The 226,882-nt window shown below is 71.2% G+C and carries 205 protein-coding genes, 2 pseudogenes and 3 riboswitches (1 of these 210 running past the window's edge); of the genes and pseudogenes, 105 read left to right on the top strand and 102 right to left on the bottom strand.

The features are described from left to right. The 4 genes in view from FBZ33_RS11535 to FBZ33_RS11550 are tightly spaced (each overlapping or abutting the next) and all read left to right on the top strand, a layout consistent with a single transcriptional unit that may run on beyond the window. A protein-coding gene (locus FBZ33_RS11535; protein WP_099852523.1) for a flavodoxin family protein crosses the window boundary here: on the top strand, nt 1–226 show its end. The gene continues 473 nt to the left of window position 1, outside the view; the window shows 226 of its 699 coding nt (coding positions 474–699); the start codon falls outside the window, past its left edge; its stop codon occupies nt 224–226. Further along, nucleotides 216–563, top strand: coding sequence for a cupin domain-containing protein (locus FBZ33_RS11540; protein ID WP_088947742.1), 348 nt, complete (start codon nt 216–218; stop codon nt 561–563). The genes FBZ33_RS11535 and FBZ33_RS11540 overlap by 11 nt, the downstream gene beginning before the upstream one ends. Further along, nucleotides 560–928, top strand: a complete 369-nt coding sequence (locus FBZ33_RS11545; protein WP_141909024.1) for a chorismate mutase — start codon at nt 560–562, stop codon at nt 926–928. The genes FBZ33_RS11540 and FBZ33_RS11545 overlap by 4 nt, the downstream gene beginning before the upstream one ends. Further along, a complete protein-coding gene (locus tag FBZ33_RS11550; protein ID WP_141909025.1) occupies nt 925–2,382 on the top strand; it encodes a UbiD family decarboxylase in 1,458 nt (485 codons plus the stop codon). Before FBZ33_RS11545 ends, FBZ33_RS11550 begins: the two co-directional genes overlap by 4 nt. Here FBZ33_RS11550 and FBZ33_RS11555 read toward each other — a convergent pair. Continuing rightward, nucleotides 2,327–3,841 (bottom strand): PLP-dependent aminotransferase family protein, encoded by a 1,515-nt coding sequence (locus FBZ33_RS11555; RefSeq protein WP_141909026.1) that lies wholly within the window; start codon nt 3,839–3,841, stop codon nt 2,327–2,329. The two genes, FBZ33_RS11550 and FBZ33_RS11555, sit on opposite strands and share 56 nt — an antisense overlap. Before the next feature lie 95 nt (nt 3,842–3,936). After that, nucleotides 3,937–4,410: a hypothetical protein gene (locus tag FBZ33_RS11560; protein ID WP_141909027.1), complete on the bottom strand. Its 474-nt coding sequence runs from the start codon at nt 4,408–4,410 to the stop codon at nt 3,937–3,939. Between the two features lie 438 nt (nt 4,411–4,848). Between FBZ33_RS11560 and FBZ33_RS11565 the strand changes: the two genes are divergently transcribed. Further along, a complete protein-coding gene (locus FBZ33_RS11565; protein ID WP_141909028.1) occupies nt 4,849–7,845 on the top strand; it encodes a glycoside hydrolase N-terminal domain-containing protein in 2,997 nt (998 codons plus the stop codon). A gap of 206 nt (nt 7,846–8,051) precedes the next feature. Beyond that, nucleotides 8,052–8,819: a trans-aconitate 2-methyltransferase gene (locus tag FBZ33_RS11570; protein ID WP_141909029.1), complete on the top strand. Its 768-nt coding sequence runs from the start codon at nt 8,052–8,054 to the stop codon at nt 8,817–8,819. A gap of 13 nt (nt 8,820–8,832) precedes the next feature. Here FBZ33_RS11570 and FBZ33_RS11575 read toward each other — a convergent pair whose 3' ends face one another. After that, on the bottom strand, nt 8,833–9,546 hold the full coding sequence (locus tag FBZ33_RS11575; protein ID WP_141909030.1) for a hypothetical protein: 714 nt from the start codon (nt 9,544–9,546) through the stop codon (nt 8,833–8,835). Between FBZ33_RS11575 and FBZ33_RS11580 the strand changes: the two genes are divergently transcribed. The 5 genes from FBZ33_RS11580 (at nt 9,545) to FBZ33_RS11600 (ending at nt 13,962) form a co-directional block, all read left to right on the top strand. Then, on the top strand, nt 9,545–10,087 hold the full coding sequence (locus FBZ33_RS11580) for a VOC family protein (protein ID WP_255508816.1): 543 nt from the start codon (nt 9,545–9,547) through the stop codon (nt 10,085–10,087). The genes FBZ33_RS11575 and FBZ33_RS11580 overlap by 2 nt on opposite strands. Before the next feature lie 48 nt (nt 10,088–10,135). After that, nucleotides 10,136–10,579, top strand: a complete 444-nt coding sequence (locus FBZ33_RS11585; protein WP_141909031.1) for an OsmC family protein — start codon at nt 10,136–10,138, stop codon at nt 10,577–10,579. Between the two features lie 183 nt (nt 10,580–10,762). After that, the gene (locus FBZ33_RS11590) at nt 10,763–12,160 is read left to right on the top strand and encodes a non-reducing end alpha-L-arabinofuranosidase family hydrolase (protein ID WP_141909032.1); all 1,398 of its coding nucleotides are present in this window, start codon (nt 10,763–10,765) and stop codon (nt 12,158–12,160) included. A gap of 161 nt (nt 12,161–12,321) precedes the next feature. Continuing rightward, entirely contained in the window at nt 12,322–12,936 is a 615-nt protein-coding gene (locus tag FBZ33_RS11595) for a dihydrofolate reductase family protein (protein WP_141909033.1), read from the top strand. A 132-nt stretch (nt 12,937–13,068) separates the two neighbouring features. After that, a complete protein-coding gene (locus FBZ33_RS11600; protein ID WP_141909034.1) occupies nt 13,069–13,962 on the top strand; it encodes an SGNH/GDSL hydrolase family protein in 894 nt (297 codons plus the stop codon). 64 nt (nt 13,963–14,026) lie between these two features. Here FBZ33_RS11600 and FBZ33_RS11605 read toward each other — a convergent pair whose 3' ends face one another. Further along, nucleotides 14,027–14,740, bottom strand: coding sequence for a TetR/AcrR family transcriptional regulator (locus FBZ33_RS11605; protein ID WP_141909035.1), 714 nt, complete (start codon nt 14,738–14,740; stop codon nt 14,027–14,029). Between the two features lie 113 nt (nt 14,741–14,853). Here FBZ33_RS11605 and FBZ33_RS11610 point away from each other — a divergent pair, with 113 nt between their 5' ends. Both FBZ33_RS11610 and FBZ33_RS11615 read left to right on the top strand, forming a co-directional pair. After that, complete coding sequence (locus FBZ33_RS11610) at nt 14,854–15,837, top strand: NAD(P)-dependent alcohol dehydrogenase (protein ID WP_141909036.1); 984 nt, start codon at nt 14,854–14,856, stop codon at nt 15,835–15,837. Nucleotides 15,838–16,030: 193 nt separating this feature from the next. Continuing rightward, on the top strand, nt 16,031–17,416 hold the full coding sequence (locus tag FBZ33_RS11615; protein WP_247667504.1) for a serine/threonine-protein kinase: 1,386 nt from the start codon (nt 16,031–16,033) through the stop codon (nt 17,414–17,416). A gap of 131 nt (nt 17,417–17,547) precedes the next feature. Here FBZ33_RS11615 and FBZ33_RS11620 read toward each other — a convergent pair whose 3' ends face one another. The 3 genes from FBZ33_RS11620 to FBZ33_RS11630 form a co-directional block, all read right to left on the bottom strand. Beyond that, nucleotides 17,548–18,531 carry a glycoside hydrolase family 11 protein gene (locus FBZ33_RS11620; protein WP_247667505.1) on the bottom strand — a complete coding sequence of 328 codons (984 nt, stop codon included), beginning with the start codon at nt 18,529–18,531 and terminating at the stop codon, nt 17,548–17,550. Nucleotides 18,532–19,007: 476 nt separating this feature from the next. Then, on the bottom strand, nt 19,008–20,150 hold the full coding sequence (locus FBZ33_RS11625) for an RNA polymerase sigma factor (protein ID WP_141909038.1): 1,143 nt from the start codon (nt 20,148–20,150) through the stop codon (nt 19,008–19,010). Further along, nucleotides 20,147–20,554, bottom strand: coding sequence for a YciI family protein (locus FBZ33_RS11630; protein WP_088947759.1), 408 nt, complete (start codon nt 20,552–20,554; stop codon nt 20,147–20,149). The genes FBZ33_RS11625 and FBZ33_RS11630 overlap by 4 nt, the downstream gene beginning before the upstream one ends. Before the next feature lie 199 nt (nt 20,555–20,753). Between FBZ33_RS11630 and FBZ33_RS11635 the strand changes: the two genes are divergently transcribed. The 10 genes from FBZ33_RS11635 to FBZ33_RS11680 all read left to right on the top strand — a co-directional run bounded on the left by FBZ33_RS11635 (nt 20,754) and on the right by FBZ33_RS11680 (nt 34,812). After that, the gene (locus FBZ33_RS11635; protein ID WP_269458571.1) at nt 20,754–21,209 is read left to right on the top strand and encodes a Fur family transcriptional regulator; all 456 of its coding nucleotides are present in this window, start codon (nt 20,754–20,756) and stop codon (nt 21,207–21,209) included. Next, nucleotides 21,206–23,482, top strand: coding sequence for a catalase/peroxidase HPI (katG, locus tag FBZ33_RS11640; RefSeq protein ID WP_141909039.1), 2,277 nt, complete (start codon nt 21,206–21,208; stop codon nt 23,480–23,482). The genes FBZ33_RS11635 and katG overlap by 4 nt, the downstream gene beginning before the upstream one ends. 144 nt (nt 23,483–23,626) lie before the next feature. Further along, nucleotides 23,627–24,304: a hypothetical protein gene (locus FBZ33_RS11645; RefSeq protein WP_141909040.1), complete on the top strand. Its 678-nt coding sequence runs from the start codon at nt 23,627–23,629 to the stop codon at nt 24,302–24,304. A gap of 174 nt (nt 24,305–24,478) precedes the next feature. Further along, the gene (locus FBZ33_RS11650) at nt 24,479–25,297 is read left to right on the top strand and encodes a basic amino acid ABC transporter substrate-binding protein (protein ID WP_141909041.1); all 819 of its coding nucleotides are present in this window, start codon (nt 24,479–24,481) and stop codon (nt 25,295–25,297) included. A 76-nt stretch (nt 25,298–25,373) separates the two neighbouring features. Further along, nucleotides 25,374–26,168, top strand: coding sequence for an amino acid ABC transporter permease (locus tag FBZ33_RS11655; RefSeq protein ID WP_088947763.1), 795 nt, complete (start codon nt 25,374–25,376; stop codon nt 26,166–26,168). Between the two features lie 4 nt (nt 26,169–26,172). After that, nucleotides 26,173–27,012, top strand: a complete 840-nt coding sequence (locus tag FBZ33_RS11660; RefSeq protein WP_088947764.1) for an amino acid ABC transporter ATP-binding protein — start codon at nt 26,173–26,175, stop codon at nt 27,010–27,012. A 296-nt stretch (nt 27,013–27,308) separates the two neighbouring features. Beyond that, nucleotides 27,309–28,313 carry a multicopper oxidase domain-containing protein gene (locus FBZ33_RS11665; RefSeq protein WP_088947765.1) on the top strand — a complete coding sequence of 335 codons (1,005 nt, stop codon included), beginning with the start codon at nt 27,309–27,311 and terminating at the stop codon, nt 28,311–28,313. An 18-nt stretch (nt 28,314–28,331) separates the two neighbouring features. Further along, on the top strand, nt 28,332–32,267 hold the full coding sequence (locus FBZ33_RS11670) for a ThuA domain-containing protein (RefSeq protein WP_141909042.1): 3,936 nt from the start codon (nt 28,332–28,334) through the stop codon (nt 32,265–32,267). 8 nt (nt 32,268–32,275) lie between these two features. Further along, nucleotides 32,276–33,802 (top strand): copper-binding protein, encoded by a 1,527-nt coding sequence (locus FBZ33_RS11675; protein WP_141909043.1) that lies wholly within the window; start codon nt 32,276–32,278, stop codon nt 33,800–33,802. Between the two features lie 32 nt (nt 33,803–33,834). Next, nucleotides 33,835–34,812 (top strand): hypothetical protein, encoded by a 978-nt coding sequence (locus tag FBZ33_RS11680; RefSeq protein WP_141909044.1) that lies wholly within the window; start codon nt 33,835–33,837, stop codon nt 34,810–34,812. A 64-nt stretch (nt 34,813–34,876) separates the two neighbouring features. Here the strand turns inward: FBZ33_RS11680 and FBZ33_RS11685 are convergent, their stop codons facing one another. Further along, the gene (locus tag FBZ33_RS11685) at nt 34,877–35,956 is read right to left on the bottom strand and encodes a DUF1996 domain-containing protein (protein ID WP_141909045.1); all 1,080 of its coding nucleotides are present in this window, start codon (nt 35,954–35,956) and stop codon (nt 34,877–34,879) included. A 501-nt stretch (nt 35,957–36,457) separates the two neighbouring features. On the opposite strand from FBZ33_RS11685, the gene FBZ33_RS11690 reads away from it, so the two are divergent. Together FBZ33_RS11690 and FBZ33_RS11695 are read left to right on the top strand one after the other, a co-directional pair. Then, nucleotides 36,458–37,708: an Ig-like domain-containing protein gene (locus tag FBZ33_RS11690; protein ID WP_185755275.1), complete on the top strand. Its 1,251-nt coding sequence runs from the start codon at nt 36,458–36,460 to the stop codon at nt 37,706–37,708. A gap of 57 nt (nt 37,709–37,765) precedes the next feature. Further along, nucleotides 37,766–38,218 carry a hypothetical protein gene (locus FBZ33_RS11695; protein WP_141909047.1) on the top strand — a complete coding sequence of 151 codons (453 nt, stop codon included), beginning with the start codon at nt 37,766–37,768 and terminating at the stop codon, nt 38,216–38,218. Nucleotides 38,219–38,248: 30 nt separating this feature from the next. Here the strand turns inward: FBZ33_RS11695 and FBZ33_RS11700 are convergent, their stop codons facing one another. After that, nucleotides 38,249–39,343: an ROK family transcriptional regulator gene (locus FBZ33_RS11700; protein WP_141909048.1), complete on the bottom strand. Its 1,095-nt coding sequence runs from the start codon at nt 39,341–39,343 to the stop codon at nt 38,249–38,251. 41 nt (nt 39,344–39,384) lie between these two features. On the opposite strand from FBZ33_RS11700, the gene FBZ33_RS11705 reads away from it, so the two are divergent. Beyond that, nucleotides 39,385–40,611: an MFS transporter gene (locus tag FBZ33_RS11705; RefSeq protein WP_141909049.1), complete on the top strand. Its 1,227-nt coding sequence runs from the start codon at nt 39,385–39,387 to the stop codon at nt 40,609–40,611. 27 nt (nt 40,612–40,638) lie between these two features. Here FBZ33_RS11705 and FBZ33_RS11710 read toward each other — a convergent pair whose 3' ends face one another. Continuing rightward, nucleotides 40,639–41,970, bottom strand: a complete 1,332-nt coding sequence (locus FBZ33_RS11710) for an alpha/beta fold hydrolase (RefSeq protein ID WP_141909050.1) — start codon at nt 41,968–41,970, stop codon at nt 40,639–40,641. A gap of 88 nt (nt 41,971–42,058) precedes the next feature. Further along, nucleotides 42,059–43,444 (bottom strand): serine hydrolase, encoded by a 1,386-nt coding sequence (locus FBZ33_RS11715; protein ID WP_141909051.1) that lies wholly within the window; start codon nt 43,442–43,444, stop codon nt 42,059–42,061. Nucleotides 43,445–43,679: 235 nt separating this feature from the next. On the opposite strand from FBZ33_RS11715, the gene FBZ33_RS11720 reads away from it, so the two are divergent. Continuing rightward, nucleotides 43,680–45,056: an NAD(P)/FAD-dependent oxidoreductase gene (locus tag FBZ33_RS11720; RefSeq protein WP_141909052.1), complete on the top strand. Its 1,377-nt coding sequence runs from the start codon at nt 43,680–43,682 to the stop codon at nt 45,054–45,056. A 63-nt stretch (nt 45,057–45,119) separates the two neighbouring features. On the opposite strand, the gene FBZ33_RS11725 is transcribed toward FBZ33_RS11720, so the two are convergent. From FBZ33_RS11725 to FBZ33_RS11750, 6 genes are all read right to left on the bottom strand, one after another. Next, a complete protein-coding gene (locus tag FBZ33_RS11725) occupies nt 45,120–45,596 on the bottom strand; it encodes a heme-degrading domain-containing protein (protein ID WP_088947776.1) in 477 nt (158 codons plus the stop codon). Between the two features lie 46 nt (nt 45,597–45,642). Further along, on the bottom strand, nt 45,643–47,103 hold the full coding sequence (locus tag FBZ33_RS11730) for an SDR family NAD(P)-dependent oxidoreductase (RefSeq protein ID WP_088947777.1): 1,461 nt from the start codon (nt 47,101–47,103) through the stop codon (nt 45,643–45,645). 102 nt (nt 47,104–47,205) lie between these two features. Then, nucleotides 47,206–48,111 carry a siderophore-interacting protein gene (locus tag FBZ33_RS11735; RefSeq protein WP_088947778.1) on the bottom strand — a complete coding sequence of 302 codons (906 nt, stop codon included), beginning with the start codon at nt 48,109–48,111 and terminating at the stop codon, nt 47,206–47,208. Nucleotides 48,112–48,139: 28 nt separating this feature from the next. After that, on the bottom strand, nt 48,140–50,239 hold the full coding sequence (locus FBZ33_RS11740) for an iron ABC transporter permease (protein ID WP_141912588.1): 2,100 nt from the start codon (nt 50,237–50,239) through the stop codon (nt 48,140–48,142). Between the two features lie 5 nt (nt 50,240–50,244). After that, on the bottom strand, nt 50,245–51,228 hold the full coding sequence (locus tag FBZ33_RS11745; protein ID WP_141909053.1) for an ABC transporter substrate-binding protein: 984 nt from the start codon (nt 51,226–51,228) through the stop codon (nt 50,245–50,247). Nucleotides 51,229–51,260: 32 nt separating this feature from the next. Beyond that, nucleotides 51,261–52,094 carry an ABC transporter ATP-binding protein gene (locus tag FBZ33_RS11750; RefSeq protein ID WP_141909054.1) on the bottom strand — a complete coding sequence of 278 codons (834 nt, stop codon included), beginning with the start codon at nt 52,092–52,094 and terminating at the stop codon, nt 51,261–51,263. 112 nt (nt 52,095–52,206) lie between these two features. Between FBZ33_RS11750 and FBZ33_RS11755 the strand changes: the two genes are divergently transcribed. Beyond that, nucleotides 52,207–55,434, top strand: coding sequence for a BTAD domain-containing putative transcriptional regulator (locus tag FBZ33_RS11755; RefSeq protein WP_141909055.1), 3,228 nt, complete (start codon nt 52,207–52,209; stop codon nt 55,432–55,434). A 92-nt stretch (nt 55,435–55,526) separates the two neighbouring features. Then, the gene (locus tag FBZ33_RS11760) at nt 55,527–56,171 is read left to right on the top strand and encodes a dihydrofolate reductase family protein (RefSeq protein WP_141909056.1); all 645 of its coding nucleotides are present in this window, start codon (nt 55,527–55,529) and stop codon (nt 56,169–56,171) included. Between the two features lie 96 nt (nt 56,172–56,267). Here FBZ33_RS11760 and FBZ33_RS11765 read toward each other — a convergent pair whose 3' ends face one another. Both FBZ33_RS11765 and FBZ33_RS11770 read right to left on the bottom strand, forming a co-directional pair. Next, entirely contained in the window at nt 56,268–57,095 is an 828-nt protein-coding gene (locus FBZ33_RS11765; protein WP_141909057.1) for an ABC transporter permease, read from the bottom strand. Continuing rightward, entirely contained in the window at nt 57,092–58,072 is a 981-nt protein-coding gene (locus tag FBZ33_RS11770; protein WP_141909058.1) for an ATP-binding cassette domain-containing protein, read from the bottom strand. Before FBZ33_RS11770 ends, FBZ33_RS11765 begins: the two co-directional genes overlap by 4 nt. Before the next feature lie 167 nt (nt 58,073–58,239). Between FBZ33_RS11770 and FBZ33_RS11775 the strand changes: the two genes are divergently transcribed. The 4 genes from FBZ33_RS11775 (at nt 58,240) to FBZ33_RS11790 (ending at nt 63,208) form a co-directional block, all read left to right on the top strand. After that, nucleotides 58,240–58,818 (top strand): DinB family protein, encoded by a 579-nt coding sequence (locus FBZ33_RS11775; RefSeq protein ID WP_141909059.1) that lies wholly within the window; start codon nt 58,240–58,242, stop codon nt 58,816–58,818. A gap of 32 nt (nt 58,819–58,850) precedes the next feature. Then, a complete protein-coding gene (locus FBZ33_RS11780; protein ID WP_221629457.1) occupies nt 58,851–59,441 on the top strand; it encodes a dihydrofolate reductase family protein in 591 nt (196 codons plus the stop codon). 257 nt (nt 59,442–59,698) lie between these two features. Beyond that, a complete protein-coding gene (locus FBZ33_RS11785) occupies nt 59,699–60,766 on the top strand; it encodes a hypothetical protein (protein ID WP_141909061.1) in 1,068 nt (355 codons plus the stop codon). A gap of 66 nt (nt 60,767–60,832) precedes the next feature. Further along, nucleotides 60,833–63,208: an acylase gene (locus FBZ33_RS11790; RefSeq protein ID WP_255508818.1), complete on the top strand. Its 2,376-nt coding sequence runs from the start codon at nt 60,833–60,835 to the stop codon at nt 63,206–63,208. Nucleotides 63,209–63,264: 56 nt separating this feature from the next. Here FBZ33_RS11790 and FBZ33_RS11795 read toward each other — a convergent pair whose 3' ends face one another. From FBZ33_RS11795 to FBZ33_RS11845, 11 genes are all read right to left on the bottom strand, one after another. Next, entirely contained in the window at nt 63,265–64,068 is an 804-nt protein-coding gene (locus FBZ33_RS11795; protein ID WP_141909063.1) for a bifunctional 2-polyprenyl-6-hydroxyphenol methylase/3-demethylubiquinol 3-O-methyltransferase UbiG, read from the bottom strand. Between the two features lie 7 nt (nt 64,069–64,075). Further along, a complete protein-coding gene (locus FBZ33_RS11800) occupies nt 64,076–64,873 on the bottom strand; it encodes an ABC transporter ATP-binding protein (protein WP_141909064.1) in 798 nt (265 codons plus the stop codon). Continuing rightward, nucleotides 64,873–65,616 carry an ABC transporter ATP-binding protein gene (locus FBZ33_RS11805; RefSeq protein WP_141912590.1) on the bottom strand — a complete coding sequence of 248 codons (744 nt, stop codon included), beginning with the start codon at nt 65,614–65,616 and terminating at the stop codon, nt 64,873–64,875. Before FBZ33_RS11805 ends, FBZ33_RS11800 begins: the two co-directional genes overlap by 1 nt. After that, nucleotides 65,613–66,632 carry a branched-chain amino acid ABC transporter permease gene (locus tag FBZ33_RS11810; RefSeq protein WP_141909065.1) on the bottom strand — a complete coding sequence of 340 codons (1,020 nt, stop codon included), beginning with the start codon at nt 66,630–66,632 and terminating at the stop codon, nt 65,613–65,615. Before FBZ33_RS11810 ends, FBZ33_RS11805 begins: the two co-directional genes overlap by 4 nt. Further along, nucleotides 66,629–67,525: a branched-chain amino acid ABC transporter permease gene (locus tag FBZ33_RS11815; protein WP_141909066.1), complete on the bottom strand. Its 897-nt coding sequence runs from the start codon at nt 67,523–67,525 to the stop codon at nt 66,629–66,631. Before FBZ33_RS11815 ends, FBZ33_RS11810 begins: the two co-directional genes overlap by 4 nt. Continuing rightward, complete coding sequence (locus FBZ33_RS11820; protein WP_088947794.1) at nt 67,522–68,715, bottom strand: ABC transporter substrate-binding protein; 1,194 nt, start codon at nt 68,713–68,715, stop codon at nt 67,522–67,524. The genes FBZ33_RS11815 and FBZ33_RS11820 overlap by 4 nt, the downstream gene beginning before the upstream one ends. Nucleotides 68,716–68,768: 53 nt before the next feature. Continuing rightward, nucleotides 68,769–69,173, bottom strand: a complete 405-nt coding sequence (locus FBZ33_RS11825) for a roadblock/LC7 domain-containing protein (RefSeq protein ID WP_088947795.1) — start codon at nt 69,171–69,173, stop codon at nt 68,769–68,771. A 16-nt stretch (nt 69,174–69,189) separates the two neighbouring features. Further along, a complete protein-coding gene (locus tag FBZ33_RS11830) occupies nt 69,190–71,580 on the bottom strand; it encodes a nitrate- and nitrite sensing domain-containing protein (protein ID WP_141909067.1) in 2,391 nt (796 codons plus the stop codon). A 253-nt stretch (nt 71,581–71,833) separates the two neighbouring features. After that, a complete protein-coding gene (locus FBZ33_RS11835; protein WP_185755276.1) occupies nt 71,834–72,316 on the bottom strand; it encodes a helix-turn-helix transcriptional regulator in 483 nt (160 codons plus the stop codon). Between the two features lie 249 nt (nt 72,317–72,565). After that, a complete protein-coding gene (locus FBZ33_RS11840) occupies nt 72,566–73,858 on the bottom strand; it encodes a cytochrome P450 (protein WP_141909069.1) in 1,293 nt (430 codons plus the stop codon). 496 nt (nt 73,859–74,354) lie between these two features. Beyond that, complete coding sequence (locus tag FBZ33_RS11845; protein WP_185755277.1) at nt 74,355–76,709, bottom strand: AbfB domain-containing protein; 2,355 nt, start codon at nt 76,707–76,709, stop codon at nt 74,355–74,357. Between the two features lie 254 nt (nt 76,710–76,963). Between FBZ33_RS11845 and FBZ33_RS11850 the strand changes: the two genes are divergently transcribed. The 3 genes from FBZ33_RS11850 (at nt 76,964) to pdxY (ending at nt 79,911) form a co-directional block, all read left to right on the top strand. After that, complete coding sequence (locus tag FBZ33_RS11850) at nt 76,964–77,980, top strand: LacI family DNA-binding transcriptional regulator (RefSeq protein ID WP_099852615.1); 1,017 nt, start codon at nt 76,964–76,966, stop codon at nt 77,978–77,980. 146 nt (nt 77,981–78,126) lie between these two features. Next, a complete protein-coding gene (locus FBZ33_RS11855) occupies nt 78,127–78,921 on the top strand; it encodes a trypsin-like serine protease (protein ID WP_141909070.1) in 795 nt (264 codons plus the stop codon). 138 nt (nt 78,922–79,059) lie between these two features. Further along, the gene (gene pdxY, locus FBZ33_RS11860; protein WP_088947800.1) at nt 79,060–79,911 is read left to right on the top strand and encodes a pyridoxal kinase PdxY; all 852 of its coding nucleotides are present in this window, start codon (nt 79,060–79,062) and stop codon (nt 79,909–79,911) included. Nucleotides 79,912–79,992: 81 nt separating this feature from the next. On the opposite strand, the gene FBZ33_RS11865 is transcribed toward pdxY, so the two are convergent. Then, nucleotides 79,993–80,325 carry a putative quinol monooxygenase gene (locus FBZ33_RS11865; protein WP_141909071.1) on the bottom strand — a complete coding sequence of 111 codons (333 nt, stop codon included), beginning with the start codon at nt 80,323–80,325 and terminating at the stop codon, nt 79,993–79,995. Nucleotides 80,326–80,480: 155 nt separating this feature from the next. Between FBZ33_RS11865 and FBZ33_RS11870 the strand changes: the two genes are divergently transcribed. Continuing rightward, entirely contained in the window at nt 80,481–80,885 is a 405-nt protein-coding gene (locus FBZ33_RS11870) for a DUF3224 domain-containing protein (RefSeq protein WP_141909072.1), read from the top strand. A gap of 26 nt (nt 80,886–80,911) precedes the next feature. Here FBZ33_RS11870 and FBZ33_RS11875 read toward each other — a convergent pair whose 3' ends face one another. The 6 genes from FBZ33_RS11875 to FBZ33_RS11900 all read right to left on the bottom strand — a co-directional run bounded on the left by FBZ33_RS11875 (nt 80,912) and on the right by FBZ33_RS11900 (nt 89,601). After that, nucleotides 80,912–84,193 carry an ATP-binding protein gene (locus tag FBZ33_RS11875; protein WP_141909073.1) on the bottom strand — a complete coding sequence of 1,094 codons (3,282 nt, stop codon included), beginning with the start codon at nt 84,191–84,193 and terminating at the stop codon, nt 80,912–80,914. Next, nucleotides 84,190–84,879: a hypothetical protein gene (locus FBZ33_RS11880; RefSeq protein ID WP_141909074.1), complete on the bottom strand. Its 690-nt coding sequence runs from the start codon at nt 84,877–84,879 to the stop codon at nt 84,190–84,192. Before FBZ33_RS11880 ends, FBZ33_RS11875 begins: the two co-directional genes overlap by 4 nt. Next, on the bottom strand, nt 84,876–85,979 hold the full coding sequence (locus FBZ33_RS11885) for an endonuclease domain-containing protein (RefSeq protein WP_141909075.1): 1,104 nt from the start codon (nt 85,977–85,979) through the stop codon (nt 84,876–84,878). The genes FBZ33_RS11880 and FBZ33_RS11885 overlap by 4 nt, the downstream gene beginning before the upstream one ends. A gap of 75 nt (nt 85,980–86,054) precedes the next feature. Next, on the bottom strand, nt 86,055–87,473 hold the full coding sequence (locus tag FBZ33_RS11890) for a WGR domain-containing protein (protein ID WP_141909076.1): 1,419 nt from the start codon (nt 87,471–87,473) through the stop codon (nt 86,055–86,057). A 62-nt stretch (nt 87,474–87,535) separates the two neighbouring features. Further along, nucleotides 87,536–88,495: an acetamidase/formamidase family protein gene (locus FBZ33_RS11895; RefSeq protein ID WP_141909077.1), complete on the bottom strand. Its 960-nt coding sequence runs from the start codon at nt 88,493–88,495 to the stop codon at nt 87,536–87,538. A gap of 80 nt (nt 88,496–88,575) precedes the next feature. Further along, a complete protein-coding gene (locus FBZ33_RS11900) occupies nt 88,576–89,601 on the bottom strand; it encodes a polysaccharide deacetylase family protein (RefSeq protein WP_088947805.1) in 1,026 nt (341 codons plus the stop codon). Nucleotides 89,602–89,963: 362 nt separating this feature from the next. Between FBZ33_RS11900 and FBZ33_RS11905 the strand changes: the two genes are divergently transcribed. Beyond that, nucleotides 89,964–91,046 carry a glycoside hydrolase family 19 protein gene (locus tag FBZ33_RS11905; RefSeq protein ID WP_141909078.1) on the top strand — a complete coding sequence of 361 codons (1,083 nt, stop codon included), beginning with the start codon at nt 89,964–89,966 and terminating at the stop codon, nt 91,044–91,046. A gap of 259 nt (nt 91,047–91,305) precedes the next feature. After that, the gene (locus FBZ33_RS11910) at nt 91,306–96,921 is read left to right on the top strand and encodes a GH92 family glycosyl hydrolase (protein WP_141909079.1); all 5,616 of its coding nucleotides are present in this window, start codon (nt 91,306–91,308) and stop codon (nt 96,919–96,921) included. Between the two features lie 145 nt (nt 96,922–97,066). Here FBZ33_RS11910 and FBZ33_RS11915 read toward each other — a convergent pair whose 3' ends face one another. Genes FBZ33_RS11915 through FBZ33_RS11925 form a run of 3 tightly spaced genes read right to left on the bottom strand, consistent with a single transcriptional unit; the run spans nt 97,067 to nt 98,633 of the window. Continuing rightward, nucleotides 97,067–97,672 carry a histidine phosphatase family protein gene (locus FBZ33_RS11915; RefSeq protein ID WP_221629458.1) on the bottom strand — a complete coding sequence of 202 codons (606 nt, stop codon included), beginning with the start codon at nt 97,670–97,672 and terminating at the stop codon, nt 97,067–97,069. After that, the gene (locus tag FBZ33_RS11920; protein WP_141909080.1) at nt 97,669–98,439 is read right to left on the bottom strand and encodes a CbtA family protein; all 771 of its coding nucleotides are present in this window, start codon (nt 98,437–98,439) and stop codon (nt 97,669–97,671) included. The genes FBZ33_RS11915 and FBZ33_RS11920 overlap by 4 nt, the downstream gene beginning before the upstream one ends. After that, a complete protein-coding gene (locus FBZ33_RS11925) occupies nt 98,430–98,633 on the bottom strand; it encodes a CbtB domain-containing protein (protein ID WP_141909081.1) in 204 nt (67 codons plus the stop codon). Before FBZ33_RS11925 ends, FBZ33_RS11920 begins: the two co-directional genes overlap by 10 nt. A 58-nt stretch (nt 98,634–98,691) precedes the next feature. After that, a riboswitch (cobalamin riboswitch) is annotated at nt 98,692–98,772 on the bottom strand. Nucleotides 98,773–98,807: 35 nt separating this feature from the next. Between FBZ33_RS11925 and FBZ33_RS11930 the strand changes: the two genes are divergently transcribed. The 4 genes from FBZ33_RS11930 (at nt 98,808) to FBZ33_RS11945 (ending at nt 102,387) form a co-directional block, all read left to right on the top strand. Further along, the gene (locus FBZ33_RS11930; protein WP_141909082.1) at nt 98,808–99,107 is read left to right on the top strand and encodes a hypothetical protein; all 300 of its coding nucleotides are present in this window, start codon (nt 98,808–98,810) and stop codon (nt 99,105–99,107) included. Nucleotides 99,108–99,468: 361 nt separating this feature from the next. Next, nucleotides 99,469–100,476: an ABC transporter permease gene (locus FBZ33_RS11935; RefSeq protein WP_141909083.1), complete on the top strand. Its 1,008-nt coding sequence runs from the start codon at nt 99,469–99,471 to the stop codon at nt 100,474–100,476. A 40-nt stretch (nt 100,477–100,516) separates the two neighbouring features. Beyond that, complete coding sequence (locus FBZ33_RS11940) at nt 100,517–101,569, top strand: ABC transporter substrate-binding protein (protein ID WP_141909084.1); 1,053 nt, start codon at nt 100,517–100,519, stop codon at nt 101,567–101,569. Further along, complete coding sequence (locus tag FBZ33_RS11945; protein ID WP_141909085.1) at nt 101,569–102,387, top strand: ATP-binding cassette domain-containing protein; 819 nt, start codon at nt 101,569–101,571, stop codon at nt 102,385–102,387. The genes FBZ33_RS11940 and FBZ33_RS11945 overlap by 1 nt, the downstream gene beginning before the upstream one ends. Nucleotides 102,388–102,412: 25 nt before the next feature. Here the strand turns inward: FBZ33_RS11945 and FBZ33_RS11950 are convergent, their stop codons facing one another. Together FBZ33_RS11950 and FBZ33_RS11955 are read right to left on the bottom strand one after the other, a co-directional pair. Continuing rightward, complete coding sequence (locus tag FBZ33_RS11950; RefSeq protein ID WP_141909086.1) at nt 102,413–103,135, bottom strand: FadR/GntR family transcriptional regulator; 723 nt, start codon at nt 103,133–103,135, stop codon at nt 102,413–102,415. Between the two features lie 8 nt (nt 103,136–103,143). Beyond that, nucleotides 103,144–104,538 carry an enolase C-terminal domain-like protein gene (locus FBZ33_RS11955; protein WP_141909087.1) on the bottom strand — a complete coding sequence of 465 codons (1,395 nt, stop codon included), beginning with the start codon at nt 104,536–104,538 and terminating at the stop codon, nt 103,144–103,146. Nucleotides 104,539–104,908: 370 nt separating this feature from the next. Then, nucleotides 104,909–105,126, top strand: a riboswitch (cobalamin riboswitch). 191 nt (nt 105,127–105,317) lie between these two features. On the opposite strand from FBZ33_RS11955, the gene FBZ33_RS11960 reads away from it, so the two are divergent. Together FBZ33_RS11960 and FBZ33_RS11965 are read left to right on the top strand one after the other, a co-directional pair. Continuing rightward, nucleotides 105,318–107,645, top strand: a complete 2,328-nt coding sequence (locus FBZ33_RS11960) for a ribonucleoside-diphosphate reductase subunit alpha (RefSeq protein ID WP_255509121.1) — start codon at nt 105,318–105,320, stop codon at nt 107,643–107,645. Nucleotides 107,646–107,686: 41 nt separating this feature from the next. Continuing rightward, on the top strand, nt 107,687–108,682 hold the full coding sequence (locus FBZ33_RS11965) for a ribonucleotide-diphosphate reductase subunit beta (protein ID WP_141912599.1): 996 nt from the start codon (nt 107,687–107,689) through the stop codon (nt 108,680–108,682). On the opposite strand, the gene FBZ33_RS11970 is transcribed toward FBZ33_RS11965, so the two are convergent. After that, entirely contained in the window at nt 108,679–109,590 is a 912-nt protein-coding gene (locus FBZ33_RS11970; RefSeq protein WP_141909088.1) for a MerR family transcriptional regulator, read from the bottom strand. The two genes, FBZ33_RS11965 and FBZ33_RS11970, sit on opposite strands and share 4 nt — an antisense overlap. A 118-nt stretch (nt 109,591–109,708) precedes the next feature. On the opposite strand from FBZ33_RS11970, the gene eno reads away from it, so the two are divergent. After that, a complete protein-coding gene (gene eno / locus FBZ33_RS11975; RefSeq protein WP_141909089.1) occupies nt 109,709–110,974 on the top strand; it encodes a phosphopyruvate hydratase in 1,266 nt (421 codons plus the stop codon). 36 nt (nt 110,975–111,010) lie between these two features. Here the strand turns inward: eno and FBZ33_RS11980 are convergent, their stop codons facing one another. From FBZ33_RS11980 to FBZ33_RS11990, 3 genes are read right to left on the bottom strand one after another with little or no spacing between them, the layout of a single operon-like run. Beyond that, the gene (locus tag FBZ33_RS11980; protein ID WP_141909090.1) at nt 111,011–111,418 is read right to left on the bottom strand and encodes an arsenate reductase ArsC; all 408 of its coding nucleotides are present in this window, start codon (nt 111,416–111,418) and stop codon (nt 111,011–111,013) included. 17 nt (nt 111,419–111,435) lie between these two features. Continuing rightward, entirely contained in the window at nt 111,436–112,527 is a 1,092-nt protein-coding gene (gene arsB, locus FBZ33_RS11985; RefSeq protein ID WP_255508819.1) for an ACR3 family arsenite efflux transporter, read from the bottom strand. Then, nucleotides 112,524–112,895, bottom strand: a complete 372-nt coding sequence (locus tag FBZ33_RS11990; protein WP_141909092.1) for a metalloregulator ArsR/SmtB family transcription factor — start codon at nt 112,893–112,895, stop codon at nt 112,524–112,526. The genes arsB and FBZ33_RS11990 overlap by 4 nt, the downstream gene beginning before the upstream one ends. A gap of 104 nt (nt 112,896–112,999) precedes the next feature. Here FBZ33_RS11990 and FBZ33_RS11995 point away from each other — a divergent pair, with 104 nt between their 5' ends. Both FBZ33_RS11995 and FBZ33_RS12000 read left to right on the top strand, forming a co-directional pair. Further along, complete coding sequence (locus FBZ33_RS11995; RefSeq protein ID WP_141909093.1) at nt 113,000–113,497, top strand: GNAT family N-acetyltransferase; 498 nt, start codon at nt 113,000–113,002, stop codon at nt 113,495–113,497. Nucleotides 113,498–113,543: 46 nt separating this feature from the next. Continuing rightward, nucleotides 113,544–114,938 carry an FAD-dependent oxidoreductase gene (locus tag FBZ33_RS12000; RefSeq protein ID WP_141909094.1) on the top strand — a complete coding sequence of 465 codons (1,395 nt, stop codon included), beginning with the start codon at nt 113,544–113,546 and terminating at the stop codon, nt 114,936–114,938. A gap of 50 nt (nt 114,939–114,988) precedes the next feature. Here the strand turns inward: FBZ33_RS12000 and FBZ33_RS12005 are convergent, their stop codons facing one another. The 5 genes from FBZ33_RS12005 to FBZ33_RS12025 all read right to left on the bottom strand — a co-directional run bounded on the left by FBZ33_RS12005 (nt 114,989) and on the right by FBZ33_RS12025 (nt 119,633). After that, nucleotides 114,989–115,342: a TraR/DksA C4-type zinc finger protein gene (locus tag FBZ33_RS12005; protein WP_088947824.1), complete on the bottom strand. Its 354-nt coding sequence runs from the start codon at nt 115,340–115,342 to the stop codon at nt 114,989–114,991. 37 nt (nt 115,343–115,379) lie between these two features. Further along, nucleotides 115,380–116,597 (bottom strand): sulfurtransferase TusA family protein, encoded by a 1,218-nt coding sequence (locus tag FBZ33_RS12010; RefSeq protein WP_141909095.1) that lies wholly within the window; start codon nt 116,595–116,597, stop codon nt 115,380–115,382. Then, on the bottom strand, nt 116,594–117,439 hold the full coding sequence (locus FBZ33_RS12015; protein ID WP_141909096.1) for a phosphate/phosphite/phosphonate ABC transporter substrate-binding protein: 846 nt from the start codon (nt 117,437–117,439) through the stop codon (nt 116,594–116,596). The genes FBZ33_RS12010 and FBZ33_RS12015 overlap by 4 nt, the downstream gene beginning before the upstream one ends. Beyond that, nucleotides 117,439–118,608, bottom strand: a complete 1,170-nt coding sequence (locus tag FBZ33_RS12020) for an acyl-CoA dehydrogenase family protein (RefSeq protein ID WP_141909097.1) — start codon at nt 118,606–118,608, stop codon at nt 117,439–117,441. The genes FBZ33_RS12015 and FBZ33_RS12020 overlap by 1 nt, the downstream gene beginning before the upstream one ends. Before the next feature lie 77 nt (nt 118,609–118,685). After that, nucleotides 118,686–119,633: an ion transporter gene (locus tag FBZ33_RS12025; RefSeq protein ID WP_255508820.1), complete on the bottom strand. Its 948-nt coding sequence runs from the start codon at nt 119,631–119,633 to the stop codon at nt 118,686–118,688. 189 nt (nt 119,634–119,822) lie between these two features. Between FBZ33_RS12025 and FBZ33_RS12030 the strand changes: the two genes are divergently transcribed. Continuing rightward, nucleotides 119,823–120,521, top strand: a complete 699-nt coding sequence (locus FBZ33_RS12030) for a TetR/AcrR family transcriptional regulator (RefSeq protein ID WP_255508821.1) — start codon at nt 119,823–119,825, stop codon at nt 120,519–120,521. 107 nt (nt 120,522–120,628) lie between these two features. Here FBZ33_RS12030 and FBZ33_RS12035 read toward each other — a convergent pair whose 3' ends face one another. Then, nucleotides 120,629–121,486, bottom strand: a complete 858-nt coding sequence (locus FBZ33_RS12035) for an NAD(P)H-binding protein (protein WP_141909098.1) — start codon at nt 121,484–121,486, stop codon at nt 120,629–120,631. A gap of 90 nt (nt 121,487–121,576) precedes the next feature. Between FBZ33_RS12035 and FBZ33_RS12040 the strand changes: the two genes are divergently transcribed. Then, nucleotides 121,577–121,972 carry a helix-turn-helix domain-containing protein gene (locus FBZ33_RS12040; protein WP_141909099.1) on the top strand — a complete coding sequence of 132 codons (396 nt, stop codon included), beginning with the start codon at nt 121,577–121,579 and terminating at the stop codon, nt 121,970–121,972. On the opposite strand, the gene FBZ33_RS12045 is transcribed toward FBZ33_RS12040, so the two are convergent. Continuing rightward, a complete protein-coding gene (locus FBZ33_RS12045; RefSeq protein WP_141909100.1) occupies nt 121,969–122,916 on the bottom strand; it encodes a DMT family transporter in 948 nt (315 codons plus the stop codon). The two genes, FBZ33_RS12040 and FBZ33_RS12045, sit on opposite strands and share 4 nt — an antisense overlap. Here FBZ33_RS12045 and FBZ33_RS12050 point away from each other — a divergent pair. Beyond that, a complete protein-coding gene (locus FBZ33_RS12050) occupies nt 122,915–124,318 on the top strand; it encodes a PLP-dependent aminotransferase family protein (RefSeq protein ID WP_141909101.1) in 1,404 nt (467 codons plus the stop codon). The genes FBZ33_RS12045 and FBZ33_RS12050 overlap by 2 nt on opposite strands. On the opposite strand, the gene FBZ33_RS33735 is transcribed toward FBZ33_RS12050, so the two are convergent. Together FBZ33_RS33735 and FBZ33_RS12055 are read right to left on the bottom strand one after the other, a co-directional pair. Beyond that, nucleotides 124,315–124,620 (bottom strand): DUF6624 domain-containing protein, encoded by a 306-nt coding sequence (locus FBZ33_RS33735; protein WP_370453081.1) that lies wholly within the window; start codon nt 124,618–124,620, stop codon nt 124,315–124,317. The genes FBZ33_RS12050 and FBZ33_RS33735 overlap by 4 nt on opposite strands. A 55-nt stretch (nt 124,621–124,675) precedes the next feature. Further along, nucleotides 124,676–125,638 (bottom strand): helix-turn-helix transcriptional regulator, encoded by a 963-nt coding sequence (locus FBZ33_RS12055; protein ID WP_141909102.1) that lies wholly within the window; start codon nt 125,636–125,638, stop codon nt 124,676–124,678. Nucleotides 125,639–126,070: 432 nt separating this feature from the next. On the opposite strand from FBZ33_RS12055, the gene FBZ33_RS33355 reads away from it, so the two are divergent. The 3 genes from FBZ33_RS33355 to FBZ33_RS12070 all read left to right on the top strand — a co-directional run bounded on the left by FBZ33_RS33355 (nt 126,071) and on the right by FBZ33_RS12070 (nt 130,556). Continuing rightward, nucleotides 126,071–126,733: a hypothetical protein gene (locus FBZ33_RS33355; protein ID WP_255508822.1), complete on the top strand. Its 663-nt coding sequence runs from the start codon at nt 126,071–126,073 to the stop codon at nt 126,731–126,733. A gap of 126 nt (nt 126,734–126,859) precedes the next feature. Further along, on the top strand, nt 126,860–128,857 hold the full coding sequence (locus tag FBZ33_RS12065) for a Xaa-Pro dipeptidyl-peptidase (RefSeq protein ID WP_141909103.1): 1,998 nt from the start codon (nt 126,860–126,862) through the stop codon (nt 128,855–128,857). A 187-nt stretch (nt 128,858–129,044) separates the two neighbouring features. Beyond that, nucleotides 129,045–130,556, top strand: coding sequence for a phosphoesterase (locus FBZ33_RS12070; RefSeq protein ID WP_141909104.1), 1,512 nt, complete (start codon nt 129,045–129,047; stop codon nt 130,554–130,556). Nucleotides 130,557–130,663: 107 nt separating this feature from the next. On the opposite strand, the gene FBZ33_RS12075 is transcribed toward FBZ33_RS12070, so the two are convergent. Further along, nucleotides 130,664–131,257 carry a MarR family winged helix-turn-helix transcriptional regulator gene (locus FBZ33_RS12075; protein WP_141909105.1) on the bottom strand — a complete coding sequence of 198 codons (594 nt, stop codon included), beginning with the start codon at nt 131,255–131,257 and terminating at the stop codon, nt 130,664–130,666. A 114-nt stretch (nt 131,258–131,371) separates the two neighbouring features. On the opposite strand from FBZ33_RS12075, the gene FBZ33_RS12080 reads away from it, so the two are divergent. The 3 genes from FBZ33_RS12080 to FBZ33_RS12090 all read left to right on the top strand — a co-directional run bounded on the left by FBZ33_RS12080 (nt 131,372) and on the right by FBZ33_RS12090 (nt 134,979). Continuing rightward, a complete protein-coding gene (locus FBZ33_RS12080) occupies nt 131,372–132,997 on the top strand; it encodes an LLM class flavin-dependent oxidoreductase (protein ID WP_141909106.1) in 1,626 nt (541 codons plus the stop codon). Nucleotides 132,998–133,060: 63 nt separating this feature from the next. Beyond that, nucleotides 133,061–133,708 carry a helix-turn-helix transcriptional regulator gene (locus tag FBZ33_RS12085; RefSeq protein WP_141909107.1) on the top strand — a complete coding sequence of 216 codons (648 nt, stop codon included), beginning with the start codon at nt 133,061–133,063 and terminating at the stop codon, nt 133,706–133,708. Further along, nucleotides 133,705–134,979 carry an MFS transporter gene (locus FBZ33_RS12090; RefSeq protein ID WP_255508823.1) on the top strand — a complete coding sequence of 425 codons (1,275 nt, stop codon included), beginning with the start codon at nt 133,705–133,707 and terminating at the stop codon, nt 134,977–134,979. Before FBZ33_RS12085 ends, FBZ33_RS12090 begins: the two co-directional genes overlap by 4 nt. A 127-nt stretch (nt 134,980–135,106) precedes the next feature. Here the strand turns inward: FBZ33_RS12090 and FBZ33_RS12095 are convergent, their stop codons facing one another. From FBZ33_RS12095 to FBZ33_RS12115, 5 genes are all read right to left on the bottom strand, one after another. Next, entirely contained in the window at nt 135,107–135,802 is a 696-nt protein-coding gene (locus tag FBZ33_RS12095; RefSeq protein WP_141909108.1) for an alpha/beta fold hydrolase, read from the bottom strand. A 40-nt stretch (nt 135,803–135,842) separates the two neighbouring features. Next, on the bottom strand, nt 135,843–136,223 hold the full coding sequence (locus FBZ33_RS12100) for a VOC family protein (RefSeq protein ID WP_141909109.1): 381 nt from the start codon (nt 136,221–136,223) through the stop codon (nt 135,843–135,845). Between the two features lie 69 nt (nt 136,224–136,292). Next, the gene (locus FBZ33_RS12105; protein ID WP_141909110.1) at nt 136,293–136,892 is read right to left on the bottom strand and encodes a DUF4291 domain-containing protein; all 600 of its coding nucleotides are present in this window, start codon (nt 136,890–136,892) and stop codon (nt 136,293–136,295) included. A 522-nt stretch (nt 136,893–137,414) separates the two neighbouring features. Beyond that, nucleotides 137,415–138,020, bottom strand: a complete 606-nt coding sequence (locus tag FBZ33_RS12110; RefSeq protein ID WP_141909111.1) for a dihydrofolate reductase family protein — start codon at nt 138,018–138,020, stop codon at nt 137,415–137,417. Between the two features lie 85 nt (nt 138,021–138,105). Then, complete coding sequence (locus FBZ33_RS12115; protein WP_185755278.1) at nt 138,106–138,882, bottom strand: class I SAM-dependent methyltransferase; 777 nt, start codon at nt 138,880–138,882, stop codon at nt 138,106–138,108. 206 nt (nt 138,883–139,088) lie between these two features. Here FBZ33_RS12115 and FBZ33_RS12120 point away from each other — a divergent pair, with 206 nt between their 5' ends. Beyond that, the gene (locus FBZ33_RS12120; RefSeq protein WP_141909113.1) at nt 139,089–139,970 is read left to right on the top strand and encodes a helix-turn-helix domain-containing protein; all 882 of its coding nucleotides are present in this window, start codon (nt 139,089–139,091) and stop codon (nt 139,968–139,970) included. 114 nt (nt 139,971–140,084) lie between these two features. On the opposite strand, the gene FBZ33_RS12125 is transcribed toward FBZ33_RS12120, so the two are convergent. Beyond that, nucleotides 140,085–140,816, bottom strand: a complete 732-nt coding sequence (locus FBZ33_RS12125) for a major royal jelly family protein (protein WP_255508824.1) — start codon at nt 140,814–140,816, stop codon at nt 140,085–140,087. A 5-nt stretch (nt 140,817–140,821) separates the two neighbouring features. Beyond that, nucleotides 140,822–141,244, bottom strand: coding sequence for an MmcQ/YjbR family DNA-binding protein (locus FBZ33_RS12130; RefSeq protein WP_099852717.1), 423 nt, complete (start codon nt 141,242–141,244; stop codon nt 140,822–140,824). A 155-nt stretch (nt 141,245–141,399) separates the two neighbouring features. Here FBZ33_RS12130 and FBZ33_RS12135 point away from each other — a divergent pair, with 155 nt between their 5' ends. Further along, a complete protein-coding gene (locus tag FBZ33_RS12135) occupies nt 141,400–143,202 on the top strand; it encodes an acyl-CoA dehydrogenase (RefSeq protein WP_141909114.1) in 1,803 nt (600 codons plus the stop codon). Between the two features lie 4 nt (nt 143,203–143,206). Here FBZ33_RS12135 and FBZ33_RS32735 read toward each other — a convergent pair whose 3' ends face one another. Further along, nucleotides 143,207–143,383 carry a hypothetical protein gene (locus FBZ33_RS32735; RefSeq protein ID WP_172862018.1) on the bottom strand — a complete coding sequence of 59 codons (177 nt, stop codon included), beginning with the start codon at nt 143,381–143,383 and terminating at the stop codon, nt 143,207–143,209. 166 nt (nt 143,384–143,549) lie between these two features. Next, complete coding sequence (locus tag FBZ33_RS12140) at nt 143,550–144,269, bottom strand: spermidine synthase (protein ID WP_141909115.1); 720 nt, start codon at nt 144,267–144,269, stop codon at nt 143,550–143,552. 127 nt (nt 144,270–144,396) lie between these two features. Here FBZ33_RS12140 and eccB point away from each other — a divergent pair, with 127 nt between their 5' ends. Then, on the top strand, nt 144,397–145,782 hold the full coding sequence (gene eccB, locus FBZ33_RS12145; protein WP_141909116.1) for a type VII secretion protein EccB: 1,386 nt from the start codon (nt 144,397–144,399) through the stop codon (nt 145,780–145,782). A gap of 129 nt (nt 145,783–145,911) precedes the next feature. On the opposite strand, the gene FBZ33_RS12150 is transcribed toward eccB, so the two are convergent. From FBZ33_RS12150 to FBZ33_RS12165, 4 genes are read right to left on the bottom strand one after another with little or no spacing between them, the layout of a single operon-like run. Beyond that, entirely contained in the window at nt 145,912–146,517 is a 606-nt protein-coding gene (locus FBZ33_RS12150) for a bifunctional 2-polyprenyl-6-hydroxyphenol methylase/3-demethylubiquinol 3-O-methyltransferase UbiG (RefSeq protein WP_088947842.1), read from the bottom strand. Between the two features lie 54 nt (nt 146,518–146,571). Further along, on the bottom strand, nt 146,572–147,438 hold the full coding sequence (locus FBZ33_RS12155; RefSeq protein WP_099852729.1) for a carbohydrate ABC transporter permease: 867 nt from the start codon (nt 147,436–147,438) through the stop codon (nt 146,572–146,574). Beyond that, nucleotides 147,438–148,394 carry a carbohydrate ABC transporter permease gene (locus FBZ33_RS12160; protein WP_141909117.1) on the bottom strand — a complete coding sequence of 319 codons (957 nt, stop codon included), beginning with the start codon at nt 148,392–148,394 and terminating at the stop codon, nt 147,438–147,440. Before FBZ33_RS12160 ends, FBZ33_RS12155 begins: the two co-directional genes overlap by 1 nt. Continuing rightward, nucleotides 148,391–149,785 (bottom strand): ABC transporter substrate-binding protein, encoded by a 1,395-nt coding sequence (locus tag FBZ33_RS12165; protein ID WP_141909118.1) that lies wholly within the window; start codon nt 149,783–149,785, stop codon nt 148,391–148,393. Before FBZ33_RS12165 ends, FBZ33_RS12160 begins: the two co-directional genes overlap by 4 nt. Nucleotides 149,786–149,900: 115 nt before the next feature. Between FBZ33_RS12165 and FBZ33_RS12170 the strand changes: the two genes are divergently transcribed. Genes FBZ33_RS12170 through FBZ33_RS12190 form a run of 5 tightly spaced genes read left to right on the top strand, consistent with a single transcriptional unit; the run spans nt 149,901 to nt 154,166 of the window. Next, complete coding sequence (locus FBZ33_RS12170) at nt 149,901–150,938, top strand: zinc-binding alcohol dehydrogenase (RefSeq protein ID WP_088947846.1); 1,038 nt, start codon at nt 149,901–149,903, stop codon at nt 150,936–150,938. Further along, nucleotides 150,939–151,760: a sugar phosphate isomerase/epimerase family protein gene (locus FBZ33_RS12175; RefSeq protein ID WP_141909119.1), complete on the top strand. Its 822-nt coding sequence runs from the start codon at nt 150,939–150,941 to the stop codon at nt 151,758–151,760. Further along, a complete protein-coding gene (locus tag FBZ33_RS12180) occupies nt 151,757–153,130 on the top strand; it encodes a hypothetical protein (RefSeq protein WP_370453004.1) in 1,374 nt (457 codons plus the stop codon). Before FBZ33_RS12175 ends, FBZ33_RS12180 begins: the two co-directional genes overlap by 4 nt. Nucleotides 153,131–153,185: 55 nt before the next feature. Then, entirely contained in the window at nt 153,186–153,584 is a 399-nt protein-coding gene (locus FBZ33_RS12185; protein WP_099852749.1) for an NUDIX domain-containing protein, read from the top strand. Nucleotides 153,585–153,626: 42 nt separating this feature from the next. After that, entirely contained in the window at nt 153,627–154,166 is a 540-nt protein-coding gene (locus FBZ33_RS12190; RefSeq protein ID WP_185755279.1) for a DUF2267 domain-containing protein, read from the top strand. Nucleotides 154,167–154,252: 86 nt separating this feature from the next. Here FBZ33_RS12190 and FBZ33_RS12195 read toward each other — a convergent pair whose 3' ends face one another. Together FBZ33_RS12195 and FBZ33_RS12200 are read right to left on the bottom strand one after the other, a co-directional pair. Then, nucleotides 154,253–155,554, bottom strand: a complete 1,302-nt coding sequence (locus FBZ33_RS12195; RefSeq protein ID WP_141909121.1) for a hypothetical protein — start codon at nt 155,552–155,554, stop codon at nt 154,253–154,255. 26 nt (nt 155,555–155,580) lie between these two features. Beyond that, nucleotides 155,581–156,096: an NUDIX hydrolase gene (locus FBZ33_RS12200; protein WP_141909122.1), complete on the bottom strand. Its 516-nt coding sequence runs from the start codon at nt 156,094–156,096 to the stop codon at nt 155,581–155,583. A gap of 51 nt (nt 156,097–156,147) precedes the next feature. On the opposite strand from FBZ33_RS12200, the gene FBZ33_RS12205 reads away from it, so the two are divergent. Then, the gene (locus FBZ33_RS12205) at nt 156,148–156,639 is read left to right on the top strand and encodes a type II toxin-antitoxin system PemK/MazF family toxin (protein ID WP_141909123.1); all 492 of its coding nucleotides are present in this window, start codon (nt 156,148–156,150) and stop codon (nt 156,637–156,639) included. A gap of 159 nt (nt 156,640–156,798) precedes the next feature. On the opposite strand, the gene FBZ33_RS12210 is transcribed toward FBZ33_RS12205, so the two are convergent. Then, nucleotides 156,799–157,449: a flavodoxin family protein gene (locus FBZ33_RS12210; RefSeq protein ID WP_088951688.1), complete on the bottom strand. Its 651-nt coding sequence runs from the start codon at nt 157,447–157,449 to the stop codon at nt 156,799–156,801. A gap of 95 nt (nt 157,450–157,544) precedes the next feature. Here FBZ33_RS12210 and FBZ33_RS12215 point away from each other — a divergent pair, with 95 nt between their 5' ends. The 4 genes from FBZ33_RS12215 to rox all read left to right on the top strand — a co-directional run bounded on the left by FBZ33_RS12215 (nt 157,545) and on the right by rox (nt 161,020). Beyond that, nucleotides 157,545–157,889 (top strand): helix-turn-helix transcriptional regulator, encoded by a 345-nt coding sequence (locus FBZ33_RS12215; protein WP_088947850.1) that lies wholly within the window; start codon nt 157,545–157,547, stop codon nt 157,887–157,889. Continuing rightward, the gene (locus FBZ33_RS12220) at nt 157,873–158,346 is read left to right on the top strand and encodes an SRPBCC family protein (protein WP_088947851.1); all 474 of its coding nucleotides are present in this window, start codon (nt 157,873–157,875) and stop codon (nt 158,344–158,346) included. The genes FBZ33_RS12215 and FBZ33_RS12220 overlap by 17 nt, the downstream gene beginning before the upstream one ends. Nucleotides 158,347–158,407: 61 nt before the next feature. Further along, nucleotides 158,408–159,430, top strand: coding sequence for a phosphotransferase (locus FBZ33_RS12225; RefSeq protein ID WP_185755280.1), 1,023 nt, complete (start codon nt 158,408–158,410; stop codon nt 159,428–159,430). Nucleotides 159,431–159,592: 162 nt separating this feature from the next. Continuing rightward, nucleotides 159,593–161,020 carry a rifampin monooxygenase gene (rox, locus tag FBZ33_RS12230; protein WP_141909125.1) on the top strand — a complete coding sequence of 476 codons (1,428 nt, stop codon included), beginning with the start codon at nt 159,593–159,595 and terminating at the stop codon, nt 161,018–161,020. A gap of 4 nt (nt 161,021–161,024) precedes the next feature. Here rox and FBZ33_RS12235 read toward each other — a convergent pair whose 3' ends face one another. Next, nucleotides 161,025–161,675: a GGDEF domain-containing protein gene (locus tag FBZ33_RS12235; RefSeq protein WP_088951690.1), complete on the bottom strand. Its 651-nt coding sequence runs from the start codon at nt 161,673–161,675 to the stop codon at nt 161,025–161,027. A gap of 264 nt (nt 161,676–161,939) precedes the next feature. Here FBZ33_RS12235 and FBZ33_RS12240 point away from each other — a divergent pair, with 264 nt between their 5' ends. The 3 genes from FBZ33_RS12240 to FBZ33_RS12250 all read left to right on the top strand — a co-directional run bounded on the left by FBZ33_RS12240 (nt 161,940) and on the right by FBZ33_RS12250 (nt 164,165). Further along, on the top strand, nt 161,940–162,179 hold the full coding sequence (locus tag FBZ33_RS12240; RefSeq protein ID WP_088947853.1) for a DUF397 domain-containing protein: 240 nt from the start codon (nt 161,940–161,942) through the stop codon (nt 162,177–162,179). Between the two features lie 145 nt (nt 162,180–162,324). Next, the gene (locus tag FBZ33_RS12245) at nt 162,325–163,206 is read left to right on the top strand and encodes a helix-turn-helix domain-containing protein (RefSeq protein WP_370453082.1); all 882 of its coding nucleotides are present in this window, start codon (nt 162,325–162,327) and stop codon (nt 163,204–163,206) included. A gap of 68 nt (nt 163,207–163,274) precedes the next feature. Beyond that, complete coding sequence (locus tag FBZ33_RS12250; RefSeq protein ID WP_141909127.1) at nt 163,275–164,165, top strand: SAM-dependent methyltransferase; 891 nt, start codon at nt 163,275–163,277, stop codon at nt 164,163–164,165. A 41-nt stretch (nt 164,166–164,206) separates the two neighbouring features. On the opposite strand, the gene FBZ33_RS33360 is transcribed toward FBZ33_RS12250, so the two are convergent. Beyond that, on the bottom strand, nt 164,207–164,443 hold the full coding sequence (locus FBZ33_RS33360) for a helix-turn-helix domain-containing protein (protein ID WP_255508826.1): 237 nt from the start codon (nt 164,441–164,443) through the stop codon (nt 164,207–164,209). An 8-nt stretch (nt 164,444–164,451) separates the two neighbouring features. Here FBZ33_RS33360 and FBZ33_RS12260 point away from each other — a divergent pair, with 8 nt between their 5' ends. The 5 genes from FBZ33_RS12260 (at nt 164,452) to FBZ33_RS12280 (ending at nt 168,917) form a co-directional block, all read left to right on the top strand. Beyond that, nucleotides 164,452–165,495 carry a LacI family DNA-binding transcriptional regulator gene (locus tag FBZ33_RS12260; protein WP_255508827.1) on the top strand — a complete coding sequence of 348 codons (1,044 nt, stop codon included), beginning with the start codon at nt 164,452–164,454 and terminating at the stop codon, nt 165,493–165,495. A 2-nt stretch (nt 165,496–165,497) separates the two neighbouring features. Further along, nucleotides 165,498–165,701 carry a hypothetical protein gene (locus FBZ33_RS12265; RefSeq protein WP_172862020.1) on the top strand — a complete coding sequence of 68 codons (204 nt, stop codon included), beginning with the start codon at nt 165,498–165,500 and terminating at the stop codon, nt 165,699–165,701. 110 nt (nt 165,702–165,811) lie between these two features. Then, nucleotides 165,812–167,254, top strand: coding sequence for a serine/threonine-protein kinase (locus FBZ33_RS12270; protein WP_255508828.1), 1,443 nt, complete (start codon nt 165,812–165,814; stop codon nt 167,252–167,254). A gap of 33 nt (nt 167,255–167,287) precedes the next feature. Next, the gene (locus FBZ33_RS12275) at nt 167,288–167,929 is read left to right on the top strand and encodes a histidine phosphatase family protein (RefSeq protein ID WP_141909130.1); all 642 of its coding nucleotides are present in this window, start codon (nt 167,288–167,290) and stop codon (nt 167,927–167,929) included. A gap of 112 nt (nt 167,930–168,041) precedes the next feature. After that, nucleotides 168,042–168,917 carry an alpha/beta fold hydrolase gene (locus FBZ33_RS12280; RefSeq protein WP_141909131.1) on the top strand — a complete coding sequence of 292 codons (876 nt, stop codon included), beginning with the start codon at nt 168,042–168,044 and terminating at the stop codon, nt 168,915–168,917. Nucleotides 168,918–168,926: 9 nt separating this feature from the next. On the opposite strand, the gene FBZ33_RS12285 is transcribed toward FBZ33_RS12280, so the two are convergent. Genes FBZ33_RS12285 through FBZ33_RS12295 form a run of 3 tightly spaced genes read right to left on the bottom strand, consistent with a single transcriptional unit; the run spans nt 168,927 to nt 170,711 of the window. Next, nucleotides 168,927–169,424, bottom strand: a complete 498-nt coding sequence (locus FBZ33_RS12285) for a DinB family protein (RefSeq protein ID WP_141909132.1) — start codon at nt 169,422–169,424, stop codon at nt 168,927–168,929. Between the two features lie 46 nt (nt 169,425–169,470). Further along, nucleotides 169,471–169,911, bottom strand: coding sequence for a VOC family protein (locus FBZ33_RS12290; RefSeq protein ID WP_141909133.1), 441 nt, complete (start codon nt 169,909–169,911; stop codon nt 169,471–169,473). Next, on the bottom strand, nt 169,911–170,711 hold the full coding sequence (locus FBZ33_RS12295) for a carbon-nitrogen hydrolase family protein (RefSeq protein WP_141909134.1): 801 nt from the start codon (nt 170,709–170,711) through the stop codon (nt 169,911–169,913). The genes FBZ33_RS12290 and FBZ33_RS12295 overlap by 1 nt, the downstream gene beginning before the upstream one ends. Between FBZ33_RS12295 and FBZ33_RS12300 the strand changes: the two genes are divergently transcribed. From FBZ33_RS12300 to FBZ33_RS12310, 3 genes are all read left to right on the top strand, one after another. Then, nucleotides 170,710–171,627 (top strand): DedA family protein, encoded by a 918-nt coding sequence (locus tag FBZ33_RS12300; RefSeq protein WP_141909135.1) that lies wholly within the window; start codon nt 170,710–170,712, stop codon nt 171,625–171,627. The two genes, FBZ33_RS12295 and FBZ33_RS12300, sit on opposite strands and share 2 nt — an antisense overlap. 786 nt (nt 171,628–172,413) lie before the next feature. Next, nucleotides 172,414–172,977, top strand: a complete 564-nt coding sequence (locus tag FBZ33_RS12305) for a hypothetical protein (RefSeq protein WP_141909136.1) — start codon at nt 172,414–172,416, stop codon at nt 172,975–172,977. Nucleotides 172,978–173,476: 499 nt separating this feature from the next. Then, nucleotides 173,477–173,896: a protein-tyrosine phosphatase family protein gene (locus FBZ33_RS12310; protein WP_141909137.1), complete on the top strand. Its 420-nt coding sequence runs from the start codon at nt 173,477–173,479 to the stop codon at nt 173,894–173,896. 113 nt (nt 173,897–174,009) lie between these two features. On the opposite strand, the gene FBZ33_RS12315 is transcribed toward FBZ33_RS12310, so the two are convergent. Beyond that, complete coding sequence (locus tag FBZ33_RS12315; RefSeq protein WP_141909138.1) at nt 174,010–176,286, bottom strand: excinuclease ABC subunit UvrA; 2,277 nt, start codon at nt 176,284–176,286, stop codon at nt 174,010–174,012. A gap of 166 nt (nt 176,287–176,452) precedes the next feature. Here FBZ33_RS12315 and FBZ33_RS12320 point away from each other — a divergent pair, with 166 nt between their 5' ends. The 3 genes from FBZ33_RS12320 to FBZ33_RS12330 all read left to right on the top strand — a co-directional run bounded on the left by FBZ33_RS12320 (nt 176,453) and on the right by FBZ33_RS12330 (nt 179,362). Next, the gene (locus FBZ33_RS12320; protein ID WP_221629459.1) at nt 176,453–177,220 is read left to right on the top strand and encodes a MerR family transcriptional regulator; all 768 of its coding nucleotides are present in this window, start codon (nt 176,453–176,455) and stop codon (nt 177,218–177,220) included. A 14-nt stretch (nt 177,221–177,234) separates the two neighbouring features. Continuing rightward, entirely contained in the window at nt 177,235–178,443 is a 1,209-nt protein-coding gene (locus tag FBZ33_RS12325) for a D-alanyl-D-alanine carboxypeptidase family protein (protein ID WP_141909140.1), read from the top strand. Between the two features lie 70 nt (nt 178,444–178,513). Continuing rightward, the gene (locus FBZ33_RS12330; RefSeq protein ID WP_255508829.1) at nt 178,514–179,362 is read left to right on the top strand and encodes a peptidylprolyl isomerase; all 849 of its coding nucleotides are present in this window, start codon (nt 178,514–178,516) and stop codon (nt 179,360–179,362) included. Nucleotides 179,363–179,493: 131 nt separating this feature from the next. Here FBZ33_RS12330 and FBZ33_RS12335 read toward each other — a convergent pair whose 3' ends face one another. Then, on the bottom strand, nt 179,494–180,531 hold the full coding sequence (locus FBZ33_RS12335) for a LacI family DNA-binding transcriptional regulator (protein ID WP_088951695.1): 1,038 nt from the start codon (nt 180,529–180,531) through the stop codon (nt 179,494–179,496). 231 nt (nt 180,532–180,762) lie between these two features. Between FBZ33_RS12335 and FBZ33_RS12340 the strand changes: the two genes are divergently transcribed. Next, entirely contained in the window at nt 180,763–181,617 is an 855-nt protein-coding gene (locus FBZ33_RS12340; RefSeq protein ID WP_255508830.1) for a M15 family metallopeptidase, read from the top strand. Nucleotides 181,618–181,665: 48 nt separating this feature from the next. Here FBZ33_RS12340 and FBZ33_RS12345 read toward each other — a convergent pair whose 3' ends face one another. Next, entirely contained in the window at nt 181,666–182,853 is a 1,188-nt protein-coding gene (locus FBZ33_RS12345; RefSeq protein WP_185755281.1) for a spore photoproduct lyase family protein, read from the bottom strand. A 194-nt stretch (nt 182,854–183,047) separates the two neighbouring features. Here FBZ33_RS12345 and FBZ33_RS12350 point away from each other — a divergent pair, with 194 nt between their 5' ends. Beyond that, entirely contained in the window at nt 183,048–184,322 is a 1,275-nt protein-coding gene (locus FBZ33_RS12350; protein ID WP_255508831.1) for an RICIN domain-containing protein, read from the top strand. On the opposite strand, the gene FBZ33_RS12355 is transcribed toward FBZ33_RS12350, so the two are convergent. Then, the gene (locus tag FBZ33_RS12355; protein ID WP_141909141.1) at nt 184,317–185,324 is read right to left on the bottom strand and encodes a YafY family protein; all 1,008 of its coding nucleotides are present in this window, start codon (nt 185,322–185,324) and stop codon (nt 184,317–184,319) included. The two genes, FBZ33_RS12350 and FBZ33_RS12355, sit on opposite strands and share 6 nt — an antisense overlap. A gap of 179 nt (nt 185,325–185,503) precedes the next feature. Between FBZ33_RS12355 and FBZ33_RS12360 the strand changes: the two genes are divergently transcribed. Then, a complete protein-coding gene (locus FBZ33_RS12360; protein ID WP_141909142.1) occupies nt 185,504–187,501 on the top strand; it encodes a translation factor GTPase family protein in 1,998 nt (665 codons plus the stop codon). Between the two features lie 347 nt (nt 187,502–187,848). Further along, a complete protein-coding gene (locus FBZ33_RS12365; RefSeq protein ID WP_141909143.1) occupies nt 187,849–189,048 on the top strand; it encodes an RtcB family protein in 1,200 nt (399 codons plus the stop codon). Between the two features lie 41 nt (nt 189,049–189,089). Here the strand turns inward: FBZ33_RS12365 and FBZ33_RS12370 are convergent, their stop codons facing one another. From FBZ33_RS12370 to FBZ33_RS12395, 6 genes are all read right to left on the bottom strand, one after another. After that, entirely contained in the window at nt 189,090–189,881 is a 792-nt protein-coding gene (locus FBZ33_RS12370; RefSeq protein ID WP_141909144.1) for a maleylpyruvate isomerase family mycothiol-dependent enzyme, read from the bottom strand. A 109-nt stretch (nt 189,882–189,990) separates the two neighbouring features. Continuing rightward, complete coding sequence (locus FBZ33_RS12375) at nt 189,991–191,484, bottom strand: MFS transporter (protein ID WP_088947876.1); 1,494 nt, start codon at nt 191,482–191,484, stop codon at nt 189,991–189,993. 37 nt (nt 191,485–191,521) lie between these two features. Continuing rightward, nucleotides 191,522–192,166: a TetR/AcrR family transcriptional regulator gene (locus FBZ33_RS12380; protein ID WP_141909145.1), complete on the bottom strand. Its 645-nt coding sequence runs from the start codon at nt 192,164–192,166 to the stop codon at nt 191,522–191,524. A gap of 124 nt (nt 192,167–192,290) precedes the next feature. Further along, nucleotides 192,291–193,199, bottom strand: a complete 909-nt coding sequence (locus tag FBZ33_RS12385) for a Gmad2 immunoglobulin-like domain-containing protein (protein WP_141909146.1) — start codon at nt 193,197–193,199, stop codon at nt 192,291–192,293. Then, a complete protein-coding gene (locus FBZ33_RS12390) occupies nt 193,196–194,632 on the bottom strand; it encodes a HAMP domain-containing sensor histidine kinase (protein WP_141909147.1) in 1,437 nt (478 codons plus the stop codon). Before FBZ33_RS12390 ends, FBZ33_RS12385 begins: the two co-directional genes overlap by 4 nt. Before the next feature lie 14 nt (nt 194,633–194,646). Next, nucleotides 194,647–195,327 (bottom strand): response regulator transcription factor, encoded by a 681-nt coding sequence (locus FBZ33_RS12395; RefSeq protein WP_088951700.1) that lies wholly within the window; start codon nt 195,325–195,327, stop codon nt 194,647–194,649. A gap of 284 nt (nt 195,328–195,611) precedes the next feature. On the opposite strand from FBZ33_RS12395, the gene FBZ33_RS12400 reads away from it, so the two are divergent. The 5 genes from FBZ33_RS12400 (at nt 195,612) to FBZ33_RS12420 (ending at nt 199,173) form a co-directional block, all read left to right on the top strand. Continuing rightward, nucleotides 195,612–195,986, top strand: coding sequence for an L-rhamnose mutarotase (locus FBZ33_RS12400; RefSeq protein ID WP_088947880.1), 375 nt, complete (start codon nt 195,612–195,614; stop codon nt 195,984–195,986). Between the two features lie 127 nt (nt 195,987–196,113). Then, nucleotides 196,114–196,941: a peptidoglycan-binding protein gene (locus FBZ33_RS12405; RefSeq protein WP_099852825.1), complete on the top strand. Its 828-nt coding sequence runs from the start codon at nt 196,114–196,116 to the stop codon at nt 196,939–196,941. A gap of 217 nt (nt 196,942–197,158) precedes the next feature. Next, on the top strand, nt 197,159–197,572 hold the full coding sequence (locus FBZ33_RS12410; RefSeq protein ID WP_099852827.1) for a DUF6069 family protein: 414 nt from the start codon (nt 197,159–197,161) through the stop codon (nt 197,570–197,572). A 39-nt stretch (nt 197,573–197,611) separates the two neighbouring features. Then, nucleotides 197,612–197,965, top strand: coding sequence for a YciI family protein (locus tag FBZ33_RS12415; RefSeq protein WP_141909148.1), 354 nt, complete (start codon nt 197,612–197,614; stop codon nt 197,963–197,965). A gap of 20 nt (nt 197,966–197,985) precedes the next feature. Next, nucleotides 197,986–199,173, top strand: a complete 1,188-nt coding sequence (locus tag FBZ33_RS12420; RefSeq protein ID WP_141909149.1) for an RNA polymerase sigma factor — start codon at nt 197,986–197,988, stop codon at nt 199,171–199,173. 127 nt (nt 199,174–199,300) lie between these two features. Here the strand turns inward: FBZ33_RS12420 and FBZ33_RS12425 are convergent, their stop codons facing one another. Next, nucleotides 199,301–199,864: a hypothetical protein gene (locus tag FBZ33_RS12425; RefSeq protein ID WP_141909150.1), complete on the bottom strand. Its 564-nt coding sequence runs from the start codon at nt 199,862–199,864 to the stop codon at nt 199,301–199,303. Nucleotides 199,865–199,994: 130 nt separating this feature from the next. After that, nucleotides 199,995–201,257 (bottom strand): MFS transporter, encoded by a 1,263-nt coding sequence (locus tag FBZ33_RS12430; RefSeq protein ID WP_141909151.1) that lies wholly within the window; start codon nt 201,255–201,257, stop codon nt 199,995–199,997. Between the two features lie 75 nt (nt 201,258–201,332). Here FBZ33_RS12430 and FBZ33_RS12435 point away from each other — a divergent pair, with 75 nt between their 5' ends. From FBZ33_RS12435 to FBZ33_RS32740, 4 genes and pseudogenes are all read left to right on the top strand, one after another. After that, nucleotides 201,333–202,313, top strand: coding sequence for a helix-turn-helix domain-containing protein (locus FBZ33_RS12435; protein ID WP_255508832.1), 981 nt, complete (start codon nt 201,333–201,335; stop codon nt 202,311–202,313). 247 nt (nt 202,314–202,560) lie between these two features. Beyond that, nucleotides 202,561–202,935 (top strand): annotated as a pseudogene (locus FBZ33_RS33740) (snapalysin family zinc-dependent metalloprotease); the annotation flags it as partial. 3 nt (nt 202,936–202,938) lie between these two features. Beyond that, on the top strand, nt 202,939–203,643 hold the full coding sequence (locus FBZ33_RS33745; protein WP_370453083.1) for a trypsin-like serine protease: 705 nt from the start codon (nt 202,939–202,941) through the stop codon (nt 203,641–203,643). 125 nt (nt 203,644–203,768) lie between these two features. Continuing rightward, nucleotides 203,769–204,416: a hypothetical protein gene (locus FBZ33_RS32740; protein ID WP_185755282.1), complete on the top strand. Its 648-nt coding sequence runs from the start codon at nt 203,769–203,771 to the stop codon at nt 204,414–204,416. A 76-nt stretch (nt 204,417–204,492) separates the two neighbouring features. Here FBZ33_RS32740 and FBZ33_RS12445 read toward each other — a convergent pair whose 3' ends face one another. Further along, complete coding sequence (locus FBZ33_RS12445; protein WP_141909154.1) at nt 204,493–207,276, bottom strand: ATP-binding protein; 2,784 nt, start codon at nt 207,274–207,276, stop codon at nt 204,493–204,495. Nucleotides 207,277–207,480: 204 nt separating this feature from the next. Here FBZ33_RS12445 and FBZ33_RS12450 point away from each other — a divergent pair, with 204 nt between their 5' ends. After that, nucleotides 207,481–209,238 (top strand): M28 family peptidase, encoded by a 1,758-nt coding sequence (locus FBZ33_RS12450; protein ID WP_141909155.1) that lies wholly within the window; start codon nt 207,481–207,483, stop codon nt 209,236–209,238. Nucleotides 209,239–209,301: 63 nt separating this feature from the next. On the opposite strand, the gene FBZ33_RS12455 is transcribed toward FBZ33_RS12450, so the two are convergent. Then, on the bottom strand, nt 209,302–210,000 hold the full coding sequence (locus tag FBZ33_RS12455; protein WP_088947890.1) for an SDR family oxidoreductase: 699 nt from the start codon (nt 209,998–210,000) through the stop codon (nt 209,302–209,304). A 151-nt stretch (nt 210,001–210,151) separates the two neighbouring features. Between FBZ33_RS12455 and htpG the strand changes: the two genes are divergently transcribed. Next, a complete protein-coding gene (gene htpG, locus FBZ33_RS12460; protein ID WP_141909156.1) occupies nt 210,152–212,080 on the top strand; it encodes a molecular chaperone HtpG in 1,929 nt (642 codons plus the stop codon). Nucleotides 212,081–212,145: 65 nt separating this feature from the next. Here htpG and FBZ33_RS12465 read toward each other — a convergent pair whose 3' ends face one another. Beyond that, nucleotides 212,146–212,838, bottom strand: a complete 693-nt coding sequence (locus tag FBZ33_RS12465) for a nitroreductase family protein (RefSeq protein WP_141909157.1) — start codon at nt 212,836–212,838, stop codon at nt 212,146–212,148. Next, nucleotides 212,835–213,170 (bottom strand): helix-turn-helix transcriptional regulator, encoded by a 336-nt coding sequence (locus tag FBZ33_RS12470; protein WP_141909158.1) that lies wholly within the window; start codon nt 213,168–213,170, stop codon nt 212,835–212,837. Before FBZ33_RS12470 ends, FBZ33_RS12465 begins: the two co-directional genes overlap by 4 nt. A gap of 65 nt (nt 213,171–213,235) precedes the next feature. Between FBZ33_RS12470 and FBZ33_RS12475 the strand changes: the two genes are divergently transcribed. Both FBZ33_RS12475 and FBZ33_RS12480 read left to right on the top strand, forming a co-directional pair. Then, a complete protein-coding gene (locus tag FBZ33_RS12475) occupies nt 213,236–213,898 on the top strand; it encodes a ThuA domain-containing protein (RefSeq protein ID WP_141909159.1) in 663 nt (220 codons plus the stop codon). A gap of 154 nt (nt 213,899–214,052) precedes the next feature. Beyond that, a riboswitch (cyclic di-AMP (ydaO/yuaA leader) is annotated at nt 214,053–214,225 on the top strand. Then, nucleotides 214,226–214,897: a transglycosylase family protein gene (locus FBZ33_RS12480; RefSeq protein WP_141909160.1), complete on the top strand. Its 672-nt coding sequence runs from the start codon at nt 214,226–214,228 to the stop codon at nt 214,895–214,897. A 126-nt stretch (nt 214,898–215,023) separates the two neighbouring features. On the opposite strand, the gene FBZ33_RS12485 is transcribed toward FBZ33_RS12480, so the two are convergent. From FBZ33_RS12485 to FBZ33_RS12495, 3 genes are all read right to left on the bottom strand, one after another. Next, a complete protein-coding gene (locus FBZ33_RS12485) occupies nt 215,024–215,395 on the bottom strand; it encodes a hypothetical protein (RefSeq protein ID WP_141909161.1) in 372 nt (123 codons plus the stop codon). Nucleotides 215,396–215,518: 123 nt separating this feature from the next. Further along, nucleotides 215,519–216,706 carry a DNA polymerase IV gene (gene dinB, locus FBZ33_RS12490; protein ID WP_099857385.1) on the bottom strand — a complete coding sequence of 396 codons (1,188 nt, stop codon included), beginning with the start codon at nt 216,704–216,706 and terminating at the stop codon, nt 215,519–215,521. Between the two features lie 57 nt (nt 216,707–216,763). After that, entirely contained in the window at nt 216,764–217,201 is a 438-nt protein-coding gene (locus FBZ33_RS12495; RefSeq protein WP_141909162.1) for a VOC family protein, read from the bottom strand. Between the two features lie 94 nt (nt 217,202–217,295). On the opposite strand from FBZ33_RS12495, the gene FBZ33_RS12500 reads away from it, so the two are divergent. Next, the gene (locus tag FBZ33_RS12500) at nt 217,296–218,270 is read left to right on the top strand and encodes a YafY family protein (protein WP_141909163.1); all 975 of its coding nucleotides are present in this window, start codon (nt 217,296–217,298) and stop codon (nt 218,268–218,270) included. Here the strand turns inward: FBZ33_RS12500 and FBZ33_RS12505 are convergent. From FBZ33_RS12505 to FBZ33_RS12520, 4 genes are all read right to left on the bottom strand, one after another. Continuing rightward, a complete protein-coding gene (locus FBZ33_RS12505; RefSeq protein ID WP_141909164.1) occupies nt 218,165–218,761 on the bottom strand; it encodes a GNAT family N-acetyltransferase in 597 nt (198 codons plus the stop codon). The genes FBZ33_RS12500 and FBZ33_RS12505 overlap by 106 nt on opposite strands. Next, a complete protein-coding gene (locus tag FBZ33_RS12510; protein ID WP_141909165.1) occupies nt 218,758–219,279 on the bottom strand; it encodes a GNAT family N-acetyltransferase in 522 nt (173 codons plus the stop codon). Before FBZ33_RS12510 ends, FBZ33_RS12505 begins: the two co-directional genes overlap by 4 nt. 195 nt (nt 219,280–219,474) lie before the next feature. Next, on the bottom strand, nt 219,475–220,983 hold the full coding sequence (locus FBZ33_RS12515; protein ID WP_370453084.1) for an FMN-binding glutamate synthase family protein: 1,509 nt from the start codon (nt 220,981–220,983) through the stop codon (nt 219,475–219,477). Between the two features lie 199 nt (nt 220,984–221,182). Continuing rightward, on the bottom strand, nt 221,183–222,316 hold the full coding sequence (locus tag FBZ33_RS12520; protein WP_141909167.1) for an N-acetylmuramoyl-L-alanine amidase: 1,134 nt from the start codon (nt 222,314–222,316) through the stop codon (nt 221,183–221,185). A gap of 186 nt (nt 222,317–222,502) precedes the next feature. Here FBZ33_RS12520 and FBZ33_RS12525 point away from each other — a divergent pair, with 186 nt between their 5' ends. The 3 genes and pseudogenes from FBZ33_RS12525 (at nt 222,503) to FBZ33_RS12535 (ending at nt 225,984) form a co-directional block, all read left to right on the top strand. Beyond that, nucleotides 222,503–222,973, top strand: a complete 471-nt coding sequence (locus tag FBZ33_RS12525) for a DIP1984 family protein (protein ID WP_141909168.1) — start codon at nt 222,503–222,505, stop codon at nt 222,971–222,973. Nucleotides 222,974–223,330: 357 nt separating this feature from the next. After that, nucleotides 223,331–224,042: pseudogene (locus FBZ33_RS12530) on the top strand (hypothetical protein); the annotation flags it as partial. 568 nt (nt 224,043–224,610) lie between these two features. After that, entirely contained in the window at nt 224,611–225,984 is a 1,374-nt protein-coding gene (locus tag FBZ33_RS12535) for an MFS transporter (RefSeq protein WP_141909170.1), read from the top strand. A gap of 44 nt (nt 225,985–226,028) precedes the next feature. Here FBZ33_RS12535 and FBZ33_RS12540 read toward each other — a convergent pair whose 3' ends face one another. Next, entirely contained in the window at nt 226,029–226,415 is a 387-nt protein-coding gene (locus FBZ33_RS12540; protein ID WP_141909171.1) for a VOC family protein, read from the bottom strand. Next, a complete protein-coding gene (locus tag FBZ33_RS12545; RefSeq protein WP_255508834.1) occupies nt 226,412–226,828 on the bottom strand; it encodes a hypothetical protein in 417 nt (138 codons plus the stop codon). The genes FBZ33_RS12540 and FBZ33_RS12545 overlap by 4 nt, the downstream gene beginning before the upstream one ends. Between the last annotated feature and the right edge of the window lie 54 nt (nt 226,829–226,882).

The following is a 226,882-nucleotide window of genomic DNA, read 5'->3' on the forward strand; positions in this document are numbered from 1 at the left end:
CCTGCTGCGCAACACCACCGGCACGCCCGGCCTGACCGACCCCGAGGGCATCGACGCGTTGGAGCGGATGGTGCACCGGATGCTCGACATGGTGCAGCTGCTCAAGCGACACCAGCGGGTCGACGGCGACCCGGTGCTTCCGCGCCGGGACCGCAACGAGCGCGTTCCGCGGCCCCGCCGCAACGAATCCGTCCAGACCAGAGGAGATATCGAGAATGTCCACTGAGCAGGTTGCCGCGCCGGTCGGCATCGACTTCCCGGCCACCGAGTGGGAGAGGTGGGACAAGCCGGGGGCCGAGGGGCGCGTCAAGATCTCGTACGTCGGTGGGCAGCGTCTGCGCCTGCTGGAGCTGCCGCCCGGCTTCGACGAGCAGCACTGGTGCCTGCGGGGGCACACCGGTTACGTCCTGCAGGGCGAGTTCACCATCCACTTCCGGGACCGGTCGGTGCCGTGCCGCCCCGGGATGGGCTTCGTCATCCCCGACGACGAGGAGCACCGGTCCCAGGGCAGCGACGCCGAGCCCACCGTCGTTTTCGTGGTCGACCAGGTTCCCCAACCGTGAGCGACCAGCACCGGAGCACCGCGCCGGCCGGCTCCCCGCCGGCCGGTGCCGCCGCCGGCCCGGCCCGGATCGCCGAGCTGCGCGGTGCCATCGACGGGCTCGACCAGCGGATCATCGCCCTGCTGGCCGAGCGCACCCGGGTGGTGCAGGAGCTGACCGCGCACAAGACGGACGAGGCGACCGTCCGGTCACCCGACCGGGTGCGGCAGGTGCTCGACCGGGTGCACGACCTGGCCAGCCGGCACGGCATGCCGCCCGAGGTGGCGGTCGGCACCTACCGCGCCCTCATCGACGAGCTGACCCGGATGCAGCTCGACATGCTGGCCGCCCGTCGCGCCGCGGCGCCGCTGGTGGACGAGCGATGAGCCGCCCGCCCGTCGACCTGCGGCACGCCCTGGCCACCCTCGACCCGCTCCCCGGCGAGCTGGTCCGGGTCGCCAGGGAGCTGCCGGCCCGGTACGGCGTCTCCGCCCACTACGCGCGCTGGGCCGGCGCGCCCGCCGCCCCGCCCACCGGCGCCGGCCCGGCAGTGCTCTTCGACCGGGTACGCCCCGACCACGGCCCGACCCGGGCGGTGCTGATGGGCCTGTATGGCACCCGCCGACGCGCCGCCGGCCTGCTCGGCTGCACACCGGCCGAGTTGCCGCACCGGCTGCTCGACGCGGTCGCCGCGCCCCGCCCGCCGGTGCCCGCACCCGACCCGGCCCGCTGGCCTCGCGAGACGCTGCCGGTGGATCTGACCGCGCTGCCGGTGCCGGTGCTCACCGACGAGGACGCCGGGCCCTACCTGACCCTCGGCGCGGTGCTCGCCACCGACCCGGACACCGGGGTCCGCAACCTGTCCGTGCACCGGATGTGCGTGCAGGGTCCGGACACGCTGACCATCTGGATGGTGCCCGGACGGGACCTGGAGCTCGCGCACCAGGCCGCGCTGCGCCGGGGGAGCCCGTTGCCGGTGGCCATCCACCTCGGCCTGTGCCCGGCGGTGCTGCTCTCCTCCTGCTGCCCGACCTCACTGGTGCCACCGGACCTCGACGAGCTGGCGGTGGCCGGTGCTCTCGCCGGGCAGCCGGTGGAGCTGCTGCCCTGCCGCACCGTGGACACCGAGTTCATCGCGCACGCCGAGTACGTCATCGAGGGGGAGCTGCTGGCCGACCGGGCACCGGAGAGCCGGCACGGCACTGTCGCCACACCGGAGTTCCTCGGCTACCAGGGCCGGGCGCACCCCTCGTTGCCGTTGATCCGGGTCACCGGGATCACCGCCCGGGAGAGCCCGATCCTGCAGGCGGTGTCCGGCCCCGGGCACGAGCAGTCGGTGCTGCTCGGCTTCGGGATGGAGGCCGCGGTGCTGGACCTGTTGCGCCGTCGGGGCACGCCGGCGCTGGCCGCGCACTGTCACACCGCAGGTGGCGGTCAGCTCATGGTGGTGCTCCAGTGGCCGGCGAAGCGCGGCCCGGAGGACGACGTGGCGGTACGCGTCGCCGCCGAGGCCGTGCTGGAGCAGTTCCGGATGGCCAAGCTGGTGCTGTGCGTGGGCGACGACGTCGACATCGAGTCCGATCAGGACCTGTGGTGGGCGATGGTCACCCGCTTCCAGGCCGACCAGGACCTGCACGTGCTGCCGGACCGGGAGGGTTTTCCACTCGACCCGAGCCAGCACACCGGCTACTCCCCGTCGCTCTCGGCCGACGGTCGGACGGCGAAGGCGGTCTTCGACTGCACAGTGCCGTACGCCCAGCGCGCCCGGTTCCAGCGGCCCCGGTTCACCGAGCCGTCACTTCCCGCACCGCGGCGGCCAGCAGCGCCACACCTTCGGTGATCCGGGCGGTGGGCAGCGCCGCGTACCCGATCAGGAAGGTCGGCTCGGCCGGCGACCGGGTGACGAAGTAGCCCGAGGCCGGGTAGATCCGGACGCCCCGCGCGGCGGCGGCGCGCACGATCGCCGCCTCGTCGGCGTCGGGCGCGCCGCCCAGGGTCACCAGCACGTGCAGTCCGGCCGCCGTGCCGGAGATCCGCACTCCCGCGCCGAAGTGTTCGTAGAGCGCCTCCAGCAGCCGGGCGCGTCGCTGCCGGTAGAGGCGGTCCATCCGGCCGATGTGCCGGGCGTACGCGCCGGAGGAGATGAACTCGGCCAGTGCCTCCTGGGTCAGCGTCGCGGTCAGCCGGTCGGTGATCCACTTGACGCCGAGGAAGGGTCGGACGAGGTGCGGCGGCAGCACCGCGTAGCCGATGCGCAGCGAGGGGAAGAGGGTCTTGCTGAAGCTGCCGACGTAGACGACGTCCGCGTCCTGCGGGTCGGCGGCCAGCGACGGCAGCCGCTCCTCGGCGAAGGTGAACTCGTTGTGGTAGTCGTCCTCCAGCACCGTGGCCGCGTGTTCGCGGGCCCAGCGCAGCAGCGCTCGTCGCCGCCGCTCGGACATGATGAACCCGGTCGGGAACTGGTGCGACGGGGTGACGTAGATCAGGCGTACCCGGGCCGGGTCGAGGCCGTGCGCGCGGACCTGGGAGTCGATGTCGTCGACCCGTAGGCCCTCCTCGTCGACAGCGACCGGCACGACCGCGGCCCGTGAGTAGCCGAAGATCTGCCGCAGCACCGTGTGGCTCGGGTCCTCGATGATCACCACGTCGTCGGGGCCGACGAGCAACCGGACCAGGATGTCCATGGCCTGGGTGGCGCCGCTGGTCACGACCGTGTGTTCACGCGGGGCGTCGAGTGCCCGGCTGCGCCGCAGCAGCGCGCTGATCTGGGCACGCAGCGTCGGGGAGCCCTCGGCCGGGCCGTATCCCAGCGCCACCGCGTCGGCCCGACTCACCGCCTCGGTGAGCGACTGTCGCCACCGGGTCACCGGGAAGCTGGCCAGCGCCGGGGTGCCGTGCCGGAAGTCGTACGTCCCGTCCGGCCGGTGCATCGGCGCTGGCTCCCAGGGCTTCCACAGTGGGCTGCCCGCGTCGGTGGGCAGCGGGGGCTCCGGCCACAGGTGCGCGCGGGTGGCGGCGCGTTGGGCGGGTGGCGGCGTGTCGGTCAGCGCGTCACTGACCCGCGTGCCGGATCCGCGCCGCGAGGTGAGCACCCCGTTGGCCCGCAGCAGTTCGTACGCCCGGGTCACCACGGTCCGGGAGACCCTGAGCTGGTGCGCCAGCTCACGGCTCGGCGGCACCGGGTCGCCGGGACGCAGCCGACCGGTCCGGACGGACCCGCTGATCTGGTCGCAGAGCTGCTGCTGCAACGGCACCGAACTGGCGCGGTCCAGTGCGACGAGAAGCTGGGACGAACTCACCTGCGCACGCTCCCCCGATCGACGCCGGTGCCGAGTCTAGTCGCGCCACCCGCGTCCACCTCCGGTTCCCGCGGCGCGCCGGGCAGCCCGTGCGATCACTGGTCACGACAGCCGAGCTGGTCGCCGAGCTCGTTCGGGATGCCGAACGGGCTGCATTCGAGCGCGCTGCCCTCGCCCAGCTTCTTCCACCCACCGCCCGTGTACTCGAACACGAGCACACCGTCGCCCTGCATTCTCGGGTCGACAGCGATCACCCCGGCGGTCGCCCATCGACGTGCGCAGCTGATGTGATCCGGGTCGATCCGGTGGGTGTCGCCCAGCCCTGACGCCCGGTGCAGGGTGGCCGCGCTCACCGGACAGGCAGCCCGGGAGGTGGGTGTCGCGGGCGACGCGCTGCCGGTCGGCGAAACGCTGCCGGTCGGCGACGCGGCGGAGGAGGCGGGCGCGACGCTGGTCGCGGGCGGTGTGGTGTTTCCGCTGGCCAGCGGAGCGGCCGAGGTGGTGGTGCAGGCCGCCAGGCCCGCCAGTACGGTGATCGGCACCAGGGCACGCAGCGCTGTCGGTGTCATCAGGTCCTCCAGCCCAGCAGGGATGGGTCCCCCGATAGACGCCCTTCGGTCGGTCATGGTTGCGGCCGACAAGCCGGTCCGAGTGTCGGTGTTGTTTCTCGGCCCTGTCGGCTGCCGAGCAGGCGTACCCGCGTGCCCGGCACCCGGTCCAGTTTCTCGGCCGCTGCGGCGACGGCAGAGCCCGCGCGACGCACGAACACCACCGCGCCGACACTCGGCGTACATCTGATGTATGTGCGGTTGAAGTGGCCTTTCCGGGCTGGTCCGCGCCCGCCAACCACTGGCGGACCGTTCTCGACGCGCTGCTTGGGGCCCTGCCGATGGGCGCAGACGCTGCCGATTCCACCCATCGATCGACCATTGCCTATTCCGTCGCCTCGGAGTAACCTTCGCGAAACACATCGGATGTCTGACTGTCTAAGGCGTTTTGGAGGATCGATGTCCGACCTGACCCGACGGCAGGCCCTCAAAGTCGGCGCGGCCGGCGCGGGTGGCGCTCTGCTGCCGTTGCCCTGGACCGCCGCGGCCCGAGCAGACTCGGCCGCGCCTCCGCAGGTGCTGGCCGCCGGGGACCTCGCGCTCTGGTACGACGAGGGTGCCGGCACCGACTGGCTACGGGCGCTGCCGATCGGCAACGGGCGGCTCGGCGCCATGGTCTTCGGCAACGTCGACACGGAACGACTCCAGCTCAACGAGGACACCGTCTGGGCCGGTGGGCCGCACGACCCCAGCAACCCCAGGGGCGCCGGGGCGCTGGCGGAGATCCGGCGGCTGGTCAACGCGAACCAGTGGACCCAGGCCCAGGATCTGATCAACCAGACGATGATGGGCAACCCCGGCGGCCAGTTGGCCTACCAGACCGTCGGCAACCTCCGGCTCGCCTTCGGATCCGCCAGCGGGGCGTCCCAGTACGACCGGACGCTCGATCTCACCACCGCCACCGTCACCACGACGTACGTGCTCAACGGCGTCCGATACCAGCGTGAGGTCTTCGCCAGCGCGCCCGACCAGGTCATCGCGATGCGACTGACCGCCGACCGCAGCGGCTCGATCAGCTTCACGGCCACCTTCGACAGCCCGCAGCGCACGACGGTGTCCAGTCCGGACGGCAGCACGATCGGCCTCGACGGTGTCTCCGGCAACATGGAGGGCATCACCGGCGCGGTCCGCTTCCTCGCACTGGCCAACGCCACCGTCACCGGCGGTTCGGTGTCCAGCTCCGGTGGCACCCTGCGGGTCACGAACGCCACCAGCGTGGTCTTGCTGCTCTCCATCAGCTCCAGCTACGTCAACTACCGCAACGTCGGCGGCGACTACGGGGGCATCGCACGGCAGCGCCTCAGTGCCGCGCGGGGGAGCAGCTACGACCAGCTGCGCAGCCGGCACGTGGCCGACTACCAGGCGCTGTTCAACCGGGTCAGCCTGGATCTGGGCCGCACGTCCGCCGCCGACCAGACGACGGATGTCCGGATCGCCCAGCACAACAGCGTCAACGACCCGCAGTTCTCGGCGCTGCTGTTCCAGTACGGCCGGTACCTGCTGATCTCGTCGTCGCGGCCCGGCACCCAGCCGGCCAACCTCCAGGGCATCTGGAACGACTCGCTGGCCCCGTCGTGGGACTCGAAGTACACGATCAACGCCAACCTGCCGATGAACTACTGGCCGGCCAACACGACCAACCTCGCCGAGTGTCACAACCCGGTGTTTGCCATGATCAACGATCTGTCCGTGGCCGGGGCGCGGACCGCCCAGGTGCAGTACGGCGCCGGCGGCTGGGTCACCCATCACAACACCGACGCGTGGCGGGCCACCGCGGTGGTGGACGGCGCGTTCTGGGGCATGTGGCAGACCGGCGGCGCGTGGTTGGCCACGATGATCTGGGACCACTACCTGTTCAACGGTGACATCGAGTTCCTGCGGGCGAACTATCCAGCCATGAAGGGCGCGGCGCAGTTCTTCCTCAACACCCTGGTGACCGAGCCGACCCTCGGCTACCTGGTGACCAACCCGTCGAACTCACCGGAGCTCAGCCACCACGCGAACGCCAGCGTGTGCGCCGGCCCCACCATGGACAACCAGATCCTGCGGGACCTCTTCGACGGCTGCGCGCGGGCCAGCGAGATCCTCAACGTGGACAGCACCTTCCGGGCCCAGGTTCGGGCCACCCGGGACCGGCTCCCACCCATGAAGATCGGCTCGCGCGGCAACATCATGGAGTGGCTCTACGACTGGGTGGAGACCGAGCCCAACCACCGACACATCTCGCACCTGTACGGGCTGGCACCCAGCAACCAGATCACCAAGCGGGGCACCCCACAGCTGTTCGAGGCGGCCCGTCGGACCCTGGCGCTGCGCGGCGACGACGGAACGGGCTGGTCGCTGGCCTGGAAAATCAACTTCTGGGCGCGGATGGAGGAGGGCAAGCGGGCCCACGACCTGATCCGCTACCTCGCCACCACCGCCCGGCTCGCCCCCAACATGTTCGACCTGCACCCGCCGTTCCAGATCGACGGCAACTTCGGTGCCACCGCCGGCATCGCCGAGATGCTGCTACAGAGCCACGTCGGGGAACTGCACATCCTGCCCGCGTTGCCACCGGCCTGGCCGAGCGGGCGAGTCTCCGGTCTGCGGGGTCGGGGCGGGCATACGGTCGGCATCACGTGGAGCAACGGCCAGGCCACCGAGATCCTCGTCCGACCGGACCGCGCCGGCACCGTCCGCCTGCGCGCCCGGATCCTCACCGGCACCATCACCGTTGTCGACACCGGCGACGGTACGGCGGCGCGGGTCACCCGGATCGAGTCCGACCTGATCGAGATCACGGTGCAGGCGGGGCGCACCTACCGGGTCACCAGCTCCGGCGTGGCCACGCCCACGCTGGAGCAGAGCTTCAGCAACGTCGGCATCACCAGTGACAGCAACACCAACGTCGGGAACTTCGACGGTGGCGGGGCCTCGCTCTCCGCGCAGGCCCTGGCGCAGGTCGGCGCCAGCCAGGGTGGCACGGTGAGCCGCAACGGGGTCACCTTCCGCTGGCCCAACGTCGGCTCCGGTGTCGCCGACAACGCCATCGCCTCGGGCCAGTCCATTGGCGTGACCGGCACCGGCAGCACGCTCGGCTTCCTGCTGACCGGCACCTACGGCACGGTGTCGGGGACCGGCACGGTGGTCTACGCCGACGGCACCCGCCAGACGTTCACGCTGAGCACGCCCGACTGGTACGGCGGGCCGCACTCCGGGGGGACCGCCGCCATCGTGTCCGCCTACCAGAATCGGCCCAACAACCAGCGGCAGAACACCGCCGCCTGCATCTACTACGTGGGTGTCGCGCTGCAGACCAAGGCGGTGGCCTCGGTCGTGTTGCCCAACATCAGCGCGCGGCCCGCGGCTAACGTGCCGACCATGCACATCTTCGCCATCGCGATCGGCGGCTGAGGGCACCGGATCCCGCATCGAGGGCTCTGACGGCGCCGGATCCCGCATCGGGGGAGCGGGCCCGTCCCAACCGGGACGGGCCCGGCCGGTTGGGCGCCGACGCACCCCGCCCACCCCTGCCCCCGACCCCGGAAGTGGTGGAATACGACCGGTTTGCGGGGGGAAGATCGAGCATCGCCGACGTGAGTCGTGACAGGATTGTCGGCATGTCTGCTCGCGCACTGAGCTTCGGGATGGTGGCGGAACAATACGAGCGGTACCGGCCCGGTTACCCTGCCGAGCTTCTCGACCTGGTGCTGACGTACGCGGGTCGGCCGATTCGGACGGCCCTGGAGATTGGCGCCGGGACGGGCAAGGCGACCCGTCTGTTCACCGGACGGGAGGTGACGGTCACCGCGACCGAGCCGGACGGCGCCATGCTCGCCGAGCTGCGCAAGCACGTGCCAGCAGGCGTCCGGACCATGCAGGCCGCCTTCGAGGACCTGCGGCCCGGCGAGCGGTACGACCTGGTCTACGCGGCGGCGGCACTGCACTGGACGAAACCGGAGGGCCGATGGTCGACCATGGCCGCGCTGCTGGAGCCCGGCGGCGTGTTCGCCTCGTTCGGCGGGCCAACCCAGCTGGCTGATCCGGCGGTGGCGGACGCGGTCCGCGCCGCCCGGGCGCCCTTCCTGGAGAGCGACGAGGTCCCATCTCCCGATGGCACGCCCCCGGGGCATGCCATGCAGTGGCCGGGCACCGAGCTCCAACGCTCCGATTGGTTCGCCGACGTCCAGCAGATCGTGGTCGAGCGTCGCCTGACGATGAATGCGCGCGACTACGTCGGGCACCTGTCGACGATCTCGGCGTATCTCGAGCTGCCGACCTCGGAGCAGGAGCAGGTCTTCGGCCAGATCATGCGGATCCTGCCCGAGACGGTCGAGCTTTCCGCCGACATCGTCGTGCATCTCGCGCGTCGGCGCACCGAGCAGTAACGCCAATGGGCGTTCAGACCAGGAAGCTCTCTCGCATCCTCGCGCCCAGATTGATGCCCCCGACAGCGCGGGGCCCGGCCGGGTCGTGCACGCTGACGGTGTTGTTGCGCCGCATCAGCTCACGGACCGCGGGCGGCAGCCGGGGCGGGTCGTCCATCGCCGCGATGACCTGCCCGGCGCTCAGGATCAGTCGATCGGCCAGGGCCGCCGCGTCGGTGTCCACCCGCACCCGTCCGTACTCCCAGGCCGCGGTGGTGAGGTCGAGCACCTCGAACACGCGGGTCAGCAGCGGGTTCGGGTCGGTCACCCGGTCCAGCCGGGGCGCCTGGCTGCCGACCACCGTGACAGCGGCGGCCACCTGGGCGTACGGGTGGAAGCCGCACGGCAACGCGAACAGTGGCCAGCGCAGGGCGTGGCCGGCCTCCATCCACAGCGGCCGGTAGTTGCGGCGGTGCACCAGCAGTCGCCGGCCCGTCCGTCGGTGGATCTCCTGGGCCTGGGCCTGGAGGTCCGCGTGGGCCTCGTCGGCGACCTGGCTCACGATCCGGGCCGCCACCACCAGGCCGTCGTCGCTGTTGAGCGCCGCGGTCAGCGCCTCGACCTGCTCGGGGAACCGGACCTGTGCGTGGGTGCCGTACCGGGACTGGACGTCGCGGAGCAGCGCCTGCTGTCGTCCAGGGTCGAGCTGGACCCGCCTACCGCCCAGCAACCGCCGGAGCCAACGCATGTCGCCTCGTTTCAGCAGAGCCGTCGTGGACGGCGGCAATGCTAGTGCGTCGGGACTTCACCGGGTGCGGACGGGGTGGCTGACCGAGCCCGCGGGTCGTGTCGGCGACGACCGGCGACGCCGCGGCGTGCCACAGTGGTTCATGCCGCTGAGCAGGTATCACCTCAGAGCTTCGATCGCCGTCTCGGACATCGAGCGGGCCGTCGGGTTCTACGAAGGCACACTCGGCCTGCCGGTGCTGCGGTCCGGCCCCAGCGCCCATGTCGCCGGCGGCAGCCGCGTCTATGGTTCCGGCGGCGGGCCGGCACTCAACGTCTACCAGTCGGCCACCGCCGGGAAGACCCCGGCGACGCTGGCGACCTGGTACGTCGACGATCTCGACCAGACCGTCGACGAACTCGTCGCCTCCGGTGTCGAGTTCATCCGCTACGAGCAGCTGGAACACGACGCCAAGGGGATCACGCCTCGGGCCGGTGGTGGCCGCATCGCCTGGTTCCAGGATCCGGACGGCAACACCTTCGCCCTCGAAGCCGACACCTGATCCGGATCCGGTGTACGCCCCCGGGACGGCGTGGGTAGTTTTCCTGTCATGAGTGAGGACAGCTTCCGCTCGGTGCAGATCGAGCGCACCAGCGTGGGAAACTACGTCGCGCGCAACGTCCGCGGCGGGTCGATGTCGTTGGGCACGGGGGAGGACACCAGCTTCACGCCGGTGGAGTTGCTGCTGGCCGCCATCGCCGGCTGCACCGCGGTCGACGTGGACTACATCACCAGCCGCCGTGCCGAGCCGACCCAGTTCTCCGTCGAGGTCACCGGCGACAAGATCCGGGACGAGACCGGAGGCAACCGGATGCAGAACATCCGAGTCGAGTTCACCGTGACGTTCCCGGAGGGCGCGGACGGCGACCGGGCACGCGAGGCGCTGCCCCGTTCGCTGCAACAGTCGCACGATCGACTCTGCACTGTCTCCCGTACCGTCGAGCTTGGCTCTCCGGTCTCGATCGCCGAGACCGGCGGGTCCAGCGGAGACTGACCCGCTCTGGCAATCAGGTCGGTGCCGCCACCCTGACAATCAATTGACCTGCATCTACTTGTGGTTGATGCTGTGGGAGCGCTCCCGTAACATACCTGACGCGGCCTGTTAACGCTCACAAACCCACCACTTGCAGCGGCCACCACCAATGCATGGGCCGCCATCCCGTCAGGAGGGTGCTATATGACCAGATCCAGAGCCACCAATGTCGGTCTGGTGTCGGCCGGCGTCGCCTTACTGGTGTCGTCAACGGTCGTGGCTGCGTTACCGGCCGGCGCCGCGGCTGCGGGCTGTTCGGTGACCTACGCCGTGTCGTCGCAGTGGCAGGGCGGCTTCGGCGCCAACGTGTCGGTCACGAACCTGGGTGACCCGCTGACCAGTTGGGCGTTGACCTGGTCGTACAGCGCCGGGCAGACGGTGACGCAGGCCTGGAACACGTCGTTGACGCAGAGCGGTTCGGCGGTGACGGCCACGAATGTCAGCTACAACGGAGCGGTCGCGACCAATGGCACGGTGTCGTTCGGCTTCAACGGTTCGTGGACGGGCAGCAACCCGGCGCCGACGAGCTTCGCTCTGAACGGCGTGACGTGCACCGGCGACACGACGCCGACCACGCCACCTCCGACGACCCCGCCGCCGACGACTCCACCTCCCACGACCCCGCCGCCCGGCACGTGCAACCTTCCCTCGACGTACCGCTGGTCGTCGACGGGCGTGCTGGCGACCCCGAGGTCGGGTTGGGTGTCGCTCAAGGACTTCACCGTCGCGCCGTACAACGGCAAGCAGTTGGTCTACGCCACCACGCACGACTTCGGGACCAGGTGGGGTTCGATGAACTTCAGCCTGTTCACGAACTACTCGGAGATGGCGTCGGCCAGTCAGAACGCGATGAACTCGGGGACTGTGGCGCCGTCGTTGTTCTACTTCGCGCCGAAGAACATCTGGGTGCTCGCCTATCAGTGGGGTGGGCCGGCGTTCTCCTACCGGACCTCGACCGACCCGACCAACCCGAACGGTTGGTCGTCGCCGCAGACGCTGTTCACCGGAAGCATCACCGGCTCCGGCACCGGCCCGATCGACCAGACTCTCATCGGCGACGGTACGAACATGTACCTGTTCTTCGCCGGGGACAACGGCAAGATCTACCGGGCCAGCATGCCGATCGGGAACTTCCCCGGCAGCTTCGGCAGCAGCTACACGACCATCATGAGCGACACCACGAACAACCTGTTCGAGGCCCCGCAGGTCTACAAGCTCCAGGGTCTGAACAAGTACCTCATGATCGTCGAGGCGATCGGCTCGCAGGGCCGCTATTTCCGCTCGTTCACGGCCACCAGCCTCGGCGGTTCGTGGACGCCGCAGGCCGCCAGCGAGAGCAACCCCTTCGCCGGCAAGGCCAACAGCGGCGCCACCTGGACCAACGACATCAGCCACGGCGAGCTGCTGCGCACCAACGCCGACCAGACGATGACTGTCGACCCGTGCAACCTGCAACTGCTCTACCAGGGCCGATCCCCGAGCTCCGGCGGCGACTACGGCCTGCTGCCCTACCGGCCAGGGCTGCTGACCCTCCAGCGCTGACGCGGGCCGAGCAGGACCGGACGGGCGGGCTCGGCGTTCGCGCCGAGCCCGCCCGACCCATGCCACGACATCCGTCATCGGTACGGGTCTGTGGCCGACGAGTTTGGGATGATGCGCCGGTCGATCCAGCCGACATCACCTGACTCGAAGGGACCTCCGCGATGGCAAAGGTCATTTCCACGTTGTTCATCTCGGCCGACGGTGTGGCCGAGATCGACCCCGACTGGCACTTCCCGTACTTCGACGAGAACATGGGTCGCGCCGTCAGCGAGGACTACGACACCGCCGACGTGCTGCTCATCGGCCGCGAGACCTACGACAGTTTCGCCGGGGCGTGGCCCGACCGTGAGGCCGCCGGTGGCGACGACGCCTCGTTCGCCAAACAACTCGGCGACGTCCGCAAGGTCGTCGTCTCGCGTCAGTCGCTCGACCTGCCCTGGCGCAACTCGGAGCTGATCCAGGGCGATCTCCTCGATGCTGTCGCCTCGCTCAAGGCCGACGCGGGTGTCCGAGGCATCCTCATCCCCGGGTCGATCTCGGTGGTGCAGCAACTGCTCGCCGCGGGGTTGGTCGACGAGCTGCGTCTGCTGGTGCATCCGGTCGCGGCCCGCAAGGGCCGCAAGCTGTTCGACGAGGGCGATGCCGCGTACCACCTGCGTCTGGTGGCGTCCGAAGCCTTTCCGACGGGAGTGCTGCGCGTCATCTACGCGCCGGGCGTGGCCCCGAACGCGGCCGGCTACGACGACGTCAAGGACCAGGTGCCGGCCGGAAACTAGTGCGCGGAGGGTGCCCCGCGCTGTCCCACACCCTGACCCACCATTTAACTAGCCCCATCTATATTGACGTTCGGCCTTGGCAACGACAGGATCTTGGCACCACCCCCACTGTGATCCCGTCTGGGAGACGCCATGAACCGTCCTCGCCTGCCCCTCCTGCGGTCAGCCACCCGGCTGGCCGCACTCGCACTGGCCACCGCCGGCGTGCTGCTCACCGTCGCCACACCCGCCAGCGCGGCCGTGCCCGCCGGCCGCTACGTCGCGCTGGGCGACTCGTACGCCGCTGGTCCGCTGATCCCCACCCAGGTCGACCTGAACTGCCTGCGGTCCAACCGCAACTACCCGTCGCTGGTGGCCACGGCCGCCGGCTCGTCGTCGTTTGCCGACGTGAGCTGTTCCGGGGCCACCACGGAGGACATCCTCTCCGGCGGCAGCGGCGCGCTGGGCATCGCACTGCCGCCACAACTGAACGCGGTCACGTCGAACACGTCGCTGGTGACGGTGCAGATCGGCGGCAACGACATCGGCTTCTCCGGCATCATCACCGACTGCGCGGAGGCGAGCCTCAGCAGCCCGCTCGGCTCGCCGTGCAAGAACCGTTTCACCGCCGGAGGTGTCGACCAGTTGCAGGCGAGGATCGTGGCCGCGACGCCGAAGGTGACAGCGGTGCTCCAGGCGGTCCGCCGGGCCGCGCCGGGCGCCCGGGTCGTGGTGCTGGGATACCCGGCGATCCTGCCGGACTCCGGGTACGGGTGCTGGCCCGTCGTTCCGATCGCCTACCAGGACGTGCCGTACCTGCGGGGCGTCGAGAAGTCGCTCAACGCCATGCTGGCCAGCGCCGCAGGCGCCAACGGCGCCACCTACGCCGACGTCTACACCCCGTCGATCGGCCGCGACACGTGCAAGAGCAGTGGCACCCGGTGGGTCGAGGGGCTCGTCCCCCAGAACGCGGCCGCCCCGTTCCACCCGAACGCCCGTGGTGAGCAGGGCATGGCCACGGCCGTGCTCGCCAAGCTGAACAGCTGACCCGGCCCGCGATCGGTTGAACCTGCCCCGTCGGCAACGGCGGGGCAGGTTCGCGGCTGCCGTCTCAGCGACGTGGCGATGCCCAGCCGCGCTGGTGCAGGCGTTCGATGCCGTCCAGCAGCAGGTCCAGCGCGAACTCGAACTCGAACTGGTCGTCACAGCCCTGCCCCAGGACGGACTCGTCGTCGTGCGACGCCGCCATGGCGATTTCCGCGACGTGCGGGAACCTGGCCGCGATCTCCGGTGGTAGGGCCGCCGGCGGTGGGGCCGGGTCGGTCCTGCCGGACCGACCGGCGCGCCGGGAGTCGTCGAAGAGTTCTTGGCTGAAGCCCAGAATTCGGCTGCCCATCGCGTGCATCACGTGGTGCGCGAGATCGACGGAGAATCCGCCGGCCCGGAACGCCCCGATCATGGAGTCGAGGTAGGCCAGGACGGCCGGCGTGGCCATGTTCCGCGTCTCGATCGCCAGCGGCGCCCAGGGATGGCGCAGCAGGACCTGCCGCGCCGAGAGGATGCGCTGGCGGACCGCGTGCTTCCAGTCGGCCGCGGGCACGGGCGGGTCGATCTCACCAACGACCACGTCGATCATGCCGTCGAGCAACTCGTCCTTGTTGGCCACGTGCTTGTAGAGGGCCATCGGCACGACGCCCAGGTCCTGGGCGAGGTTGCGCATGCTGAGGGACTCGATCCCGGCCTCGTCGGCGAGCGCGACGGCGGCGCGCAGGATCCGGTCCCTGCTCAGCGGCGTACGGCGCAGCGTCTCAGCCTGCTCAGCCATCTCGCTCCTCGTCGTCGGGCGGGCATTCGAACCCTAATCCCCTTGACAGGTGTACGCCGTATACCTACCGTTCTCTGCAAGGTGTACGGCGTACACCAGGGGAGGGGAGAGGGATGAAAGCCATCGTTCAGGACCGATACGGTCCGCCGGAAACGCTCACACTCACGGACGTGGAGGCGCCGGTGCCTGCCGCCGATGAGGTGTTGGTGCGGGTGGAGGCCGCCGCGCTCAACGCGTACGACTGGCATGCCATGCGAGGCGACCCACGGATGGCCCGGTTGGCGATGGGCCGGTCGAGGCCCCGCGCGCGCATCCGTGGCCGGGACTTCGCCGGGCGGGTCGAGGCCGTCGGCGCCCGCGTTCGGCAGGTCCGCCCGGGTGATGCCGTCTTCGGCGACCTCGGTGACGCCAACGGCGCGTTCGCCGAGTACGTGTGCGTGCCCGAGACCCTGGTCGCGACGGCGCCGGCGAACCTGACGCCGCAGCAGGCGGCGGCCCTGCCGCTGGCCGGCATCACCGCGCTCATGGGTCTGACCAGCGCCGGGCGGGTCGAGCCAGGCCACCGCGTTCTCATCAACGGTGCCTCCGGTGGCGTCGGCACGCTGGCGGTCCAACTGGCCACGGTGCTCGGCGCGAGCGTGACCGCCGTGTGCAGCACCCGCAACGTCGATCTGGTCCGGTCGCTCGGCGCCGAGCACGTCGTCGACTACACGCGTGACGACTTCGCCCGCGACACCCGTCGCTACGACGTCGTGTTCGACCTGGTCGGCAACCGTTCCCTCGCGGCGCTCCGACGGGTCCTGACCCCGACCGGGACGCTGGTGCTCTCCGGCGGCGGTGTGTACCGGGGCGGCAGCCTCATCGGCCCGGTCGGGCTCATCGCGCGTGGGCGGCTGCTGGCACCCTTCGTCCGACAGCGCATCGTCATCCTCGCGGCGGTGCCCGGTCGGCAGCACCTCGACGCGCTCCGCGCCCACGTCGAAACCGGCCGCCTCACCCCGGTCATCGACCGGACCTATCCGCTGCGCGAGGTGCCCCAGGCCATGCGTTACCTGGAGACCGAACACGCGCGGGCCAAGGTCGTCATCACCGTCTGACGTGCTGTTTCGCCATCGGTGTCGACGGTGGGGACGGTCAGGAAGCGGCCGGTCGCGCGCACCCACGAGGACGGTCGACCGACCGGGTGGTGCTTGAGATCGGGAAGTCCGGGGTACCGAAAGCTTCATGCCGAGTGTGGGGCAAGTCGTCGGAGACCGTTACCGTCTGGTCGAAAGCATCGCCAGTGGCGGTATGGGTGACGTGTGGCGAGCCGTCGACGAAACCCTCGACCGCTGTGTGGCGATCAAGATGCTGCAACCTCGGCTGGTCACCGACGCCGGCTTCGGCGAGCGGTTCCGCCGCGAGGCCCGGGCGATGGCGGCCCTGCGTCACCCGGGCGTCGCCCAGGTCTACGACTACGGCGAGGTGTCGCATGCCGGAGCGCCGGTCCTCGCCTACATCGTGATGGAATGCGTGCAGGGGCAGCCCCTGTCGCAGCGGATCGCCGAGGTCGGCCGGCTGGATGTGGCCGAGGCGATGTCGATCGCCGCGCAGACCGCCCGTGCCCTCCAGGCGGCCCACGACGCCGGGGTCGTCCACCGGGACGTCAAGCCCAGCAACCTGATCATCGAGCCGGACGGGCACGTCGTCCTCGTCGATTTCGGCGTCGCGGTGACGCAGGAGGCGGTGAGCCTGACCGCTACGAACCAGGTCGTCGGCACCGCCCTGTACATGGCCCCGGAGCAGATCGCGAAGAACGAGACCTCCTCGGCGATCGACATCTACGCGCTGGGCGCCGTCGTCTACCACTGCCTCGCCGGCCGGCCGCCGCACCAGGGCGAGACCGCCCTCGCGGTGGCGCTGCGGCACCTTGGAGAGGAACCGCCTCCGCTGCCCGAGGACGTTCCGGACGCGGTCCGGCGGCTGGTCGCCACCGCGATGGCCAAGGAGCCCGCCCACCGCTTTCCGACGGCGGCGGCCATGGCCACGGCGGCGCAGGCGGTCACCGACCCGTCAGATGAGTTGCTGCGCACCGCCACCGCGGCGACCTCGATCGCGGTGCCCGCCGAGCAGCGGGTTGCCCGGCGCTCAGCCCTCGGCGGCGCGGAGCGGCGGGCGCGTCGGGCGGGCAGCCCTGGGACCACCGGGCTCGCGGTGCTCCTCGGATCGCTGGCCGCCGCGGCTGCCGTCCTGGTGTTCGCCGATCCCACCGGGATGATGACGGGCCCGACCGGGCGGCCGTCGACCCCTCCCGCGGTGCCACCCGCGGTGTCGCCGACGGTGCCGCCGCAGGGGGAGCCCGGCCCCGGCCCCGGTGTCGGCGGCGGCGAACCGGCCACCCGCGATTCCGCGGGTCTGCCGGTGCGGGCACCCGGATCTCCGAGCCCGACGGCCACCGGCTCAGCGGGCGGGGCCGCGGCGAGCCCGTCGGCGTCGCCCGGTGGGGGCACTGTGGATACGCCCGAGCCCACCACGTCCGAGAGTGCCCCGGCTGAACCGACGGGAGCCCCGACGGGTGAGACGACGGAGGAACCGACGGACGAACCAGTTTCGGATGAGACCGACGAGCCGTCGACCGAGGAGTCGGCGGCGGGGGATGAGTCGGCGGCGGGGCAGACCGCGCAACCGCAGGTGTAGGGCGTGTTTCGGAAGCGCTGGCCGGCCTGCGCCGGGAACGCCGAGGCGAGGTGGGGACGTACCCGTGGCACGGCTCTGGCGTGGCGGCCGGGGCCGCCACGCCAGAGTGTGATTGTCAGGAGCTGATCAGGTCAGCCCGTGCGGCAGGTGACCGTCGGCCAGTTCCAGTTGCCGTTGGCCATGATCGTGATCCCGAAGTTGTTGCCATTGCCGTTCGGTCTCGCGGTTACCGTGCCGCTCGTGCCGCTGACGGAGGCGTTCCAGCTGTTCTGCACGCTCTGGCCCCCGCCGAGGCCGAGGCTGACGACCCAGTTGTTGGTGCCGCTGACCGCGACGTTGAGGTTGAACCGGTCGCCCCACTGCTGGCCGGCGGAGAGCGTCGCGTTGCAGTTGCCGTTGCCGGGCGGGGGGCTGGTGGTGGTGGTCGGGTCCGGGTTGCTGCCGCCGCCTTCCCGAACGGTGATGTCGGAGCTGCCGCTGCTCTGATAGCCCTCGGTGGCCATGATCTGGTAGCTGTGGTTGGTGCCGAGGTTCAAGCCGGCACGGGCCCAGGCGTCGAAGTGGTTGGCGGTGGTGATGGTGCCACTCGAGCGCTTCTGCTGGCGGACGCTCCAGAACTGGTAGAACGTCTGGTTGCCGTCGATCGACGGGGCGTTGACCCGCTGGCTGCGCAGGATGTCGTAGGTGCCGCCGTCAGTGGTGACCGTGCCCATCCGGGTGGCGCCGCTGCTCGGGTTGTAGCTGCCGAAGTTCTCCACCACGTAGTACTCGATGAGCGGGTTGCGCGTCCATCCGTACAGGGCGAGGTAGGTGTTGTTGTTGCCCGGGTTGTAGCTGCCCGAGTAGGTGACCGTGCGTCGGTTGCCGGTGGCCCAACCCTTGCCGCCGACCCAGTTGTTGGTGCTCCTGTCCCAACTGCTGGTGTAACGGCCGTCGGCGCGCAGCGTCATGCTGGCGTTGCCGCTGTCCTTCCAGAACGAGAAGAAGTAGCCGTTGTGCGTGCCGGTGAGGTTCGAGGTGAGGGTCCGGTCGGCCTCCGCGTACGCGTTGGTGGCGGTCATCGTGCCGGTGACGGCCAGGACGGCGGCGCAGGCGGCGCCGAGGAGCAGCCGCATGCGGCCACGCCTCCGGGGTCTGGTGGGGATCTCGCCGGTGTCGATCATTAACGTGTTCCTCCTTGTGGCGGCTGGCGGGGGCCAGCGTGCGATACGGCCCGCAGGCTGTCGGTGGCCCGGGACGGCCATCGGCGTCGTACCGCGTGGTGGTGGCCGGTCGTCCTGCGCGACGACCGGAGGAGTGGGTCGCGGTGACTGGTGCTGACGTCAATTGAGCGCCGTCGATGGCGACCGTATTAACCCGGCCGTCGACTTGTCAACAATTTCCGGAAACACGCTGGCAACGTCGCGGCGACCGGCCGTCTGCCGTGGGAGCGGTATCTATCCAGGTCAGTAGTCGATCAGAAGCCGAGACGCTCTCCCGGGGAGCTGTGGCGGTCGACGAGGACGCGAGAAGAGCCTGCCGAGAACTTCCGGAGACTTTCCGGACCGCAATCACCCGGCGGTCAAAGGGTGCGAGGCAGGCAGGAGCCCGGTCAGCTCCGGAGGGCGTTGAGCCGCGCGGCCTGGCGGGTCAGGTGGTCGCGCTCGGCCAGGTTGGCGGCCCTCCGGGCCGCCTCGGCGTACAGCCGCGCCGCCGTCGCCGCGTTGCCGTCGCGCTCGTGCAGGTAGGCCGCGACCGCTGTGTAGCGGGGGAGTGCGTCGTCCAGTGTCGCGAGCGCCGCGAGGCCGGCGCGCGGGCCGTCGGCCTCGCCGACGGCGACCGCGCGGTTGAGCCGGACGATCGGGCTGTCGGTCAGCAGCGCGAGTTCGTCGTACCACTCGACGATCTGCACCCAGTCGGTCTCCCCGGCGGTGGGCGCGTCGGCGTGCAGCGCCGCGATGGCGGCCTGGGCCTGGAACTCGCCCAGTCGGTCCCGGGCGAGGGCCGCCTGGAGGATTCCGACGCCCTCGGCGATCAACGCGGTGTCCCATCGGCCGCGGTCCTGCTCGGCCAGCGGCACCAGGCTGCCGTCGGCCGCCCTCCGGGCGGCGCGCCGCGCGTGGTGCAGCAGCATGAGGGCGAGCAGCCCCGCCACCTCGGGGTGGTCGATTGCGGCCGCGAGCTGCCGGGTGAGCCGGATGGCTTCGGCGGCGAGGTCGACGTCGCCGAAGTAGCCCTCGTTGAAGACCAGATAGAGGACGCGCAGCACGGTGACGACGTCACCGGGCTGGTCGAACCGCACTCCGGAGACGGTGCGCTTGGCCCGGCTGATGCGCTGCGCCATGGTCGCCTCGGGCACCAGGTAGGCCTGGGCGATCTGGCGGGTGGTCAACCCGCCGACGGCGCGCAGCGTGAGCGCGACCGCTGACGACGGCGTCAGCGACGGGTGGGCGCACAGGAAGTAGAGCTGGAGCGTGTCGTCCACCGCCGGGGTGGGGCCGGGCGGAGGTTCCTCGTCGACGAGGTCCTCACGCCGACGGCGGGCCGCGTCCGCCCGGGTCGCGTCGAGGAACCGTCGCCAGGCCACTGTGACGAGCCAGCCCTTCGGGTCCCGCGTCTGGTCGGCCGACCAGACGCGGACCGCCTCGACCAGCGCGTCCTGTACGGCGTCCTCGGCCGCCGCGAAGTCAGCTCCGCGGCGGACGAGGACGCCGAGCACACTCGGCGTGAGGCTCCGGATCAGTGCCTCGTTCACTCCGTGATGGTGGGCGGCTCGGTCAGGAACGGGCGCAGTTCGAGCCACTCGTGGATCGGCTTCCCGTCCTTTCCGGGGGCGGCGGACAGCTCCCCGGCCAGCTCGACGGCGCGCTCGTAGCTGTCGACGTCGATCACCATCCAGCCGGCGATGAGGTCCTTGGTCTCGGCGAACGGGCCGTCGGTGACCGGCGGGCGGCCCTCACCGTCGTACCGGACGAACACCCCGTCGGGGGCCAGGGCCTGACCGTCGACGAACTCGCCGGTCTGCTCGAGCCGTGCCGCGAAGTCGTTCATGTACGCGATGTGCGCCGTGATCTCCTGCGGCGTCCACTGGTCCATGGGTACGTCGTTGACCCCGCTCGGGGCGCCGCGGTAGTGCTTGAGCAGCAGGTACTTCGCCATCGTCTTCTCCTCGGTGCGGGGGTGGGGCCCTTCGTGGCCGCCTTCACCCCGGGGACGGAGCTGGTCGCCGGTTCTCGACATGGCCGTCCGGATTATTTTTACTCTGGCTCAGGAGAGTGGGTGGAACCGGTCGGACACGGTGGCGCGGGACCGGCGTGAAACTTGATTCGTTCCAAAATAGTGAGCTAGTGTTCGTCGGGTGATGTCCGACTTCGAGGCGCAACTGCGGGCTGCCTCGCTGCGGGTGACCCGGCCTCGACTGGCGGTGCTCGCGGCGCTGCGCGACCACCCGCACGTCGGCACCGACGCCGTGATCGCGCTGGTCCGGGCGGATCATCCCACGGTGTCCCACCAGGCGGTGTACGACGTGCTGCGGGTGCTCACCGACGCTGGTCTGGTGCGGCGCATCCAGCCGGCCGGGGCGACCGCCCGCTATGAGTCCCGGGTCGCGGACAACCACCATCACATCGTGTGCCGCTCCTGCGGCGCCATCGCCGACGTCGACTGCGCCGTCGGCCACGCTCCCTGTCTCACCGCCTCCGACGACCATGGGTTCGTGGTCGACGAGGCGGAGGTCGTCTACTGGGGCACCTGTCCCGACTGCGCGACCGAACGCACGCCCCAGAGATCCGCAAGCTCGGAAGGAATTACATGAGCGACACCCAGGACAACGGCCCCACCAGTGCGCAGGGCGTGGACCAGAAGGCAGCGGCCGGCTGCCCGGTCGCGCACGACTCGGTGACCGCGCACGGCAGCGAGAGCGAGAACCCGGCGATCGACTCGCCGACTCCGAAGACCGGCGGTCGTCCGCGCAACAACCGGGACTGGTGGCCCAACCAGCTCGACCTCTCGGTGTTGCACGCCCACTCGTCCAAGGGCAACCCGTTGGGCGAGAACTTCAGCTACGCCAAGGAGTTCGCCAAGCTCGACGTCGAGGCCCTCAAGCGCGACATCACCGAGGCCCTCACCACCTCGCAGGACTGGTGGCCGGCCGACTTCGGCCACTACGGCGGCCTGATGATCCGGATGAGCTGGCACTCCGCCGGCACGTACCGCATCGAGGACGGTCGCGGTGGAGCCGGCGACGGCGGTCAGCGTTTCGCTCCGCTGAACAGCTGGCCGGACAACGCCAACCTCGACAAGGCCCGCCGGCTGCTCTGGCCGGTCAAGCAGAAGTACGGCCAGAAGATCTCCTGGGCCGACCTGATCGTGCTCGCCGGTAACGTCTCCCTGGAGTCGATGGGCTTCAAGACTTTCGGCTTCGGCTTCGGTCGCGAGGACGTGTGGGAGCCCGAGGAGATCTTCTGGGGCCCGGAGGACACCTGGCTCGGCGACGAGCGCTACGCCTCCGAGAAGGAGATGGCGGCTGGCGTCGGGGCGACCGAGATGGGCCTCATCTACGTCAACCCGGAGGGGCCTCGCGGCAACGCCGACCCGCTCGCGGCGGCGCACTTCATCCGCGAGACCTTCGCCCGGATGGCGATGAACGACGAGGAGACCGTCGCCCTCATCGCCGGTGGCCACACCTTCGGCAAGACCCACGGTGCCGGCGTCGCCGACAACCACGTGGGTCCGGAGCCCGAGGGCGCCCCGCTGGAGGCGCAGGGCCTGGGCTGGCTGAGCACCCACGGCAGCGGCAAGGGCGGTGACACGATCACCAGCGGGCTCGAGGTGACGTGGACCGACGTGCCGACGCAGTGGAGCAACCGCTTCTTCGAGATCCTGTTCGGCTACGAGTGGGAGCTCACCACGAGCCCGGGTGGCGCGAAGCAGTGGGTCGCCAAGGACGCCGAGGCGATCATCCCGGACGCCCACGACCCGTCGAAGAAGCACAAGCCGACGATGCTCACGACCGACCTGTCGCTGCGTGTCGACCCGGCGTACGAGAAGATCTCGCGCCGCTTCCTGGAGAACCCCGACCAGTTCGCGCTGGCCTTCGCCAAGGCGTGGTACAAGCTGCTGCACCGCGACATGGGTCCGATCGAGCGTTTCCTCGGGCCGTGGGTGGCCGAGCCGCAGCTGTGGCAGGACCCGGTGCCGGCCGTCGACCACGAGCTCGTGGGTGACGCCGACATCGCGGCGCTCAAGGCAAAGGTCCTGGAGTCCGGTCTGACGACCGCCCAGTTGGTCTCCACCGCCTGGGCGTCCGCTGCGAGCTTCCGCTACACCGACAAGCGTGGTGGCGCCAACGGCGCACGGATCCGTCTTGAGCCGCAGCGCAACTGGGAGGTCAACCAGCCGGAGCAGCTCGCGACGGTCCTGACCACTCTGGAGGGCATCCAGCGGGAGTTCAACGAGGCCGGCGGCGCGAAGATCTCGCTCGCCGACCTGATCGTGCTGGCCGGTTCGGCAGCCGTCGAGAAGGCGGCGCGTGACGCCGGCGTCGAGGTGACAGTGCCGTTCCGGCCGGGCCGCACCGACGCCACGCAGGAGCAGACCGACGTCGAGTCGTTCCGGGTCCTCGAGCCGCGCGCCGACGGTTTCCGCAACTACCTGCGTCCCGGCGAGAAGACCCAGCCGGAGGTGCTGCTCATCGACCGCGCCTACATGCTCAACCTGACCGCGCCCGAGATGACCGTCCTGGTCGGCGGCCTGCGTTCCCTGGGCGCCAACACCGCTGGTGCCCAGCACGGTGTCCTCACCGACCGGCCGGGCGTGCTCACCAACGACTTCTTCGCCAACCTGCTGTCCCCGGGCACCCGGTGGAGCGCGTCGAAGTCCGAGGAGCACGTGTACGAGATCCGCGATCTGGCCACCGACGAGGTGAAGTGGACCGCCACCGCGGTCGACCTCATCTTCGGTTCCAACTCGCAGCTGCGCGCCCTCGCCGAGGTCTACGCCAGCCAGGACGCCCGCGACAAGTTCGTGGCCGACTTCGTGGCAGCCTGGACCAAGGTCATGGAGCTCGACCGCTTCGACATCGCCTGACCGCCTGACACCGACGAGCCCCGGTCAATCCATCAGTGATTGGCCGGGGCTCGTCGGCGTTCACGCCACCCGCGCCACTGTCGACGGGCGTCCGGAAAGGCGACTAATCTGTGGCCCCACACTCCATCGATGTGAGGAGATGCGATGGCGCGTCGCACCGGCCGGCCTTCCTACCTGTCGGACAAAGCCGATGTGCGCCATCGCCGCGCGACACGCTTCGTGGCGGTCGCGGGGGCGGTCGCGCTGGTCACCGCCCTGTTGGGTGGGCTGGTCGGCTACCAGGTGGGTCGCCCGGACGCCACCGAGGCGGCCATCGCGACCCTCCAGGAGGCCGAGGCGAAGCGGGACGCTCAGCAGATCCTGGAGCTGACCGGGACGGCCCGACGCGTCCGCGACCAGATCGCCCCCGTCCTGGCCGCCATCAAGGCGGAGACGTCAGCCGGGCGTGCGCCGGATCCGGGCCAGGCGCGCCAATGGCAGGAGATCATGCGCCAGGCAGCCGAGCCGTTCGCTGACCCACCGTCGGGCACCACCGCCACCAACGTGGCGCGTGGAGGGCTGCGGGCGGCGATCCAGCAGGCGTCGCTGGCCGTCGACGCGTACGCGCTGGCCGTCGACGTCCCTGCGGCGCAGCGTGCGGCCCTGCTGGCCGTCACGGCGCGACAGGCGGCCCAGGCGGTGACGATGTGGTCTGTCGCGGCGACCCAGCTCGACCAGGTCAGCGTCGACGCCGGGCACGGCCATCAGCACGTGTTCCTCGACACAGACTCCCACGAGGGAGCGCTCACGCCGGACGGGGCGCCCGAGGGGACCGGCGGCTGAGCGGCGCTTTGCTGCTTGGTGTCTGGTTCGACTGCGGGCGCTGCTGCCGTGGCCGCCCGACGGCCGCTCAAGATCTGGGAGTGGTCGGCCGGATCGGGTACGGTCGCTTATCGCAAAGTCTATGAACCAGATTGGCTTTCTGTGCAAGGGAAGCCGCATCGGAGGGACACAGCCGTGAGGTTCCCAACTGCCGTCCGTCGGGCCGGTCTCGTCGCGGCCATCGCCGCCCTCGCGCTGAGCGCGGGTTGCGCCAAGAAGGACGACAGCGAGGTCCAGGCGAGCGGGGTCAAGCTGGTCGAGGCGGGCAAGCTGACCATCTGCACCCACCTGCCGTACCCGCCGTTCCAGTCGAAGGACGCCAGCGGCAAGGTCACCGGCTTCGACGTCGAGATCATGGACCTGGTGGCCAAGGAGCTGGGTGTCGAGCAGACGATCATCGACACCCCGTTCGAGGGGATCAAGTCCGGCCAGGACCTGAACACCGGCAAGTGCGACGCGGCCGCCGCCGGCATGACGATCACCGAGGAACGGCAGAAGGTGATGAACTTCTCCGACCCGTACTTCGACGCCACGCAGGCGCTGCTGGTGAAGACCGGTAAGCCGTACAAGTCGCTCGACGACCTCAAGGGCAAGAAGTTCGGTGTCCAGGCGGCCACCACGGGTCGTGACTACGCCAAGAAGTTCGAGGCGGAGAAGGGCCTTCAGCTCGTCGAGTTCGAGGACCTCGCCGCCCTGCAGCAGGCCGTCGCCAACGGCCAGGTCGAGGCCGCCATCAACGACCTGCCGGTCTGGAGCGAGTACCTCAAGAAGAACCCGGGCGGGTTCGAGGTCTCCGCCGAGTTCGACACCGGCGAGCAGTACGGCTTCCCCGTGAAGAAGGACGCCAACCCGGACCTGCTCAAGAAGATCAACGAGGTGCTGGCCAAGGCCAAGCAGGACGGCACGTACGACACGATCTACGAGAAGTGGATCGGCAAGCGGCCGAGCGCCTGATCATCGCGTGGTACCGGAGGGCGTGCGCCCCGCGCGCCCTCCGTGTCGGTAATCTCCGGGAAGGCAACGAGCGAACGTGAAGCTGCGACGCCGCCAGCGGGAGCGGTTGTCCCTCGGGCTCCAGTACCTGGTCTTCATCGCCGTCATCGCCGCGGTGCTCTTCGCCGCCGACTGGGACAGGCTGGCCGACGCGTTCTTCCGCGTCGACATCATCAAGTCGATGTTCCCGACGATCATCACCGTGGCGCTGCGCAACACCATCCTCTACACGCTGGGCGCGTTCGCCTTCGGTCTCGTGTTCGGGACCATCCTGGCGCTGATGCGGCTGTCCCGGGTCGCGCCGTACCGCTGGGTGGCGACGGCGTACATCGAGCTGTTCCGGGGTCTGCCCGCCCTGCTGGTGCTGTTCCTCGTCGGGTACGGCATCCCGATCGCCTTCCCGGAGCGGGAGATCCCGGGTGGGGTGTTCGGTTCGATCGCGATCGGCCTCGGGTTGACCGCGGCGGCCTACATGGCCGAGACCATCCGCGCCGGCATCCAGGCCGTCCCCAAGGGGCAGATGGAGGCGGCGCGCACCCTCGGCATGTCGCACTTCACGGCCATGCGCACGATCGTCATCCCGCAGGCGTTCCGGATCGTGATCCCGCCGCTGACGAACGAGCTCATCCTGCTCACCAAGGACTCGTCGCTGGCGTACGTGCTGGGCGTGACGGCGCAGACCATCGAGATCACCAAGTTCGGTCGGGACATGCTGAACGACCGGGTGAACGCCACCCCGCTGCTGGTGGCCGGCCTCGCCTACCTGATCATCACTCTGCCCCTGTCCCAGGTGGTACGTCGCCTCGAACTCCGCTACGCCAAGGCCCGGTGACCGCATGACGACGACTCCATCCCGCCCTGCCATCGAGATCCGCGACCTGCACAAGTCCTTCGGGCCGCTCGAGGTGCTCAAGGGCATCGACTTCGAGGTCGGCCAGGGTGAGGTGGTCTGCGTGATCGGGCCGTCCGGGTCCGGCAAGTCGACGTTGCTGCGCTGCGTCGACCTGTTGGAGGAGCCGACGGCCGGCAGGATCTGGGTGAACGGGGTCGAGATGACCGACCCGGATGTCGAGGTCGACGCGGTACGCCGCGGCATCGGCATGGTCTTCCAGTCGTTCAACCTGTTTCCGCACCTGACTGTGCTGAGCAACCTCACCATCGCGCAGCGTCGGGTGCTCAAGCGCGGCCGGGCCGAGGCCGAGCGCGTCGCCCGGGCCAACCTGGAACGCGTCGGGCTGACCGACAAGGCCGACGTGTTCCCGGCGCAGCTGTCCGGTGGGCAGCAGCAGCGGGCGGCCATCGCCCGGTCGCTGTCGATGGAGCCGAAGGTGATGCTCTTCGACGAGCCCACCTCCGCGCTGGACCCGGAGTTGGTCGGGGACGTGCTCACCGTCATGCGCAAACTGGCCGAGGACGGCATGACGATGATGGTGGTCACCCACGAGATGGCCTTCGCCCGCGACGTCGCCGACCGGGTGGTGTTCATGGACGGTGGGGTGGTGGTCGAGCAGGGGCCACCGCAGGAGGTGCTGGGCGCCCCGAAGCACGAGCGGACCCGTGCGTTCCTCTCCCGGGTCCTCGACCCGACCCGGGTCGCCCAGCTCGGTCAGACCGACCAGTCGCCCGAGCCGCCGGAGACCCCCGGCCTGCCTGCTGACGACCGCCACAACCTCTGACCAACTGATCCTGTACGTCGGGCCGCCTCAGCGATGAGGCGGCCCGCCGTCGTTCTGGCGGCCTGGTGTCAGCTTCATGTCAATCGACGGCCGTCGTGATGTCAAGGTAATCTTCTTGCAACCAGACCCTGTACTTTCGTCGATGGATTACATAAGTTGCTGTCATCCACCGAAAGTCTTGAGTCTTCCGAGCAAAGTTCGCGACGAGCCTCACCCTCAGTCGTGCTACCGCCCCCGTGCTCGGGTCGATGCACCCTGTCCTCGTCGCGTCTTCGCCCGGTTGGGAACGGAGACCCATGGACGATCACGCCGTTGGCTCCCACCGCCACCTGTCCCGCCGATCGCTGATCGCCACCGGCGCGCTCGCCGCCGGGGCGTTGGGCGCGTCCGCCCCGACGATCGGTACCGCGTTCGGAGGCAGCCCCGCCCGGGCGGCCGCCGGCGTCACCAAGAAGATCACCATCTACGCCGAGCAGTTGCCCGGCAACCTGTTCGGCTACGGCCTCGCGCCCGGTCAGGCCACCGTGCCCGGGCCACTGCTGGAGATGTACGAGGGCGACACCCTGGAGATCACCCTGGTCAACACGACCGACCAGCGGTTGTCCATCCATCCGCACGGGGTGGACTACAGCACCGAGTCCGACGGCAGCCCGTTCAACGCCTCGTTCAACAATCCCGGTGAGACGCGGACGTACGTCTGGCGCTCCCACGAGATGGTGGCCGCGGCGGGTCGGCGGTACATGCCGGGCAGCGCCGGCTACTGGCACTACCACGATCACGCGATGGGCACCGACCACGGCACCGCCGGTGTCGCGAAGGGACTGTACGGGGCGCTGATCGTCCGGCGCCGTGGCGACATCCTGCCGGAGAAGCAGTTCACTGTCGTGTTCCACGACATGATGATCAACAACCGGATGGCGCCGGCCACGCCCATGTTCGAGGCCAACCTGGGCCAGCGGGTGGAGTGGATCGCCATCGGCCACGGCAACCTGTTCCACACCTTCCACCTGCACGCCCACCGCTGGGCGGACAACCGCACCGGAATGCTGGAGGGCCCGAGCGACCCGAGCCTGGTCGTCGACAACAAGGACCTCAACCCGGGCAGTTCGTTCGGTTTCCAGGTGCTGGCCGGGGAGGGCGTCGGACCCGGGGCGTGGATGTACCACTGCCACGTGCAGACCCACTCCGACGGCGGCATGGCCGGGATCTTCCTGGTGCGCAACGCCGACGGCAGCATGCCACCGGGCGCCGAGGAGGCGATCCACCGGTTCCAGGGCCACACCCACACGCACGGAAGTTAACCGAAAGTGGGGACGGGGATGACCAGAAAAATACGACGAGTTCTTGCCGCGGTAGCGGCCTTCGCGACACTGATTCCCGCGACGACGGCGGCAGCCGCGCCGCCACCGGCAGCCGCCCCGCAGGCAGCGCAGGCGCAGCGGACCGCCGTCCTCGTGTTCCACGGGCCGGTGGCCGAGCAGCAGGACCCGGTGGCCCGTGCGGTGGACACCATCAAACAGCTTGGTGCCGGTCATGACATCGATGTCACGGCCACCACGGACCCCGCTGTCTTCACCACGGCCAAGCTGTCCGCGTACCGCAGCGTGGTGTTTCTCTCCGCGACGGGCGCCGCGCTCAACCGCGACCAGGAGTCGGCGCTGCAGAGCTACATGAAGGCCGGCGGCGGTTTCGTCGGCATCGCCGACGCCGCCCGCGCCCAGGTCGACTCCACCTGGTTCACCGGCCTGATCGGCACCCGCCCGGCGGGCGCCATCCCGGTGGCCGAGCCGGTGGCCCGGGTGACCGCCAGTGGTGAGAACCCACCCAACGAGACCAAGGAGAAGCTGACCGACGGCGACGCCAACACGAAGTGGCTCGTCCGCACCCCGACCGCCTGGGTGGCGTACGAGTTGAGCGCACCCAAGCGGATCACCGGGTACGCGTTGACGTCGGCCAACGACTCCTCCGGCCGGGACCCGAAGGACTGGACCCTCCAGGGCTCCACGGACGGCCAGACCTGGACCGATCTGGACCGGCGCACCGGCCAGAGCTTCCCGGACCGGTACCAGACCCGCCGGTTCGACATCGCCACCCCGCAGGAGTTCACGCGCTACCGGCTCAACGTCACCGCGAACAGCGGCGAACCGCTGGTCCAGCTCGCCGACCTGCGCCTGTTCACGGGCAGCACCACCGCTCCGGAGCCGCCGGCGGTGAACCGCGCGGTGGTCGACATCCTGGACCGGAAACACCCGGCCACGGCGTCGCTGCCGCTGACCATCACCCGATCGGACCGCTGGGAGAACTGGGACCCGAACCCGATCGGCACGGTGCACACCCTCGCCCAGGTCGAGGAGCGGCACTACAACCCGGGAGCGGCCGCCAACGGCGCCTTCCACCCGGTGTCCTGGTGCCGGGACTACGACGGCGGCCGGTCGTTCTACACCGGCATGGGCCACACCGAGGGCAGCTATGGCGAGGAGGCGTTCCGCACGCACCTCACCGGGGCTCTCAACTGGACCACCGGCCGCGTACGCGGTGACTGCCAGGCCACGATCGCCGCGAACTACAAGGTGGAGCGGCTCACCGCGGCCAACCAGACCGGGCAACTGGACCAGATCGGCGAGCCGCACGGGCTCACCATCGCGCCGGACGGCACGGTCTTCTACGTCGGCAAGGCGGCCTGCCCGAGCGGCCCGATCGCGGACTGGAACAACCCGGAGGTCGGTCTGGGCTGCGGCACCATCCACTCCTGGGACCCACGGACCAAGCAGGCAAAACTGCTCACGACCCTGGAGGTGATGGGCAACCGGGGCAGCGGCTCGGAGCTGGTGAAGAACGAGGAGGGCCTGCTCGGCATCGTGCCCGACCCGAAGTTCGCCGACAACGGCTGGCTCTACGTCTACTGGATGCCGCACGAGTCGGTCGACCGGGTGCAGCGGGTCGGGCAGCGCACCATCTCGCGGTTCACCTACGACCGCCAGGCGCAGACCATCGACCAGAGCACCCGCAAGGACCTGTTGCAGTTCCCGGTGCAGGTCCACAGCTGCTGCCACGCGGGCGGCGGCATGGCGTTCGACGCCAAGGGCAACCTCTACGTCGGCTCTGGCGACAACAACTCCTCCGAGGGGTCGCAGGGCTACTCCGGCAACAACTGGACCCAGGAGTACCAGGGGATCTCGTTCCAGGACGCCCGCCGCACCTCGGGCAACACCAACGACCTCGCCGGCAAGATCATCCGGATCCACCCGGAGGCCGACGGGACGTACACCATCCCGGAGGGCAACCTGTTCCCACCGGGCACCGAGAAGACCCGCCCGGAGATCTACGTGATGGGCGTACGCAACATCGCCCGCCTCCAGATCGACCCGGTGCACCAGTGGCTGACCGCGGGCTGGGTCGGCCCGGACGCCTCGTCGCCCAGCCCCACCCTGGGCCCGGCCAAGTACGAGACGGCCACCATCATCACCTCCGCCGGTAACCAGGGCTGGCCGTACTGCATGGGCAACCGGCAGCCGTACCGGGACCGCAGCAGCACCGACGCGACGGTGCTGACCGGCTGGTACGACTGCGACAACCTGAAGAACACGTCGCCCCGCAACACCGGTCTGGTGGACATCCCGGCCGCCCGGGACAACATGATCTGGTATTCGCCCGACGGCGGCGGCCCGGTCTTCCCGAAGCGGACCGACGGCAGCGGCCTGCCGACCTACGTCGCGGCCGACGCCACCTACACCCAGCCGTACCTGCGAGGCGGCGGGCAGGCCATCATGTCCGGCCCGACATACCACCGGGAACTCGTCGACACCACCAGCGGTGTGGCGTGGCCGGAGCACTGGGACGGTAAGTGGTTCATCGGCGACCAGTCCAACGCCGCCAACCGGGTAGCGGTCACCGTCGACCCGGCCGGCGTGCCGCAGGCCACCCCACCGGTGTACGCCGAGTCGCTGCGCGCCATCATCCCGGGCGGCAACGGCGACGCCCGGCTGCAGAGCTGGATGGACGCCAAGTTCGGCCCGGACGGCGCGCTCTACCTGCTGGACTACGGCGGCGGCTTCTTCAGCCTGCACCCCAACCAGAAGCTGATCCGGATCACCTACACCGGTGGTGCGCCCACCCCGGTGCCGGCGGCGAACTCGGTCGCCGTGCAGAACAAGCCGCTCACCATCGCCTTCGACGGCGCCCGCTCCGGCGGCGTCAGCCACCGGTGGGAGTTCGGCGACGGCACCACGTCCACCGAGGCGAACCCCCGTCACACGTACGCCACTGTCGGCACCTACACCGCGAAGCTGACCGTCACGTACGCCGACGGTGAGACCGCGACGGTGCAGAGCACGGTCACGGTGGGCTGCGCGGTGCCCGACAGCCGGCAGAACGTGTGGCTCCACGACACGGACACCGGGGTGCCCAGCCGGCCGGTCGGGCAGGGCTGCACGATCAACGACCTGATCGACGACGAGAGCACCTGGGCCGACCACGACGCCTTCGTCCGACACGTGAGCGCGGTGACCCGCGCGTTGCAGGACGACGACCTGCTCACGGCCCGGGAGTCCGGCACCCTCACCCGCCTGGCTGCGGCGTCGGAGGTCGGTCGGAACGGGCGCACCGGCTACGAGGCGCTCTTCGACGGCACCGCCGAGTCGCTGCGCGGCTGGGAGCAGGCGCCGACGGGCTCGTTCGCCATCCAGCCGGACGGCTCGCTGCGCTCCAGCGGCGGCCTGGGCATGCTCTGGCACACGAAGGAACTGGGCGACTTCTCGCTGAAGGTCCAGTTCCGCGACATCGCACCGGGCACCGGCCGGGCCAACACCGGCGTCTTCACCCGCTTCCCGGACCCGCGGATCCCGCTGGAGGAACGCCCGCCGGGCAGCTGCGGCACTGTCGGATCGGCCCGCACCTCGCAGGCCTGGGTGGCGATCTACTGCGGACACGAGATCCAGATCTACGACGGCGAGACCGGCGAGCCGCAGAAGACCGGCTCGGTCTACAACTTCGACCCGGTGCCGCTCGCCCAGGCCGGCGTCACCCCGAAGGAGCAGTGGAACGACTACGAGATCCGCGTCGTCGGGCAGCACTACACGATGGTCCGCAACGGCGTGGTGATCAACGAGTTCGACAACACGCCGGGCAAGCAGTCGTCCCGCGCCGGCGACCCGCCGACGGACCTGCGGCAGTTCCTGCGCGGCTTCATCGGCCTGCAGAACCACGGTGACAACGACCTGACCGAGTTCCGCAACGTCCGCGTGCGCGAGCTCTAGGAGAGACGATGACCCGACGACTGACGGCTGCGCTGGCGGCGTTCCTGCTCACGGTGATCCCGTGGGCCGCGACGCCCGCCTCCGCCGCCCCGCGCATCGCGGAACAGGTGTTGACCTGGACCGCCGACGGCGACATCACCCGCTACAAGTCCGCACCCGCCCAGGCGGTGGCCGGCGAGACCACGATCATCTGGGAGAACAGCGAGGCCACCGGCAACACCATCGGGATGCCGCACACGCTGACCTTCGACACCAGCACCGAGGGCTACAACCACGACGTCACCCTGAACATCCTGGCCAGCCCGTTCGACGCCAACAACGGCCGCCACCAGGCGACAGTGACGCTCACCCCGGGCCGGTACCGCTACTTCTGCTCGATCCCGGGGCACAGCCAGATGGTCGGTGAGCTGGTGGTCACCGACGGTGGCGGAGGCGACGACACCACACCGCCGACGGTGACCGCCGCCGTGGCCGGTGACCGCGACGACGACGGCAACTACCTGGGCGCGGCGACGGTGACCGTGACGGCCACCGACACCGGCTCCGGTGTGGAGACCGTCGAGTACCAGGTCGACGACACCAGCTTCCTGCCGTACACCGAGCCGGTGCGGGTGACCGCGATCGGTGACCACTCGGTGCAGTTCCGAGCCACCGACCAGGACGGCAACGTCAGCGCGGTCGGCTCGGTGTCGTTCCGGATCGTCGAGCCGGGGGAGGAGGACACCACCGCGCCGGTGGTCACGGCCGCACTGGCCGGCGAGCAGGACGGCGACGGCAACTACATCGGTACGGCCACCGCCACGCTGACCGCCACCGATGCCGGATCCGGTGTCGCCACCATCGAGTACGCGTTGGACGGGGCGGCCTTCACCGCGTACACGAATCCGATCGTCGTGAACGCGGCCGGGATGCACATGCTGCACTACCGGGCCACCGACGTCGCCGGCAACACCTCGGCGGAGCAGATGTCCCACTTCACCGTCGTCGCCCCGCCGGAGGAGGACGACACTCCGCCGGCCGTGGCCGCCACGGTGACCGGCGAGCGCAACGGCGACGGCGCGTACGTCGGCGCCGCGACCGTCACCGTCACCGCGACCGACGCCGGCTCCGGTGTGGCGTCGGTCGAGTACGCGCTCGACACCGGGGGCTGGACGGCGTACGCCACACCGGTCACGGTCCGCACCACCGGCGCGCACACCCTGCGGTACCGGGCGACCGACGCCGCGGGCAACGCCTCCACCGAGCAGTCGACGACGTTCACCGTGGTGGCCGACGGCACCGACGCCTGCCCCGGGTCCGACACCCGGGCCACAGTGGTCATCGACGGTGACGACACCGGGGTCGGCAACGTCGACACCGGCGACGGCTGCACCATCAACGATCTGATCGACGAACACGCCGACTACCCCGGCCACGCCCACTTCGTCCGGCACGTCGAGGCGGTCACCACCGCGCTGGTGGCCGACGGAACGCTCGACCGGCGGCAGCAGGGCGCCATCGTCCGGGCCGCGGCCCGATCGGACGTCGGCGCATGAGTCCTCGAATCTCATCGACAGGGAGTACAACGATGCCCGGACGTACCGTCGCCAAGCTGGCCACCGTGAGCGCCGTCGTCGCCGCCTCGGTGCTGGCCGTGGCACCCACCGCCCACGCCGACCTGGTCACCCACTGCATCGGCACCGGTGGGGCGGTGACCGTGCCCAACGACCTGTACGTGCCGGCGGGCGAGTCCTGCGCGCTCACCGGCACCACGATCACCGGCAACGTCACCGTCGCCGCCGGCGGCAACCTGGTGGTGACCGGTGGGCGGGTCAGCGGCGAGGTACGCGTCGCCGCTGACGGCTACCTCGACGCCACCGACACCACAGTCGACGGCCAGGTGGTGCTGGCCGCCGGCGGATACGGCATCTTCCTCAAGGACGCACAGACCGGCACCGTGACCGTGCGGCCGAAGGGCAGCGCGACCATCGACAGCTTCCTGTTCGCCGAGGAGTCGACGGTCGCCGGGAACGTCACAGTCGGCGCGGGTGAGGTCCGGCTCGACCGGGGCACCCAGGTGCAGCGCAACCTCAGCAGCACCGGCACCTACTACACCGACCTGCACGACTCGTTCGTCGACGGCACACTGTCGGTGCTCAACAGCGCCACCGGCAGTGTCGTGTGCGGCAGTGCGGTACGCGGCAGGGCCACGTTCGCCGGCAACCTGGGCGGCGTGCAGGTCGGCCCGAACGGCGCCCTCGACAGCTGCGCCTCCGGTGGCTACTGGGGTGGGGACGTCAGCATCACCAGCACCACCGGCGGCGTCACCGTCGACGACAACATCATCAACGGTCAGTTGACGGTGACCGGCAACGACCCGGTCGCCCAGGTGGCCGCCAACAACCGGATCCGTGGTGGCGTGACCGGCGATCAGGCGGCTGCGACCACCAACCGGGCTGCCCGGGTGGCCGCTGCGGACCGGGACGACGCCGGTGACCAGCGGGCCGAGGTCCGCCGCACCTCGGCGGTGCAGGAGGCCACCGCGGCCGGCGTCGCCCGGCTCTGACCGAACGACACGACAGCGGCCGGTCACCCCGAACCCGGGGTGACCGGCCGCCGTGCCGGATCGGCTAGAAGTTGCCGGCCGAGTTGCACTTCACGCCCTGGTCGAGGCAATTGCGCACCCGTGCGGCCAGCGCCTCGTCCTTCCACGCGTTGAAGAAGTCCGCGTGCATGGAGAACGACGTGCCGGACGCGAGGGTGATGCCGTCGGTGTTCGCGCTCAACGGGTACGAGATCACGAACGACACCGAGGGGACCGGCACCGGGTGGCTCTTCGGGCAGGCCCCGGTGTGGTCACCGTTGGCCATGTGCGCCTTGTGGTCCGGACTGTCCAGGTGCCTGCCGTCCCAGCAGTCCGGGAAGGTGATCTGCCGGACGATGTTCGCGGTCCTGGCGCAGACCGGGAAGGTCTTGTCGGCGCTGCGGCCGATCTCGCCGCCGATGCCGGCGCACCAGAAGTGGTTGCCCTGCTTGTCCGGGGTGTCGACCTGGTTCTTGGCGTTCCCGGTGATCATGCGCAGGCCGAACGGGAAGGGCTGGGTCCGGCTCGGGTCCTTCAACCGGGAACCGTAGTAGACGGTCACCTCCGTCGGGTCCACGACCTTGCCGTTCTGGTACATCGTCGGCACCCAGTAGGCGGACTGGTCGTCCGGCGAGTTGCAGGTGGTCGCCTTCGACGCCCGCAGCGACTCGGCGGTCGAGTTGGCGTCGGTCGACCGGTTGCCCCAGAAGGTGTGGTTGTGTGAGCCGCCGACGAGCTTGGGCAGCACGATCGGGTCGTCGCTGTTGTGGTGGCTGGTCTTGCAGCCGACATTGAACTCGGGGACCTTGAACGGGTTGCCGGTCACCGCCTTGGGTTTGCGCGCGAAGAACGTCTTCGTCGCGGCTGCCTGCGCGGCGGCGTCGATGGTGATCCAGCCCCCGGACGCGGTGGGTGGGACGGTGCCGGTCGACGGGGTGGTCGGCTTGCCCGGGGTGGACGGCGTCGCGGACGTGCCCGGAGCGCTCGGCGTGACCGACGGGTCGGCCGGGGCGGTGTCCGTCGGCGCCTCGGGGCCGGACGAGTCGATGCCGGTGTCGCCGGATGGGCCGGACGCACCGGGAGTGCCCGGGATCTCCTTGCATCCGCCGGCGAGCGCCAGGCTCATCAGCAGCAGGGCGGTAACGGAACGACGGTGTCGAGGGGTGGATCGCAGATTTATCAAGGGGGGCGCACCATTCTTCCGAGAAGGAAGAGTACGAGTCGCCCACCTGTTCGTTCGCAACCGCAACGATTAAATCTGCCTTAAATATCGCTCAGCAATTGCCTGGTCAGTTTTGCGGAGCCGCCGCGCTGTCGATTCAATCTCATTTCCGTGATTCTTCTCCAAAAACTGTAATCGGCGACTCCGGCGGCACTCCACTTTTCTGGGCGTCCTGGGTGCCGGGCCGCGACGAGTTGATGGCGGGCACCCCGCGTCGACCGGCACCGCGTCTTGTCACGAAAGGCGGACAGCGGCGACGAACCCCGGCCGGGTGATGTGCGGCTGCGCCTTCCCACCTTCGCTTCGTGATTTCCGAAAAACAGGGCGCGGTGCCGTGGACGCGGAGAGAATTGCGGCCGGAAAGCACGTAGAGCCGGGAGACGTTCGATGGGTTTACGAAGGCGAATGGAGCTCGTGGTGGTGACCGTCGCGGCGACACCTCTGGTCCTCGGCGGATGCACCGTCGAGCGGAAGCCCGCCGCCCGGCCCGCCGAACGGAAGGTGCCGTCGCCGGAGCTGACCCTCACGCCCGCTGACCGGTCCCGGAACGTGCCGCTCAGCGCCGAGGTCGCGGTGCTCGTCAAGGGCGGGAAGATCACCGCCGTGCGTATCGCCGATGACAACGGGATGTTGGTCAGGGCGCAGCCGCGGGAGGACGGCTCGGCGTGGGTGCCGACCGTGCCGTTGCAGCCCCAGCGCACCTACACGGCCGAGGTGACCGCCACCGGCGACTCCGGGGGGACCACCACCCGCACGACGACCTTCACCACCATGGCGACGTCGACGAAGCCGCAGGTGACCAGCACGCTGTATTTCGCCGACAAACGGACGTACGGCACGGCGATGCCGGTGACCCTCGCTTTCGATCCGCCCATCGCCAAGGCGGCTCGTGCCGATGTGCAGCGTCGGTTGTTCGTCACCACGAACCCACCGCAGCCGGGTGTCTGGTCCTGGGTGGACGACGGCAGTCAGGTCTACTACCGCGCTCCGGACTTCTGGCGGCCGGGCACGACCATCAGCGTCCGGGCCGGTCTGGAGGGTCTGCCGATCGGCCGGAACCGGGTCGGTGACGCCGACCGCACCGCGACGTCCATGATCGGGCGGCAGGTGGCGATCGAGGTCGACAACGCCACCAAGCAGATGCGCGTGCTGCGCGACGGCAAGCTGATCCGCAGGATCCCCGTCAGCCTCGGCAAGCCGAGCACCCCGACCTCCAGCGGCAAGATGGTGATCATGGAGAAGCACCAGCGCACCAGGTTCGACACGCGCGGCGAGCCGAACGGCGGTTACGTGGTGGACGTCCAGGACGCCCAACGGCTCACCTGGGGCGGCGAGTTCATCCACGGAGCGCCCTGGTCGGTGTCGGATCAGGGACACCGCAACGTGTCGCACGGCTGCACCAACGTCTCGGCTGCCGCCGCCGACTGGCTGATGGGCGTCACGCAGGTCGGTGATCTGGTCACCTTCACCGGCACCGAGGTCCGGCTGCAACCGGGCAACGGGTGGACGGCCTGGAACACCAGCTGGGAGCAGTTCGTCAAGGGCAGCGCACTGCCGGTACCCGCCGCTCTTCGACCGGCTCCGACCCCGGTGCCGCACGCGGACGCGGTCGGCGGCGGCTCGCCGAGGTCCGGTCCCTCCGCCTCCGGCGGCTGAACCGGCAGGTGTCCGACAGACTCAACGCACTTGCCGGACGTCCCTACCCTCCGGGTCATGACGTACGAGCCGATGATGGTTCCCAGCCGGAAGCCCAACCGGACGACTCGTACCGTCCTGATCGTCGTCGGCGTGGTGTTGACGGTGTGCTGCGTTGTCGGCGTCTGCGGCGGGTTCTGGTTCTACCGCTCTATCAAGGACGCCGTCAAACCGGTCCGGGTGGCCACGGCTGCGTACATCGACGACGTGCGGGCCGGCAACTACCCGGCCGCGTACGGGCGGCTGTGCGGGGAGATACGCGAGACCATGACGCAGGCCGATTTCGCCCGGATCCAGGCCGCCCAGTTGAAGATCGGCAGTTACGAGATCGTCGGTGTGTACGTCAACAACTCCAACGGGCGGGTCACCGGGACCTCGACCGTCGAGATGGTCCAGGAGGCCACGGGTGCACGGATGACCCAGACCATGGTGCTGGTCAAGGAGGACGGTGAGTGGCGCGTCTGCCAGTGAGCGACGATCCGGCCGAGTCGGTGGTCGGGCTCAGGCCGGGGCGAGTTCCGGCACGCCGTAGTGCTGGTCGAGGACCTGCACGGCGGCGCCCGCGGCGATGACGTCGGCGCCGAGGCTGGACAGGGTCACCTTCGTGGTGAGCCAGTCCGCGCGTCGCGCGTCGGCCTGGACCGCCTCGGTGACCGCCGCGAGATAGGTCCGCGAATGACGTAGGAGATCCGCGCCCGCCAGCACCACGTGGGCGAGGTCGAGTGTCTGGAGCAGGTTGACCACGCCCACCGCCACGACGCGGGCGGCCCGGTCGATGTCTCCGGCCTCGGCGGCCTGGTTGTGCACGATCTCCAGGCACCCGTGGCGACCGCAGACGCAGCGAGGTCCGTTCAGGTCGACGACCGTGTGGCCGAATTCGCCCGCGTTGGTGTGCGCGCCCCGGTGGGCCGTGCCGCCCAGCCAGAATCCGCCACCGATGCCGGACTCGATCATGATGAGTGCCGCGTCGCCGAACGTGGCGCCGTGGCGCCAGGCCTCGGCCGTGATCCCGGCGGTGACGTCCTTGTCGAGGTGGACGGGCAGGCCGAGGCGTTTCTCGGCGATCTCGCGCAGCGGTACGTCGTGCCAGTGCCGCAGGCCGTGGGCGTCACGGACCAGGCCGTGGGCGTGGTCCAGCGGGCCGATCATGCCGATGCCCACCCCGGTGAGCCGGCCCCGGACGTCGCTGCTGCCGGTCATCGCGTCGATGCCGGTCGTCAGGGCGTCGAGAAGCTGCTCCGGGGTGAAGTCGCCGGGCAGTGGGCTGACCGTCGAGTGGTGCACGGTGCCGGCCAGGTCGACCAGGACCAGCCGCAGGGTGCGCCGGGCCACGTGCGCGCCGATCGCGTACCGGCTGTCGGGGACGAGTTCGTAGACGACCGCGGGCTTGCCGATGCCCGTGCGGCGCACACCGGCGGGACGGATCAGGCCGTCGGCGCTCAGGCGGGCGATGACCTTGGAGACCGCCTGGGGTGTCAGCCCGGTGGCCTCGACCACGGTCGACCGCTCGAACGTTCGCACGGCGCGCCCCAGTGCCATGACCCGTGCCTGGTTGTAGCCGCGCAGGAAGCTCACGTCAGCAGTGATGCGGGTCATCTCACCAGCCTATTACGCAACGCTGTTGCTAAATTTTTTCGGTGATCGAGTTGAGCAGAGGTCGACGGGTGGCGGCGTTGGCCGCGCTGGCAATGGGTGGCGTCGCGATCGGCCTGACCGAATTCGCGGCGATGGGCCTGCTGCCCGACATCGCGCGCGGCCTGCTCCCGCAGGAGTACGCCCGGTCGTCCTCGGACGCGGTCGCCCGAGCGGGATGGACGATCACCGCGTACGCCCTCGGCGTGGTCGTGGGCGCGCCCCTGATCGCCGCGCTGAGCGCCCGCCTGCCCCGCAAGAAGCTCGTGCTCGGTTTGCTCGCGCTCTTCGCCGTCGGCACTGTCGCCTCCGCGATCGCACCCACCTTCGACCTGGTGCTGGTGGCCCGGTTCGCGGCGGCGTTGCCGCACGGGGCGTACTTCGGGGCGGCCGGTCTGCTCGCGGCGACCCTGATGGGCCCCGGCAACGAGGCCCGTGGCTTCGCCACAGTGCTCAGCGGCCTGACCGTGAGCAACGTGGTCGGCGTACCCCTCATCACCCGGCTCGGGCAGGCGGCCGACTGGCGCGTCGCGTACCTGGTCATCGCCGGTGTCTTCGTGCTCACGCTGCTGGCGGTGCTGGCGGTCGTGCCGGAGGTCGCCGCGACGGTCGACGGCTCGCCGGCGGCCGAGCTGAGGTCGCTGCGGTCCTCGCAGGTCTGGCTGGTCGCGGCGACGGGGGCGGTCGGGTTTGCCGGGTTCTTCGCGGTCAACACCTACATCGCCCCGGTCACCACTGACGTGGCCGGCCTCTCGGCCACGACGGTGCCGTGGGCTCTGGTCGCGGTGGGGCTCGGCATGACCGTGGGAAATGCCCTGGGTGGCTGGTTCGCCGACCGTGACCTGCAACGGAGCATGGTCATCGGCTTCGTCGCGATGACCGTGAGCATCGCCGCGTTCAGCCTCGTCGCGTCGACTCGCGTCGGCCTTTTCGTCGGCGCGTTCCTGGTCGGCGCGACAAGCCTCTATCTCGGGCCGGTCCTCCAGGCGCGCCTGATCACGGTCGCCCCCCGAGCGCAGATGATGGGCGCGGCGCTCAACCAGTCCGCCATGAACATCGCGAACAGTCTGGGCGCGGCCCTGGGCAGCGTCGCCATCGCCGCGGGGCTCGGTTACCTCGCGCCGGCCCGGGTGGGCGTCGTCCTGGCGATCGTCGGGCTGGCCCTGGGGATGGTCAGTTTCGCCGTCGGACGCCGTACGCGTGAGCGGGTCCCGGCCACCGTCGGGAGCTGACGTGGCCGGGCCGCCCGCGGCCGGGGGTCAGAAGTCGTCGACGCTGACCGTCACGCGATGGGCACTCGATCTCCAGTTCGGCAGGTTGATCACGTCGTACCCGCCGCCGCGTTGACCCACTGTGATCCGCACCAGGCCGAGGTGCGCCGGCGTCGACGGGATGAACAGGTCCACGCCGGTGATGAAGGTCTGGCTGAAGAACTCCGGCAGGGGAGCGGTCAGATCGGTCACGCCGTCGCTGTCGTCGTCGAACGCGAAGATGGCGATCGTCCGCTTGACCCGCGGCGTGTTCGCCGCGTTCAGGGCATCCCGGCCGTTGATCCAGAGGTTGTCACCGGCGTCGCCCTGGTCGCCCCACCACTCCTTCTGGCGTTGGATCGTCAGCGCGGTGTGCCGGTCGCTGGTGTCCACGAGCGCGCCGAGCCCCTCGCCGGGAATGCTGGTCGCCAGGCGGACGAACGAGTCCGAGCGGAGGAACGGCTGGGCGTAGAAGTGGTGCGTCGGCGCGCCGGCGCGCACGATCGCGAACTCGTAGCGGGCAGTGGCGAGCACCGGGACGGGACCGAACGCGCCGTCGCCAGTCAGGGGCAGCCGATGAGTGGGCCGGTCCGACAATCGACCACCGGTCAGCGAGTTGACCGGGTAGACCTCCAGGGTGGCGTCGGTGACGCCGACGTTGCTCGGGAAGAGCACCGCGCGACCGGAGACCTGGGCCGTGCCGAAGAGTTGCGGCACGATCCGTGTGGTGTGTGGGGCGCGACCCTGAAGGAAGCGGAAGATCTCGCCGAACGACTCCGCCGACGACACGGTCTGCGTGTGGGACTGGTCCGGGAGGTGCACGTTCGTCGCACCGACGATGGCGCGGGCCGGATCGCCCTCACCCCAGATCGCGAGCGTGGGCACACCGCCCGGCGGGGACGTCGCGGTGCGCCCGTCCAGGTTGACGTAGTGCGCGACCCGGGCGGCACGCGCCGGTGAGCTGGCGAGGTAAGCCTGCAGGACGAAGGTGCCCAGGGAGTGCGCGAGCAGGTCGACCCGGTCCGCGCCGGTCGTCGCCAGCAGGCGGGAGATCCGCGCGTCGAGCCCCGCGTACACCTGGGGGAGGATCGTGGCGATGTTCGGCGAGTCGTACTCGTGGGCCTCGATCATGTCGATCGGGTAGCCGTTGCTGGCGAGTCGTTTGGCCTGGGTCTGGAACTGCGAGGCCGACCCGGCGCTGCCGTGCACGAAGATCACTGGGCGGTACGTCGGCGTGGCTGCGGCGTCGGCGGCGGCGAGCGGAACGGGGGCGACGGACAAGCCGACCGCGAGGGCGCCTCCGGCCAGCACGCAGAGCAGTCTCCGGCGGAACGTGTGCATCGGTCCTCCACCCTGAGCGACAAAGTATGTGCACTGTTAGCGCAAGTATCGTGTCAGGGTGAGGCGCGGCGGTCCACACCTTCCTCGGTCAGCTGACCTCTTTGGCGAGCAGGTCGCCGACGGCGGCGCGGACCGGGTCGGGGTTCGCCCAGCTCCAGTTGGGATGCGCGCGGTTGGTGAGCAGGGCCAGGACGAGTCTGCGGCCCGGGTCGACCAGGAGCGAGGGGCCGGCGAAACCGGTGTGGCCGAACGTCCGGGCCGAGGCGAGCCGACCCATGAACCAGCTCTGGTTGAGCACCACTCCCAGACCGTGGGCGGCGGTCCGATTGGGCCGCTCCGGGTCGACGGCGCGCTTCCCGGAGTTCTGGTTGGTGAGCATCCGGCGTACGGTCGCCGCCGAGAGGACCCGCTTGCCCTGGTAAGTGCCCCCGTCGAGGAGCATCTGACCGATCGCCGCCAGGTCGGTGGCGGTGGCGAAGATGCCGGCGTGGCCCGCCACACCGCCGAGGTGGTTGGCGACGTCGTCGTGGACGGTGCCCCGGAGCAGACCCCGCGACGAGCGGGCGTCGGTGGCGACGAGACGACCGGCCTTCGCGCTGCCGGACAGCCAGGTGTTCGGGTTGAAGCCGGTGTCGCGCAGGCCGAGCGGGCCGGTGAGGCCGCTCTTGAGCGCCTGGTCGAGGCGCTGACCGGTGACCTTCTCGACGATCTTGCCGGCGACCATGAGCCCGACGCTGGAATAGCGGAACGTGTTGCCGGGCACGGCACCGGAGACCAGCCCGGTGGTGAGCACGGCGTTCCAGCGAGCCGCGTTGTCGGAGAGCCCGGTGACCTTGGCGCCGACGGGCAGACCGCTGGTGTGGGTGAGCAGCATCTCGACGGTGACCCGCTCGGTGCCCGCGCCGGTGAAGGCGGGCAGGTAGTCGCGGACCTGCGCACCCAGGTCGACGCGTCCCTTGTCGACCTGCTGCAACAGCAGGATGGCCGTGTACACCTTCGTGACCGAGGCGAGGTCGAAGACGGAGTCGGGGCGCATCTCGACGCGTTGGCCCGCCGCGAGCAGCTTGGGGCCCGCGCCGTAGCGCAGCGCCTCACCGACCGCGGTGTGCACAGTCGTCTTCCCGTCGACCAGGACGACAGCGACAGCACCGGGAAAGCCCTTGTGCTGAACGGTCTGCGGTGTTGCGGGCAGGTGCCGCCGCAGCAGCGCGGTCACGTCCTGCGCGTAGCGGGCCTGCCCGGCCGGCGCGGTGGCGCCGCTCGGGGACGCGGTGGCGCTCGGAGAGCCCGACGGCGACGTCGCGTTTCCCGCCGCGCCGAAACCCACAGTGTTGCCGGCGGCGTCGGTCGCGGTCACCGCGTCACCGGGACCGGCCACACCCGGGTCCGGCGAGCCACTGTCGCCGCACCCGGCAATGGCGGAGGTGGCAGCGGCCAGGCCGACCCCCAGCAGAGTACGACGCGCAACGAGCATGCCGGAGATCGTGACAGTTGACACTGACGCATGCCAACCGGACCGGCCGAACGTCGATGTCGTCCATACCATCGGCCGACAAGTGGTCACCTGCCGGACACGGTCGGTCGACAACCGTGGGGTTGTGCGACGATCGGCGAGCGTCACGCCGAACGACCGTCCACCGGTCCGACCGCGCACCGAACGCTGGCGGGCACGGCGGAGGGCACACACCTCGCATCCCTTGGAGAGCACGATGTCCCTCTCCCCATCCCGGGTCTTCGCAGAGCTGAACGCGGCTCGACCCCCTGACCAGGCCGCCCCGATGATGGGTACGGCCGTCGTGGTCGGTGGCAGCGTCGCCGGCCTGCTGGCCGCCCGGGTGCTGTCCGATCACGCCGACAGCGTCGTCATCATCGACCGGGACGACCCCCAGGTGGCCGGCGCGCGGCGCGGCGTCCCCCAGGGGACGCAACTGCACGCGCTACTGCCCGGCGGCCTCCTCCAGCTGGAGCGCCTTTTCCCGGGATTCCGCGAGGAGGCGCTGGCGCACGGGGCGATCGAGGCGCCACCCGAAGCCCGGCGCAACTACCTCGACGGCCGCGCGAAGGTCGTCGTCCCCGACGACGCCGACAGCCTGGCGGGCAGCCGGCCGCTGCTGGAGGGGCTGATCCGTCAGCAGGTGCTGCGGCTGCCCAACGTCAAGACGGTCACCGCCCGAGCCACCGGCCTCGTGTTCGAGGGCGCCGCGGTCACCGGTGTCCGCTGCGAGGTCGGCGGGGTCGTCGGCGTCGAGAGGGGCGACCTCGTGGTGGACGCCATGGGGCGGTCGAGCCGACTCTCGGACTGGCTGGAGCAGGCCGGCTGGGACCGGCCGGTCACCCGGCGGATGACCACGCACCTCAATTACGCGACCGCCCTGTTCCGACGCCCGGCGGTCACCCCGCCCTCGACGGTCGTGCTGGCGCTGCACACCCCGAAGATGGGGCTGGACGTGGCCGGGGCCGCGTTCTTCGCCATTGAGGACGGCCGGTGGATGGCCATGATGGCCGGTTACGGCGACAACCGCCCGGGGCGCACCGCGGAGGACTTCGTCCGCCGTCTGCGGGAGCAGTTCCCACCCGAGTTCGGCGAGCTCGCCGACCAGGAGATGCTCGGCGACGTCCAGACCTACCACCACGCCGACAGCCGGCGACGGGACTTCCACGCGCTGAAGCGGTTTCCGGCCGGCCTGGTCAGCGTCGGCGACGCCGTCGCGTCGTTCAACCCGGTGTACGGGCAGGGGATGACGTCGGCGGCCCTGCACGCGGCCTGCCTGTCGATGTATCTGCGGTCCGGCCCCGATCTGCGGGCGCCCGCGCACCACTTCCTCGCGCTGCAACAGGTCGTGGTCGACGCGGCGTGGTCGATCTCGACCTCCGCCGACCTGGCGTTGCCCCACGTCGACGGGCCCTACCCGCGCGGCTACCGGATCTCCAGCTGGGCGAGCCGGCAGATCATCGCCGCCACCGTCACGGACGTGGCGACCGCCCGCCGGTTCAACGACGTGGTCTCCATGCGCGAGCACCCACGGGCGCTGGCCCGGCCCGGCGTGCTCCTCGGCGCGCTGCGCGCCAACCGACGCGCTCGCTGACGACCCCGCACCTGAGCACTGACGGCCCGGCGACCTCCTGACGAGGCCGCCGGGTCCGATCGTCTAGCGGGGGAGCTTGCGCAGGACGTCGACGACGAAACGGTGGTCGTCGAGCTGCGGCAGCCCGGAGACACCGACCCAACCCACCACGCCGGTGCCACGGACGCGCAGCGGCACCGCGCCACCGGCCGCCGCGTACCGCGAGGCCGGCAGGCCGTACCTCTCGGCCAACGTCACCTGCTTGTCCTGGCACAACCGGGCCATGTACAGCGACGAGTGCTCGAACCGCATCACGACCCGACCCTTGCGGCGCAGCCACGCGTCGTTGTCGGCCGTCGACCCCGGCAGGCCACAGTGGAACAGTTGGCGCCCGGCCCGCCACACCCCGACCGAGACCGGCAGCCGCTGCTCGGTCGCGGCAGTGACGGCGAGCATCCCCAGCTCGTACGCGTCCGTCTCGGACAGGCCCGCGAGTTCCAGCTCGCCCTCCTCGCGTAGCAGCTCGTCCAGGGTCGGCCACGCGTCACGGTCAGTTGACATGTTTCTTCTCCTCGTCGAACGGGGCGGATCACCAGGCGCGGGGCGATCACCAGGCGCAGGGCGCGTAGTCCTTCAGGAAACAGCCGTACAGGTCCTCGCCCAGCTCGCCGCGGACGATCGGGTCGTACACCCGGGCCGCGCCATCGACCAGGTCCAGTGGGGCGTGGAAGCCCTCGTCGGCCAGTCGCATCTTCGTCGGGTGGGGGCGTTCGTCGGTGATCCAGCCGGTGTCGACGCTGGTCATCAGGATGCCGTCGGTCAGCATCTCCTCGGCGCTGGTGCGGGTCAGCATGTTCAGCGCGGCCTTGGCCATGTTGGTATGCGGGTGCCCCGGCCCCTTGTAGCCCCGGCCGAACTGGCCCTCCATCGCCGACACGTTCACCACGTACTTGCGGCGGGCCGCCGCCGCGGCCATCGCCGGGCGCAGCCGGCTGACCAGCACGAACGGCGCGGTGACGTTGCACAGTTGCACTTCGAGCAACTCGACCGGGTCCACCTCCTGCACCCGCTGGACCCAGCTGTTGACCGAGTCGAGGTCCGGTACGAGGCCACCGGCGTCGATGGCAGTGGACGCCGCGATGCGCTCCGGCGAGGCGGAACCGCTGGTGAGCGCCAGTGCGGTGAGCGCGTGCGGGGTGAGCGCCGTCGACTGGGGCGCGGCGGTCAGGCTCCCCACCGGGCCGCCCTGGCCGTCCGGCTTGGCAAAGGTGATCAGCTCCGGCAGCGGGCCGTCCGGCAGGGCCGCTGCCTCCGCGGCGATGAGCTGCGCGTACGCCCCGGGGGAGCGGCGGACGGTCTGCGCCGCGTTGTTGATCAGGATGTCGAGGGGGCCCTGGCTGCTGACCGAGTCGGCGAGGGCGATCACCTGGGCGGGGTCGCGCAGGTCGATCCCGACGATGCGCAGGCGGTGCAGCCAGTCCCCGCTGTCGGGCATCGCGGCAAACCGGCGGACCGCGTCGTGCGGAAACCGCGTGGTCACCGTCGTGTGGGCGCCGTCGCGCAGCAGCCGCAGAGCGATGTACATGCCGATCTTGGCCCGGCCGCCGGTGAGCAGGGCGCGCCGCCCGGTCAGGTCGGTACGGGCGTCGCGGCGCTCCCGGTTGAGCGCGGCGCAGGACGGGCAGAGCTGATGGTAGAAGGCGTCCACCTCGCGGTAGCGCTGCTTGCAGACATAGCAGCCGCGTGGGTTGTGCAGGAAGCCCGCCGTCTCGCCCGCGACGGAGGTGGCGAGCGGGATGCCCTGGGTCTCGTCGTCGATGCGTCCCGGAGCGCCGGTGGCGGTGGCCTCCGTCACCGCCCGGTCGGCGGCGAGGATGGCGTCCCGCCGTTCCTCGCGTCGCCTCTGCTTGATCACCTTGTAGAGCCGCGCGGTGGCCCGCTGCACCCGCACCACGTCGGGATGGTCGGAGGGCAGCGCCTCCAACGCCTCGAAGACGCTGAGGCAGGCCTCCAGCCGGCTTCGGTCAATGCCGTCCTGACCGTTTTCGGTAATGTTGTCCACCGTCATGCGTCTTTGTCTCGTCCCGTATCCCGTGCCGGATCCAGCCGGCTCGCCCCAAGTCCGACCCGAAACTGTACGCACCGTGCGGCCCGCGACGCACCTCGTGCGTCAGTTGGCGTCGGCGTGGCCGAGGCGCCAGTAGCCCATGAAGGCCACCGCCCGCCGGTCCAGACCTCGCTCGGCGACCAGGTGCCGGCGCAGTGTGCGGATGACGCCGGCCTCCCCGGCCAGCCACGCGTACAGCGGCGCCGTGGCCACCTCCTCGGGCACCTCCCAGAGGATCTCGGTGTCCACGTCCACGTCCGGGACGGGCTGCCTGGTCGCCGACGCGCGGGGCACCAGCAGTTGGTCGGCCGCGGCGGCGACGGCGGGCACCAGCCGGCTGCCGTACCCGTCGACACCCCGGGTCATCCAGCGGACCTCGACGCCGGGGGGCGCCACCAGCGGCAGCACGTCGTCGGCGTGGGGCACCTCCAGCAGAACCACGCCCCGGGTGTCGAGGGGGAGTCGCTCGCAGATGCTGCCGATCGCCGGCACGGCGGTCTCGTCCCCGGCCAGCAGCAGGCAGCTCCCGTCCGACGGTCGGAACTCGACCCCGCCGTGGTTGCCGTCGTAGCCGGAGTCCGGCCCGACGATGGCGATCTGGTCGCCGGCGCCCACCCGCCGCGCCCAGCGTGTCGCCGGCCCGCCGTCACCGTGCAGCACCAGGTCGACGTCGACCTCGGCCAGGTGCGGTCGAACGGCCCGCACGGTGTAGGTGCGGATCGGGTTACGCCGGTGCTCGGGCAGCGCCCGCCACTGCGCGTACCAGTCCGCCCCCTCCGGGAAATCCACCCCGCGCTGGTCGGGCAGCGGCAGCGCCAACTTGATGCGCTGGTCGTAGCCGTTGTCGGCGAAGCGGTCGAGGTCCACTCCGGTGAAGGTCACCCGGAGGAAGGACGGGCTGAGCCGGCGTACCGCACGGACGGTGACGGTGAACACGCGCCACGGGGCGATGGGCAGGGTGTTGGTCATGGGTGCCTCTCCGGGTTCGGTCCGGCGTCTACCGGGTGTTGGTCGTCTTTGCGCGTGACCGCCACAGCAGCCAGACGAAGTACGGGGCGCCGATCATGGCGGTGACCAGGCCGGCGGGAATCTGGGCCGGAGCGATGAGCGTCCGGCCGACGGTGTCGGCGATGCTGACCAGCGCCGCGCCGAGCAGCGCGGCCACCGGGAGCACCCGGGAGTGCCGGCCACCGACGAGCGCCCGGGCGGCGTGCGGGGCGACCAGCCCGACGAAGCCGATGACCCCGACGGCCGAGACAGCGGTGGAGGTGAGCAGCGCCGCCGCGCCGAGCGCGATCAGACGGGTGCGTTCCAGGGGGACTCCCAGGACCCGGGGAGTGTCGTCGTCCAGCGCCATCAGGTCGAGTTCGCGACGGGCGGCGACGACGGCCGGGGTGAGCACCAGCAGGGCGATCAGCACCGGCAGCACCTGGGTGGGCATCCGACCGTAGGTGGAGCCGGACAGCCAGGTCAACGCCTTGCCGGTGTTCCACGGGTCGAAGGCGACGACCAGGTAGGTGATGACCGCCATGCCGCCCTGCCAGGCGCCGAAGCCGATCAGCACCAGCCGGTCGGAGCTCAGTCCGCCGCGCCAGGCCAAGCCGTACACCAGGGCGAAGGCCAGCATCGCGCCGAGCCCGGCGACACCGGAGACGGCCCACACCCCGGCCAGCGGCACGAAGGTGAGCAGTGAGACGGCCCCCAGCCCGGCGCCGGCGGTGATGCCGAGGATGCCGGGTTCGGCCAGCGGGTTGCGGCAGACCGCCTGCACGGTGGTGCCGGCAACCGCCAGCGCCGCGCCGGCCAGGACCGCTGCGGCGACGCGCGGCCACCGCTGGTCCAGCACAAAGGTGTACGCGGGCCCGGTGCTGCCGTTGAGCCAGTTCAGCACGTCACCGAGCAGCACCCAGGTGTCACCGGCGAGCATGCCGACCGCCACGGCCCCGACGGTCAGTACGGCGGTGACGGTGAGGACGCTGCGGTGGAAGGCGGCGGAGCGGACGGCCGCGTGCCCGCCGGGCGGGCGGCGGGTGGGGCCCGCGTCGCGGTGCCGGCGGGCCAGCCAGATGAGGATCGCCGCGCCGAACAGGGTGGTGACCACGCCGGTGGGAATGTCGACACCGGCCTGCCCGCCCATCACGGCGCGCAGCAGCACGTCGGAGCCGAGGACGATGATGACCCCGGCGATGCCGGACAACGGCAGCAGGATCCGGTGCCGGTGCACCCCCGGCACCACGGGGGCGAGCAGCCGGACGATCACCGGGGCGCACAGGCCGACGAAACCGACCGGGCCGGTGAGGGTGACGGCCGCGGCGGACAGCAGCACGGCCAGCACCATGACGGTGAGCCGGGTGCGCCGCACGTTGAGGCCGAGCACGGTGGCGGTGTCGTCGCCGAGGGCGAGGATGTCGAGCCGGTGCCCGAGCAGCATCAGCACCACGACGGCGCCGACGATCACCGGGGCCAACTGGGTCAGCGCCGTCAGGTCGCTCTGCACCAGCGAGCCGTTTCCCCAGGCGAACAGACCGATGGTGGCCTGCTCGAACAGGAGCAGCAGCAGGGTCGTCACCGACCCGAGGGCCAGCGCGGTCGCCGAGCCGGCGAGGATGAGTCGGGTGGTGCCGGCCTGGCCACCGGAGGACATCGCCATCACCAGGCCGGCGGCGGCGAGCCCTCCGCAGAAGGCGAGGCCACCGGCGGGCAGCGCGGGCAGCGAGACGCCGAACGCGGCCACGGCGACGATCGCCAGGTGGGCGCCCGCGTTGACAGCGAGGGTGTCGGGGGACGCGAGTGGGTTGCGGGCGATCGACTGCAACGCGGCGCCGGCGAACCCGAGCGCGACGCCGATGGCCAACCCGGCGAGCAGCCGGGGCAATCGGGAGGCGAGCAGGACGCGGGCCGCCTCGTCGTCGGCGCCCGTCGCCAGCCGCAGCAGGTCGAGGGCGCCGACCGTCGAGGTGCCCTGGGTCAGGTGCACCGCGCCCACCACGAGCAGCAGCAGGATCGCGGCGACGAAGACAGCGGCGACGCGGGGTACGGCCAGGCGTCCGCCCGGAGCCGGCCGGGTGGCCGGCTCCGGACGTGGGGGTGCGCTCAGCACGCTCACACCGCGTACGTCTTGACGAGTTCGTCGATGTACTGCTTGCCGGACAGCGGGCCGCCGAAGGTCCACATGCCGTTGGGCAGCTTGCGCACGTTGCCCTTCTGGACGAAGGGCAGCGACTTCCAGATGGCGTTGCCGGCGAGACCGTCGGCGAACACGTCGTCGCCGTCGGAGGCGTTGTAGAAGAAGCGCAGGTTCGGGTCCTTGAGGACCGTCATGCCCTCGACGTCGGTCTGGCCGAGGCCCCACGCCTCGTCGACCTTGCCGTTCCAGGCGTTGGCGAGGCCGAGCTGGGTGCCGATTTCGGAGACGAGAGAGCCCTTGCCGAACATCCGGATGCTGACGGTGCTGCCCTCCTTCCAGCCGTCGGCGATGGCGAACGGCCGGCCGGCGGCGCCCGCGTCGGCGATCTTCTTCTTGCCGTCGGCGATGGCCGCGTCGAAGTCGGCGAGCAGCTTCTCCGCTTCGGTGGTCTTGCCGACGGCCTTCGCGATCATGTTGAGGTCCGCGCGCATCCGGCCGAGGTTGTCGGTGGCGTCACTGCCCTTGGCGACCACGACGGGGGCGTACTTCTCCAGTTGGCTGACCATGTTGGCGCCCCGGTCGTCCTCCATCACGATGAGGTCGGGCTGGAGGGCGACGATCGAGTCGACGCTGGGCTCGCCGCGCGTACCGACGTCCTTGACACCCGGGTCGAGCTTCGCGGAGGTGACCCAGGTGCCGTAGCCCTTGGGGTCGGCGACGCCGACGGGCATGACGCCCAGGCTGACCAGCATCTCGACCTCGGCCCACTCGAGCCCGACGACCTTGGTCGCCGGAGTCTTGAGGGTGATCTCCTTGCCGCGGCTGTCGGTGAGGGTGACCGGGCCGCCGGCCGCCGAGGAGGAGGTCTCGGGGGTCGCGGCGTTCTCGGTGGTGCCGCAGGCGCCGAGCGTCAGCGCGGCGACGACGGCGAGGAGGGCGGTGAAACGGGTACGGGTCATGACGGTCTTTCTCTGCTGGGGATGAGGGGTGTTCAGACCAGGGCGCGGATCGCGTGCCGCCCGACCGGGCGGGTGGTGACCAGTCCGGTGATCGGATCGGTGGTCACCTCGATGCGGATCCCGTAGGTCTCGGTGAGGGCGTCCTCGGTGAAGACCGCCGCGGGGGTGCCGGTGGCGCGCACCCGGCCCTGTTGCAGCAGGACCACCTCGTCGGCCACGGCGGCTGCCTGGTTGAGGTCGTGCAGCACGACGCCGACGGCGACGTCGTGGTCGTCCGCGAGGTCACGGACCAGGTCGAGGATCTCCACCTGGTAGCGCAGGTCGAGGAACGTGGTGGGCTCGTCGAGCAGCAGCACCGGGGTGTCCTGGGCCAGGCAGGTGGCCAGCCACACCCGCTGCAACTCGCCGCCGGACAGCTCGTCGACGGGTCGATCGGCCATCGTGGCGACGCCGGTGACGTCCATGGCGCGGGCGATGGCCGCCGGACCGTTCGGATCCTCCGCGCGCCAGCGCCCTCGGTAGGGGTGGCGGCCGTATCCCACGACGTCGTGGACGGTGACCCCGCTGGGCACCGGCCGGCTCTGGGCGAGCAGCGTGACCCGACGGGCGAACTCCCGGGACGGGAGGCTGGCGGCGGTGACGCCGTCGGCGAGGTGGACCGTGCCGGACTGGATCGGGTGCAGGCGGGCCAGGGCCCGCAGCAGGGTGGACTTGCCGCTTCCGTTGGGCCCCACCAGCGCGGTCACGGCACCCGCACGAAGGTTGATCATGGCACCGTGCACCACCGGCACACCGTGGTAGCCCAGACGGAGGTCGACGCCGGACAGGCTGCGCTCCCCGTTGGCCGACGCCAACTCGCTCTGCATTAGGTGAGGCTAACCTAAGGAAATACCCACGTGTCAAGCCGGTCCCGGGGTCGTGGTCCGCAGGGAGAGCGTCGGTGGTCGGGTCCGTGCACGCGTGGGGGATGCTGGTTCCGTGCAGATCACGACCCTCGGCCCACTCGCCGTCGACGGCCGACCGGTCCGGGGTGAACGGCTCGCCGCGGTGATCCGCGCGCTCGTCGACGCGCGTGGACGGGCGGTGTCGACGAGTCTGCTCATGGACGCCGTGTGGGACGGCGCGCCACCCGACGACGCGACCGGCGCCGTCCAGGCGCTCGTGTCCCGGGTACGTCGTCTCGGTCTGCCCGTGGTCGCGGTGCCGGGCGGATACCGGCTGCCCGCCGACGAGATCACCGTCGACGCGGTCGAGGCGCGCGCGATCGTCGACCGGGCGCGCGCCGCGCTCCAGGCGGGCGACGCCGGTGCCGCCCGCAGCACTGCCGATCAGGCGCGAGCCCTGTTCCCCGAGGTCCCCGAACTCGACACCACAGAGGACACCCGCCTGTTCGCGGACGTCGCCGCGCTGCGCGCACAGGCGGCACTCGCCGGCGCGGGCCCGTTCGACGAGGTCGACCTGGGTCGGCTCGTCGCGCGTACACCGCCGGACGAGCCCTCCGCCGCCCTGCTCGTCCGGGTCCTCGCCGCTCAGGGGCGGGAGGCGGAGGCGCTGGAGGTGGTGGAGAGACTCCGGGCCGAACTCGCCGACCGGTACGGCACCGACCCGTCACCCGTGATCACACAGGTCCACCTGGCGCTGCTGCGCGGCGAGTTGACCACCCCGGCCGTCGAGCCCTCGCCCCGGCAGCCGATGCGGATCGCCCTGCCCGCCGCGTGGCGCCGGCCGATGACCGCCCTCGTCGGCAGGGAACGCGACGTCGCGGCCGTGGTGGAAGGGCTCGCCGACGCGCCTCTGGTGACGATCGTGGCAGCCGGCGGCGCGGGCAAGACCCGTCTTGCCGCCGAGGTGACGCGTCGCACGGCGGCGGCCGGGCGGTCGGTACGCGTGATCGAACTGGCCGGCCTGCGCTCGTCCGACGAGGTGCTGCCCACGGTGCTCGCGGCCCTCGGGGGCGCGGACACGTCGGCGACCGGCGGCAACCTGGGCCTGGAGCGGCGCGTGCTCAGCCCCGAGGAACGGCTTCGCGCCGTGGCCCCCGACCTCGACGGGTTGGTCGTGCTGGACAACTGCGAACACGTCCTCGACGCGGTGGCCACCGTCGTCGCGGACCTGGTCGCGGTGACCTCGCCCGAGGTCACAGTGCTCGCGACGAGCCGGGCACCGCTGGGCCTCGCCGGCGAACTGGTCCACCGGCTGACCGCCCTGCCGGACAGCGACGCGCTCGCCCTGATCGAGACTCGGGCGAGGGCCGGTGGCGCGGTGCCCACCTGGGACACGACGCGGGCACTCGCACTGTGCCACCGGCTCGACAACCTGCCGCTGGCGCTCGAACTCGCCGCCGCGCGACTGCGCAGCATGCCGATCGACGACGTCCTCGCCGGTCTGAGCGACCGCTTCGCGCTGCTCGACGACGCCCTGCGCGGCCTGCCGGAGCGGCACGCGAGCCTGTGGGCGATGGTCGACTGGAGCAGGGAGTTGCTCGCCGAGGACGACCGTGACCTGCTCCAGCGTGTCGCGGTCATCCCCGCGCCGTTCACCGCGGACCTCGCCGCGGCGGTCGCCCAGACCCCGGACGTCCGTCGTGGCCTGGCGACACTCGTGGAGCAGTCCCTGTTGACCCTGGTCGAGGGGGACGGTCCACCGCGCTACCGCATGCTCGAAACGGTCCGTGAGTACGGCGAAGCCCGCCTCGACGCGGTGGGTGCACGGGGTCTGGCCATGGACGGCCTGGTCGAGTGGGCGCGGGAGCAGGCGGTCGCGCTCGCCGACCAGTTCATCGGCCCCGGCCAGATCGACGCGCTCACCCGCTGCGCCGACGAGCAGGACAACCTGCTCGCGGGTCTGCGCTGGGCACTCGGGCAGGACGACGAGCCGGCCGTCGTCGAGATCGCCACCGCCCTGTTCCACCTCTGGACGGTTCGTGGACTGCACCTGGAGGTGTCCGGGTGGGCGGCGGGTCTGCTGCACGTCGAGGACCCGCAGCGACGGCTCCGCTCGGCGATCCTGCACGGCCGCCGCAGCGGCAGACCGCTGCCCGACGCCGACCGGATGGCCTGGATGTGCCTGTTGATCGGCGTCAACGCCGGCATCAGCGGCGACCTCCGACTCGCCGTGCTCGTCCGCCGGGCACTTCGGATAGTCCTCGCCGAGCGACCGGACGAGGTGTCGTCCCGGTTGACCGTGCTCGCGTCCGCACTGCCCCTGTTCGACGCCGCCGACCCGGAGGAGAGCATGAAGGGCACCGCCGAGCTGGTCGGGCACCCCGACCCGTACGTGCAGGGGCTCGGCCTGTTCGCCCGCGCCGCGGTCCGGGAGAACGGTGGCATGTACGAGGCGTCGATCGTCGACGCCGAGCAGGCCTACCGTCGTTTCGAGGTGGCCGGTGACCAGTGGGGCATGGCGATGGCGGCGGGTGCCGTCGGGCAGTTCCTGGTGCCGGGCAAGGGTGCGCGGTCCGCCGAGTGGCTGGCGCGCAGCGTCCGCCACATGGAGCTGATCGGTGCCACGCAGGATGCCCGGTCCATCCGGGTGCGGTTGGACGTGCAGCTCGCCCTGGCCGGCGATCCGGACGCCGAGCGGCGACTGGTCGAGACGGCGGCGCCGGGCGAGGCCGAGGCCGTGGACGCCGCGGTGGCGTGTCTCGGGCTGGCCCACGTGGCGTGGCAGCGCGAGCGGTACGACGAGGCCCGGGCGTACGGCGACGGGGTGATCCGCATCCTGGCCGGCTGGACCGGCCCGCCGCCACAGCCCCGCGCCATGCTCCGGGTCGCGGTGGCGGTCCTGTACCTGCGGGTGGCGCAGGTGCGACCGGTGCCGGGAGAGAACGTCGACGCGCGCGTGGCCGCCGCACTGACCCTCGCCAGCGACGAGGCGCTCTCCTCGCGGGACCTGCCGGTCATCGGGGCATGGGCGCAGGGCGGCGCCGAACTCGCCGCGCACCGGGGCGACGTGGCGGCGGCTCGCGAGTTGTTCGCGCTCGCGACGCGCATCGGCGCACACGCCGGGACGTTCTTCCCACCCGGCGACGCCGAACGACTCAACGCCGCCCTCGGGGACGAGGAGCAACGCGAGTCGTTGGTGGCCGTGTGGCGCGGTCGGTCGGTCTCCGCGACCGTCGCCCGGGTCCGCGAGCTGATGGACGACCTGCTCGCCCAAGGGCCTGTGTCAAAGTTGCAGCTGGGCGCGGACCCTGGTCTATCGTGAGCGGGAAGTGCCGGTGCGGCGTCCCGGACCGGTGTGCTGGTGAGCCGCTGGTCCACCTTCCGGCCGGCCGACGAAATCATCGGGAGCAGGGCATGGGCCTCATCCACATCGAGCTGTTCGCCACCCTCGACCTGGTCGGGCAGTCGCCTGGCGGCCCCGAGGAAGACCCGGAGGGGTTCGCGTTCGGCGGTTGGCAGGCGCCCCTGCTCGACGAGGTCGCCGGGGCGCAGGTCGCCGCCGCGTACGAGGGCACGGACGCCCTGCTGCTCGGTCGGCGGACCTACGACATCTTCGCCGCCTACTGGCCGCACCAGGAGGGCGGCGAGGACAACGCCATCGCCAGCCTCTTCAACCGCATCCCCAAGTACGTGGCCTCCCGGGGCGCACCCGACCTCTCCTGGGCCGGCTCCACACAGCTCGGCCCGGATCTGGCGGGCGCGGTGCGCGAGATCCGTGACCGGCACCAGCACATCAAGGTCGTCGGCAGCCTGAACCTGGTGCAGACCCTGCTGCGCGAGCAACTCTTCGACCGACTCGACCTGTGGGTGCACCCGATCGTGCTCGGTGTCGGAAAGAAGGTGTTCGACGGCGGCGCGGTGCCCACCAACCTCACGCTCCTCGAACCGCCGGTCGCGAGTCCGAAGGGCACCGTCCATCTGCGCTACGGGATCGCCGACGGCACACCCCGGACGGGCGACATGTCCGCGCCCGATCGTGGTGTCGGGCGCGACGACTGACTCCGTCCGGGTGTTGCTGCCGTCGGCGGTGAGTCCCAGCCGGGCCAGCATTCGGCCACGGCGTCGGCAGGTCGAGGTGCCGACGCCGTGACCAGGTCAGATCTTCTTGCGGTACGCGCGCAGCGCCAGCGGCATGAACACCGCGACGAAGCCGGCGCACCAGGCGAGCGTCCACCAGACGTGGTTGCCGACCGGCGTGCCGAGGAACAGTCCGCGTACCGACGCCACCAGGTGGGTCATCGGGTTGACGTCCACGAACGCCTGCATCCAGCCCGGCAGCGTGTCGGCGCCGACGAACACGTTCGACGCGAAGCTCAGCGGCATGATCAGCGCGAACATCAGACCCTGTACGGCACCCGGGGTGCGCACCTTCATCGACACGAAGACGGGCAGCCAGCTCAGGCAGAGCGCGAACAGCACCGCGAGCAGACACCCGGCGATCGCCCGGAACGGGTCGGTGTCGATCCGGAAGCCCATCAGGTAGCCGATCGCGAGGGTCGAGACCGTGACGATCACGTACCGGACGACGTCGCCGAGGACCGCGCCGACCAGTGGTGCGGAGCGGGGGATCGGCAGGGACCGGAACCGGTCGAAGATGCCCTTGGCGATGTCGGTGTTGAGGTTGACGCCGATCGCGATGGCACCGGTGGCGATGGTCTGCGCCAGGATGCCGGGCAGCAGGAACTGCAGGTAGTCGTGGGTCGATCCGGCGACCGCGCCGCCGAAGATGTACACGAAGATGATGAGGAACAGCACCGGTTGCAGCGTGACGTCGATGAGCGCCTCGGGCGTGCGCCAGGTCTTGATGAGGCTGCGTTTGGCCAGCGCCAACGAGTGCCGGACCAGCCGGAACGGGCGGGGGTTCGGGGTCGTTGTCGAGAGCGCGCGGCTTCTCGTGGGCGCCGTGTCGATCAGAGTGCTCATGCCGCGACCTCCGTGGGGCGGGTGGTGTCGTCAACGGATGCCGTACGCCCGGTGAGGGTGAAGAACACCTCGTCGAGGCTCGGCAGGTGCAGGGAGAGTTCGGTGACCGCGATGCCGGCGGCGGCGAAGCGCGTGACGCTCTCGGTCAGGGCCGCGTCGTCGGTGACCGGCACCGCGAGCACACCCTTGCGGATCTCGTCGGCCTGCGCGCCGGAGCCGACCTGGGTCAGGATCGCCGCGGTGCGGGCCAGTTGCGCCGAGTCGGACGGCCGGACCTCAAGGGTCTGCCCGCCGACCACCCGCTTGAGCCCTTCGGGGGTGTCGTGCGCGATGACCCGGCCGTGGTCGATCACCGTGATCGCATCGGCGAGCGCGTCGGCCTCCTCCAGGTACTGGGTCGTGAGCAGCACCGTCGAGCCGTTGCCGACCAGTGAGCGGACCACGTCCCACATGTCCTCGCGCTTGGCCGGGTCGAGCCCGGTCGTCGGCTCGTCCAGGAAGATCACGTCGGGAGAGCCGACCAGGCTGGCGGCCAGGTCCAGCCGCCTTCGCATGCCACCGGAGTAGGTCTTGGCCTGCCGGTTCGCGGCGTCGGTCAGGTCGAACCAGTCGAGCAGTTCGGCGGCCCGCCGCCGGGCACCGTTGCGACCCAGTTCCAGCAGGGTGCCGAACAGTTCCAGGTTCTGCCGTCCGGTCAGGTCCTCGTCGACCGAGGCGTACTGGCCGGTGAGGCCGATGCTCTGCCGAACGCGCTCGGCGTCCCGTACCACGTCGAAACCGCCGATTCGGGCGGTCCCGCCGTCCGGGGTCAGCAGGGTGGAGAGGATGCGCACGGCGGTGGTCTTGCCGGCGCCGTTGGGGCCGAGCACCCCGAGCACCGTCCCGCGGGGAACGGTGAGGTCCACGCCCTGCAGGGCCCTCGTCTTCCCGAAGTTCTTCACGAGGCCCTCGGCCTCGATCACCAGGTCAGCTGTCATGCGTGCAGCCTGCGCGGGTCGGCTGACACCGCCCTGACAAGCCACCGACACCGGCTGACACGGGCGCTGCGAGCGGTCACGGCGAGGGCGGTGCTACGGCGCAGACTGGCCGGCGACGGCGTTCGCGAGGGGCGTAGCCAGGTCTCCGTTGTGTGTAGGTTGCGGAAGTGACAAGAAGCGAGCGAATCGCGGACCAGCTGGACCGGCACTGGCAGAAGAACCTGCGGCCGCGGCTGCACGGCCTTGCCGATGAGGAGTATTTCTGGGAGCCGGTGCGTGGCTGCTGGAGCATCCGTCCACGTGGCACGTCGGCCACACCGATGTCGGCAGGTTCGGGGAAATGGGCGATGGACTCCGCGTCCCCTGACCCGGTGCCGGCGCCGGTGACCACGATTGCCTGGCGGCTGGCGCACGTCATCGTCTCCTGCCTTGGTTATCGGGTCGGATTTCACTTCGGCGGCCAGGATGTCGACTCCCGGACATTCGCCTACGCGGGGACCGCTGACGAGGCGCTGAAACAGCTCGATGAGATGTACGGGAGATGGAACGCGGGGGTCCGCGAGCTCTCGGACGCTGACCTGGAGAACCCGCCCACCGCGGGTCCCGAACGGTTTCCCATGGAGGGCATCGTCCTGCACGTCAACAGGGAGCTGATCCATCACGGCGCCGAGATTTCCCTGCTGCGTGACCTCTACCGCTGGCAGGACGGCGTGGTCGGTTCCAAGATGGCGCAGCTTCAACGTTGAGGGGGGCACCGATGGGCAGCACGGTGTTGAGCATGAGCGTGTCGTTGGACGGCTTCGCCGCCGGCCCGGACGTCACCGCCGGACAACCGATGGGCAGAGGCGGCGAGCGGCTGCACGAGTGGCTGTTCCAGGCCGACGGCGATCGCGCTGTTGCGGCTGACGGCGTCACCCCGGTCGGGGTCGACGCCGCGCAGGTACGAGAGCGTCATGCCACGACCGGCGCCGTGGTGATCGGCAAACGGACGTTCGATGTCGGTGTGGACCTGTGGCAGGACACTCCGTTTCCGGTGCCGTGCTTCGTGGTCACGCACGAGTCGCGCGATCCGTTGCGGATGAGGAGCGACGTCTTCACGTTCGTGAACGACGGCCTCCACAGCACGCTGCGCCAGGCGCGACAGGCAGCAGGCGACCGGAACGTCCTCATCATGGGCGGGCCCACCACAGGACAACAGTTCGTCAGGGCCGGGCTGGTGGACGAGATCCACGTGCAACTCGTACCGGTGTTCCTCGGCACCGGCACCCGCCTGTTCGACCACCTCGGCACCGACCACATCGAACTCGAACGCACTGCGGTGATCGAATCACCGCACGTCACGCACCTGCGCTTCCACGTCCCGAGGTGACCGCTCGGCGTCGGCCGGCTCGCGGTGCGGACTCGACTTCCGCCGTGCAGGCCGGCCAGTGCTTGCGCTGCCGCACCGGCGGTCGAAGTCGCGATATGCTGGCGGCGGCAGAGCGCCTGCCCGCGCCCGATGTGGTGGCCCACGCCCGACCGCATGCTGGGGCCAAGAGTCTCCGACTCCGCGCCGCTGTGTCGACTCCCGGCGTGCCGGTCACGCCGCCTGCTCGGTGGAGTGCGTGGGGCTGCACCGGAGGCGTCATGTCTGATCACCAACCACGGCGGACCCCCACCCCGGGACGTGCTCGCAAGCGCGCCATCCGGGAGCACGCCGCCCAGGCCGGTGTCGCCTACTCGGTGGCTGCACGCGACCTTGAGTCGGTGGGGCTGCGACCCGGCGAAACCCTCGCCACGTACGGGCGGACGATCCATCCGATCGGGTTCGATCCGCATCGCCAACTGCTCGTCGAACGCCGTGAGCGGCGGTCGTTCGAGGAACGGGTGTCCGACACCAGGCGGGCCGCGGTCCTGCCTCATGGCCGCGCGCAGCACCTCGCCGAGCGGTTCCCGCCCAGCCGTGGCCGTACCGGCAGCGGGGTGGGCGCGCTCTATCACGGCGAGGGCCGGGTGGAACTGCTCGCGATGGTGTACGTGGTGATCGCGGCCGAGTCCCCCGGGCTGCTGCCCGAGGTGGGGGATCTCGTCTGGATCGCGGAGCTGGGCGAGGACACCGCGCTCGACACAGCCTGCGCCGAGGTCGACCGCGAGGCCCGCCGGGTGCTCGGTCGGGAGCCCCTGGCGCTCTGGTCGGTCATCGAGGCGGCGCTGGCCGTCGCCGAGCACACCGCGGACTGGCAGATCCGCCAGGAAGCGATCCGGCAGGCCGCGCTCCTCCGCACGATGATGACGCCGCGGATCGGGTACGCGGGCGAGCCGTACGTGCCGGGGCTGCCCGTCGCCGGCGTCCGGCAGATCCTCGACGCGCTGCTCATCGTCGCCGACGACGGGCACGCGCCGGGCACCCGGGTACGCCTGCGCAGGCATCCGGACGACGTGGGGTTGGCCACGATCATCGAGGCCACGTGGGGGTCGTCGGGTCCGCCGGTGGGCTATCTCGTGTGGCCCGACGCGGCGACGGCGCCGCAGTCGGCCCGCGCCGACGACCTGATCGTCCTGGCCGACCAGGAGTCGATTCCTCGGTGGACGAGGGCCCGGCTGAGTCGGCTAGCTGAGGCGGCCGAGCCCGTGCGACCTCGCGGTGGACGGCCGCTGGCCGCAGCTCGGCGCGCGGTCGGCGCGCCGGGGGTGTACGAGGTGGCACGGCAGTGACGAGAATGGCGACCAACGTGAATGTCCCTCGGGCAGCGGCGCCCGGGGGCGACGGGGGGAGAACCGGTGACAGCATCAACACGCCTCGGCGCGGCGGGGGTGGTCCTGGGCCTGGTCCTGGTGGGCCTGAGCGGGCCCCCGGCCGGCGCGCACCAGCGCGACCGGGGCTACTCGGCCGAGATCCGACGCGCGTCGTACGGCGTCCCGCACATCACCGCCACGAGCTACGCCAACCTCGGCTTCGGGGTCGGGTACGTTCAGGCGGAGGACAACCTGTGCGTCATCGCGGAGAAGGCGGTGACGGTCAGCGGCGAGCGCTCCCGTTACTTCGGCGCGACCGGCCCGACCGACGCGAACGTGCGCAGCGACCTGTTCTTCCGCAAGGCCGTCGAGGATCGGACGGTGGAGCGGCTGCTCGACGGTCGCCGCGACGGCGTGCACTCCCCTTCCAACGACGTCCGTGATCAGATTCGCGGCTTCGTCGCCGGCTACAACTCCTACCTGCGCCGCACCGGCGCGGCGAGGCTCACCGACCCGGCATGCCGGGCCAAGCCGTGGGTTCGCCCGCTGACCGAGCTGGACATCTGGCGTACCACCTGGGACAGCATGATCCGGGCTGGCTCAGGGGCGCTGCTCGACGGGATCGTCGCCGCAGCCCCGCCCACCGCCACCGGCCCGGCGGCCGTCCAGGACGCGACCGGTGCGGCCGCCGTGCTCGCGTCGGTCGACGGCGCACCAGCCGGGGTGGGCAGCAACGCGTACGGGCTGGGCGAGGCGGCGACCGCCAACCGGGGCGGCATGGTGCTGGCCAACCCGCACTTCCCGTGGGAGGGCGCGGAACGCTTCTACCGCATGCACCTCAAGGTGCCCGGCCGCTACGACGTCGAGGGCGCTGCGCTGATCGGCGACCCGATCATCGAGATCGGGCACAACCGCACTCTCGCCTGGAGCCACACCGTCTCCACCGCTCGCCGGTTCGTCTGGCACCGCCTCGCGCTGGTCCCCGGCGACCCCACCTCCTACTACGTGGACGGTCAACCACGGAAGATGACCACCCGCACCGTCACGGTGCGGGTGCCCGGCCCGAACGGCGGCACGGTGCCGGTCAGCCGGACATTCCACGACACCCACTTCGGGCCGGTCGTGGTGGTGCCCGGCAGCTTCGACTGGACCGCCAGCACCGCGTACGCCATCACCGACATCAACGCGAGCAACAACCGGGCCTTCGACGGCTGGCTGCAGATGGGCCGCGCCGAGACGGTCCGGGACCTCAAGCGCGTACTCGACCGTTACCAGTTCCTGCCCTGGGTCAACGTGATCGCCGCCGACGCCAGGGGCGAGGCGCTCTACGCCGACCACTCGGTCGTGCCCCGGGTGACCGACGCCCTCGCCGCCGCCTGCATTCCGGCACCGTTCCAGCCGCTCTACGCCAGCAGCGGCCAGGCTGTCCTGGACGGCTCCCGGTCGGCGTGCGCGCTCGGCGCCGACCCGGACGCCGTCGTGCCCGGCATCCTCGGCCCCGCGAACCTGCCCGTCCGCTTCAGCACCGACTACGTCACCAACTCCAACGACAGCTTCTGGCTCGCCAACCCCGAGGCCCCGTTGGAGGGCTACGCGCGGATCATCGGCGACGAACGCACCCCCCGCAGCCTGCGTACCCGTCTCGGCCTCGACCAGGTGCAGCAGCGCCTCGACGGCACCGACGGGCTACCCGGCCGCGGGTTCACCACCGACCGTCTGTGGCGGACCGTCTTCGGCAACCGGGTGTACGGCGGCGAACTGGTCCGCGACGACCTGGTGGCGCTCTGCACCGCCCAGCCGACCGGGACCGCCTCGAACGGCGCGACGGTCGACCTGCGTGCCGCCTGCACGACACTGGCCCGCTGGGATCTGCACGCCGACCTGGACAGCCGCGGCGCACACCTGTTCACCGAGTTCGCCCTGGCCAACGGGCTGCGCTTCGCGGAGCCCTTCGCCGTCAGCGACCCGGTGCACACGCCACGCCGGCTCGACACCGCCAACCCGGGCGTACGTACCGCGCTCGCCGACGCCGTACAGCGGCTCGCTGGCATCCCGCTCGACGCGCGCCTCGGCGACGTCCAGACCGAGCAGCGCGGCGACCGGCGTATTCCGATTCACGGCGGGCGCGCCGAGGCCGGCATCTTCAACATGATCGTCAACAACCGCGTGCCCGGCGTCGGCTACCCGAAGGTGGTGCACGGCTCGTCGTTCGTGATGGCCGTGGAGCTGGGCCCGCACGGGCCGTCCGGGCGCCAGATCCTCACCTACTCCCAGTCGACCAACCCGAACTCACCCTGGTACGGCGACCAGACCGCGCTCTACTCGGGCAAGGGCTGGGACACGATCAAGTACACCGAGGCGCAGATCAAGGCGGACCCGAACCTGCGCACCTACCGGGTGGTGGAGGGCCGCCACCACTGACCCGCGAGCACGCGGCGGCCGGGCTCCCTGGCGGGGAGCCCGGCCGGTGCGGTTGCTCATTTCGGCAGGCGACCCCGCGTGGAGACGAAGTGGTACGACATGACGGCGAACCCGGGATCGCGGACCAGCCGCCGGAAGGCGTTCAGTTGGTTCGGTGACAACCCGGCGGCAAGCAGGTCCGGTTCCAACTGGCGGGAGTTCGTCTCGTAGAGCGACGCTCCGGTCGAGCCGCCAGCCCAGCTCTGCGAGTGGGTGATGGTGTCCAGGTCGGTCAGACCGGCGAGGGCCATCTCGGTGTGCACGTCCTGCGCCCACCCGAGGTCGGCGCCGTGGTCCGCCAGGACACCCATCATGGCGTCCATGACCTGCGCGAAGAGCTTCGCGGCGTCGTCGGTCGGTGCGGTCAGCACCCGCAGCGGCGCGGTGCAGTCGAACTCCTCGACCACCAGCCACCCGCCGGGAGCCAGCGCGCCGGTGAGCGTACGCAGGACCCGTCGCCGGTCGGGGAGGTGCAGCAGCACCAGCCGGGCGTGGATCAGGTCGAACGCGTCCCCGGGTGGCGGTTCGGTGCGCACGTCGTGCCGGAGTACGTGCAGGTTGCCCTCCGCCGCGAGGTGCGTGGGGTCGATGTCGGTGGCCAGCACGTGACCGTCGTCGCCGACCGCGCGGGCGATCCGCCGGGCCATCGAGCCGCCGCCCGCCCCCACTTCCCAGCAGGTCGCTCCCGGTCGCAGCACCGGTTGGGCCAGTCGACGCGTCGTGATCGGGTCCAGGAAGGACTCCAGCGCCTGCATCTGGGGAACGGCGTCCGGTTGGCCGTTGTCGAACGTGTACGTGCCATCGCTGGTAGCGGTTGCCATCGGGTGTCTACCTCTCCGAGGGGTCGGGTGACGTGGGGGTGTCGGCCCACAGCCGAGGGGCCGGTCGGTTGGGCGGCGGCGGCGGTGGGGCGGCGGCGACGCTCAACATCGCCGCCAGTGGGGCCGGGTCGACGCGCGCCTCGGCCGTCGGACGGTCGTAGACCACCCGGCCGTACTCCAGCACCGCCACCCGGTCCGCGACGTCGATCGCGTGCTGGAGCTGTTGTTCCACGAGCAGCACGGTCAGGCCGTCGGCGGCGAGGCCGTTGACCAGCTCACGCACCCGCGCCGCCAGATCAGGTGAGAGGCCCTCACACGGCTCGTCGAGCAGCAGCACCCGTGGTTGGCCGAGGAGCGCCCGCGCTATCGCCAGCATCTGCTGCTCGCCGCCGGAGAGTTCGCAGCCGCGGTGTCGCAGCCGCGCCGCCAACCTCGGCAGCAGTTCGAGGGTCCGGGCCACCGTCCAGCCCTCGCCACCGGAGACGGGTGCCCGCCATGGCGCGGCCGCCAGGTGCAGGTGCTCGGCCACGGTCAACCGGGAGAAGACCCGCCGGCCCTGCGGGACGAGACCGACACCGGACTGGGCGATGCGATGCGGTTGCCGACCGGCCACGTGCACACCGCCGATCTCGATGCGACCACTGGAGGCTCGCACCAAACCGGCGATCGTGTGCACGAGCGTGCTCTTCCCCGCGCCGTTGCGACCCACCACGGCCTGGATGCTGCCCGGGCGGACCCGCAGGCTGACCTCGTGCAGCACGATCCCTCCGGCGTAGCCGGCGCACAGGCGATCCACCGACAGCATCACGCCACCCCGTCGGCGTACGCCTGCCGCACCAGCGGCGAGGTGCGGATCTCGTCCGGCGTGCCGGCGGCCAACGTCCGACCGTCGCGTAGGACGGTGACGGTGTCGGAGAGCGCGTACACCAGGTCCAGTCGATGTTCGACAAGCAACACGGCGACCGCCCTGGGCAGCGCCTGGAGCAACTCGACGAGCCGGCCGACCTCGACGGCGGACAGCCCGGCCGCCGGTTCGTCGAGGAGCAGCAGGCGAGGGCGACCGGCAAGGGCCATGGCGATCTCCAACTGGCGTCGTTGGCCGTGTGCGAGGTGCCCGGCCGGCACCGTCGCGAGTTCGGCGAGGCCCATCTGATCCAGCAGCGGGCCCGCCCGGTGTTGCGCGATGCGCCGACGTCCACCCGGCCACCACCTGCGGTGGGGTGTGAGCCGGGGCAGCGCGGCGACCACCACGTTCTCCATCGCGGTGAGTGTCGGAAAGACCGCGGGTCGCTGGTGGATGCGGTTGATACCTCGTCGGGCCCGGGCCGCCGGGCCGAGCCGACCGAGGTCGCGTCCATTGAAGATCACCCTGCCGCGCTGGGGCTTCGTGGACCCGCCGATCACGTTGAGCAGTGTCGTCTTGCCGGCTCCGTTGGGGCCGATCAGCGCGTGCCGCTGACCGTCGTGGATGCACAGGTCCACGCCGGCCAGCGCGGCCAGCGAGCCGTACCGCACGCTGACCTCCTCGACGTTCAGCAGACCGGTCATCGGTGCAGCTCCGGGACTGTGGCCTGGTCACGGGCGGGTGGCGCGTCCGGCTGATTCGCCGGCGCGCTCGGCAGACGCCACCGGCCCCGTGCCCGGTGCGTGCCGGTGGGCAGCAGGTAGACCGTCGCGACGAACAGCGCGCCCAGCACCAGCGGCGCGTGGCCGGGCAGCACCCCGAACAACCAGTCCCGTACGGCGATGACCAGCGCCGCTCCCACCAGGGCGCCGCCGACCGAGGCGGTGCCACCGATGACGACACCGAGCAGCAGCAGCGCGGAGGTGTCGAAGCCGAAATCGGCGGGGGAGATGTACTGCTGGGCGACGACCAGGAGCGAGCCGGCCGCACCGGCTATCGCCCCGGCGGCCATGTGCGCGCCGGACAGGTACAGCGACACCCGGTGACCGCTGGCCCGTAGCCGCGTCTCGTCGTCCCGGCCGGCCCGCAGCAGCAGCCCCGCCCGGGTACGCAGCAGCAACAGCACCGCGCCGACCAGCACGGTCACGACGACCAGGGCGTACAGGTAACGGGCCTGGTCGCTGGCCAGGACCGGAAGCCCCCAGAACGGGCGGACCGCGGCGATGCCGGCCAACCCGTCCGTGCCACCCGTCACCGACCGCCAGCGGCCGAGGACGGTGACGGCGAGTTCACCGATGGCCAACGTGATCATCAGGACAATCACCCCTCGGGCGTGGACGACGAGCGGCACGGTGAGCGCGGCCAGCACCGCCCCGGCGGCCGCCGCGACGGCGAGCTGCACGACGCCGACATCGGAGATCCGGCTGCCGACCACCGCGCAGGCGTAGGCGCCCGCCGCGTACGGTGCGGTCTGGCCGAGGGTGGGCATGCCGGCGACGCCGGTGAGCAGGGCGACGCTCACCCCGACCAGGGCCAGCGCCAGCGTCCGGGCGAGGATCGCCGTGGTGTAGTCGTCCACCACCCACGGCGCCACAACCAGGCCGGCCAGGGCGAGGGCCGCCACGACGCCCCGCGCGCGCCGGATCGCCTCGTCCCTCATGCCGCCCTCCACCTGCTGGCCAGGCCACGCGCCCGCACGGCCAGCACCGCCGCCATGGCGGCGAACAGCAGGAACGGTGCGGCGGACGGCAGCAGCGCCACTCCCAGCGTCTGGATCTCGCCGATAGCGAGAGCGGCCAGCAGGGTGCCGCCCATCGACCCGAGGCCGCCGAGGACGACGACCACCAGGGACAGCAGCAGCACGGTGTCGGCGGTGTCCGTGCCGGGGCCGATGATCGGCGCGCCCAGCACGCCGGCCGCACCGGCCAGCGCGCCGGCGGCGGCGAGCACGCCGGCGCGGATCCGCGCGGGACTCACGCCCAGACAGGCGACCATCTCGGGGTCGTCGACGGCCGCCCGGACCAGCATGCCGGCCCTGGTGCGTCGCATGACGAGGTAGAGCGCGGCGGCGATCACCGCGGCGACGACGATGAACACCAGCCGGTACGCCGCGTAGCGGTGACCGGCGACCACCACCGACCCCTCCAGGGCCGCGGGCACCAGGACCTGCGGATCGTCGGGACCGAAGCCGGCGACGAGCAGGCTGCCGCCTGCCAGCGCCACACCGAACGTCAGCAGCGCCTGGCTCAGATGGTTACCGGCGGCGACCGGTGCGAGCAGGCCGGCCAGGAGCACACCCGCCGCGGCGGCGGCCAGCACACCGACCGCCAGCGCCAGTGCCAGACTCGCCCAGCCGCCGTCGAGCAGCGCCGCGGCGGTGTAGCCGCCGATCGCGTAGAGCATGCCGTGCGCCAGGTTGAGAATGTTGGCGACGCCGAAACAGAAGACCAGGCCCGACGCGGCGACGAACACGAGCAGCCCGTAGGCGACCCCGTCCAGCGCTGGTATCAGGTACGGATCGATCCGGTTGGTGCCGGCCGCCGCCACCATCATCGGCCGACGGTCGCGAGGTCACCCACGACGGTGTTGGACAGCGCCCGCCCGTCCTGGCGGACCTGCCGCAGATACCACTTCTGCACGGGGGAGTGCGTGGTGGTGGAGAACTGCCAGGTGCCACGCGGGCTGGCGATCTGGCCGAGCTGGCCGATGGCCGTGTTGATGGCCTCCGGAGTCGGGTCGCTTCCGGCGGCGCCGATCGCCCGGTCCAGCACCGCCGCCGCGTCGTACGAGGCGAGCGCGTAGGTCGTCGGTGAACCGTCGTGCTTGGCCTTCCACGCCGCCACGAAGGCGCGGTTCTCCGCGTTGTCGAGGTCCGGCGAGTAGTTCAGCACGGAGAAGATGTCCCGGGCTGCCTCGCCCTGCGCGTTGAGCACGCCACCCTCGGTGAGGAACCCGGCCGCGTACAGCGGGACGTCCTTGATCTCGGACTGCGCGTACTGCTTGACGAAGTCGACAGCGGCGCTGCCGGCGTAGAACGTGTAGACGGCTGCCGCGCCGGAGGCCTTGATCCGGGCGAAGTACGGGGTGAAGTTGGTGGTGGCCGGGAACGGGGTGAAGGTCGTCTTGCCGTCGGAGTTCGCGAGCTTCCCACCGATCTTCCCGAACGCGTCGGTGAACCCCCGCAGCTCGTCCCAGCCGCCCTGGTAGTCCGGGCCGATCGCGTAGACGGAGCCCTTCACGTTGTCGCGGACGTGTTGGGCGATCGCGGCCCCGGGCTCGTCGGAGAGGTACGAGGTGTGCCAGACCCGGGAGACGTCCTTGAGTTCCGGTCGCCCGTTGGATCCGACGAGCGGCACCTTCGTCTCGTCGAGCAGGGGTGTGACCCCGGCGACGGAGCCACCACCGACGATGCCGGTGAGCGCGGACACCCGGTCCTGCTTGAGCAGTTTGGTCGCCGCCGGCACCGCGGTCTGGGCGCCGTTGCCCTCGTCGGCGATGACGAGGTCGACCTGTCGACCGCCGAGTTTGCCGTCGTGGGTGTCCAGGTAGAGCTGGAAGCCGTCGCGGATCTCCGTGCCGACCGCCTGGTACGTCCCGGACAACGAGGCGAGCAGGCCGATCTTTATCGAGCCGCTGGCGCTGGTGCCCGGCGCGTCGTTGCCGCAGGCCGTGCTGGTGGTCAGCACGGCCGCGAGCAGCGCGGCGGTGAGGGCACGGCTGCGCCAAGGCGTGGTGAGAGGCATGTCTGACTCCAGAGGAAGGGGAAGGGGTCTCCGGCGTGGGGGCGCCGGGGTGGTCAGCGGCTGCGGGCGAGTGCCGCTCGGGCCGCGGGGGTCAGGGCGTCCCCGATGCGGTTGGCCAGCTCGGTCATCTCGTAGGAGACCTTGCCCACGTCGCACTCGGGTGCGGCGAGCACCAGCAGCGAGGCACCGTCGTTGAAGGCCATCGAGAACATGAAGCCGCCCTCGAGCTGCGTGACGTTGGAGATCACCGCGCCGGCGTCGAAGAAGGCCGCCGCGCCCCGTAGCAGGCTGACGAGCCCGCTACCCGTCGCGGCCAACTGGTCTGCCCGGTCCGGCGGCAGGTCGCGGGTGGCGGCCACCATCAGACCGTCGCTGGAGATGGCGATCGCGTGGCTGACCTCGGTCGCCCGCGCGGCGAAGGTGTCCAGCAGCCAGCCGAGATCCTGTTGGTCGGTCACGTGCTCTCCTGTCGCGTCATTTGTTGCCGAGGTTGATCGGGGTGCGCCGGCGGTTCGCCACACCCCGCGCGTACGCGGCCATCGCCGTCGCCACCTGGGCCGGATCGCGGTACTCGGACCGTTGCTGCTGCTGGGGGACGGTCACGCCGCCGGGGACGAGTTGCCGTTGCGGTTGCCGTTTGGGCAGGCCGGAGTTGGTGGTGGTGGCGACCTCGGGGGTGTGCGCCTGGGCAGCCGTGCGCCAGGCGTCGTCGGCTGGACCGGACCATTCCTGGCCGTCGTGGCCCTCGGCGACGTCGCTCTGGAACCAGTGGTTGACCTGTTCGAAGATGAGGAGCTCCTCGGTGGGCGCGTCACCCCGGTCCGGGGGCGGGGGAGCCGGTCGGAACACCGGCGCAGCCGGGAGGGTCCGCTCGGCCGGGGGTCGCCCGGCGGTGGGCTCGGGCCGCGGCTGGTAGGGCGGCGGGGGACTGGCCGTGCGGGCCGCCCTCCGCGAGAGCCGTCCGGGTGCGAGCAGGTATTCCTCCGGTGGCAGAGACCGGATGATCGTCGCGGGCAGCGTCGCCTCGGCGAGGATGCCGCGTCGGGGGCCGCGTCGCAGTTGGACGGTGGCGCCCAGCCGGGCCGCAAGCTGACCCACGACGACCAACCCCATCGCCCGTACGGCGGCCACGTCGATCGCCGGTGGGCGGGCCAGCAGCTCGTTGAGCTGCTGCATCCGTTGCGGGGACAACCCCACACCCTCGTCACTGATCTGGATGATGACGCGGTCACCGAGGCTCCGGCCGCTCACCCAGGTCTCGCTGGCCGGCGGCGAGTACGTCGTCGCGTTGTCCATGAGTTCGGCGATCAGGTGCACGACCTCGTCGACGGTCTTGGCCGCCACGGCGACGTCGCCGTCGATCATGCCGAGCCGGATCCGCGCGTAGTGCTCGATCTGGGACAGCGCCGCCTGGAGCACCTGTTGCAGGGGGACGTCGCGTTGTCGTACGCGACCGACGCCGACGCCGCCGAGCACCAGCAGGCTGGCGTTGATGCGGCCCATCCGGGTCGCCAGGTTGTCCAGCGTGTACAGCTGGTGGAGCCGGTCGGGGTCGGTCTCGTCCCGTTCGACGAGGTCCACCTGGGCCAGGACGGCGTCGACGAGCCGCTGTTCGCGGCGGCTCAGGTGGATGAAGATGTCGGCGGTGTTGGCGCGCATGACGGCCTGCTCGGCGGCGGTCCGCACGGCGGCCTGGTGGACCGCGCTGAACGCCTGGCCCAGCTCGCCGATCTCGTCACCGGTGGACGGTTCGAGGGCGGCGCTGGACTGCTGGCGGGCCAGTTTGTCCGGGTCGACGGCGGCGCTGCCCGGCTGCTGGAGCTGGGCCACCACGGCGGGGAGCTGTTCGAACGCCACCGCGTTCGCGGCGTCCCGCAGGCGACGCAGCCGCCGGGTGATCTGCCGGGCGACGGCCCAGGTCACAAGCGCGGTGAGGACGAGCGCCAGGAGGACGCCGACCGCCTCGGCAACGGCCCGGCGGCGCTGGTCGGTGTGCGCGGCCCGGACGTCGTCGCGGACCGCGGCGTCGACCCGCCCTCGCAGCTCGGCCAGACGGGCGGCACGCGTCTGGGTGGTGGACACCCAGCCGCCGGTCTCCAGTTGCAACCGCGACCCCGGTTGGGCCCGGGACACCTCGTCCTGCATCCGTTGCAGGGCGAGCGCCTCCTTGCCGGTGCCGGCCTGCTCCCACCAGAGGCTCCACTCGGCCGGGGCCAGGGCCAGGAACGACAGGCTCGACTCGGTGTAGCTGGTGCGGGCGGCGGTGATGTCCTGTTGCATGGCCGGGGTCAGCTCGCCGCCCGCGACTGCCCGCAGCACGGCGACCTGCTGCTGACCGATCGCCTCGGCCGTCTTCGACAGTGCCGCCGACGCCCGGATCCCGTCGGCGAGCCGGGCGTCCACCACGCCGTGCGAGACGGTCTCCCGAAAGTTGATCAGATCGGCGATGGCGATGCGGTAGCTGAAGGTCATCGCCGACACCGAGGCGTGCGTCGCCGTGCGTACCTGGGTGCGCAGCGGGGCGAGGCTGCCCAGGGCCGCGTCGATGCGGCGCAGGAGAGCCCGGTTGGCCTCGGCGTCGGCGGACAGCCGGTCTCGCTGCCTCCGGTAGCGCGTGACAGCGTCGTCGGTGGTGGCCATCTCCGCACCGAAGGCGTCCTGCTGCTCCGGCCCGCCGTAGGTGAGCAGGTCGGCGGCAGCGATGCGTTCGCGTTGCAGGCGGTAGGCGAGGTCACCGGCCTCGGCGCCGACCTGGGCCAGGACCCGCAGGTCGCTGGCCCGGGCTGTCTGGCGTGCGCTCTCGGTCAGCGCGAGACCGGCGAAGCCGATCACGGCGACGAGCGGTGCCGCGACGATGAGGCGCATCCGGCCGGCGATCTTCCAACCGCGTCGCCGGGTCGGGTAGGGTCTGGCCGCGTGGGACCGGGTGCTCGACGCCAAGATTGACTCCCACGACTCGTCGATGACGGTCTATCCGCACGTTGCCGAATGCAAGTCCCATTCGGCCGGAAGCCGCGCTCGTAGACCAGACCTGGCCGTGGTACAAACTGGCCGTACCAGCATCTGTACCCAACGTCAGCGGCCGGTGACGCCCTGAGACCGAGTCGGGATCGTGGGGTCAGCGCTGGTCGTTGCGGGGGTCGGCCGGCGGCTGCGGCCGCTGTGCGTCGTCCGGACCGGACGGGCCGTTGAGCACCTGCCCGATCAGCTCACGCAGCTCGTCGATCGCGTCCACCACGGCGCCGGGGTCGCGCGCGTCGCGTCGATCACGCTGACGTGGCACCGGCCGGTCCGGCCGGACGGGTGGGGAGGCGCGGGGGCCCCGGCGGCCGTCGGCCGCCGCCTGTTCGGCGGCCACCTGCGGCCACAGCGCCGCGAGTCGGCCGTCGGTGCCGAGCACGTCGTCGCAGCGCAGCGCGAACTCGTGACTGCCGAACCGTCGACCGGACTCGACCGCCGCGACCGTCTCCCGGCTGAAGCGCACCAGATCCGCCAGCGCCCGCTGGGTCAGACCCCGTCGGACGCGGCAGTTGCGCAGTTCCCATCGGAACCGTTCGCTGGCCGCAGGGGGAGCGGGGCTCGACGGGGACGTGTGCTCCATGCGCTCACCTTCGTGGCTTCGGGAATCAGCAGCGGAAGCCGGATCGAGATTGGCTGATGAGCTGAACATTCACAGGGGACAATTCTTAACCCAGGACGCGATGGGTGTGAAGACGTTCACCGACCTGGATCGTCGGGCAAAGTGGAAAAGGGCGCGTGTCAGGCCCTCGCCGGTGCCGGGCAGGGCCGGGCAGGCCACCCTTCCCGCACTCGTCCGCGCGCGGGCAGGCTCGTTGGCCCTCCGGCACTCTCAGGCGGCCTGCGCTTCGGCGGTCGCCTCACCTCGCGCCGCCGGAACGTCGGCCGGTGCCATGGTCTCGATTACCGCGAGCAGCGTGTGGTGAGCGCGAAACGCGACATTGGCCTTGTACGAGCGCTGTTGCCCAGTCGCCAGGCGGAGGCCGGGAATGGCTTCGGTGAGTCGGGTGATGGCGATTTCAGCCTCCAGTCGCGCCAATCCCGCGCCTATGCAGAAATGCGGGCCGTGGCCGAACGACAGGTGATTGCCCACGTCCACCCGATGTGGATGAAACTGGTCCGGGTGGGCGAAGACCGCGGGGTCGCGGTTCGCCGCCCCGATCAGCAGCAGGCAGCGCGCCCCGGCGGGGATGGTCACCGATCCGAGTGTGACGTCCCGGTTGGTCACCCGCAGCCAGCCGTCGATGGCGGGCGCGAAGCGCAGGGTCTCGCCCACGAACGCGGAGACGGCCGCCTGGTCGGTGGTGAGCTCCGACCAGTGCCGCGGACTGGACAGCGCCTGGTCGAGGGCGTGGGCGAGCAACCCGGCGGTGGTCTCGTGGCCGGCGACGAGGAGGTTGAAGGCCAGGCTCGCCACCTCGGGCACGGTCAGCACCGCGTCGTCGTCGTCCCGGTACGCTAGGGCGCGGCTGATGAAGTCGTCGCCCTGGTGTCCACTGTCCACCCGTTGGCGGACAAGCTCCTCGCAGTAGTGCCAGAACTCCAGCAGATCCTGCGCCAGGCGCACCTGCTCCGCAGGCTCCGGTTGCCCCCAGATGAGCGCGATCTGGCCGTCCGCCCAGCTCCGGATCCGCCCGATGCCGCCGTCGGGCACCCCGAGGATGTCCAGGACCACCAGCAGGGGGAGCTCGGTGGCGAATTCCGGGATCAGGTCGACCTGATCGCCCCGGCGGGCGGCGAGCCGGGACACCAACTGGTCGACCCGGCGCCGGATGATCGGGCCGTACTCGACCTCGACCCGCTCGGGGGTGCTGGCGAAGGCCGCCCGTAGGGCCCGACGGGTGCGGGGGTGCACCGGCGGGTCGGCAGCGGCCGTCGTGGGGGGCGCGTCGATCTGCATGATCACGCTCATCGCCTCCGGGCACACCTCGTAGACCGGGGCGAGCGTGACGGCGTTGCCGAACGTCGCGACATCGGCGAGTGCGCGCCGGACGTCCGCGTGTCTGCTGATCAACCACAACCCCAGATCCTCGGCGTAGTGCACACCGTAGGGATCGTCGAGAATGCGCCGCCACATGCTTGCCGGATCGGTGAGATAGACCCCGGCGAACGGATTCAACCGCATGGAAAGCCTCCTGATGCGCGCGGCGCGAAACCGGCAGCGCCTCCATTTTTGAGGTCGGTCAGTTTGGGCCGATAATGGCGCGCATCTGCCTCTGGCTCTTTACGGTGCGCTGAGTAGCCGCACAAGTCAAGATTGGTCACCGTCTATTTAGGCCGCGACACAATGCGTGCTGCAACGGACGGCTGAAACCGGCTGGATGCAACTTGCGCCTGGGTCCTTGCCGTCGGTCGACCCCATTTCGCGACGAGATGCCCGTTGCGCGCGACAACGGGACCATCAGGAAGGGATGAGGCGGACGACCACCCATGATGGACGGCGGAATCACGGTGCCGCTCTCCCTCATGACCGGAGAAACGATCTCCGGAGCGGCAGGTGACGCAGGGCTCGGGCCACCTGCCCGGCCGAGGGGGCGGCGACGCCCGCACGCGTCGCGGGGCTCCGGCCCAGGCCGGAACCCCCGCGATGTTCTGGCGTGACGACCCGCCGGGGTCAGCGGTCAGGGCGCCCAGGGGCTGGCGATGTTCCAGGTGCTGTCGGCGGTCCACAACGTCGGCGTGTTGTACGCGTCGCCGCCGGTGCCGTTGCTGAGCCAGACCTCCGAGTTGTAGTGCCGCAGGTACCTGCCCCGGAAGTTGTACGACTCCAGCGACACACCCGAGCCGGTCAGCCCGACCCGTGCGCACCAGGTGGCGTCGGCACGCAGGAGCGCCGAGCCGTCGTCCGGCGAGTTGCGGACCCGGGAGTTCTGGTGGCGCAGGTACTGCCCGGGAAAGTTGACCGACTCGAACGAGTAGCAGCCGGCATCGGCCAGGCCGGCCCGGATGGTGTACGTAGCGTCGGCCTTGAGCACGCTGGGGCTCGCGGCGGCGACCACCTCGGTGTAGGCCAGGCTGTCCTGGTGGCGCAGGTAGCGGTTGGTGAAGCCGGGCGTCGTCACCTGCAACGACCGCCGGGTGTTGACCGGCAGGGCCACCGGCGCCGAGCTGCCGATGATCTTCGAGGCGTTGATCAGGGCGGTGTTGGCCGCGCGGACCCGCGCCTGATCCATCTTGATCACCTGCCGGTCATAGGTCAGGAAGCCGTTCAGCTCGCCCTCCAGGTCGGTGATCTCGGTGTAGACCGAGGCGCTGAGCCCCTTGCCTACCATCAGGTTCTGGCTGCCCTGCACCAGACCCACGTACCGATCGGTGAGGGCGCTCGAACTGGTCTGCCACTCGTAGGCGAAGAAGCCGCCGCTCGGGCTGTACTCGTGGCCCGGCGTGTGCAGGCCCAGCCCACCGAACTCACCGAGTACGGCGATCCGGCTGCTCGACGGTGCGGGTGAGTCGGGCCCGAGATAGACGTGCCAGTCATCGATGTCGCCGTTGCCGGGATTGCCGAGGGACTGGCAGCAGTTGTGGCCGCTGTGCGGGTTGACCAGACGTGTCGGGTCCTGGTTCTTGATGTTCTGCGCGACCCGCCGGGTGTCGGCGAGGGACCGCTCACCCCACCCCTCGTTGTAGGGCGTGTACGCGACCACTGCGGGCGAGCTGCGGTGCTCGTCGACGATCTCGCGTGCCTCGGCCTCGAACTGCGCCTGCTGGGCGTCGGTCGGGTTGATGTCCTGCGCGGTCAGAGACGGGATGTCCTGCCAGACCAGCAGGCCGAGCCGGTCCGCGTGGTAGAACCAGCGCTGTGGCTCGACCTTGATGTGCTTGCGCACCATGTTGAAGCCCAGGTCCTTGTGCTTCTGCAGGTCGAAGGCGAGCGCGGCGTCGGTCGGCGCGGTGTAGAGGCCGTCCGGCCAGAAGCCCTGGTCGAGGGTGCCGACCTGGAACACGAACTGGCCGTTGAGCTTGGGGCGCAGCACCCCGTTCACCAGACCCGTGGTGATCTCCCGCATGCCGAAGTAGTGCACTGTCCGGTCCACAGTGGATGCTGAGCCGTTGCGGAGGGTGACGCGGAGGTTGTAGAGGAACGGGTCGTCGGGCGACCATCGGCGTGCGTTCGGCACCGGCACGCTGAACTCGGTGAAGCCACCGGTGGCCGAACCGACCACGGTGCTCCCGTTCAGCGCCTCGGCGAGCACGCTGTGGCCGCTCACGTCGCCCCGGGTGAAGACCCGCACCCGCAACGTGTTGGTGCTCAGGTTCGGGTAGACGTCCACGCTGCTGATGGAGGCGGTGGGCACCGGCTCCATCCACACCGTCTGCCAGATGCCGGAGCTGGGGGTGTAGAAGATCCCGCCGGGTGTCTTGGTCTGCTTGCCGATGGCGGGCAGGCTGCCGTTCTGTCGGGTGTCGGTGGGGTCCCAGACCTTGACGACGATCTCGTTCGCCCCGGTGGTGAGCTGGGGGGTCACGTCGAAGGTGAAGGCGTCGTAGCCGCCGGTGTGCGCACCGACCCGTACGCCGTTGACCCAGACGGTGCTCTGCCAGTCGACGGCGCCGAAGTGCAGCAGGGTCCGCCGTCCCGACCAGTTGGCCGGGACGGTGACGGTGCGTCGGTAGAACAGGTAGTTGCGGTTGTCGTTGGCGGCCCGCTGGATGCCGGAGAGCGCACTTTCCACCGGGAACGGCACGTTGACCCGCTCGGGCAGGGCGGTGCCGAACTGCGGGGCGTCGTCGGTGGCCGACTGGCGTAGCTGCCACTCGCCGTTGAGGTTGAGCCAGTCCGGTCGCGTCATCTGGGGGCGCGGGTACTCGGGCAGGGGTGTGCCGGCCAGCGCCTGGCTGGTCCAGGGGGTGGTCAGTGGCGGCGTCTTGGCCGGTGCGGCGTACGCCGGTGGGGTTGGCGCGGCGAGAACGCCGGCGATCAGGGCGAGGATGAGCAGCAGCGGCAGGGCGGGGCGGATGGGGACCTGACGTGTCATGCCGTCTCCGAGGGGCGAGTCGCCGCGGGCGGTGCAGCCAGGCCCGAAGCGCGTGGGTGGTGGGCATCGGGTGGTCACTGACGGGGGACGGGCGTCATCGACGGATGCCGGTGGGATCTCCACGCGTCGGCGGGACTGGGATATTGACATCCATCATCGCCTGTATAACGTTATAGAGCCGCGCCGGGCCTCCCGTCAATCCTTGTCCGTCGATGCGTGCCGGCTCGGCGGTCCCCTTGGCGAAGGGTCAGTGGATGGGCGTCAACCTCAAGGACATCGCCCAACGCGCGGGCGTGTCGCTGGCCACGGTCTCGAACGTGGTCAACGGATACCGGCCGGTGGGGGAGCGGACCCGGCTGCGTGTGCAGCAGGCGATCGACGAACTCGGTTACAGCCCCAACCTGGGCGCGCGACATCTGCGTCGGGGGCGTACCGGGCTGATCGCCCTGGCCATCCCGGAACTGAACAACCCCTACTTCGCCGAGCTCGCCGAGATCGCCATCGCCGAGGCCGCCGGGCTCGGCTACACCCTGGTCATGGAGAACACCGCCGCGGACCGGGGAGCGGAACTCGCGCTCCTCGACGGGTCCCGGCGGCACATCATCGACGGCCTGATCCTCAGTCCGGTGCGGATCGGCCGGGAGGAGGTGCTGGCCCGGACCGCGGGCACTCCGCTCGTGCTGATCGGTGAGGGCGTCTACGACGTGCCGCACGATCACATCGCCATCGACAACGTTGCCGCCGGCCACGCCGCGATCCAGCACCTCGTGGCGATCGGCCGCCGCCGGATAGCGTTCATCGGCGCCACGCACGGTGGCGACCGGCAGTCCGCCCACCTGCGGGTACGCGGCTATCGCGAGGCCCTGGCCGCCGCCGGCCTGCCGTACCGCTCGCGACTGGTCGCCCGCACCGACGCGTTCGGCCGGCTCGACGGCAAGCGGGCGATGCGTGACCTGCTCGCGCTCGGTGACCCACCGGACGCGGTGTTCGGCTACAACGACCTGGTCGCCGCCGGCGCGCTGCGGGCGCTGGCCGAGGCCGGTCTCCGGGTGCCGGAGGACGTCGCGGTGATCGGGATCGACGACATCGAGGAAGGTCGGTTCAGCACCCCGACGCTCACCACGATCGCGCCGGACAAGCGGGAGATCGGCCGTCTCGCGGTGCGCCGCCTCGTCGCCCGGATCGAGGGAGCGCAGGTCGCGGCACCGCTGACCGTGCAGACGCCGTTTCGGCTCATCCGCCGGGAGAGCACGGGTACGCCCGGCGGCTGACTGCCGGTGCGCACCGGGCGAGACCCATAGCCCCGGTGGTAGGACCCAGAGAGGATGGCGCAAGAAATCCATGTGTCTCAATATGATGACCGCTATCTCGAACGGGGTGCGCTCACGAGGCGTGCCATCCTGATGCGGAGGAATGCATGGTTCGCTGGCGTACCCTCACTGGCCTGCTGGCCACCACGTTGGCCGCGGTGACCGCGGCCAGCCTCACTCTCACCGCGCCGGCCGCAGCGGCCGACAACCCCATGACGCCGAACGTCGTCGGCGGCACCCGCGCCGCTCAGGGCGAGTTCCCGTTCATGGTGCGACTCTCGATGGGGTGCGGCGGGGCGTTGTACAGCCCCCGGCTGGTGCTCACCGCGGCGCACTGCGTGGGCTCGACCGGCACCAACACCAGCATCACCGCGACGCTCGGGACGGTCGACCTCCAGTCGTCCAGCCGCATCACCGTCCGGTCGAACTACGTCTACCGGGCTCCCGGCTACAACGGCTCCGGCCGGGACTGGGCGCTGATCCGGTTGGCCAGCCCCGTCACCGGGCTGAGCACCCTGAAGATCGCCAGCACGACCGCCTACGACAGCGGCACCTTCACCGTGGCCGGTTGGGGCGCCGCGCGCGAGGGCGGCGGCCAGCAGCGGTACCTGCTCAAGGCGAACGTGCCGTTCGTGAGCGACTCCACCTGCAACGCCAACTACGGTGGCGATCTCATCCCCGCCCAGGAGATCTGCGCCGGCTACGCCAGCGGCGGCACGGACACCTGCCAGGGTGACTCGGGTGGCCCGATGTTCCGCCGCGACGCCTCGAACGCCTGGATCCAGGTCGGCATCGTGAGCTGGGGCAACGGCTGCGCCCGGCCCAACTACCCGGGTGTCTACACCCAGGTGAGCTACTTCGCCTCGTCGATCGCCTCGGCTGCGGCGAGCCTCGGCGGCTGACCGGAGGAACCATCGGGCGGCCCGGACGACGATGTCCGGGCCGTCCGCTCGTCACTGAGGGGTACGCGACGAGTGGGCCACCCGACAGATTCGGCGGGCCGCGCGTGCGGCGCCCGCCCGGGCGGCCATGATGAGCCGGTGAAGATCCTGTCCATCCAGTCGTCGGTCGCCTACGGTCACGTCGGCAACTCGGCAGCGGTGTTTCCCCTGCAGCGGCTCGGCCACGAGGTGTGGCCGGTCCTGACGGTGCACTTCTCCAACCACACCGGGTACGGTGCGTGGCGGGGGCCGATGCTGGCGGCCGCCGACGTGGCCGAGGTGATCGAGGGCATCGCGGACCGTGGAGCCCTCGGCGGCGCCGACGCGGTGCTGTCCGGCTACCAGGGCGACCCGGCCATGGGCGCGGTGATCCTGGACGCGGTGGCGAAGGTCAAGGCGGCCAACCCGGCCGCGTTGTACTGCTGTGACCCGGTGATGGGCGACGCCGGTCGCGGCATGTTCGTCCGCCCTGGCATTCCCGAGTACCTGCGGGACACCGTCGTGCCGCGTGCGGACATCATCACGCCCAACCACTTCGAGCTCGACTTCCTCGCCGGCCGTACGACGACTTCGCTCGCCGAGGTGCTCGACGCGGTCGACGTCGTACGCGCGACCGGGCCTCGGCACGTCCTGGTGACCAGCGTGCTCCACGGCGACCTGCCCCCGGACTCGCTGGAGGTGGTGGCAGTCTCGGACGAGGGCGCCTGGGCGGTGACCACGCCGCTGCTGCCGATCAACCCGAACGGCGGGGGCGACGTCACGGCGGCGCTGTATCTCGCGCACCTGTGGACCACCGGCTCACCCGCGATCGCGCTGGAGCGCACCATCGCCTCCGTCTACGCCGTGCTCGAAGCGACACTCGCGGCGGGCACCCGGGAGATCCAACTGATCGCCGCACAGGATGTGATCGCCGACCCGCCGGCCCGGTTCACCGCCCGCCGGTTGCGCTGACGACGGGTCGACACCGACCGCCGACGCGTCGAGGAACGCCTCGACGCGGTCGGCGCGGGCGGTGCCCCGTGCCTGCGGCGGTCAGCGGCTCTCGGGGACGGCCATCTCGCCGAGCAGCGACCAGGTCTCCTGCGGCACTGTGGCGTTCACGATGCGCGGCGTCTCGGCCAGGTGCGGAGGCAGGGTCTCCTGCGCCGCGCGGAAGTGGGCGGACTGCACGTGGGCCGCGCCGGCCTGGTCGTCGCGGAACGCCTCGACCAGCACGTACTCGGTCGGGTCGTCCACGCTGCGGGACCAGTCGAACCACAGACAGCCCGGCTCGGCCCGGGTCGCCTCGGTGAAGTCGGCGGCGATCTGCGGCCACCCGTCGGCGTGCTCGGCCAGGACCCGGAACTTGGCGGTAATGAAGATCATGGCGTCAGGTTACCCAGCCGGACGGGTCACCCGTCGAAGTCAGCGGGACAGCCGGCCGGACCCGTGCACCTCTGCCCGAGCCACAGTCATGATCAGGTTTGGAAGCGCTCGAAATCCCGACGGAAATGTCAGCCGAGCGGACTACCGTGCGGGACATGCGAGCAATCGGAACGTTCGAGGTGGCTGAGTTCACCGCGGTCCCCGTGCCGAGCCCCGAGGTCAAGACTGGCCTGCCGGTCGGTTTCGCCACCATGCGCAAGACGTTCACCGGAGAGATCGACGGCCGATCCGAAACACTCTTCACGGCCGCCTTCGATCCCACGACCGGCACCGGCACGTACGTCGCCATGGAGTCGTTCGAGGGCAGTGTCGCCGGCAACGCGGGCACCTTCAACTTCGTGCACTCCGCCACCACCACGGGGCAGGACCGGCAGGCCGAGTTCCTGACGATCGTCCCCACGAGCGGCACCGGCGGCCTGACCGGCATCCGTGGAACGGGAGGCCTGACAGTCGACGGAGACGGCACCCACAGCATCTGGTTCGACTACGACCTGTCCTGACGCCCGCCTTGTCGACGGTCGGTGGGTCAACCGTCGACGCCGGCCGGGCGGGCACGGGCGATGACCTCCTCGGGGCTCAACGGCGCCTTCGGATGGTGCGTCAAGCACAGCGGGGTACGGACCTTGACGAACGAGAACCCCTCCCCGGCGGCGTAGAACTCACCGCTGTTGAGCAGGCCGATGTCCGGAAGTCGCCCGCCCTTGGCCTCGGCGAGCTGCCGGGCCGCGTCGATCTGCGCGGGTGCGTTGAGCAGCCCGAAGAACTGCGTCGTCGCGTTGCCGGAGATCTGGTTGTGAAGACCCTTGGGCGCCTGGGTGGCGAAGACCAGCCCGAGCCCGTATTTGCGCGCCTGCGAGGCGAGCGCGATTGAGCTGGCGGTGCAGGACGTGGTGCCGGTCGAGGGCGCTAGCGTCTGCGCCTCATCCATCACGAACAGCCCGCCCAGGGGTCGATCACCGGCCGGGTGCCGCTTGATCCAGGCGAAGAGCGCCATCTGCAACTGGTTGACGAAGCTCTGCCGCTCCTGGTCGGAGGTGAGTCCGACAAAGCTGATCACCGACACCCGGGCCCGCCGCCCCGGCGACGGCGTCAGCAGCAGCCCCGGGTCGGCCGGTGCACCGACCCCACCGAAGAGCGGATCGGTGACCATAGCCGCCTTGAGGGCCTCGGCCAGTTCCTCGGCGAGCTTCCCGGCACGGGCCAGTCGACTGACCCCCTCGGGCAGGTCGGTGAGGAACTCGGTGAAGCCGGGCAGGCCCACCATCCCGCTTCGCGCGTACGCCTGGAGGGCCTCGGTGAGGACGGCCTTGCCCTGCTGGGCGAGCCTGCTCGACCGGTCGACGCCGGCGCGCGGCGCGAGCGCCTCCACGGCCGAGCGGACGGCTTGATCGAACTCGTCGGGCCAGTCGCGCAGTGAGGTGAAGTCGGGCAGCGGCTGGAAGCTCAGCGGCCGGCCGGCGGTGACCCGGGGCGTCCATACCACCACCTCGGTGTGTGCGAGGTAGTCGGTGGCGCGTTCGGCGTCGCCGGGCCCCCAGCCGCTCGGCGGTTCGGGCCACGCGTCGCCCAGCCGGGCGAGATCGTTGTTGGGGTCGAGCACGATCGCGGAGACACCCTCCCGGGCGCACTCCTCGACCAGGCGGCGGATGAGCACCGTCTTGCCCGAACCGGACCCGGCGAACACGACGGCGTGCCGGCGCAACGATTCCAGAGGCACCGTGAACGGGCGGCCGCCGTCGACGGTTCGCCCCAGCAGGATGGCCCGATCGCCCGCGCCGACCACAGTGTCGACCGGGTCCGCGGGTACGGGCACGCCGGCCGCATTGGCCGACGGACCACCGGCCACGTCTGCGACCGGCACGCTCGTGGCGCTGGGATCGGCGCTGCCAGGCGCGCTCGTCGCGCCGGGATCGGCGCCGCCCGTCGCCTGGCCCGTGGGGTCGGACGGGGTGCTGTCGCGCGTCCGGTCGGGCCCGGGCAGGACCGCCCGGAACAGCTCGGTGCCGCTGGCCGGACGACGGGCCACCAGCCACTCCTGCAAGGCCGTGGACGGCTCGGTCGCCAATACCCGGAGCGCCGCGAAGACCCGCAGATCCGCCTCGGACACTCCACGCCGGAGGCCGCCGGCCGCGTCGAAGCCAGTCAACACCTCGGTCGTACGCTTCCCACTCGGCCACGGACCGTTGCGCAGCAGGATCAGCCGCCGCTGTGGGAGGTCCCGGTCCAGTCCGGCCAGTGTGCACGCGGCCTTGACGCGGGCGGTGACGGCGATGGCGTTGAGATGCGTGATGGCCCGGAAGCACCAGTGCGCCTCGTTCTCGGTGGCCTCGTCGAGCACCTCGATCAGCCGTCCGTGCAGCGCGGGCTTGCGACCGGGCGGCGGATCGTACTTGTAGGTGGCACCGGTGGGCGCCTGCTCGGCGATCCAGGCGGCCAGGCCGGCGGCGAGCAACGATGGCATGTGCTCGTCCTCGCCTGCCGGGTCGACGGCGGCTGACACGTCCGCGGCCTGGAGCAGCTCGGTGAACCGTGCGTCCAACTCGCGCAGGCGGCGGTCGTCCGTCGGGTCGCCAGACCCGCCGCGGACGGTGGTGCCCTCCGTCGGCATCGAGTCCGCGCCGTCGATGAGCCGGTCGAGCTCGACCACCTCGTCGCGGTCGCGGCACCAGGCGACATGGCGGTCCACCCTGCGCAGCAGGGCGCGTGGCGTCAGGGTGGGTGCGTCGGCGAAGGCGGCAGGGGCAATCGGCCAGGTGGGGTGCGGCGCCACGAAGTGTGGACCCGCGAACGCGGCGGTGAGGCGCTTTGCCACGATCGCCTGTCCGATCTCCGGGGTGGGGATCCGGTCCGGCAGGGTCGCCACCCGGAACCGGTCGCCGACCGGGGTGGGCACGGTGCGTGTCATGAGCACCCAGGTGTCCGGGAGGCACGAGACGACGACCAGCGTGCGGCGGGTGATGTCGCGGAGCTTGAGCAGGCCGTCGGCGATCGGGCCGAGCACCCTGGCCTGGCCGTCCTCCAACCCGTTGTGGTGGTTCAGCAGCGAGGTGCTGGTCTGGGCGAACAGCGTGTCGAGCTGATCCACGGCGATGACCGTGGGGTCCAGGGTCAGGGCCATCAGTCGGGAGATGTCCTGCACGATCTGCTGCGGCGTGCGGACCGCGGTGCTCAACCCCCATGCCGCCCGCGCGTCCGGGTCGCCTGGTTCGGAGATCAGGTGGGCGTAACCCACGTCCTGTGCCTCGAAGTCGATGGCACCGTGCAGGACGAGGGCCCGAGCGGTGTCCTGGGTGTCCCGCCCGACTTCCCGATCGCGGGCGCGCAGTGCCCGGATGAAGGCGTCGAGCTGCGCACGGGTCACCGGTCGGGCACCGGCGACCGCGTCGCGGATCTCCACCGGCAGGCCGAGCTGCGGGGTGAGTCGACGCAGAAAGGTCTTCAGCTGGGTGCCCCAGCCGACGTGGGTGCGGCCCATGCCCTCCACCAGGGCCAGGGCCACGCTCTCCCAGAACGTCTTGCCACTGACCATGTCGACCAGGAAGAAGTAGCCCCCGTCGCGCTGGATCTGTCCGCGGACCGCCCCCAGCAGGTGCGTCTTTCCGGCGCCAGCGCGACCCTGCATGGCGACACCGAGCGGCATGCTCGTGTCGTCGGTACGGGCCCGCGCCACCCCGCGCAGGATCTCCGCGACCACCGTCTCGTGCAGCTCCGGCACGTTGTGCGGGCTGGGTCGCCAGACGTCATCGGGGGTGACCGCGGGGTTGAGACTCACTGCTTCCAGCGCGACCCGCTGGTCGTCGGGGATCATGCCGGGCCGATCGCCAGGGCGTGGTTGTCCTCGTTCCCGATGCGAACGGCTGCAGCACGATCCCGTGGGGTCAGTGACTTGGTGTTCGCCACCGGGATGATACGGACATCCTCCCGACCGACCATCGCCCGCAACGCCGCGTCCAGGGTGGGCCGGTCGGTGTGGGCAAGCTGGTCCCGGACGTCGGCGAGACCGACCCAGGCGCCCGGCGCGGGGGCAAGCTCCCGGTACGCCGTACGAACCAGCGCCTCCACGTCCGCCGCGGCTGCGGGTGCCGGCGCCGGTGTTTCGTGCCGAGGTTCGCTGGCCGGCGAGGCCGTGGCGTCGGTCTGCTTGAAGAAGTCGCCGTGGCTGACCCGGAGCCGGTCCAGCGAACGGTGCAGGTTGGACAGGACGACGAACAGTGACCGGGTGGTCGAGCCGCCCTGCTTCGGCGGGGCAGCGGTGTGTAGCTGACGTGCCACACGCCAGCCCTCGTCGGTCAGCTCGTGGGCGAAGGTCCGGCGAGACTTGTCGGTGTCGACCAGGCCCAGATCGACGAGCTTCTTGTTGTCCTTGCCGGTCAGCGTGAAACCGGCCAACTCGCGCAGCTCGACGTTGGTGAGTTGGCGCGCCTCGGCCATCAGCACCACGAGGGCGTTGATCTGGTTCGGCGTCAGGTGCGGGACGTCCGCCGGGCTCGTCATGTCTTCTCATCTCCGTGGGAGTGCGTGCCGCCCGCGCGTCGCCGGGCCAGCAGCCGACGGATCCCGTCGACTACCGCCGGCGCGTCGGAGAGCACCTGCTCGTTGGTGAAGCGGAGAACATCCAGCCCGAGTAGTTGAAGCTGCACGTCTCTCCGGCGATCGTTGGCGAAAGCGATTCGCCCACGATGCTCCGGGCCGTCCACCTCGACCGCAAGACCCTCCACGGGCCAAAAAAGATCCAGTCGGTACGCCACACCCAGTACGTGCCACTCGTATGTCTGGTTCCAACGCCGGCCCCGTGCCCAGTCGTGCGGTGCCAGCGCGCGTTCCAACGCCTGCTCGGCCGCGCTGTCACCACGTGGCACGCCAGCGATCGGCGGCCAGACCAACACCGTCGACTCCGGCTCGGCGGCCGTGGCCGGCATCCGGTTGATCGTGCTGGTCAGCCCGGCGAATCGCGCCGGCACCATCAGCGGCACCGACTGGACGCGGTCGACGTGGCGCAGCGGCCCGCCGGCCAGCCACACCGTGAAGTCAGCATGCCGCACGAGCCACTCGGCGGCGGCCACGAGTGTCCGCTCCGCACCCGCGCCCAGGTCGGGCAGAGCGATGACGAGAACGCAGCCCTCCCGGTCGTACGCCTCGGCAATCACCCGGGCGAGCCCGGCGGCGCGTACGCCCGGGGCGAAGCGGGACCGGCCGACGGGCCGGCCCGGACCGCGCAGCCCACGCTCGGCGAGGTCCGCGAGGAACGGGCCGAAGTGCCGGGAACGGGCAGCGGTCCGGGCCGCGAGGGCGCGCACCGCCGCCACGCCGAGCGTGCCCTCGGTCTCGAAGTGGTCGGCGCCCGCCAACCAGCTGGGGAACATAGCGAGCGCCGCGGTGTCCAGTTGGTCGAGGAGAGCGTCCACGAGGTCGCCGAGGGGACCCACGACCGTGGGCCGGTAGTGCACCACCGCGGGCGCCGCTGGTGGCAACGGGTCGAGTGCCACCCGCAGCAGCTCCGGGTCGACGGCCGGCAGGTGACTCACCCGCCGCCTCGGCGGGGCGGCCCACCACGCCGTGCCGGCATCGTCGTCAGCCCGGACGGGGAGCGCCATGTCGGCACCCTACGACAGGGGGATACGGTGGCCCGTCAGCGCCTGCCCGGCCACCGGAGACGCTGCGGTCGCCGCTCAGCGCAGGCGGCGGATGTCGCCGAACGCCCGGTAGAACCCGCCCCGGCCGGCCTCGCGGACCTCGGTCACCAGGTAGCGGGCGCCCGGCTCGCGGATCCCCTTGGGAAACTGCACCGACCAGTCGCGCCGGTAACCGTCGGAGAGCACCTGGACCCGCAACCGCCCCCGATCGTCCAGGCACTGCACCACCACGCCCGCGCCCGCGTCGCTGGTCACCTCGACGACCGTCGGTTGCACGGGCCGTGGTGCCTCACGGGGGGCCTTGACGTCGCGCACCTCGGGCACGTCCCCGGCCTGCGCCGCGCGGATCGCCGGCTCGCTCGCGTCGATGCAGGCCAGGTGGCCGCCGGTGGTGACGACGTAGAGCCGGTCGTCGTGGTATTGCATGGAGTAGGCCGAGCCGCAGCCGGTGCCGAGCTTCCACAGCCGCGTGCCGGCCGCGTCGAAGCAGTAGATCGAGGACTGGCTGTCACCGGCGAAGACGTACTGGCCGCCCTCCGCGGTGGCGCACGAGAACACCGGGGCGTCGCACCGGTAGGTGCGATCCAGTCGCCCTGCCTTGGACAGTCGCACCACCTCGCGGGTGCCGGTGCCGGCGAACACGCTGCCGTGCTCCTGCCAGCCGAAGAGCACCGAACCGGTCCTGGTGTGCCACAGCTCGCCGCCGGTCCGCCACTCGTAGCCGGTCACCCCCTGCGAATGGCCGTGGTAGATGGCGTCGCTGTCGCACCGCACCATCCACGCCGAGCGGCCCCGCCCGGGCCGACGCCACAGGAACTCGTCCTCGTGGTCGACCGCCGTGATCCCGCCGTCGGCATCCGACACGCCCAGGACCCCGTCGTGGATGTCCAGCCAGTAGATGTCGATCTCCGGGGCGATCGCGTACGCCACCCGGGGCATCTTGCCGGAGAGGTCGTAGACGTTGCCGTCATCGCAGCCGGCGTAGATCCACGCGTCGTCGGCGACGATGCACTTGACCCCGTCGGGGAGGCGGACCTGGCTGCGCACCTGGGCGTCGTGGTCGAGCGTGGTGATCACGCCGTGCTCGTTGCCGACCATGCAGTGCTGCCCGTCGACGAAGATGCCGAAGGCGGGAGCGCCCGAGTCGTAGCGCCAGAGCACCGGAGCGGTGTGGGCGGTGGAGCGGGTGCTGACGATCTGCCGCCGGGAGACGGTGCGCTTCTGTCGGACGCCGGGAACCGCCGGCGCGTAACCCTTGCGGACCTTCTCCCCGATCTTCTTCGCGGCGGCGGCGCGGGCCCGGGCGTTGTCCGGGTAGGCGCTGGCCTTGATCTGCCCCTGGTCGCCGATCCGGCCGTAGCGCACGGTCAGCGTGGCGTTGTCGACGATGACCTCGTAGAACTTGTGCGCACCGTCCACTTCGGATAGTTCGAGGTAGGTCGTCTCCTGGGACATGGGGGCCTCCGAGGGGTCAGCGACCGGCCCGACGTGGCCGGCGCGGCGACAGTGCGCACACGCTAACGGCGGCCCCCGACAGAATCGGCGCCCGGCCAGCCCAGCGCGTCGTCGCGGAGGACCGCGTGCGCGCCGACGGTCTGATTGACGATCTGCGTCACCCGCACGTCGACCGCGATGCTGGCCAGCGCCACCGCGTCCGCGCGGCTGAGGCCGTGCAACCGCTGCATCAGGGTCAGCATCGAGTCCAGAGCCATGAACGAGGCATCGTCGAGGGACGCGCCGACGCCCAGGGTCAGCCACGCGTCCGCGGTGCGGGCCACCGGGCCGGTGACCGGGAAGTCGTCGCGGACGTCGAAGGTCAACGTCACCTCGTCCATCGGGCACTCGATCGCGGTGCCGCCGACCTCGCCGTCGCCCTGTGCGGCGTGGCCGTCCCCGACCGAGAACAGCGCGTCGTCCACCGGGATCGGCAGCAGGAGGGTGCTTCCCGCGGTGAGGTCCCGGCAGTCCAGGTTGCCGCCCCACGGGCGCGGCGGGATCGTCGAATGACGCCCCGGCTCGGCGGGTGGCATGCCGAGCACCCCCATGAAGGGCCGCAGCGCGATCGTGTGGCCATGCTGGTTGCGACCGGTCATCGTCGCCGGGTCCAGAGTCCAGGCATGCACCACCGGTTGTTCCTGCACGCCGTAGCGCTGGTTGAACCCGCTCGGCCAGCCACCGGCCACTGTGGTGCCCCAGGTGGCGGGGACGACCGCGTCGATGCGTACCGCGAGGGTCTGGCCGGCGCGCGCACCGCGGACCGCGACCGGCCCGACCAACGCGTGACCGTGGTCGGGTTGATGCTGCGCGACCCGGGGCCGGTCCCGGTTCGCTCCGCCGGGATACGGACCGGCCGACCACCAGCAGTCCAGGGTGCGGTACGTGACGGTGTCACCGGGGTCGATGGTGAGCACGGGCGGGAAGTCGGGGGAGAAGTGGCCGTGCAGGCTGTCGTCGGAGGGCGTGAGGGTGTGTCGCATCAGTGCAGGTTAGTGGCCCCGGATCCGCGCGACGGGGTGTGCGGCGGGCATCCGGGCGCCCGCCGCACACCGGCTCGGTGTCAGCCCGCCGTGCAGGAGCGGATCTGCGGACGAGCGCCGCTGTTGCCGTTGGTCATCGTGGTGAAGCCGAAGGTGTTGCCGCTGCCGTTGGACCGCATGGTCATCACGGTGCCGCTGCTGTCCCAGGTGGCGGTGCCGTTCCAGATGGTGGAGACCCGCTGCGGTGCGGTGATGGCCACTACCACGGTCCAGGTGCTGGCGCCGCTGACCGTCACCGAGGTGTTGTAGCGGTCGCCCCAGACGTTGGTGGTCGACGCCGTCGCCGTGCAGGTGCCGCCGGTGGGTGGCGGGGTGCCACCGTCGGGCGGCGGGGTCGTGCCGTCGGGCGCGACCGCCCGGCCGGTGGACGGCGAGATCATGCCGGGGCACAGGTTGCGGCTGGTCAGGTTGGCCATGATCTGCGGTATGGCGTCGCGGGTGTTCTGGATCCCGTCGTGCATGAGGATGACCTGACCGGCCTGGAGGCGGCTCGCGTTGGCCACGATCTGGCTGACGCTCGCGCCGTTCCAGTCCTGCGAGTCCACGTCCCAGATCACCTGTCGCATGCCGAGCGATGAAGCGACGGACTGGAGGGTGGAGTTGGTCTCCCCGTACGGCGGCCGGAACAGCTGTGGCCGGATGCCGGTGGCGGACTGGATCGCCGAACTGGTCTGGGACAGGTCGGACTGCATCTGAGCCTGGCTCATCGAGGTCATGTGGGCGTGGTTCCAGCTGTGGTTGCCGACCCACATTCCGGCGGCCACCTGTGCCTGTGCCGCCGAGCGGTTGTTCTGGACGTTCTGCCCGACGTTGAACATGGTGGCCCGTGCGCCGTTGCTGCGCAGCACGTTCAGCAGCGCGCTGGTGCTGCCGGTCGGACCGTCGTCGAAGGTGAGACCGACGTAGCCGTTGCAGGTGGCGGCGCTCGACGGGGTCGAGGTGGCCGCGAGGACCACGCCGCACATCGCGACGGCGGTGGCGAGGACGGCGAGCGCGGCGCGCAACCGCCTCGACCACAGCGCCGTGCGGGGGAAGAGCTTGCTCATCTGGTGCCCTTCTCGCGGGAGGCATAACCGGGACATCACGAAGCCGTTGCATCGACCGTGATGGATCGGAGTATTGCAGCGGGATTTCCGGCACGTCAACAAGTTCCGGAAGCGGTCCGAAACGAGCTAGATCGGCGGTGCGCTGGTCCTGGCAGTCGGCCAATCGACGTCCGCTGAGTTGATCCTCGCGGCATCGCTCGCATGATCCGGAAAGCGGCCGAAACTTCCGACGTCCCGCCACCGCTCCGCCGAGGCGGTGGCTCCATCGCAACAGTAAAGAAAGTAAACAGAAAATGTTACAGTCACCTATGTCTATACCTGGCCGAGTCTGCGGCCAGTGGGTCCCAGGAAGGAGTGATCACATGACGAGACTGCGCGCGCTGGTCGCGCTGGTGGCACTGACCGTCGTCGGCGGGTTGGCTGCGGTCATCCCGTCGACCGCTGCGTCGGCAGCCGCCTGTTCAGCATCGTGGCAGGCCTCGGCCGTCTACTGGGGAGACGCACAGGTCTCCCACAACGGCCGCAACTACCGGGCGAAGTGGTGGACCCAGGCCGAGGCGCCACCGGGTACGACCGGTGTCTGGGAGGACCTCGGCGCATGCGGGGGCGGCACCACGCCGCCGCCCACCGGAGGCACCTGCAACCACCCGAACTGGGCTGCCGGAACCTGGTACGCGGCAGGGGCGATCGTGCGGTACACCAACGGTCTCTACTACGTGGCCGAGCACGACAATCCCGGCTACGACCCCATCGTCAGCACCTGGTACTGGGAGCCCTACACCTGCGGCGGCCAGCCACCCACCACCCCGCCGCCCACCGACCCGGGCGGCTTCGTGGTCACCGAGGCCCAGTTCAACCAGATGTTCCCGGGCCGCAACTCCTTCTACACGTACTCCGGGCTCGTCGCCGCACTCAGCGCCTACCCGGCGTTCGCCAAGAGCGGCAGCGCCACCGTCCAGCGTCAGGAGGCAGCCGCCTTCCTGGCCAACGTGCACCACGAGACCGGCGGCCTCGTGCACGTGGTCGAGCAGAACACCGCGAACTACCCGCACTACTGCGACCCTGGCCAGCCCTACGGGTGTCCGGCCGGGCAGGCCGCCTACTACGGGCGTGGGCCGATCCAGCTCAGCTGGAACTTCAACTACAACGCCGCCGGAAACGCCCTCAACCTGCCCCTCCTGACCAACCCGTGGCTGGTGCAGACCGATGCCGCGGTGGCCTGGAAGACCGGAATCTGGTACTGGATGACCCAGAACGGGCCGGGCACCATGACCGCCCACAATGCGATGGTCGGCGGTGCCGGGTTCGGTGAGACGATCCGCAGCATCAACGGCTCGATCGAGTGCAACGGCGGAAACCCCGCCCAGGTGCAGAGCCGCGTCACGAAGTACCAGCAGTTCGTCGGCATCCTCGGTGTGTCCGCCGGAGCCAACCTCTACTGCTGATCCGCAGCCGGGCCTCGGCGCACGTCGCCGTACGGAGTCGGGGCCCGGCAAGCGGTCGAGGGTAACCCAGCCGGTTTCATCGCCATCAACCCGTTGACACGGCTGTGCTGCGCCCGGAACTATCAGCGACAGTCCACCCGCCCCGACTCGTTGTTTGCCAACTCCAATGACAACGATGTCAGGGCACCGCCCACCACGCTCCACTCAGTCCAGACCTTCGACGTACTCGACCCGTTCGAGTCGAAAGGCCCCGTCCCTCATGTCGCATACCCCCCTTGCGCGTTCCCTGTCTCCCCGCCTGATCGCCGCGACGACAGCCGTCCTGCTACCGCTGGGCCTGCTCGTCGCCGCACCCCTGGCCAACGCCGCCCCCACCTCGGCGACGCCCGGCAACTTCAGCTCCTCGTTCGAGACCGCCGACCCGCAACCCGCCTCCAGCACTGTGGAGGTCGGCGCGAACGGAAAACCGGTCCAGGGCAACCTGAGTGGCAAGGTCACCACCCTGCCCGGCAGCCTGCTCGGCCAGGTCAGCGCCGTGACCGCGAGCGACGAGAACCAGCCGCGCGAGATCGCCGCGAACCTCAAGGACGACGACTCGTCGACCAAGTGGCTGATCTTCCAGTCGAGCGGCTGGGTGACCTACCAGCTCGCCAAGCCGGCGACGGTGCTGCGCTACTCGCTGACCTCGGCCAACGACGCGCCGTCGCGCGACCCCAGGGACTTCGCCGTCCAGGGCTCCAACGACGGCAGCACCTGGACCGACCTGGACAAGCGCGTCGGCCAGACGTTCAGCGGCCGGTACGCCACCAACAGGTACAGCTTCACCAACACGAGCGCCTACGCCTTCTATCGGCTGAACGTGACCGCGAACTCCGGTGACTCGCTCGTGCAGCTCGCCGACTGGAACATCAGCGACGGCTCGGACGTCCGTCCGCCGGCCACGCCGATGGTCAGCGAAGCCACCGCCGGTCCGAACGGCGGCTACACCACCAAGCCGGACGCCGGGTTCACCGGGCTGGCCGCGCTGCGCTACTCCGGTGGCGCCGAGGGCGACGGCCGGTCGTACGCGACCAACAAGCTGTTCGACGTCAACGTCCCGGTCGGGCCGAAGACCCGTCTGTCGTACAAGATCTTCCCGGAGTTCACCACGGGCAACGCCCGGTACCCGTCCACCTACGCCGCCGTCGACCTGCACTTCACCGACGGCAGCTACCTGAGTGGGCGCTCGCCCGTCGACCAGCACGGCTACCTGCTCACCGGTGCCGGCCAGGGCGCGTCGAAGGTGCTCTTCGCCGACCAGTGGAACCTGGTGCAGGCCGACCTCGGCACCATCGCCCGCGGCAAGACGATCGACCGCATCCTGCTGGCGTACGACAACCCGCAGGCCACCGGGGACACCCAGTTCCAGGGGTGGCTCGACGACATCGAGCTGACGGCCGCGCCGGCGTCGATCGACGGCACGAAGCTGACCAACTACGTGGACACCCGTCGGGGCACCAACTCGACTGGCGGTTTCTCGCGCGGCAACAACCTGCCGATCACGGCGGTGCCGAACGGCTTCAACTTCTTCACCCCGGTGACCGACGCGACCTCCAACTCCTGGGAGTACGAGTACCACCGGATCAACAACGCAGCCAACCTGCCGATGTTGCAGGGGCTCGCGATCTCCCACGAGCCCAGCCCGTGGATGGGTGACCGCAACCAGATGTCGGTCATGCCCGTCGTCGGTGGCGGTTCCCTCACCGGCCAGCCCGCCAGCCGCGCGCTCGCCTTCAACCATGACGACGAGACCGCGCAGCCAAACCTCTACCGGGTCACGCTCCAGAACGGCCTGGTCGCGGAGATGTCGCCCACCGACCACGCCGGGATCATGCGGTTCACCTTCCCCACCGGGCAGGCGACCGGAAGTCTCGTCTTCCACAACGGCACCTTCACCATCGGCACGGACGGCACCCTCACCGGCTGGGTCGACAACGGAAGTGGCCTGTCGGCCGGTCGTAGTCGCATGTTCGTGTCCGGTGCCTTCGACCGGGCGCCGACGGCAACCGCCGCGACCTCGGCCACCTTCGACGTCTCCACCACCCGGGAGGTGACGATGCGCCTCGCGACGTCGTTCCTCTCCGTCGACCAGGCGCGCCGCAACCTCGATCTGGAGGTCACCGGCAAGAGCTTCGACCAGGTCCACGCCGCCGCGACGGCGATGTGGAAGGACCGGCTCGGCCGGGTCGAGGTGCGTGGCGCCACCGAACCGCAGCTGGTCTCGATGTACTCGAACCTGTACCGGCTGAACCTCTACCCGAACTCGCAGTCGGAGAACACCGGCACCGCCGCCGCGCCGCGCTGGCAGTACGCGAGCCCGGTCTCGGCGCCGACCGGCGCGTCGACCCCCACCCAGACCGGTGCGAAGATCGTCGACGGGCAGATCTACGTCAACAACGGCTTCTGGGACACGTACCGCACCGTGTGGCCCGCCTACGCGCTGCTGTACCCGGACGTCGCCGCCCGGATCTCCGACGGGTTCGTCCAGCACTACCGCGACGGCGGTTGGATCGCCCGCTGGTCGTCTCCCGGCTACGCCGACCTGATGACCGGCACCAGCGCCAACGTGGCTCTGGCCCAGGCGTACCTCACCGGGGTCAAGCTGCCCGACCCGCTCGCGGCGTACGACGCGGCCGTCAAGGACGCGACCGTCGCGTCCGGGCGCAGCGCGGTCGGACGCAAGGGCATCGAGACGTCGCTGTTCCTCGGCTACACGCCGACCTCCACCGGGGAGTCGGTGTCGTGGGCGCTGGAGGGCTTCATCAACGACTACGGCATCGGCAACATGGGTGCGGCCCTCGCCAAGGACCCGGCCACGCCGAAGTCGGAGCGCGCCCGGCTCAAGGAGGAGTCGCGCTACTTCCTGGAGCGCGCCCGCAACTACGTCCACCTCTTCGACCCGAAGTCGAAGCTCTTCCAGGGTCGCGACGCCGCCGGTAACTTCCTCGCCGGCGACCCGCTGGACTGGGGTGGCGTCTACACCGAGACCAACGGATGGAACTTCGCCTTCACCGCCCAGCAGGACGGTCAGGGTCTGGCCAACCTGCTCGGTGGGCAGAAGGCGCTGCGGGACAAGCTCGACACGTTCTTCTCCACCCCGGAGAACGCCGACCGACCCGGCGGGTACGGCGGCGTCATCCACGAGATGATCGAGGCGCGCGCGGTGCGGATGGGCCAGCTCGGCATGAGCAACCAGCCGTCGCACCACATCCCGTACATGTACAACTTCGCCGGCGCACCGGCGAAGACCCAGGCGACGGTACGGGAGATCCTGCGGCGCCTCTACGTCGGCAGCGAGATCGGCCAGGGCTACCTGGGCGACGAGGACAACGGCGAGATGTCGTCGTGGTACATCCTCAGCTCGCTGGGCATCTACCCGCTGCAGGCCGGGTCGTCCGAGTGGACCATCGGTTCGCCGCAGTTCACGAAGATGACAGTGCGTCGCACCACTGGCGACATCGTCGTCAACGCGCCGAGCAACAGCACCCGCAACGTCTACGTGCAGGACGTCAAGGTCAACGGCAAGAAGCAGCGCGGTCTGTCCCTGGACGTGGCCGCACTCGCCAAGGGCGGCACCATCGACTTCCAGATGGGCTCCAACCCGTCCTCCTGGGGCAGCGGCAGGAACGACGCGCCGCCGTCGTTGACCAAGGGTGACCAGGCGCCGAAGCCGTTGCAGGACACCACCGGCCCCGGCCTCGGCACCGCGACCGCAACCGGCGGTCAGGACGCCTCGAAGCTGTTCGACGACTCGTCCACCACGCAGCTGACCTTCACCTCGGCGACCCCGCAGATCTCCTGGGCGTTCCGTGGTGGAAAGCAGAAGCCGACGTACTACACCGTCACGTCCGGGGCGAGTGCTGGCGATCCGGCGGACTGGCGACTGCAGGGCTCCAACGACGGCATCACGTGGACCACAGTGGACTCGCGCAGGGACCAGGTGTTCCGGTGGCGCAGTCAGACCCGCCCGTACACGATCGACAAGCCGGGTCGGTTCGCGCAGTTCCGTCTCGCGGTCACGAAGACCGTCGGCGCCGCGCAGACCAGTCTCGCCGAGATCGAGTTGCTCGCCGGTGGCGACGTGGCCATCGGAGGCGGCGACATTGCGGTGACCGCCGCGTCCGGCGTGCACGCGACGTCCGGCGTACCGGTCTCGGTGCCGCTGGCGTCCGTCACCGGTGGCACCGCGACCGGTTACCGGGCCACGATCGACTGGGGTGAAGGCACACCGGTCACCGAGGGCACCGTGACGCTGAGCTCGCGGGCCGTCTACAACATCGGTGGGTCGCACACCTACGCCACGCCGGGCTACCACCAGGCGAACGTCACGGTGACCGACGGCGAGAGCCAGAGCTCCGCGACGGTCGGCGTCGAGGTGGCGTACGCCCCGACCTCCGGCCTCACCGCCGCGTTCGACACCGTCTGCGTCGGTGACGAAGGCGTCCTCGCGGCGGACTGCGACGCCAAGTCGTGGGCGTACTCGCGGGCCGCCCTGGCGGCGGGCGGTGCGACGCAGGGCCAGCGGCAGCAGGTCCCGGGGACCGCGTTGCAGTTCACGCTGCCGGTGATCCCGGCCGGGCAGCCGGACAACGCCACCGGCAACGGTGCCACGGTCCTGCTCGACCTGCCGGAGGACGCGAAGAGCATCTCCTTCATCGGCGCCGGAACGCAGGGCAACCAGAGCACCACCGGCACGGCGAACTTCAGTGACGGCAGCACGGCCAGCATCCCGATCCAGATGAGCGACTGGACGCTGGGCGGCAACGCCAACGGCACCCCGTCCTACGGCAACATCGTCGTTGCCCGGACGGCGTACCGATTGAACGGCACGAGCCGGGACGGCGCCCAGCCGTTCCTGTTCGCGACCGCGCCGTACCAGATCCCGGCGGGCAAGACGCTGGTGTCGGTGACCCTGCCGACGCAGACCGGTGACCCCCGCACGGCGGGCCGGATCCACGTGTTCGCCGTCGCCAACGACGGCACGCCGGCCCCCGCGCTGGCCACTGTCGCCCCGAAGGACCAGACGGCGAACGCCGGGCAGGCCCTCGCGGCGAACCTCGGTTCGGTGACCGGCGGCGTTCCCGGCACGACCGGCTACCGTGCCCGCGTCCAGTGGGGTGACGGTACGGCTCCGGACGACGTCACCATCGGTGCGTCCGGTGCGATGAGCGGGCAGCACACCTACACGCGGGAGGGCACCTACACGGTGCACGTCACCGCGTGGGACACGCTGTCGAGCAGCACCGAGGCCTTCACCGTGACCGTCGCGCGGGGCGGCTCCCAGCCGACGATCGCGCTGTCGGCTGCCGGCGCAGTCACCACCGGCGGCACTGTCACCGTCGACGGCAGCGGGTTCGCCGCCGGTGAACAGGTGACCGTCAGCGTCGGCACCGACCCGGCCCGGGCCACGAAGGTCGCGGCCTCCGCGACGGGCACGGTCCGCGTCTCGGTCCCGACCTCCGGCGACGCGCAACCCGGCCGGTACGCGGTCACCGCGACGGGCGCGTCGACGCGTACGCCGGCCACGGCCACCGTCCAGGTGACCGGGCAGGCCCAGGCGCCGACCTACCAGCCGCGGGTGGCACTACTGACCACCTCGGGTCCGCGTGGCACGTCGATCACCATCGACGGTTCCGGGTTCGTTCCGAACGAGGCGGTCACGATCACCGTCGGGAACGGCCTCGCGGTCAGCACGGTCCGCGCGAACGGTGACGGTGTCATCTCAGGCGCGACGGTCAGCGTTCCGGGTGCGGCGAAGGCGGGCGCGACCAGCGTCACGCTGAGCGGTGAGAAGTCGGCGACGAAGGTGTCCCGGCCGTTCACCGTCACCGGCTAGAACGAAGTCGACGGTTTGGGCGGGTCGTACTCACGGCCCGCCCAACGTCTGAGCCGTCGGCGTTCGGACATTGATCGACTCGGTTTTACGGAAGTCGGGGCATCGAGGCGCCGTGGATGCCCCGATTTCCGCGATCGCGAGTGGATCATGAAGGGGAGTGGGCCTGCGGCGCGCCCAGTCGGAGCTGCCAGCGTGCCCCCCGACCGGTGAGCCGGACGATCGCCAGCGGCTCCACGTCCACCTGCCGGTAGGTCGCCAACGGCAGGTCGAGGGCGTGCACGACCGCGACCCGGATCACCAGCGGGTGGGTGATCGCCGTGATCCGCTGACCGCGGCCCCGTTGCCCGTCCAACCAGTGACCGACCCGTTCCCGTACCGCGGCGACGGACTCGCCGCCGTGCGGCGCGGACTCCGGTGCGGACATCCACGTGTGCAGCGCCTGCGGCTGCTCCACGGCGATCTCCTCGAGCGACCGCCCGGACCAGTCGCCGTAGTCGCAGTCGGCCAACGCCGTCTCGATCGTCGGCAGCAGACCGAAGGCGGCGGCGGTCTGCCGGGCCGCCGCCGCTGGGCTGCACAGGCAGGTGTCGTGCATGCCAAGGTGCCCACGCCGGTCCGATCCGGCGTGGGCCTGGGCGAGGGCGGCGCGCAGACCGGCCTCGTCCAGGCCGTCGTCAGCGCCGCCGAAGCGGGCCCGGCGCAGGGCGGCGGTGTGACCGTGGGCGACCAGCCGGAGGCTGGTGGCGGTCACGTGCTGGGCAGCGCGGCGGCGGCCCGACGGCGTCGATCGTGGTGCATCAGGGCCGCGAACAGCAGGCCGATCCCGGTCCAGAGCACCACCTGGGTGCCGAGGGAGGCCAGTCGGAAGTTCCACAGCAGCGTCGCGGGGAAGTCGGTGGGGACCTCCTGGAACGACGGAAGCACCACGTAGGACGCGACGGTGACCAGCAGGAAACCGCCGACGGCCGCGGCGACGCGTTGCCACAGTGGCGCGTGCGCGCCGACCGACCGGTAGCCCAGCGAGCCGGCCCACACGGCCACCAGACCGAGCACCACCATCAGCAGATAGGTGGCGGTGCGTTGGTTGATGGTGGCCGGGTCGCCGACCGCCGGCGGGTTCGCCGGGTACTTGAGGAACGGCACGATCACCGCGCCGAGCAACGCCGCAGCGGCCAGCAGCAGGCCGGAGCGCCCGTCGTCGTCGGTCCGTCGCCGACGGGCCAGCAGGACGTACGCCGTGGCCAGCAGACCGCCCATCGCGGCGCCGAACAGGCCGGTGGCCAGGAACAGCCCGCCGCGCTGGCCGCTCCGGGTGACCACTGCCTCGGCGTGCTGGTGCCCGCCAGCGGCGGGTTCGGCGTGCGAGGCCGCCTCCTCGATAGCGATGGCGGCCTCGACGTGCGGTTCGCCGGCGACGTAGGCGAACGTCCCGGCGAGCAGGCCAGCGATCAGGCCGGCGAGCAGGCCGCGGACGAGGACGGCGAGGAACGTGGGAGCGGTGGTGGCGTTCAGTGGCACGGAACACCGAGCAGGTGCCGGCCGTCGTGCATGAGCTCGTGCAGGTACGTCCCGCTGCGCGACACCGCACCCTGGTCGAACGCGACGAGGTAGGCCAGCAGGGTGAGCGCGACGACGGTCGCCAGGACCGTCCACAAAAGACGCGCGGTGCCAGCGGGATTCACCAACGGCTGGCTGGACGTGGAGCTGGACATATGATCACGAACCTCCCCGGGGATGACGCGTCCCCATCGCAAGGCTGCGGACGACCGAGCGTCCTGGCTCGCGGGCCCCATTTTGAGGTGGGGGAACCGCTCACAGTGGCGCGACCGCGCCGGAATCACACCGGCTTCCCTCGCGTCGCCGCAGATAGTGGGTCGACGGTATCGGTGCCGCCGCAGGCGGTCAACCCGGCCCCGCAGTGGGTGAAGCGCCTGCGCCCGAGGACTCAGCGCCGCCCGATTCGTCAGATCAAACCCGATCGCTGGCGGCGGGCATCGTCCGCCGCCGCCGAACCCGACGCGACGGCGAAGCTCTCCGAGCCGGTGGCCGGGTGGACGGCGCGGTCTGGACGACTGTGGAACCGCAGCCCGCTGTCGAGCACGCGCTCGACAGCGATCGGCCCGGGCCGGCTGATTTTCGGCTCGGACCGGCCGGTGTGTCTGCTCGCCGCCTCATACACCGGCTGAGTCGGAACGAGGCGAGCGCGGCGGGCGTCGAAGGCATAGCATGTTATCGATAACAATCGGATTGTGGTTCGTTGGCTCGCGGGGCGGCCATCGACAACAGATCATGCCGTTCTGGTCGGACGTAGGGCTCCGAAGGCTCGCGTAACGACGGCAAAACATGGTCGCAAGACCTTGGCAACACACGTACGTGCATGGCATGGTAACGCCTGATCAAGGGAAACATCCGACCTATCTCCATGGGTGGTGCGGGCCCCGAGTCCGTCTCTCCCTGCCGAGGAGGCTCGGCCGGTCACCGGTGCTCCGCTCGCCGACGGCTCTCCCGTCGCGTGCGGCGCCACGCTTGGGGAGGTCAGGGCCGACGATGAGCACCGTCGAGGCAACCACCGGCACGCAGCACGGCACGCCCAGCGACTGGTTCCGGGATCGGATCTCCCACGCCGTCTCCGAGCTGACCGCCGCCACCGCGCTCGTCGTGCTGTTCATCGTGTTGAGTTTCGCCAGTCCCTACTTCCTGACCGCGGACAACCTCTTCAACATCGGTGCGCAGACCGCGGTGATCGCCATCATCGCCACGGCGCAGACGATGGTCATCATCACGAAGGGCATCGACCTCTCCGTTGGGTCGGTCGCCGCGCTCGCCGGCGTGGCGGGGGCGATGGTCGTACGCGACCTCGGCTTTCCACTCTGGGCGGCGACGGCGGTCGCGATCGGCGTCGGCGCACTGGCCGGGCTGCTCAACGGGCTGCTGGTGACCGTGGCTCGGATCCCACCGTTCATCGCGACGCTGGGAACGATGTCCGTCGGACGAGGGCTCGTCTTCATCATCACCGGGGCGGCCGGCGTCTACGGCCTGCCCCGATCCTTTCAACTGCTCGGCAACGGGGAGATCGTCGGCATCCCGTTCGCCGTGGTGATCACCGTTCTGGTCGCAGTCGGTGTCGCCTTCCTGCTCTCCCAGACCCGCTTCGGTCAGTACACGTACGCGATGGGCTCCAATCTGGAGGCCGCACGCCGGTCGGGCATCCGGGTCGGTCGGCACCTGACCGGCGTGTATGTGCTGGCGGGTGTGCTGGTCGGTCTGGGCGGCATGATCGCGGCCTCCCGGGTCAACTCCGGTCAGCCGAACTACGGGATCTCGCTGGAGCTCGACGTCATCGCCGCCGCGGTCATCGGCGGGGCCAGCCTCTTCGGAGGTCAGGGTCGGATCGTCGGGACCATCATCGGCGCGTTCCTCATCGCCCTGGTCCGCAACGGCGCCGTCCTGCTCGACATCAGCATCCACTACCAGCAGGTGATCGTCGGCCTGATCATCTGGGCCGCCGTCTACTTCGACCAGTACCGCCGACGGCGGCTGGAATCACGGGGTTGACATGCCATTCCGAGAGTCCGAACGAGGAAGGACACACACCATGGCACACACCACCACCAGCCGGCGGGCACGAGGGCCACTCCTGCGCGCGCAGGCGATTCTGGCCGTGGCCGCGGCGACCGCTCTGCTCAGCGCCTGCGGCGGGGTCGAGGTCCGGGACGGAGGCGACGGCGCGACCAAGGACGCGAGCGGGCCGTTGAAGCTCGCCGTCGTCCCGAAGGCGGTCGGGGCCGACTACTGGAACACGGTGAAGGCGGGTGCCGAATGCGCCGCGCAGCGCGCGGGTGACGTCACCGTCCAGTGGGACGGGGTGACCACCGAGACCGATGTCGAGGGTCAGGTCAACCTGATCCAGAACTACGTCACCAAGAAGGTCGACGGCATCGTCTACGCCGCCACCGACTCCAGTGCGTTGGCGCCCGCCACCGACAAGGCGCTCGCCGCGAACATCCCGGTCGCGATGATCGACTCCGGCACCAGCCCGCAGCCGTCGAACGTGCCGCTGTTCGCCACCGACAACCGCGCGTCGGCCACCGAGGCGGCGAAGCTGCTCGCCACCGAACTCGGCCCCGGCAACCACGAGGTGGCGCTGGTCGAGTTCCAGCCCGGGTCGCAGACCAACACCGAGCGGGTCGACGGCTTCAAGGCCGGTCTCGCCCAGTATCCGAACCTGAAGCTGGTCGGCCAGCAGCCCAGCCGCAGTGACGTCAACGAGGCACGACGCGTCACCGAGAACATCCTCACCGCCAACCCCAACCTCGCGGGCGTCTTCGCTGCCAACGAGCCGAGTGTGCTCGGCGCCGCGCAGGCCATCCAGGCGGCCGGCAAGTCCGGCAAGGTGGTCATCATCGGGTGGGACGCCGCCCCGGACGAGATCGCCGGGGTACGCAGCGGCCAGATCTCCGCGCTGGTCGTGCAGAACCCGTTCAAGATGGGCTACTTCGGGGTCGACAAGATGGTCAAGCACCTGCGGGACAAGGCGCCGCTGGCGTCGGCCGACACCGGCGTCACGTTCGTCACCAAGGACAACATCGACTCCGCGGAGATCAAGGCGGTGCTCGAGCCCAGCTGCGCCAACCCCCCGGTGCAGTGATGGGTACGACCCCGACGGCCACCGCCGACAGCGACCGGCAGCCCACCGCCGACGAGCCGCCGGCCCTCGAAGCCCGTGGCATCGTCAAGCGGTTCGGGCACGTCGAGGCGCTGCGCGGCGCCGACTTCACTGTCCACCGGGGTGAGGTCGTCGCGCTGATCGGCGACAACGGCGCCGGAAAGAGCACCCTCATCAAGACGCTGTCCGGTGTGCACCCGCCCGACGAGGGCGAGATCCGGGTCGGTGGTCGTCCCGTCCGGTTCTCCACGCCGGTCGACGCCCGGCGCGCCGGGGTGGAGACCGTCTACCAGGACCTCGCCGTCGCCGACGACCTCAGCGTGGCCGCCAACCTGTACCTCGGGCGGGAGATCCTGCGCTCCGGGCCGCTGGGTCGGCTCGGGCTGCTCGACAAGCGCGCGATGCGGCTGGGCGCGGCCGCCGCCCTTGACGAGCTGGGCGTACGGATCCCGCGGGTCACCACCCCGATCGCGATGTTGTCCGGGGGGCAACGGCAGTGCGTCGCTGTGGCCCGCGCCATCATCTGGGCGACCAATGTGGTCATCCTCGACGAGCCCACCGCCGCACTCGGTGTCGTCCAGACCGGGCGGGTGCTCGACGTGGTCCGGCGCGCCCGCGACGCCGGCATGTCGGTGGTGCTGGTGAGCCACAACATGCCGCAGGTGCTCGAGATCGCCGACCGGGTCGAGGTGCTGCGCCTCGGTCGGCGTGCGGCCCGACTGCGCGCCGACGAGGTCACCACCGACGACCTGGTGGCGGCGATGACCGGGAGCACCGGTGTGGAACGCGACGAGCGGTGACCGTGGCCGGCGACCGCGTGGGCGTTCACGACCGCGCGGTGTCCGAGTTGGCCTCGGCGTCGTCGGGCAACCCGTACAACGACTCCTCCACACCGATCAGGTGGTTGGCCATCCGGATACGGGCCCGCTCCGGGTCACGTGCCGCAAGGGCCTTGAGGATCGCCACGTGTTCGTCGTGGGTACGCCGGTCCGCGCCTTCCTCGTGCAGGCTCCGCCACAGCCGGCCCCGCACGGTGCGCCCGGCGAACGCCTCGATCAACCCGATGAGCACCGGATTCTCGGCGTGCACCGCGATGATCCGGTGGAAGGCGATGTCGATCTCGAGGATGCGCTCGTGGTCCTGCGGTGACTGGCCGACCATCCGGGCCGCCTCGGCGAGCAGGTCACCGGCCTGGGCGAGGGCCTCGTCGGTCATCCTGGTCGCTGCCAGTTGGGCGGCCTCGCACTCCAGCAGTCGCCGGACGGTGTGGATGTGCCGAGGGTCGCCCTGGCCCTGGAAGTCCACCACGAAACCCATCGGGGCCAGCAGTTGGGGCGCGTCGAGGTTGGTGACGTAGGTGCCGTCACCCTGACGGATGTTGACGATGCCGAGGATCGACAGAGCCGACATGCCCTCGCGCAGCGAGCCGCGCGAAACGCCGAGCGACTCGGCGAGGTCCTTCTCGATGGGCAGTCGGTCCCCGGGCTTGAACTGCCCTTCGAGGATCATCCGCTTGATGCCGTTCACCACTTCGTCGGTGCGCGACATGACACCCCCTAGCGGCCGGCGGGGGTGGCCGTCCCACCCGCGATCACGTACGGCTCCGAGGATGACACGGTAGTCGGGTCCGACGCCGCCCAGTAGTGGCCGTCGGGAAACCGGTAGAGCGCGACCGACTCGGGACGCATCCGGGTGGAGTAGCCGGGCTGGCTGGGCAGGACGTAGCCGCTGCCCGAGCCGGTGTCCCGGACGACGCACGGGTCGGTGAAGTGCTCGTGCAGGTGGTCGACGAACTCGGTGACCCGGTCGGTGAGATCCCCGGAGATCGCGACGTAGTCGAGCACCGACACGTGTTGGACCATCTCGCAGAGCCCGACTCCACCGGCGTGGGGGCACACCGGCACGTCGAACTTCGCGGCGAGGAGCAGCACGGCGACGATCTCGTTGATGCTGGCCAGCCGACCGGTGTCCAACTGGCAGAAGTCGATGGCCCCGGCCTGGAACAGCTGCTTGAACATCACCCGGTTGTGACAGTGCTCGCCGGTGGCCACGCCGATGGGAGCGACAGCGCGGCGGACGGCCGCGTGGCCCAGGATGTCGTCGGGACTGGTCGGCTCCTCGATCCACAGGGGTGTGAACTGGGCGAGGGCCTTGACCCACTCGATGGCCTGACCGACGTCCCAGACCTGGTTGGCGTCGATCATCAGGTTGCGGTGCGGGCCGAGGATCTCCCGGGCGATCCCACAGCGGCGGATGTCGTCGTCGAGGTTGGCGCCCACCTTGAGCTTGACGTACCCGTAGCCGGCGTCCACCGCCTCCTGGCAGAGCCGGCGCAGCTTGTCGTCTCCGTAGCCGAGCCAGCCGGCCGAGGTGGTGTAGGCGGGGTAGCCGGTGCGGTCGAGCTCGGCGAGGCGGTCGGCCCTGGTGCTCTCCTTGGCCCGCAGGATGGCCAGTGCCTCGTCCCGGGTCAGCGCGTCGGACAGGTAGCGCAGGTCCGCGATGTCGACGAGTTGCTCGGGGGACATGTCGACGAGCAGTCGCCACAGCGGCTTCCCGGCGAGCCGGGCGACCAGGTCCCATGAGGCGTTCAACACGGCGGCGAGGGACAGGTGGACGACGCCCTTCTCCGGCCCGAGCCACCGCAGTTGGCTGTCGGAGGTGAGGAGTCGGTAGACCGCGCCCATGTCCGAGGCCATCGTCGCCACGTCCAGGCCGACCAGAAGCTGCGCCTGGTGCACCGCGGCCGCGGCGACGATGTCGTTGCCTCGACCGATGGTGAAGGTCAGCCCGTGACCCGCGAGCGGCACGCCCACGCTGTCGACACCGTCGGTGTGCAGGATGACGTACGCCGCCGAGTAGTCGCCGTCCTTGTTCATGGCGTCGGACCCGTCGGCGGTCAGTGAGGTGGGAAAACGGACGTCCTCGACGGTGACGGCGGTGATCTGCGGCATGCGCTCCTCGCCCGGCTAGGCAAAAGATCGGATGATCACCCGGAGTATACGGAGGGCGGTTCTGGCGCGTCAACGACCTTGATCCACCCTGAAGGACGGACATCCACCGTCTCGGGGCCGTCGAACCTGGTCAATGTCCAAACCAGATCCACTGTGCCCATTGGCGCGATACATCAAATCTTTGCCGGGGTCGGCGGCTCGTGGGTCGCGTCGTGCCGTCAGTCGCACCGCCTGCGGCTGCTGCTGCCATCGACGCGCCTCGCCGGCCGGGACGAACCCGCCCCGGTGTGGCTGGTGATCACCGTCACCGGCCCGGCCGCGACACGCCGGGACCGACATGTGGGGTGTGACAACGCCTGCATCCCTATATATGGTGTCGAGCGCAGCTGGTTCGACCGCTCATCCGGTGCGGTCGAGGCAAGAGGGAACCCGGTGGAAATCCGGGACTGTCCCGCAGCGGTGAGTGGGAACGACCGCCGTCATCAGCACTGGGCCACCAAGTGGCCTGGGAAGCGACGGCCAGTAGGAGACCGGCCAGCCCGGTTGTGCCCACGAGTCCGAAGACCTGCCAGCGCGCCGCGTACCCGCACCCGGGTGGGCGGCGGTCCGAGGCCGCGTGGGACGGCTGACGCCACCTGACCCACGCCGTGCCGGCGTGGCGTCCGTCGGTGTCTGTCTCCTCGCGTCCGGACCACCAGGTCTCGAACTCCGAGGAGCGAGTGGTGACAGTCACCGAGATAGTCCCGGTTAGCGGCGACGCGACAGTGCGGCGGACGCCGATGCAGGTCCGCAAGCGCAACGGCGCCACCGAACCCGTGGACGTGAACAAGATCGTCCGGGCGGTCGAGCGGTGGGCCGACGACCTGACCGACGTCGACCCGATGCGCGTCGCCACCCGCACCATCAGCGGCCTGTACGACGGCGCGACGACGGCCGAGCTGGACCGGCTGTCCATCCAGACCGCAGCCGAGATGATCGGCGAGGAGCCGCAGTACTCACGCCTCGCCGCCCGGCTGCTGGCCGGTTACGTCGACAAGGAGGTGCGTCGGCAGGGCATCACCTCGTTCAGCGCGGCGATCCGGGTCGGCCACGCCGAGGGCCTGATCGGAGACGACACCGCCGCGTTCGTCGCCGCACACGCCACGATGCTCGACGCCGCCGTCGACCCGGACGGTGACCGGCGATTCGAGTACTTCGGCCTGCGTACGGTGGCCGACCGGTACCTGCTGCGCCACCCCACCAGCAGGCTGTTGCTGGAGACCCCGCAGTACTGGCTGCTGCGGGTGGCCTGTGGGCTGTCCACCATGCCCGACGAGGCGACCGGTTTCTACCGGCTGATGTCCAGCCTGGCCTACCTGCCCAGCTCGCCGACGCTGTTCAACTCCGGAACCCGGCACACCCAGATGTCCTCCTGCTATCTGGTCGACTCCCCGCTCGACGAGTTGGACTCGATCTACCAGCGGTACGCCCAGGTCGCCAACCTGTCCAAGTTCGCCGGGGGCATCGGCATCGCGTACTCCCGGGTCCGGTCCCGGGGCGCGCTGATCCGCGGCACCAACGGGCAGTCCAACGGGATCGTGCCGTGGCTGCGCACGTTGGACGCGAGCGTCGCCGCGGTCAACCAGGGTGGGCGGCGCAAGGGCGCGGCCTGCGTCTACCTGGAGCCGTGGCACCCGGACGTCGAGGAGTTCCTGCAACTGCGCGACAACACCGGCGAGGATGCCCGACGCACCCACAACCTGAACCTCGCCAACTGGGTCCCCGACGAGTTCATGCGCCGGGTCGAGGCCGACGAGATGTGGTCGCTGTTCGACCCGCACGAGGTGCCCGAGCTGCCCGACCTGTGGGGTGAGCGGTTCGACGCCGCGTACCGCGAGGCCGAGGCGCAGGGCCGCTACGTGCGGCAGGTCCCGGCGCGGGAGCTGTACGGGAAGATGATGCGGACCCTGGCCCAGACCGGCAACGGGTGGATGACCTTCAAGGACGCCGCCAACCGGTTGTGCAACCAGACCGCCGAGCCGGGCAACGTGGTGCACCTGTCTAACCTCTGCACCGAGATCGTCGAGGTGTCCAGCGACGCCGAGACGGCCGTGTGCAACCTCGGTTCGGTGAACCTCGCCGCCCACCTCACCGACGGTGGCATCGACTGGGAGCGGCTGCGCGCCACGGTCCGTACCGCTGTGACGTTCCTGGACCGGGTCATCGACATCAACTACTACCCGACCTCGCAGGCGGCGGCGAGCAACCCCCGCTGGCGGCCGGTCGGGCTCGGGCTGATGGGCCTTCAGGACGTGTTCTTCGCGCTGCGGCTGCCGTTCGACTCGCCGGCCGCGCGGGAGCTGTCCACCCGGGTCAGCGAGGAGCTGTACCTGACCGCGTTGGAGACCTCGGCTGACCTGGCGCGTCGCTTCGGCGCGCATCCGACCTTCGCGCAGACCCGGGCCGCGCGGGGTCAGTTGCAGCCCGACCTGTGGGGCGTCGAGGGTACGCAGGCCGCGCGCTGGGACGCGCTGCGCGAGCGGGTCGAGGCGTACGGGCTGCGCAACTCACTGTTGGTGGCGGTCGCGCCGACCGCGACCATCGCCTCGATCGCCGGGTGCTACGAGTGCATCGAGCCGCAGGTGTCGAACCTGTTCAAGCGCGAGACCCTGTCGGGGGAGTTCCTGCAGGTCAACACCGCTCTGGTACGCGAGCTGAAGGCCCGTGGTCTGTGGACCGAGCGGATCCGGTCGGCGATCAAGCGGGCCGAGGGGTCGGTGCAGGACATCGCCGAGCTGCCGGCCGGCGTACGGGAGTTGTTCCGCACCGCGTGGGAGCTGCCGCAGCGGGCCCTGATCGACCTGGCAGCGGCCCGTGCCCCGTTCATCGACCAGTCCCAGTCGCTGAACCTGTTCCTGGCCGCACCGACCATCGGCAAGCTGTCCTCGATGTACCTGTACGCCTGGAAGGCCGGGCTGAAGACCACCTACTACCTGCGCTCCCGCCCCGCCACGCGGATCCAGCAGGCCACCGTCAGCGCCGTCGCACCCGTCGCACCCGCCTCGGGCGACGCGGAGGCGCTGGCCTGCTCGCTGGAGAACCCCGAGTCGTGCGAGGCCTGTCAGTGACCGCCGCCGACACCCGCACCACCGACACGAGGACCACGCACATGCTGCTCGACCCCGGGATGGACCTCACCCTCCGCCCGATGCGCTACCCGCATTTCTTCGACCGGTTCCGCGACGCCATCCGCAACACCTGGACGGTCGAGGAGGTCGACCTGCACGCCGACCTCGCCGACCTGGACAAGCTGTCGCCGGCCGAGCGGCACCTGGTCGGCCGCCTCGTGGCGTTCTTCGCCACCGGCGACACGATCGTCGCGAACAACCTGGTGCTCAACCTGTACCAGCACGTCAACAGCCCCGAGGGCCGCCTCTACCTGTCCCGGCAGCTGTTCGAGGAGGCCGTGCACGTCCAGTTCTATCTCAACCTGCTCGACACGTACGTGCCCGACGAGACCGAGCGCTTCGCCGCCTTCGCCGCCATCGAGAACATCCCCTCGATCCGTCGCAAGGCCGAGTTCTGCTTCCGCTGGATCGACTCGCTCAACGACCTGCGGGAGCTGCGGTCCCGGGAGGACCGGCGGACGTTCCTGCTCAACCTGATCTGCTTCGCCGCCTGCATCGAGGGGCTGTTCTTCTACGGCGCCTTCGCGTACGTCTACTTCCTGCGCTCCCGTGGCCTGCTGCACGGCCTGGCCTCCGGCACCAACTGGGTGTTCCGGGACGAGTCGATGCACATGGCGTTCGCGTTCGACGTGGTCGACACCGTCCGCGCCGAGGAGCCGGACCTGTTCGACGACGACCTCGCCGACCAGGTTCGGCAGATGCTCACCGAGGCCGTCGAGTGCGAGGTGCAGTTCGCCGAGGACCTGTTGGGCCACGGTGTGCCCGGTCTGACGCTGACCGACATGCGGGAGTATCTCCAGCACGTCGCCGACCGTCGCCTCGCCCAGCTCGGCATCGCCCCGCACTACGGGTCGACCAACCCGTTCGCCTTCATGGAGTTGCAGGACGTGCAGGAGCTGTCCAACTTCTTCGAGCGGCGCGTCTCGGCGTACCAGGTCGGGGTGAGCGGCACCGTCGCCTTCGACGACGACTTCTAGACGACCGATCCGGGGGCCTGGCGTCGCTTGGTGAGCCACCGCATCACGTGCAGGGGGTGCGACGCCGGGTCCGGAATCGGGTGGAAGACCTGTTCGACAGCGCCGTCGGCGATGATCAGCGTCAACCGCTCGTAGAGCGTCATGTCACCGGCGGTGCGGGTCGGCAGACGCAGCGCGTCGGCCAGCGTCAGCCTCGGGTCGGGGATCAGCGGGTAGGGCAACCGCAGCCGGTGCGCGAGTTCCCGCTGGTATCCGGTCGACTGCGCGGAGAGGCCGTACACCCGGGCGGCGCCGGCCGCGCGCAGTTCCGCGTGGTGGTCGCGGAACCAGGCGGCCTGCTCGGTGCTGCCCCGGGCGCCATGGACCTCCAGCAGCCCGTTGGGCAGGTCGACGCCCGGCCGTCCGGTCAGTGGGTACACGAAGATGACGGTGCGCCCGTCGCCGAGCGCACCGAGATCGACCGGGCGGCCGTCGGTGCCGTAGAAGGACAGGGGTGGCAGGCGGGTGCCGACCAGCGCGGTGGGGTCGGTGCCGGCCGCCGCGCTGCCGGGCACGACCTGGGTCGCGGCCGCGTCGAGGCGGGCGTCCAGCGCGTCCCGCTGGGCGGTCAGTTTGCCGATCCGCTCCTGCAGGCCGGTGATGGTGCTGCGGTACGTGGCCACCGCCGCCGCGCACACGTCGGCGTCGTCGGCGCCACCGGCGATCGACTCGACGAACGGGCGGGTCTCCTCGACGGTGAGGCCGAGCGCCATCAACTCGCGGATCTGTGCCACCAGCCGCACCGCGATCGCGTCGTACTCCCGGTAGCCGTTGCCCAACCTCCGGGGCACGACCAGCCCGGCCGACTCGTAGTACCGCAAGGCCCGGACCGTCGTCCCGGTCCGTCGCGCCAGCTCACCCACCCGCATCCCGCGACCCTAAACCCGCACCCTGGGGTACGGGTCAACGTGTCCATCGTCGCGGTGCCAGGACCGCCGTTTCCTGCCAGTCTGGCGGCGAAAAGGCATCGTGAACAGGGAGTATGTGATGACGGCAATCAGTCGGGTACGTGGTCGGCAGATTCTCGACAGCAGGGGCAACCCGACCGTGGAGGCCGACGTGGTCCTCACGGACGGATCGACCGGGCGGGCGGCCGTGCCCTCCGGGGCGTCGACGGGGGCGAACGAGGCGGTCGAGTTGCGCGACGGGGACCGCACGCGCTTCCACGGCAAGGGCATCACGACGGCGGTCGGCGCGGTGAACGGTGAGATCGCCGACGCGGTGACCGGGCTCGACGCGGAGGACCAGGCCCTGATCGACGAGACGATGATCGCGCTCGACGGGTCGAAGGACAAGGGTCGACTGGGCGCCAACGCGATCCTCGCCGTGTCCCTGGCGGCGGCGAAGGCGGCGGCGCTGGCGCACCGGCAGCCGCTCTACCGCTACGTCGGTGGCGTCGGGGCCCGCCTGCTGCCGGTGCCGATGATGAACATCATCAACGGCGGCGCACACGCCGACAACCCGCTCGACTTCCAGGAGTTCATGATCGCTCCGGTCGGAGCGCGGACGTTCGCCGAGGCGGTCCGGATGGGCTCGGAGGTCTTCCACACCCTCCGGGCGTCCCTGGCGGCGGCCGCGCACAGCACCAACGTCGGGGACGAGGGCGGCTTCGCGCCGAACTTCACGGATGCCGACGAGGCGCTGCGTTTCGTGCTGCGCGCCATCGAGGACACCGGCTACGAGCCCGGCACCGACATCACGATGTGCCTCGATCCGGCCAGCTCGGAGTTCTTCCGCGACGGCGTCTACGACTACGTCGGCGAGGGGCGCGAGCGCACCGTCGAGGAGCACATCGACCACCTGCTCGACCTGGTCTCGCGGTACCCGGTCAGCTCCGTCGAGGACCCGATGGCGGAGGACGACATCGCCGGTTGGAAGCGGCTGACGGCGCTGGCGGGGGAGCGGGTGCAGTTGGTCGGCGACGACGTCTTCTGCACCGACGTCGACCGGCTGCGCGACGGGATCGAGGGCGGTTACGCCAACGCGATCCTGGTCAAGGTCAACCAGATCGGCACGCTCACCGAGACCCTGGCGACGGTGGACGCCGCCCACAAGGCGGGGTACCGGGTGGTGATGTCACACCGCTCCGGGGAGACCGAGGACACCACCATCGCCGACCTGGCCGTGGGCGTCGGCTGCGGCCAGATCAAGACCGGCTCGCTGTCGCGCTCGGACCGCACGGCCAAGTACAACCAGCTCATCCGCATCGAGGAGGAGCTCGGCGACCGCGCTGTCTACGCCGGCAGCCGCTGAGGCGCCGGTCCGCGTGGGTGCCGTGCCGCCCGCTGGTCAGGTCGCCTGGCTCAGCTCGGCGAGGAGCTTCTCCACCCGGGCGCGGATCTCGTCGCGGATCGGGCGGACGGCGTCGACTCCCTTGCCGGCGGGATCCTCCAGCTGCCAGTCCTCGTAGCGTTTGCCGGGGAAGACCGGGCAGGTGTCGCCGCAGCCCATCGTCACGATGACGTCGGAGGACTCCGCGGTCGCGTACTCCAGACGTCTGGGGGTCTGGTCGGTGATGTCGATGCCGACCTCGCGCATGGCCTGCACGGCGGCGGGGTTGACCGTGTCGGCCGGCGCGGAGCCGGCCGAGCGGACCTCGACGGTGTCGCCGGCGAGGTGGCGCAGCCAGCCGGCGGCCATCTGGGACCGGCCGGCGTTGTGGACGCAGACGAACAGGACGCTGGGCCTGGTGCTCATGAGGGTTGCCTTCCGGGTTACGCGGTTGCCGAGGGTGCGGGGGTGAAGAAGCGGCGGCGCGCCCACAGGGACACGTAGACCAGCCCGACCAGGACGGGCACCTCGATCAGCGGGCCGACGACCCCGGCGAGGGCCTGACCGGAGGCGACGCCGAAGGTGCCGATCGCGACCGCGATGGCGAGTTCGAAGTTGTTGCCGGCCGCGGTGAAGGCCAGGGTTGTGGTGCGCTCGTAGCCGAGACCGATGGCCCGGCCGAGAGCGTAGGAGCCGGCCCACATGAGGGCGAAGTACACCAGCAGGGGCAGCGCGATGCGGACGACGTCCAGGGGGCGGCTTGTGATCGCGTCGCCCTGTAGCGCGAACAGGATCACGATCGTGAACAGCAACCCGTAGAGGGCGGCCGGGCCGATCCTGGGCAGGAAGCGTGCCTCGTACCAGGTCCGGCCCTTGGCGCGCTCGCCGAGACGGCGGGTGAGGTAGCCGGCGATCAGCGGGATGCCGAGGAAGATGAGCACGTTGCGGGCGATGTCCCAGGCCGAGATCGTCAACTCGGCACCGGACAACCCCAGCCACCGGGGCAGCACCGAGAGGTAGAACCAGCCGAGCAGACCGAAGGCGACGACCTGGAAGACGGAGTTGAGCGCGACCAGGACGGCGGCGGCCTCCCGGTCACCGCGGGCGAGGTCGTTCCAGATGATGACCATGGCGATGCAGCGGGCCAGACCGACGATGATCAGGCCGGTGCGGTACGCGGGCTGGTCGGCCAGGAAGATCCAGGCCAGGGCGAACATCACGGCGGGGCCGACGAGCCAGTTGAGCACCAGCGAGGAGATCAGCAGGCGGCGGTCGCCGGTGACGGTGTCGAGCCGGTCGTAGCGGACCTTCGCGAGCACCGGGTACATCATGATCAGCAAGCCGATCGCGATCGGCAGCGAGATCCCGCCCACCGTCACCGCTTCCAGCGCGCTGTCCAGACCGGGGATCAGGCGACCGAGGAGCAGGCCGGCGACCATCGCCAGCCCGATCCAGGCCGGTAGGAACTGGTCGAGTCGGGAGAGGCGACCGACCACGGCGCTCTCGGCCGGGTTGCTCTGGACGGTGCTGGTCACGAGCAGTCCGGTCGGTCGGTGGGCGCGGCTGCGGGTGTGACGGTGAGCAGTGCGGAGAGCTGGCGCAGCATGGCCGGCCGGGCGCTGTAGTAGACCCAGGTGCCCCGGCGTTCGGCGTCGACGAGCCCGGCCTCCCGCAGCGTCCTGAGGTGGTGCGAGATGGTGGGCCCGGTCAGGTCGAACGCGGGGGTCAGATCGCAGACGCAGATCTCCCCACTCTCGGCGGAGGCGATCATCGACAGCAGTTGCAGCCGCACCGGGTCGCCGAGCGCCTTGAACGCGGGCGCGAGCACCGCGGCGGCCTCTGCTGGCACGCGTCGCTCGGTCAGCGAGGGGCAGCAGGCCGCCGATATCGCTTGATTAGACATTGCTCTAGGTTGACACTGATCTAATCAGCGTGCAACTGTCTGATTCGACAAGCGTCGAGACAGGCATCGTTGAGCAACCGACCCCACCGGGAAGGAACACCTGGATGACTGACCTCACCGTGCGGCCCATGACCGAGGCCGACTCCGACCGGGTCCTGGCGATCTACCAGGCCGGCCTCGACGCCGGCAACGCCAGCTTCGAGATCACCGCCCCGACCTGGACGGCCTTCGACGCCGCCCGGTTGACCGGGCACCGCTTCGTTGCCGTCGACCGCGACGGCACCGTCCTGGGCTGGATAGCGGTCTCGCCGACCTCGACCCGCGCGGTCTACGCCGGAGTGGTCGAACACTCCGTCTACGTCGACCCGGCCGCGCAGGGCCGTGGCGTCGCCCGACTGCTGCTGGACGCGCTGATCACCTCCACCGAGGCCGCCGGCATCTGGACGATCCAGTCCGGAGTCTTCCCGGAGAACGCCGCCAGCATGGCGCTGCACCAGCGGGCCGGGTTCCGCGTGATCGGCGTACGCGAGCGGGTCGGGCGCCACCACGACCGCTGGCGCGACGTCGTCCTGCTCGAACGTCGCAGCCCCACCATCACCTGACGAGCCCGCGCCCCTCAGGCGGGCCACCACATCGAGGAGTCAACGGATGAACGCTCTGGACGGCCTTCCCGTCGTCGTCATCGGCGCCGGCCCGACCGGTCTCGCCGCCGCCGCGCACCTGCACGAGCGCGGCCTGCCCTTCACCATCCTCGAAGCCGGCGACACCCCCGGTGCCGCCGTACGGCAGTGGGGGCACGTGCGCGTCTTCTCACCGTGGCGGTACAACGTCGATCCGGCCGCCCGTCGGCTCCTCGACGAGGCCGGCTGGGTCGCCCCCGACCCGGAGGCCCTGCCCACCGGCGCGGAACTCGTCGGCGACTACCTCCAGCTTCTCGCGGAGTTGCCGCAGCTCAAGCCACACGTGCGCTACGGGGCGCGCGTGGAGGCGATCAGCCGCCTCGGCCTCGACCGGCTGCGCACCGCCGGACGCGACACCGCGCCCTTCCTGCTCCGCCTCGCCGACGGCGACGAGCTGTTCGCCCGCGCCGTCATCGACGCCTCCGGCACCTGGGGTACGCCGAACGTCCTCGGCGCGTCCGGCCTGCCCGCCAGGGGAGAGGCCAACTCGGTCGCCCATCTGGAGCACGCGTTGCCGGACGTGCTCGGTGCCGACCGGGGCCGGTTCGTCGGCCGGCACACCCTCGTGGTCGGGTCCGGCCACTCGGCCGCGAACACCCTGCTGTCCCTGGCCGAGCTGTCCGCCGCCGAACCTGGCACCGAGGTGACCTGGGCGATCCGGACCGCCTCGCCGACGCGTACCTACGGTGGCGGGGCGGCCGACGCCCTCCCGGCGCGAGGCGCGCTCGGCTCGCGCCTGCGGGCGCACGTCGACGCCGGGCGCATCCGGCTGCTCACCGGGTTCTCCGTGCACGCGCTCGCCCCGACCGACGGGCGGGTGAGCGTGGTCGTGCGGCACGCCGACGGCACCGACGAGTCGATCCCCGTCGACCGCATCGTGGCCGCCACGGGCTTCCGACCCGACCACTCCATCGCCGCCGAGCTGCGGTTGGACCTGGATCCGGTCCTGGGCGCGACCCGTGCGATCGCCCCACTGATCGACCCCAACGAGCACTCCTGCGGCACCGTTCCCCCCCATGGCGTGGACGAACTCGCCCACCCGGAGAGCGGCTACTACGCCGTCGGCATGAAGTCCTACGGCCGGGCGCCGACGTTCCTCATGGCCACCGGCTACGAGCAGGTCCGCTCGGTCGTGGCCGCCCTCGCCGGGGATTGGACCGCCGCCCGCGAGGTCCAGCTCGACCTGCCCGAAACCGGCGTCTGCAACAGCAACCCCGCCGAATCGGCGAGCGGCGACAACTGCTGCGGACCGGAGCCGACGGGGCGTGGACTGAGCACCGGCATCTCCGGCGGGTTGCTGTCCGCGCCGCTCAGCCTCGTCGCCCTCGACGCCGCGCCCGCGGGCGCCTGCTGCACCAGCTGATCACCGGGTACGACGACGGTGCCCGTGACCCTCGCGTCCGACGGGCACCGTCACCGCCGGCTGGCGCAGGCCACACACGTACGCGCCGACGGCCGGGCGACCAGCCGCTCGGCGGGAATGGGACGGGAGCACCGTTCGCACACGCCGTAACTGCCGTCGTCGACCCGCCGCAGCGCGTTGTCCAGCTCGGCCAGGCGTCGGCGGGCCGCGTCCAGGACGGCGGTGAGCTGCGCGCGCTCGAAGGCGATGGTGCTGCCCTCGGGGTCGTGCTCGTCGTCGGCGTTGGACGACCGGGAGGCCTCGAAGAGGCTCCGAAGGTCACCGTCCAGGGCTGCGGCCTGCGCTTCGGTCTGCTCACGCAGCCGCAGTAGTTCCTCGCGGACCGCGCTGGAGTTCCTGTCCATGGCAACTCCACCGTACCCCCGCAGTGAGCGTGGTCGCTCACATGAAGTTGCGGGTGTGCAGGGCGGACAGCGCGGCCGCCTCGTCGGGCCGGAAACCCAGCCGTACCAGTCGGCGCTGGCGGCCCTGATCCATCGCGTGTTGCAGGGCCTGCACCCGGTCGAAGCCGGCGGACACGTCGTCGGGATGCCAGCCGCCCGCCGCGAGCACCACCAGCGCGTCGAAGACGTCCGCGTTGAGGCCGGCGGTGTCGACGAGCGCGTCGTGGCGGCGGTGGATGGCCGCCCGCAGCCGGTCCCGCAGCAGCGGGTCGAGCCGCGCCTGATGCTCGAGGTGCGCCATGCCGAACACCACGTGCCGGCGCTCGTCCTGCATCGCGAGCCAGCAGATCCGCCGCGTCACCGGGTCGGGGGCGAACTGGTGCAGGAACGAGAGCAGATCGACGAAGCTGCCCTCGCCGAGCACGGACAGCAGGAACGAGGCCAGCGCGAAGTCGGACTCCGCGACGAGCGTGAAGAGCGACTGTCGACCGCCGGCCGACGACGTGCCCATCTCGGCGCCCCGCAGCAGTGCCCGTCGGCTGAACACCTCCATGTGCCGGGCCTCGTCGGCCATCTGCACGGCGAGAAGCTGCACCACCTCACGGAAGTGCGGATGGATCCGCCCGACGAACCGGGCCGGCACGACGAGGGCGGCCTGTTCGTTCTCGACCAGGTAGGTCATGACCTGCACCACCGCGGCCTCGACGTCCGACGGCAGCGCGAACGGGTCATCCCAGGGCACCGCGGTCTGCAGGTCCCACTGCCGTGCCGCCGCCTGCGCGTAGAGGTGGGGAGCGACATCGGCCCACACCAGGTCGCGGTCGTCCAGGTCGAACCGGGCCTCGGGGCCACCGGCTTCGAGCAGCGCACCCCGGGCGCCGAGCCCCCACCGCGCCGGCGGACGGCTGCGAAGTGCCGTCGGGAGGGCGGGCCCGGCGCGCTCCGCGCCGAACCAGCGGTCGTCGTCCGCCGTGCCCCGGACCACCACCGCCACCACGTCGGCCCGGTCGCCCAGCTCCGGCGCTTCGACCCGATGACCCCGGCCACGACACCAGGCGGGAAGGTGTACGCGCAGCGCCGGGTCGCGTCCGCGGACCGCCAACCGGCCTCCGGGCGGCAGATCGGCCAGGGCTCGGTGCACCAGCAGGTGTGCGCCCCGGCCGAAGCTCAGGTCACCGAGGTGGACCTCGGCGTCGGCGGCCGGCGCCGCGCTCACGGCCGGTAGTCCGTGGCCGTCACCCGCCCGTCAGGGGAGTAGAAACCGGTGGAGTCGACCGCCCCGGCCAGGGCGTCGTACCCCGTGGTGCGGCCGTCCTTCCAGGCCGTCAGCCCTTCCAGGTCAAGCAGCGGACGCACCTGAGCGTCGGCGTACGACATGCCGAGCAGCAGCGTGCCGAAGAGCTGGACCCCGGCGGACTCCGGCCCGCGGACCGTCATGTTGCAGTGGTCGTACGGTGCGGTCTGCGCGACGATCCGGGTGCCGTCGGGCGACAGCGTTCCCTCCTGGACGAACGCCAGGTGGTTGGCGTCGATCATGCAGGCGGCGTCGACCTCCCCGGCCAGCAGGGCGCGGGCCGCGTCGCGTTCACCGCCGATGTGGTCGCCGTGCAGGCCGACGCCGACATCGAAGCGGCGCACGTCGACAGTGACCCCGGCGGCCGCGAGATGACCCAGCGGAATGAGCGTCGCCTGGGGGCTGTCGACCGCCCCGACCGCCACCACCTTCCCGGCCAGGTCCGTGACCTGCCGCGCCGGCGAGTCGGCCCGAACCACCACGACCGAGGTGAGGTCCTGGTCGGTGTCGCGCATGGTGAGCGCGCGGACGGTCGTGCCGTTGGCGACCGCCAGTCGCACGGCGCGCAGCCAGGCCAGGGGTGAGTTCCATGCCGCGTCGATCCGTCCGGCGACGAGATCCTCGACCTGTCGCTCGTAGTGCGAGTAGAGGACGAAGTCGAAGTCCAGGCCCCGTCCACGTAGCCAGGCGCGGAAGCCCTCCCAGATGGTCACCACCTTGGGGTCGTACGCGACGGCGCCCATCAGGACCGATGGCGCCGCCATCAGCGGTTGGCCCCGTCGAGCAGTGGCAGGCCGGTGGCGACCCGGCCGACGAAGTCGTGCAGAGCGTCGGTGGTCGGTGCCATCACCCGGGCCGCCCGCGAGTCCCGGAAACGGCGCTCAAGGCCCAACTCCTTGCGGAACGCGCTGCCGCCGCAGAGCTGCATCGCGCCGTCGGTCACGTCGGCGACGGTCTCGCCGGCGAGCGCCTTGACCTGGAGGACCCGCAGCATCGCGTCGTCGCGGCCGGTCTCCAGAGCGGTGAGGGTGTCGCCCAGGAAGGCGCGTAGCGCGTCGGTGCGGATCATCAGTCGGGCGAGGTCGCGGCGGGTGACGGGCGCGTCGCGCAGGGCGGCACCGGTGTGCGCGAGCGTGGTCCTGGTGACATGGCGGCTCGCCTCGGTGACCGCGCTCTGGGCGAGACCGAGACAGAACGCGGCGTTGAGCACCAGGAACCAGGGGAGGACCGCACCGAGCGCGGTGTCGAGCCCGGCACCGTCGGCCGCCATCATCGCCGTCGAGGGAACCCGGAGCCCGTCGGCGGTCATCGGCCGGGAGCCGTTGCCGCGCAGGCCGAGCCCGTCGAAGTCGCCCGTCACGCTCAGGCCGGCGCTGCCGGCTGGCACGAGCCACAGCGTCATCGGACCGGCGTCGGGGGTCACCGGGAGGCTCGACCAGACGTAGCTGTCCACCTCGCCGGCGGAGGTGACCCAGCTCTTGCGGGCGTCGAGGCGGACACTGCCGTCGTCGGTGGCTGTCGCGGTGCCGGTGGGCGACCAGAAGTGGCTGCGGGAGCCGTACTCGGAGAACGCCAACGTGGTGAGGTGCCCGCCGGCCGCGATGTCGGCGCGGACCTCGCGCGGGCCATGCGCCTCGATGACGGCGGTCGCCGCGTAGTGCATGAGGACCACCATCGCCGTGGAGCCGCACTCGGCGGCCAGCCGCTCGACGACCTCGGCGACCACCCGCATGCCGTGGCCGCCGCCACCGACCTCGGTCGAGCAGGCCAGACCGAGCAGGCCGGCCGCGGCGAGGGCGTCGACACCCTGGCGGGGGAAGACCCCCTCCCGGTCGACAGTCGTCGCCTGCGGGCGGATCACGTCGTCGATGACGGTGCCGAGGGTGCTCGCTACATCGGTGGTGGGATGGGCATTGTCGACAGTGGTCGTCATGCTGGTGCCCCTTCGACCGAAGCGGTCAGGCCGCCGTCGACACTATCCGAACTGGAGGACACAGCGCGAGCACCGGATCACCCTCTGGTACGCGTGCCGTCCCGGTGCGGCCGGCCGTGCCCGTCCTCCCGGTCGATCCGCAACTCCCGCTCCAGCTCGGCGATCACCGCCCGCAGGTCGTCCAGCCGTTGGGTCAGCGCGATGCGGTCCACCTCGTCCGGTACGCCGTCGCCGTCCTCGTCGTAGTCGGGGGCCAGTCGCTCGGTCATCTCCAACCGGCGGGCCTCCTCCATCGAGTTGACGATGACCGCAATGAGGATGTTGAGCAGCAGGTTGACGGTGATGACCACGTAGCTGACGTAGTAGAGCAGTGTCCACGGCGAGACGGCCATGCCCTGCTCGATGAGGTCCGGCAGGGTCTCCAGCGACAGCAGCACGAACAGCGTCAGCAGCGACTTGCCGATGTCGCCGTACTGCTCCGGGTATCTGCTACCGAAGATCAGCCAACCGGCCATGCCGTACACGTAGAGGGTCACCACGGCCAGGGCGAGGAACCCTGTCACGCCCGGCAGGCTGCGCCACAGCGCGGAGACGATGGTCCGCAGACCCGGCGAGAACCGCACCAACCGGACCATGCGGGCGACCCGCACGACGCGCAGCAGCGCCAGGTCGCCGTGCAGGCCCGGTATGAAGATGGCCGCGATCACCACGAAGTCGAAGACGTTCCAGCCGTGCCGGAAGAAGTCCTGCGGACGTTTGCCGTAGGCCGCCAACCGCACACCGATCTCGACGACGAAGACGGCGCGGAAGAGCAACTCCAGCCAGTGCAGCGCCGTGTTGGCCCGGTTCGGGTCGTCGTAGGTCTCCAGGCCGAGGACGATCCCGTTGGCGAGGATGACCACGACGATGGCGATCTCGAACGGGCGCGACCGGGCGAGCCGCGCGCAGCGAGCCGCCCAACCGGATCGGTGCTGCGGCGACGGGATCGGCTCACCTCGCTGGGCGGGCGCGGGTGCGCCACTCAACAGTCGGCCGGCTCGAACACGTGCGCCGGGGCCGCTGTGCGGGCCCACCTCCGGCCGTCGTGGTGGCGGTGCGGGTGGCGTGCGGGCATGCCCGTCAGCCTATCCAAGATCAATGATCGGGGGTACGACCGTCGTGGCCGCCGCACACGACGAAGACTGCGAACCTCGCCCGCTATCTAGAGTGGGCCGGTGAATGAAGCACCCCCCGTGAGCGCCGGTGACGGTGGCCCCGACCGCCCGCCCATCTGGAGCAGGCCCGAACGCGGCAGCCGTGGCCCCGCACCCGCCCACAGCCGGGACGCCATCGTGGTTGCCGCCGTCGCCCTGTCGGACGCCGAAGGGCTCGCCGCCGTGTCGATGCGTGCCGTCGCCAGCGCCCTCGGCACCGGCGCGGGCTCCCTCTACCGGTACCTGTCGTCGCGTGACGACCTGCTGGACCTGATGACCGACCGGGTCATCGGTGAGCTGCGGCCGTACCCGCAGGCGGAGGGCGACTGGCTGGACACCATGGTGCTGTTGGGCCGCCGGCAGTTGGCGCTGTTCGGCGCCCACCCCTGGCTGCTCGACGTGTTCCACCGGGCCTCCGCCGTCGGCCCCGAGAGCCTGGCCTGGTTCGACAACTGCATCCGGGTCCTGGAACCCCTGCCCTGCGCGGTCACCGCCAAGTTCGAGGCCATCGCCATGATGACCGGCGTCGTGAGCCTCTTCGCCCGCCGCGAGGCCGCCGCCGGGGCCGGGGCCCTCAGCTTCGCCGGTGTCGACCTCGCGGCGTACCCGCACCTGGTCGCGGCCTTCGGTCAGCCCCCGGCGCCGGCGCCCCGGGCGGACCTCGTCGAGCGGACCCTGCGCAGCCTGTTGACCGGTCTGCTGCTCGCCGAGGCGGGCTGAGCGGATCGGCTGGTGGTGTCGGCCGATCCGTCGCCCGGGCGGTGCCAGCTGGTCTGGTTTCGGTGGTGAGCGGGGGTCAGCCGGCACCGGCCTGGCCGGTGGCGGGGTCAGGCCCGCGCGGCCCGGACGGCGTCGCGCAGTGGGGTGCTCGGCCGCCCGATCAACCGGCTGAGGTCGTCGCTGTCGGTCGCGAGCTCGCCGATGGCGATCGAGTGGTCGAGTGCGGCGACGAACCCGGCCCTGCCCGCGTCGAGGCCGACGTTCTCCAGGGCCGAGGCCAGCTCGGCGGCGGACAGATCCCGGTGGACGACGGTGGTGCCGGTGACCTCCGTGACGGTCTCGGCCAACTCGTCGAACGTGAACGCGGTGCCGCCCAGTTCGTAGACGGCGTTGCCGTCCTCCTCGCGGGTCAGCGCCGCCACGGCGGCTGCCGCGTAGTCGGCCCGGGTCGCGGCGGAGACCTTGCTGCCACCGGTGGCGCCGAGGATCGTGCCGGACCCCAGGTACTGCGGCAGCTGGTCGGTGTAGTTCTCGGTGTACCAGCCGTTGCGCAGCACGGTGTAGGCGAGACCGGAGGCGGCGAGGACCTCCTCGGTGGCCTTGTGCTCCGGGGCGAGCGGGTTCGTGGTGGTGTCGGCCTTCAGGATGCTGGTGTAGACCAGCCGCTCGACCCCGGCGAGCGTGGCGGCCTCGATGACCGCGGTGTGCTGGGCGACGCGCTGACCGGGGGTGTCGCCGGAGATGAGCAGCAAACGGCGTACGCCGGCCACGGCTCCGGGCAACGTCGACGGGTCGTCGTAGGTGGCCTTGCGGATCTCGACCCCGCGAGCGGCCAGGTCGGCGGCCTTCTCCGGGCTGCGGACGATGGCGGCGATGTCGGCGGCGGGCACGCCGGTGTCGAGCAACTGCCCGATCACCAGGCGACCCAGTCGGCCGGTGGCGCCGGTGACGGCGTAGGTGGGCATGGGAGGCCTCCGGTGCGGTGATGACGAAAGTGCATGCACTTACTAATCTACAGCACATGCTAAACCGAAACTGTGAGGTAGGCTGCTGAGGTGAACGACGTGCCGGCCCTGGACCCGACGGGGCCTACCCAGGAACTGGTCAGCGATGTCTTCGCCCGCGGGTGCGCCTCCCGCGCCGTGTTCGAGGACGTCACCTCGAAGTGGGCTTCGCTGGCTCTGCTGGCGCTCGGCGAGGGTCGGTACCGGTTCAACGCGCTGCGTCGGCGCATCGACGGGGTCAGCGAGCGGATGCTCTCCCAAACCCTGCAGACCCTCGAGCGCGACGGCATGCTGACCCGCGAGGTGCTCACCGCGATCCCGCCGCGCGTCGAATACTCGCTGACCCCGCTCGGTGCCGGGGTCGCCGAGCAGTTGCGCGGCCTCGTTGAACTGCTGGAGGCGTCGGTGCCCGAGTTGCAGACGGCCCGCGAGCGCGAGCGGGGCTAGCGCGCGCCCGACCTCTCCCGTCGCACCGCTGGTGCCGACCGCCGGGTGCGCTGGATCAACACGACGCACGCCAGCACCACCACGGCCGCGGTGATCGAAGTCGGGGTGACGTTCTCGCCGAGCAGCAGCGCCGACCACCCGAGGGTGAGCACTGGCTGCGCGAGCTGGACCTGACCGACCTGCGCGATGCCGCCCCGGGCCAGGCCCGCGTACCAGGCGAAGAAGCCCAGGAACATCGAGACGACGGTGAGGTAGCCGAAGGCCGACCAGCCGAAGCCGTCGGCGTGCGGCCGGTCGGCCAGCGCGGCGACGATCGTGACGGGCACGGTGACGGGCAGCGACAGCAGCAGCGCCCAGCAGATCGTCCGGGCGCCGCCCAGCTCGCGGGCGAGAGCGCCGCCCTCGGCGTAGCCCAGGCCGCAGAGCACGATCGCCGCGAGCAGGAACGCGTCGGGCAGGGTGATGGTGCCGCGTACCTCGCCGCTGGCGGCGAGGAAGAGGAGCACCGCCAGCAGGCCGCCGACGCTCGCGATCCAGAACAGCGGCGGCGGCCGTTCACCGGCGCGCAGAACCGCGAACACGGCCGTCATCGCGGGCAGCGCGGCGATGACGACCGCGCCGTGCGCGGAGGTCTGGGTGAGCAGCGCCAGCGAGGTGAACAACGGAAAACCGACGACAACGCCCAGGGCGACGATCACCAGCCGCCGCCGCTGACCGCGCGAGAGCCGTGGTGCGCTGGTGAGACGCAGGTACGCCCAGGCCAGCAGGCCCGCGCCGACCGCCCGCCCGAACGCGACGAACCACGGATCGAGTTGCTGGACGGCCAGGCGGGTCGCCGGCAGCGAAAGGCTGAACCCGAGCACGCCCAGCGCGCCGAGGGCGAGGCCGCCGGCCCGCCGCGTTGTTACCGTGCTGGTGGCAGTAGTGCTACTATCGTCCTTCATGGAGAACGGTAACGCAGCCGCCCGCGTTATCCAAGATCTGCGCGTGCTGGTGGCCGCCACAGGTCCCGGTGCCCGACTGCCCTCGGTCCGGGAGCTGACCGCCCGGCACCAGGCCTCGCCGGTCACCGTCGCCGAGGCGATCCGACGGTTGGTGGCCGAAGGGCTCATCGAGGCACGGCCCGGCAGAGGCACCTTCGTGGCCGCCGCGCGGGACGAGCGGCGCGCACCCGACCTGTCCTGGCAGACCGTCGCGCTCGGCCCCCGGCCGTCCGGCGAGAGGGAGATGCAGGCTCTGCTGGCGCTACCGCGCGCCGGCGCGATCGCGTTGTCCGGCGGCTACCTGGACGCGGAGCTGCAGCCGGCCGCCGCGTTGGGCGCCGCGCTCAGCCGCGCCGCCCGCCAGCCCGCGACCTGGCAGCGCGGGCCGGTCGAGGGACGCGAGGACCTACGCGCCTGGTTCGCCCGCGAGGCCGGGAATGGGCTGCGGGCCGAGGACATGGTGATCTGCCCCGGTGGGCAGGCCGCGCTGTCCTCGGCGGTGCGGGCGCTCACCGCCCCCGGCGAAGCCCTGCTCGTCGAGTCGCCGACCTACCTGGGCGCGCTGGCCGTGGCCCGGGCCGCCGGACTCCGGGTGGTGCCCGTGCCGGCGGACGCCGACGGGGTACGCCCCGACCACCTCGCCGCCGCGTTCGCCCGCACCGGCGCGCGGCTGTTCTACTGCCAGCCGCTGCACGCCAACCCGCACGGCGCGACGCTGGCGGCTGACCGCCGGGCCCAGGTCGCCGACGTGGTACGCGACGCGGGCGCGTTCCTGATCGAGGACGACTACGCCCGCGACCTCACCATCGACGGTCCGGCCCCACCGCCGCTGGCCGCCGACGACCCCGACGGGCACGTCATCTATCTGCGCTCGTTGACCAAGTCGACGGCGCCCGGGCTGCGCGTCGCGGCGATCGGCGCCCGCGGACCGGCCGGCGCCCGGTTGCGCGCGGCACGGCTGCTCGACGACTTCTTCGTGGCCGGCCCACTGCAACAGGCGGCGCTGGAGTTCCTCACCTCCCCGGCCTGGCCGCGGCACCGCCGCACCCTCGCCACGGCCCTCCGCACGCGCCGCGAGGAGTTGCTGGCCGCGCTGCGGCGACACCTCCCCAGCCTCTGTCCACAGTCGGTCCCGCGTGGCGGGCTGCACCTGTGGATCCGCCTGCCCGACGGCGTCGACGACGTGGCGGTGACCGCTGCCGCTGCCGCCGAGGGCGTCATCGTCTTTCCGGGTCGCCCCTGGTACGCCGCCGAACCTCCGGCGCCGCACCTGCGCCTCACCTACGCCGCCGCACCCGACCTCATGGACGAGGCCGTGCGCCGCCTCGCCCGCGCTCTGCGTGGAGAACGTGCACCTGTCTAGTTGGTGTCCTGGGGGCAGACCGTGGTCACCTCGGCCAGGTAGCTCGCGAGCGTGGGCAGGCCAGCCTCGGCGCGGCGTCGTTCGACATCGGCCTCGTCCCTGATCGGGGTGGCCGGGACGGGCCCGCCGGATCCCCAGCGGATCTGCGTCCCGTACTCCTGGGGCTCGTCCTTGCCGGTCGCGACCCGGTCCTGGAGGTAGGCGAGGTTGCCCGACGAAACCTGACCGGCGGCGACGGCCGCGCGTAGCAGGCCCAGCGCCTCCTGCCGGAAGGCGAGATCCAGGTCGGAGTGTTGTGCGATGGCGCTCCAGCATCGCGACCAACTCGTCGTGCGGCGCCCTGTCGAAGGCGACGCCTCAGGCGTGCAGCGTCTCGCGCGGCGGTACGCCGTAGCTGGCGTGGTAGCGGGCCGTGAACCTGCTGTGGCTGGCGAACCCCCACCGACTGGCGATCGCCGAGACGGTCTCCCGGCGGGGGTCGGCGCGCACCAGGTCGTGATGGGCACGATCGAGCCGGATCCGACGCAGGTACGCCGTCGGGGTGGTGCCGAGATGACGGCGGAAGGCGAGCTGCACCGCCCGCAGGGAGACGCCGGCCGCACCGGCGATGTCGGCCGCGCTGATGTCCCGGTCGGCGTGCTCCTCCACGAACGCGATCGCCCGTCGCAACGTGGCGGTGCTGGCGTCGTTCCGATCCGCGGTGGTCGGTTCGGTGAACGCGGTGTTGGGAAACACCGTGAGCGCCGCCGCGGCGAGCATCCGCGCGGCATTGCCGATCACCAGCGGCTGCGCCCCGTTGGTCAGGCTGTTCAGCAGGACGTCGCTGACGAAGCTGGTGGTGTTGCGCCACTGCCGGGCGAGTGCCCCACTGACGGGACCCAGATCGGTGAACCGGATCCGACCGGGCCGCCGCGTCGGCGCCGTGGTGGCCACCTGTGTCAGCACCGACAGGTCCAGCACACAGAGTTCCACCTCGCCGGGATGCCACCGTACGCGGCACGGCTCCTCGGGTCTGGTGACGAGGAGGACGTCGCCGGGCGCGAACCGGTCGGTCGACCCGTCGCAGGAGCGCTCGCCACGGGCGGTCCGGGCGCTGCCGACGACCAACCCGCCGAGGGTGGTGGCATCGATCTCGAGATGCCCGGTCTGGCGGGTGGTCGAAACGGCGAAGGGGCCGGCGTCGACACGGTGATGGCTGAGCCGGTATCCGTTCCTGCTGTGGATGCGCAGTTTCGTGTCGTACACGGTGGACAAAAACTGTTGAATGGTGACCGGGTCACGGCTCTCGAACTGGTCGGTCTGCAGTGGTGTTGACGACATCCGCTGTCTCCGTCCGGTGCGGGTGCCGCCGGTTGGTGAAACGGTGTCGGCGGCGAGATCGGGACGTGCCGGAATGCTCGGCGGTGACCCGGCACGTCGTTGGCCGGCGGTGCGGTGCGGTGAGGTGGGGGTCGCGAGCGGGACGGCAGCGACCGGTCGAGGGCGTCGGATCTGGTCTGACCGATGGGTGTCGTGAGGACGCAATATCTGTCGATGGGAATGTCACCTTACGACAATCACGTCGCCTCGTCCCGCGTATCGCTGCGATGTGTCGGTAGGCCGACTTCGCTTTCCGGCTAGCGCGGCAACTGTTTCTACGCCTGCTGATCTAGCCACCCTCGTTGCCGGCAGCGAAATCTTGTTCATGATTCACCCGGGAGTCGGAGGACGACCGGGCCATTGCCGGGTGACCGGCCCACGGAAGGAGGAGCGTTGGACCGTATCGATCCTGACCGCGTCGTTCGGCTGGCCGTGGCCGAGGCGCTGGCCCGGGTGGCGGACGAGGACAGCCTGGGGCTGGGCGAGGGTGACGCGGTCGAGCGGCTCGGCCGCGCTCTGCGCGAGGTGCTGCGCCGCGCACTCGACGACCGGGTGCCCCTGACCACGCCGGAATTCGTCGACCTCTGCCGTGACCTGGGTCTGAACCGGGACGCCTTCGACCTGCTGGGGCATTACCTGATGACGGCGTTGTTGGCCCACCACGTCGGGCCGGACGCCCTGATCCGCGTCGGGGCGCTCTTCGGCACCGTCGGGCGGTACCTGCCCGGTGCCCGCCCGGTCGGGCAGCGCAACGGCGGCCCCGCGCCACGGCGACGCGACGTGCGCGCGGACAACAGCGTCGTCGGCCGGTACCGTCGCACGAAGCTGCCGGAGCACCTTCCCAGCCCACCGAGCTGGACCTGCACCGGGTGTGGTCGTGAATGGCCCTGCGCCACGAAGCAGAGCCAACTGCTCGCCGAGTTCGGTGGCGCACGCGCCGCCCTCGCGGTCTATCTCGGCTCCTGTCTCGTCGCCGCCGCCCAGGACCTGCCCACGGTGCCGCTGCCCCGGGTCCGGCTCCGATTCCTGGGCTGGCTGCCCCGCGCCCGGATCTGACCAGGACGCCCCGGCCGCCGGTTGTCGGAGACCTCCCGACGGCACCCGGACCGGCGTGGGCACTAGTCAGCGGGGACATCGATGCGATGGAATGTGATCCACGCATCGCGCCCCGGGAGGACACCGATGACGCCTGCTCCGTCGCCCACCAGCATCCGCGCCCGCGTTGCCGTCGTCCTGGTCGGCCTGCTGGTCGCGGCACTACCGGCGGCCCCGGTGACCGCCTCTCCGGGGACCGCTTCCCCGATCGCGGCCGAGCCGGCGGCGCGGCACCGCCCGCTGCCCGCGCACGTCCGGGGCAACCAGACGGTCCCCGCCTACTCCTACGCCGACGCGATCCGGGAGAGCGTGTGGGTCCAGACCTCCGCCGACAGCGATGGTGACGGTGTACGGGACCGAGTGGCCGTGGACCTCGTCCGGCCCAGAGAGGCCGCGGCCGCAGGGGTCCGCGTACCGGTCATCATGGACGCCTCGCCCTACTACCTCTGCTGTGGCCGGGGCAACGAGAGCGAACTGAAGACGTACGACGCGGCCGGTGTGATCGCCAAGGCGCCGCTGTTCTACGACAACTACTTCGTCCCACGCGGGTACGCCTTCGCCGCCGTGGACCTGGCGGGCACCGCCCGCTCCACCGGCTGCGAGGACGTCGGCGGCCCGGCCGAGGTGGGCAGCGCCAAGGCGGTGGTGGACTGGCTCAACGGGCGGGCCCGCGCGTACACCGCCGACGGGCGGCCGGTGAGCGCCACCTGGAGCACCGGCCAGGTGGGCATGATCGGCAAGTCGTGGGACGGTTCGGTCGCCAACGGGGTCGCCGCCACCGGCGTGCAGGGGCTGGCCACGATCGTCCCGATCTCGGCCATCTCCAGCTGGTATGACTACATGCGCTACCAGGGAAACCTGCGGACCACCGACTACCCCGGCTATCTGCACTCGTACGTCAGTGGCCGCACCGACGAAGCCTGCGCGGACGCTCTGGCCCGGCTGCGCGCGGACAGCGCCGAGGAGACCGGTGACTACAACCCGTTCTGGGCGCAGCGCGACTACCGGCCCTCGGCCGGCCGGGTCCGGGCCAGTGTCTTCGTGGCGCACGGCGTCAACGACCTGAACGTCACGACCAACCAGTTCGCCCGCTGGTGGCAGGAGTTGGCCGACCAGGGCGTGCCCCGCAAGCTCTGGCTCTACCAGGCCGGCCACGAGGACCCGTTCGACGTTCGACGCGCCGAGTGGGTGACAGCCCTGCACCGCTGGTTCGACTTCTGGTTGCAGGGGCTGCGCAACGGGGTGATGAACGAGCCACGCGTCGACCTGGAGACGGCTCCGGGCGCCTGGACGACGCAGCGGGACTGGCCCGCCCCCGGCACCCGCGACGTCCGGGTCGCCCTCGGCGCCGGCGACGGCGTGACCGGGACCCTCGGCGGGCGCGGCGCGCGACCGGGCCGGGAGCAGGCGTACGTCGACGCGTCACTGCCCGAGGCCGAGCTGGTCGCCCAGCCGAACACCGCGATCGCCGGGCGACTGGTCTTCCTCTCCGGCGCCCTGACCACGCCGCTGCGGATCTCCGGCAGCCCCTCCGTGCGGCTGCGGGTGCGGGTGGACCGGCCCACCACCGAGCTGACCGCCCGACTGGTTGACTACGGCACCGCCGAGCGGATCCGTTATGACAGCTCGGAAGGTGTGCGGACATTGGCAACCGAGTCCTGCTGGGGAGCCTCCACCGACGTCGACGACGCCTGCTACCGGGACACCGAGGAGATCACCGCGGTCTCCGACCACGCGGTGCTGACCCGGGGATGGCTCGACGCCGCGCACCACCGCTCGCTGCGGTTCAGCACACCCCTGCGGCCGGACCGCTGGTACACGGTGACCGTGCCGCTGAACGCGTACGACGCGGTGCTGCCCGCTGGGCACGTGCTCGGCCTGGTCCTCGGCCAGAGCGACCCGGATTTCACCGAGACCGACGACCAGGACGCCACCGTACGCGTCGACCTCGGCCGCAGTGAGCTGATCCTTCCGGTCGCCGGCCGCGCCGGGTTGCCCGCCGTGGACGTCGCGCCGCCGGTGGTCACCGCGCCCGCCGACCCGTCGGCCGCCCGGACGGCCGGTGACACACGGCAGGTGCCCTGACCCGACGGGGCCTCGATCGGGCACCACGCGCGGTCGAGGTGTCACCCCCTGCTGCCCCGGCCCGGCCACAAACAGGCCGGGGAAGGGTGTTCATCGTGGGCACGCGCCCCGTACGACGGGTGTTCACCGCGCTCTCCGAAGCTCCTTGATCGAAAGAGCATTCGCTTGATCGAGGAGAGGCTCTCACGTGAGAGACAGACAACCCGAAGAGACCGAGCACGCGCAGCTGTCACGGCGCAAGCTGGTCAAGTACGCGGGCGTCGGGGCGACGCTGGCCGCGGCCAGCCCACTCGTCGGCGCGGGCGCGGCCTGGGCCGACGAGGAGCGCCGGCCCGGTGACGACGACAAGAGCGACCGGGGCGGCTCCAAGAACCGGGCGTGGCGTGCGGGCGACCACCACATCCACTCCGAGTACAGCGGCGAGTTCGACACCACGAAGTCCCCGATCGTCTTCCACAAGGGCGCGGACGCGGTCTACCCGATCGTCACCAACGCCATCATGGCGAAGAACTTCGGTCTGACCTGGGCCATGTGCACCGACCACGGTGGACCGACGCACTCAAAGGTGAACATCGAGCAGGCGTACCCGGACCTGCTGCGTTCGCGCAAGCTGGTCCCCGAGGTGCTCCAGTTCTGGGGCATGGAGTTCGACGCGCCCTCGCTGGACCACCACACGCTGATGATCCCGCGCCACGACGACGAGGCGAAGCAGCTCTTCGAGCTGGAGAGCCGGTTCGCGAAGTACGACGCGTTCCCCACCGACCCGGCCCGGGACACCGAGGCGAAGATGGTGGAGTTCCTCAAGGTTGCCCGGGGCATGCCGCACAAGCCGCTGGTGATCGCCCACCACGCGTCCCGTTCGGCGCCCGGCCTCGGCGTCTACGGCCAGGACACCCCGCGCGAGTTCCGCAACGGCAACAACGCCGCGCCGGACGTCTACATCGGTTTCGAGGGCGCGCCCGGGCACCAGGCCGGCCCCCTCAACGGTGGCAAGCGCGGCGGTTACGGCAACCACCCCACCTACGGCGGCTTCGACCAGATGACCGCCCGGGTCGGCGGCCTGTGGGACTCGCTGCTCGGCGAGGGCCGGCGCTGGTGGATCACCGCGACCTCGGACTCGCACGTGCACTGGACTCGCGGCGGCTCCGACTTCTGGCCGGGCGAGTACAGCAAGACGTACGTGCACGCGCGGCAGGACTACGGCGACATCATGGACGGTCTGCGCAACGGCCGGATCTGGGTCACCACCGGCGACCTGATCCGCAGCCTCGACGTCACCGCGACGTCCCAGGGCCGGACCGCCGACGTGGGCGAGACCATCACGGTCAGCCGTCGTAGCCGTACCGACGTCGAGATCGAGATCACGTTCCGTCCACTGGGCGGCCCGAACGCGAACGGTGACCGCCCCGAGGTCCGCCGGGTCGACCTGATCGTCGGCCAGATCACCGGACCGAGCGCCAGCCTGGACGCCGACACCAACCCCACCACCACCGTGGCGGCCCGGTTCGGCCCGCGGGACTGGCGCCGCAAGGGTGACAGCTACGTCATCCGGCACACGCTGCGCAACGTCGAGGCCGACACCTACGCGCGCGTGCGCGGCACCAGCACCGACGAGGCCGAGCCGCTCGCCGACGGGCTGGAGAGCCCGTGGGACGACCTGTGGTTCTACTCGAACCCGGTGTTCGTGCACGTGCGCTGACCCCGGCCCGGCAGTAACACCGCGGGTCCGTCCTGCGCCGCTCGACGTACGACGGTCGGGCGGTGCGGGCCGGACCCGCGCCGCGTTCCCGCCCCCGTCGGTGCCCGTCAGTCGGTGTCGCGGCGGCGGGCTCGGGGGGCGGTGGTCCTCCCGCCTCGTCCGGGCGCGGCGCCGGTGCGGCTCGTCGTCGGTGCCGGGGCGGGTTGCACCTGAGCCACCACCTCGCAGAGGTCGCGCAGCGGGTCCACCGCCTGGGCCGAGCAGGCGACCTGTTGGAGCAGCGTCCGTAGCGTCGCCGCGTCGGCTGGCGCGAGCGACCCCAGCAGGTGCGACTCCACCTGCCGCAGCGCCGAGCGCCGCTGTTCCCAGGCGGCGCGGCCGGCGTCGGTGACGTCGATCAGCCGGTTGCGCCGGTCCGCCGGGTCGGCGCGACGGGCGACGAAGCCGGGTCGTTCCAGGTCGTCGATCAGGTACGTGAGGACGGTGCGGTCGAGGCCGAGCTCCTCGGCGATCGCCCCCTGGTTGCGGGACGGCCCGTTGATCGCCGCCGTGAGCAACTGGTAGCCGCGTGGACCGCCGGGGAAGTCGGTGAGTGTGTGCTCGGTCGCCCGGACGTAGCCACGGAAGACGATCCCGAGCATCCAGCCCAGGTCGTCGTCGAGCGGATCGGGCCGGTCCGGCCGGTGAGTGGCACCCGTCATCCCCCGACAGTAGCGCAGTGACGCAGACCTTGTTGGCAGAAGATGTTCTGAGTGGCATAAGGTTGAGGTCACGACGCATCGCCTGAGGCGTCGTGCGAATCGGGAGGCTCACAGATGAGCGACTACGGCCACGACCTGGTCTTCGGATCCTTCGTCACCCCCAGCAATGACGATCCGGACCGCACGGTCGGCGTCGCCGTCCTGTCCGAGCAGGTCGGGCTGGACCTGGTCACCTTCCAGGACCACCCGTACCAGCCGGCGTTCCTCGACACCTGGACGCTGCTGAGCTTCGTGGCGGCCCGGACCAACCGCGTGCACCTGGCGGCGAACGTGACGAACCTGCCGCTGCGCCCGCCGGCGGTGCTCGCCCGCAGCGTGGCCAGCCTGGACCTGCTCAGCGGCGGCCGGGTCGGCCTCGGCCTCGGCGCCGGAGCGTTCTGGGATGCCATCGAGGCGATGGGCGGCCGGCGGTTGACCCCCGGCCAGGGCGTACGCGCGTTGGAGGAGGCCATCGAGGTCATCCGTCAGCTCTGGGACACAGAGACGCGCGGTGGAGTGCGGGTCGACGGCGAGTTCCACCGGGTGGTGGGCGCCAAGCGCGGGCCGGCCCCGGCGCACGCCGTCCCGATCTGGTTGGGCGCGTACAAGCCCCGGATGCTCCAGCTCACCGGTCGCCGGGCCGACGGTTGGCTGCCCTCGCTGGGCTACCTGCAACCCGGTGACCTGTCCAAGGGCAACGCGATCATCGACGACGCCGCGCAGCAGGCCGGCCGGGCACCTGGGGACGTGCGCCGGCTGCTCAACATCTCCGGCGAGTTCTCGGCCGTCGGGCGCGGTCAACTGAACGGGCCGGCCGAGCAGTGGGCGCGGGAGCTGACCGAGCTGGCGCTGGGGGAGGGCGTCAGCACCTTCATCCTCGCCAGCGACGACCCCGACGACCTGCGCCGGTTCGCCGGCGAGGTGGCCCCCGCCGTCCGCGAGTTGGTCGCCGCCGAGCGCGAGCGGGCTGCGGCGCCGGAGCGTACGCCGACTCCGGATCGGGCTGCGGAGCCGGAGCTGGCGGCAGAGCCGGAGTTGGCTGCGGAGCCGGCGCCGGTCGCCGCCGCGCCGGTACGGGCGAGTCGCGCGAGCGTGACCGGCGGCGCGTTCGCCGTGGTGCCGACCCCCGACGACGGCGTGCGGCGCAGCGACCAGCAGGTCTGGGACGAGTCGGTCCGGCCGACCGGGCCGACGCCCGACCCGGACCGCACCTACACCCCGCACGAGCAGGCCACCGGTGCGCACCTGGTGCAGATCCACGACGGCCTGCGCGCCGAGCTGGCCCAGATCCACGACCTGATCGAACAGGTGGCGGCCGGCGAGATCGACGCGGGCACGGCCCGGTCGCACATCAACACCATGACCATGCGGCAGAACCGGTGGACGCTCGGCGTCTACTGCGAGTCGTACTGCCGCATCGTCACCACCCACCACACGATCGAGGACCAGTCGCTCTTTCCCCGGCTGCGGGCGCGTGACCCGCGGCTCGGCCCGGTCGTCGACCGGCTGGAGCAGGAGCACCACGTCATCCACGACGTGTTGGAGGGCGTCGACCGGGCGCTGGTCGCGTACGTCGGGTCGCCGGACGGTCTGACCGAGCTGCGGGCGGCGGTGGACCTGCTGACCGACGCCCTGCTGTCGCACCTCAGCTACGAGGAGCGGGAGCTGGTCGAGCCGTTGGCCCGGTTGGGCATCGCCTGATCGTCCCGGCCCCTTCGGGCGGCAGGGGTTGCCCCGGCGGATCTGAGAGACTACTTTCGAAACATGTCTCTCAAGAATCCGTACGGGGATTTCGAGATCACCGAGCCGCAGGCGCTGCGGGCGCTGGCCCACCCGGTGCGGCTGGCGATCCTCGAACACCTTCAGCGGCACGGCCCGGCCACGGCGACCGGGCTCTCGCCGCACGTCGGGGCCACCCCCTCGGTGGTCAGTTGGCACCTGCGGCACCTCGCGACGTTCGGTCTGGTCACGGACTGGGAGGGCGCCACCAGCAAGCGGGAACGCTGGTGGCAGGCCGCGGCCCGGGGCTTCCGTTTCACCGCGACCGACAGTGTCGAGGGGCAGTCCGCCAGCCAGCAGCTGCGCGGCGAGATGTTCGCCCGTAGCGCCGACGCGCCGCAGCAGTGGCTGCTGAGCGAGGAGCCCCGGCTGGACCCCGAGTGGCGCGCGCTGGCCGGCATCGCCGACACCCGGTTCGTGGCCACCGCCGACGAGCTGCGGCAGCTGGAGGAGTCGATCGAAGAGCTGATCGCTCCGTACGTGCGGCGCAAGGAGACGTCGGCCCCGGACGGCGCGCGGATCGTCCGGATGCTGCGCTACCTCCTGCCCGAGCCCGGCGACGACGACTCCCCGGGCGAGCCCGGCGACGACGCCCCGGCCGAGCCGGGCGACGACGCCCCGGCCACGTCGTGACCGCCGCCGGCACCGTGAGCGCCACCGGCGCCGTGCCCCCGCCGGCCCTGCACCGCGACCGACGGTTCCGCACCTTCTGGGCCGGCGAGACGATCTCCTCGTTCGGCGACCGGGTCAGCGAACTGGCCCTCCCGCTGATCGCCGTCTCCCTGCTCACCGCGACGCCCGTGCAGGTCAGCGTCCTCACCGCGCTGATCTGGCTGCCCAACCTGCTGGGCCTGTTCCTCGGTGCGTGGGTGGACCAGCGCACCCACAAGCGGCGGCTCCTGATCATCGCCGACCTGGTCCGCGCCGCGGTGCTGCTCAGCCTGCCGGTGGCCTACCTGTTCGACGCGATCACCCTCACCCAGCTCTACCTGGTGGCACTGCTCACCGGCCTCGGAGCGGTGCTGTTCGCCATGGCGCGGCAGGCCTTCTTCGTCGCCCTGGTGCCACGATCGGCGTACGTGGACGCGAACAGCAAGCTGAGCATGAGCCGGTCGCTGTCCTCCATCGCCGGCCCCGCCGTCGGCGGTGGGCTGGTCCAGGCGCTCAGCGCGCCGGGCGCGATCCTCGTCGACGCGGTGTCGTTCCTCGGCTCCGCGCTGCTGCTGCGCCGCATCCCGGTCACCGAGACGCCTCCGCCGCCGCGTCAGACGTCCACTCTCGGCCTGGTCCGCGAAGGGCTCGTGCTGGTGCTGCGGCACCCGGTGCTGCGGGCCGCCCTCGGCTGCACCAGCACTGTCAACTTCTTCACCTTCATCGCCGGCGCACTGCTGGTGCTCTACGCCAGCCGGGACCTCGGCCTGTCGGCCGGCGCGATCGGTGTCGCCCTCGGTTTCGGGGCACTCGGCGGGCTCGTGGGCGCGGCACTCGCCCCACGGATCTCGCGCGCCATCGGGTTGGGGCGTACCGCCATGATCGGCGCGGTGCTCTTTCCCGCACCGCTGGCGCTGACCGCGCTGGTGACCGGCCCCACCTGGACGAAGGTGGCCATGCTGGCGGCCATCGAGCTGGTCTCCAGCGTCGGGGTGATGCTGATGGACGTCAACCTGAACGCCCTGCTCATCGCCGTGACACCCGACGACGCTCTGGCACGCCGGGCCGGGGCCTACAGCGCCGTCAACTACGGCATCCGACCGGTCGGCGCGCTGGTCGGTGGCGTGCTGGGCACCACCATCGGCCTGCGACCCACCCTGGCCATCGCCGGCCTGGGTGGCGTGCTCGCCGTGCTCTGGCTGGTCGCGTCGCCGGTGCGCCACATCAGAACCCTGGACGACCAGACGGCCTGACGCTGGAGCGGGTCGCCGTGGCGCGCGCTCACCCTGATGAGCGTGATACCGCAGAGTCATCTATGCCCCTGAGGCATCACGCCCATCGGGCCGACCGCGCGCCCTCGCCGCCACTGCCCGGCTCAGCTCAGCTGGCCTCCGCCGCCAGGAGCCGGGCCAGCTCGGTGGGCTGGGAGAACATCGGCCAGTGGCCGGTGTTCATGGTGACCAGTCGCCAGTGGTCGCTGGTCAGCAGCTTGGCCACTGTGTCGTTGGGCTCAGGCCCGTCGAGCAGACACTTGACGTACGTCGCCGGAAGCTCAGCCAACGGCCGGGTCAGCACGGCCGGCTCGGTCAGCGTGGCCCCCGGGTGCGGCGTGCTGCCCTCGATCAGCCGGGCGACCTGCTCGTCGGTGAGCCCCTGACCGTCGAAGTCGGCCGCACCCAGCGGCGGCCAGTAGCCGCCGTTGTCGGCGATCAGCGCCTCGAAAACCGCCTGGCCCTGCCACCAACCCGACGCGAACGACCCGCCGTCGACCGGCACCTCCGCGTCCACGAAGACCACCCTGGCCAACCGATCGCCGATGCGCTCGGCGGCCTGGCCCACCGGAATGCCGGAATAGCTGTGCCCGACCAGCACCACGTCGCGCAGGTCGCGGCGCTCGATCTCGTCGACGATGTCCTGCACGTGGGTCTGCTGTCCAGCGGGCACGCCCCGCTTGTCAGCGAGACCGGAGAGGGTCAACGCGTGGGTGCCGTGGCCGGCCGCCCGAAGGGGCGCCACCACCTCGTCCCATGCCGACGATCCCAGCCACGCCCCCGCCACCAGTACGAATTCAGCCATGGGCGGGACCCTAGCGGCACCCTCCGACAACCCCGACGCGTCAGGACCAGGTGCGGGCCTCGGCGGCGAAGAGCTCCGGCGGGCTTTCCACCGGCAACACGCAGAGCAGGTGACCACCGGGTGCCCGCAGGATCCGACACTCAAGCCACCGCGACACCTCGGTGGCGCCCAGACCGATCAACCGCGCGGTCTCGGCCGGCACGTCGTCGGTCTCGATGTCGAGGTGGAAGCGCGGCGCGTCGTCGACCGCCTGAACCGCGGTGACCAGCCCCGGCAGCGCCTCGTGCAGACCAACGAACTGCGGCTCCGCCGGATGGGACCGGGTGCTGACGCCGAGCGCGGCCGACCAGAACTCCGCCGCCCGGGTGGCCTCCGCCGCGGGGGCGTCGATCAGCAGGGCGTACACGCGGCTTCGATGCATGCCGGTCAGGATATCGAGAAGGTCAGTAGGGTGCTCGGTGCGGCGCGTGGCACCCGAGCGACCGCGCGCTCACCCGGTGGCGTCGAGGTGGGCCGCGATCTGCCTCGGCAGCGGATAGCTTCGTTCGGCCGGCAGGTGGTCCGCGGCCGCTTGCACGTCCTGGGCCCGCACCAGTTCCCGTACGCGGTGGACGGTGGCAGTGATGTCCGTGACGCTGACCGTCCAGTCGTCGACGTACCGGGCGACAGCTTCGCCGGACAGCCCGACCTGCAACGACCGGTAGGGCAACGCGTTCAGGTGCAGTGTCCGTTCCGGATCCCACTGCACCCGTACCGGGCTGGCCTTGAGCTGCCGCGACCACGCCGCCCGGTCACCGTGCAGGCCCTGGTCGTATTGACTCAGACAGGCTCGCGCCAGGGCCCACTCGAAGCCCTCTCGCAGGATGTCGATGGACAGCACGCGCTCCTGCCCGGGCTTGGTGGCCCAACCGCAGCGGTACATCATCCACAGGAACGACGGCTTGATCCAGGTCATCCGTTCACGCTTGAAGGGCGCCACGAAGCGACCGGCGGCCACCGCCGGCAGCGCGATCTCCGGCGGGTAGGCCTGGTACACGGTGATCGTGTCTTCCGAGTAACAGGCACGGATCTGGCGCGCGGGAACGGACACACTGCGATCATCGCCCGTCGGAGCGCACCGTATCCACCGGAACCCCTGCCCCGCCGATGCTGTCTACAACTGGCTGCGCCTCGGGCAGGTACCCGCCCGTCGGGGTCCCAGCGGACGCTGGTGCTCCCCTGGGACGCGGCCACTCGGGAGATCTACCAGCAGAAGGTCGCCGGCTCCTTCCGGCTCAAGCCTTTCCTGCCGGCACAGCGGACCCCAGACGAGACTGATTCTGCAGGCCGGAGCCAGCCACGCGGTCGACCGCCGGCATCGACGCGAGCATGATCGGAGGCGGCACTTCCTGACCGAGTGCACCAACGAGGCGGCCATCCAGCAGTGGGGCTCCATGCCACGTACATCATCGACCTGTTCTGGTCTTTGGCGCGCGTGTCGGTCAGGGGCTGGAGGGTGATGACATCACCCTCCAGCGACATGCGCGTTCTGCTACCGGGCGCCAGCGGTCGATGCAGCAGCCGGGCCCACGAATAGTTAGCTCTGACGGACTGCGGCACCCCTCGTCGTGTTTCAGGTGGTGGCGTACTGCGGGCGCCCCGTGGGTCGGTAGACCTGGAGCGTTATGCCCTTCGGGAAGACTCGCGAGTCGACCAGGTCCAGTGCGATGTCTGGGCCTGTGTCGGGGAACATGCGCATGCCTTGGCCGACGACCACCGGGACGATGAGCAGGTTCATCTCGTCGACGAGGTCGTTTTCGAGCAGCCACCGGGTCAGGATGGCGCTGCCGTGCACCTGCAGCTCACCCGCCGGCTTGGCTTTCAGCTCGCGGATGGCCGCCGCGGGGTCACCGGAGAGGGCGGTCGTGTTCGCCCATTGCGGGTCGGTGAGCGTGGTCGATGCGACGTATTTGGGCTTGGTGTTCAAGGCACGGACAATGGGGTTTTCCAGGTCTTCCCTCACGCCCCAGTAGCCGGCGAACAGTTCGTAGGTCCGCCGACCGAACAGGAACGCGTCAGCGCGCTGGTAGGTCTGGTCAACGAACGTCATGGCCTCGTTGTCGAAAAGCGGCCGGGCCCATCCGCCGCGCTCAATTCCAGGGTCGAGGATCGGATGCCGCCCGCCGTTTGCCTGCATCACGCCGTCGACAGACACCTGCGTGGTGGTCGTCAGCTTCATGATCGTGGTTTCCTTCTCGTTGGTTGGTCGTCCTTCGTGGGGTAGTCATTCGGCAGGGCCGGACCGCCCACGCCGAACCCGCGGGTCATCGCGCCCGCTGCGCGAGATAGCAGCGGAAGACGAGGCCCAAGCGTATGGTCCCGTCGGCCCGTGATCGCGGCGCGAAGAAGGACCCCAGCGCCGCTTCGACGGCCGCGCGGCCGGAGTGGCGGACCGCCACGGTGACTGGGCCGGCCGGCATCTGGGCGGCGATCGCCTCGTTCTGGTCGTTGAATTCCATGTCGAACGCGATGTCGGTCGCCGTGACGGATGCGAACCCGGCGTCGAGCAGGGCGCTGCGAGCCGCGTCCGCGTCGGCGAGGTCGAGGGTGCTGCGGTCGGGCACTTCGTCGTGCGGAGCCAGTGTATTGATCAGTGCTGCGCTTTCGGCCTGTTCGGGACCGACGCCTACGGTTACGACGGCACAGCCTGCGGGGGCGGTCACGCGCGTGATCTCGGCGAGCGCGTGGCGGGGGTCGGCGGCGTAGAGCACGGAGTTGAACGCGGTGACGATGTCGAAGCCGCTGTCGCTGAACGGTATGTGCTCCATGTCGTCGACGACGTAGCGGGCCGCCGGGCGCAGGCGGCGTGCGTACTCGACAAGTCCCGGGGCCGCGTCCAGCCCGACGACGTCAGCGCCGCGCTGGGCGGCCAGCTCCGCGAACAGGCCCGAGCCGCAGCCAACGTCGAGGAGCCGCGTGCCGGGGCGAAGGTGAAGGCGTTCGAGCACACGCTCGTACAGCGGCCGGATGCGGCCCTCCGCGGTCTGCGCCCAGCCCTGCGGATCGCTGCTCCAGAGCTGGCCTTGGATGGTCGCGTTCACCGTGCGCTCGCACGGGCCGGACCGTGGCGTCGATCTTGGGGCGGTTGAGCGGGGCCCGGTCGGCGGTCGGGTGTCGGCGGCCCCGTCAAACAGAAGGTCATGAAGTCGAACATGGCCAAACCGTACGGCCGGACTCGCTCCGCGCTCTTGAACAAACCGGGCGTCCTTCTCGCGGCCGACCAACCCGCGCGCGACATACTGGTCACGTGACCGGCGACCCGTTCTCCGCCCCCGCCGCGGGCGGGCAGAGCTACGTCGAGCGCTCGCCCACTCCGGCGTTGCGCGAGATCGTCTCGTCGGTCTGGGTGCAGCAGGTCGGGCGCGACGCCGCGCCGTACGTCCACCGGCGCATCCCCAGCGGCGCTGTCGAACTCGTATGCAGGGTTGGAGCGGCCCCGCAGGTGATCGGCCCGCTTACCGAGCCGCTGGTCGAGGTACTTCAGCCGGGCACCACGATTGTCGGCGTGCGCTTCGTGCCAGGCGCCTTCCCCATGGTCGCGGGACAGCCCACGTCGGAGGTCGTCGGACTCACACTGGACGCCGAACAGCTGTGGGGCCGCTCGGCCGCCGCACTCGGCGACGTGGTCGGCACGGCGGCCTCGCTCCAGGAAGCGCTCGCCGCCGTGCAGCTCTACGTGCAGGAGCGCGCCAGCGCCGGCCAACCCGCAGACTCGCTCGTGTCCGAGGCGGTGCGCGGCCTCATGCCGTGGCGCACGGTTGACGTGACGTCGCTGAGGGCGTCTCTGCACATCTCCGAGACGCAGCTGCGGCGCCGCTGCCGGACGGCGATCGGGCTCGCGCCGAAGTCGCTGCACCGGATACTGCGCTTTCAGGGCTTCCTCGCGCTCGTCCAGCAGGCAATCGCTGAGGGCCTCGCGGCGCCGGACGACGGGCTCGGGCTGCTCGCCCTCCGCGCCGGCTACGCGGACCAGCCTCACCTCACACGCGAGTGCGTCCGGCTCACTGGCGTCTCGCCGCAGTTGTTCATCGCCGAGACACAACAGACCTGCGCCTGCGGGCACGATCACTCGGCGTCGTTCGCGCCCGTGCTGTGCGCCGAGACCGAAACACGCCCCACCCGGGCATAGCACAAGTCGGCGGGAAGAGCCCGCCGCGCCGTGCGCGGCAAACTCCACCTTCCTGGCGCGCATACGCGTTGGGGCCGCGCGCCCCATGACCCTGACAGCAGCAGACCTGGGCGCTCAGGAGTGGTCCAGTGGGGACGGCCCAGCCTCGACCGACATCCGGTAGATGTGCACCGGGTAGTCGACCGCCCGGTGCCCGCCGTTGAGCCCGGCGGTCAGGTGCAGTTGGGCTGCGGGCATCCAGAGCCGGGCGTCGGCGTCGAGCCACATCGCGTCCACCCAGACCAGCCGGACGTCGGTGACGAGCGTACGCACGCTGCGATCCGGTGCGATGGCGAGGACACGCCGGTGCGCCACGTCGCTGAGATAGATCGTGCCGTTGACGTCGATCGCCGTACCACCGGTGCTGGGAGTATCACACCACCGCTCGACCCGCCGGGCCAGCTCGTCGGCCGACACCGACGGGTCGTCCACCCAGCGGGTGTCGACCCGGGACATCCCAACGGAGGCCGGTTGGAAGTAGAGCCAGCGGCCGTCGGGCGACACCTCCAGTTGGTCGACGTGCAGGCGTACCTCGGCACCGTCCGGGTCACGCAGCGCCCGCTCGTCGGCGACCATCGGCCCACCCACCGTGCTCGGGTGACCGCTGAGCACCCGCCGGAGCCGACCCGATTCGAGGTCGAGCACGATGAGGCCGGGTGATCCCGCGTCGCTGAGGTAGGCGAGGGCGCCGTTGAAACGGACGTCGTCCACATAGCTGGTGGGGTGCACCGCCTCGTCGAGGTGGTAGACCCGGACCACCCGGTCGCCGTGCGGGTCGACCACGACGAGTCGGGCGCCTCCCGGCACCGCGTTCAGTCGGTCGGCGGTGCCGGCGGGCCGACCAGGGCGGCGAGCCGCTTCGGGGCCAGCATGCAGTAGCTCTCGGTGAGCAACTCGGCCACCTCGTCCCAGTCGGTGTCCCCGTCCAGGACCATGCCCATCACGGTCGGCCCCCACTCTGGCTTGTAGAAGGGGTGCCCGCCACCGAGGAGCCCGGCGATCTCGTCGAGTGGCGACCGGAAGGTCAGCAGACAGGCCGGCTCGTCGACCTCGGCGGCCCGGGCGTGGGCCACCTGGCGGTCGGGGTCGACGGTGAGGACGTGGGCGAAGGTCCGCTTGCGGATCCGCCAGCGGGTGCCCACCCAGGCGGGCTCCTCGTAGGTCTCCGGCAGCCCGAGGCAGATCGGCCGCAGCCGGTCGAGGACCTCGGGCGGGACGTCTCCGGGTTCGGTCACGGGCAGCGACGCTAGCCGTCCGGTGTGACAATTTCCGCTCGCCCCGCACCGCCCGCGCCGGTGGTGCGGGCCCTGTGGATCCGCCAGGATGGGGCCGGGGCGATCGTGGGCAGTCGTCCCGGCCCGTCCCACCCCCGTGCCCGCTGAGGAGTGCCGTGCCGTCCACCCTGCTCTCCCGCCGCGACCTCGACTTCCTGCTGCACGACTGGCTCCGGGTGTCTGAACTCGTCGAGCGTCCCCGCTACGCCGAGCACTCCCGGGAGACCTTCGACGACGCCCTGGACCTCGCCGAGCGGGTCGCCACCGAGCAGTTCGCCCCGCACAACCGCGCCGCCGACCTCGCCGAGCCCACCTTCGACGGGCAGCGGGTGCGGCTCATCCCGCAGGTCCGCGCCGCGCTGGACAGCTTCGCCGAGACGGGCCTGCTCACCGCCGGCCTGGACGCCTCGGTCGGCGGCCTGCAACTGCCGCACGCCGTCGCGGCGGCCTGCTTCACCTGGTTCCAGGCGGCCAACGTGGCCACCTCGGCGTACCCGATGCTCACCCTGGGCAACGCCAACCTGCTGCTGGCGCACGGCAGTGCCGAGCAGGTGGACACCTATGTCCGGCCCATGCTGGACGGCCGCTTCTTCGGCACGATGTGCCTGTCCGAGCCGCACGCCGGCAGCTCACTGGCCGACATCACCACCCGTGCCGAGCCCCAGGAGGACGGCTCCTACCGGCTCTTCGGCACCAAGATGTGGATCTCCGGTGGCGATCACGAACTGTCCGAGAATATCGTGCACCTGGTCCTGGCGCGGATTCCCGGCGGCCCGCCCGGGGTGAAGGGCATCTCGCTGTTCGTCGTACCGAAGGTGCTGGTCGGCGCGGACGGGTCGCTCGGCGACCGCAACGACGTGGTTCTGGCCGGGCTGAACCACAAGATGGGGTTCCGGGGCACCACCAACACCCTGCTCAACTTCGGCGACGGCGGGCACACCCCGGGCGGCCGCCCCGGTGCCGTCGGTCACCTCGTCGGCGAGCCACACCACGGGCTGGCGCACATGTTCCACATGATGAACGAGGCCCGGATCGGGGTCGGGGCGGGTGCCACCGCGCTCGGTTACACCGGCTATCTCAAGAGCCTGGCGTACGCCAGGCAGCGGCCGCAGGGCCGGCCGGTCGGCGCGAAGGACCCGGCGGCGGCGCAGGTGCCGATCATCGACCACCCCGACGTACGACGGATGCTGCTGGCGCAGAAGAGTTACGTGGAGGGGGCGCTGGCGCTGGTGCTCTACTGCGCGCGGCTGCTCGACGAGCAGGGGACCGCGCCGGTCGAGGCGGACCGCGAGCGCGCGCACCTGCTGCTGGACGTGCTCACCCCGATCACCAAGAGCTGGCCGTCGCAGTGGTGCCTCGCCGCGAACGACCTGGCGATCCAGGTGCTCGGGGGTGCCGGCTACACCCGCGATCACGACGTGGAACAGCACTACCGGGACAACCGCCTCAACCCGATCCACGAGGGCACCCACGGCATCCAGGCTCTGGATCTGCTGGGCCGCAAGATGACCATGCAGGGCGGCGCCGGCCTTGCCCTGCTGACCGCGACGATCGGGGACACCGTCGAGCGGGCCCGGCAGACCGGTGGCGAGGCGGCCGGTCTGGCGGACCGGCTGGCCGACGCGGCAGCCCGGGTGACGGCGGTGACCCGTCGGCTGTGGGCCGACGGTGACCCGGTGCTCGCGCTGGCCAACGCCAGCGCGTACCTGGAGGCCGTCGGGCACGTGGTGATCGCGTGGATGTGGCTGGAGCAGGTGCTGGCGCTGCCGCCGGAGGGGACCGGCGACGCGTTCCACGCCGGCAAGCGCCAGGCCGCCCGCTACTTTTTCGCGGTCGAGCTGCCTCGTACCGGTCCGCAGTTCGACCTGTTGGAGAGCCGGGACCGGACCACGCTCGACATGCGGCCGGACTGGTTCTGACCGGTCAGCGTCGTCGGCTCTGGTGCTGCATCGCCTGCCGCCCCTTGACGACGCCCCAGACGATCACGATCACCAGTGCGATGACACCGATGATGGCCAGCCAGCGGACCGCCTCGAGGAGCAACCCGAGCAGGATGAGCACGCCGGCGACCACGCCGACGACCCAGAGCAGTGCGCGCATCTCGAACCTCCCGTAACCGGCCGCGCCTGGTGCGGCGGGCCCGGGTTCAGGTTCCCCGTCCGGCCGACACCATGCCGATTGATCGACTCGGGTTCTTTCAGGCCAGGGTTTCCGGGGCGCGGAGACACCCCGACTCTCGGAAACCCGAGTCGATCAAGGATCGAGCTCAGCCGCCGGCGCGCGCCACGTACACGGTGTTGGCCGACTCACCACCGGTCAACGGGTTGGCGAACGGCACGACGTGCGCCCGCACGTCCACGAACACCTCGGTGAGCGCCGCGGTGAACTCGGCGTCCGGCGGGTCGTCCGACCAGAGCGCGAAGACCCCCTCCGGGCGCAGCAGCGCGGCCAGCCGGCGCAGACCGGCCGGCGGGTAGAACGCGGCATGGCTGGGGTGCAGGACGTTGCGCGGGGAATGGTCGACGTCGAGCAGCACCGCGTCGAACCGCCGCCCGGGCACCTCGGCGTCGAAGCCGACGTCACCGGCCACCGCCGCGAAGAAGTCGGCCTGCACGAACCGCGTCCGCGGATCCTCGGCGAGGCCCGCCGCGAACGGCAGCAGCCCCTGCCGGTGCCAGTCGATCACGTCCTCGATCGCCTCCACCACGAACAGCGAACGCACCCGGGGGTCGCCCAGTGCCGCGCAGGCGGTGTATCCCAGCCCGAGACCGCCGACCACCACGTCGACCGAGTCACCGGGCACCTCGGCGAGACCGAGCCGGGCCAGCTCGATCTCCGCGACGGGGAAGAGGCTGGACATCAGGTACTCGTCGTCGAGCTTGACCTCGTACACCTCGACCTGAAGTGCCGGGTCCCGGCGTCGACGCAGGCTGATCGCGCCGATCGGCGTCTCCCGCCAGGCCAGTTCCTCGAAACGCGCGCCCACGGGTGGCCCTCTCGCCGTCGTTTTCGTCCCCGGATGGTACCGGTTGCCCCGTGCCGGCCACGCAGGGAACACGGAACATCGACGGAACGCATATCCTGTGCCCGGCCGATCCGTCGGAAGGGACCTGATGCCGTCGCGGCAGGACCAGCTGCACTCCTACCAGTTCAGCGTCCAACGGGCGGTCGCCGCCCTGGTCATGCGGGAGACCGACCCCGCGCAGTCGCCGTTTCGGCGGCTGGCCGGCGCGGGTCTGGCCAGCGTCCTGGTCGCGGCGATCGGGCTCGGTGGCTCGGCGCTCTACGGGCTGTTCGCCGGTGGCGGCAAGGGCTGGCGCGACCCGGGCGCGGTGATCGTGGAGAAGGAGTCCGGCGCCCGGTTCGTCTATCGCGAGCAGAAGCTGCACCCGGTGCTCAACTACGCCTCCGCGCTGCTCATCGTCGGTGCGGACCGGTCGAAGACCGTGCTGGTCTCCCGCCGCACGATCGACGGTGTGCCGCGCGGGCTGCCGCTGGGCATCGCGGACGCGCCTGATTCGCTGCCCGCCCCCGGCCGGCTGGCCAACGGGGGGTGGACGGTCTGCTCGACCGTCCCGGCCGGCGCGGGCAACGAGGCGCCCCGCTCGGCCCTGCTGATCGGCACCGAGCCCGACGGCGGTCGGCCGCTGGGCGATGAGGCGCTGCTGCTGCGCCACCCCGACGGCGGGTTGCACCTCGTCTGGCACCAACGGCGATATCTCGTGCGTGATCCGAGCCGGGTGCTGGCCGCGCTCGCCACCACCCGGGCGCAGGCGGTGCCGGTGGCGCCCGCCCTGCTCAACTCGCTGCCGGCCGGCACCGACCTCGCCCCGCTCGACCTGCCCGGGCTGGGCCGTCCCGCCAGCGGCGTGCCGGGCACCACCGTCGGCACGGTCTACCTGGTGAGCAACTCCGGCGGCGGCCGGCAGTACGCGGTGGCGCTCGACGCCGGGTTGGCCGGCATCACCGAGTTGCAGGCGGGGTTGTTGCTGGCCCGCACCGGGCAGGGCGAGCCGGTGCCGATGACCCTGGGTCAGTTCGCCGCGCTGCCCACGGTGCCCGATCTCGCCCCGACCGGCCCGAACGCCCCACCACCGAGCCCGCCCCGGCTCGCCGCGGGCAGCGACGGGGCCCTCTGCACCCGGGTCGCCGACGACGGCGGGGTTGGTGAGGTGCGGTGGGGCGTACCGCTGCGGGACCTGACGGCCGCTCCCCGCACCGCGCCGACCGGCGGCGCGGTGCTGGCCGACCACGTGTTGGTGGAGCCGGGTCGTGGCGCGGTGGTCGAGGCCGCCGCGGCGCCCGGTGCGACCGGCGGCGCGGTTTCCGTGGTCACGGACCTGGGAAGACGGTACGTGTTGGCCGACCGGGAGGTGCTCGCGATGCTCGGCTACCGCAGTGTCCGACCGTTGCGGTTGCCGGCCGGCCTGGTCAGCCTGGTGCCCGCCGGCGCGACCCTGGACCCGGCCGCCGCGCGGGCCGTCGCCGCCCCCGACTGATCCCCCAAACCCCGCCCCCCGGGCCGCCGGGCCGCCAGGGCGGCGGTGATCAAGAGGTTTGCGTCAAAAAACGGCGCGAGCCTGACGCAAACCTCTTGATCACCGAAGAGCGACGCGCGGCAGACGGTGTCAGTCGGCCGGACGGCGCAGGACGCTGACCGCGAACGGCGCGTCGTCGCGCCACGGGCGCAGGTCCCAGGTGGCGAAGCGGTGCTCCACGCGCAGCCCGGCGGCCACGGCGTCGGCGTCGAACGCGGTCAGGGGATAACCGCGTTCGGTGCCGAAGCCCACTGTCAGCACACCGTCGGGGCGCAGGTGCGCGGCGACCCGGCGCAGCACCTCCGGTTCGGTGCCGACGGCGACGAAGGCGAGGACGTTGCCGGCCAGCACCGCCGCGTCGAACGGCTCGGCCTCACCCAGCGCCGGTAGGTCCAGCTCGGCCAGGTCGGCGACCAGCCACGTCGGGCCGGGATAGTCGGCGCTGGCCGCCGCCACCAGCGCGGGGTCGGCGTCCACCCCCACCACTGTGTGCCCACGCTCGGCCAGCGCGGCGCCGACCCGGCCGGTGCCGCTGCCGGCGTCGAGGATCCGTGAGCCGGGCGCGACCAGAGTGTCCACCAGGCGGGCCTCTCCGGCCAGGTCCGCGCCCTCGGCCGCGAGCTTGCGGAACCGGTCGATATACCACTGCGAGTGCTCGGGACCGGTGTCGGTCGCCCAGCGGGTCGGGTTGGCCATGAGGCCACCGTAACCGGGCCGGTGGGGGAGCGGCGGGGGACCCGGAGGAGACGATCATCCCTTCTCCGCGCCGCTGGTCAGCCCCTCGGTGAGCAGGCGTTCGCTGGCGAAGAACAGGATCACGATCGGCAGGGTGAGCACGACCGACCCGGCCATGAGCACCGTCTTGGGGACCTCCACACCGTCGGCGAGCAGGGACAACCCCAGCGACACCGTCCACCGGTCGGGCTTGTCGACCAGGAACAGCAGGGCGAAGAGGAACTCGTTCCAGGCGATCATGAAGTCGTAGAGCGCGACCGCCATGACCGACGGCATGGCCAGCGGCAGGCTGACCCGGCGGATGATGCCCAGCCGGCCGGCGCCGTCGATGGCGGCGGACTCCTCCAGACTGACCGGGATGGTCTCGAAGTAGTTCTTCAGCATGTAGACCGAGACCGGCAGTGTCTGCGAGATGTAGACGAGCACCAGGCCGAACAGCGAGCCGCGCAGCCCGGCGAGGCTGAACACCACGAACAGCGGGATCGCGATGACGATCGACGGGAACAGGTAGACCGCCAGGAACAGGAAGTCGACCTGCCGCCGGCCGAAGAACCGCAGCCGGGCCACCGCGTACGCGCCGGGAATCGCGACGAGCAGCGTGAGCACGGTCGCCGCGACGGCGACGAGGCCGCTGTTGCGGATGAAGGTGAGGAAGCCCTGGCCGCCGTCGTCGGTGGCCTTGAGCACCTCGGCGTACGTGGCGACGGTCAGCTCACCGAAGCCGACCACCAGCGCGCCCGGGTCGAGCAGCAGCCGCTCGATCGGGCGCACCGAGAGCACCAGCATGTAGTAGAAGGGAAAGACGGTGACCACCAGGAACGCGGCGATCACCAGTCGGCGCAGCCAGCGCAGGCTCACCGTCTCGACCACGTCCCGGTCCATCAGCTCACCCTCCTTCCGAAGAAGCGCAGGTAGATCAGCACGAACACGATGAGCACCACGGCCAGCACGACCGCCTGCGCGGCCGCGGCGCCGATGTCGGTACGCGCGGTGAGGAACTCGTACACCCGCACGCTGACCACCTCGGTGCCCGCCGCGCCGCCGGTGAGCAGGTAGACGTCGTCGAACTTGTTGAACGTCATGATGAAGCGCAGCACGCCCAGCAGGGCGATCACCGGCAGCAGTTGGGGCAGCAGGATGTGCCGGAACCGTTGGGTGGGGGTGGCTCCGTCGACCCGGGCGGCCTCCTCCAGCTCACCGGGCACCGCCTGGAGCCGGGCCAGCAGGAACAGGAAGGCGAACGGGAAGTAGCGCCACGCCTCGAACACGATCACCGTGGTCAGGGCGGTCGACTCCTGGGACAGAAACGGCACCGGCGCGTCCCAGCCGAGCAGGCGCTGGCCCCACGCGTTGACGATGCCGAGCTGCGGGTCGAGCATCACCTGCCAGACGAAGGTCACCGCGACCACCGGCGCCACGTACGGCAGCAGCATGGACGCCCGGACCAGGGTGCGACCCCGGAACGGCCGGCGGACCACCAGGGCGGCCACCAGGCCGAGCACAATCGACCCGACGGTGCCGCCGACGCTGTAGATCAGCGTCACCCACAGCGTCTCGGCGAAGCCGGGGGTGTGCAGCACCCGGTCGATGTTGTCCATGGTGAAGTCGCCGAACAGACCGGTCTTGCGCAGCGTGGCGAGCCGGACCCGTTGGAAGGCGAGCACCACGGTCCACACGATCGGGATGCCGATGACCGCGATCGTGACGAGCAGGGTCGGTGCGACCAGCGCGAGCCCGGCCCGGGATTCGCGGCGGCGCAGGGTCAGTGGTCGGCGCCGGGGTGGCTCCGGCCGCTCCCGGGTGGGGGAGCGGCCGGGGCCGGGCGCGGTGGTCGTCAATTGACGCCCGCCTTGATCGCGTCGACGTCCTTCTTGGCGCGGTTGGCGGTGGCCGTCGCGTCGGACTTGCCAGAGACGAGGTCACCCAGCACCTTCGGCACCGGCAGCTCCCCGAGCATGGCACCGACCAGCTTGCCCTGCCCCTGGCTGAGGCCCCACCGCCCGAACGTGTCCGGGCTGCGGCGCAGCGTGGCCAGCACCTCGTCGCCGTACACGTCGGCGAGGGGCTTCTTGGCGTCCACGCCGGCCTGGCTGGTGTTCCACCGGGTCAGGTACGCCTCCGGCTCGGCCGGTGTGCCCTTGCGGACCGGGAAGCGGCCCTCGGGGGACATGCCGAACCAGCTCGGGTAGCCGTCACTGAGGATGTACTCCACGAAGGACTTCGCCGGGTCGGCCGCCGCGCCGTCCAGCACGGCCCAGGAGCTGATCTCGCCGTACTGGGCCGGCTCGGTGCCGTTCGGGCCCTTGATCGCGGTGACGAAGCCGCTGTTCTTCGCGAGGAACCCCGGGTCGGCCTGGCACTGCGGGCAGGTCGGCTTGGCGTCGTTACGCAGCCCGGCCAGCTCGTCGAGGATGAACGGAGACCAGATCACCATGGCCGCCTTGCCGGCGAAGTAGGTGGCCCGGGTGGTGTCCACGTCCTGCGCGCCCTTCACCGAGCTGGTGCGGATCAGGTCGCCATAGAAGCGGAACGCCTCGACGCACTGGGGCGAATCCAGGGTGACCTTGCCCGAGTCGTCGCTGAGCTGGCAGCCGTTGGCCAGCGCCAGGTGTTCGAAGGTCTGCTGGGTGAACACGTCGCTGGGGGCGGTCGCCGCGGTGATCCCGGCGACGCCGCCGGTGTTCAGTCTCGCCGCGGCGGCGGTGATCCGCTCGTACGTGTCGGGGGCGGGCAAGCCGGCCGCGGCGAACAGGTCCTTGCGGTAGACGAGCAGTTGGCCCCAGCCGTCGCTGGGCACGGAAAGCTGCTTGCCGTCGTCGGAGGTGAGCTCCAGCGCCCGCGGTGAGAACGTCTGCCTGCCCAGCTTGTCGACGACCTCCGCGTTCGCCGAGGCGTGCAGCAGCTCGTTGCCGGCGAGCGTACGGATGCCGGCGAGGGAGACCGAACCCACCACGTCGGGCAGGTCACCGGCGGCGGCGTTGGCGGCGATCAGGGAGGGGAACTGGTCCTCGTTGACGGTCACCAGGTCGACCTGGATCCCGGTCTTCGCGGTGAAGTCGGCGACGATCGCCTTGGTGGCGGTGACCCGGTCGGCGACGTCCTCCAGGCTCCAGACGGTGATCTTCTTGCTGCTGCTGTCCGATTCGTCGTCTCCGCAGGCCAGCAGGGTGGACGCTGTCAGTGCCATGATCAGGGTGGTGGCGAGTATCCGCCTCGGAGGTGCTGACATCGGTGGCACTCCTCTCGAAGGGTACATGAGGGATCCAACACCTTCGATTGATCAATAGCAAGACATATGGCTATTTTTTGCTATCCTGGAACCCAGTGCTACCGGGATGTGACACATGGGCAACTGGGTGGTCTCTCTCGCCGGGCCTCGACGGATCAGCCTCGAGCCCTGCCCCCCGGATCCGCTCGGCCCCGGCCAGGTCCGGGTCCGCACCTCCTACTCGGGCATCTCCGCCGGCACCGAGCTGACCCTCTACCGGGGCAGCAATCCCCGGCTCAGCAAGGACTGGGACGACGCCGCCCGGATGTTCGTCCCCCGGCAGACCCCGGTGCCCTACCCGCTGATCGGCTTCGGCTACGAGGAGGTCGGCGAGGTCGTCGAGGTGGCGCCGGATGTCACCGACCGCCACCCCGGGCAACTCGTCTGGGGCATCTGGGGGCACCGGGCCGAGGCTGTGCTCGCCGCCGAGGCGGTGAATCCGCTCCCCGCCGGGTTGGACCCGCTCGCCGCGGTCTTCGCCCGCCCCGGGGCCATCGCGCTGACCGCCGTGCTCGCCGGTGACCTGCACCTCGGCGACTGGGTCGCCGTCTTCGGGCAGGGCGTCATCGGGCTGCTCGCCACCCGACTCGCCGTGCTCTCCGGCGCCCGGGTGGTGGCCGTCGACCCGGTGCCCGGCCGGTTGGAGCACGCCGCCCGGTACGGCGCGCGAACCACTGTGGACGTCCGCGCCGAATCCGCCGCCGCCGTGCTGCGGCGGGCCACCGACGGCCGGGGCGCGGACGTCTGCCTGGAGTTGTCCGGGGCGTACCCGGCGTTGCACGAGGCGATCCGATCCACCGCACACGCCGGTCGGGTCGTGGCCGCCGGCTTCTACCAGGGCCAGGCCGACGCGCTCGGCCTCGGCGAGGAGTTCCACCACAACCGCATCCAGTTGGTGGCCGCCCAGGTCTCCGGGCCCACCCCCGCGCCGAGCATGGCCGGGCGGTGGACCGGTGACCGGGTCGCGCAGACCTTCATGGACCTGGTGGCCGAACACAGCGTCGATCCGTTGCCGCTGGTCAGCCACATCGTCGACGCCAGCGCGGTCGCCGACGCCCTCGCGCTGCTCGACCGCGGCGCCGGTGACGTCCTCCAAGTGGTGCTGAGGTTCTAGATGACCACCATCGCGCTGGCCTGCCAGGAGCAACTCCTGCCGGGCACCAACCTGATCCAGAAGTACGCCCTCGCGGCCGCCCTCGGCTACCAGGGCATCGAGCTACGCGGACGCGGTGACCTCGCATTCGCCCGTCGCCTGCCCGAGCTGCGCCGCGCCCGCGCCGCCGGGGTGGTGATGCCCACCGTCTGCGTCGAGATGGACCACTTCATCGGCGACTTCGACCCCGCCCGGTCCGCCGACGCCGTGCGCAACCTGCGCTCCCAACTGTCGGTCATCGGCGAGCTGGGCGGCATCGGCGTGATGACACCGGCCGCCTGGGGCATGTTCTCCCGGCGGCTGCCGCCGTTCGAGCCGCCGCGCCCGCCGGCCGGTGACCGACAGGTCCTCCTCGACGCCCTGGGCGAGCTGGGCGAGCACGCCCGGGCCGAGGGGGTCACCCTCTTCCTCGAACCCCTCAACCGGTACGAGGACCACATGGTCAACCGTCTCGACGAGGCGGTGGCGCTCTGCGCCGCTGTCGGGTTGCCGTCGGTCCGGGTGGTCGCGGACACCTTCCACATGAACATCGAGGAGGACGACATGCACCGCGCGTTGCGCGCCGCCGCGCCCTACCTCGGTCACGTGCAGGTCAGCGACTCCAACCGCTACCAGCCGGGCGCGGGGCACCTGGACTGGCCGGCGCTGGTGCGTACGCTGCTGGAGCTGGACTACCGAGGGTGGCTCGCGCTGGAGTGCCGGCTGCGCGGCGACCCGGTTCGGGCCCTGCAACAGGCCGCCACAGTGCTGCGTCACGCCCTGCCCCGGCGGGCCGCCGCGTGACCGCCGGTGCCGGGCCGACGCGCGTCGGCGTGACCGCCCACCTCGACACCGTCCGCACGGGTGGGCCGGCCGACGTGGCCGGGCTGCGCCGACTCGCTGTCGACACGCTCGACGCCAACTGGGAGCACGACCACACAGTGCCCTCCCGCACGCTCTACCCGCACCAGTGGAGCTGGGACTCGGCGTTCATCGCGATCGGGCTGGCCCAGATTCGTCCCGACCGGGCCTGGCGGGAGCTGACGAGCCTGTTCCGGGCCCAGTGGGCCGACGGACGGGTGCCGCACATCGTGTTCAACCCGGCGTTGCGGGTCGGCGCGTACTTCCCGGGGCCGGAGATGTGGCGCTCGGCGAACGCCCAGGGCACTCCTGACGTGGACACGTCCGGCCTGGTCCAGCCGCCGGTGCACGCGCTCGCCGCGTTGCTCGCGTACCGGCGGGCACCCGACCCGGCCGGGATGGCCGCCCTGCGTCAGCTCTATCCCGCACTGGTCGCCCAGCAGCGTTACCTGGCCGACCGGCGGGACGTGGCCGGCGACGGGCTGGTCTGCATCGTGCACCCGTGGGAGTCCGGTCTGGACAACAGCCCCGCCTGGGACGAGCCGATGGCCGCGGTCGGAGCCGAGGCCGCGGTGATGCGCGCGTACCGTCGGCATGACACCGCGCACGCCGACGCCGCGCACCGCCCCACGGACCTGGACTACGCGCGTTACCTGGCGATCGTCGCCGCCTACCGCGGCCACGGCTACGCCGACCGGAGTCTGGCCGACGGCCATCCGTTCCTCGTGGAGTGCCCGCTGTTCAACGCGGCGTTCGGGGCGGCCGAGCACGCCCTGGCCGAGATCGCCGCGCTCATCGGCCACGACCCCGGGCCGCACCGGGCCCGTGCGTCCCGGATCACCGAAGCCCTGGTACGCAGGCTGTACGACCCGGACACCGGCACGTTCCAGCCCCGCGACCTGCGCACCGACCGGCTGGTCAGCGCCCGTACCGTGCTCGGCCTGACGCCGCTGATCCTGCCCGACCTGCCGACCCGGCAGGCCGATGCGCTGGTCGTCGAGGCCCGCTCGGCGCGCTTCGGGGTGGCCCGGCACATGGAGCGGCCGTTGCCCACCCACGACCGCACCGCGCCCGACTTCGAGCCGCTGCGCTACTGGCGCGGCCCGAGCTGGCTGAACACCGGCTGGCTGATCCGGCGCGGGCTGCTCGCGCACGGGCACCCGGAGCTGGCCGCCGGGCTGCGCCGCTCGATGATCGGTCTGGTCGCCGGGGCCGGCTGCCACGAGTACTTCCATCCGGACACCGGCGTCGGGTTGGGCTCACCGGCGTTCAGCTGGACCGCCGCGCTGCTGCTCGACCTGCTGGCCGAGTGAGTGTCTGGCGGGCCCCGGCTGGTAGCGTGCCCGGTCTTCGACCGGAAGGGGCGGCGTGCCCGAGATCGACAAGGTGGCCTGGATCCTCATCGAGGACGGGCGGGTGCTGAGCACCCGGTCCGTGGGCAAGGACGTCTGGTATCTGCCGGGTGGCAAGCGGGAGCCGGGTGAGACCGACCTGGAGACCCTGCGCCGGGAGATCGACGAGGAGTTGAGCGTCGACGTGGACGTACGCGACGCGGTGCACCTGGGCACCTTCACCGCTGCGGCACACGGCCACGCGGGCGGCACCACAGTGCGGATGACCTGCTACCGGGCCGGATATCAGGGGCGGTTGCGCCCGGCCAGCGAGATCGCGGAGATGGACTGGCTGGGTTATGCCGACCGGCACCGCACCTCGCCGGTCGACCAGATCATCTTCGATCACCTGCTGGCCGAGGGCCTGCTGCGCTGACGGCGCAGTTTGCCGACGCCGGCCGGGGGTAACCGCCCGGGCGTGACCGACGGCGACGGGTTTCCGTACTTCATCGACGCGGTGTCCCGGCGTTCCGGCCTGCCGAGCGAACAGGCCGCCGCGCTCGCCCGCGCCGTCCTCCAGACGATGGCCGAGCGGGTGACCGGCGACGCGCCCGACGACCTGGTGGGGCACCTTCCGGACGAGGTCGGCGGCTACCTGACCGGCCGCGCGCCGGACGAGCCCGGAACCGCCGGTCCCGCGCCGGACGCGGTCGGGACGGTTGGTCCTGCCCCGGGGCGGGGTGGGGTCGCCGGCCCGGGCCTGGACGGGCCGGACACCGGGCTGGGCCTGGATGTCGGCGGCACCGCCGTTCCGCCGCCTACGGACGCCGGTCCGGCGGAGTTCCTTCGTCGGGTGGGACGGCGTGCCGCGGTGGATCCGGCGACCGCCCGGGCCGGAACCGGGGCGGTCTTCGCGACCCTGCGTGAGGCGATGACCGTACGAGAGTTCCGGGAGATGGTGGCGAGACTGTCGCGCGACGACGAGGGCGGGGCCGCGCCCGAACGGCTCGGGCCCTGACCCTTCCCGTGCCCGTCCGGCCGGGTCCGGGGAAGATTGACTCGGGTTCCTTGAAGTCGGGGTATCAGGGACGGCAGCTGTTCTGTTCACCGGTCGGCGGCGTCGGCCTCGGGCAGCTCTTCGGGCTCGGTGACCCAGGCGGAGAAGACCGGCACCCCGTGCCACGGCCCGGTGACACCGTCCGCCCGGGTGTCGGTGGCGACGGCCACCACGGCGTACGGGTGGCCGAACCGCAGCTCGGCGGTGCGGGCGACGCCCTCGGGCGGCAGGCTGACCAGCCCGACCATGCCGGTGATGGCCGCCGCCTCGAAGCCGTACCGGCCGAACCGGGCCATCGCCACCTGACGCGCGTCGAAGTTCTCGATCCGCAGGTGCAGCATTCCCGCCAGCGTCGTGGACGCGGCCGCGAAGCCGAGCGCCGGGGCGGTCAGGTCATGCTCACTGTGGGCAGACCAGCAGGGTAGGACGGCGTTGTGGCGCTCCTCGCGGCCGTCGCGCGCCCGGGTCCGCACCCGCTCCTCGCGTACCGTCCACAGCGGAGCATCACCGAGTGGCAGGTCGAACAGGGACCGGGCGCCGGCCGGTTGCGCGCCGTCGGCCGCGCCGACACTGAGGTCGTACGCGACGGCCAGCACCTCGCTCGACGGCACCTGCGGGTCGGCCGCCACAGAGAGGACCACAAGCCCGGCACCGTCGGTCGTCTGGGCAGGGGCGGCGTGCACGATCACGTCACCGAGCCGCTCGGTGGACACGATGGCACAGCGGTGACCATGGTTCGGGCTGCGCAACGCCCGTCGTAGCCCGCGCGCCCACGGGCTGCCAGCACCGAGCGCGCCGGCGTCGGCGACGTCGAACGGGGTCGCCCAGGACACCCGGGTGGCCAGCGCGCTGGCCAGGGCGAAGACCACGTTCGGGCTGACCTTCAGGGGAAACGTGTCGATCAGGCCGTCGGTGTGCTCGCGCGCCCAGGCGTCCAGACCGGCCTGATCGGGCAGCTCACCGACGTCGGTCGTCCTGGGCAGCGCGGCCCGCCACGCGGCCGAACCGCCGTCACCCCGCCCCGCTCGGCGCCAGAGCGCGGTGGCGGACCTGACCAGCGGATGCGGCGCGTCCAGCAGCACGCGGGCGACCTCGGCCGCGCTGGCCAGGTCGGTGCCCAAGGCGTGAGCCAGGTCCTCGGCGGCCGGGCCGTCGGCGCTCGGGCCCTCGCCGGCCGCGTCCTCGGCGGCCGGGTTGGATTCGGCCGGCTCGGTGTCGGCCGGCTCGGTGGCGCAGACCGCGAGCAGCAGCCAGGCCCCGAGCGGGGAGGCGACGTGGTGCCGGTCGCCGACCGTGGCGTGCAGCCGTGCGGCATACGCGGAGAGCGGCCCGTGCAGATCGGTGGTCATGCCCCCACTCTGCCCGCCGACCCGGCTCACGACCACAGCTCGAACGGCTCGTCGATCTCCTCGCCGGCGAGGAAGGCGGTGATCAGCCGGGGGAGCTGCCCGGGATAGAACCGTTCCGAGCTCGCGATCACCTCCGGCAGCGGCCACCAGCGGAAGGCGAAGTAGTCCTCCAACTCGTAGTCGAGCCGGTGCGCCTCGTCCACGTCGGGACCAGCACCGGCGAGCCGTACGCTGACGACGACCTCATCCTGGACGTGCCGCAGCTGGCGGTGCAGGAAACTCGCCCGTCGGCGCCAGGTCGGTGCGCCGACCTGGTCGGCGGTGACCAGGATGCCGGTCTCCTCGTGCAGCTCCCGCACCGCCGTGTCGAGGTAGGTCTCTCCGGGATCCATGCCGCCGCCGGGCAGCTCCCACCAGGTGCCCAGCCTGGGGTGGTCAGGGTCGCGGGTGTGGAACAGCAACACCCGATGCAAGCCGTCGGTGACCACCACCCGCACCGCGCGTCGTTCCAGGATCGGCAGGTCGCGAGGCAGCTCGTCCATCGGGCCAGTCTGTCGCACCGACCGCTCGGGGCGGCGGGTAGGCTGCCCGCCGTGGCTGGTCTGTTGAGGAATGTCGCGGCTCGCATCTCCCGGGTAGGCGCGGCGATTCCGTCGCCTCGGCGCACCGGGCCGGCCCCCGCGCAGGTGGCCCGCCGCCGCCAGGTGAGCGCGTTGCAGCGTCGGGAGCTGACCTACGCTCCGGAGCGCGACGGCCAGGCCGACCCGGGCGAGATCGTCTGGACGTGGGTGCCGTACGAGGACGACCCCCGCCAGGGCAAGGACCGGCCGGTGCTGGTCGTCGGACGGCACAGCCGGACGCTGTTCGGGCTGATGCTGTCCAGTCAGAGCGAGCGGGACGGGCAGCGGCACTGGTTCGCGCTCGGGCCGGGCGAGTGGGATCGGGACAACCGGCCGAGCTGGGTCCGGTTGGACCGGGTGCTCACCATGCGTGAGGACAGCATCCGCCGCGAGGGCGCCGTGCTGGACCGGCCCCGGTTCGACCGGGTCGGGCAGGCGCTGCGCGCCGGCTACGGCTGGCGCTGACCCGCACACCTGTAGAGCTGCCCCACGGGTGGGGCGTCTGGGCGGTGCCCTGCGGCCCGATGGTCGCTGCGCTGCGAGCTGCCCCATTACCGGGGCAGCTCTACAGCGACGCAGGTAGGCGTCCGGGGTCAGGAACCGGCGCGGACCTGACCGACGTGGTCAGGCCGACTCGCGGCTCGGGCCGACCGCGGCGCCCTTCGCGTCCGGCGGCGGGTACGGCCGGTCGGCGAGCAGCCGCGCCAGGTGTGCGGTGTTGAGCGCCAGCGCCTTCGTGGTGCGACCGGTGGTGTCGGGCTTGGGGCCGGCGTCGCGGTAGTCCACCTTGTGCAGTGCCTCACCCACCCAGTAGGTCGCTGCGGCGGCGGCGAGGGTGAACCCGACCTCGTTGAGCGCCTGCTGCACCTGCCCGATGGTGTGGTGCGCGCCGTCCTCGTTGCCGACGACGGCCACGCCGGCAACCTTGCCGTAGGTGAGCAGCCGGCCCTCGTCGTCGGTCTCGGAGAGTTCGGCGTCGAGACGTTCGAGGACCATCTTGCAGACGCTGGACGGTTGGCCGAGCCAGATCGGCGTGGCGATGATGAGCACCTGCGCCGCCAGCAGCTTGGCGCGGATCGCCGGCCAGCCGTCGCCGTCGCCCTCGTCGGTGGACACGCCGAAGCGCACATCGTGGTCCACCACCCGGACCAGTTCGCCCTCCACGCCCTGGGCGGCCAACTCGTCGAGCACCTCCCGACCGAGCTGTTCGGAGCTGGACGGGCCCGGTGACGGCTTGAGGGTGCAGTTGAGCACGAGGGCGCGGATGGTCGCCACGTCGAGTTCCTTTCGGCCGAGTTGCTTGCCCATACCCGTACGGCGCCCGTATATTCAACCAACGAGTTGATTAGCCGACAGGTTGAAAGCGGCATATGACAACAGATCCCGTCAGCGCGGTGTTCGCCGCACTCGCTGATCCCACCCGCCGGGCCATCCTGGCCCGGCTCGCAACCGGCGAGGCGACGGTCAACGAGCTGGCGGCGCCGTTCCCGATCAGCCTCCAAGCGATCTCCAAGCACCTCGCGGTGCTGGAGCGCGCGGGGCTGATCGTGCGGACCCGTGAGGCGCAGTGGCGTCGTTGCCGGCTCGACCCGGCGCCGCTGCGGACGCTCGCCGAGTGGGTCGACCAGTACCGCCGACTCTGGGACGACCGTTACGACACCTTGGACGACTACCTACGCGACCTGAAGGAGACCCGCCATGAACAATCTCCCTGACCTCACGATCGACCTGCCGTCCGATCGGGAGGTCACCCTCACCCGGTCCTTCGACGCCCCACGCGAGCTGGTCTACGCCGCGCACACCCAGGCCGAGCACCTCAAGCACTGGTGGGGGCGGGGCAACCCGCTGGACGTCGAGATCGATTTCCGGGTGGGCGGCCACTACCGCTGCGTCGAGCACGCCCAGGACGGCAACGACTACGCCTTCCGCGGTGAATACCGGGAGATCGTCGTGCCGGAGCGGATCGTGCAGACCTTCGAGTTCGAGGGCATGCCCGGCCAGGTGGCGGTGGAGACGCTGGTCTTCACCGAGCAGGACGGGCGCACCACCATCACGAGCAGCACCCGCTTCGACACCACGGCGCAGCGCGACGGCATGATCGACTCCGGGATGGCCCAGGGGGCAGCCGAGTCGTACGCAGCGCTGGACCGGTATCTCGCCACACTGCGCTGACTCCGCCCACGCCCCCGGTTATGCAGTGGGCTGGTGGGCCGCCCGGTGGGATGGTGTCCGCGTGAGCGAGGACATCACGCGGCAGGTGGCCGAGCGGATCCACACTGGCTTCGGCCTGCACCTGTCCTCACTGGAACGGGTGACCCACGGCGCGGACCAGCGCGCCCGACTGTGGCTGGCCCACAGCGTCGACGGCTCCCGGTACGCGGTCAAACTGAGCGGTGGCGGCACCCCAGCCGGCCTGGCCGTGACGGCGTACCTGGCCGGCCAGGGGGTGGTGGGCATCGCCGCACCGATGCTTACCCGGGACGGGCGGCTGTCCGTCGACCACGACGGCCACCGCCTCTCGGTGGTGCCCTGGGTCTCCGATCAGCGGGCGCTCGACGGCCCGATGACCGACGCGCACTGGCGCGCGTACGGCGAGGTGCTGGCTGCCGTGCACGCGGTGCCCGTGACCGACGAGGTGCGACGACTGTTGCCGGCGGGCGGCGCGGCGTACCCCTCGATCGTGGCCGGGACCCGCGCGGTGGCCGAGCGGCTGCGCGATCCGGACCCGGACGACCTCGCCGGGCCGCTGGCCGCGGAGCTGGCGGGCGTGTGGTCCGGGGTGGCCGACCGGGTGGTCACACTGACCCGTGAGGTCGAGCGCCTCGCCGTCGATGAGCGCGCCCGGCCCGGCCCGGCCGTCGTCTGCCACGGCGACCCGCACCTGGGCAATCTGCTGCTCGGCCCGGACGGGCAGGTCTGGTTGATCGACTGGGACGACGTGGTGCTCGCCCCGCCCGAGTGTGACCTGATGTTCGTGCTCGGTGGGGTGCTCGCCTTCGCGCCGATCAGCACCCGTCAGCAGAAGGCCGTTCTCGCCGGCTACGGCCCGGCCGACATCGACCCGGCCCGCCTGGCGTGGTTCCTCGCGGTCCGCGCGCTCGACGACCTCAGCGACTGGACCCGCCAGGCGCTGGACCCGGACGCCGGGACGGCCGACCGGGATCGGGCGGCGCGCGTCGTGCGGGGGTTGGTGTCGCCGGTCGGTCTGGTCACCCTCGCCGACGCGGCGCTGCGCGATCTCGACCGGCGGCGTTGACCGAAAGACCCGACCGCCCGCGACGGGAAACAACAAAGGCAAGGAGCTCATGCGCTCCTTGCCACCTCCAACATATATCGCACCCGGGGCCTTGTGGCAAGACCCGGGTCGTGCCGCAGAATCACCACCCTGAGCCCAAAGCTGGGAAAATCGGGGGATTTCATGATCGATGTGATCATTGCCGGCGGTGGGCCGACCGGCCTGATGCTGGCCAGCGAGTTGCGACTGCACGGGGTGCAGGTGCTCGTGGTGGAGAGGGAGACCGAGCCGACCCCGTACGTCCGTGCGCTCGGGCTGCACGCGCGCAGCATCGAGGTGATGGATCAGCGTGGCCTGTTGGAGCGGTTCCTCGCGCTCGGCCAGCAGCACCCGGTCGGTGGCTTCTTCGCCGCCATTCCCAAGCCGTCGCCGAGCGGGCTGGACACCGCCCATCCGTACGTCCTCGGCATCCCGCAGACCACGACGGACCGCCTGCTGGGCGAGCACGCCGCCGACGTCGGCGTGGAGATCCGGCGCGGCTGCGAACTGGTCGGTCTCAGCCAGGACGACGACGGGGTGACAGTGGGGTTGGCCGACGGCGGGCAGCTGCGGTCGCGCTATCTCGTCGGCTGCGACGGTGGCCGCAGCACCGTGCGCAAACTGCTCGGCGTCGGCTTTCCCGGTGAGCCCAGCAGGGTCGAGTCCCTGTTGGGCGAGATGGAGGTGGGCGTAGCACCGGAGACGGTGGCCGAGGTGGTGGCCGAGGTGCGCAGGACGCACCTGCGGTTCGGTCTCGGGCCGCTGGGCGACGGGGTGTACCGCGTCCTGGTTCCCGCCGAGGGGGTGGTCGAGGATCGCTCGGTACCGCCGACCATCGAGGAGTTCAAGCGACAACTGCTGGCGTACGCGGGCACCGACTTCGGCGTGCACTCACCGCGCTGGCTCTCCCGCTTCGGCGACGCCACCCGGCTGGCCGAGCGCTACCGGACCGGCCGGGTGCTGCTGGCCGGCGACGCGGCGCACATCCACCCGCCAACCGGCGGGCAGGGGCTCAACCTCGGCATCCAGGACGCGTTCAACCTCGGGTGGAAACTGGCCGCCGCCGTCAACGGCTGGGCGCCGGACGGGCTGCTGGACAGCTACCACACCGAACGGCACCCGGTGGCCGCCGACGTCCTGAACAACACCCGCGCGCAGATGCTGCTGCTGTCGCCCGAGCCGGGACCCCGGTCGGTGCGTCAACTGTTGTCGGAGTTGTTGGACTTCGAGGACGTCAACCGGTACCTGATCGAGAAGGTCACCGCGATCGGGGTCCGCTACGACTTCGGCGAGGGCCACGAGATGCTCGGCCGCCACCTGCGCGACGTACGGCTCAAGCAGGGACGCCTCTACGAGCTGATGCGAGGGGGCCGCGGACTGCTGCTCGACCAGACCGGCCGGCTCTCCGTCGCCGGGTGGGCGGACCGGGTCGACCACGTCGTCGACGTCAGCGAGGAACTGGACGTGCCCGCCGTGCTCCTGCGGCCGGACGGCCACGTGGCGTGGGTGGGCGACGACCAGACGGAGCTGCTCGGCCAGCTGCCCAGATGGTTCGGCGCAGCCGCTGGCTGAACGGTCAGAGCTCGGTCAGCCAGGCGCTGTCGACCAGTTGCCGGGGTGACCGGGCACCGCCGAGGCTCTTCGCCTGGTACATGGCGGCGTCGGCGCGGCTGAGCGCGTCGGTGAGCTGGGCCGGGCCGGACACCGGGGCGAGCCCGACGGACGCGGTGACACGGACGCTGCACCCGTTGAGCCGGATCGGCGCGGCGACGGTCTCGGCAAGTCGGCGGGTGGAGTGCTCGATCCAGCGCCGGTCGACTGTGGGGCTGGAGAGCAGCCCGGCGAACTCGTCGCCACCGAGGCGGGCGACGAGGTTGTCCCCGGCGAAACCGGCGAGCCGGTCGGCCACACTGATCAGCACCTGGTCGCCGGCGGCGTGCCCGTACCGGTCGTTGATCTGCTTGAAGTCGTCCAGGTCGAGCACCACGGCGATCAACGGCTGACCGGCCGCGTCGGTGAGCAGGGTGGCCGCCAGGCGGTAGAAGGCGCGCCGGTTGGGCAGCCCGGTGAGTGGGTCGTGACTCGCGGCGTGCCGCTCGGCGGCGAGCTCGGCCTGAAGGTGATCGATCTCGGCCTCGGCGCGCACCGCCCGTCGGCGTAGTTGCCAGGAGGAGAGCAGGGCGCCGGCCGCGCAGATCCCGGAGGCGACACTCATCGGATCCGGCACGAACCCTCCCATCCCCGCGACCGCCTCCAGCCTCCGGTCGACACGTCACACCGCGTCGGGCCCACTTTTGCCTGATGGTTGCCCCTACGGGGGTAACTCAACGTGAACGGATGGGCACCGATCATGTGCGTTATCATGCTCGCCGTCCGATGCAGATGCAATAGCAGATGCACGTGCAGAACTGTCCGAAGTCGATACCGCACCCCTCGCCGTCACCGCTCCTCCCACGGCCACCGGCGGGCTCGTGAGCAGAAAGACGCCTCCATGCATCAGCCACCCAATGGCGTACCGATCCATCAGTTGCCTCCGCTGAGCTGGCAGAAGAGCCGCCGCAGCAACCCCAGCGGCAACTGCGTCGAACTCGCCGAGCTGCCCGGGGGAGCGGGCATCGCGGTCCGCAACTCACGGCACCCGGAGGGCCCGGCGCTGATCTACACAGTGGACGAAATCGCCGCCTTCGTTCTCGGAGCGCGCGACGGGGATTTTGACCACCTGATCAACTGACCGTCCCGCGTGAGCCGTCCCGGCGACGGGACTGAATCACCGGTGCGGAGGAGTTCATCTCACTGTCGGTCCATGGCATGCTTACACGTCGGCCGGGCCAGGTACCCGGTCACGGGGGTTGGTGTCCGGAGGTCCGCACGTGACGATGGTTCCCGCCGAGGGTGGCCCGACAACCGGGCCGACAGTGCTGCGCATGCTGCTCGGTGCCCAGCTGCGCCGTCTGCGGGAGTCCAGCGGGGTGACCCGGGAGGGCGCCGGCTGGGAGATCCGTTCCTCTGAGTCGAAGATCAGTCGGATGGAGCTGGGTCGGGTCGGCTTCAAGGAACGCGACGTCTCCGACCTGCTCACCCTCTACGGCGTCACCGAGGAGAACGAGCGTGACGCGCTGCTCAAGCTCGCCCGCGACGCCAACAGCCCCGGCTGGTGGCACCGCTACGGCGACGTGTTGCCGACCTGGTTCCAGTCGTACCTGGGCCTGGAGGCCGCGGCCGCGCTGATCCGCACCTACGAGGTGCAGTTCGTCCCCGGCCTGTTGCAGACCGGGGACTACGCCCGCGCTGTCGTGCTGCTCGGGCACGGCGCGGCAGGTCCGGACGAGATCGAGCGCCGCGTCGCTCTGCGGATGCAGCGTCAGCAGTTGCTCCACCGGGAAAACCCACCGCAGCTCTGGGCCGTCGTGGACGAGGCAGCCCTACGGCGCCCGATCGGCGGCCCCGCGGTCATGCGCGGCCAGCTCACCGCTCTCATCGAGGCGACCAAGTCACCCAACATCCGGCTCCAGGTCATCCCGTTCGCCGCCGGTGGTCACGCCGCCGCCGGGGGAGCCTTCACCATCCTGCGCTTCGGCGACCAGGAGCTGCCCGACATCGTCTACATCGAACAGCTCACCAGCGCCATCTACCTCGACAAGCGCGACGACCTCGACTACTACGCGGTGGCCATGGAACGGCTCTGCGTCGAGGCCGAGCCGCCGGAGCGTACGCCGGACATTCTCGGCCGGTTGCTGGACGAGCTCTACCCGGCGTGACCGCTGCCTGGGGCGGCGGCTCGGTGCAGGCGGCTCGGGGCGGTGCAGGTCGCTCGGGTGGCACTAGCATGGTCGGCGACCGGCGACAGTGGACGGACGTCATCGCGGAGGCAGCTGTGACCACCGAGGCCTCGGGCCCAACGGCCGGCTCGCCTAGCGACCGGATCGACACCACTGTGGCCCACCCCGCCCGCCGCTACAACTACTGGCTGGGCGGCAAGGACAACTTCCAGGCCGACCGTGAGTCCGGCGACACGATGGCGGCGGCCTTCCCGACGATCCGCACCGCCGCCCTGGAGAACCGCCGTTTCCTCCAGCGGGCCGTGGGCTTCCTGACCCGCGAGGCCGGCATCCGGCAGTTCCTCGACATCGGCACCGGCATCCCGACCGCCGACAACACCCACGAGGTCGCCCAGGCCATCGCACCGGAGTCCCGGGTCGTCTACGTCGACAACGATCCGATCGTGCTGGCCCACGCCCGCGCTCTGCTGAGCAGCTCACCGCAGGGCGCCACCGCCTACATCGACGCCGACCTGCGCGACCCGGAGCGGATCCTCGCCCACCCGGAGTTGCGACGCACCATCGACCTGTCCCGGCCGGTCGCCCTCATGCTGGTGGCCGTCCTGCACTTCGTGCCCGACGGCGACGACCCGTACGCGCTGGTGCGGCACCTGCTCGACGCGCTGCCGGCGGGCAGCTGGTTGGCCGCCTCGCACGCCACCCACGAGTACCTTCCGCCGGCGGTCGCCGAGCAGGCTCGGGCGGCGGCCAGGGGCGGCGGCCCACACGGGCTGATCAACCTGCGCACCCGGGACGAGTTCAGCCGTTTCTTCGTCGACCTCGACGTGGTGGAGCCGGGCATCACCTCGGTCGCCGAGTGGCGTGCCGAGAACGAGACGCAGCCGCGCCCGTCGGTGGTCGAGGTGAGCATGTACGGCGGCGTCGCCCGCCTGCCCTGACCGCGCGGACCCCCCGCGGGCGGGATTCACCAGCGGGGCGTTCAGCCGGCTGAGGCGTCGTGGCGGGCGCGGGCCGCGTGCACCTCGTCGATGTGCGTCTCGGCCCAGGCCTTGATCGCCCGTTGCACCGGCAGGAGGCTCTCGCCCAGCGGGGTGAGCTGGTAGTCGACCCGGGCCGGCGCGTCGAGCCGACGTATTGACCGATGCCGACCGGTCGGGTTAATCTCTGGATCGATACAGACTGGATCGATACAGAGGGGTGCAGGTGAAGCCAACACTGCAAGCCGTGGCCGACGCCGTGGGCGTCTCCCGCAGCACCGTGTCCAACGCCTACAGCCGCCCCGACCAGCTCTCCGCCGCCCTGCGTGAGCGGATCCTGGAGGCCGCCCAGCAACTCGGGTACCCCGGCCCCAACCCCACCGCGCGCTCCCTGCGCCGGGGCTTCGTCGGGTCGATCGGGGTGCTGTTCACCTCGCAACTGTCGTACGCCTTCACCGACCCGTTCGCGGTGCGCTTCCTCGCCGGGGTCGGCGCGGCGGCCGAGCGGCACGGCACGAGCATGCTGCTGGTGCCGCTGCCGCCGGCCGTGACCGACGCCCGACGGGCGGTGGAGAACGCCGCTGTCGACGGGTTCTGCGTCTACTGCGTCGCCGACGAGGAATGGGCGTTGGACGTCATCCGCCAACGCGGGCTGCCGTTCGTCAGCACGGCCCCCCGCGACAACGCCGGCGCCGACGAACGGTTCGTCGGCATCGACGAGCGGGCCGCCGCGCACAGTGCCGCCGCGCACGTCGCCGGCCTCGGCCACCGCCGGGTGGCGCTGCTCGCCGACTCCGTGCTGCCCGACGCGCCGGCCGGCCCTCTCACCCTGGCCGGGGTCGACCAGGTGCCGCACCCGACCACCCGAGGTCGGCTCACCGGGTTCGCCGACGCCTTCGCCGAGGTCGGCGTCGGCTGGACCGAGCTGACCCTGGTCAACGTCCTCGGCAACAGCCGCCGGGCGGCAGCCGCAGCCATCGCCGGGCTGTTCGACCAACCCGCACCGCCGACCGCCGTGCTGGCCGGCTCCGACGTCCTCGCACTCGGTGTGCTGGACGCCCTGGCCGCGCGGCCGGCCCATGATCGTCCGACCGTCTCGGTGACCGGCTTCGACGACGTCCCCGAGGCCGCCGCGGCCGGCCTCACCACCGTCCGGCAACCGGCCGAGGAAAAGGGCCGGATCGCCGCCGAACTCCTGCTCGACCCGCCTGCGGACGCCGCGGCCGGTCATGTGTTGCTGCCCACCGCACTCGTCGTCCGGGCCTCCACCGGACCTGTCCCGAGGAGCTGACCATGGAACTTCCCACCGGCTACGTCACCGCGCTCGACGCCATGAACCGACACGTCAACTCGGCCCGACCGGACGCCCCGGTCCAGGTCGAACGCCCTCGCCGGGCCCTGCTCGCCCCCACCCGGCAGGCCACCGCCCTCGCTCTGCGCCGGCTCGCCGACCGCATCCAGCCGCGACCGCTGCCCGGCACCGCCCGCTGCTCCTGACCCGCACGAAACCCATTCCGGCATGCACGGGACGAACAGTGTGGGCCCGGACACGGAGGGTGGTCGAGTTGGGCGTGACCAGGCAGACTGGTGAAGCCATGTCGCCCTTCATGCCCACCCTCCGTCTCCACGACCGCTACGTACTGCACGAGCGGATCGGTCTCGGCGGCATGTCCGAGGTGTGGCGGGCCGACGACGATGTGCTCGGCCGGCCCGTCGCCATCAAGGTCCTCGCCGGGCAGCTCGCCGCCGACCCGCAACTGCGGGCCACCATCCAACGCGAGGCCCGCGCGGCCGCCCGGCTGACCCACCCACACGTGACCCAGGTGTACGACTACGCCGAAGCGACCCTGACCGGCGGCGTCGTTGTCCCGTACCTGGTGATGGAACTCGTCGACGGCCACAACCTGGCCGACCGGCTGCGGACCGGGCCACTGCCGTGGCCGGAGGCGGTCCGGGTGGCCGGGCAGATCGCCGCCGCACTGGCCGCCGCGCATCGCATCGGCGTCGTGCACCGCGACGTCAAGCCCGGCAACGTCATGCTGACCGACACCGGCGCCAAGGTGCTCGACTTCGGCATCGCCGCCCTCGGCGGGCTCGACAGTCAGTCCGGCGAGCCGCTGATGGGCACACCCGCCTACTTCGCCCCCGAGCGGCTGACCGCCGGCCCGCCCGACCCGGCCAGCGACATCTACGCCCTCGGCGCGCTGCTCTACCGCACCCTCACCGGGCAGGCGCCGCTGCCCGTGCAGAGCTGGGAGGACGCGCTGGAGGTGCACCGACGCGGCACTCCGGTGCCGCCGCTGCGGGTGCCCGGCCTCCCCGCCGACATCGCCGAGCTGACTCTCGCCTGTCTGGCCGCCAACCCGGCCGACCGGCCGAGCGCCGCGCACCTGGCCCGCCGCTTCGGCGCCGGCCAGCCGGTCGAGCCGCCAACCGAACTGCTGCGGCGTGTCCTCCCGGCGGCTCACCCTCCCACCCTGATCGACCGCTCGGCGGCACGCCCCGCCCCGGTCGCCGCGCCAGCCCGCCGCCGGTCGCGCCGACCCCTCGCCGTGCTGGTCGCAGCCGGCCTCGCCGTGCTGGTCGGCGTCGGCGCCCTGCTCGCCGAAGGTCCCCTCGGCACACCGCGCGCACCCAACTCGCCGCAGGTGGCCGCCCCACCGTCGACCTCCGCCCCCAGGCCCACACCCACGACGCAGTCGCCGACGCCGCCGGCACCCTCCTCGCCCCGACCCAGCGCCAGCACCGCCCCACCGACCGCCGGGCAGCAGGTGCCGGTCAGCCTGCGGGAGGTGACCAGCGGGTTCTCCGCCGTCCTCGCCAACGCGGTGGCCCGCGGTGACGTCGACCGCAGGACCGCCGAAGATCTGCGCGACGACCTGGCCGACGTGAGCCGGCACAGCAGGGACCGGGCCAAGCGCGTCGCCGACCTGCGGGAACGCATCGCCGAGCTGGTGGAACGCGACCGGCTGGCAGCGCAGACGGGCGCCCAACTCGACGCTCTGCTAGCGCAGACCGGCAGCTTCACCACCGGCCGTACGGACGACTGATATCCCCGTCGATACCGCTGGCATGATGTCCCGATGCGGACACGTCTGATCTTCGTGCGACATGGCGAGTCGCTCCACCAGCTCGAAGGAATCGTGGGCGGGCCACGTGGTTGTCGGGGCCTCACCGCCCTCGGCCACGAACAGGCACACGATCTCGCCAACCGGCTCACCAACGAGGTCGCCGCCGACCGGCCGGTGGCGGTCTACTCGTCCGTGCTGCGCAGGGCGGTCGAGACCGCCCAACCGATCGCCACCGCCTTCGGCGTTCGGCCCGTGGCCGACTGTGGCCTGTGCACCTGGCACACACCCCCGTACGCCGACGGCCTGCCGACCGCCCGCTTCCGCACCGAACACGCGGTGCCCGGCGGGGGCGTGTTCCGGCCGTTCGAGGACGGCAACGAGAGCTGGGCCGAACTGGTCGTCCGGGTCAGCCGGGCGATCATGGAGATCGCCCACCGGCACCGGGGCGCCACAGTGGTTCTGGTCGGTCACAGCGAAACCGTCGAGGGCGCGTTCCACGCGCTCGCCGCGCAGCCGGTCTTTCGGGGATTCGACCTGGACGTGCCTCCGGCCTCGATCACCGAATGGACCACCGACCACGACCCCGGCGGTTGGCCTCCCGCCCGGTGGACGCTGCGCCGCTTCGGTGACACCGGCGGGTGGGCTAAAGCGTGATCCAGTACCGCCGAGGCACCCGGTCGTCCTCGACGATCCACCGGTACGTGCATGGATGTCGTCGGCACGGCGTACTCGCCCATCGGTTTCCGCCGGTCGTAGTCTCACCGACATGACGACAACGCAGACACACACCCTCGCCGTACCCGGCGTCGACCTGGTCTACGACGTCCGCGGTCCGCTGCCCCCGTCCGGCGGGCACCCCGTGCTGCTCATGATCGGTCAACCGATGACGGCGGAGGGCTTCACCGCGCTCGCCCCGCACTTCACCGACCGTACCGTCGTCACCTACGACCCACGCGGGCTCGGCCGCAGCGTCCGCAAGGACGGTCGCATCGACCACACGCCGCAGCAGCAGGCGGCCGACCTGCACCTGCTGATCGAGGCGCTCGGCGCCGGCCCGGTCGACGTGTTCGCCAGCAGCGGCGGTGCGGTGACGGCACTCGAACTCGTCGCGACGTACCCGCACGACGTCGTCACGTTGGTGGCGCACGAGCCGCCGATCAACGCGGTGCTCCCCGACGCCAGCGCCGCCGAGCGCGCGCGGGCCGGCTTCTACGAGGCGTACCAGGCGAAGGGCACCGGCGCCGGCATGGCCGCGTTCATCGCGATGACGTCGTGGCAGGGCGAGTTCACCGATGCCTACTTCGCCCAGCCCACGCCCGACCCGGCGATGTTCGGCATGTCGACCGACGACGACGGCACCCGCGACGACCCGCTGTTGTCGCAGAACTCGTGGGCGATCACCGACTACCAGCCCGACGCGGGCCTGCTCACCGCGGCACCGACCCGGATCGTGATCGCGGTCGGTGAGGAGTCGGCGGGGACGTACACGGCGCGGACGGCCCTCGGCATGGCGGCCGTGCTCGGTCAGCAGCCCGTGGTGTTCCCGAGTCACCACGGCGGCTTCCTCGGGGGTGAGTTCGGCTACGCGGGCAAGCCCGAGGAGTTCGCGACACGGTTGCGGGAGGTGCTGGACGCCGGCTGACCGCCCGCGCTATTCGGCCAGGAGCTGCTCACGCAGGATCTCGGCGTGCCCACAGTGCTGGGCCAGCTCGCGCAGCACGTGCAGGTACACCCAACGCAGCGGCAGCGGGCCGCGCCGGTTGCCGCGGAGCACGTCGTCCAGGCCCAACGACGCCGTCGCGCGCTGGGAGGCTTCGCACGCCTCGCGGTGTGCTCGCTGGACCGAGGCGATCGTGTCGTCGTCATCGAGGATGAACGACTCGTCCGGCGTCGCGGGAATGCCGATCTCGGAGCGGGGCCGGCAGGTGACGGCCTCGTCGAACCAGACCTTCTCCACGAACGTGGCGTGCTTCACGAGACCCAGGAGCGTGGTCCGGGACGGCACCAACGACCGGCGCGCCTGCTCCTCGGTCATCCCGTCCAGGCAGCCGTTGAGCGCCCTGCGGTGCTCGTCGATGAACGCCTCGATCTGCGCCTGCGCCGGCTGGTCGATGACATCGTGAGCGAACGTCCCCGGAAAAGAAGTCACCCGCGAAGCATTCCAATGTCATGGTCGAGGCGCAAACACCAGCCGCTCAGCCGAACGAGGTGAGCGCGCCGCGCTCGTCGAAGCGGGCCGTGCCCGCCCAGGCGATCTCCCAGCGGTTGCCCTCCGGGTCCGCGATGTAACTGGAGCGCCCACCCCAGGACCGATCGGTCGGCGCCGCCACCACCGTCGCGCCCGCCTCGACGGCCGCGGCGAAAGCCGTGTCGACCTCCTCGCGGCTGTCGACATTGCAGGCCAGGGTGACGCCCGACCAGCCACCGGCCGGGGCGGGCATGCCCGGCGCCGCCTCGGCGGCCAGCTCCGGCAGCGGGTAGAGCGCGAACAGGACACCACCGAGCAGGAAGGCCGACCAACCGTCGTCGCTGGCCGGCAGCTCAGGCCACCCCAGTGACCGGTAGAACGACCGCAACGTCGCGATGTCGCGTGCTCCCACCGTGACCACGGACAGTCGGGAGGGGACGGTGCTCATCAGCTGATCCTGCCCGAGGCGTACAACACTGTGCTGACCGACTCGCCCGGCTCGGTGCTCGCGCGGGCGACGACCTCGCCCTGCGGCGTCCACACCCCCGACTGTCCGGCCGCCTCGGTGTAACCACCGCCGGTCGAACCGGCGAAACTCGCCACCGCCACCCAGACCCGGTGGGCGGTGGCGATCCGGTGCGCCCGCTGGTCCGTCACGGCGGCGTCGCGCGCGGACTCCAGGACACCTGCCGCGTAGACGTCGATCCCGAGCGCCGCGGTCCGCTCCGCGTGGGCGGCGACCCCGGTGTCCTTGCAGATCGCCAACCCCACCCGCCAACCGTCCACATCGAGCACGACCGGAGCATCGCCCGGCCGGAACCGGCGGGCCTCCGCGTCCCCCAGCCACATCTTCCGGTACGCCACAGTCACACCGGCCCCGGTCACGGCCAGCACCGCGATGTGATCACCCGCGACCGGTGCACCGGCCAGGGCCAGCGCGCCCACCTCGCCGCACGCCTCGACCAATGGCGCCAACCGCGGGTCATCGGACGACACGACCGGGGCGTCCAACTCGTACCCGGTCAGCGACAGCTCCGGAAAGACCACCACCCGGGCACCCGCCGCACGGACCGCGGCGGCGTGCGCCCGCGCGTTCGCCGCGACATCCAGGGGTACGCACAGCGGCTGCGCCACCGCGAGCCGTAGCGGGGTGCGGGTTTCCACACCCGCGCCGGTGGGGTCCACCCGCGCGGCCGGGCGGTCAGCCTCATGGTCGGCTCTCAGGATCACTTCGTAACGTGGGCGCATGATTCGAACGTCCCACGCCGTGCTCGCCACCGGAACCCCCACCGCTGCGGCCGAACCACCCCAGGATGGGATGGTCGGCTACGTCAGTGACCTGGTGGAACGACTCGGTGGGCCGGGTGCCGGCCTGGCAGTGGCGCTGGAGAACCTGTTTCCGCCGATCCCCAGCGAGGTGATCCTGCCGCTGGCCGGGTTCGTCGCCGCCCAGGGGCGGATCAGCCTGATCGGTGCGATCTTCTGGACCACACTGGGCTCGGTGGTGGGCGCGCTGGCGCTCTACCTGATCGGGGCGTCGCTGGGCCGGGACCGGATGCGCGCCATCGTGGCCCGACTGCCGCTGGTGAAGCTCACCGACGTGGACCGGACCGAGGCGTGGTTCCTCCGGCACGGCGTGAAGGCGGTCTTCTTCGGCCGCATGATCCCGATCTTTCGGAGTCTGATCTCCATCCCGGCCGGCGTGGAACGGATGCCCGTCGCCACGTTCCTGCTCTACACCACGCTGGGCAGCCTGATCTGGAACACGACCTTCGTGCTCGCCGGCTACCTGCTCGGCGACAACTGGCATCTCGTCGAGGGGTACGTCGGCATACTCCAGAACGTCGTGATCGTGGCCTGCGTGGCGGGCCTGGCCTGGTTCGTCGGGTCGCGCGTGCTGCGGGCACGGCGCGCCGCCCGCAACCCCGAATCGGACGACCTCGACTCGGGCCGGCCGGTGGGTGTGCCTGGCGGGGTCGGTTCCGGTGGTGGCTTTGATTCTGATGGCGGGTCCGATTCCGGCGGCTTCGGTTCCGGCGGTGGTTACGGGGCCGATGGTGGGTTTGGCGCGGATCGTGGGGTTGGGGCTGGCGGTGGTGTGCCGGATCCGGGTGGTCGCGGCACGCTCTACCGCAGCGGTTCGTGGGGATCCGACCAGCGGTAGGGCCGGTTTCGCTGTATCGGTTGCGATTCTGGTCTTTCCAGAACGTCTGCTGCTCTTTCCAGAACGTCTGCTGCCCGCGAGGTGGCCTTCCGGGCCGCGATGGACCAGTCCCGCGACTCAACGGCGCGATTGGGATTGTCCGATCCGGGCGGCCCTGGCGCCGACGCCCTTGGTCTTGATCGACTCGGTTTTCGTGAAGTCGGGGCATCCAGACGCCTCGGATGCCCCGACTTCCTTGAAGCCGAGTGGATCATGCCCGGCCGGGGTGGTTCGTGACCGCCGGGGTGGGTTCGTGACCGCCGGGGTGGGGCTTTGGGTGATTTGCCGGATCCGGAGGCTCCGTGGGCAGTGGCCGGCTGCACCCGTCGGTCGGAATGATGGCCGGGGCGGGGTCGTTACACACTCTGACGATCGCAGGACCACCGCCTCACCGCCCCGCCCGCCGGGTGCCGTCGGATGGCCCGGCCTGCGGAATGACCCCGGGCCCCCGGTCGTTGCAGTCCCCACGAGCGACCACCCCGCCACCGCTTCACACGAGCCGGTTTCGGCGGGTGGGCCCACCGGGGAATGACCCCCGGACGGCGGTCGTTACACATGGACCTGGCGCCCGAGCCCTCCGCTCGCAGGCCGCCGACCTCGGCCCCACAAGCCCCCCGCTTGACGGTGCCGATCTCCCCGAAGACTTTTTCCCTTTGTTTGATGCAGCGCCGGACGAGGTGCTCACACCCTTGTGTCGCCGACCCCCTTGGCGGTGCGGGTGTTCCTACCCCCGAAGGAGCTACCCCCATGAACACGATCTTCCGTAAGAGCATGTTGTCTGTTGCTGGTCTCGCGTTCGCCGGTGGTGTCTTCGCCGGCCCGATCGCCGCCCACGCTGGCAACCCCGTGGATGCCAAGCCGGTGGCGGTGGCGGTGCAGTCGGCCGCCCCGAAGCCCCAGGGCGACCAGTCCCACATCACGTTGAATGATGAGCAGACCGCGAACGTCAAGGCGATCATCGCCGCGACGAAGAAGGCCGGCCTGCCCGAGCGCGCCGCGGTCATCTCCATCGCGACGAGCCTGCAGGAGTCCAAGCTGGAAAACCTGGGCCACCTCGGCGACGCCAACGACCACGACTCGCTGGGCCTGTTCCAGCAGCGCCCGACCAGTGGTTGGGGCACGCCGGAGCAGATCACCGACCCCGCCTACTCCACCACCGCGTTCCTCAAGGGCCTCCGCCAGGTCGACGGGTGGCAGGACATGGCGCTGACCGACGCCGCGCAGACCGTCCAGGTCTCCGCCTACCCGGACGCCTACGCCCAGTGGGAGCAGCAGGCCACCGACCTGGTCGGCCAGTACTGGAACAGCTGACCCACCAACACGAACACCGCACAGCACAGCTGGCCGGTACCCCCACCCGGGGTGCCGGCCAGCGGCATATCCGCACCTCGCACGTCGCGGCTCGGCTCGACACGGGTCGGATCGGGTCGGGTCGGGTCGGTCGATCATGGACTTGTGGTGCCGGGCTGAGGATGGTTCGGGTGGTCTTGTCCGGCACCACAACTCCTTGATCGACCCAAGCGGCCCGGGGCGGGCCGGGCGGGCCAGTCCGCCCGGGCCGGGCGGGGCTCGGGCAGCAAAGCGGGAACACGGGCGGGGGTGAGCCGGTTGTGGTCAGTGTCGGTGTGACTCAGTGTCCCCGGGCCTCACCTAATATCGCCTTCGCGGAATACCGTTCGGCTGGAGCCGCGTCGCGCCACTCGCCGAGAGGCGACCTGCACACCGACACCTGCGCCGCCCCCGAGCCCACAAGGCCGGGGGCGGCGCTGTCTGTGCCCATGGATCAGGCAGTCGGCGGCACAATGCTCGGATGACCGACCCGCAGCCATGGTCCGAGCAGTCGGGCGTACTCGTACTCCCCAGCGGGGCGACGGTGCGCGGGCGCCGCATCGGTGCGGTGACCTCGCCCGCCGACTTCGCCCTGCTGTTGGCGCCTGGTCCGGAGCCGACCTGGCCGCACCGGAAAATCCGGTGGCCGGATTTCTGGGTACCGCTCGATCGGGCGGACGCCCTCGATGCCCTACGGGTGGCGCTGCGGCGGGCGCACGACGGTGAGCGCGTCGAGGTGGCCTGTCGGGGTGGGGTGGGGCGCACCGGAACGGCGTTGGCCGCGCTGGCAATCCTCGACGGCCTGCCTGCCGATCGGGCGGTGCCGTGGGTCCGGGCGGGCTACCACCCGAAGGCGGTGGAGACGCCCTGGCAGCGACGCTGGCTGCGCCGCCTGACCTGACCGCCGCGGCCATCGGCCGACGCGTGGCCGACCACCGGCCGCCCGACCACCCTGCCTCGACCGCCCGCAGCCGCGTCGCCCACCGCAGGCCCCGCTGACCGTCGGTCGCGCGCCTAGGCGACCGCTGCCGCCTCGCCGACGTACTCGCGCAGGTGGGTGGCGGTGAGGGTGTCGCCGTGGGCGACCAGTTCGGCGGGTGTGCCGGTGAAGACGATTCGGCCGCCGTCGTGCCCGGCGCCCGGGCCGAGGTCGACGAGCCAGTCGGCGTGCGCCATGACCGCCTGGTGGTGCTCGATGACGATCACCGTGTTGCCGGCGTCGACCATCCGGTCGAGCAGGGCCAGCAACTGGTCCACGTCGGCGAGGTGCAGGCCGGTGGTCGGTTCGTCCAGCACGTACGTGGTGGTCTTCTCCGCCAGGTGGATGGCGAGCTTGAGTCGCTGCCGTTCCCCGCCGGACAGGGTGGTCAGCGGCTGGCCGAGGCTGAGGTATCCGAGGCCGACGTCGACCAGCCGGCCGAGGATGAGGTGCGGGAAGAAGGCGTGCGCCTCGGTGACAGACATGGCCAGCACCTCGCTGATGTTCTTGCCGCGCAGCGTGTACGTGAGCACCTCGTCGGTGAAGCGTCGCCCCTCGCACCGTTCGCAGACGCTCGCGACGCCGGCCATCATCGCCAGGTCCGTGTAGATCAGCCCGATTCCCTTGCAGGCCGGGCAGGCGCCCTCGGAGTTGGCGCTGAACAGGGCGGCCTTGACGCCGTTGGCCTTGGCGAAGGCGGTACGGATCGGGTCGAGCAGCCCGCTGTAGGTGGCCGGGTTGCTGCGTCGGGACCCCCGGATCGGGGACTGGTCCACGATCACGACTCCGGCCCGGCCGCGCAGCGACCCGTGGATCAGTGAGCTCTTGCCGGAGCCGGCGACTCCGGTGACCACGGTGAGCACCCCGAGTGGGATGTCCACGTCCACGTCGCGCAGGTTGTGCAGGTCGGCTTGGCGGATGGTGAGCTGCCCGGTGGGTCGGCGTACGTCGTCGCGCAGGGTCACCCGGTGGTCCAGATGCCGGCCGGTGAGCGTGTCGGAGCGGCGCAGTCCGGGGACGTCGCCGGTGAAGCAGATCCGGCCACCGTCGGTGCCGGCTCCCGGCCCGAGGTCGACCACGTGGTCGGCGATCGTGATGGTCTCCGGCTTGTGCTCGACCACCAGCACGGTGTTGCCCTTGTCGCGCAACCGCAGCAGCAGGTCGTTCATCCGGGCGATGTCGTGCGGGTGCAGGCCGACTGTGGGTTCGTCGAAGACGTACGTGACGTCGGAGAGGCTGGAGCCGAGGTGCCGGACCATCTTCACCCGTTGAGCTTCACCGCCGGAGAGGCTGGCCGACTCCCGGTCCAGGCTGAGGTAGCCCAACCCGATCTCGACCAGGGACTCGAGCAGGTCCCGGAGGTTGGCGATCAGTGGTGCGACCCCGGGGTCGTCGATGCCTCGGACGAACGTCGCCAGGTCGCTGATCTGCATGGCCGAGCAGTCGGCGATGTTGCGTCCGGCGATCCGCGATGACAGGGCCGCCGCGTTGAGTCGGGTGCCGGCGCAGTCGCCGCAGGTGGTGAAGGTGACGGCCCGGTCGACGAAGGCGCGGATGTGCGGTTGCATCGACTCGCGGTCCTTGGTCAGGAGGAGCCGCTTGACCTTGACGGCCAGACCCTCGTACGTCCAGTTGTTGCTCCCCACCTTGATCTTGGTGGCCGGCTTGTGGAGGAAGTCCTCCCACTGTTGCGGGGTGAAGTCCTGCAGCTTGACGTCCGGGTCGAACAGGCCGGAGCCGACGATGGTCTGCCAGTACCAGGAGTCGACAGCGAAGTTCGGCACGGTGATCGCGCCGTCGTTGAGGGAGCGCTCCACGTCCACCAACTCGTTGATGTCGAGGTCGGAGACGCGGCCCAGCCCTTCACAGGTGGTGCACATGCCCTCGGGCAGGTTGAAGCTGAACGCCCCGGCGCCGCCGATCGACGGCTGGCCGAGCCGGCTGAAGAGGATCCGCAGCATCGCGTACGCGTCTGTGGCGGTGCCGACGGTGGAGCGGGAGTTGACGCCCATCCGCTCCTGGTCGACGACGATGGCCGCGCTCAGGTTGCGCAGCGAGTCGACGTCCGGCCGGTTGAGGTTCGGCATGAACGACTGGAGGAACGCGCTGTAGGTCTCGTTGATCATGCGCTGGGACTCGGCGGCGATGGTGCCGAAGACCAGCGACGACTTGCCCGATCCGGAGACACCGGTGAAGACGGTCAACCGGCGCTTGGGGATGTCGACCGAGACGCTGGCGAGATTGTTCTCCCGCGCTCCGCGTACCTCGATCATGTCGTGGCTGTCGGCGGCGGACCATGCTGGCTGCGACATGCGAACCCTTCACAGAGTCGTGGCGGGACTCTTTCCCCCGCGATGCTGGCGGGTTCCATTGTCTCATTCATCACCACGTAGAGACTTTTGCCGGAATTCGAGCGCTCGCGTCAGCAGCACGTCCCGGAAAGTCTCAAATCACGTCGTAAGCGGTAGGGTGACTCGCGTGGACGGCACCCGGGAGAATCGGCTGCGCGCCGTCGACCTGGCGGCCACCGTGGGGATCTCGGTGCAGCAGGTGCGCAACTACGTCGAGTCGGGGGTGCTGCCGCCGGCGGGGCGCACCGCGAGCGGCTACCGGATCTTCACGACCGAGCACGCCCGGGCGCTCACCGTGGCGCGGCGGTTGGCCGAGGGGCACGGCTGGAGTCGGGCCCGGGAGATCATGTCGGCGGTGCACGGGGGTGACCTGCCGGCCGCCCTCGCGGCGCTCGACGGCGGTCACGCCGAACTGGACCGCGAACGCGCCGAGATCCGCCGGGTGCTCGGCGCGTTCGAGACCGTGCTGGCCAGCCCACCGGCGGCCCGGCCCGCACCACGCCGCGCCGCCCGCATCGGCGAGGTCGCCGCCCTGGTCGGCGTCCGGACCTCGCAGCTACGGCTGTGGGAGCAGCGCGGGCTGCTGCGGCCGCGCCGCACCCCGGGCACCAACTACCGGGTGTACGACGAGGCCGAGCTGCGTGCCGCGCAGGTCATCGCGTTGCTGCGCCGAGGTGCGTACCCGTTCGAGATCATCGAGGCGGTGCTGGGGGAGTTGCGGACCACCGGGAGCCCGCAGCGGGTCCGCGCGGAGCTTGCCCGCCGCGAGCAGGAGCTGCACGCGCGCAGTCTGCGCCGGCTGCGGGGCAGTGCCGCCCTGGACGACTACCTGCGCGCTCGCGAGGAGGCGGGCCGACCGACCGCGGCAACCCGTCCCGCCGGAGGATCTTGTTGACTAGGGTCGGGCACATGAGGACTGCGCTGCTGGCGGCCACCGCGTCCGCCGTTCTGCTCGCTCCCGCGCCGGTCGCCTCCGCCGGAGCGTCCGCCGCGCCGGTCGTGCGGTGCCCCCGCGCGCCGGCGCCGGGGGTGTCCCGCCCGCCCCGACCCTCGCCCCCGCCCGGCGTGCCGGAGCAGCGGGTGGTCGGCGGCGCGGCGCTGGACACGACCGGCCTGGTCGCGCCGGCCGGCGTCAGCGCGCCACCGGGGGTCAGCGCCACCTCGTGGCTGATCGCCGACCTGGACAGCGGCCAGATCCTCGGCGGGTGCGGCCCCCACGAGTACGGCACCCCGGCCAGCGTGCAGAAGCTCCTGCTCGCGGCCACGATGCTGCCCCGGCTCGACCCGAAGCAGACGGTCACCGTCACCGAGGATGACATGAACATCGAGCCCGGCTCCTCGGCCGTGGGTCTCGTCGCCGGTGGTCGCTACACCATCGAGACCATCTGGCTCGGGTTGCTGCTCAACTCCGGCAACGAGGCCGCCAACGCGCTGGCCCGACTCGGCAGCGGGACCGACAGCGCCGCCGGCGTACGCGCCATGAACGAGCACGCACACCATCTCGGCGCGCTCCAGACGCACGCGGTAACCCCGTCCGGGCTGGATGGCCGGGGGCAGTTCACCAGCGCGTACGACCTGGCGTTGATCGCCCGGGCCTGCTTCGCCGATCCGACCTTCCGCCGGTACGCGCTGACCGAGCACGCGCGGATTCCCGTCCAGCCGGCGCAGCGCACCAAGGGTTTCGAGATCCAGAACGAGAACCAGCTCATCTACCGGTACCCCGGAGCGCTCGGCGGCAAGACCGGCTTCACCGACCTCGCGCGGCACACCTACGTGGGCGCGGCGGAACGCGGCGGGCGACGCCTAGTGGTGACGTTGCTGGGCGCGGAGTCCACGCCCAGGCGCGGTTGGGAACAGGGCGCCGCCCTGCTGGACTGGGGTTTCACGCTGCCCCGGGACGCCTCCGTCGGCCGGCTGGTCGAGCCGGGTGAGTTGACCGCGACGCCGTCGGCTGCGCCGTCCGCGCTGGCGGCACCGGGTGCGCCTCGGCCGGCGGCAGCCAGCGGGCCGACGCGTACCGGCTCGGGTTGGCTCTGGTCGGTGACCGCGGTGAGCGCCGCGGGTGTGGTGATGCTGCTGGGCGGGCTGCTGTGGCGCCGCCGCCGTCGGCTGCCCTGACGGATCGACATCCGGCGCTGCCCTCCATAGACTCCGGTCGTTCTGGCACCACGAGTCCAGGAGGATCCCTGTGTCGAGTGAACTCCCACCGCGCCCCGGCGTGGCGGCACCCCGCCGACCGGTGCGCGCCCTGACCCGCCTCGCGGGGGTGACAGTGCTCGCCGGGGCGCTGGTCGTCGGCGCGTCCGCCGCCGCGGTCGCCGCGCCGGGCCCGTCGGGCGATGCGGTCACCGCGTCCGCCGCGCCGCCCACCGCTGCCGACACCGCCACCCGACCGCCGCGCACCACCCACGGCCCCTGCGCGTACACCGAGACGCCGGACGAGCCCGCGGCCCGGCCGGTGCCGCTGCCGCCCGACCCGCGACGCACGCCGGCCCGGGGCACCGTCCGGGTGACACTGGCGACCAACCACGGGCCGATCGGGCTGACCCTCGACCGGGCCGCCGCGCCGTGCACCGTGCAGAGTTTCCTGCACCTGGTGGGCAAGCGCTTCTACGACCGCACCCCGTGCCACCGGCTCACCGCGTACCCCACGTTGAGCGTGCTGCAGTGCGGTGACCCGTCGGGCACCGGCGAGGGGGGCCCGGGATACCGGTACGGCGACGAGCTGCCGACCGACCTGCCGCCGGCGCCCACCGACCCGACCGGGGAGCGTCGGGTGTACGCCCGGGGCGTGCTGGCCATGGCCAACGCCGGGCCGGACACCAACGGCAGCCAGTTCTTCCTGGTCTACGCCAACTCGGCGCTGCGCCCCAACTACACGATCTTCGGCGAGGTCGACGCGGCCGGCCTGGCCACGCTGGACCGGATCGCCGCCGGGGGAGTGGCGCCGACGGCCGAAGACCCGGCACCCGTCGACGGCGCGCCCGCGCTGCCGGTGACCATCCGCAAGGCCGTCCGCACGCACCACCACCACTGACGGCGCGGCGCGGTGGGTGACCCTCGGTCGCTCACCGCGCCGTACTGTCGACTGGCATCAGCCGCCTAGCGCCGGAATTCCCGGAAGTGGATCGGAAGTGGTCCAACCGGATTCCGACGCAGTTCCGGCCGTCACGACGGGTCGGGCGACCCGGTCGGTGGGGCGGCGGTGCTGTCGCGGACGACCAGTTCGGTGGCCAGTTCCACCCGAGGGGAGTCGATGCCCTCGCCCTGGGACAGGCGCAGCACGGTCCGTGCCGCCAACCGTCCCATCTCGACCAACGGTTGGCGCACGGTGGTCAGCGGTGGGGACGCCCAGCGGGCCTCCGGCAGATCGTCGAAGCCGACGACGCTCACGTCGTCCGGGACTCGCAGCCCTCGACGCCGGATGGCCTCGTAGACGCCGAAGGCCATCTGGTCGCTGGAGGCGAAGATGCCGGTCGGCGGGTCGGCGAGGTCGAGCAGCGCGGTCCCGCCGGAGAACCCGGAGGCGTGGTAGAAATCGCCCGGGTAGATCAGCTTGTCGTCCACCGGCACACCGGCGGCCTCCAACCCGGCCCGGTAACCGTCGAGCCGCGCGCGGCTGCACAGCAGATGCGTCGGCCCGGCCACGAAGCCGATGCGGCGGTGCCCGATCGACAGCAGGTGTTCGGTCGCGGCGAGGCCACCGGCCCAGTTGGTCGCCCCGATGGTCGGCACGTCCATGGCCGGCACGCCGGCCGGGTCGACGACCACCACCGGCACGTTGAGGCGACGCAGTTGCGCGTGCAGCGGCGGGCTCAGGTGGGAGGTCACGAAGATGACGCCGTCGGTGGCCCGGGTGCGCAGATTCTGCAGCCACTGCCGGGCCGCTGTGGGCTGCCGGTGGATCGCGGAGACCACGGTGCCGAGGCCCGCGCCGTGCCCGACATCCTCGACACCCCGGATGATTTCCACAGCCCAGGGGCTGTCCAGGTCGTTGAAGACCAGGTCGACGAGGCCGGCGCGGCGCACGCTGCGGCTGGTGCGCCGCCGGTAGCCGTGGTGGCGCAGCAACTCCTCGACCCGCTCCCGGGTGCCGGGGGCCACATCGGAGCGACCGTTGAGCACCCGTGACACGGTCGGCACCGACACCCCGGCCTCCCGTGCGATCGCGGTGATGGTCACCCTGCGTCCGTCGTCCGCGCCCACCCGCGTCTCCTTCACCGAGCCGGAGGAACGACCACAAGACGTCGTCCACCGTGTGTCCCGAAACGGCGTGCCCGTTCCACGCGTCATCTTGCCTCACGGGAGGGGGTTCACGACATTCCAGGTAAGTGCTGATGATCACCGAAGTTGCGGAAATCTTCCGGAAAGACAATTGGCTCCGTGGATCATGTCCAGTTGCCACGGCGGCCCGAGCGCGGCTGATAGACAGGGTCGGTGGGTAACCGCATCGGGTTCGTGCTCGCGCTCGCCGCGCTGCTCGGGGGCTGTTCGCGGCCGGAGCCCCGCCCCGCGCCGGTCGCGTCGCAGCCGACATCGGTGAGCCCTTCGCCGACCCCGACATCGGTGGGCCCGCCGACGCCGACCACCGGCGAGCGGCTGCCGGGGTTCGTGGTCCTGACCGACCTCGACCCGCGCATCCACGCCGACATCCGCTACGCGACACCGCACAACTTCGTCGGCCGCCCGATCGCCGGTTACCCCGAGCCGCTGTGCCTGCTCACCCAGGAGGCGGCCGAGGCGTTGCGCCGCGTGCAGGACGCCGCGCTGGCCGGTGGGCACAGCCTCAAGGTGTACGACTGCTATCGCCCGCAGCCGGCCGTGGACGACTTCGTCGCCTGGTCGAAGCGCCCCGACGAGCAGCAGACCAAGGCCGAGTTCTACCCGGACGTGGCCAAGAACCGGCTCTTCGCCGAGGGGTACATCGGGGCGCCCACCGCGCACAGTCGAGGCAGCACCCTGGACCTGACCCTGGTCGACGAACCGACCGCCAGCCAACCCCCGTACCGGGTCGGGCAACCGCTGGTCGCCTGCACCGCGCCCCGGGGGCAGCGCTTCGCCGACAACAGCATCGACATGGGAACGGGCTTCGACTGCTTCGACTCCCGCGCGCACACCGCCGACCCCCGGATCACCGCGACGGCGCGCGACAACCGCCGGTTGTTGCAGCGGCTGATGACCGACGCCGGGTTCGTCAACTACGACCGCGAGTGGTGGCACTACAGCCTGCGCGACGAGCCGTACCCGGACACCTTCTTCGCCGCGCCGGTCGCCCGCTCGTCGGTCGGCTGATCCTCGGCGGTCAGGCCGATCCTGTGCGGTCAGGCTGGTTCTCCGCGGTCAGGTCCAGTAGAGGATGCGGCAGGCCGGTACGCGGGCGGCCAGCTCGGCGGTGAACCACTCGCGCAGCTCGGCCATCGTGTCCCGGGGGTAGACGTACTTGATCGCGCCGAACCTGCCGTGTTTGCGGGTGCGGGACTCCTCGTCCATCTCCAGCCGGGTCCGTGGGTACCAGCCGAGCAGCACCTCCTTGCTGCCCGGGGTGAACCGGTGGGTGATCAGCTCGGCGGTCAGGTCCAGCTCGGGGACCCCGTCGACCGCCGCGCGGACCTGGTCGAGCAACTCGCCGTAGCGTTCCCGCCAGTCGGGCAGCGCGATGATCGGCGCGATGGTCAGCCCGACCGGGTAGCCGTCGAGCGCGAGGCGGCGCAGCGCCGCCAGGCGGTCCGGCACCCGGGCGGTGCCGCCCTCGAAACGAACGCTCACCGGGGCGCAGTTGACGCTGAACCGGACCCGGGTGCGGCCGGCGTGCGGCAGCCCGACGAAGGTGCCCACGTCGGCGTACTTGGTGGTCCAGCGCAGTTGCACGGGCGCGTCCCAGTCGGCGAAGTGCTGCACCGCCCGCCGCCAGCTCCCGGTCAGGTGTTCCAGGGCGAGCGGGTCGGTGTAGCAGGACGCCTCGAAGGTGGTGCCCTCGTCGGCGCGTCGGGCGTTGCGGCTGGTCACCGTCCCCTGACCGGCGTACGCGGCGAGCCCGTCCAGGATGTCGTCGAGGTCCGCGTACACCCGGGTGACCGGCGGGCCGGACAGTGATCCGGCGAGGTAGCAGTACTGGCAGTGCGCCGGGCAGCCCTCGGCGAGGTCGACCCGCCAGTCGGCGCTGGGCGCGATGGGTTGCAGGTCGCGCCGCGACGGTGGGCTCACCACGATCGCCATGGTCGCCTTCGCTCGGGCATACGTCTCCCGGTCGGTCTGCCCGCGTACCCCGGTGAGCCGGTTGGCCCGCAGGCGTTCCACCTCGATGCCCTGCGCCTGCACCCGCTCGACGATCCGTTGGCCGTGCGAATGGTCGAGGGCGGCCGGGGTGGCCACCACCCGGCTCGGGGTCCAGCGGCGCGCCGGCCGGGCCGCCGGGGCGAGGCCGGCCAGGTCGCGTATCGGCACCCGTTCGCCGCTGGCGTCGTGCGGGGCGGCGGGCAGGTCCACGGCGAGCGGTTGGTCGACGTCGACCGCGTCCGGGCTGGTCATCCGGCTGGGGTACCCGTTGCCGCAGGAATCCCACCCGGATCGGTCGGGTCGCGATTGACGACACTGGAGACGCGACATAATCTTTCGTCTATCTGTAAGGCTTGTGAACAGAAGCAGGTCGACGCGGCGGCGCGCGTCCCCACCGAAGGGACGATCAGGTGATCGCAGAACTCTCATCCCGTACCAGACGGATCGTGTCGCTGTTCGTCGCACTGCTGGTCGCGCTGAGCGCCGGTCTCGCGGTCAGCGCCTCGCGTGCCGCGCAGGCCGCGCCGACGTTCAAGGTCCTGGCCTTCTACAACGGCACCTGGGACGCCGCGCACATCGACTTCGTCAAGGACGCCCGGGCCTGGTTCCCGCAGGCCGCCGCCCAGTACGGCTTCTCCTGGGAGGCCACCAACAACTGGGGTCTGCTGAACACCGCGAACCTGGCCCAGTACAAGGTCGTCATGTTCCTGGACGACGCGCCGCCCACCGCGCAGCGTGCCGCGTTCCAGCAGTACATGCAGAACGGTGGCGCGTGGCTGGGCTTCCACGTCAGCGCGTGGACCGACAACCCGTCGAGCTGGAGCTGGTACTACAACACCTTCCTCGGCACCGGCGCGTTCCAGACGAACACCTGGGGACCCACCCGGGTCACCATGCGCGCCGACAACCGCACCCACGCCGCCACCCGGAACCTCCCGGCGACCTTCCCGTCGTCGATCAGCGAGTGGTATTCCTGGAGCAACGACCTGCGGCAGAACCCCAACATCGACATCCTCGCCTCGGTCGACCCGTCCAGCTTCCCGGTCGGCACCGACCCCAACCAGTCCTGGTACGGCGGCTACTACCCGCTGGTCTGGAGCAACCGGCAGTACAAGATGCTCTACGCCAACTTCGGGCACAACGCGATGAACTACAACACCAACACCGGGCTGTCGTCCACCTTCGACAGCGCCCAGCAGAACCAGCTGCTGATCGACGGGCTGCACTGGCTCGCCGGCGCCGGCACCGTCCCCCCGACGACGCCCCCGCCGACCGGCGGCCCGATCTCGCCCACCGCCTGGCATACGGTGGTCAACCGGGGCAGCGGCAAGTGCGTCGACGCCCGGGCCGCCGCCAGCGCGAACGGCACCGCCATCCAGCAGTACGCCTGCAACGGCAGCGCCGCCCAGCAGTACCAGTTCACACCGACCAGCGGCGGCTACCTGCGGGTCAACAACCGCAACAACAGCGCGCAGGTGCTCGACGTGACCGACGTGTCGACCGCGGACTCCGCGCCGATCCAGCTCTGGTCCTACAGCGGCGGCAACAACCAGCAGTGGCGGGCCGAATCCGAGGGCGGCGGCTACTACCGCCTGGTCAACCGACTCAGTGGCAAGTGCCTCGACGTGCCGGCGGCGTCCACGGCGGACAGCGTCCAGCTCGTCCAGTACACCTGCAACGGCACCGCGGCGCAGTCCTTCCGGCTGGTGCCGCAGTCATAGCTCCACTGCCGCGTCCGCGCCGGGGTGAACCGCGATTCGCCCCGGCGCGGGACCGGCGGCCCGACCGAATCGGGCGGCGACGTCGCGGATGACGGCGCGCAGCTCCGGCGGGTCGAGCACGTCGAAGTCGACAGCGAGGGTGCCGAGGAAGGCGGCCAGGTTGCCCAGCGACTCGCCGCCGATGTGCAGCAGGCAGGTCTGCCCGTCGATCGCCTCCAGCAGGCCAGCCGTGGTCGGGATCCGTTGCGCCATCTGCTCGGCCGACGCGTGCAGGCGTACCCGTGCCGGGTGTGGCCAGGCGGTGGAGCCGACGCCGCGCAGCACGTGCGCGACCGCGTCGCCACCTGGCGGCTCCCGGGGTGTGAAGCGTGGGCCGGTCGGTACCCGGGGTCGGATCCGGTCGGCGCGGAAGGTGCGCCAGTCGGCCCGGTCGGTGTCCCAGCCCAGCAGGTACCACCGCCGCCCGGTGTAGACAAGCCGGTACGGCTCGACATCGCGCACGGTCGCCGTGCCGTCGTGCCCGGCGTAGTCGAACCGCAGCCGCTCCCGGTGATGCACCGCCGTGGAGACAGCGGTGAGCGTTTCGGCGTCCACGGTCGGGCCGCCGCCCGCGGCGGAGACCGTCGCCGTGCGCAGGGCGTCGACCCGGTGCCGCAGCCGCGACGGCAGCGACTGTTCCAGCTTCGCCAGCGCCCGCAGCGACGTCTCCTCGATACCCGTCACCGACCCGCCCGCCGCGGCCCGCAGCCCCACGGCCACCGCCACCGCCTCGTCGTCGTCGAGCAGTAGCGGCGGCAATGCCGACCCTGCGCCGAGCTGGTAGCCGCCGCCGACCCCGGGGTGCGACTCGATCCGGTAACCCAGCACCCGCAGCCTCTCCACGTCGGTGCGTACCGTGCGGGTGGTGACCGCCAGTCGTTCGGCCAACTCCGCGCCGGACCACTCCCGGCGGACCTGGAGAAGGGTCAGCAGCCGTAGCAGCCGCACGGAGGTCTCCACCATGGCGGCAAGTCTGCCAGCGGTCGCGGACGGTGGATGGGAGCGCCGGTTTCCGGTTGCCCGCTCCGCAATAACCTGCTGAACTATCCGAAACCGCCCCCACCTTGAGGGAGCAATAATGCGCGCTGCGTCGATGTCCGACCGGAATGGATCTGTCGCCTACCCGAAGGACCTGACGCTGCGTGAAAACCCTGAACCTCGGCATCCTGGCTCACGTCGATGCCGGTAAGACCAGCCTGACCGAGCGGCTGTTGCACGACGTCGGTGTGACCGAGCAGCTCGGCCGGGTCGACGCGGGCAGCACCCAGACCGACACCCTGGCACTGGAACGGCAACGCGGCATCACCATCCGCTCGGCTGTCGTCTCCTTCGTGCTGGACGACGTGACAGTCAACCTGATCGACACGCCCGGTCACCCGGACTTCATCGCCGAGGTCGAGCGGGTGCTTGGTGTGCTCGACGGCGCGGTGCTGGTGATCTCCGCGGTGGAGGGGGTGCAGCCGCAGACCCGGGTGCTGATGCGGACCCTGCGCCGGCTGCGCATCCCGACGCTGATCTTCATCAACAAGGTCGACCGGGCCGGGGCGGACCCCGAACGGGTTTTCCGGGCGGTCGCGGAGAAGCTCACGCCGGCCGTCGTGGCGATGGGCTCGGTGGCGGTGCCGGGGACCCGCGGCGCCTACTGCACGCCGTACGGCCCGACCGACCTCGCCTTCACCGACCGGCTGCTCGACCTGCTCACCGGGCAGGATGACGTGCTGCTCGCCGACTGGGTGGCGGACACGTCCTCGCTGCCGTACCCGCGGCTGCGCGCCGCGTTGGCGACGCGGACCGGCCGCGCGCTGGTGCAGCCCGTGTACGTCGGCTCGGCGATCACCGGTGCCGGGGTGGAGGCGCTGATCGCCGGGATCACCGAACTGTTGCCCACCGTCGAGGGCGACGCCGACGCCCCGGCCTCCGGCACCGTGTTCGCCATCGAACGGGGCCCAGCCGGAGAGAAGATCGCCCTGGTCCGGCTCTTCGCCGGCACCATCCGGACTCGCGACCGGGTCCGCGTCGGGGCTGTCGACGCTGAACTGGTCACTGCCGTACGAGTCGTCGCCCATGGGGCCGACGTGGAGGCGTCGGCGGTCGAAGCCGGCCACATCGCCCGGTTGTGGGGCCTCAAGCACGCTCGGATCGGCGACCCGGTGGGCGTACCACCCGAACGTGGCGGCGCGGACCGCCACTTCGCGCCGCCCACCCTGGAGACCGTGGTGGTGCCAACGCGCCCCGGAGACCGGGTCGCGCTGCACGCCGCGCTGGTCCAGCTCGCTGAGCAGGACCCGCTGATCAACCTGCGGCAGGACGACCGGCGGCACGAAATCACCGTGTCGCTCTACGGTGAGGTGCAGAAGGAGGTCATCCAGGCCACCCTTGCCGACGACTTCGGCGTGGGGGTGACGTTCCGGGAGACCAGCACGGTGCACGTGGAGAGGGTGTGCGGCGTTGGTGAGGCGGTCGAGGTGATCGCGGTGGCGCCCAATCCGTTCCTGGCCACCGTCGGGCTGCGGGTCGCGCCGGCGCCGACCGGTGCCGGCGTGACTTTTCGGCTCGGCGTCGAGCTGGGTTCGATGCCACCGGCCTTCTTCACCGCCGTGGAGGAGACCGTGCGTCGAACCCTGCGCCAGGGCCTTCACGGGTGGGAGGTCCCCGACTGCGAGGTGACGATGACCCACGCCGGTTACTGGGCGCGGCAGAGCCATTCCCACGGCACCTTCGACAAGAGCATGTCCAGCACGGCGGGTGACTTCCGCAATCTCACCCCGTTGGTGCTGATGGCCGCACTCGCCCGCGCCGGCACCCGGGTCCACGAGCCGGTACACCGCTTCCGGCTGGAGGTGCCGGGTGACATCCTCGGCACGCTGCTGCCCGCGCTCACCCGGCTGGACGCGGTGCCGACCGACACCACCGGGCAGGGCGCGTCCTACCTGGTGCAGGGTGAGATCCCGGCCGGTCTGGTGCACGCGCTGGAGCGTCGCCTGCCTGCGCTGACCCGGGGGGAGGGCGTGCTGGAAACCGAGTTCGACTGCTACCGGCCGGTGCGTGGTCCCGTTCCCGTCCGGACCCGCTGGGACAACAATCCGCTGGATCGCAAGGAGTATCTGCTGGCGGTCGCGCGCCGGGTAGGCGGCCGGTAGCGGCGATATCCATTGCGGACGCGCCGTGGCCCTCTTAGTCTCGTCCGTGCAAGCTCAACCGATCACACCCCGAGGGGAGTACGCCGTGCCGCGACGCGTCCGCACCGATGCCGCCTCGCGCCTGCTCCCCGTCGGCGCCGCTGTGCTCACCACCGCTCAAACCTGTGCCTGCCGCCCATTGCGGCGCATCGAGCTGGGGTGGCGCGACTGACGTCGACGCTGACGCGTCCGTCGGCCGCCCATCCCACCGGGATCGGGCGGCCCTTTCGTATCCGCGTACCGCCGCCGGAAACCGGCCAGTCAGCGCATGATCATTAACGGTCACCGCACGACAGAAGGAGACCACTATGGGATTCACCCCTCTCGCCGGCACCCGGGCGCCGGTCCGGGTCTGGACCGACCCGTACGCCATCGAGCCGCAGGCCGCCCGGCAGCTGCGCAACATCGGAGCGCTGCCCTGGGTGCAGGGCGTCGCCGTCATGCCCGACGTGCATTTCGGCAAGGGCGCCACTGTCGGTTCGGTGATCGCGATGCGACAGGCCGTCTCACCGGCCGCGGTCGGCGTCGACATCGGCTGCGGAATGTCGGCGGTCCGCACCTCGCTGACCGCCGCTGATCTCCCGGACGACCTGGCCGCGCTGCGTTCGGCGATCGAGGCCACCATCCCGGTCGGCTTCGCCCAGCGGCAGGACATGGTCGACACCCGTCGGATCCGTGGTCTGGAGCAGTCGGGCTGGGACGACTTCTGGGGCCGGTTCGCCGGTCTGGACCGGCGGGTGGCGCAGCTGGAGACGCGGGCGCGGCGGCAGATCGGCACCCTCGGCGGGGGCAACCACTTCATCGAGGTCTGCCTGGAGCAGGGCGGCGCCGACGAGGGACGGGTCTGGCTGATGCTGCACTCCGGGTCCCGCAACATCGGCAAGGAGCTGGCCGAGCGGCACATCGGGGTGGCCCGGGGCCTGCCGCACAACGCCGACCTGCCGGACCGGGACCTGGCGGTGTTCCTCGCCGGCACGCCGGAGATGGACGCGTACCGGCGGGACCTGTGGTGGGCACAGGAGTACGCGCGCCGCAACCGGGCCGTCATGCTGGCCCTGCTCTGCAACGTGGTGCGTGAGCAGTTCCCGCAGGTCTCCTACGACGAGCCCATCTCGTGCCACCACAACTACGTCTCGGAGGAGAGCTACGACGGGATGGACGTGCTGGTCACCCGCAAGGGCGCGATCCGGGCCGGCCGGGGGGACCTGGGCATCATCCCCGGGTCGATGGGCACCGGGTCGTACATCGTGCGGGGTCGGGGCAACCCGGACGCGTACTGCTCGGCGTCGCACGGGGCTGGGCGGCGGATGTCGCGGGCACAGGCGAAGCGGACGTTCAGCACGGACGACCTGGCCGCGCAGACCGCCGGGGTGGAGTGCCGCAAGGACGCCGGGGTGGTCGACGAGATCCCCGGCGCGTACAAGGACATCACCGAGGTGATGGCCCAGCAGGAGGACCTGGTCGAGGTGGTGGCGCACCTCAAGCAGGTGGTCTGTGTGAAGGGTTGAGAGGCCGTGCGGACCGGGTGACCGGCCCGCACGGCACCGGCTCAGAAGCCGACGAAGACCCGACGCAGGTCGTCCAGGGTCACCGGCCCGGTCACCCGGACCCCCTCCGGGGTGTGCTGGGGACCCAGCCGTCCGGTGGCCAACCGCAGCCACGCCTCGGCGGGGGCGGTCAGCTCCCCGTCGGGCTGCTCCGGCGCGTCGACGACGTCAACCTTCTCGCCCAACCGCAGCCCGAAGGTCCGCTCGGGCGCCTCCAGCCGGACCAGCAGGGTGGCCTCCCGACCGCCCAGCTCCTGCGGGCGGCTGGTCCAGGCCAGCATGCCGCCGATCTGGTCGAGCAGCAGCCCCACCGCCGCCGGCGTCACCGCCGCGAACGAGTTGAACCCCACCTCGACGTCCCACTGGTGCAGGGCGAACTCGCTGAGGCGGAACCGGGCCGCGGTGGCCACGTCGACCGGCTCCGGCAGGAAGCCGAGGTCGATCCGCATGGAGGCCCGGGTCTCGGCGTCCAGCGCCTCGTACGCCTCGACCAGCCGCTCGTTGGTGGCGAGGAACCCGGCGGCGTGCTCGGCCGGGGACATCGCGTCCCACCGTGCCCAGACGCCGCGGTTGAAGTCCCCGTCCGGGCCGGGCGCGCCGGTGCGGGCGGCGTCCAGCGTCGCCAGGTTGATCTCGGCGCCGCTGCCCAGGTGGCTCAGCACCTGGGACACCTGCCACTCGCTGGCTCCCGAGGGGCGGAGCAGGTCGTCTTCCTTCAGGTCCCGTACGAGCGCGGCGAGCTCCTCGTGGCCCGCGCGCAGAGCCGTGATGATCTGGTCAGCAGGGGTCGACATGGATCTCCTCAAACGGACTTTCGACGATGGTCGGGACGTTACCGGACGTGGCCGCCGGCCGGCCCGCCCCGAGGTCGGGACGCTCCGGCCGGCAGCCGCGTCGGTCGGCTCAGCCCATGTGCACGGTGTTGCCGGTCGGGATGTCCTCCTTGCGCACCTTCACCAGGATCAGAGTGGCCAGCCCGGCGAGCACGATCAGGGCCGCGCCCCAGGCGAACGCCACGCGGTAGCCGTGCACCAGAGCCTCGATCTGGTTGACCGGGTTCGGCACGCGACCGACCAGGTACGCGGCGACCGCGCTGGTGTACATGGTGTTCAGCAGGGCGGTGCCGAGCGAGCCGCCGATCTGCTGGGTGGCGTTCAGCGTCGCGCTGGCCGCGCCGGCGTCGTGCTCCGGCACCCCCACCAGCGCGAGGCTGGACAGCGGCACGAACGTGAAGCCCAGGCCCATGCCGAGGATGACCTGGGCGGGCAGCAGGAGGGTGAGGAACGAGGTGTCCACGTCGATCTGGGTCAGCGCCAGCATGGCCACGGCGGCGAGCACGGCGCCGCCGACCATCAGCGGCTTGGCACCCACCCGTGGCATCAGCTGGCTGGCGCCACCAGCGGCGATCAGCACACCGACGGTGACCGGAAGCGACGCGAGCCCGGCCTCGAGGGGCTTGTACTGCAACACCACCTGGAAGTAGAAGGTCAGGAACAGGAACGCCCCGAACAGGCCGGCGCCGATCAGCGTCGAGGCGAGGTACGCCCCGCCCCGGTTGCGGTCCAGGATGATCCGCAGCGGCAGCAGCGGGTGGTTGGAGCGCAGCTCGATCACCACGAAGATGGCGAGCAGCGCCACACCGGCGGCGATGAAGCCGAGCGTCTGGGTGGCGTCCCAGCCGTCCTCGGCGGCCTTGGTGAAGCCGTAGACCAGGGAGACCAGGCCGGCGGTCACCACGATCGCGCCGGGCACGTCGTAGCGGGTGTTGCCGTGCGCCCGGCTCTCCGGCACCAGCGGGAGGGCCAGGGCGATGGCGATGGCCGCCACCGGGATGTTGACCAGCAGGCACCAGCGCCAGTCGGCGTACTCGGTGAGCACCCCACCGAGCAGCAGACCGACCGCCGAGCCACCGCCGGCGATCGCGCCGTACACCGCGAAGGCCTTGGCCCGCTCGGTGGCCTCGGTGAACAGGACGGTGAGCAGCGCCAGCGCCGCCGGGGCGAGCAACGCGCCGAAGGCGCCCTGAAGCGCACGGGCGGCGAAGAGCATGCCGCCGGTGGTGGCGAGGCCGCCCAGTGCGGAGGCGAGCGCGAACCCGGTCATGCCGACCAGGAAGGTGCGCTTGCGCCCCCAGTAGTCGGCGATCCGGCCGCCGAGCAGCAGCAACCCGCCGAACGCCAGCGTGTAGGCGGTGATCACCCACTGCCGGTTCGCGTCGGTGATGCCCAGGTCGGCCTGGGCCTGCGGCAGCGCGATGTTCACGATCGTGGCGTCGAGCACGACCATCAGCTGCGAGACCGCGATGACCGCCAGCGCGATCCAGCGCCGCGGGTGCGGCGCTCCTGTCGACGTCCCGGCGCCGGGCGCGCCGGGGGCGGTCGAGGTGGTTCCGGGCATGGTGAAGCCTTCCGTGTTGCGAATGTCGAGAAAGAGATCAGGCCTGAGACGGGCGGTCGTGCTGGTAGCGGAGAACCGGGATCAGCACCTGGTCGACGACCTGGGTGAGGAACGCGTCATCGGCGGGTAGGCCGTGCGCGACGATGCGGGACATGGTGAGCGCGGGCGCCAGATCGTGGAACAACTCGCGCTCGCCGGCCTCCGGCGGGATCTCCCCCCGGGCGGCGGCACGGACCAGGATGGCGGTGCTCGCCACCCGCCCGGCCGGCAGCACCTGGCGGCGTACCAGGCGTTCCAGCTCGGGGTTGGTCCGCATGGCGAACGTCAACGCCTGCATGAGGTCACAGTCGGCCACACAGATCGCCGCCGTGGCGCGCAGCAACTCGATCAGGTCACCGCGCAGTGAACCGGTGTCGGGCGGGTTGTGCACCCCCACCTGCCGGCCGCCCAGGGCGGCGACGACCAGCTCGGCCTTGCCGTCCCAACGCCGGTAGATGGTGGCCTTGCTGACGTGGGCGCGAGCGGCGACGGCGTCGATCGTCATCCGGTCGTAGCCGACCTCGCGCAGCAGGTCGGTGACGACGGCGAACAGGTCGCCGTCGGTGCAGCGTGGGCCCCGGGCCGCCGGCACTCCGGCACCCCCGCCCACCTGCTGACCACCCAGCATCCCCGTACCCCCCATGAAACGATGTCGTACTGACACTAGTTCTCCAGGGTGGGAACATGCAGGCTTTCGTGAGTTGCGTCGCAGGACGTCAACGAAACGATTACGTTTCCGAGCGGAGTCCGGTGGGTGAACGTGCTGGTCAGAGACCGGGTGCGAGGATCACCGGCACCGCCGTCGTGTTGATCCGTGAACCGTCGAGGGCGGACACCTCGTACACCTCGACGGTGCCCTGCTGCTCCCGAGCCGTCCGCCAGCCGACCACCACGCGGTAGCCGCCCCGGCAGCCGCTGCCGCAACTGGCGGTGCTGAAGCCGGTGGCCACCTCCCGGCCGGCGGCGTCCAGCACCCGCACGCTCACCGTGGCCTCGAACACCGTGGCGGTGCCCGTGACGACGAGCGGGGCGGCCACCCGCTCACCGGCGGTCGGGCTGGTCACCACGATCGGCGGCAGCAGGTCCGCGTAGGCCGGCCGACCGACCGGGCCCGCGCCGCCCAGGCTGACCTGACGCACAGTGGGGAACTGGGTGAGCGTCCACACCACCTGCGCCTCGCGTAATCGCCGCTCCGCCGGGTCGCCGACAGCCGGCACCCGCAGCGTCGCCGTGCCGTCGGTGATTCGGGTGACCTCGATGCCGGCCGGGACGAGGGTGGTCAACCCGGCGTCGGCCTCGGCCGGCGTGGGTCCGGCGGCCAGCTCGGTCAGCGCCAGCCGGGACGTCGACAGGGTGGCCGGCCGGGCCCGCCTGGTCGGCACGAGTTGCCCGGCGCGGACGAGCCACAGCTCGATGGTCACGGTGTCGCGGGTGCCGGCCGGCCCGGGCGGGGTCGTCGTGGGTGATCGTGGAGGCCCCGCCGAGGGGGTCGGATCCGGACGGTCGGTCGATGCGGCGCTCGGCGGGGCCGTGCTCGGCGGTGCCGCGCTGGACGGCATCGTGCTGGACGGCGCCGCCGCGGGCGCCGGGCCGAGCGCCCCGGAGCGCGGGGTGCCGCACCCGCTCACCAGCAGGCCGGCGACGAGCACCGACGCGATCACACCGTGCCGGCTCATGCGCTGTCACCCGCCGCCGTGCCGGCCGGCTCGCCGTGGTCGCTCGCTGGCGCGGGGGGACCGTGCGCCGGCAGCTCCAGCCGGAAGCGGGTGCCGGCGCCGGATTCGCTGCGGACGCTCAGCACACCGCCGAGCACTGTGGCGTGTTCCCGGGCGATGGCCAGCCCGAGCCCGCTGCCCGGCGCGGACCGGGACGGGTCGACCTTGTGGAACCGGTCGAAGACGTGGGGCAGGTGCTCCACCGGGATGCCCGGCCCCTGGTCGGTGACCTCGAAGACGACCACCGGGCCCGCCCCGGTCACGGTTGCCCGGATCTCCCCGCCGCCGTGTTCGACCGCGTTGGCGACCAGGTTGGCCAGCACGCGCTCCAGCCGGCGCGTGTCGGTGCGCAGCGTGATCGCGTCGCCGCTGACCAGAACCCGCCCCGACCAGCCGCGTGTCGCGACGATCCCGTGCAGCAGCGCCGACGCGTCGACGGACCCGACGGCCGGCTGCTCCCGGCCGGAATCCAACCGGGAGATCTCCATCAGGTCCTCGACCAGCCGGCGCAGCCGGACCACGTCGCCGACCAGCAACCGCGCGGCCGGTCGTGCATCGCCGGGCAACTGGTCGAGGTGCTCACCCAGCAGCGACGCCGCGGCCACCAGGGCGGTCACCGGGGTACGCAGCTCGTGCGCCACATCGGCGGTGAACCGCCGCTCACGGGCCTGCGCGGCCGACAGTGCCGCGATCTTCGACTCCAGTGCCTCGGCCATCTCGTTGAACGTCGCCGCCCAGACGCTGAACTCGTCGCGCCCGCGCACCGGCAGGCGGGTGTCGAGCAGACCCTCGGTGAGCGCCCGGGCGGCCCGGCTGGCCCGGCCCACCGGCTCCAACGTGCGGCGGGCCAGCGCGTGACCCACCCCGGCGGCGAGCAGCACCACGAGCACCCAGCCCGCCACCAGTGCGGAGCGCAGTTGACCCAGGTCGGTGGCGACGTCGTCCTCCACGGTGAGGACGTACAGCTCGGCGGTCGAGCCGGGGATGCGCCCGCCGACCACCAGCAGCCGAGGACGTTGCGCCGGTGCGGAGCGCTGGTATCCGAGCTGTCCACCCGCGACGGTGGCCCGCAACCCGGTGCCCAGCGTCGGGGCGTACGCGGGGTGCGAGGGGCGGCTCGGGCCGTCGACGAGCACCACGTGCCGGCCGCTGGCCTCGAAGCTGGTGAGCAGGTCGGTGCTGCGTTGCTCGGTCAGCGGGAGGAACTGTCCGGCGAGCACGAGTTGGTAGCGGGCGTCGGCGGCTGCCTCCTGCAGCGACGCGTCCCACCAGGACTGCCGCAGCAGCAGCCCGGTCCCACCGGCGAGCAGGCCGGCCGAGACGCCCGCGACCAGGACGAACGCGATGGTCAGCCGACGCCGCAGGCGGCCCGGGGTCACCGCGCGTCCGGCCATCGCCGCCCCTCCCGTCAGCCCACTGACAGCTTGTAGCCGGCGCCACGCACGGTACGGACCAACCGTGGCTGCGCCGGGTCCTCCTCGATCTTGGAGCGCAGCCGTTGCACCGCCACGTCGACCAGCCGGGAGTCGCCGAGGAAGTCGTGGTGCCAGACCAGGTCCAGCAGCAACTCCCGGGTGAAGACCTGGCCGGGTCGGCGGGCCAGCTCCAGCAACAGCCGGAACTCGGTGGCGGTCAGCGCCACCTCCCGGCCGTGCCGACGGACCACGAAGCTGCCCGGGTCGATCTCCAGGCTGCCGACCTCGATGATGGTGGACGGGGCGGTAGCGCTCATTCTGCGCAGCACCGAGCGGACCCGGGCCACCAACTCGGGCAGGTCGAAGGGCTTGCGCAGGTAGTCGTCGGCGCCGCACTCCAACCCGACCACCACGTCGATGGTGTCGGTGCGCGCGGTCAGCATCAGGATCGGCACCTGACTGGTACGCCTAATCTCCCGGCAGACGTCCAGGCCGTCCAGACCGGGCAGCATGACGTCGAGCACGATCAGGTCGACCGGGTGGGCTCGCCACGCCGCGAGGGCCTGCCGCCCGTCGACGGCGGTGTCGACCCGGAAGCCGGCGCGGCGCAGTCCGAGGGCGGTGACCTCCCGGATGGAGGCGTCGTCCTCGACCACCAGCACGCGGCCCTCCATCACCCGAGAGTAGACCCGCCGCCACGGTGCGCAGCCTGGCGAAACGGTCGGGTTCCACGGACCGGCCGGACCGTTGAGCGGCACCGACAACCCCACCTCGCACCGGGCCGAGCGTTGATCTCGACGTGGGCTACTGAGATCATCGATCGCTCGGATCAGCACACCGGCTGATCCGGCGGTCAGCGCGTACCGACCGCCACGCCCATCGGCGGCGGACGGCGCGTGCCGTTGCCGGTGGCCCGCGGGCCGCCTCGATCCGACCAGTTCACACGAAGGGGCACGACGTGCAACGTCACGGCTGCGTGATCCGACTCCGACCGGAGCAGCGGGAAACCTATCTTCGGCTGCACGCCACCGTCTGGCCGAGCGTCGAGCAGACGCTGCGCGAGGCGAACTTCCGCAACTACACCATCTTCCTCCACGACGACCTGCTCTTCGGCTACTACGAGTACGTCGGCGACGACTACGACGCCGACCTGCGGCTCATCGCTGCGGACCCGCAGACACAGGAGTGGTGGAAGCTGACCGACCCGTGTCAGGAGTCGCTCGCCGAGCCCGGCTCGGGGGACTGGTGGGCGCCGATGCGGGAGGTCTGGCACCTGGCCGACGAGGCCGTCGAGCAGGCACCCGACCCGGCCGGGCAGGGCTCCGGCAGCTAGCTGACACGGAGCTACGACGGCAGCGCCGCGGACTTTCGTACGCCCCGGCGGGGTGACAACTCCGCTCCCGCATTGAAGACTAGCTTCATTCGTTGGTGTAGATCGGTCAATATCCTACGGAGGAAGCGTGCTCACCAGAAGAAGCCTGCTCGTCGCTGCCGGTGCGGCGGTGGTCGGCGCCGTACCGCTGGCCAACTCGGCCACTGCCGCGTTGCCGCAGCTGGACATGGAAGCGCTGATCAAGGCGGCGCAGATCGACCCGCGTCGGCCGGACACCGCGCTCACCGACGGGGCCAAGGACAGCGTCCTGCTGGTGGAGCGTGCCCTCCAGGCGAGAGGGCTGCTGTCGTCGACGTACGTCGACGGGCATTTCGGCACCAGCACGATCGCCGCGTACGCGGCGTACCAGCGGTCCCTCGGCTACACCGGTCTCGACGCGACCGGCCTGCCCGGCCCGTCGTCGCTGCGGTCGCTCGGCGAGGGGCGTTACACAGTGGTCAGGGCGATCTCACCAGGCAGCGTGGTGACCCTGCGCGGTGTGCAGGTCAACACGCGCACCAGGTCGATGCTGTTCGAGGCCGAACGCCTGCTCGGCCGTCAGCTCGGCATCACGCAGGGCTCGTACAGCAGCGGTGTGGGCGCATCCGCCGGCACGCACGACGGCGGCGGTGCGCTCGATCTCTCGGTCAGCGGGCTCTCCTCAGCCGTGCGAACGGATGTGCTGCGTCGCCTGCGGACTGTGGGCTTCGCCGCGTGGCTGCGGACCCCGGCCCAGGGGGACTGGGGCTATCACATCCACGCCATCGCGCTGTCCGACACCGACCAGTCGACAGGTGCGCAGAACCAGGCCGGCGACTATTACCTCGGTCGTAACGGCCTGGCCAACCGGGGCGCCGATGACGGGCCGGCAGTCAGCCCCAAGCGGACCTGGGAGGAATACCAGCGCACGCTCTGAGGCTCACGGTCCTCCCATGACCGTGGCCGGAGCATGATCCACTCGCGTTCGTGACAGTCGGGGCATCCGCGGTGTCCGGACACCCCGACTTCACCAACGTCGAGTCGATCAAGTCTTCGAAAAGATTCTGGCGGTCCTGTCGATTGGGGTTGATCCTCTTCGTAGCCCTGGTGAGAGCCCGGCACAACAGCGGGCCACGCACCCACTGGAGGGCACGATGACCAGCACAGCGACCACCACTCCCACCACCACGTCGACCTTCGGCGCGCTGATTCGTACCGGTCTCATCGCCACCGTTGCCGCGAGCGCCGCCACCATGGCCGTCGCCGCCGTCGGCCACGCGGCAGGCATCAGCCTCGACGTGGCCGACGCGCCGATCCCGGTGACCGGGTTCGGCGTGCTGACCGCCGTATTCTCGCTGGTCGGGGTGCTCCTCGCCGCGTTGCTGTCCCGTTTCGCCCGGCGTCCGCGGCGCACGTTCGTCCGTACGACGGTGGTGCTCACCGTCCTGTCGCTGGTGCCGGACGTGATCGCGGACGCCGGGGCGGGCACCAAGGCGCTGCTGATGCTCACCCACCTGGTCGCGGCCGTGATCGTGATCCCCGCCGTCGCGCGTCGCCTGGCCGCCTGACCTGCCGCCATCCACCCGTCGACCTACCGGAGGAACGTCATGAAGCAGTACCTGCTGTCCGTGCACTTCGTCGAGGGCGCGCCGGCCCCGTCCGACGATGAGATGCAGACCATGTTCGCGGAAACCGGCCGGATCAACGACGAGATGCAGGCCGCAGGCGCCTGGGTCTTCGGCGGAGGGCTCCTCTCGCCGGACAGCGCCACCGTCGTCCGGGTCGAGAGCGGCGCCACCACCATGAGCGATGGGCCGTTCGCCGAGACGAAGGAGCACATCGCCGGGTTCTGGGTCATCAGGTGCGAGGACCTGGACCAGGCGCTCGCCTGGGCCGAGAAGTGCGCGGCGGCCTGCGGCCCGGTCGAGGTGCGCCCCTTCGACGACCTGTCCCAGGCCTGAACAGGGGTCGGTCACCCGACATGGACCTGGCGAGCATCTACCGCGCGGAGTACGGCCGCTGCGTCGCGACCCTGACCCGCGTCCTCGGTGACATCAACCTCGCCGAGGAGGCGGTCCAGGACGCCTTCACCACGGCGTTGCAGAAGTGGCAGACCCCGCCGCCCAACCCGGGCGCCTGGATCGTGACCACCGCCCGCAACCGGGCCGTCGACCGGCTTCGCCGGGAGTCGACCCGCGAGGCCCGGCACGCCCAGGCCCTGCTGCTGCACCACCAGGACGAGCCGCGAGAGGTGGGACCGGTGAAGGACGACCAGCTGCGACTCATCTTCACCTGCTGCCACCCGGCGCTCGCCCCCGACGCGCGGACCGCCCTCACGCTGCGCCTGCTCGGTGGCCTCGACGTATCGGAGATCGCCCGGGCGTACCTGGTCCAGGAGGCCACCGTCGCCCAGCGGATCGTGCGCGCCAAGAAGAAGATCCGGGACGCCAACATCCCGTACCGGGTGCCCGCCGAACATGAGCTGCCGGACCGGCTGCCCCCGGTGCTCACCGTGCTCTACCTGATGTTCAACGAGGGGTACGCGTCCACAGCCGGGCCGTTGATCAGAACGGACCTGTGTACCGAGGCGATCCGGCTCACCCGCGAACTCGCCGCGTTGATGCCCGACGAGCCCGAGGTCCTGGGCCTGCTCGCCCTGTTGCTGCTGACCGAGGCCCGCCGCCCGGCAAGGCTCGACGCGACCGGCGAGCTGGTGCTGCTGGCCGACCAGGACCGGTCACTGTGGAACCCGACACTCATCGCCGAGGGCCACGACCTGGTCCGCCGCTGCCTGCGGCGCAACCGGCCCGGCCCGTACCAGATCCAGGCCGCGATCAGCGCTGTGCACACCGACGGCGCCGCCACCGACTGGCCACAGGTTCTGGCACTGTACGACCAGCTCCTCGTGATCATGCCAACGCCGGTCGTCGCGCTCAACCGTGCCGTCGCCGTCGCCGAGGTGCACGGGCCGGCGGTGGCCCTCGCCGCGTTGGAGGATGTCGACCTCCCCGGCTACCACCGGCTGCCCGCCACCCGGGCCGAGTTGCTCGCCCGGCTCGGACGCGACGATGAGGCACGAGCCGCCTACGACCAGGCCGTGGCCCTGGCCACCAACGAGACCGAGCGGGCCTACCTGCGGACCCGTCGTACCGCACTGAATCACCAGTGACCGGACAACATCATGAGCAGCTCCCAGGAACTCGTCTACCGCCCCACCGTGCACGTCTGAGCCGTCCCGACACCCACCGCCCCGGCGACGGACGCGTCTGCCGGGGCGGCTCGGTGTCCGGCAATGATCACCACTGGTGGGCCACGTCGAGCACGATCCGACTGTGTCCGCCGGGACCGGCGAGGACGAACGTGCGGAACGGCAACCGCGCCCGTACGCCGACCGCGAAGGTGCTGTAGCCCTCGAAGCTGCCGCCGAAGACGACGTCACGCAGTGTCGGGTAGCGCAGCAGGTTCGCGACGTGCTCACCGACCGCGTACGGCACGGTGCCCTGGTGTGCGTCGTCGTACGCCGGTGCGCGCAGCGAGACCCGCAGCAGCGCCCCTCCGGCCGTGTACGGCGACAACGCCAGCCCCTCGCCCTCGGTCCACGTCTCGCCGTAGCCGACCGCGTAACCGTCGACCGGGCCGGCGAACTCGAACACCACCCGGTCGTAGCAGTCGTGCCGCCCGGTGCGGACGTCGACCAGCGGGGCGTCGCTGAGCGCGCCGGCCGACTTCTCCCCGCTGCCCCAGGTGATGCCGCAGTACGCCGACGCGGTCGTGGTGCCCGCCGCGGTGCTGCTGCCCGCGCCGACGAGCAGCCCGGCGAGGACGACCACCATCGCCGTCAGTGCGCTTCTGATCCTCATCGTGGTTCTCCGTTCGAGATTCGGGGCCACGTGGCGGCGGCGCTGCCGGTGGCCCTCTGCCGCCACCGTCGTCCCTTCTCGGCACGGGCACTTCGCCGCGGCGTAACCGCTCAGTAACAGCGGCCGAGATTCAGCCGACTGTGGGCGGCCGGTGGAGCGTGCGCAGCGGGGAGCAGAACACCGGAAGCCAGGTCAACGCGTTCGCGATCGCACCGACCACCAGCGCGGTGCGGACGCCTCCGTACTGTCCGAGCACTCCGGCGAGTACGGCGCCGATGGTGAGCGCCCCGGTGAGCAGAAACCGGAAGGTGGCGTTCATCCGCCCGAGCAACGCGTCCGGGGTGGCGCCCTGGCGGAGGCTGACCCCGATCACGTTGCCGACTCCCGTCCGCCAGGCCAACGCCAGCCAACCGACCGCCGCCACCCAGAGCATCGGCCCGGTGTCGATCAGCGTGACCAACCCGCCGAGCGGCGCAACGAGCAGCCCGGGCAGCCAGAGCGCGCGACCGTGGCCTATCCGCTCGGCGAGCGGGCGTGCGGTCACCGCACCGAGCAGGGCACCGATCCCACCCATGCCGAGGAACAGGCCAAGGGCAGCCGCGCCCAGCCCCAACTCGCGCAGGAACACCACCGGCAGCAGGGTGGTGGTCAGCTGCATGGTCAGGTTGATACTCGCGGTCGAGAGGACGAGCGGGCGGAGCAGGGGGTTGCCGGTCACGTGCCGGACGCCCGTGCGGAGCTGCTGGACGAAACCGCCCGGCGCCCGCGGCGGACGTCGGCGGGGTGCTTCGGCACGGATCCGGGCCAGAATCACACCGGACACCACGAAGGTCACCGCGTCCAGCACGATCGCGACCGGTGCCGTGAGCGCCTGTACGACGATCCCGCCCAGCCCTCGACCCGCAATCTGCATGGTCGCACTGGTGCTCATCATCAGTGCGTTCGCCGCCACCAACCGGCTCCTGCCTACCAACTCCGGCAGATAGCTCTGCGCGGCGACGTCGGCGAAGACGGTGCCGACTCCGGTCAGCAGCACCACCACGTACAGCTGCGGGATGGTCAGCCACCCGGCCCACCATGCCACCGGCACGGATGCGACCAGCGCCGCCCGGGTGAGATCGGCGGTGACCAGGACGGCACGGTGCGGCAGCCGGTCGACCCAGACTCCGGCCGGCAGACCGATCAGCAGGAACGCGGCGGTGCTCAGCGCACCGAGCAGCCCCACCTCACCGGGGCTTGCCGACAGCAGTGACACGGCCAACACCGGCACGGCCAACTGGCCAATGTGGAAGCCGACGCCATCGATGAGGGCGGCGGTGTAGAGCAGTCGGAAGGAATTCGGCCAGGGGTTGGCCTGGTCCGTCGATCCGGTCGTCGTCCAGGCGGTGGTCATGCCGCCCACGGTGCCGGCGGCAGCGCCTCGAACCGATAGATTTGACTCTCGCCGAATCCGTCGGGGGCGCCAATGATGCTGGTCGGTCTGAACGTGCGGGACCTGGCGATGATCCGATTCGCGGTGTCACCGCTCTGGGAAGCTGTGGCGAGCGTGCGGATCATCAAGCGGCCGCGTCAGTTTCCGGAACATCTGGCCTGGTACGAGCGGGTCCAGCCACGCTTGGCGGGCGTGCGGTGGCAGCTCTTCGCCGACCTGGTGCAGATGCCGACGCCGATCATCCCGACCTTCGTCTGCCCGCCGCCGGCCACCTCACAGCCCACCCTCGACATCGAGTTGGCGTCCCTCGTCGCCACCCCTGCCGAAGCGGTGCGGGCCAGCCTCGACGCGCTGCCCGGGCCGCGGTCGTCACCTCTGGCGGCGCTCTATGCCGACCCGCCGAGTCACCTCGATCGGCTGGCCGAGGCCATCCGGGCGTACGTCGACGCGGTCATCGCACCCTACTGGCCCCGGATGCGCACCCTGCTGGAGCGGGAAGTGCTACTCGGTGCTCAGCGCATGGCCACCGACGGGGTTCATGGTCTGCTCAACCACCTCGACCCCTTCGTCCGGCTGAAGGCCGACACGCTGTCGGTGGAGCACATCACCCAAAGTGGCGCGGTGCGACTCGACGGGCGGGGCCTGCTGCTCGTACCGTCGGTATTCAACGGCCGCCGGGTGTGGTCGAATTTCGGCTCTCCTGGACAACCGGTGCTGCGCTTCCCGGCGCGGGCGGTGGCCACCCTCTGGGAACGGGATCGGACCCCGCACGGGCACGCGCTCGCCCGGGTCCTGGGTCGGACCCGCGCGGCGCTGCTGCACGAGTTGGCCGTGCCGACCTCGACTCTGGAACTCGCCGAACGGTGCCAGCTCACCTCGGGCACCGTGTCCCAGCACCTCGGCGCGCTGCGTGACGCCGGCCTCGTCGGCACCCACCGGGTCGGACGCTTCGTCCTCTACGCCCGCACAACCGCAGCCGAGGCGCTGATCGCCGCCAACGGTACGGCTGTCACCTGAGACCGGTCGGGCGGCCCGTCAGGTCGATGGCGCGCCTCGGCGGTATGACGCTTCCGCTATGTCGGACATCGGTCGCCCGGGCTCTAGCATTCACATACATCGATGATCGGTGGCCGGTGGCCGCCGGGCGACCGTAGGGGAGTGCGTGATGTTCCGACGACAACTGAGACGTACGGCGATGGCCATGCTGGTGGCCGTGCTGGCGGCAGCCGGGGTGCAGCTCGCCACGGGCGCTCCGGCCGCCGCCGTGCGGACCGTCTACTACGACGCGAGCCGGACCGGTGAGTTCCGCACCAACTTCGACCAGGCGGCACAGATCTGGAACAGCCGGGTCAGCAACGTCCGGCTGCTGGCCGGCACCCCGGCCAGCATCACCATCTACGTCGACGACGGCTGGCCCCGGGCTCAGCCGACCGGCCTCGGCTCGGGACGGATCTGGATGGGCCGCACGGCCGTCAACCAGGGCTACGACCGTAACCGCATCGCCGCCCACGAGATCGGGCACATCCTGGGCCTGCCGGACCGGCGTACCGGACTGTGCACCGACCTGATGTCCGGCAGCAGCGCCCCGGTGTCCTGCCGCAACGCCAACCCCAGCTCGACCGAGGCGAGCCGGGTGAACTCGCTGTTCGCCGGCAGCCTGGCCGCGCCGGCCAGTACGACGTACACCTGGACCGGCGACTCCGACATCGAACCGTTGGTGGTCGGCGGCCGACCGGCGTCGGAGAACTACCCGTTCATGGTCTACGTCTCCGGCTGCACCGGCACGCTGATCAAGGGCAACTGGGCCGTCACCGCCAAGCACTGCTCGACGCCGTCCTCGGTGCGGGTGGGCAGCGTCAACCGCTCCAGCGGCGGGACTGTGGTGCGGGTGACCCGTGCGGTCAACCACCCGAGCGTCGACGTCAAGCTGCTGCAACTGGCCAGCTCGGTCACGTACGCCCCGGCACCGATCCCGAGCACCTCCGGGGCGGTCGGCACCGCCACCCGGATCATCGGCTGGGGCCAGACCTGCGCGCCCCGGGGCTGCGGATCGGCACCGGCGGTCGCCAACGAGCTGGACACGTCCATCGTGGCGGACAGTCGGTGCTCCGGCATCAACGGCCCGTACGAGATCTGCACCAACAACACCAACGGCAATTCCGGCGCCTGCTACGGCGACTCGGGTGGGCCGCAGGTGCGCCGCGTCAACGGAGTGTGGAACCTGATCGGCGCCACCAGCCGGGCCGGCAACAACAACTCCACCTGCGCCACCGGCCCGTCCATCTACGTCGACCTGCCGTCCATCCGGTCCTGGATCTCCACCCAGGTCGGCGGTCTGCCCGTCTGACCATCAAGGACAGTGCAGCGGGGGCGCGCGCACGACGCGTCCCCGCTCGCGGCGTGGTGGGGTCATCCCGCGCAGTCGCCCATGGGATACGGTGCGTGGCATCTCGACACATCCGAGGTGGACCCATGCCTGCCCTCGTCGCCCTCGCGCTGACCCTCGCTCTCGCGCCCACGCCGTCCCCGTCGGCCACCTCAGGTCCGGTCGCTGACCTCCTCGGTGGCGTCGGCCGGATCGTCGACGACCTCCTCGATGGCGGCGACCCGCCGAGCACGGCGCCAACCGCGCCCCTCACGCCGAGCCCGACGGCGGTCACTGACCAGCCCAGCCCGGTGCGGCCAACCGCGGCCCCCACGCCCGCGGGGTCGTCGGCCGCGGTCCAGGTCCCGGCCGCTCCGGTCGCACCGGCTCGCCCCGCCGGTGGCGAGGTCACCGGCACCCGGGAGGCAACCGTGCCCCGCCGTGACGGTGCCCCTCCCGCTCCGGTCACCCCGCCGTCGCTCGCCAGCCCCGCCCGCGACAGGTGGCCGCCGGTGTCCTACGTGCCGGTCCTGGCTGCCATGGTCGTGTTGGCCGTGTGGCTCCTGCGCCGTCGTCCGTCGGCCCCCGCCGCCGCACCCGCGCCGGATCTCGCACCCGCGCCCGATCCCGCACCCGCGCCGGATCCTGGACCCGTGCCGGACAATGTCAGCCGGTTGCCGACCAGCCTCAACGCGATCTACGAGCTGGGCCGGCTGGACGAGCGGCTCGCCCAGGAGCGCGGCCGCCCCACTTGATGAGGCGCGCCCACCGGCCTCGCTGCGCCGAGTAGGCACCACGGCCGCCGACTCTGACACCGTGCCGGCTGGTCGCTCAGGCCGGGTCGGCCAACCGGCGCTCGATGGTCACCGTCGTCCCCTCGAGGGTGGAGACCAGCCGCACGTCGCCGTACGCGTTCATCAGCAGCGCGCCGCGTCCCCGGTCCATCGCCGGTCGCCGGTCCCGCCAGGTGCCGAAGTCCCGCACCGAGATCCGGACCAGGCCGACACCTACCTGGACGCGCACCCGCACCTCCGGACGGCTGGGTCGCTGCGCGTGCTCGACGGCGTTGTTCATCGCCTCGGACGCGGCGAGCAGCAGATCCTCCAGCACGTCCGGGTCGACGTCGAGGTCGCCGAGCGTCCGCCGGACGTCCCGACGCATCATCGCGGCCGAGGTGGGTGCGGACGGGTACGCCCACCTGACGTCCAGGACGTCGCCGAGCCCGTCGCCCAGCCCGTTCCGGTCGGCCGGAGCCGCCGGCACCACTGACGTGTCGCCGACGGGTTCGACCGCCGAAGCCGGTGCGGTGGCGGCGACCTCGGCTGGTCGCGTCGTCGCCGATGCGGCGTCGACCGTCGCTGGATTGGCGGCGATGCGGTCGCGGGCTCGCCGGATGGCCGCGCGGATCCGCGCGATCAGCTCGGTCGCGGCGAACGGCTTCACCAGGTAGTCGTCGGCGCCCAGGCTCAGGCCCTCCACGCTGGCCTCACCGCCGGCACGGGCCGAGAGCACCAGCACCGGCAGTGCCCGGGTCGCCGAGTCCGCGCGCAGCCTGCGCAGCAGGTCGAAGCCGTCCATCACCGGCATCATCACGTCGGTCAGGACCAGGTCTGGCCGCTCCCGGTGGATCTCGTCGAGGGCCTGCCGGCCGTCCGTGACGGCCCGTACCCGCCAGCCCTGCCCGGTGAGCAGCCGGGTGAGGTACGCCCGCATGTCGCTGTTGTCGTCGGCGACCAGGATCCGGGACCCGGCCAGCTCGTCCACCGCCGGGCCGATCGTACGGTCGGGCTCCGTCACACTGCCGTCCGGTTCGGCGAGCCAACCCATCGCCTCCTCGACAGCGGCGCGGGCGGCGTCGCCCCGCCCGTTAACCGGCGGCCCGGTCAACGCCGTTCGGCGCGCCGCCGACCAGGGAAGCGCCACGGTGAAGGTGCTGCCGACGCCCACCCGGCTGGCCACCCGGACCTCGCCGCCCTCCAGCCGGGCCAACTCGTGCACCAGGGCCAGGCCGATGCCGGTGCCCTCGTGGCTGCGTGAGCGGGCGCCCCGCACCCGGTGGAAGCGTTCGAAGAGTTTCGGCAGGTCCTGGTCGCCGATGCCGATGCCGGTGTCGGCGACGGTGAGGCGTACCTCCTCGTCGTCGGTGTCCAGGGTGACCCGGATCCGGCCGATGAACGTGTATTTCAGAGCGTTGGAGAGCAGGTTGGTGACGATGCGTTCCCAGTTGACCGGGTCGATGGTGACCGGCCGTGGCAGCGGTGGGCAGGCCACCTCCAGGGTCAGCCCGGCCCGCTCGACGGCGGCCCGGAACACGCCGGCCAGCTCGGTGGTGAGCGCGGACAGGTCGACCGCGCGGGCCTCGCTGCGGGCCCGCCCGGCCTCCAGGCTGCTGAAGGTGAGGAGGCTGTTGACCAGCGTCAACAGTCGGGTGGCGTTGCGCCACGCGGTCTCCACCCGCTCCCGCTGCACGGGGGCCAGGGGCGCTGTGGCGTCGGTGAGGGCGTCGGCCAGTGGGCCGAGCATGAGGGTCAACGGGGTGCGGAACTCGTGGCTGACGTTGGCGAAGAAGTCGGTCTTGACCCGGTCCAGTTCGGCCAACGCCTCGACCCGGCGCCGCTCATCCTCGTACTCCTGGGCGTTGCGCAGCGCCACGGAGATCTGCTGCGCCAGCAGCTGGTTGAAGGACCGGTACGCCTCGTCGAGCCCTTGGCTGGGGCTGACCCCCGCCAGCAGGACACCGAGCGGCTGGTCCTCGTCGCCGGAGGGCAGTGGCAGCGCCAGCGCGGTGCGGACCGGGTCGCCCCACGGGCCGGCGGGCACTGGCAGCCGGTCGGCGACCTCGGTCACCTGGGTCGGGCGGCCCTCGGCGGCGTCCGGCAGCCCCCAGGCATATGCGACCGGGCCGGGGTCGGCCAGCCCGACGGTGTCCGGGAGTGCCCCCTCGTGTCCCTGGTCGCCGCCGGTGCAGGCGAGCCGCCGCAGCACGGTGCCGTCGCGCAGGTAGATGGCGGCGAACGGCACGTCCAGCGGGTGGCTGTCGATCGTGTCGATCAGCCGGGCGGCGGTGGCGTCCACGTCGACGGTGCGCCCGTCGCCGAGAACGGACAGGTCGCGCAGCAGGCGCAGACGGCGTTCGCCGACCACCTGCTCGGTGACCTCGCTGCAGACGGTGAACACCCCGACGGTGCGGCCCTCGTCGTCGCGGGCCGGCGCGTGCGAGACGCTGAAGTACGCCTCCTCGCGGTAGCCGGCCCGCTCCAGCAGCAGTTGCAGCGCGGGGACCCAGCTGGCCACCCCGGTCGCCATGGCCTGCTCGATCAGCGGGGCGAGCACGTTCCAGCCCTCGGCCAGGGTCACCCGCACGTCGTTGCCGAGCGCGGCGGGGTGCTTGTCGCCGATCAACGTGGAGTACGCGTCGTTGTAGAGCTGGGAGAAGTCGTCGCCCCAGAGCAGCAGCATGGGGTACCGGGAGGAGAGCACGAGCCGGACTGCGGCGCGCAGGCTCTGTGGCCATCCGCTGACCGGACCCAGTGGCGTACGGGCCCAGTCCAGCTCCGCCATCAGCCGACCGGTGTCTCCGCCGCCGCTGAACAGGTCGATGCTGGGTCGTGTCACGCTCGACCCGGCCCCATCGCTAGCCCCCGTTCCGGGCCCGACGACCCCTGCTGGCGTTACCTACCCATCCTGGCACCTCTACTCACCTGTGCCGCCGCCGGTACCCACCGTCGAAGCGGCGACGGTTCGGGACGAACGACCGATGCTCAAAGGATCGACATCTGTAAGTGTCTCGGGTATCTCTCCAACCCCCGAGGAGCCCCCATGAGAGGCAGAACGCTGAGCGCGGGAATCGCGCTTGCCGTGTTCGCCGGAATGACGGTGACGCTGGCTGCCCAGCCGGTAGCCGCGTCGCCCATGACCACGATGACGGAGGCCCGGCCGATCGCCGCGACCGCCGCCGCGTTGGCAGCACCGGACATCTCCGTCAGCAACGTCCAGGCCCACCTCACCCAGTTCAACAGCATCGCCACCAGCAACGGCGGTAACCGCAGGGCCGGCTCGGCCGGCTACACCGCCTCGCTCACGTACGTCAAGACCAGGCTCCAGTCGGCCGGCTACACCGTCAGCGAGCAGTACTGCTCCAGCTGCACGTACCCCTCGAACAACCTGATCGCCGAGTGGCCCGGCGGCCCGACCGACCAGGTGGTCATGTTCGGCGCCCACCTCGACGGCGTCTCGGCCGGCCCCGGCATCAACGACAACGCCACCGGCTCGTCCACCCTGCTGGAGAACGCGCTGGTGCTGGCCGCGCAGAACCCGACCATGACGAAGAAGGTCCGGTTCGCCTGGTGGACCGACGAGGAGCAGGGGCTCAACGGCTCCCGGTTCTACGTCAACTCGCTCAACACCACCCAGCGCGGCTACATCAAGGGCTACTACAACTTCGACATGGTCGGCTCGGTCAACGGCGGCTACTTCATCAACCGGGTCACCTCGACCACGGCGGCGCCGCTGAAGGCGTACTGGGACTCGTTGGGCCTTGCGCCGGAGGAGAACGTCGAGGGCCAGGGCCGATCCGACGACTACTACTTCCAGCAGGCCGGCATCCCCACCTCGGGCTACGCCGCCGGGGCCAGCGCCCGCAAGACCAGCTCCCAGGCGGCCAAGTGGGGCGGCACCGCCAACTCGGCGTACGACCCCTGCTACCACCGCGCCTGTGACACCACGGCCAACGTCAGCGCGACGGTGCTGAACAGGGCGGCCGACGGTGTCGCGTACGCGCTGTGGCAGCTCGCCGTGGGCGGCGGCACCCCCACCAACGACTTCTCCGTCGCGGTCAGCCCCACGACGCGCACCGTCGCGCGGGGCGCCAGCACCACCGCCACGGTCTCCACCGCCACCACGGCCGGCTCGGCGCAGTCGGTCAGCCTCTCCGCCTCCGGCGCGCCCAGCGGGGTGAGCGTCTCGTTCAGCCCGTCCTCGGTGACCTCCGGCGGCTCGTCGACGATGACCCTCACCGCGTCGTCAAGCGCCGCGACCGGCACCTTCACAGTGACGGTCAACGGCACCGGCTCGGTCACCCGCAGCGCCACCCTCACTCTCACCGTGACCGGCACCGGCGGCTGCGCGGCCACCCAGGTGATCGGCAACGGCGGCTTCGAGAGCGGCGCCACAGTGTGGACGGCGTCCTCCGGCGTTATCACCAACTCCAGCAGCAAGCCGGCCCGGACAGGGTCATACAAGGCGTGGCTCAACGGGTACGGCAGCACCCGCACCGAGACCCTGTCCCAGTCGGTGACAGTGCCCGCCGGCTGCGCCAGCTACACGCTGTCGTTCTGGACTCGCATCGACACCGCCGAGACGACCACGTCCACGGCGTACGACAAGCTGACCGTGCGGATGGGCTCGACCACGCTGGCGACGTACTCGAACCTCAACGCCTCCACCAGCTACGTCCAGCGCACGCTCAACGTTGCCGCGTACGCCGGGCAGACGGTGACGCTCACGTTCACCGGCACCGAGGACTCATCGTTGCAGACCAGCTTCGTGATCGACGACGTGACGTTGCAGGCGAGCTGACCGCGTACCCGCAGAAGCGAGCCGCCGCCGGGGCTTCCCGGCGGCGGCTCGTCGCGACGTGGGTCAGGGGAGCTGCGGGTAGAGCGCGGCGACGCCGCCGGCCAGCCCGGCCTGCACCTGGCGGCTGAGGTCGTCGGCGAGGATCTCGTACGCGTCGGCCTCGATGCCGTCCACCCCGATGCGGGCGATCGTCGCCGGGTCCAGTTTCGGGCCGGTGACGTCGGCGGCCATGTCGGTGTCCAGGTAGCCGACGTGCAGGCCGGAGACCCGGATGCCCCGCTCGGCGAGCTGGACGCGCAGGACGTTGGTCATCGACCACTCGGCGGACTTGGCGGCGCTGTAGGCCCCGTGGATCGGCAAGCCGAACCAGGACAGCACGGAGAGCACGTTGAGGATCGTTCCGCCGCCGTTGCCGGCGATGACCGGCGCGAACGCCCGGACCGTCGAGAGGGTGCCGATGTAGTGGGTCTCCAGCTCCAGCCGGACGAGGTCCAGGTCGCCGTCGAGCAGATCGGTCCGGGTGTCGATGCCGGCGTTGTTGATCAGCAGGTTCACGTTCCCCGCCAGCTCGGCGGCTGCGGCCACCGAGGCGGGGTCGGTGATGTCGAGGCGGACCGGTGTCACGCCGGGCAGGTCGACGCTGTCGGGGTTGCGGGCGCCGGCGTAGACGGTGGCGCCCCGGGCGAGGAGTTCAGCGGCCAGGTGTCGGCCGAGGCCACGGTTGGCGCCGGTGACGAGAGCGGTGCTTCCAGCGATCTTCATGGCCGTCACGCTATCCGACCTGACTTACGTTTACCAAAGTCAGCTACGTCACGACGGTGCCCCCCCCTGAATCGGGAATGCGACCCCGAGGCGGCCACAACCCTGCCGGTGACGGCTCGTATCCTTTCCGCGAACCTCCGCACGAGCCGAGATGGGAGACGGTGTGAGCAACCAGGCCGAAACGTTGGAATTCCAGGCCGAGGCGCGTCAGCTCCTCCAGTTGGTGGTCCACTCGATCTATTCGAACAAGGACGTCTTCCTGCGGGAACTCATCTCGAACGCGTCCGACGCCCTGGACAAGCTGCGACTGGCCACGCTTGTCGACAAGGACCTCGTCGCCGACACCGACGACCTGCACGTCGCCCTCGAGGTCGACCGGGACGCCCGCACCCTCGCCGTGCGGGACAACGGCATCGGGATGACCCGCGACGAGGTCGTCCAGCTGATCGGCACCATCGCCAAGTCGGGCACCGCCGAGCTGCTGCGCAAGCTGCGCGAATCCGCCGACGCCCACGCCTCGCAGGACCTGATCGGCCAGTTCGGCGTCGGCTTCTACGCGGCGTTCATGGTCGCCGACCGGGTCACCCTGCTGACCCGCAAGGCCGGCGAGACCGGCGGCACCCGCTGGGAGTCCACCGGCGAGGGCACCTACTCGATCGAGTCGGTCGACGAGGCGCCGCAGGGCACCACGGTGACCCTGCACCTCAAGCCGGTCGACACCGAGGACAACCTGCACGACTACACCGCCGAGTGGACCGTCCGGGAGATCGTCAAGCGATACTCCGACTTCATCGCCTGGCCGATCCGGATGAGCGTCGAGCGGCCCGGCGCCGACGGCGAGGCCGCCACCAGCGAGGTGCAGACCCTCAACTCGATGAAGGCACTCTGGGCTCGACCCCGCGACGAGGTCGACGCCGCCGAGTACAACGAGTTCTACAAGCACGTCAGCCACGACTGGGCCGACCCGCTCGAGGTCGTGCACATGAAGGGCGAGGGCACCTTCGAGTACGAGGCGCTGCTGTTCCTGCCCAGCCACGCCCCGCTCGACCTGTTCTCCCCGCAGGGCCGCCGCGGTGTCCAGCTCTACGTCAAGCGCGTCTTCATCATGGAGGACTGCGAGGCGCTGGTCCCGACCTACCTGCGCTTCGTCAAGGGCGTGGTCGACGCGCACGACCTGTCGCTGAACATCTCCCGCGAGATCCTCCAGCAGGACCGGCAGATCCAGATCGTCCGCCGTCGCCTGGTGAAGAAGATCCTCGCCACGGTCAAGGACCTCAAGGCCAACCACGCCGAGCGGTACCGCACCTTCTGGACCGAGTTCGGCGCGGTGGTCAAGGAAGGGCTGATCGACGACACCGACAACCGCGACACCCTGCTGGACCTCCTGTCGGTCGCCTCCACCCACGACCCCGCCGAGCCTACCGACCTGGCCGGCTACGTCTCACGGATGAAGGACGGCCAGAGCGACATCTGGTACGCCACCGGCGAGTCCCGGGCCGCCATCGAGAACTCGCCGCACCTGGAGGCGTTCCGGGCCAAGGGTCACGAGGTGCTGCTGCTCACCGACCAGGTCGACGAGGTGTGGGTCGAGCGGGTCGGCGCGTACGACGGTCGGCCGCTGCGGTCCATCGCCAAGGGCGAGATCGACCTGGACACCGACGAGGAGAAGCAGCAGGCCGAGGCCGAGCGCGAGCAGCAGCGGCAGGAGTTCGCCGCCCTGCTCGACTGGCTGGGCGCCACCCTGACCGACAGCGTCCGGGAGGTGCGTCTGTCGTCGCGACTGACCACCTCGCCGGCCTGCGTCGTCGGCGACGCCCACGACCTCACGCCGACCCTGGAGAAGATGTACCGGGCGATGGGGCACGAGGTTCCCCCGACCAAGCGGATCCTGGAGATCAACCCCGGTCACCCGCTGGTGTCCGGGCTGCGCAAGGCCCACGAGCAGGGCAGCGACCAGGCGGCCCTGACCGAGACCGCCGAGCTGCTCTACGGCCTGGCGGTGCTCGCCGAGGGCGGTGAGCTGACCGACCCGGCCCGCTTCACCCGGACGCTCGCCGACCGGCTGGCGCGCACCCTATAGCTGGCGTACCCGTCAAGCGGCGGGCTTCCCGGGTTACCGGGTGGCCCGCCGCCGGCGGTGGCCGGCTACCAGCGGTTCCAGTGGGCGAACCCGTCCGCGTCGGCCCGCGGACCGGGCTTGAAGTCGGTGCCCAGGGTGTACGCCACCGGCGTGAGCGCCACCTGCACGACGGTGTCGTAGGGGATGCCGAGCAGGTCTGCCATCTCCCTTTCGTAGCTGAGATGGCTCGTGGTCCACGCGGTGCCGAGCCCGCGTTCCCGGGCGGCCAGCATGAAGCTCCAGAACGCCGGGATGACCGAACCCCAGGCCCCGGCCTGCCCGCGCACGCTGGCCAGCTCGGCGCGGGACTCGACCCGCAGGCAGGGGATGAGCAGCAGCGGCACCTCGTGCAGGTGGTCCGCCAGGTGTTGCAGGCTGCCGGCGATCCGGCCCCACTGCTCGGAGGCGAAGTCCATCCGGCTGAAGGCCGGCCCGGTGCCGCCCGACGCGGGTGGCGATGCCATCAGCCCGAGTCGCCACAGTCGGGCGACGGCGGCCCGGGTCTGCGGATCCTCGACGAAGATGAAGTCCCAGCGTTGCCTGTTGCGGCCGCTGGGGGCCTGAAGCGCGATGCGCAGGCAGTCCTCGATCACGTCACGGGGGACCGGGCGTCCCAGGTCGAGACGCTTGCGGACGGCGCGGGTCGTGCTCAGGACCTCGTCGGCGGACAGGCCCAGTGTGCGCGGCCCGCTCTGCCCGGCCGGTTTGGTGTCGCTCATGCGGGAACTCCCACTCGTTCTGTCAGCTCGAGGTTGGCGATGACCGCGGGAAGGAGCCCGGGAAACCGGTCATTGATGTCGTCCGCACGCAGTTCGTGTCTCCGGAAGCTGCCGTTGGGCGTGACACGGAGGACGCCGGCTGCCCGCAGCACCTTCAGGTGATGCGACAGCGTGGACATGCTCACCTCGGACAACGCGTCGAACTTCCCGCAGACGACCCCACCGGCCTGCGCCAACTGTCGTACGACACTCAGGCGCACCGGGTCGGCGAGGGCGCCGAGCACGGTGGCGAGGTCGACCGAGGCGAGATCGGGATGATGCAGGGCTCTCATGGACGCCATGCTAGCTTTGGTTTCGTGATTTCGAAAATCTTCCAAATGAAGAGCGGAGCACGGTCATGCCGGTCGAAACAGTGATCTTCAGCGGGGAGGGCCGGCACGCCGATCCCTGGCACCCGTTGGCCGAGACCAGCGCGGCGATCGCCCAGCTCGTCGGCGACGCGGGCCCGGTGGCGATCGTGACCACCGTCGACCAACTCGCGGCCGCACTCGACGGTGCCCGCCTCCTGGTAGTGAACGCCAGCGCCGACCGCACGACCCCGATCCCGCAGGACGAGGAGTTCGGCCGCGTCCTCGACGCCTTCCTGGCCCGTGGCGGCAGCCTGCTCGCCACGCACAGCGCGACGATCGCGTTTCCCCAGCTCGCGACCTGGCGGTCCACGGTCGGCGCCGCCTGGGACCACGGTCGGACCTTCCACCCGCCGATCGGAACCAGCCTCATCCGACGCACCGACATCGAGCACCCGATCACTACCGGTCTCGTGGACTTCGAGGTGCACGACGAGCGCTACACCGACCTGGAGTTGCTCGACGGCGTCGACGTCGAGACTCTCTACGTCCACGACGAGGGCGGCGACACCCACCCGCTCGTCTGGGCGCGCACGGCCGGGAGCAGCCGGATCGTCTACAACGCACTCGGTCACGACGCCCGGTCGTACGAGTCGCCGGGGCACGTCGAGCTGCTGCGGCGCATCGTGCTCTGGCTCCGTCACCGCATCTGATCCGCAACGGTCCACGGTGGTCACTGCACACCGACCGGCCGCCCGCAACCGCTGCGGGTGACGCCCCGCGTGCCCCGGTGAAGAACTTCACAGGGGTTGGGCGATCGTCACCGACCGTGCCTAACGTCGGTCGGGTTCGCCACTGCGGACACCACGGCCGGCAACGCCAAATCCTGCCCCCGGTCGGTGGAACCCAGTCACCCGGGCAGGAGCGGGGGACCCAAACGTTCCTCGGTGCACGTCACCTCGGGGTGAAGCCGCGATCGTGCGGCCGGGCTCCTCGGCCCGAACCCGACAGCTCACCTCGCCGGCGTGGAGGAAGTTCACATGACGTCTGTCTACACGCCCCGTCACCGACGGGTCACCACCCGCCGTCTCGCCGTCGGCACCCTGGCCGTCGGTGCGGTCACCGGTGCTGTGGCCCTCTTCGGCCCGGCCGCCCCCGCGCAGGCCGCGGTCAACTGGGACGCGATCGCCAAGTGCGAGTCCGGCGGTAACTGGAAGATCAACACCGGCAACGGCTACTACGGTGGCCTGCAGTTCTCCCAGAGCACCTGGGCCGGCTACGGCGGCAAGAAGTACGCCGCCCGCGCCGACCTGGCCAGCCGCGGCGAGCAGATCGCCATCGCCGAGAAGGTGCTCGACGGGCAGGGCATCGGCGCGTGGCCGACCTGCGGCAAAAAGGGCGGTTCGTCCGGCGGCTCCGCCACGAAGCCGTCGACGAAGTCCACGCAGAAGCCCACCGCGAAGTCCACGGCGAAGCCCACCGAGCAGCAGGAGCGGCCCTCGCGGCGGGAGCAGCCGGCGACCCGCAACCACGAGCGCACCGCGCCGACCACGGGCGGCCAGACGTACCTGGTCAAGCCGGGCGACACCCTGTCGGAGATCGCCGACAGCCACCGGGTGGCCGGCGGTTGGCAGGCGCTCTACGAGCACAACCAGCAGCTGATCGGGGCCGACCCGGGCCTGATCTTCCCGGGTCAGCGGCTCAGCCTCTGACGGTCTTCCCGGGTCAGCGGCTCAGCCTCTGAGGGATGACACACGAACGCTCGGCCGGGTCACCGGCCGAGCGTTCGTACGTGTGGTGCGGATCAGCCCGAGCGCCCGTACCCCGGGGGGAAGCCGTCACGCCGCGGAGGCGGATGCCTTCGACCCTCGGTGCGACGCGACCGGGCCGGCGTTCCAGCCCCAGCGGGGCGCCGGTGCGCTGCCCTCCCCGGACCAGCCCGTGCCGCCCTCCTCGTTGTCGCCGCCGTCGATGGTCACCTCGCCCGGGGCGGGTGTGCTGCGGGCCAGTCGCATCGACTGCTCCGCGCCGGCGCGGGCCGCGCACGGCCAGGACTGCCCGGCGCACTGAAGGTTGCGGCACCGACCCTCGTCGTCCGGCTCGTGGGCGCTCAGCACGTCGATCGCCAGTTGCCAGAGCAGCGGGTCTGTCACGTCGTGCGGCCGCTCGGCAGTGCGACTCGGCCGGTTGCTGGTGTCGTCGTCGGACATTGTGGGTCCCCCCTTGTCAGGCTGTACCCCACAAGGGTCACCCGTCAGCCGCCGGTTAAACCGCCGACCTGCTGTGATGTGTCTCCGGTCGCAGCGTTCGCCGGGACGCCGCACGCAGATCGGTCAATCCGGCAGCAGCGGCATCTCGACGCCCGGCTCCCGGCCGAGCAGGACCGCTCGGGTCAGCGCCGTTGAGCCGAACCGGTCACGGACCGCGTCCACCGCAGCGTCCAACTCCGCGCCCGGATCGCGGTGAAACGGCAGCTCCGGTTGCACGGGGTTGTCGTCCAGGTTGCCCACTGAGACACCGATCAGGGTGACACCACGACGATCGATCTCGGTCAGCGCGGCTCGCAGCAACGCGCGCGCGGCGGCGAGCAGCGGCGTCGTGTCGGCGGTCGCCTTGCCGATGGTGTGCGAGCGAGTGGCCCGGGTGTAGTCGCCGAAGCGCAGCCGCAACACCACGGTGCGACCGGAGCGCCCAGCCGCCCGCATGCGGCGGCTGACCCGGTCGACCAGGCCGGCGAGGATGGCATCCAGCTCCGCCGGGGCATGCGGCGTGCGGCTCAGCGCATGCTGCGCGCCCATCGAACCGCGTCGACGGCCGACCTGCACCGAGCGAGGATCGCGGTTGTGCGCCAGAGCGTGCAGGTGCCGGCCGGCGCCCGAGCCGAGCAGCGACACCAGGGCGGCCTCACCGAGCCGGGCCACCTCACCGACCGTACGGATCCGGCGTTCCCGCAGCTTCGCTGAGGTGACCGGCCCGACGCCCCACAACCGCTCGACCGGCAGTGGGTGCAGGAACGCCAACTCGGCGTCCGGTGCGACCACCAGCAGACCGTCCGGCTTCGCCACCCCGCTGGCCACCTTCGCCAGGAACTTCGTGCGGGCCACACCCACCGTGATCGGCAGGTGGACCCGTTCACGAACCTCCCGGCGCAGCCGCTCGGCGATCTCGGCCGGCGACCCGACCAGCCGCCACAGGCCACCGACGTCCAGGAACGCCTCGTCGATGGAGAGCCCCTCGACCAGTGGCGTGGTCTGCCGGAAGATCTCGAAGACCGCCCGGCTCGCCGCCGTGTACGCCGACATCCGGGGCGGCACCACGATCGCGTCCGGACAGAGGCGGCGCGCCTGCTGACCACCCATCGCGCTGCGTACGCCTCGCGCCTTCGCCTCGTAACTGGCCGCGAGGACCACGCCGCCCCCGACGATCACCGGCCGCCCCCGCAGGCGCGGGTCGTCACGCTGCTCGACCGACGCGTAGAAGGCGTCCAGGTCGGCGTGCAGGATGCTGGCGCCGGGCGACACGTACACATGTTCGCATGGCGGGTGGCCATCTCTGCAATGAGCTGGGCGAACGTCCGATCAGTCGAGGCAGAACTCGTTGCCCTCCGGGTCGGCCATGACGAGGTGACCGGCGCCCAGTGGGGGAGCGGGCTCGTGGCGACTGAGTCGGGTGGCGCCGTATGCGGCGAGTCGTTCCGCCTCCGCCTCCAGCGCCGCCATCCGCTCGTCACCCGTGAGCCCGGGAGCGGCCCGCACATCGAGGTGTACGCGATTCTTCACCTGCTTGGGCTCGGGCACCCGCTGGAAGAACAGGCGCGGTCGCACACCCTCGGGGTCGACCACCGCTGAGGCGTCGTTGCGGTTCTCCGGCGGGACCCCCATCGCGTCCAGCGCCTGCTCCCACGACTCGAAGTTTCCGGGCGGTCCCTGCAACTGGTAGCCGAGGGCCTCGGCCCAGAACTCGGCCAACCCGGCGGGGTCGGCGCAGTCGAAGGTGATCTGGACGTCGCGGGCCATGTCAGCTCCCTGTCTCGTGATCTGGTCGGTCATGATCCCAGCCTCTCGTGAATAGCGGACAGGATCGTTCCGCGATCCGTGCGACGATCGGCGCGTGACCGTCGAGGCAACGACCGAGCGGGTGCTGCGGTTGCTGGCGCTGCTCCAGCGGCGACCATCCTGGACGGCCGCCGACCTCGCCGCTGAGCTGGGCGTCACCGACCGCTGCGTCCGCCGCGACGTGCAACGACTGCGCACACTCGGCTATCCCGTGCAGGCGGTGTCGGGCGTCGGCGGTGGCTACCAGCTCGGCGCGGGCACCCGGCTGCCGCCGTTGCTCCTCGACGACGAGGAGGCCATCGCGACGGCGGTCTCCCTGCGCCTCGCCTCGGGCGGCACGATCGCCGGAGCGGGCGAGGCGGCCCTGCGGGCGCTCGCGAAGCTCGACCAGGTGATGCCGTCGCGGTTGCGTGCCGAGGTGCGGGCGGTGCACGGCGCCACGGAGACGCTCCTGGGCCCCGTGGCCGAGATCGACGCGGAGCTGCTGGTGACCCTGGCGCGGGCCTGTCGCGACGCGCTGCGGGTCCGCTTCACCTACGCCGGCCGCGACGGTGGGGACCGCGAACGGACGGTGGAACCGATCCGGATGGTCACCACAGGTCGCCGCTGGTATCTGATGGCCTGGGACGTCGACCGCGACGACTGGCGTACGTTCCGGCTCGACCGGATGGGCGCGGCGACCGCGACGACCTGGCGCTTCCGAGCGCGCGAGCATCCGGATCCGGTCGCCTACGTGCAGCGGTCGGTGACCGAGGCGCCGTACCGGTATCTCGCCCGCGTGCGGGTGCACGCCCAGCCGGACCGGGTGCGGGCGTTGGTGCCACCGCAGGTCGGGCGGGTCGAGGACGACCGCGACGGATGGTGCGTGCTGGTCGTCGGCGGCGAGAGCCTGGACTGGCTCGCCGCGCATCTGGCACGCCTCGATCACGAGATGGAGGTGCTGGAGCCTCCCGAGTTGCGCGAGGCCGTCGGCCGCCTCGCCCGTCGCCTCGCCGTGCTGGCGGGTGGGCCATCGGAGCCGGGCGGGTAGTGGCGCAGCGCGTAGTGCAGCAGCGACACCGGGCTGCCGTCCGGGGCGGTCCATGGTGCCGTGCTCGTCCCGACGCGCCGCCAGCCGGTGCGCTCGTAGAGCGCGGCGGCCGCAGCACCACCGGCGGCCAACTCCAGCACCAGGTCCGTACCGCGTCTGCTCGCCCACTGCCGGGCCCGGTCCAGCAGCGCGCTGCCCAGCGCCAACCCTCGGGCGGACGGCACCACGAAGAGGCGAGCCACCTCGGCCGTCGGCCGGGCCGGCGGCCCGCCCACCGGGTCGGGGATCCGATGCACCGCGACATGCCCCACGACGGCCCCGTCGGCGTCGACCGCCACCCAGGCGCGCGCCGGGTGCGGCTCGCGCAGCCAGCGGTGCGGGTCGGCGGGCCAGTTCAGCGGGTACCTGTCGACCCGGTGAACCTCGGCGAGCCCCGCGACGCAGCCGTCCAGGTCGGTGGCGCGCCGCCGGCGGATCCGGGGCTGGTTCACAGGTCGTCGAACGGGCCGGCGTAGCGGAATTCACCGCGGATCGACTCCCGCCACGCGGTCAGCGGCCGGGCCTGGAAATACTGCGGCCCCCACGGCTGCGGCGGGGTGACGCCCAGCTCGACGGCGGGCCGGAACCCGAAGCGTGGGTAGTAGTCAGGGTGCCCGAGCAGCACCACGAGCGGCTCGTCCCGCGCGTCGGCCGCGCCGAGCACCGCGTGCATCAACGCGTGGCCCACCCCACGGCGCTGCCAGTCGGGCAGCACACCGAGCGGCCCCAGCCCGAGCGCCACCGGCTCGCCGGCCACCCGGCCGCGGGTGGCCACCACGTGCCCCACCACCTGGCCGTCCGGATCGGTCGCCACCAACGAGTACGCGGGCAGCCAACCCTCGTCAGCGCGCAGCGCGTCGACCAGTGTCGCCTCGACCGGTACGCCAGCGCCGTCGGTCCTGGCGAAGGCGGCGGAGTGAACCGCCCGAATGGCGTCGGCGTCGGCGTCCGTCTCGCGTCTGATCAGCACCGCGCCACCATAGGCCCACCGTGTCGCCGGCTCCACGCCTTTATCACCTGCGCCGATGTGTCGACGGTCGTCGCTTCGGAGTCATGCCGGCGGGCACGCGCGGCGGGCATGACGCGAAAACGACTGATGACTGTGAGGCATAAATATGCCTCACAGTCATCAAGCTCATGGGCCCAAGGGCTCGGACCTGGGACCTCAGCCCACGGCGGTGGCCGAGGGTGGGGCGCTGCCGCCCTGGGGCACCTCCGGAGTCATCAGCCGGATGATCTCCGCCCGGTCGGCCGGCGAGGGCATACCCCATTCGGGCCGGTAGCCGTACACCTCATGCAGTGGGGTGGAGCAGGTGCGGCCGTTCAGGATCTCCACGGCGTCGGTGCCGATCAGGCCGGGGTGTTCGACGCCGCAGGCCTCGGCGACCTTGGTCAGGTCGCGGCGCAGCGTCTGCAGGTAGTTGGCCGCCCGGACCGACTTCAATGCCGGGTCCAGGCCCCGGGTGAGCCACGTGTTCTGCGTCGCGACACCGGTGGGGCAGGTGTCGGTGTGGCACTTCTGTGCCTGGATGCAGCCGATCGACAGCATCGCCTCCCGGCCGACGTTGACCAGGTCGCAGCCGAGCGCGAAGGCCACGATGGCGTTGTCCGGCAGGCCGAGTTTGCCGCCGCCGATGAAGACCACCTGCTCGTGCAGGTCGTGCTCGGCGAACACCTTGTAGACCCGGGAGAAGCCCTGCTGGAACGGGAGCGACACCGAGTCGGTGAAGATCAGCGGCGCGGCGCCCGTCCCACCCTCGCCACCGTCGATGGTCACGAAGTCGACGCCTCGGCCGGTGTCGCGCATCAGGGTGGCCAGCTCCTGCCAGAAGCCCAGGTCACCGACCGCCGACTTGATGCCGACCGGCAGGCCCGTCTCGGCGGCCAGCAGCTCCACCCAGTCGAGCAGGCTGTCGCAGTCGGAGAACTCGGCGTGCCGGGACGGGCTCACGCAGTCCTGACCGGCCGGGATGCCCCGGGTGGCGGCGATCTCGGCGGACACCTTCGCCCCCGGCAGCAGCCCACCGAGGCTCGGCTTGGCGCCCTGGCTCAGCTTGATCTCCAACGCCTTGACCGGTGCGCCAGCCACCAGGTCCTTCAGTCGGTCGAGGCTGAACCGGCCGTGTTCGTCGCGGCAACCGAAGTACGCCGTTCCGAGTTGGAAGACCAGGTCACCGCCGTTGCGGTGGTACGGCGACAGGCCACCCTCGCCGGTGTTCTGCAGGCAGCCGGCGAGTGCGGCCCCCTTGTTCAGTGCGGTGATGGCGTTGCCGGAGAGCGAGCCGAAGCTCATGCCGGAGATGTTGACCACCGACTCCGGGCGGAACGCGCGGGCCCGCCCCCGGGCCGCGCCGAGCACCTTCGCCGACGGCAACCGCACGTCGTGCCCGGCGGCGGGTGTCGACGGCGGCACGGCCCTGCCGAACGTGCGGTGCTTGATGATCGGGTAGCCGGGGGTGTACTCGATGTCGTTGTCAGTGCCGAAGCCGAAGTAGTTGTTCTCCTGCTTCGCCGACGCGTACACCCAGCGGCGTTGGTCGCGGGTGAACGGCCGTTCCTCGTTGTTGCCGGCGACGATGTACTGCCGTAACTCCGGGCCGATCGCCTCCAACAGGTAACGGGCGCGACCGAGCACCGGATAGTTGCGCAGCAACGCGTGGTCGCGCTGGATCAGGTCCCGCGCGGCGAGCGCCGCGACGGCGGCGGCGACAGCGGGTACGGCTCGACGGGCTCATTTCATGCCCGGCACTCTTTCCGCCCGCACCTCCGGCCAAACCGGCCCCGCCGATTCAATGCGCTGGTCAGGACCGGGGCGGGGACCAGGAGGCACGCCCGGCGGCGGTGCGGGGCGTGCCCGCACCGCCGCCACGGGCTCAGCGACGCCGGAAGGACTCGCGGACCGACCCGCCGACCACCGTGCACCACGTGCTCGTGCTGAGCTTGCCGTTGCGGGGCAGGCCGTGCAGTGCCTGGAGGTCCTGCACCGCGGCCCGGGTGGCGTGGTCGTAGGCACCGGTGACGGTGACCGCGTACCCCTTCGTGGCGAGGATTTCCTGCACCGCCGTGACCGGCGCGCCGGTGGCGTGCTGGTCCAGCTCGGGGACCAGGGTCTCCCAGGTCGGCGTGGTGAGGGTGGCGTCCACGTCGACCGCGATGCCGTTGCGGGCCTGCCAGTCCTGCACGGCCGCCACGGTCGCCGCGTCGAAGGTGCCGCTGACCGTCACCGCGTAGCCCCGGAACGCGAGCAGGTGCTGCACCACCCGGACCGAGGGAGAGTTGACGAACCGCCACAGGTCCGGCCAGCGGCGGGCCGGCACGTCGCCCAGCGTCGTGCCGAGGGCGGCGTGCACCCGCCGACGCAGCTCGGGGAACTGCCGGTAGAAGGCCGCGCCCGGGCACTCGGTGGTGCGGAAGTCCCAGTGGCCGAAGATGTCGTGGGCGTGCAGCCCGTACTGCCGGCAGATCGCGACACAGAGCTTGACCAGCGAGTCCGTCAGCGCCTTCGGCGGCGTCTCGGTGACGTAGGTGCCCTCGTTCTCGATGCCGATGGCCCGGCCGTTCTCGCCCGGGCAGTGCGCCGAGATCATCTGGCGGTCGCCGGCTTCGAGGCGCTCCAGGCTGCCCCGGCGACCCTCCAGCACGTAGCCGCCGCGGCTCACCGTGAAGTGCTGGCCGGTGTCCGACCAGCCGTTGCCGTCCATGTGCAGGTCCTGGCACTCGTGGGCCAGTTTGACCGCCTGCTCGCGGGAGTAGTCGGTGACGTTCGGAAACGCCATGTGGTGCACGATGATCTTGTTGGTGGCGATGGCGCTGACCGACAGCGGGTCCTTCGGCGGACGGGCGGCCCACTCGTCGCAGCTGATGATCCAGTCCAGGTCGGCGCCGGGGGCGGCGGCCTGCGCCGAGGTGGGGAAGGCCAGTTCGCTCCCGACGACGGCGACCGTGGCGGCGCCGAGACCGGCTCGCAGCAGTGTCCGGCGATCCACTTCGGAATGGTCGACGTGCATGACATCTCCTCCTGCGGCCGACGGCGTGGGATGAAAAGTAGCTCCAGTGGCCGCACGCACTCCGGAGAATATTGCCAAGACCCGGGCGCGCGCCAGAGGGCGCCCGACCTCGGGTGGGTGGCCGGAAAACGGGTCGGCCTAAAGATCAATGTTCGGCTAGCCTGGCCGCTGACTCGGGGGTGGAAGATGAAACTTGGTGAGGCGCTGGCAGACCGCGCCGAGGCGGTACGACGAATCGAGCAGCTGCGAACCCGGATCAACGGCAGCGCCCGGTACCAGGAGGGTGAACTGCCTCCGGAGGACGCTGCGGCGCTCCTGACCGAGCTGGACCAGGTCCTCGACAACCTGGAGACACTGATCCGGCGGATCAACCGGACCAACGCCACGGTGCCGGTCGACGACCGTGGCACGCTCACCGACGCGTTGGCCCGGCGGGATGTGCTACGGCTGCGGCACGCTGCCATGACGGCGGCCGCAGACGCCGCCGCCGGCAGCGGGCGTGGTCACCTGGCCCGGCAGCTCCGCTCCGAGCTGAAGATGCTCGCCGCGCTGCCGGTCGCCGAACTCCGGGAGCGGGCCGACGGACTCGCCAGCGAGCTGCGCCAACTCGAGGTGCAGATTCAGCGCACCAACTGGGAGGCTGACCTGCTGGAGTGACCGACTCCAGCAGCGATGTGGAGCAGGTAGCCGTCGTGGAGGCGTGTACAAACAGGCCCGGGCTGCAATCCCGGATCCTCTCCTGGCGCGCGGTGGGCAGCGCGGGGTTCGACTCCCCAGGCACGACGCAGCCCAGCACCGAGGACAGGTAACGCCGCAGCACGTACACCACATCACCACGTACAGATCCACGACGGCGAGGGTGGGCTCGGGGCACTCCACATCCGCGCGATCGCGTGCTGGTCACTCACCATCATGCGACCGAGAGGCAACCCCGCCTGGTCGGCGTTTCCGCGACTCGGGTCGGGGGTAGGTCGGGGCTGACCATCCCGGCTGCCCGCATGAAGGAATGACCATATGAGTGACAACGTCAGCGACGCGGTGGGCGACGCCCTCCGATCGGTGATGCTCTTCCTGCCCAAGGCCGTCGCCTTCCTGGCGATCCTGGTGGCGGGATGGCTGATCGCCAAGGCCGTACTGAAGATCGTGGAAAAGGTCCTGGAACGGGTGGGCTTCGACCGCGCCGTCGAACGCGGCGGCATCCGCCGCGCGTTGAGTCGCTCCCGGTACGACGCCAGCGACATCGTCGCGAAGCTCGTCTACTACGGGTTGCTGCTGTTCACCCTGCAACTCGCCTTCGGCATCTGGGGGCCCAACCCGATCTCCGACCTGCTTGGCGCGGTGATCGCGTGGCTGCCGCGCGCGTTCGTCGCGATCGTCATCGTCGTGGTGGCCGCCGCGATCGCCAACGCGGTCAAGGACATCATCAGCGGCGCGCTCGGCGGCCTGTCGTACGGCCGGGTGCTGGCCACCATCGCCTCGGTGTTCATCCTCGGCCTCGGCGTCATCGCCGCGCTGAACCAGATCGGGGTGGCCACCGCGGTCACCACCCCTGTTCTGATCGCGGTGCTGGCCACGATCGGCGGCATCCTCGTCGTCGGGGTCGGCGGTGGCCTGATCCGTCCGATGCAGAATCGTTGGGAGGCGTGGCTGACCCGCGCCGAGCAGGAGTCGCAGCAGATCGCCGCGCACGCCCGCGCCTACCGCGAGGGGCGCCGCGACGCCGAGGCCGAGCTGGCCCGGGCGTCCGCCGCCCCCGCCGAGCCGGCCCGGCCGCCGTTCGTCGCCGACGACCCGGAGCGCACCCAGATGCTGACGCGACCGACCGACACGGAGGCCACCCAGGTGGTGCGTGCACCCTCCGACCCGGAGGCCACCCAGGTGGTGACCCGCCCGGCCGACTCGGAGGCCACCCAGGTGGTCAGCCGGGGCGGCGACACGGACACGACCCAGGTGGTCGGCCGGGGTGATGGCGACTCGGACACGACCCAGGTGGTGAGCACCGGCACCGGTGGTGCGGTGCCCGGTCCGCGTACCAGCGACGACAGCGAGACCACCACTGTCATCCCGCCGGTGGACCGGCGCTGACCAGCAGTCGTTGAAGCGGGGCGGGATCGATCTGATCCCGCCCCGCTTCGCGTTGCCCGGCACTCCGAAAGTGCTTTCCGGCGCGGCGGTGCGCGTCTAGCATCGCTGACATGACCTGGCGACATTGATCCAGCAGAGCAGGCCGATCCCGTGGGCCACCACCGGCACCGCACGTCCGGTGTCCGTCTCCACTCCCACGGGAAGGCCCCATGATTCACCTCGCCTCGCGCGTGCCCGACCCGGCGATCCGTCGGCTGACGGCCACCCTCTACGGGTACGCGTTCCTCAGCGACCTCGTCCTGCTCTACCCGCTGTACGTGGTGTTCTTCGCCGACACCGGGTTGTCGGTGGGGCAGATCTCGTCGCTCTTCGTCATCTGGTCGGCCGCCGGCATCCTGTTCGAGGTGCCGTCCGGCGCGTGGGCCGACGTGGTGTCCCGTCGGCTGCTGTTGTGCGTTGCCCCGCTGGTGACCGCCGCCGGGTTCGCACTCTGGGTCCTGCTGCCTTCGTACCCCGCGTTCGCGGTCGGGTTCCTCCTCTGGGGTGCCGGCGGAGCGCTCGTCTCCGGTGCGCTGGAGGCGCTGGTCTGGACCGAGTTGGACCGGCTCGGCGCGGTCGGCCGGTACGCCCGGGTGCTCGGGCGCGCGCGCACGGCCGGTGTGCTGGGCGTGGTGGTCTCCGGAGTGCTCGCCGGCCCGGTGCTCGCCGTCGGCGGTTACCCGGCGGTCGGCGCGGCCAGCGTGCTGGCCTGTCTGCTCGCCACGATCGTCGCCGTCCGGTTCCCGGAGCGCCGCCCACCAGCCGACGCCCCGGTCGACGCCCCGGCCGGCGCGCCCGTCCAAGCTGTCGTGCCCGTCCCGGCCAGCGGGCACGACCCGGCCGCTGCGGTACGGCCCGTGGCTGCGGCCATGCCCGGGGATCGCGAGCCGGACGGCTCCCCAGCAGACGAGGGCGACCTCGGTTGGTGGGACACACTGCGGGCCGGAGTGACGCAGGTCCGCACCCGCCCCCCGGTGCGGTCAGCCGTGCTGCTGGTCGCCGTGGTCGCCGCCGACTGGGGCGCCCTGGACGAGTACTCCCCGCTGCTGGCCCTGGACACCGGTGTGCGGGCGGAGGTCGTACCGCTGCTGCTCCTGCTGCTCTGGGCCGGGGTGACAGCCGGCGGGCTGCTCGCCGGAGTGGGGGAGCGGCTGGGCCGCCGGGGCTACGCCGCTCTGCTGGGCCTGGTCGGTGTCGGGCTGGCCGGTGGCGCGTTGACCGGGCGACCGGCCGGCTTCGTGCTGCTCGCGCTGGGGTTCGGTGCCGCGCAGTTGGCCACCGTGCTGGCCGACGCGCGGCTCCAGGCCAGGATCACCGGCAAGAGCCGCGCCACCGTCACGTCGCTGGCCGGGATGGCCACCGACCTGCTGATCATCGGGACGTACGCCGGTTACGGCCTCCTGGCCACAGTGGTCGGCAACGCGGTGGCGTTCGCGGTGACAGCCGGCCCGTACCTCGTGCTGGGCCTGGTGCTGTTGACCCGCCGGCGCCCGACGGTCGTGCCCGCCAGCAGCACGGCGGCTGCGGCGCACGGCCCGCGATGACCGGGGACCCGGCGGCGGCCGACGTGGCCGCCGCCGGCCCTCGCTCAGCTGGACAGGTGCAGGAAGGACCACTGGTGGCCGTCGAGGTCGCGGAAACCGCGCATGTACATCGGCCCGTTGGCCATGCCGGGCCCGAGCGACTGCCCGCCGGCGACAGCCGCCCGGTCGACCTGCTCGTCGACCTGCTCGCGGCTCTGCGCCGACAGCCCGACGACGACCTCCCGGCTGGTCTCCGTGTCGGTGGCGGCGACACCGGTGTACGACTCGAAGCCGGAGCGGAGGTGCAGCACCAGGCGGGTGCTGTCGGAGATGGTGAACACCATGGTGTCCCCGTCCAGGTCGGCCTGGTCATTGGTGAACCCGATCGCCCGGTAGAACTCGGCGGCAGTGGTCAGGTCGCGCACCGGCAGGTTGATGAACGTCATGGTCATCGGTTGTCTCCGTTCGACTCGAGCAGTGCCTTCAACGCGGCGAGCCGCTCCCGCCAGTACGCCTTCAGCTCGGCGGCCTGCTCGGCTCCGGTCAGCTTCTCGTGCAGCACGCTGACCCGGGCCTTCGACTCGCCGACAGCGTCGAAGCCGACGACGATCCGGGTGGGACCACCGGCCCAGTCGGCCCGGAAGCTGCGGGGCGCGGTGGTGGTGCGGACGCGTACCTCGATGTCGGGCAGCCACCTGGTGCGTGCCGTCTCGTCGGCGAAAGCCTCGTACAGTCGCGCCGCCGGCACCGCCACCGTCCGGCTGGCAGCGGCCGAGAAGCCCCCGTCGCGTTGCTGACCGGGCGCGCGCAGGCCACGCGCCTGCTCGTACCCGACGGTGATGGTCTGTGACCACCAGCCTGTCACGTCGTGCTCGGTGACCAGGTGGCGGGCGATCTGGGTGTGGGTCCGCTCGGTGGC

Source organism: Micromonospora sp. A202 (assembly GCF_006715105.1).
Lineage (GTDB): Bacteria > Actinomycetota > Actinomycetes > Mycobacteriales > Micromonosporaceae > Micromonospora > Micromonospora zamorensis.

Excerpts from the sequence above, each read along its gene's own strand:
- FBZ33_RS11540 (WP_088947742.1), top strand. The coding sequence starts at position 216 with ATGTCCACTGAGCAGGTTGCCGCGCCGGTCGGCATCGACTTCCCGGCC.
- FBZ33_RS11550 (WP_141909025.1), top strand. The coding sequence starts at position 925 with ATGAGCCGCCCGCCCGTCGACCTGCGGCACGCCCTGGCCACCCTCGAC.
- FBZ33_RS11560 (WP_141909027.1), bottom strand. The coding sequence starts at position 4,410 with ATGACACCGACAGCGCTGCGTGCCCTGGTGCCGATCACCGTACTGGCG.
- FBZ33_RS11565 (WP_141909028.1), top strand. The coding sequence starts at position 4,849 with ATGTCCGACCTGACCCGACGGCAGGCCCTCAAAGTCGGCGCGGCCGGC.
- FBZ33_RS11570 (WP_141909029.1), top strand. The coding sequence starts at position 8,052 with ATGTCTGCTCGCGCACTGAGCTTCGGGATGGTGGCGGAACAATACGAG.
- FBZ33_RS11580 (WP_255508816.1), top strand. The coding sequence starts at position 9,545 with ATGTCGCCTCGTTTCAGCAGAGCCGTCGTGGACGGCGGCAATGCTAGT.
- FBZ33_RS11575 (WP_141909030.1), bottom strand. The coding sequence starts at position 9,546 with ATGCGTTGGCTCCGGCGGTTGCTGGGCGGTAGGCGGGTCCAGCTCGAC.
- FBZ33_RS11585 (WP_141909031.1), top strand. The coding sequence starts at position 10,136 with ATGAGTGAGGACAGCTTCCGCTCGGTGCAGATCGAGCGCACCAGCGTG.
- FBZ33_RS11590 (WP_141909032.1), top strand. The coding sequence starts at position 10,763 with ATGACCAGATCCAGAGCCACCAATGTCGGTCTGGTGTCGGCCGGCGTC.
- FBZ33_RS11595 (WP_141909033.1), top strand. The coding sequence starts at position 12,322 with ATGGCAAAGGTCATTTCCACGTTGTTCATCTCGGCCGACGGTGTGGCC.
- FBZ33_RS11600 (WP_141909034.1), top strand. The coding sequence starts at position 13,069 with ATGAACCGTCCTCGCCTGCCCCTCCTGCGGTCAGCCACCCGGCTGGCC.
- FBZ33_RS11605 (WP_141909035.1), bottom strand. The coding sequence starts at position 14,740 with ATGGCTGAGCAGGCTGAGACGCTGCGCCGTACGCCGCTGAGCAGGGAC.
- FBZ33_RS11610 (WP_141909036.1), top strand. The coding sequence starts at position 14,854 with ATGAAAGCCATCGTTCAGGACCGATACGGTCCGCCGGAAACGCTCACA.
- FBZ33_RS11615 (WP_247667504.1), top strand. The coding sequence starts at position 16,031 with ATGGGTGACGTGTGGCGAGCCGTCGACGAAACCCTCGACCGCTGTGTG.
- FBZ33_RS11620 (WP_247667505.1), bottom strand. The coding sequence starts at position 18,531 with ATGCGGCTGCTCCTCGGCGCCGCCTGCGCCGCCGTCCTGGCCGTCACC.
- FBZ33_RS11630 (WP_088947759.1), bottom strand. The coding sequence starts at position 20,554 with ATGGCGAAGTACCTGCTGCTCAAGCACTACCGCGGCGCCCCGAGCGGG.
- katG (WP_141909039.1), top strand. The coding sequence starts at position 21,206 with ATGAGCGACACCCAGGACAACGGCCCCACCAGTGCGCAGGGCGTGGAC.
- FBZ33_RS11645 (WP_141909040.1), top strand. The coding sequence starts at position 23,627 with ATGGCGCGTCGCACCGGCCGGCCTTCCTACCTGTCGGACAAAGCCGAT.
- FBZ33_RS11660 (WP_088947764.1), top strand. The coding sequence starts at position 26,173 with ATGACGACGACTCCATCCCGCCCTGCCATCGAGATCCGCGACCTGCAC.
- FBZ33_RS11665 (WP_088947765.1), top strand. The coding sequence starts at position 27,309 with ATGGACGATCACGCCGTTGGCTCCCACCGCCACCTGTCCCGCCGATCG.
- FBZ33_RS11670 (WP_141909042.1), top strand. The coding sequence starts at position 28,332 with ATGACCAGAAAAATACGACGAGTTCTTGCCGCGGTAGCGGCCTTCGCG.
- FBZ33_RS11675 (WP_141909043.1), top strand. The coding sequence starts at position 32,276 with ATGACCCGACGACTGACGGCTGCGCTGGCGGCGTTCCTGCTCACGGTG.
- FBZ33_RS11680 (WP_141909044.1), top strand. The coding sequence starts at position 33,835 with ATGCCCGGACGTACCGTCGCCAAGCTGGCCACCGTGAGCGCCGTCGTC.
- FBZ33_RS11685 (WP_141909045.1), bottom strand. The coding sequence starts at position 35,956 with ATGAGCCTGGCGCTCGCCGGCGGATGCAAGGAGATCCCGGGCACTCCC.
- FBZ33_RS11690 (WP_185755275.1), top strand. The coding sequence starts at position 36,458 with ATGGAGCTCGTGGTGGTGACCGTCGCGGCGACACCTCTGGTCCTCGGC.
- FBZ33_RS11695 (WP_141909047.1), top strand. The coding sequence starts at position 37,766 with ATGACGTACGAGCCGATGATGGTTCCCAGCCGGAAGCCCAACCGGACG.
- FBZ33_RS11700 (WP_141909048.1), bottom strand. The coding sequence starts at position 39,343 with ATGACCCGCATCACTGCTGACGTGAGCTTCCTGCGCGGCTACAACCAG.
- FBZ33_RS11710 (WP_141909050.1), bottom strand. The coding sequence starts at position 41,970 with ATGCACACGTTCCGCCGGAGACTGCTCTGCGTGCTGGCCGGAGGCGCC.
- FBZ33_RS11715 (WP_141909051.1), bottom strand. The coding sequence starts at position 43,444 with ATGCTCGTTGCGCGTCGTACTCTGCTGGGGGTCGGCCTGGCCGCTGCC.
- FBZ33_RS11720 (WP_141909052.1), top strand. The coding sequence starts at position 43,680 with ATGTCCCTCTCCCCATCCCGGGTCTTCGCAGAGCTGAACGCGGCTCGA.
- FBZ33_RS11725 (WP_088947776.1), bottom strand. The coding sequence starts at position 45,596 with ATGTCAACTGACCGTGACGCGTGGCCGACCCTGGACGAGCTGCTACGC.
- FBZ33_RS11730 (WP_088947777.1), bottom strand. The coding sequence starts at position 47,103 with ATGACGGTGGACAACATTACCGAAAACGGTCAGGACGGCATTGACCGA.
- FBZ33_RS11735 (WP_088947778.1), bottom strand. The coding sequence starts at position 48,111 with ATGACCAACACCCTGCCCATCGCCCCGTGGCGCGTGTTCACCGTCACC.
- FBZ33_RS11745 (WP_141909053.1), bottom strand. The coding sequence starts at position 51,228 with ATGACCCGTACCCGTTTCACCGCCCTCCTCGCCGTCGTCGCCGCGCTG.
- FBZ33_RS11750 (WP_141909054.1), bottom strand. The coding sequence starts at position 52,094 with ATGCAGAGCGAGTTGGCGTCGGCCAACGGGGAGCGCAGCCTGTCCGGC.
- FBZ33_RS11760 (WP_141909056.1), top strand. The coding sequence starts at position 55,527 with ATGGGCCTCATCCACATCGAGCTGTTCGCCACCCTCGACCTGGTCGGG.
- FBZ33_RS11765 (WP_141909057.1), bottom strand. The coding sequence starts at position 57,095 with ATGAGCACTCTGATCGACACGGCGCCCACGAGAAGCCGCGCGCTCTCG.
- FBZ33_RS11770 (WP_141909058.1), bottom strand. The coding sequence starts at position 58,072 with ATGACAGCTGACCTGGTGATCGAGGCCGAGGGCCTCGTGAAGAACTTC.
- FBZ33_RS11780 (WP_221629457.1), top strand. The coding sequence starts at position 58,851 with ATGAGCGTGTCGTTGGACGGCTTCGCCGCCGGCCCGGACGTCACCGCC.
- FBZ33_RS11785 (WP_141909061.1), top strand. The coding sequence starts at position 59,699 with ATGTCTGATCACCAACCACGGCGGACCCCCACCCCGGGACGTGCTCGC.
- FBZ33_RS11795 (WP_141909063.1), bottom strand. The coding sequence starts at position 64,068 with ATGGCAACCGCTACCAGCGATGGCACGTACACGTTCGACAACGGCCAA.
- FBZ33_RS11800 (WP_141909064.1), bottom strand. The coding sequence starts at position 64,873 with ATGCTGTCGGTGGATCGCCTGTGCGCCGGCTACGCCGGAGGGATCGTG.
- FBZ33_RS11805 (WP_141912590.1), bottom strand. The coding sequence starts at position 65,616 with ATGACCGGTCTGCTGAACGTCGAGGAGGTCAGCGTGCGGTACGGCTCG.
- FBZ33_RS11810 (WP_141909065.1), bottom strand. The coding sequence starts at position 66,632 with ATGAGGGACGAGGCGATCCGGCGCGCGCGGGGCGTCGTGGCGGCCCTC.
- FBZ33_RS11815 (WP_141909066.1), bottom strand. The coding sequence starts at position 67,525 with ATGATGGTGGCGGCGGCCGGCACCAACCGGATCGATCCGTACCTGATA.
- FBZ33_RS11820 (WP_088947794.1), bottom strand. The coding sequence starts at position 68,715 with ATGCCTCTCACCACGCCTTGGCGCAGCCGTGCCCTCACCGCCGCGCTG.
- FBZ33_RS11830 (WP_141909067.1), bottom strand. The coding sequence starts at position 71,580 with ATGCGCCTCATCGTCGCGGCACCGCTCGTCGCCGTGATCGGCTTCGCC.
- FBZ33_RS11835 (WP_185755276.1), bottom strand. The coding sequence starts at position 72,316 with ATGGAGCACACGTCCCCGTCGAGCCCCGCTCCCCCTGCGGCCAGCGAA.
- FBZ33_RS11840 (WP_141909069.1), bottom strand. The coding sequence starts at position 73,858 with ATGCGGTTGAATCCGTTCGCCGGGGTCTATCTCACCGATCCGGCAAGC.
- FBZ33_RS11845 (WP_185755277.1), bottom strand. The coding sequence starts at position 76,709 with ATGACACGTCAGGTCCCCATCCGCCCCGCCCTGCCGCTGCTGCTCATC.
- FBZ33_RS11850 (WP_099852615.1), top strand. The coding sequence starts at position 76,964 with ATGGGCGTCAACCTCAAGGACATCGCCCAACGCGCGGGCGTGTCGCTG.
- FBZ33_RS11855 (WP_141909070.1), top strand. The coding sequence starts at position 78,127 with ATGGTTCGCTGGCGTACCCTCACTGGCCTGCTGGCCACCACGTTGGCC.
- FBZ33_RS11865 (WP_141909071.1), bottom strand. The coding sequence starts at position 80,325 with ATGATCTTCATTACCGCCAAGTTCCGGGTCCTGGCCGAGCACGCCGAC.
- FBZ33_RS11870 (WP_141909072.1), top strand. The coding sequence starts at position 80,481 with ATGCGAGCAATCGGAACGTTCGAGGTGGCTGAGTTCACCGCGGTCCCC.
- FBZ33_RS11875 (WP_141909073.1), bottom strand. The coding sequence starts at position 84,193 with ATGATCCCCGACGACCAGCGGGTCGCGCTGGAAGCAGTGAGTCTCAAC.
- FBZ33_RS11880 (WP_141909074.1), bottom strand. The coding sequence starts at position 84,879 with ATGACGAGCCCGGCGGACGTCCCGCACCTGACGCCGAACCAGATCAAC.
- FBZ33_RS11885 (WP_141909075.1), bottom strand. The coding sequence starts at position 85,979 with ATGGCGCTCCCCGTCCGGGCTGACGACGATGCCGGCACGGCGTGGTGG.
- FBZ33_RS11890 (WP_141909076.1), bottom strand. The coding sequence starts at position 87,473 with ATGTCCCAGGAGACGACCTACCTCGAACTATCCGAAGTGGACGGTGCG.
- FBZ33_RS11895 (WP_141909077.1), bottom strand. The coding sequence starts at position 88,495 with ATGCGACACACCCTCACGCCCTCCGACGACAGCCTGCACGGCCACTTC.
- FBZ33_RS11900 (WP_088947805.1), bottom strand. The coding sequence starts at position 89,601 with ATGAGCAAGCTCTTCCCCCGCACGGCGCTGTGGTCGAGGCGGTTGCGC.
- FBZ33_RS11905 (WP_141909078.1), top strand. The coding sequence starts at position 89,964 with ATGACGAGACTGCGCGCGCTGGTCGCGCTGGTGGCACTGACCGTCGTC.
- FBZ33_RS11910 (WP_141909079.1), top strand. The coding sequence starts at position 91,306 with ATGTCGCATACCCCCCTTGCGCGTTCCCTGTCTCCCCGCCTGATCGCC.
- FBZ33_RS11925 (WP_141909081.1), bottom strand. The coding sequence starts at position 98,633 with ATGTCCAGCTCCACGTCCAGCCAGCCGTTGGTGAATCCCGCTGGCACC.
- FBZ33_RS11935 (WP_141909083.1), top strand. The coding sequence starts at position 99,469 with ATGAGCACCGTCGAGGCAACCACCGGCACGCAGCACGGCACGCCCAGC.
- FBZ33_RS11940 (WP_141909084.1), top strand. The coding sequence starts at position 100,517 with ATGGCACACACCACCACCAGCCGGCGGGCACGAGGGCCACTCCTGCGC.
- FBZ33_RS11945 (WP_141909085.1), top strand. The coding sequence starts at position 101,569 with ATGGGTACGACCCCGACGGCCACCGCCGACAGCGACCGGCAGCCCACC.
- FBZ33_RS11950 (WP_141909086.1), bottom strand. The coding sequence starts at position 103,135 with ATGTCGCGCACCGACGAAGTGGTGAACGGCATCAAGCGGATGATCCTC.
- FBZ33_RS11955 (WP_141909087.1), bottom strand. The coding sequence starts at position 104,538 with ATGCCGCAGATCACCGCCGTCACCGTCGAGGACGTCCGTTTTCCCACC.
- FBZ33_RS11960 (WP_255509121.1), top strand. The coding sequence starts at position 105,318 with ATGCAGGTCCGCAAGCGCAACGGCGCCACCGAACCCGTGGACGTGAAC.
- FBZ33_RS11965 (WP_141912599.1), top strand. The coding sequence starts at position 107,687 with ATGCTGCTCGACCCCGGGATGGACCTCACCCTCCGCCCGATGCGCTAC.
- FBZ33_RS11970 (WP_141909088.1), bottom strand. The coding sequence starts at position 109,590 with ATGCGGGTGGGTGAGCTGGCGCGACGGACCGGGACGACGGTCCGGGCC.
- eno (WP_141909089.1), top strand. The coding sequence starts at position 109,709 with ATGACGGCAATCAGTCGGGTACGTGGTCGGCAGATTCTCGACAGCAGG.
- FBZ33_RS11980 (WP_141909090.1), bottom strand. The coding sequence starts at position 111,418 with ATGAGCACCAGGCCCAGCGTCCTGTTCGTCTGCGTCCACAACGCCGGC.
- FBZ33_RS11990 (WP_141909092.1), bottom strand. The coding sequence starts at position 112,895 with ATGTCTAATCAAGCGATATCGGCGGCCTGCTGCCCCTCGCTGACCGAG.
- FBZ33_RS11995 (WP_141909093.1), top strand. The coding sequence starts at position 113,000 with ATGACTGACCTCACCGTGCGGCCCATGACCGAGGCCGACTCCGACCGG.
- FBZ33_RS12000 (WP_141909094.1), top strand. The coding sequence starts at position 113,544 with ATGAACGCTCTGGACGGCCTTCCCGTCGTCGTCATCGGCGCCGGCCCG.
- FBZ33_RS12005 (WP_088947824.1), bottom strand. The coding sequence starts at position 115,342 with ATGGACAGGAACTCCAGCGCGGTCCGCGAGGAACTACTGCGGCTGCGT.
- FBZ33_RS12015 (WP_141909096.1), bottom strand. The coding sequence starts at position 117,439 with ATGGCGGCGCCATCGGTCCTGATGGGCGCCGTCGCGTACGACCCCAAG.
- FBZ33_RS12020 (WP_141909097.1), bottom strand. The coding sequence starts at position 118,608 with ATGACGACCACTGTCGACAATGCCCATCCCACCACCGATGTAGCGAGC.
- FBZ33_RS12035 (WP_141909098.1), bottom strand. The coding sequence starts at position 121,486 with ATGCCCACCTACGCCGTCACCGGCGCCACCGGCCGACTGGGTCGCCTG.
- FBZ33_RS12050 (WP_141909101.1), top strand. The coding sequence starts at position 122,915 with ATGGAGAACGGTAACGCAGCCGCCCGCGTTATCCAAGATCTGCGCGTG.
- FBZ33_RS12045 (WP_141909100.1), bottom strand. The coding sequence starts at position 122,916 with ATGAAGGACGATAGTAGCACTACTGCCACCAGCACGGTAACAACGCGG.
- FBZ33_RS12055 (WP_141909102.1), bottom strand. The coding sequence starts at position 125,638 with ATGTCGTCAACACCACTGCAGACCGACCAGTTCGAGAGCCGTGACCCG.
- FBZ33_RS12065 (WP_141909103.1), top strand. The coding sequence starts at position 126,860 with ATGACGCCTGCTCCGTCGCCCACCAGCATCCGCGCCCGCGTTGCCGTC.
- FBZ33_RS12075 (WP_141909105.1), bottom strand. The coding sequence starts at position 131,257 with ATGACGGGTGCCACTCACCGGCCGGACCGGCCCGATCCGCTCGACGAC.
- FBZ33_RS12080 (WP_141909106.1), top strand. The coding sequence starts at position 131,372 with ATGAGCGACTACGGCCACGACCTGGTCTTCGGATCCTTCGTCACCCCC.
- FBZ33_RS12085 (WP_141909107.1), top strand. The coding sequence starts at position 133,061 with ATGTCTCTCAAGAATCCGTACGGGGATTTCGAGATCACCGAGCCGCAG.
- FBZ33_RS12095 (WP_141909108.1), bottom strand. The coding sequence starts at position 135,802 with ATGGCTGAATTCGTACTGGTGGCGGGGGCGTGGCTGGGATCGTCGGCA.
- FBZ33_RS12100 (WP_141909109.1), bottom strand. The coding sequence starts at position 136,223 with ATGCATCGAAGCCGCGTGTACGCCCTGCTGATCGACGCCCCCGCGGCG.
- FBZ33_RS12110 (WP_141909111.1), bottom strand. The coding sequence starts at position 138,020 with ATGAAGCTGACGACCACCACGCAGGTGTCTGTCGACGGCGTGATGCAG.
- FBZ33_RS32735 (WP_172862018.1), bottom strand. The coding sequence starts at position 143,383 with ATGCGCGCACTGCTCTGGGTCGTCGGCGTGGTCGCCGGCGTGCTCATC.
- eccB (WP_141909116.1), top strand. The coding sequence starts at position 144,397 with ATGCCGTCGCGGCAGGACCAGCTGCACTCCTACCAGTTCAGCGTCCAA.
- FBZ33_RS12150 (WP_088947842.1), bottom strand. The coding sequence starts at position 146,517 with ATGGCCAACCCGACCCGCTGGGCGACCGACACCGGTCCCGAGCACTCG.
- FBZ33_RS12155 (WP_099852729.1), bottom strand. The coding sequence starts at position 147,438 with ATGGACCGGGACGTGGTCGAGACGGTGAGCCTGCGCTGGCTGCGCCGA.
- FBZ33_RS12165 (WP_141909118.1), bottom strand. The coding sequence starts at position 149,785 with ATGTCAGCACCTCCGAGGCGGATACTCGCCACCACCCTGATCATGGCA.
- FBZ33_RS12170 (WP_088947846.1), top strand. The coding sequence starts at position 149,901 with ATGGGCAACTGGGTGGTCTCTCTCGCCGGGCCTCGACGGATCAGCCTC.
- FBZ33_RS12175 (WP_141909119.1), top strand. The coding sequence starts at position 150,939 with ATGACCACCATCGCGCTGGCCTGCCAGGAGCAACTCCTGCCGGGCACC.
- FBZ33_RS12195 (WP_141909121.1), bottom strand. The coding sequence starts at position 155,554 with ATGACCACCGATCTGCACGGGCCGCTCTCCGCGTATGCCGCACGGCTG.
- FBZ33_RS12200 (WP_141909122.1), bottom strand. The coding sequence starts at position 156,096 with ATGGACGAGCTGCCTCGCGACCTGCCGATCCTGGAACGACGCGCGGTG.
- FBZ33_RS12215 (WP_088947850.1), top strand. The coding sequence starts at position 157,545 with ATGACAACAGATCCCGTCAGCGCGGTGTTCGCCGCACTCGCTGATCCC.
- FBZ33_RS12220 (WP_088947851.1), top strand. The coding sequence starts at position 157,873 with ATGAACAATCTCCCTGACCTCACGATCGACCTGCCGTCCGATCGGGAG.
- rox (WP_141909125.1), top strand. The coding sequence starts at position 159,593 with ATGATCGATGTGATCATTGCCGGCGGTGGGCCGACCGGCCTGATGCTG.
- FBZ33_RS12240 (WP_088947853.1), top strand. The coding sequence starts at position 161,940 with ATGCATCAGCCACCCAATGGCGTACCGATCCATCAGTTGCCTCCGCTG.
- FBZ33_RS12245 (WP_370453082.1), top strand. The coding sequence starts at position 162,325 with ATGGTTCCCGCCGAGGGTGGCCCGACAACCGGGCCGACAGTGCTGCGC.
- FBZ33_RS12250 (WP_141909127.1), top strand. The coding sequence starts at position 163,275 with ATGGTCGGCGACCGGCGACAGTGGACGGACGTCATCGCGGAGGCAGCT.
- FBZ33_RS12265 (WP_172862020.1), top strand. The coding sequence starts at position 165,498 with ATGGAACTTCCCACCGGCTACGTCACCGCGCTCGACGCCATGAACCGA.
- FBZ33_RS12270 (WP_255508828.1), top strand. The coding sequence starts at position 165,812 with ATGCCCACCCTCCGTCTCCACGACCGCTACGTACTGCACGAGCGGATC.
- FBZ33_RS12275 (WP_141909130.1), top strand. The coding sequence starts at position 167,288 with ATGCGGACACGTCTGATCTTCGTGCGACATGGCGAGTCGCTCCACCAG.
- FBZ33_RS12280 (WP_141909131.1), top strand. The coding sequence starts at position 168,042 with ATGACGACAACGCAGACACACACCCTCGCCGTACCCGGCGTCGACCTG.
- FBZ33_RS12290 (WP_141909133.1), bottom strand. The coding sequence starts at position 169,911 with ATGAGCACCGTCCCCTCCCGACTGTCCGTGGTCACGGTGGGAGCACGC.
- FBZ33_RS12300 (WP_141909135.1), top strand. The coding sequence starts at position 170,710 with ATGATTCGAACGTCCCACGCCGTGCTCGCCACCGGAACCCCCACCGCT.
- FBZ33_RS12295 (WP_141909134.1), bottom strand. The coding sequence starts at position 170,711 with ATGCGCCCACGTTACGAAGTGATCCTGAGAGCCGACCATGAGGCTGAC.
- FBZ33_RS12305 (WP_141909136.1), top strand. The coding sequence starts at position 172,414 with ATGAACACGATCTTCCGTAAGAGCATGTTGTCTGTTGCTGGTCTCGCG.
- FBZ33_RS12310 (WP_141909137.1), top strand. The coding sequence starts at position 173,477 with ATGACCGACCCGCAGCCATGGTCCGAGCAGTCGGGCGTACTCGTACTC.
- FBZ33_RS12315 (WP_141909138.1), bottom strand. The coding sequence starts at position 176,286 with ATGTCGCAGCCAGCATGGTCCGCCGCCGACAGCCACGACATGATCGAG.
- FBZ33_RS12325 (WP_141909140.1), top strand. The coding sequence starts at position 177,235 with ATGAGGACTGCGCTGCTGGCGGCCACCGCGTCCGCCGTTCTGCTCGCT.
- FBZ33_RS12345 (WP_185755281.1), bottom strand. The coding sequence starts at position 182,853 with ATGACCAGCCCGGACGCGGTCGACGTCGACCAACCGCTCGCCGTGGAC.
- FBZ33_RS12355 (WP_141909141.1), bottom strand. The coding sequence starts at position 185,324 with ATGGTGGAGACCTCCGTGCGGCTGCTACGGCTGCTGACCCTTCTCCAG.
- FBZ33_RS12365 (WP_141909143.1), top strand. The coding sequence starts at position 187,849 with ATGGGATTCACCCCTCTCGCCGGCACCCGGGCGCCGGTCCGGGTCTGG.
- FBZ33_RS12370 (WP_141909144.1), bottom strand. The coding sequence starts at position 189,881 with ATGTCGACCCCTGCTGACCAGATCATCACGGCTCTGCGCGCGGGCCAC.
- FBZ33_RS12375 (WP_088947876.1), bottom strand. The coding sequence starts at position 191,484 with ATGCCCGGAACCACCTCGACCGCCCCCGGCGCGCCCGGCGCCGGGACG.
- FBZ33_RS12380 (WP_141909145.1), bottom strand. The coding sequence starts at position 192,166 with ATGGGGGGTACGGGGATGCTGGGTGGTCAGCAGGTGGGCGGGGGTGCC.
- FBZ33_RS12385 (WP_141909146.1), bottom strand. The coding sequence starts at position 193,199 with ATGAGCCGGCACGGTGTGATCGCGTCGGTGCTCGTCGCCGGCCTGCTG.
- FBZ33_RS12390 (WP_141909147.1), bottom strand. The coding sequence starts at position 194,632 with ATGGCCGGACGCGCGGTGACCCCGGGCCGCCTGCGGCGTCGGCTGACC.
- FBZ33_RS12395 (WP_088951700.1), bottom strand. The coding sequence starts at position 195,327 with ATGGAGGGCCGCGTGCTGGTGGTCGAGGACGACGCCTCCATCCGGGAG.
- FBZ33_RS12410 (WP_099852827.1), top strand. The coding sequence starts at position 197,159 with ATGACCAGCACAGCGACCACCACTCCCACCACCACGTCGACCTTCGGC.
- FBZ33_RS12415 (WP_141909148.1), top strand. The coding sequence starts at position 197,612 with ATGAAGCAGTACCTGCTGTCCGTGCACTTCGTCGAGGGCGCGCCGGCC.
- FBZ33_RS12420 (WP_141909149.1), top strand. The coding sequence starts at position 197,986 with ATGGACCTGGCGAGCATCTACCGCGCGGAGTACGGCCGCTGCGTCGCG.
- FBZ33_RS12425 (WP_141909150.1), bottom strand. The coding sequence starts at position 199,864 with ATGAGGATCAGAAGCGCACTGACGGCGATGGTGGTCGTCCTCGCCGGG.
- FBZ33_RS12430 (WP_141909151.1), bottom strand. The coding sequence starts at position 201,257 with ATGACCACCGCCTGGACGACGACCGGATCGACGGACCAGGCCAACCCC.
- FBZ33_RS12435 (WP_255508832.1), top strand. The coding sequence starts at position 201,333 with ATGCTGGTCGGTCTGAACGTGCGGGACCTGGCGATGATCCGATTCGCG.
- FBZ33_RS32740 (WP_185755282.1), top strand. The coding sequence starts at position 203,769 with ATGCCTGCCCTCGTCGCCCTCGCGCTGACCCTCGCTCTCGCGCCCACG.
- FBZ33_RS12450 (WP_141909155.1), top strand. The coding sequence starts at position 207,481 with ATGAGAGGCAGAACGCTGAGCGCGGGAATCGCGCTTGCCGTGTTCGCC.
- FBZ33_RS12455 (WP_088947890.1), bottom strand. The coding sequence starts at position 210,000 with ATGAAGATCGCTGGAAGCACCGCTCTCGTCACCGGCGCCAACCGTGGC.
- htpG (WP_141909156.1), top strand. The coding sequence starts at position 210,152 with ATGGGAGACGGTGTGAGCAACCAGGCCGAAACGTTGGAATTCCAGGCC.
- FBZ33_RS12465 (WP_141909157.1), bottom strand. The coding sequence starts at position 212,838 with ATGAGCGACACCAAACCGGCCGGGCAGAGCGGGCCGCGCACACTGGGC.
- FBZ33_RS12470 (WP_141909158.1), bottom strand. The coding sequence starts at position 213,170 with ATGAGAGCCCTGCATCATCCCGATCTCGCCTCGGTCGACCTCGCCACC.
- FBZ33_RS12475 (WP_141909159.1), top strand. The coding sequence starts at position 213,236 with ATGCCGGTCGAAACAGTGATCTTCAGCGGGGAGGGCCGGCACGCCGAT.
- FBZ33_RS12480 (WP_141909160.1), top strand. The coding sequence starts at position 214,226 with ATGACGTCTGTCTACACGCCCCGTCACCGACGGGTCACCACCCGCCGT.
- FBZ33_RS12485 (WP_141909161.1), bottom strand. The coding sequence starts at position 215,395 with ATGTCCGACGACGACACCAGCAACCGGCCGAGTCGCACTGCCGAGCGG.
- FBZ33_RS12495 (WP_141909162.1), bottom strand. The coding sequence starts at position 217,201 with ATGGCCCGCGACGTCCAGATCACCTTCGACTGCGCCGACCCCGCCGGG.
- FBZ33_RS12520 (WP_141909167.1), bottom strand. The coding sequence starts at position 222,316 with ATGCACGTCGACCATTCCGAAGTGGATCGCCGGACACTGCTGCGAGCC.
- FBZ33_RS12525 (WP_141909168.1), top strand. The coding sequence starts at position 222,503 with ATGAAACTTGGTGAGGCGCTGGCAGACCGCGCCGAGGCGGTACGACGA.
- FBZ33_RS12535 (WP_141909170.1), top strand. The coding sequence starts at position 224,611 with ATGATTCACCTCGCCTCGCGCGTGCCCGACCCGGCGATCCGTCGGCTG.
- FBZ33_RS12540 (WP_141909171.1), bottom strand. The coding sequence starts at position 226,415 with ATGACCATGACGTTCATCAACCTGCCGGTGCGCGACCTGACCACTGCC.